179 protein-coding genes, 2 tRNA genes, 2 rRNA genes and 5 pseudogenes (2 of these 188 running past the window's edge) are annotated in these 230,686 nt (G+C 68.3%); 67 read left to right on the top strand and 121 right to left on the bottom strand.

Features of this window, described 5'->3' with window-relative positions:
- From CYFUS_RS17960 to CYFUS_RS17935, 6 genes are all read right to left on the bottom strand, one after another.
- Positions 1–2,772 (bottom strand): 23S ribosomal RNA (locus tag CYFUS_RS17960); it reaches 195 nt to the left of the window's first position.
- A gap of 246 nt (positions 2,773–3,018) precedes the next feature.
- Positions 3,019–3,091 (bottom strand) — tRNA-Ala (locus CYFUS_RS17955).
- Positions 3,092–3,156: 65 nt separating this feature from the next.
- Positions 3,157–3,233 (bottom strand) — tRNA-Ile (locus tag CYFUS_RS17950).
- Between the two features lie 177 nt (positions 3,234–3,410).
- Positions 3,411–4,946, bottom strand: a 16S ribosomal RNA gene (locus CYFUS_RS17945).
- Together the 16S and 23S rRNA genes with 2 tRNA genes alongside form the textbook arrangement of a ribosomal RNA operon.
- Positions 4,947–5,802: 856 nt before the next feature.
- Entirely contained in the window at positions 5,803–6,435 is a 633-nt protein-coding gene (gene gmk / locus CYFUS_RS17940) for a guanylate kinase (protein WP_095986336.1), read from the bottom strand.
- Positions 6,432–7,310, bottom strand: coding sequence for a YicC/YloC family endoribonuclease (locus CYFUS_RS17935; protein ID WP_095986335.1), 879 nt, complete (start codon positions 7,308–7,310; stop codon positions 6,432–6,434). The genes gmk and CYFUS_RS17935 overlap by 4 nt, the downstream gene beginning before the upstream one ends.
- 76 nt (positions 7,311–7,386) lie before the next feature.
- Here CYFUS_RS17935 and CYFUS_RS17930 point away from each other — a divergent pair, with 76 nt between their 5' ends.
- On the top strand, positions 7,387–8,487 hold the full coding sequence (locus CYFUS_RS17930) for a glycosyltransferase family 9 protein (RefSeq protein WP_095992083.1): 1,101 nt from the start codon (positions 7,387–7,389) through the stop codon (positions 8,485–8,487).
- A 2-nt stretch (positions 8,488–8,489) separates the two neighbouring features.
- Here CYFUS_RS17930 and CYFUS_RS54555 read toward each other — a convergent pair whose 3' ends face one another.
- The 9 genes from CYFUS_RS54555 to CYFUS_RS17885 form a co-directional block, all read right to left on the bottom strand.
- A complete protein-coding gene (locus CYFUS_RS54555) occupies positions 8,490–8,693 on the bottom strand; it encodes a Trm112 family protein (RefSeq protein WP_420042706.1) in 204 nt (67 codons plus the stop codon).
- A gap of 12 nt (positions 8,694–8,705) precedes the next feature.
- A complete protein-coding gene (locus tag CYFUS_RS17920) occupies positions 8,706–9,197 on the bottom strand; it encodes an adenylyltransferase/cytidyltransferase family protein (protein ID WP_095986333.1) in 492 nt (163 codons plus the stop codon).
- Positions 9,194–10,180, bottom strand: a complete 987-nt coding sequence (locus CYFUS_RS17915; protein WP_095986332.1) for a bifunctional heptose 7-phosphate kinase/heptose 1-phosphate adenyltransferase — start codon at positions 10,178–10,180, stop codon at positions 9,194–9,196. Before CYFUS_RS17915 ends, CYFUS_RS17920 begins: the two co-directional genes overlap by 4 nt.
- A 76-nt stretch (positions 10,181–10,256) precedes the next feature.
- Positions 10,257–11,237: a tetraacyldisaccharide 4'-kinase gene (gene lpxK / locus CYFUS_RS17910; RefSeq protein ID WP_232537806.1), complete on the bottom strand. Its 981-nt coding sequence runs from the start codon at positions 11,235–11,237 to the stop codon at positions 10,257–10,259.
- A gap of 65 nt (positions 11,238–11,302) precedes the next feature.
- Positions 11,303–12,325 (bottom strand): glycosyltransferase, encoded by a 1,023-nt coding sequence (locus CYFUS_RS17905; protein ID WP_095986330.1) that lies wholly within the window; start codon positions 12,323–12,325, stop codon positions 11,303–11,305.
- Positions 12,322–13,590: a 3-deoxy-D-manno-octulosonic acid transferase gene (locus tag CYFUS_RS17900; RefSeq protein WP_095986329.1), complete on the bottom strand. Its 1,269-nt coding sequence runs from the start codon at positions 13,588–13,590 to the stop codon at positions 12,322–12,324. The genes CYFUS_RS17905 and CYFUS_RS17900 overlap by 4 nt, the downstream gene beginning before the upstream one ends.
- A 31-nt stretch (positions 13,591–13,621) precedes the next feature.
- Positions 13,622–14,800: a PHP domain-containing protein gene (locus CYFUS_RS17895; RefSeq protein ID WP_095992082.1), complete on the bottom strand. Its 1,179-nt coding sequence runs from the start codon at positions 14,798–14,800 to the stop codon at positions 13,622–13,624.
- Positions 14,797–16,575, bottom strand: a complete 1,779-nt coding sequence (locus CYFUS_RS17890) for an ABC transporter ATP-binding protein (RefSeq protein WP_095986328.1) — start codon at positions 16,573–16,575, stop codon at positions 14,797–14,799. Before CYFUS_RS17890 ends, CYFUS_RS17895 begins: the two co-directional genes overlap by 4 nt.
- Positions 16,575–18,458, bottom strand: a complete 1,884-nt coding sequence (locus CYFUS_RS17885) for a DUF4388 domain-containing protein (protein ID WP_095992081.1) — start codon at positions 18,456–18,458, stop codon at positions 16,575–16,577. Before CYFUS_RS17885 ends, CYFUS_RS17890 begins: the two co-directional genes overlap by 1 nt.
- Positions 18,459–18,612: 154 nt before the next feature.
- Between CYFUS_RS17885 and lpxB the strand changes: the two genes are divergently transcribed.
- The 3 genes and pseudogenes from lpxB to CYFUS_RS17870 all read left to right on the top strand — a co-directional run.
- The gene (lpxB, locus tag CYFUS_RS17880; RefSeq protein WP_095986327.1) at positions 18,613–19,764 is read left to right on the top strand and encodes a lipid-A-disaccharide synthase; all 1,152 of its coding nucleotides are present in this window, start codon (positions 18,613–18,615) and stop codon (positions 19,762–19,764) included.
- A gap of 37 nt (positions 19,765–19,801) precedes the next feature.
- Positions 19,802–20,506, top strand: a complete 705-nt coding sequence (locus CYFUS_RS17875; protein ID WP_095986326.1) for a polyprenol monophosphomannose synthase — start codon at positions 19,802–19,804, stop codon at positions 20,504–20,506.
- Between the two features lie 8 nt (positions 20,507–20,514).
- Positions 20,515–21,141, top strand: a pseudogene (locus CYFUS_RS17870) (MarC family protein); the annotation flags it as partial.
- A gap of 17 nt (positions 21,142–21,158) precedes the next feature.
- Here the strand turns inward: CYFUS_RS17870 and CYFUS_RS17865 are convergent.
- From CYFUS_RS17865 to CYFUS_RS17775, 19 genes are all read right to left on the bottom strand, one after another.
- Entirely contained in the window at positions 21,159–21,605 is a 447-nt protein-coding gene (locus CYFUS_RS17865) for a hypothetical protein (protein WP_095986324.1), read from the bottom strand.
- A gap of 226 nt (positions 21,606–21,831) precedes the next feature.
- Positions 21,832–22,635: an LpxI family protein gene (locus tag CYFUS_RS17860; RefSeq protein WP_095986323.1), complete on the bottom strand. Its 804-nt coding sequence runs from the start codon at positions 22,633–22,635 to the stop codon at positions 21,832–21,834.
- A gap of 8 nt (positions 22,636–22,643) precedes the next feature.
- On the bottom strand, positions 22,644–23,420 hold the full coding sequence (gene lpxA / locus CYFUS_RS17855; RefSeq protein WP_095986322.1) for an acyl-ACP--UDP-N-acetylglucosamine O-acyltransferase: 777 nt from the start codon (positions 23,418–23,420) through the stop codon (positions 22,644–22,646).
- A gap of 18 nt (positions 23,421–23,438) precedes the next feature.
- The gene (gene fabZ / locus CYFUS_RS17850; RefSeq protein WP_002627547.1) at positions 23,439–23,909 is read right to left on the bottom strand and encodes a 3-hydroxyacyl-ACP dehydratase FabZ; all 471 of its coding nucleotides are present in this window, start codon (positions 23,907–23,909) and stop codon (positions 23,439–23,441) included.
- Positions 23,906–24,970, bottom strand: coding sequence for a UDP-3-O-(3-hydroxymyristoyl)glucosamine N-acyltransferase (lpxD, locus tag CYFUS_RS17845; RefSeq protein WP_095986321.1), 1,065 nt, complete (start codon positions 24,968–24,970; stop codon positions 23,906–23,908). The genes fabZ and lpxD overlap by 4 nt, the downstream gene beginning before the upstream one ends.
- Positions 24,971–24,985: 15 nt before the next feature.
- Positions 24,986–25,549 carry an OmpH family outer membrane protein gene (locus tag CYFUS_RS17840; RefSeq protein ID WP_095986320.1) on the bottom strand — a complete coding sequence of 188 codons (564 nt, stop codon included), beginning with the start codon at positions 25,547–25,549 and terminating at the stop codon, positions 24,986–24,988.
- 101 nt (positions 25,550–25,650) lie between these two features.
- Positions 25,651–27,996, bottom strand: a complete 2,346-nt coding sequence (bamA, locus tag CYFUS_RS17835) for an outer membrane protein assembly factor BamA (RefSeq protein ID WP_198316611.1) — start codon at positions 27,994–27,996, stop codon at positions 25,651–25,653.
- Positions 27,997–28,150: 154 nt separating this feature from the next.
- Positions 28,151–28,825 carry an ABC transporter ATP-binding protein gene (locus tag CYFUS_RS17830; protein WP_095986318.1) on the bottom strand — a complete coding sequence of 225 codons (675 nt, stop codon included), beginning with the start codon at positions 28,823–28,825 and terminating at the stop codon, positions 28,151–28,153.
- A gap of 5 nt (positions 28,826–28,830) precedes the next feature.
- Positions 28,831–31,197, bottom strand: a complete 2,367-nt coding sequence (locus CYFUS_RS17825) for an ABC transporter permease (protein WP_095986317.1) — start codon at positions 31,195–31,197, stop codon at positions 28,831–28,833.
- Positions 31,198–31,209: 12 nt separating this feature from the next.
- Positions 31,210–32,754: a lysine--tRNA ligase gene (lysS, locus tag CYFUS_RS17820; protein WP_095986316.1), complete on the bottom strand. Its 1,545-nt coding sequence runs from the start codon at positions 32,752–32,754 to the stop codon at positions 31,210–31,212.
- Positions 32,755–32,830: 76 nt separating this feature from the next.
- The gene (locus CYFUS_RS17815) at positions 32,831–33,184 is read right to left on the bottom strand and encodes an anti-sigma factor family protein (RefSeq protein WP_095986315.1); all 354 of its coding nucleotides are present in this window, start codon (positions 33,182–33,184) and stop codon (positions 32,831–32,833) included.
- A 26-nt stretch (positions 33,185–33,210) separates the two neighbouring features.
- Positions 33,211–33,813 carry a sigma-70 family RNA polymerase sigma factor gene (locus CYFUS_RS17810; protein ID WP_095986314.1) on the bottom strand — a complete coding sequence of 201 codons (603 nt, stop codon included), beginning with the start codon at positions 33,811–33,813 and terminating at the stop codon, positions 33,211–33,213.
- 110 nt (positions 33,814–33,923) lie between these two features.
- Positions 33,924–35,043, bottom strand: a protein-coding gene (gene prfB, locus CYFUS_RS17805; RefSeq protein WP_232537633.1) for a peptide chain release factor 2 whose coding sequence is annotated in 2 segments (ribosomal slippage) — positions 33,924–34,973 and positions 34,975–35,043 — 1,119 coding nt in all. Because the reading frame shifts where the segments join, the coding sequence is not laid out codon by codon here.
- Positions 35,044–35,061: 18 nt separating this feature from the next.
- On the bottom strand, positions 35,062–36,372 hold the full coding sequence (locus tag CYFUS_RS17800; RefSeq protein ID WP_095986312.1) for a DUF4105 domain-containing protein: 1,311 nt from the start codon (positions 36,370–36,372) through the stop codon (positions 35,062–35,064).
- A 45-nt stretch (positions 36,373–36,417) separates the two neighbouring features.
- The gene (gene ybeY / locus CYFUS_RS17795; protein ID WP_198316610.1) at positions 36,418–37,323 is read right to left on the bottom strand and encodes an rRNA maturation RNase YbeY; all 906 of its coding nucleotides are present in this window, start codon (positions 37,321–37,323) and stop codon (positions 36,418–36,420) included.
- Positions 37,289–39,784, bottom strand: a complete 2,496-nt coding sequence (locus CYFUS_RS17790) for an HD family phosphohydrolase (protein WP_095992080.1) — start codon at positions 39,782–39,784, stop codon at positions 37,289–37,291. The genes ybeY and CYFUS_RS17790 overlap by 35 nt, the downstream gene beginning before the upstream one ends.
- Before the next feature lie 104 nt (positions 39,785–39,888).
- Positions 39,889–40,965: a PhoH family protein gene (locus CYFUS_RS17785; protein WP_095992079.1), complete on the bottom strand. Its 1,077-nt coding sequence runs from the start codon at positions 40,963–40,965 to the stop codon at positions 39,889–39,891.
- A 106-nt stretch (positions 40,966–41,071) separates the two neighbouring features.
- Positions 41,072–42,265 (bottom strand): DUF4388 domain-containing protein, encoded by a 1,194-nt coding sequence (locus CYFUS_RS17780; RefSeq protein ID WP_095986310.1) that lies wholly within the window; start codon positions 42,263–42,265, stop codon positions 41,072–41,074.
- Positions 42,266–42,277: 12 nt separating this feature from the next.
- The gene (locus tag CYFUS_RS17775; protein ID WP_232537632.1) at positions 42,278–44,320 is read right to left on the bottom strand and encodes a tetratricopeptide repeat protein; all 2,043 of its coding nucleotides are present in this window, start codon (positions 44,318–44,320) and stop codon (positions 42,278–42,280) included.
- A 244-nt stretch (positions 44,321–44,564) separates the two neighbouring features.
- Between CYFUS_RS17775 and mazG the strand changes: the two genes are divergently transcribed.
- Together mazG and rpsT are read left to right on the top strand one after the other, a co-directional pair.
- Positions 44,565–45,743: a nucleoside triphosphate pyrophosphohydrolase gene (gene mazG, locus CYFUS_RS17770; RefSeq protein ID WP_095986308.1), complete on the top strand. Its 1,179-nt coding sequence runs from the start codon at positions 44,565–44,567 to the stop codon at positions 45,741–45,743.
- A gap of 114 nt (positions 45,744–45,857) precedes the next feature.
- Positions 45,858–46,133 (top strand): 30S ribosomal protein S20, encoded by a 276-nt coding sequence (rpsT, locus tag CYFUS_RS17765; RefSeq protein ID WP_095986307.1) that lies wholly within the window; start codon positions 45,858–45,860, stop codon positions 46,131–46,133.
- A gap of 9 nt (positions 46,134–46,142) precedes the next feature.
- Here the strand turns inward: rpsT and lptE are convergent, their stop codons facing one another.
- The 3 genes from lptE to CYFUS_RS17750 all read right to left on the bottom strand — a co-directional run bounded on the left by lptE (position 46,143) and on the right by CYFUS_RS17750 (position 49,742).
- Positions 46,143–46,685: an LPS assembly lipoprotein LptE gene (gene lptE, locus CYFUS_RS17760; RefSeq protein WP_095986306.1), complete on the bottom strand. Its 543-nt coding sequence runs from the start codon at positions 46,683–46,685 to the stop codon at positions 46,143–46,145.
- Between the two features lie 71 nt (positions 46,686–46,756).
- A complete protein-coding gene (gene leuS / locus CYFUS_RS17755; RefSeq protein WP_095986305.1) occupies positions 46,757–49,261 on the bottom strand; it encodes a leucine--tRNA ligase in 2,505 nt (834 codons plus the stop codon).
- Between the two features lie 97 nt (positions 49,262–49,358).
- Entirely contained in the window at positions 49,359–49,742 is a 384-nt protein-coding gene (locus CYFUS_RS17750; protein WP_095986304.1) for a response regulator, read from the bottom strand.
- Positions 49,743–49,881: 139 nt separating this feature from the next.
- Here CYFUS_RS17750 and CYFUS_RS17745 point away from each other — a divergent pair, with 139 nt between their 5' ends.
- The gene (locus CYFUS_RS17745) at positions 49,882–50,139 is read left to right on the top strand and encodes a hypothetical protein (RefSeq protein ID WP_232537631.1); all 258 of its coding nucleotides are present in this window, start codon (positions 49,882–49,884) and stop codon (positions 50,137–50,139) included.
- Here CYFUS_RS17745 and CYFUS_RS17740 read toward each other — a convergent pair.
- Together CYFUS_RS17740 and CYFUS_RS17735 are read right to left on the bottom strand one after the other, a co-directional pair.
- Entirely contained in the window at positions 50,111–50,734 is a 624-nt protein-coding gene (locus tag CYFUS_RS17740) for an RNA polymerase sigma factor (protein WP_095986303.1), read from the bottom strand. The genes CYFUS_RS17745 and CYFUS_RS17740 overlap by 29 nt on opposite strands.
- A 32-nt stretch (positions 50,735–50,766) precedes the next feature.
- A complete protein-coding gene (locus tag CYFUS_RS17735) occupies positions 50,767–54,843 on the bottom strand; it encodes a protein kinase domain-containing protein (protein ID WP_095992078.1) in 4,077 nt (1,358 codons plus the stop codon).
- 389 nt (positions 54,844–55,232) lie between these two features.
- Between CYFUS_RS17735 and CYFUS_RS17730 the strand changes: the two genes are divergently transcribed.
- The 4 genes from CYFUS_RS17730 (at position 55,233) to CYFUS_RS17715 (ending at position 59,706) form a co-directional block, all read left to right on the top strand.
- Positions 55,233–55,685, top strand: a complete 453-nt coding sequence (locus CYFUS_RS17730) for a response regulator (protein WP_095986302.1) — start codon at positions 55,233–55,235, stop codon at positions 55,683–55,685.
- On the top strand, positions 55,667–57,373 hold the full coding sequence (locus tag CYFUS_RS17725) for a hypothetical protein (RefSeq protein ID WP_095986301.1): 1,707 nt from the start codon (positions 55,667–55,669) through the stop codon (positions 57,371–57,373). Before CYFUS_RS17730 ends, CYFUS_RS17725 begins: the two co-directional genes overlap by 19 nt.
- Positions 57,261–58,667, top strand: a complete 1,407-nt coding sequence (locus CYFUS_RS17720; RefSeq protein ID WP_332468386.1) for a Dyp-type peroxidase — start codon at positions 57,261–57,263, stop codon at positions 58,665–58,667. The genes CYFUS_RS17725 and CYFUS_RS17720 overlap by 113 nt, the downstream gene beginning before the upstream one ends.
- Positions 58,668–58,968: 301 nt before the next feature.
- On the top strand, positions 58,969–59,706 hold the full coding sequence (locus CYFUS_RS17715; protein WP_095986300.1) for a class I SAM-dependent methyltransferase: 738 nt from the start codon (positions 58,969–58,971) through the stop codon (positions 59,704–59,706).
- Positions 59,707–59,730: 24 nt separating this feature from the next.
- Here the strand turns inward: CYFUS_RS17715 and CYFUS_RS17710 are convergent, their stop codons facing one another.
- The 25 genes from CYFUS_RS17710 to CYFUS_RS17590 all read right to left on the bottom strand — a co-directional run bounded on the left by CYFUS_RS17710 (position 59,731) and on the right by CYFUS_RS17590 (position 89,433).
- Positions 59,731–60,210: an SRPBCC domain-containing protein gene (locus CYFUS_RS17710; protein ID WP_095986299.1), complete on the bottom strand. Its 480-nt coding sequence runs from the start codon at positions 60,208–60,210 to the stop codon at positions 59,731–59,733.
- Between the two features lie 74 nt (positions 60,211–60,284).
- A complete protein-coding gene (locus tag CYFUS_RS17705; RefSeq protein WP_095986298.1) occupies positions 60,285–60,755 on the bottom strand; it encodes an NUDIX hydrolase in 471 nt (156 codons plus the stop codon).
- The gene (locus CYFUS_RS17700) at positions 60,752–61,960 is read right to left on the bottom strand and encodes a DUF2380 domain-containing protein (RefSeq protein ID WP_332468385.1); all 1,209 of its coding nucleotides are present in this window, start codon (positions 61,958–61,960) and stop codon (positions 60,752–60,754) included. The genes CYFUS_RS17705 and CYFUS_RS17700 overlap by 4 nt, the downstream gene beginning before the upstream one ends.
- 522 nt (positions 61,961–62,482) lie before the next feature.
- The gene (locus CYFUS_RS17695) at positions 62,483–63,583 is read right to left on the bottom strand and encodes a sensor histidine kinase (protein ID WP_157758498.1); all 1,101 of its coding nucleotides are present in this window, start codon (positions 63,581–63,583) and stop codon (positions 62,483–62,485) included.
- A 952-nt stretch (positions 63,584–64,535) separates the two neighbouring features.
- The gene (locus tag CYFUS_RS17690; RefSeq protein WP_095986296.1) at positions 64,536–65,876 is read right to left on the bottom strand and encodes a hypothetical protein; all 1,341 of its coding nucleotides are present in this window, start codon (positions 65,874–65,876) and stop codon (positions 64,536–64,538) included.
- A complete protein-coding gene (locus CYFUS_RS17685; RefSeq protein WP_232537919.1) occupies positions 65,873–67,960 on the bottom strand; it encodes a hypothetical protein in 2,088 nt (695 codons plus the stop codon). The genes CYFUS_RS17690 and CYFUS_RS17685 overlap by 4 nt, the downstream gene beginning before the upstream one ends.
- Positions 67,961–68,138: 178 nt before the next feature.
- Positions 68,139–69,479, bottom strand: coding sequence for a hypothetical protein (locus CYFUS_RS17680; RefSeq protein ID WP_095986294.1), 1,341 nt, complete (start codon positions 69,477–69,479; stop codon positions 68,139–68,141).
- Complete coding sequence (locus CYFUS_RS17675) at positions 69,476–71,602, bottom strand: hypothetical protein (RefSeq protein WP_095986293.1); 2,127 nt, start codon at positions 71,600–71,602, stop codon at positions 69,476–69,478. The genes CYFUS_RS17680 and CYFUS_RS17675 overlap by 4 nt, the downstream gene beginning before the upstream one ends.
- A gap of 13 nt (positions 71,603–71,615) precedes the next feature.
- On the bottom strand, positions 71,616–72,419 hold the full coding sequence (locus CYFUS_RS17670) for a hypothetical protein (protein ID WP_095986292.1): 804 nt from the start codon (positions 72,417–72,419) through the stop codon (positions 71,616–71,618).
- Positions 72,416–73,453: a protein-glutamate methylesterase/protein-glutamine glutaminase gene (locus tag CYFUS_RS17665; RefSeq protein ID WP_095986291.1), complete on the bottom strand. Its 1,038-nt coding sequence runs from the start codon at positions 73,451–73,453 to the stop codon at positions 72,416–72,418. The genes CYFUS_RS17670 and CYFUS_RS17665 overlap by 4 nt, the downstream gene beginning before the upstream one ends.
- Complete coding sequence (locus CYFUS_RS17660; RefSeq protein WP_420042695.1) at positions 73,450–74,319, bottom strand: CheR family methyltransferase; 870 nt, start codon at positions 74,317–74,319, stop codon at positions 73,450–73,452. The genes CYFUS_RS17665 and CYFUS_RS17660 overlap by 4 nt, the downstream gene beginning before the upstream one ends.
- Before the next feature lie 26 nt (positions 74,320–74,345).
- On the bottom strand, positions 74,346–76,325 hold the full coding sequence (locus CYFUS_RS17655) for a HEAT repeat domain-containing protein (RefSeq protein ID WP_095986289.1): 1,980 nt from the start codon (positions 76,323–76,325) through the stop codon (positions 74,346–74,348).
- Positions 76,322–76,891, bottom strand: a complete 570-nt coding sequence (locus tag CYFUS_RS17650; RefSeq protein ID WP_095986288.1) for a chemotaxis protein CheW — start codon at positions 76,889–76,891, stop codon at positions 76,322–76,324. The genes CYFUS_RS17655 and CYFUS_RS17650 overlap by 4 nt, the downstream gene beginning before the upstream one ends.
- Complete coding sequence (locus CYFUS_RS17645; protein WP_095986287.1) at positions 76,888–77,454, bottom strand: chemotaxis protein CheW; 567 nt, start codon at positions 77,452–77,454, stop codon at positions 76,888–76,890. Before CYFUS_RS17645 ends, CYFUS_RS17650 begins: the two co-directional genes overlap by 4 nt.
- Positions 77,455–77,492: 38 nt before the next feature.
- Complete coding sequence (locus CYFUS_RS17640; RefSeq protein WP_095986286.1) at positions 77,493–79,781, bottom strand: chemotaxis protein CheA; 2,289 nt, start codon at positions 79,779–79,781, stop codon at positions 77,493–77,495.
- Complete coding sequence (locus CYFUS_RS17635; RefSeq protein WP_095986285.1) at positions 79,778–80,152, bottom strand: response regulator; 375 nt, start codon at positions 80,150–80,152, stop codon at positions 79,778–79,780. Before CYFUS_RS17635 ends, CYFUS_RS17640 begins: the two co-directional genes overlap by 4 nt.
- Positions 80,153–80,203: 51 nt before the next feature.
- Positions 80,204–80,692 carry a M17 family peptidase N-terminal domain-containing protein gene (locus CYFUS_RS17630; RefSeq protein ID WP_095986284.1) on the bottom strand — a complete coding sequence of 163 codons (489 nt, stop codon included), beginning with the start codon at positions 80,690–80,692 and terminating at the stop codon, positions 80,204–80,206.
- Positions 80,689–81,108, bottom strand: coding sequence for a transcription antitermination factor NusB (nusB, locus tag CYFUS_RS17625; RefSeq protein WP_002630209.1), 420 nt, complete (start codon positions 81,106–81,108; stop codon positions 80,689–80,691). The genes CYFUS_RS17630 and nusB overlap by 4 nt, the downstream gene beginning before the upstream one ends.
- Positions 81,109–81,111: 3 nt before the next feature.
- Positions 81,112–81,603, bottom strand: a complete 492-nt coding sequence (gene ribE, locus CYFUS_RS17620) for a 6,7-dimethyl-8-ribityllumazine synthase (RefSeq protein WP_002630210.1) — start codon at positions 81,601–81,603, stop codon at positions 81,112–81,114.
- Positions 81,604–81,670: 67 nt separating this feature from the next.
- Positions 81,671–82,867, bottom strand: a complete 1,197-nt coding sequence (gene ribB / locus CYFUS_RS17615; RefSeq protein WP_095986283.1) for a 3,4-dihydroxy-2-butanone-4-phosphate synthase — start codon at positions 82,865–82,867, stop codon at positions 81,671–81,673.
- Positions 82,868–82,893: 26 nt separating this feature from the next.
- Positions 82,894–83,541: a riboflavin synthase gene (locus CYFUS_RS17610; protein ID WP_095986282.1), complete on the bottom strand. Its 648-nt coding sequence runs from the start codon at positions 83,539–83,541 to the stop codon at positions 82,894–82,896.
- Between the two features lie 105 nt (positions 83,542–83,646).
- Positions 83,647–84,609 (bottom strand): terpene synthase family protein, encoded by a 963-nt coding sequence (locus tag CYFUS_RS17605; protein WP_095986281.1) that lies wholly within the window; start codon positions 84,607–84,609, stop codon positions 83,647–83,649.
- Between the two features lie 21 nt (positions 84,610–84,630).
- A complete protein-coding gene (locus CYFUS_RS17600; RefSeq protein WP_157758497.1) occupies positions 84,631–86,073 on the bottom strand; it encodes an FAD-dependent oxidoreductase in 1,443 nt (480 codons plus the stop codon).
- 47 nt (positions 86,074–86,120) lie between these two features.
- Positions 86,121–87,941, bottom strand: a complete 1,821-nt coding sequence (locus CYFUS_RS17595; protein WP_095986279.1) for a methyl-accepting chemotaxis protein — start codon at positions 87,939–87,941, stop codon at positions 86,121–86,123.
- Between the two features lie 241 nt (positions 87,942–88,182).
- Positions 88,183–89,433 carry a cytochrome P450 gene (locus CYFUS_RS17590; protein ID WP_232537628.1) on the bottom strand — a complete coding sequence of 417 codons (1,251 nt, stop codon included), beginning with the start codon at positions 89,431–89,433 and terminating at the stop codon, positions 88,183–88,185.
- A 464-nt stretch (positions 89,434–89,897) separates the two neighbouring features.
- Here CYFUS_RS17590 and CYFUS_RS17585 point away from each other — a divergent pair, with 464 nt between their 5' ends.
- Entirely contained in the window at positions 89,898–91,319 is a 1,422-nt protein-coding gene (locus CYFUS_RS17585; protein WP_269770246.1) for a cytochrome P450, read from the top strand.
- Positions 91,320–91,338: 19 nt separating this feature from the next.
- Here the strand turns inward: CYFUS_RS17585 and ribD are convergent, their stop codons facing one another.
- From ribD to plsX, 9 genes are all read right to left on the bottom strand, one after another.
- Complete coding sequence (gene ribD / locus CYFUS_RS17580; protein WP_095986278.1) at positions 91,339–92,514, bottom strand: bifunctional diaminohydroxyphosphoribosylaminopyrimidine deaminase/5-amino-6-(5-phosphoribosylamino)uracil reductase RibD; 1,176 nt, start codon at positions 92,512–92,514, stop codon at positions 91,339–91,341.
- Positions 92,515–92,520: 6 nt separating this feature from the next.
- The gene (gene nrdR / locus CYFUS_RS17575; protein ID WP_095986277.1) at positions 92,521–93,018 is read right to left on the bottom strand and encodes a transcriptional regulator NrdR; all 498 of its coding nucleotides are present in this window, start codon (positions 93,016–93,018) and stop codon (positions 92,521–92,523) included.
- 8 nt (positions 93,019–93,026) lie between these two features.
- Complete coding sequence (gene glyA, locus CYFUS_RS17570) at positions 93,027–94,283, bottom strand: serine hydroxymethyltransferase (protein WP_071898458.1); 1,257 nt, start codon at positions 94,281–94,283, stop codon at positions 93,027–93,029.
- A 32-nt stretch (positions 94,284–94,315) separates the two neighbouring features.
- The gene (gene rpiB, locus CYFUS_RS17565) at positions 94,316–94,756 is read right to left on the bottom strand and encodes a ribose 5-phosphate isomerase B (protein ID WP_095986276.1); all 441 of its coding nucleotides are present in this window, start codon (positions 94,754–94,756) and stop codon (positions 94,316–94,318) included.
- A 75-nt stretch (positions 94,757–94,831) separates the two neighbouring features.
- Positions 94,832–96,088 (bottom strand): beta-ketoacyl-ACP synthase II, encoded by a 1,257-nt coding sequence (gene fabF, locus CYFUS_RS17560; RefSeq protein WP_095986275.1) that lies wholly within the window; start codon positions 96,086–96,088, stop codon positions 94,832–94,834.
- A gap of 75 nt (positions 96,089–96,163) precedes the next feature.
- Positions 96,164–96,406, bottom strand: a complete 243-nt coding sequence (gene acpP / locus CYFUS_RS17555) for an acyl carrier protein (RefSeq protein ID WP_095986274.1) — start codon at positions 96,404–96,406, stop codon at positions 96,164–96,166.
- Positions 96,407–96,510: 104 nt separating this feature from the next.
- Entirely contained in the window at positions 96,511–97,257 is a 747-nt protein-coding gene (fabG, locus tag CYFUS_RS17550; protein ID WP_095986273.1) for a 3-oxoacyl-[acyl-carrier-protein] reductase, read from the bottom strand.
- A 3-nt stretch (positions 97,258–97,260) separates the two neighbouring features.
- On the bottom strand, positions 97,261–98,196 hold the full coding sequence (gene fabD / locus CYFUS_RS17545) for an ACP S-malonyltransferase (protein ID WP_095986272.1): 936 nt from the start codon (positions 98,194–98,196) through the stop codon (positions 97,261–97,263).
- A 130-nt stretch (positions 98,197–98,326) separates the two neighbouring features.
- Positions 98,327–99,409: a phosphate acyltransferase PlsX gene (plsX, locus tag CYFUS_RS17540; protein ID WP_095986271.1), complete on the bottom strand. Its 1,083-nt coding sequence runs from the start codon at positions 99,407–99,409 to the stop codon at positions 98,327–98,329.
- A gap of 200 nt (positions 99,410–99,609) precedes the next feature.
- Here plsX and rpmF point away from each other — a divergent pair, with 200 nt between their 5' ends.
- Positions 99,610–99,795 carry a 50S ribosomal protein L32 gene (gene rpmF, locus CYFUS_RS17535; RefSeq protein ID WP_095986270.1) on the top strand — a complete coding sequence of 62 codons (186 nt, stop codon included), beginning with the start codon at positions 99,610–99,612 and terminating at the stop codon, positions 99,793–99,795.
- Between the two features lie 112 nt (positions 99,796–99,907).
- Here rpmF and CYFUS_RS17530 read toward each other — a convergent pair whose 3' ends face one another.
- On the bottom strand, positions 99,908–100,486 hold the full coding sequence (locus CYFUS_RS17530; RefSeq protein ID WP_095986269.1) for a YceD family protein: 579 nt from the start codon (positions 100,484–100,486) through the stop codon (positions 99,908–99,910).
- A gap of 163 nt (positions 100,487–100,649) precedes the next feature.
- Here CYFUS_RS17530 and CYFUS_RS17525 point away from each other — a divergent pair, with 163 nt between their 5' ends.
- The 13 genes from CYFUS_RS17525 to CYFUS_RS17465 all read left to right on the top strand — a co-directional run bounded on the left by CYFUS_RS17525 (position 100,650) and on the right by CYFUS_RS17465 (position 112,626).
- A complete protein-coding gene (locus tag CYFUS_RS17525) occupies positions 100,650–101,552 on the top strand; it encodes a hypothetical protein (protein WP_095986268.1) in 903 nt (300 codons plus the stop codon).
- Positions 101,549–102,052, top strand: coding sequence for a hypothetical protein (locus tag CYFUS_RS17520; protein ID WP_095986267.1), 504 nt, complete (start codon positions 101,549–101,551; stop codon positions 102,050–102,052). Before CYFUS_RS17525 ends, CYFUS_RS17520 begins: the two co-directional genes overlap by 4 nt.
- A gap of 83 nt (positions 102,053–102,135) precedes the next feature.
- Positions 102,136–102,816, top strand: coding sequence for a winged helix-turn-helix domain-containing protein (locus tag CYFUS_RS17515; RefSeq protein WP_095986266.1), 681 nt, complete (start codon positions 102,136–102,138; stop codon positions 102,814–102,816).
- 21 nt (positions 102,817–102,837) lie between these two features.
- Positions 102,838–104,199, top strand: a complete 1,362-nt coding sequence (locus tag CYFUS_RS17510) for a sensor histidine kinase (protein ID WP_095986265.1) — start codon at positions 102,838–102,840, stop codon at positions 104,197–104,199.
- 12 nt (positions 104,200–104,211) lie between these two features.
- Entirely contained in the window at positions 104,212–105,156 is a 945-nt protein-coding gene (locus CYFUS_RS17505) for a metallophosphoesterase family protein (RefSeq protein WP_095986264.1), read from the top strand.
- Positions 105,157–105,252: 96 nt separating this feature from the next.
- The gene (locus CYFUS_RS17500; RefSeq protein WP_095986263.1) at positions 105,253–105,945 is read left to right on the top strand and encodes a response regulator; all 693 of its coding nucleotides are present in this window, start codon (positions 105,253–105,255) and stop codon (positions 105,943–105,945) included.
- Positions 105,946–105,992: 47 nt separating this feature from the next.
- A complete protein-coding gene (locus CYFUS_RS17495; RefSeq protein ID WP_095986262.1) occupies positions 105,993–106,814 on the top strand; it encodes a phosphate ABC transporter substrate-binding protein in 822 nt (273 codons plus the stop codon).
- Positions 106,815–106,891: 77 nt separating this feature from the next.
- Positions 106,892–107,890, top strand: a complete 999-nt coding sequence (pstC, locus tag CYFUS_RS17490) for a phosphate ABC transporter permease subunit PstC (RefSeq protein WP_232537805.1) — start codon at positions 106,892–106,894, stop codon at positions 107,888–107,890.
- Entirely contained in the window at positions 107,887–108,798 is a 912-nt protein-coding gene (gene pstA / locus CYFUS_RS17485; protein WP_095986260.1) for a phosphate ABC transporter permease PstA, read from the top strand. Before pstC ends, pstA begins: the two co-directional genes overlap by 4 nt.
- A gap of 49 nt (positions 108,799–108,847) precedes the next feature.
- Positions 108,848–109,591 carry a phosphate ABC transporter ATP-binding protein PstB gene (gene pstB / locus CYFUS_RS17480; protein ID WP_232537804.1) on the top strand — a complete coding sequence of 248 codons (744 nt, stop codon included), beginning with the start codon at positions 108,848–108,850 and terminating at the stop codon, positions 109,589–109,591.
- Between the two features lie 20 nt (positions 109,592–109,611).
- Positions 109,612–110,304, top strand: coding sequence for a phosphate signaling complex protein PhoU (gene phoU / locus CYFUS_RS17475; protein ID WP_095986258.1), 693 nt, complete (start codon positions 109,612–109,614; stop codon positions 110,302–110,304).
- A gap of 148 nt (positions 110,305–110,452) precedes the next feature.
- Positions 110,453–111,703 carry a ceramide glucosyltransferase gene (locus CYFUS_RS17470; RefSeq protein ID WP_095986257.1) on the top strand — a complete coding sequence of 417 codons (1,251 nt, stop codon included), beginning with the start codon at positions 110,453–110,455 and terminating at the stop codon, positions 111,701–111,703.
- 86 nt (positions 111,704–111,789) lie between these two features.
- Positions 111,790–112,626 carry a metallophosphoesterase family protein gene (locus CYFUS_RS17465; RefSeq protein WP_095986256.1) on the top strand — a complete coding sequence of 279 codons (837 nt, stop codon included), beginning with the start codon at positions 111,790–111,792 and terminating at the stop codon, positions 112,624–112,626.
- Here CYFUS_RS17465 and CYFUS_RS17460 read toward each other — a convergent pair whose 3' ends face one another.
- The 4 genes from CYFUS_RS17460 to CYFUS_RS17445 all read right to left on the bottom strand — a co-directional run bounded on the left by CYFUS_RS17460 (position 112,627) and on the right by CYFUS_RS17445 (position 115,415).
- Positions 112,627–113,208 (bottom strand): GNAT family N-acetyltransferase, encoded by a 582-nt coding sequence (locus tag CYFUS_RS17460; protein WP_095992073.1) that lies wholly within the window; start codon positions 113,206–113,208, stop codon positions 112,627–112,629.
- An 89-nt stretch (positions 113,209–113,297) separates the two neighbouring features.
- A complete protein-coding gene (locus tag CYFUS_RS17455) occupies positions 113,298–113,858 on the bottom strand; it encodes a head protein (protein WP_095986255.1) in 561 nt (186 codons plus the stop codon).
- Positions 113,855–114,412: a hypothetical protein gene (locus CYFUS_RS17450; protein ID WP_157758496.1), complete on the bottom strand. Its 558-nt coding sequence runs from the start codon at positions 114,410–114,412 to the stop codon at positions 113,855–113,857. Before CYFUS_RS17450 ends, CYFUS_RS17455 begins: the two co-directional genes overlap by 4 nt.
- 244 nt (positions 114,413–114,656) lie before the next feature.
- On the bottom strand, positions 114,657–115,415 hold the full coding sequence (locus tag CYFUS_RS17445; protein ID WP_095986253.1) for a hypothetical protein: 759 nt from the start codon (positions 115,413–115,415) through the stop codon (positions 114,657–114,659).
- A gap of 230 nt (positions 115,416–115,645) precedes the next feature.
- On the opposite strand from CYFUS_RS17445, the gene CYFUS_RS17440 reads away from it, so the two are divergent.
- Positions 115,646–116,218: an imm11 family protein gene (locus CYFUS_RS17440; RefSeq protein ID WP_332468383.1), complete on the top strand. Its 573-nt coding sequence runs from the start codon at positions 115,646–115,648 to the stop codon at positions 116,216–116,218.
- 195 nt (positions 116,219–116,413) lie between these two features.
- Here the strand turns inward: CYFUS_RS17440 and CYFUS_RS17435 are convergent, their stop codons facing one another.
- A complete protein-coding gene (locus CYFUS_RS17435; RefSeq protein ID WP_232537626.1) occupies positions 116,414–117,178 on the bottom strand; it encodes a DUF3943 domain-containing protein in 765 nt (254 codons plus the stop codon).
- A 286-nt stretch (positions 117,179–117,464) separates the two neighbouring features.
- Between CYFUS_RS17435 and CYFUS_RS17430 the strand changes: the two are divergent.
- A pseudogene (locus CYFUS_RS17430) lies at positions 117,465–118,635 on the top strand (IS3 family transposase).
- A gap of 315 nt (positions 118,636–118,950) precedes the next feature.
- Here the strand turns inward: CYFUS_RS17430 and CYFUS_RS17425 are convergent.
- From CYFUS_RS17425 to CYFUS_RS54545, 3 genes and pseudogenes are all read right to left on the bottom strand, one after another.
- Positions 118,951–119,820, bottom strand: a pseudogene (locus CYFUS_RS17425) (IS66 family transposase); the annotation flags it as partial.
- Positions 119,796–120,089: a hypothetical protein gene (locus tag CYFUS_RS54550; RefSeq protein ID WP_420042694.1), complete on the bottom strand. Its 294-nt coding sequence runs from the start codon at positions 120,087–120,089 to the stop codon at positions 119,796–119,798. The gene CYFUS_RS54550 and the pseudogene CYFUS_RS17425, both read right to left, overlap by 25 nt.
- A gap of 109 nt (positions 120,090–120,198) precedes the next feature.
- A complete protein-coding gene (locus CYFUS_RS54545) occupies positions 120,199–120,375 on the bottom strand; it encodes an IS66 family transposase (RefSeq protein WP_420042705.1) in 177 nt (58 codons plus the stop codon).
- A gap of 62 nt (positions 120,376–120,437) precedes the next feature.
- On the opposite strand from CYFUS_RS54545, the gene CYFUS_RS17420 reads away from it, so the two are divergent.
- From CYFUS_RS17420 to CYFUS_RS17410, 3 genes and pseudogenes are all read left to right on the top strand, one after another.
- Entirely contained in the window at positions 120,438–120,968 is a 531-nt protein-coding gene (locus CYFUS_RS17420; RefSeq protein ID WP_157758494.1) for a hypothetical protein, read from the top strand.
- Positions 120,969–121,086: 118 nt separating this feature from the next.
- A pseudogene (locus tag CYFUS_RS50640) lies at positions 121,087–121,209 on the top strand (ISAzo13-like element transposase-related protein); the annotation flags it as partial.
- Positions 121,210–121,863: 654 nt separating this feature from the next.
- Complete coding sequence (locus tag CYFUS_RS17410) at positions 121,864–122,652, top strand: hypothetical protein (protein ID WP_095986250.1); 789 nt, start codon at positions 121,864–121,866, stop codon at positions 122,650–122,652.
- A gap of 143 nt (positions 122,653–122,795) precedes the next feature.
- On the opposite strand, the gene CYFUS_RS17405 is transcribed toward CYFUS_RS17410, so the two are convergent.
- Positions 122,796–123,386, bottom strand: a complete 591-nt coding sequence (locus CYFUS_RS17405) for a malonic semialdehyde reductase (protein ID WP_095986249.1) — start codon at positions 123,384–123,386, stop codon at positions 122,796–122,798.
- A 91-nt stretch (positions 123,387–123,477) separates the two neighbouring features.
- Here CYFUS_RS17405 and CYFUS_RS17400 point away from each other — a divergent pair, with 91 nt between their 5' ends.
- Positions 123,478–123,903 carry a winged helix-turn-helix transcriptional regulator gene (locus CYFUS_RS17400; protein WP_095986248.1) on the top strand — a complete coding sequence of 142 codons (426 nt, stop codon included), beginning with the start codon at positions 123,478–123,480 and terminating at the stop codon, positions 123,901–123,903.
- 289 nt (positions 123,904–124,192) lie between these two features.
- Positions 124,193–125,188, top strand: a complete 996-nt coding sequence (locus CYFUS_RS17395) for a hypothetical protein (protein ID WP_095986247.1) — start codon at positions 124,193–124,195, stop codon at positions 125,186–125,188.
- A 62-nt stretch (positions 125,189–125,250) separates the two neighbouring features.
- Here CYFUS_RS17395 and CYFUS_RS17390 read toward each other — a convergent pair whose 3' ends face one another.
- Positions 125,251–125,778 carry a DUF962 domain-containing protein gene (locus CYFUS_RS17390; protein ID WP_095986246.1) on the bottom strand — a complete coding sequence of 176 codons (528 nt, stop codon included), beginning with the start codon at positions 125,776–125,778 and terminating at the stop codon, positions 125,251–125,253.
- A 94-nt stretch (positions 125,779–125,872) separates the two neighbouring features.
- Here CYFUS_RS17390 and CYFUS_RS17385 point away from each other — a divergent pair, with 94 nt between their 5' ends.
- Together CYFUS_RS17385 and CYFUS_RS17380 are read left to right on the top strand one after the other, a co-directional pair.
- Positions 125,873–126,577, top strand: coding sequence for a Crp/Fnr family transcriptional regulator (locus CYFUS_RS17385; protein ID WP_095986245.1), 705 nt, complete (start codon positions 125,873–125,875; stop codon positions 126,575–126,577).
- 287 nt (positions 126,578–126,864) lie between these two features.
- The gene (locus CYFUS_RS17380) at positions 126,865–127,824 is read left to right on the top strand and encodes a hypothetical protein (protein ID WP_157758493.1); all 960 of its coding nucleotides are present in this window, start codon (positions 126,865–126,867) and stop codon (positions 127,822–127,824) included.
- Positions 127,825–127,862: 38 nt separating this feature from the next.
- Here CYFUS_RS17380 and CYFUS_RS17375 read toward each other — a convergent pair whose 3' ends face one another.
- Positions 127,863–128,525, bottom strand: coding sequence for a TetR/AcrR family transcriptional regulator (locus CYFUS_RS17375; protein ID WP_198316606.1), 663 nt, complete (start codon positions 128,523–128,525; stop codon positions 127,863–127,865).
- Positions 128,526–128,632: 107 nt separating this feature from the next.
- Positions 128,633–131,824, bottom strand: a complete 3,192-nt coding sequence (locus CYFUS_RS17370) for a bifunctional cytochrome P450/NADPH--P450 reductase (RefSeq protein ID WP_095986242.1) — start codon at positions 131,822–131,824, stop codon at positions 128,633–128,635.
- Positions 131,825–132,270: 446 nt separating this feature from the next.
- On the opposite strand from CYFUS_RS17370, the gene CYFUS_RS50635 reads away from it, so the two are divergent.
- Positions 132,271–134,013 (top strand): hypothetical protein, encoded by a 1,743-nt coding sequence (locus CYFUS_RS50635; RefSeq protein WP_157758492.1) that lies wholly within the window; start codon positions 132,271–132,273, stop codon positions 134,011–134,013.
- A gap of 22 nt (positions 134,014–134,035) precedes the next feature.
- Here CYFUS_RS50635 and CYFUS_RS17365 read toward each other — a convergent pair whose 3' ends face one another.
- The gene (locus CYFUS_RS17365) at positions 134,036–135,460 is read right to left on the bottom strand and encodes a GAF domain-containing protein (protein ID WP_095986241.1); all 1,425 of its coding nucleotides are present in this window, start codon (positions 135,458–135,460) and stop codon (positions 134,036–134,038) included.
- A 327-nt stretch (positions 135,461–135,787) separates the two neighbouring features.
- On the opposite strand from CYFUS_RS17365, the gene CYFUS_RS17360 reads away from it, so the two are divergent.
- Entirely contained in the window at positions 135,788–136,999 is a 1,212-nt protein-coding gene (locus CYFUS_RS17360; protein ID WP_095986240.1) for a hypothetical protein, read from the top strand.
- On the opposite strand, the gene CYFUS_RS52750 is transcribed toward CYFUS_RS17360, so the two are convergent.
- Entirely contained in the window at positions 136,996–137,853 is an 858-nt protein-coding gene (locus tag CYFUS_RS52750; protein WP_232537624.1) for a helix-turn-helix domain-containing protein, read from the bottom strand. The genes CYFUS_RS17360 and CYFUS_RS52750 overlap by 4 nt on opposite strands.
- A gap of 162 nt (positions 137,854–138,015) precedes the next feature.
- Between CYFUS_RS52750 and CYFUS_RS17350 the strand changes: the two genes are divergently transcribed.
- Positions 138,016–138,972 carry an alpha/beta hydrolase family protein gene (locus CYFUS_RS17350; RefSeq protein ID WP_095986239.1) on the top strand — a complete coding sequence of 319 codons (957 nt, stop codon included), beginning with the start codon at positions 138,016–138,018 and terminating at the stop codon, positions 138,970–138,972.
- A 63-nt stretch (positions 138,973–139,035) separates the two neighbouring features.
- Here the strand turns inward: CYFUS_RS17350 and CYFUS_RS17345 are convergent, their stop codons facing one another.
- The gene (locus tag CYFUS_RS17345; protein ID WP_095986238.1) at positions 139,036–139,857 is read right to left on the bottom strand and encodes an SDR family oxidoreductase; all 822 of its coding nucleotides are present in this window, start codon (positions 139,855–139,857) and stop codon (positions 139,036–139,038) included.
- Between the two features lie 92 nt (positions 139,858–139,949).
- Between CYFUS_RS17345 and CYFUS_RS17340 the strand changes: the two genes are divergently transcribed.
- Positions 139,950–140,543, top strand: a complete 594-nt coding sequence (locus tag CYFUS_RS17340; RefSeq protein ID WP_232537623.1) for a TetR/AcrR family transcriptional regulator — start codon at positions 139,950–139,952, stop codon at positions 140,541–140,543.
- Positions 140,544–140,646: 103 nt separating this feature from the next.
- Positions 140,647–141,027 (top strand): response regulator, encoded by a 381-nt coding sequence (locus CYFUS_RS17335; protein ID WP_095986237.1) that lies wholly within the window; start codon positions 140,647–140,649, stop codon positions 141,025–141,027.
- A gap of 16 nt (positions 141,028–141,043) precedes the next feature.
- On the opposite strand, the gene CYFUS_RS17330 is transcribed toward CYFUS_RS17335, so the two are convergent.
- The 4 genes from CYFUS_RS17330 to CYFUS_RS17315 all read right to left on the bottom strand — a co-directional run bounded on the left by CYFUS_RS17330 (position 141,044) and on the right by CYFUS_RS17315 (position 146,816).
- A complete protein-coding gene (locus CYFUS_RS17330) occupies positions 141,044–142,063 on the bottom strand; it encodes a radical SAM protein (protein WP_095986236.1) in 1,020 nt (339 codons plus the stop codon).
- Between the two features lie 142 nt (positions 142,064–142,205).
- Complete coding sequence (locus CYFUS_RS17325) at positions 142,206–143,990, bottom strand: hypothetical protein (RefSeq protein WP_095986235.1); 1,785 nt, start codon at positions 143,988–143,990, stop codon at positions 142,206–142,208.
- Positions 143,991–144,091: 101 nt separating this feature from the next.
- The gene (locus CYFUS_RS17320) at positions 144,092–145,486 is read right to left on the bottom strand and encodes an undecaprenyl-phosphate glucose phosphotransferase (protein ID WP_095986234.1); all 1,395 of its coding nucleotides are present in this window, start codon (positions 145,484–145,486) and stop codon (positions 144,092–144,094) included.
- 220 nt (positions 145,487–145,706) lie between these two features.
- Complete coding sequence (locus CYFUS_RS17315; RefSeq protein ID WP_095986233.1) at positions 145,707–146,816, bottom strand: glycosyltransferase; 1,110 nt, start codon at positions 146,814–146,816, stop codon at positions 145,707–145,709.
- 89 nt (positions 146,817–146,905) lie between these two features.
- Here CYFUS_RS17315 and CYFUS_RS17310 point away from each other — a divergent pair, with 89 nt between their 5' ends.
- Complete coding sequence (locus CYFUS_RS17310) at positions 146,906–147,958, top strand: glycosyltransferase family 4 protein (RefSeq protein ID WP_198316897.1); 1,053 nt, start codon at positions 146,906–146,908, stop codon at positions 147,956–147,958.
- Here the strand turns inward: CYFUS_RS17310 and CYFUS_RS17305 are convergent.
- From CYFUS_RS17305 to CYFUS_RS17240, 14 genes are all read right to left on the bottom strand, one after another.
- On the bottom strand, positions 147,955–149,058 hold the full coding sequence (locus tag CYFUS_RS17305; RefSeq protein WP_232537622.1) for a nuclease: 1,104 nt from the start codon (positions 149,056–149,058) through the stop codon (positions 147,955–147,957). The genes CYFUS_RS17310 and CYFUS_RS17305 overlap by 4 nt on opposite strands.
- A 68-nt stretch (positions 149,059–149,126) precedes the next feature.
- A complete protein-coding gene (locus tag CYFUS_RS52745) occupies positions 149,127–150,680 on the bottom strand; it encodes a hypothetical protein (RefSeq protein ID WP_232537621.1) in 1,554 nt (517 codons plus the stop codon).
- 73 nt (positions 150,681–150,753) lie between these two features.
- Positions 150,754–152,004: a serine/threonine-protein kinase gene (locus tag CYFUS_RS17295; protein ID WP_095986230.1), complete on the bottom strand. Its 1,251-nt coding sequence runs from the start codon at positions 152,002–152,004 to the stop codon at positions 150,754–150,756.
- 42 nt (positions 152,005–152,046) lie between these two features.
- Positions 152,047–153,294: an O-antigen ligase family protein gene (locus CYFUS_RS17290; protein WP_095986229.1), complete on the bottom strand. Its 1,248-nt coding sequence runs from the start codon at positions 153,292–153,294 to the stop codon at positions 152,047–152,049.
- The gene (locus CYFUS_RS17285; protein ID WP_095986228.1) at positions 153,291–154,391 is read right to left on the bottom strand and encodes an LptF/LptG family permease; all 1,101 of its coding nucleotides are present in this window, start codon (positions 154,389–154,391) and stop codon (positions 153,291–153,293) included. Before CYFUS_RS17285 ends, CYFUS_RS17290 begins: the two co-directional genes overlap by 4 nt.
- Positions 154,388–155,500 (bottom strand): LptF/LptG family permease, encoded by a 1,113-nt coding sequence (locus tag CYFUS_RS17280; RefSeq protein ID WP_095986227.1) that lies wholly within the window; start codon positions 155,498–155,500, stop codon positions 154,388–154,390. The genes CYFUS_RS17285 and CYFUS_RS17280 overlap by 4 nt, the downstream gene beginning before the upstream one ends.
- A complete protein-coding gene (gene purD, locus CYFUS_RS17275; protein WP_095986226.1) occupies positions 155,497–156,756 on the bottom strand; it encodes a phosphoribosylamine--glycine ligase in 1,260 nt (419 codons plus the stop codon). The genes CYFUS_RS17280 and purD overlap by 4 nt, the downstream gene beginning before the upstream one ends.
- A gap of 1 nt (position 156,757) precedes the next feature.
- Positions 156,758–160,135, bottom strand: coding sequence for a tetratricopeptide repeat protein (locus CYFUS_RS17270; protein ID WP_095986225.1), 3,378 nt, complete (start codon positions 160,133–160,135; stop codon positions 156,758–156,760).
- Positions 160,136–160,141: 6 nt separating this feature from the next.
- The gene (purH, locus tag CYFUS_RS17265) at positions 160,142–161,686 is read right to left on the bottom strand and encodes a bifunctional phosphoribosylaminoimidazolecarboxamide formyltransferase/IMP cyclohydrolase (RefSeq protein WP_095986224.1); all 1,545 of its coding nucleotides are present in this window, start codon (positions 161,684–161,686) and stop codon (positions 160,142–160,144) included.
- Between the two features lie 111 nt (positions 161,687–161,797).
- Positions 161,798–162,292 (bottom strand): sigma factor-like helix-turn-helix DNA-binding protein, encoded by a 495-nt coding sequence (locus CYFUS_RS17260; RefSeq protein WP_095986223.1) that lies wholly within the window; start codon positions 162,290–162,292, stop codon positions 161,798–161,800.
- Positions 162,293–162,443: 151 nt separating this feature from the next.
- Positions 162,444–164,387, bottom strand: coding sequence for a serine/threonine protein kinase (locus CYFUS_RS17255; protein ID WP_232537620.1), 1,944 nt, complete (start codon positions 164,385–164,387; stop codon positions 162,444–162,446).
- A gap of 24 nt (positions 164,388–164,411) precedes the next feature.
- The gene (locus CYFUS_RS17250) at positions 164,412–166,343 is read right to left on the bottom strand and encodes a serine/threonine protein kinase (RefSeq protein ID WP_095986222.1); all 1,932 of its coding nucleotides are present in this window, start codon (positions 166,341–166,343) and stop codon (positions 164,412–164,414) included.
- A 113-nt stretch (positions 166,344–166,456) separates the two neighbouring features.
- Positions 166,457–166,834 (bottom strand): hypothetical protein, encoded by a 378-nt coding sequence (locus tag CYFUS_RS17245; protein ID WP_232537618.1) that lies wholly within the window; start codon positions 166,832–166,834, stop codon positions 166,457–166,459.
- A 170-nt stretch (positions 166,835–167,004) separates the two neighbouring features.
- Entirely contained in the window at positions 167,005–169,959 is a 2,955-nt protein-coding gene (locus tag CYFUS_RS17240; RefSeq protein WP_095986220.1) for a choice-of-anchor D domain-containing protein, read from the bottom strand.
- Positions 169,960–170,288: 329 nt separating this feature from the next.
- Between CYFUS_RS17240 and CYFUS_RS17235 the strand changes: the two genes are divergently transcribed.
- From CYFUS_RS17235 to CYFUS_RS17215, 5 genes are all read left to right on the top strand, one after another.
- Positions 170,289–170,930, top strand: a complete 642-nt coding sequence (locus CYFUS_RS17235; protein WP_095986219.1) for a CDP-alcohol phosphatidyltransferase family protein — start codon at positions 170,289–170,291, stop codon at positions 170,928–170,930.
- 169 nt (positions 170,931–171,099) lie between these two features.
- The gene (locus CYFUS_RS17230) at positions 171,100–172,665 is read left to right on the top strand and encodes a sensor histidine kinase (protein ID WP_095986218.1); all 1,566 of its coding nucleotides are present in this window, start codon (positions 171,100–171,102) and stop codon (positions 172,663–172,665) included.
- A 204-nt stretch (positions 172,666–172,869) separates the two neighbouring features.
- Positions 172,870–173,160: a hypothetical protein gene (locus CYFUS_RS17225; protein WP_095986217.1), complete on the top strand. Its 291-nt coding sequence runs from the start codon at positions 172,870–172,872 to the stop codon at positions 173,158–173,160.
- A gap of 71 nt (positions 173,161–173,231) precedes the next feature.
- Positions 173,232–174,485 (top strand): serine/threonine-protein kinase, encoded by a 1,254-nt coding sequence (locus CYFUS_RS17220; RefSeq protein ID WP_232537617.1) that lies wholly within the window; start codon positions 173,232–173,234, stop codon positions 174,483–174,485.
- A gap of 46 nt (positions 174,486–174,531) precedes the next feature.
- Positions 174,532–176,781, top strand: coding sequence for a PAS domain-containing sensor histidine kinase (locus tag CYFUS_RS17215; RefSeq protein WP_198316605.1), 2,250 nt, complete (start codon positions 174,532–174,534; stop codon positions 176,779–176,781).
- Here the strand turns inward: CYFUS_RS17215 and CYFUS_RS17210 are convergent.
- The 3 genes from CYFUS_RS17210 to CYFUS_RS17200 form a co-directional block, all read right to left on the bottom strand.
- Entirely contained in the window at positions 176,778–177,128 is a 351-nt protein-coding gene (locus CYFUS_RS17210) for a PadR family transcriptional regulator (RefSeq protein WP_095986215.1), read from the bottom strand. The two genes, CYFUS_RS17215 and CYFUS_RS17210, sit on opposite strands and share 4 nt — an antisense overlap.
- A 160-nt stretch (positions 177,129–177,288) precedes the next feature.
- Positions 177,289–178,062 (bottom strand): class I SAM-dependent methyltransferase, encoded by a 774-nt coding sequence (locus tag CYFUS_RS53950; protein WP_095986214.1) that lies wholly within the window; start codon positions 178,060–178,062, stop codon positions 177,289–177,291.
- 35 nt (positions 178,063–178,097) lie between these two features.
- A complete protein-coding gene (locus CYFUS_RS17200) occupies positions 178,098–179,171 on the bottom strand; it encodes an NAD/NADP octopine/nopaline dehydrogenase family protein (protein WP_095986213.1) in 1,074 nt (357 codons plus the stop codon).
- Between the two features lie 165 nt (positions 179,172–179,336).
- Here CYFUS_RS17200 and CYFUS_RS17195 point away from each other — a divergent pair, with 165 nt between their 5' ends.
- From CYFUS_RS17195 to CYFUS_RS53945, 3 genes are all read left to right on the top strand, one after another.
- Positions 179,337–179,906, top strand: a complete 570-nt coding sequence (locus tag CYFUS_RS17195; protein ID WP_095986212.1) for a class I SAM-dependent methyltransferase — start codon at positions 179,337–179,339, stop codon at positions 179,904–179,906.
- Between the two features lie 58 nt (positions 179,907–179,964).
- On the top strand, positions 179,965–180,324 hold the full coding sequence (locus CYFUS_RS17190) for a hypothetical protein (protein WP_095986211.1): 360 nt from the start codon (positions 179,965–179,967) through the stop codon (positions 180,322–180,324).
- Positions 180,325–180,421: 97 nt separating this feature from the next.
- Positions 180,422–185,206, top strand: a complete 4,785-nt coding sequence (locus tag CYFUS_RS53945) for a caspase family protein (RefSeq protein ID WP_095986210.1) — start codon at positions 180,422–180,424, stop codon at positions 185,204–185,206.
- A 5-nt stretch (positions 185,207–185,211) separates the two neighbouring features.
- Here CYFUS_RS53945 and CYFUS_RS17180 read toward each other — a convergent pair whose 3' ends face one another.
- On the bottom strand, positions 185,212–186,144 hold the full coding sequence (locus CYFUS_RS17180) for a trypsin-like serine peptidase (protein ID WP_157758491.1): 933 nt from the start codon (positions 186,142–186,144) through the stop codon (positions 185,212–185,214).
- 20 nt (positions 186,145–186,164) lie between these two features.
- Positions 186,165–187,991 carry a caspase family protein gene (locus CYFUS_RS17175; RefSeq protein ID WP_198316604.1) on the bottom strand — a complete coding sequence of 609 codons (1,827 nt, stop codon included), beginning with the start codon at positions 187,989–187,991 and terminating at the stop codon, positions 186,165–186,167.
- Between the two features lie 301 nt (positions 187,992–188,292).
- Here CYFUS_RS17175 and CYFUS_RS17170 point away from each other — a divergent pair, with 301 nt between their 5' ends.
- The 6 genes from CYFUS_RS17170 (at position 188,293) to CYFUS_RS17145 (ending at position 197,559) form a co-directional block, all read left to right on the top strand.
- Entirely contained in the window at positions 188,293–188,898 is a 606-nt protein-coding gene (locus CYFUS_RS17170; RefSeq protein WP_095986208.1) for a hypothetical protein, read from the top strand.
- Positions 188,899–188,910: 12 nt separating this feature from the next.
- The gene (locus CYFUS_RS17165; protein WP_095986207.1) at positions 188,911–189,849 is read left to right on the top strand and encodes a hypothetical protein; all 939 of its coding nucleotides are present in this window, start codon (positions 188,911–188,913) and stop codon (positions 189,847–189,849) included.
- Positions 189,780–191,648: a S8/S53 family peptidase gene (locus CYFUS_RS17160; RefSeq protein ID WP_198316603.1), complete on the top strand. Its 1,869-nt coding sequence runs from the start codon at positions 189,780–189,782 to the stop codon at positions 191,646–191,648. Before CYFUS_RS17165 ends, CYFUS_RS17160 begins: the two co-directional genes overlap by 70 nt.
- A gap of 105 nt (positions 191,649–191,753) precedes the next feature.
- Complete coding sequence (locus tag CYFUS_RS17155) at positions 191,754–194,033, top strand: sensor histidine kinase (RefSeq protein WP_157758490.1); 2,280 nt, start codon at positions 191,754–191,756, stop codon at positions 194,031–194,033.
- A gap of 8 nt (positions 194,034–194,041) precedes the next feature.
- Complete coding sequence (locus CYFUS_RS17150) at positions 194,042–195,499, top strand: sigma-54-dependent transcriptional regulator (RefSeq protein WP_095986204.1); 1,458 nt, start codon at positions 194,042–194,044, stop codon at positions 195,497–195,499.
- 386 nt (positions 195,500–195,885) lie between these two features.
- Positions 195,886–197,559 carry a kelch repeat-containing protein gene (locus CYFUS_RS17145; protein ID WP_095986203.1) on the top strand — a complete coding sequence of 558 codons (1,674 nt, stop codon included), beginning with the start codon at positions 195,886–195,888 and terminating at the stop codon, positions 197,557–197,559.
- A gap of 123 nt (positions 197,560–197,682) precedes the next feature.
- Here the strand turns inward: CYFUS_RS17145 and CYFUS_RS17140 are convergent, their stop codons facing one another.
- The 9 genes from CYFUS_RS17140 to CYFUS_RS17100 form a co-directional block, all read right to left on the bottom strand.
- Positions 197,683–198,822, bottom strand: coding sequence for a response regulator transcription factor (locus CYFUS_RS17140; protein ID WP_232537616.1), 1,140 nt, complete (start codon positions 198,820–198,822; stop codon positions 197,683–197,685).
- A 197-nt stretch (positions 198,823–199,019) separates the two neighbouring features.
- Positions 199,020–200,285, bottom strand: coding sequence for an iron-containing redox enzyme family protein (locus tag CYFUS_RS17135; protein WP_095986201.1), 1,266 nt, complete (start codon positions 200,283–200,285; stop codon positions 199,020–199,022).
- Positions 200,286–200,412: 127 nt separating this feature from the next.
- Complete coding sequence (locus tag CYFUS_RS17130) at positions 200,413–201,195, bottom strand: SDR family NAD(P)-dependent oxidoreductase (RefSeq protein ID WP_095986200.1); 783 nt, start codon at positions 201,193–201,195, stop codon at positions 200,413–200,415.
- Positions 201,196–201,199: 4 nt separating this feature from the next.
- Positions 201,200–202,513, bottom strand: a complete 1,314-nt coding sequence (locus tag CYFUS_RS17125; protein WP_095986199.1) for a hypothetical protein — start codon at positions 202,511–202,513, stop codon at positions 201,200–201,202.
- The gene (locus tag CYFUS_RS17120) at positions 202,510–203,370 is read right to left on the bottom strand and encodes a GNAT family N-acetyltransferase (protein WP_232537615.1); all 861 of its coding nucleotides are present in this window, start codon (positions 203,368–203,370) and stop codon (positions 202,510–202,512) included. Before CYFUS_RS17120 ends, CYFUS_RS17125 begins: the two co-directional genes overlap by 4 nt.
- Before the next feature lie 29 nt (positions 203,371–203,399).
- Complete coding sequence (locus CYFUS_RS17115) at positions 203,400–204,491, bottom strand: hypothetical protein (RefSeq protein WP_095986198.1); 1,092 nt, start codon at positions 204,489–204,491, stop codon at positions 203,400–203,402.
- Positions 204,492–204,686: 195 nt separating this feature from the next.
- A complete protein-coding gene (locus CYFUS_RS17110) occupies positions 204,687–205,622 on the bottom strand; it encodes an amidohydrolase family protein (RefSeq protein ID WP_095986197.1) in 936 nt (311 codons plus the stop codon).
- On the bottom strand, positions 205,615–205,890 hold the full coding sequence (locus CYFUS_RS17105) for an acyl carrier protein (RefSeq protein WP_095986196.1): 276 nt from the start codon (positions 205,888–205,890) through the stop codon (positions 205,615–205,617). Before CYFUS_RS17105 ends, CYFUS_RS17110 begins: the two co-directional genes overlap by 8 nt.
- Positions 205,868–207,472 (bottom strand): AMP-binding protein, encoded by a 1,605-nt coding sequence (locus CYFUS_RS17100; protein ID WP_232537614.1) that lies wholly within the window; start codon positions 207,470–207,472, stop codon positions 205,868–205,870. The genes CYFUS_RS17105 and CYFUS_RS17100 overlap by 23 nt, the downstream gene beginning before the upstream one ends.
- Positions 207,473–207,694: 222 nt before the next feature.
- Here CYFUS_RS17100 and CYFUS_RS17095 point away from each other — a divergent pair, with 222 nt between their 5' ends.
- The 12 genes and pseudogenes from CYFUS_RS17095 to CYFUS_RS17045 form a co-directional block, all read left to right on the top strand.
- Entirely contained in the window at positions 207,695–209,662 is a 1,968-nt protein-coding gene (locus tag CYFUS_RS17095) for a serine aminopeptidase domain-containing protein (protein WP_095986195.1), read from the top strand.
- 154 nt (positions 209,663–209,816) lie between these two features.
- Positions 209,817–212,528 (top strand): annotated as a pseudogene (locus tag CYFUS_RS53940) (AMP-binding protein); the annotation flags it as partial.
- Positions 212,528–219,082, top strand: a complete 6,555-nt coding sequence (locus CYFUS_RS53935) for a non-ribosomal peptide synthetase (protein WP_269770245.1) — start codon at positions 212,528–212,530, stop codon at positions 219,080–219,082. The pseudogene CYFUS_RS53940 and the gene CYFUS_RS53935, both read left to right, overlap by 1 nt.
- A 67-nt stretch (positions 219,083–219,149) precedes the next feature.
- Positions 219,150–220,271: a cupin-like domain-containing protein gene (locus CYFUS_RS17085; RefSeq protein ID WP_232537613.1), complete on the top strand. Its 1,122-nt coding sequence runs from the start codon at positions 219,150–219,152 to the stop codon at positions 220,269–220,271.
- 451 nt (positions 220,272–220,722) lie between these two features.
- Positions 220,723–222,006 (top strand): hypothetical protein, encoded by a 1,284-nt coding sequence (locus CYFUS_RS17080; protein ID WP_095986193.1) that lies wholly within the window; start codon positions 220,723–220,725, stop codon positions 222,004–222,006.
- Between the two features lie 90 nt (positions 222,007–222,096).
- Entirely contained in the window at positions 222,097–222,921 is an 825-nt protein-coding gene (locus CYFUS_RS17075; RefSeq protein ID WP_095986192.1) for a hypothetical protein, read from the top strand.
- Positions 222,922–223,007: 86 nt separating this feature from the next.
- A complete protein-coding gene (locus CYFUS_RS17070; RefSeq protein ID WP_157758489.1) occupies positions 223,008–223,319 on the top strand; it encodes a hypothetical protein in 312 nt (103 codons plus the stop codon).
- Positions 223,316–224,461: a hypothetical protein gene (locus tag CYFUS_RS17065; RefSeq protein WP_095986190.1), complete on the top strand. Its 1,146-nt coding sequence runs from the start codon at positions 223,316–223,318 to the stop codon at positions 224,459–224,461. Before CYFUS_RS17070 ends, CYFUS_RS17065 begins: the two co-directional genes overlap by 4 nt.
- 23 nt (positions 224,462–224,484) lie before the next feature.
- Entirely contained in the window at positions 224,485–226,731 is a 2,247-nt protein-coding gene (locus CYFUS_RS17060; protein ID WP_095986189.1) for an RCC1 domain-containing protein, read from the top strand.
- A gap of 12 nt (positions 226,732–226,743) precedes the next feature.
- Positions 226,744–227,739, top strand: coding sequence for a VWA domain-containing protein (locus tag CYFUS_RS17055; RefSeq protein ID WP_157758488.1), 996 nt, complete (start codon positions 226,744–226,746; stop codon positions 227,737–227,739).
- Positions 227,740–227,774: 35 nt separating this feature from the next.
- Positions 227,775–228,785, top strand: coding sequence for a hypothetical protein (locus CYFUS_RS17050; RefSeq protein WP_095986187.1), 1,011 nt, complete (start codon positions 227,775–227,777; stop codon positions 228,783–228,785).
- 250 nt (positions 228,786–229,035) lie between these two features.
- On the top strand, positions 229,036–230,686 hold the 5' portion of the coding sequence (locus tag CYFUS_RS17045; RefSeq protein ID WP_198316602.1) for a M36 family metallopeptidase. The gene runs 1,274 nt beyond the window's last position; the window shows 1,651 of its 2,925 coding nt (coding positions 1–1,651); it begins with the start codon at positions 229,036–229,038; its stop codon lies off the right edge, out of view.

Below are 230,686 nucleotides of genomic sequence, written 5' to 3'. Positions count from 1 at the left end.
TGGCGAGACAACTGGTACACCAGCGGTGTCTCCAACCCGGTCCTCTCGTACTAAGGTCAGAGCCTCTCAAGTATCCTACGCCCACAGCAGATAGGGACCAAACTGTCTCACGACGTTTTGAACCCAGCTCGCGTACCGCTTTAATTGGCGAACAGCCAAACCCTTGGGACCTGCTCCAGCCCCAGGATGCGATGAGCCGACATCGAGGTGCCAAACCTCCCCGTCGATGTGAACTCTTGGGGGAGATAAGCCTGTTATCCCCGGAGTACCTTTTATCCGTTGAGCGATGGCCCTTCCATTCAGGACCACCGGATCACTATGACCTGCTTTCGCACCTGCTCGACGTGTCCGTCTCGCAGTCAAGCTCCCTTATGCCATTGCACTCGCCGCCCGGTTTCCAATCGGGCTGAGGGAACCATCGCGCGCCTCCGTTACGTTTTGGGAGGCGACCGCCCCAGTCAAACTACCCACCAGACAGTGTTCCAACTCCCGGTGAGGGAGCATGGTTAGACACCAGAATCCGACAGGGTGGTATTTCACCGTTGCCTCCACCGAACCTAGCGGCCCGGCTTCAAAGGCTCCCACCTATCCTACACAGTCGAACCCTAGTGTCACTGTCAAGTTGTAGTAAAGGTTCACGGGGTCTTTCCGTCTTGCTGCGGGTAAACTGCATCGGCACAGCTATTTCAATTTCGCTGAGTCCCTCTCCGAGACAGCGCGGAAGTCGTTACTCCATTCGTGCAGGTCGGAACTTACCCGACAAGGAATTTCGCTACCTTAGGACCGTTATAGTTACGGCCGCCGTTTACTGGGGCTTCGGATCATCGCTTCACCTTGCGGCTGACGAATCCCCTTAACCTTCCAGCACCGGGCAGGAGTCAGACCCTATACGTCGGCTTCTTGCCTTCGCAGAGTCCTGTGTTTTTGGTAAACAGTCGCTACCGCCATTTCTCTGCAACCTCTCTCGGCTTCGGCTGTACGCCTACACCTGGCAGAGGCCCACCTTCTTCCGAAGTTACGGTGGAAATTTGCCTAGTTCCTTGGAGGAGAGTTCTCTCAAGCGCCTTAGGATTTTCTCCTCACCCACCTGTGTCGGTTTGCGGTACGGACACCCTGTAGACTCCCCGCGGAACTTTTCTTGGAAGCCGAGCATCAGCGACTTACCCCGTGAGGGGTGCCATGGGGTCTCGGGGATGGCTGCCGCGCCTTTAGTCGTACGCGACACCCCTACGCCTTTGGACTGACACAACCACCGGTCAGCTCGCCTAGCTTTCTCCGTCCTTCCTCGGTTCAACGTCTACAAGATGGCGCAGGAATATTAACCTGCTTGCCATCACCTACGCCTTTCGGCCTCGGCTTAGGTCCCGGCTAACCCTGGGAAGATTAACTTGACCCAGGAAACCTTGGGTTTACGGCGAGGGGGTTTCCCACCCCCTTTATCGCTACTCATTTCGGCATCAGCACTCGCAACCGCTCCACCAGCCCTTGCGGTCTGGCTTCACTGCTGTTGCAACGCTCCCCTACCACTGCATGCGCCTGACGCATGCAATCCGAAGCTTCGGCGCTAGTCTTGAGCCCCGTTACATTTTCGGCGCGGCCTGTCTCGACCAGTGAGCTATTACGCTTTCTTTAAAGGATGGCTGCTTCTAAGCCAACCTCCTGGTTGTCAATGACTTGCCACATCCTTTCTAGTGTTCACTTAGACTAGACTTGGGGGCCTTAGCTGTCGGTCTGGGTTATTCCCCTCTTGCCAATGGACGTTATCACCCACTGACTGCTTCCCGAGCTAACAATTGCTGGCATTCGGAGTTTGGTACGGTTTGGTAATCTGGTGAGACCCCTAGCCGTTCCAGTGCTCTACCTCCAGCATTGAATTACTCGAGACGATACCTAAATATCTTTCGGGGAGAACCAGCTATCACGGAGTTTGATTGGCCTTTCACCCCTACACACAGCTCATCCCAGAAATTTTCAACTTTCATGAGTTCGGTCCTCCATGAGGTGTTACCCTCACTTCAACCTGGCCATGTGTAGATCACCCCGCTTCGGGTTATAATGCACGCAACTCATTCGCCCGTTTCGGACTCGCTTTCGCTCCGGCTCCACCTATCGGCTTAGCCTCGCTACGTACATTAAGTCGCCGAATCATGATGCAAAAGGTACGCCCTCGCACTGGGTTGCCCCGTAGTGCTCGGACTGCTTGTAGACATGCGGTTTCAGGTTCTTTGGACTCCCCTCACTGGGGTTCTTTTCACCTTTCCCTCGCGGTACTAGTTCACTATCGGTCGCCAAGGAGTATTTAGCCTTACCGGATGGTCCCGGCAGATTCAGGCAGGATTGCACGTGTCCCGCCCTACTTGGGTACCCCGCTCGGCTCCAGTTCGTTTTCGCGTACGCGACTGTCACGCCCTTTGGTCCACCTTTCCAGGTGATTCCGCTAACAAACCAGAGTCCTACCGCGGACCCGCAACCCCGATGCCATTTTCATGACACCGGTTTAGGCTCCTCCCATTTCGCTCGCCGCTACTCTGGGAATCACTCGTTGTTTTCTTCTCCTCAGGGTACTGAGATGTTTCACTTCCCCTGGTTCGCTCCTTCAGCCCTATGGATTCAGGCTGAGGTAACGCGGCTTTCACCGCGCTGGGTTTCCCCATTCGGACATCTCCGGCTCAACGTTCGGTTGGCAACTCCCCGGAGCTTTTCGCAGCCACCCACGTCCTTCTTCGCCTCTTGGCACCTAGGCATCCACCGCACGCCCTTAGTAGCTTACTTACCTTAATCCCTCACCAGCCCGCCTCCCGGCGAGTGGCCTTGAAACTCGAGACCAAGGTCCAGGCCCCGGCTCTTCGCCGCGGACCCGAAAGAATTCACTTGATTTCACCCGCTCCACCCAGCCTCGCCGCTCTCGCGGAGATGCTGGCTTTCTGCGGGTGAGAGAACTTCTCAGCAGAAATTGATTTCTACCCTTCGTATGAACTTGTCAAAGAACGTCCTGACTCCAACTTCGTCAGTAAACTGTGGAGCTGGACGGGATCGAACCGACGACATCCAGCTTGCAAAGCTGGCGCTCTCCCAACTGAGCTACAGCCCCTGAATGTGTCACTGTCCCTCCACCTGCCGGCTGTCGTCGCGTCCCCAATCTCCCCGGTGGGAAATTGGTGGGCCTAGGTGGACTTGAACCACCGACCTCGCGCTTATCAGGCGCGCGCTCTAGCCAGCTGAGCTATAGGCCCAGTGGATTTCCAGCTACCGTCTCTTTCAAAGAACCGAGCCTCTTCGCTCGGCCTCTCAAAACCAGACAGCAAACCCTCGACAGTTGCAGAAACGTTGACCTGGTTGACCTTACGCGACTTGCGTCGCTGGTACACCCTGTGGCGCCGAAGCGCTCACCGTGTACCCGGTCTCCTTAGAAAGGAGGTGATCCAGCCGCAGGTTCCCCTACGGCTACCTTGTTACGACTTCACCCCAGTTACCGACCACTCCTTGGGCACCTCTTGGTGAGATGACTTCTGGAGCAATCGACTCCCATGGTGTGACGGGCGGTGTGTACAAGGCCCGGGAACGTATTCACCGCGGCGTGCTGATCCGCGATTACTAGCGATTCCGCCTTCATGGAGTCGAGTTGCAGACTCCAATCTGAACTGAGACCGGTTTTATGCGATTAGCTCCCTCTCGCGAGTTGGCAACGCTTTGTACCGGCCATTGTAGCACGTGTGTAGCCCTGGTCATAAAGGCCATGAGGACTTGACGTCATCCCCACCTTCCTCCGGTTTAACACCGGCAGTCCCTCTAGAGATCCGCTTGCGCGGCAACTAAAGGCGAGGGTTGCGCTCGTTGCGGGACTTAACCCAACATCTCACGACACGAGCTGACGACAGCCATGCAGCACCTGTCTCTCGGTTCCCTTGCGGGCACCGCCTCATCTCTGAGGCCTTCCGAGGATGTCAAGACCAGGTAAGGTTCTGCGCGTTGCGTCGAATTAAACCACATGCTCCACCGCTTGTGCGGGCCCCCGTCAATTCCTTTGAGTTTTAGTCTTGCGACCGTACTTCCCAGGCGGAGAACTTAATGCGTTAGCTACGGCACCGCGGGGGTCAACACCCACGACACCTAGTTCTCATCGTTTACGGCGTGGACTACCAGGGTATCTAATCCTGTTTGCTACCCACGCTTTCGCGTCTCAGCGTCAGTGACCGTCCAGGTGGCCGCCTTCGCCACCGGTGTTCCTCCCCATATCTACGAATTTCACCTCTACTTGGGGAATTCCGCCACCCTCTCCGGTACTCAAGCTCTGCAGTTTCGAACGCACTTCCTCGGTTGAGCCGAGGGCTTTCACATCCGACTTGCAAAGCCGCCTACACGCGCTTTACGCCCAATAATTCCGAACAACGCTTGCACCCTCTGTATTACCGCGGCTGCTGGCACAGAGTTAGCCGGTGCTTCTTCTCCCGGTACCGTCAAGCCCTGGAGTATTAGCCCAGGGGTTTTCGTCCCGGTCGAAAGTGCTTTACAATCCAAAGACCTTCATCACACACGCGGCGTTGCTGCGTCAGGCTTTCGCCCATTGCGCAAAATTCCCCACTGCTGCCTCCCGTAGGAGTCTGGACCGTGTCTCAGTTCCAGTGTGGCTGATCGTCCTCTCAGACCAGCTACCCGTCGTCGCCTTGGTGGGCCATTACCCCGCCAACTAGCTGATGGGCCGCGGACTCATCTGGATGTGATAGCTTGTATACAGAGGCCACCTTTTCCCTCAAGAGCCGAAGCTCCCGGGGGCTTATCCGGTATTAGCCAATCTTTCGACTGGTTATCCCAGACACCCAGGCAGATTATCCACGTGTTACGCACCCGTGCGCCGCTCTACTAGGATTGCTCCATTCGCGCTCGACTTGCATGTGTTAGGCACGCCGCCAGCGTTCGTTCTGAGCCAGGATCAAACTCTCCAATTGAATTTTTTGAAGGGTTGAACCGGCTTGGCCAGGGCCCGGCTAAGGGGACACCTGACTTCGCTGTGTTCATCGGGGTTCCTGCCAATCGACTCACGCCGACTCGCCGCGGAACCCGTCTCAAGAATTGACTGCGGTTTCCGCAATCTGTCTTCTTTGGGTTTGCTATCTGGTTTTCAAAGACCGAGCCGCTTGTACCGGCTGTCCCGCTGTGCTACTGTCCTGCCTGCCTTCACCGCTTTGCTTCAGCGGGGCGGCCCTTTTATTCTGAACCGTTTCGGCTGTCAAGCGGCCGTTGCCGCTTCGCTTTTCCGGTTCACCGCGAAGGAGAGCTGCTTTTCTCTTTCGTGGGGCGCGGAACCTACTGCCGTTCCGCCCGTCGTGTCAACTCGCTTCGTCGACTCGTTTTTTCCCGCCCGCCGTCTTTTGTCGCTTGCGCGACTTCTTCGGCTTCGAGGGAGGCGGCTTCTACCACCACCGCGTTTCGAGTCAACCTCACTGCGTCGACTTTTTATTTCGTCTCTCTCTGCTGCGCTCGTCCGGAGGTCCCACCGCCAGTGCGGTTTCGCCTTCCCGTCCGAGGGGGCGCGGCTTCTATCGCCTCGCCCTGCCGAGAGTCAACAGCTCTTTCAACCGAGCCGCCGTTCTCGCTCATCACTCGCGTGTCCCAGCCAAGTAACGAGTACGTCCCCTCCGCTCAACTGTCACTTGCGTGACACTTGCCCGCGAGGTGAGGGGCCTTATCCACCAAGCGATCCGCCAACGCAAGCTCTTTTCCCCCCGTGCTGTTTCGTGTGATCTCCAAGCACGAATCCCCCCGAGGAACTTGCTGATTCAAGCAGTCCATCGGAGGAGCAGCTCAAGACCCGGAGCGCTCCAGCCGGAGCTTGGAGAGATCCACCCTGCCCTGTCGGCAGCGCTCGGCAATCACCACCGAGTGGAGATCTCCATAAGCCCGATCGAAGTTGTCGTTCACGATGATGTAGTCGTAGGAGGAGACACCTCGCTCGATCTCCGAGCGGGCCGCCAACATCCGACGACGAATGGTGTCCTCGGCGTCGGTCCCACGCTCGCGCAACCGCCGCTCCAGCTCCTCCAACGAGGGCGGCACCACGAAGATGCAGACCGTATCGGGATGCTTGCGCTTGATCGCCAGCCCGCCCTGAACGTCGATGTCGAAGATGGCCATCCCCCGCCGGGCCCGGGCCTCATCCACCACCGACTGCGGACTTCCATAGAAGTGACCGTACACCTCGGCCCACTCCACGAACTCACCCCGCTCGATCCGCTCCTGGAACGCGGCGACGTCCACGAAGTGGTAGTCCACTCCATCCTGCTCCCGTCCTCGCGGTTGCCGGGTCGTGACGCTGACGGAGAAGAGGGCGTTGGGCACCTCGGCCAGCAGGTGACGCGCCAATGTCGTCTTCCCCGTTCCCGAGGGCGCGGAGAGGACCACCAATAGACCAGGCTGCAAAACAGTGGGCTCGTTCATTCGACGTTCTGGACCTGTTCGCGGATGCGCTCGACTTCTGCCTTCATCGACACCACACGCGCGGAGATTTCCGCGTGCTGGCTCTTGGAACCCGTGGTGTTTACCTCGCGGTGCATCTCCTGCACGAGGAAGTCCATCCGGCGGCCCGACGGCTCTCCCGCCCCCATGAGCTGGCGGAACTGCTCCAGGTGACTCGCCAGCCGCGTCATCTCCTCGGCGATGTCGCTGCGTTCCGCGAACAGGGCCACCTCCTGGGCAAGCCGCTGCTCGTCCACCGAGATGCCCCGCGCCAGCTCCGCCACCCGCTCGGTCAGCCGCTGCCGGTACTCCTCCACGGAACGCGGGGCCAGTCCGGCCACCTCCCGGCTCCAGCGCTCGATGAGCCCAAGCCGCGTCTCCAGGTCGACCCGGATGGCCTCCCCCTCGATCTGGCGCATCTGCTCCAAGGCCGTCAGCGCCTGCTCCAGCGCCCCGGACACGGCCTGCGTCGCCGACTCCACGTTCATGCCGCGCTCTTCCAACCGCACCACCCCGGGTTGGCTGGCCACCACCGACCAGGACACCTCCGCCAGTTCCCCCAGGGCCTCGCCCACCTCACGCAGGGCGCGCGCCCACTCCCGCGCGAGCCCCACATCCACCACGGGCACCGTGCCCGCCGCCGTCGCCGTGTGCCGCTTGATGAAGACATCCACCGCGCCTCGCGCCAGGCGGTCCTTCACCTGCTTCACCAGCACCGGCTCCAGCGCCGCCAGCTCCCGCGGCAGCCGCGCCTTCACCTCGCAGAACTTGTGGTTGAGCGAACGCACCTCGACGGAGAACTCCTCGTCGCCCACACGTGCGCGCCCCGCGCCAAATCCGGTCATGCTCTTCAACATTGGCGGCTTGCTAGGCGCTTCCGGCCATCAGGTCAAGCCACCCGCACGCTCCCGCTCTGCTATGGTCCGCGCCCCGATGGTCTGGCACAAGCGGCTCGAGTTCTGGGCGAAGCTGGCACTCGCTCTCGTGGCATCCGCCCTCCTGTGGCGCCCCGGCCGACGCCGGCAGGCAGGGCAGTCCCTCCCCTCCCCCCGACGCGTCCTCCTGGTCCGCATCGACAACCGCGTCGGGGAGGCCCTCCTCACCACCCCCCTCATCCGCGCCCTCAAAGCCACCTCGCGCCCCCCCGAGGTCCACGTCCTCGCCCACTCCAAGGTCGCTCGCGTCCTCGCCGGCCACCCCGAGGCCGACCGCGTCATCGCCTTCAACCGGCGCCTGCTGTGGCTCGGCGCCCTCGCCCCCGGCATCCGCGCCCTGCGCCGCGAGCGCTATGACGTCGTCGTCGACTGCGCCAACTGGTCCAGCCCCTCGGTGACCTCCGCCATCATCTCCCGGCTCGTGGGGCCCCACGCCCTCGTCATCGGCCCCAGGCAATGGCCCGTCCACCTGCTGCACTCGCTGTCCATCCCGGCCCGCTCCGATACCGTCGGCGAGATGCTCCAGCGCCTGCACCTGCTCTCCCCCTTCGTCCGGGAAGAACAGCCCGCGCGCATGTCCTTCCGCCGCCCCCTCATCAGCGAGAAGTTCCATCTCTGGCTCGAGGCCGGGGCCGGCTCGCCCCGCGCCGTGGTCAACCCCGGCGGACGGCTCGGCTGGCGCCGCATCCCTCCCGAGGCCTTCGCCGCCGGCGCTCGCGCCCTGCTCGCCTGCGGACGAACCCCCATCGTCACCTGGGGTCCTGGCGAGGAGGAGCTCGCTCGTTCCGTGGTCGCCGCCGCTCCGGGCGCCCAGCTCGCGCCTCCCACCAACATCGATGAGCTGGCCGCCCTCATGCGCGACGCCGGGCTCACCCTCTGCAACAACACCGGGCCCATGCACCTGTCCGTGGCCGTCGGAGCCCCCACCCTCGGCCTCTTCCTCCGCATGGACATGGAGCGCTGGGGACACCCCTACCCGCCCCACCGCATGGTGGACCTCACCCCCGTCGTCGACTCCGGCGGGGACCTCGAGGCCCGCGTCTTCCAGGAGGTCCGCTCCTTCGCCGAAGAGCTCCAGGTCCGCAGTTCAGTCTCCTGACTTCACCCACGGATCGCTTCGCCGGCGAGCAGCTCCGCCACCCCGTCCCGGATGGGATAGGCGAGCGCGCATCCCGAGCAGCTCAGCGTCCCCGTCCCGGACGTCTCCGCCCCGCCCTCGCATGAGGCCGACCCCGCCTCATCGAGCGAAAGCGGTTCCTTGCAACGAGGGCATGCCAATACCCTCAACAACTCCTCGAAAAGCATCATGTGCGTCCCCTATCCGGGTCCTCGGTCCATTCGCAATCGCCGGGCCAGTTCCGTCGTGCTGTGATTCTTGGGATCTCCCGCCACCGCCACCCGGCCCCCATAGGCGCGGACCTCATCCGCCTCGGGAATGCTGTCTGGCGTGTAGTCCGTCCCCTTCACGTGCACGTCCGGCTTCAACACCCGGATGATGGACCGCACGTTGGGCTCGTCGAATACCAGCACACGATCCGTACACGCCAGCGCCGCCACCAATTCCGCCCGCTCCGCCTCCGGGATGTGCGGCCGGCCCGGCCCCTTGTACGCCCTCGTCGACGCGTCCGAGTTCACCGCCACCACCAGATGGTCCGCGAGCGCCCGGGCTCCCTCCAGATAGCGCACATGCCCCACATGCAGCAGATCAAAAATACCGTTGGCCAGCGCCACCGTCTTGCCTTCCGCTCGCCAGCGCTCGCGCTGCTCCACTACCTCCGCGAGCCCCCGCACCTTTTCCAGCGTGCTCATCTCGTCCCCCGCAGCTCTCCCAACAACTCGTCGCGCGCCACCGTCGCCGTGCCCAGCTTCTGCACCGCCAGCGCTCCCGCCACGTTCGCCAGCCGCGCCGCATCCCCAAAGCCGCCACCCGCCGCCAACCCGAGCGAGAACGCCGCGATCACCGTATCCCCCGCCCCCGTCACGTCCACCGCGTCCCTCGCCCCATGCACCGGCACCAGGTCCACGCCCCCCTTCGCATCGAAGAGCGCCATGCCATGCCGGCCCCGCGTCACCAACAACGCCTGGCAGCGCAGCCGCTTCACCACCTCATGCCCCGCCTCCAGCAGCTCCGCCTCCGTCCTCAAGGGACGGCCCACCAAGGACTGCAACTCCGGCTCGTTCGGCTTGCACACCGTCACCCCGGTGAAGGCCGACAAGCTATAACGGCTGTCCACGCACACCGGCATCCCATTCGCCGCCAGTGCGCGCAGCGCCTCGCGCATCTCGTCCCCCACCACCCCCGCGCCGTAATCCGACACCACCACCGCGTCCGCGTCTTTCGCCGCTTCCTCCACCCGCTTCACCAGGGCCCGCCTCAACCGCGGCGGCAAGGGCCCCCGCTGACCCCGGTCCAACCTCAACATCTGCTGCCGGGTCGTGCTCACCCCGCCCGCAAGAATGCGCGTCTTCGTCTCCGTCTCCACGCCCCGCGCACTCACCACACTCAGCTGGATGTCCGCCTCGTCGCACAGCTTGCGCAACGCCCGGCCCATCTCGTCCGTGCCCAGCACCCCCACCGCCGTCACCTGCCCCGACAGCGCTCGCACGTTCGCCGCCACGTTCGCCCCTCCCCCCAGCTTCACCTCCGAGGACTCGTGGCGGACGATCAGCACCGGCGCCTCCCGGCTCACCCGGTCCGTCTGGCCGTAGATGTAATGGTCGGCGACGAGATCCCCCACCATCAGCACCCTCCGGCGCGAGAACGCCAGGGGCAACTGGGTCAGGGAGGACATCGCTCGGGCGGGAAGGACAGCGGCCATTGCGGCGCGTTGTCCCACACCGGCTCCCCGCCCACAAGCCGACCTTCTCCTACGTAAGCCCCAGGGCCCGGCGGAGATGCGCCTCACCCTCCAGTACCTCCACGCCCAGTCTCACCGCCCAGGTCTCGAAGTCCACCGGCAGACGCACCCGGTCCTTCTCCGTCGTCACCACCCGCGCCCCCAACCGCACCGCCCGGTCCCTGACTTCCTCGAGTTCCCGCGCGCTGAAATGATGATGGTCCGCGAAGAAGGCCGTTCCCCTCACCTCCACACCCAGTTCCTCCAGCGTCCGCACGAAGCCACCAGGCCTCGCCAACCCCGCCAACGCCAGGACCGGCCTGCCCTCCAACACTCCGGGTGGATGCAGCGCTCCCTCGGGGTCCACCCAACCCGTGGGCCGGTAGCACGTCCGCACCCGGGGCGCCGTGAATGGCGGCCAGTCCACCACCGGCACCGAGGACGCTCGCACCCACACGAGCGTGGCCCGCTTCAGGGACGACAGGGGCTCGCGCAAGGGCCCTCGCGGCAACATCCGTCCATTGCCGAAGCCCACCGCCTCGTCCACCACCACCACGTCCTCGTCCCTCTCCAACCGCCGGTGCTGGAAACCATCGTCCAACAGCACCACCTCCAGCCCGTACTCGTCCCTCGCCCGCCGCGCCAACGCCCGCCGGTCCGCTCCCACCAGCAACCGCGCCTCGGGACACCGGCGCGCCAACAGCAAGGGCTCGTCCCCCGCTTCCTCCACCGAGGGCAGCCGCTCCCGCCCCGTGAAGCTCAACGGCTCCTTCGAGCCTCTCCCATACCCGCGCGTGAGGATGCCCACGCGCCTGCCCTCCCGCACCAACAGCTCCGTCAGGTAGAGCACCGCGGGCGTCTTCCCCGTCCCTCCCACGTTCAGGTTGCCCACCGAGATGACCCGCAGGCCCTCCACCCGCTCCCCTCGCAGCCACCCCGCGTCGTAGAACGCGCCGCGCAGCCGCACGCCCGCTCCATAGCCCCACGACAACAGCTCCAGCGGCGCGAGCATCGCCCGGCGCCTCCACGGCTCCGGCGCCCCCGGATAGAAGACCCGCTCGATCGCCGTCGGGCCGCTCACCGCCCCGCCCTCGCCTGCTCGTACAGCGCGAGCACGTCCGCGGCGATCCGCGCGTTGCCCGGATGCTCCACCAACGCCCGCTCCCCCGACTCCGAGGCCGCCACCACCGCCTCCGGCGTCAGCTCCTCCACCCGCGCGTCCGCCAGCGCCAACAGGTTGCCCTCCGCCACCGCCACCACGCGCACCCCACAGGCCCGCGCCTGCGCCGCCGCCCTCGCGCTCCAGTCGTTCCCCAACCCCAATATCCACACCTCGTCCAGCGCCTTCAGCCAGCGCGCGAACGCCTCCCCCCGCCGATAGCCCGCGAACGTCACCCCCTCCTCCACCCCCAGCGCCCGCACCTGCTCGCGCACCGTCTCCACCAGGCCCCCATCCCCCACCAGCACCAACCGGGCCTCCGCGCGCACCCGCCGCAGCCTCGCGAACGCCTCCACCCCGAGCGCGTGCCGGCGCGACACCTGGAACGTCGACACCATGCCGATGAGCGGCGAGCCCGTGAGCCCCAACTCCCGCCGGAGCGCCTCCCGATCCGCCTCGGGCCGGAACATCCCGTCCACCAACGGCGGCAACACCCGCACGCGCCTGCCCACCAGCCGGGTGATCAGCGAGGACGCGGGCACCGTGTACGCGTCCGCCTCCGGCAGCGAGGCGCGCAACGACCTCGGCGCATGCACCGAGCGGATCAACACCGCGCCCCGCGGCCGCCCCCAGCGCGCCACCAGATGATCATGCGTGAAGTGCGCGTGCACCACCTCCACGCTCCGCCCCCTCAACCTCCACCCGTCCCCCACCATCCGCCACGGCGGCGACTTCACCGACAACTCCAGCCCGCCCTCGTCCAGCAGCCCCAAGGCCTCGAAGCGCGGCACCGCCAGTTCCTCCGACGACGCCTTCGCGCGCCGCCGGTCCACCGCCACCCGCACCTCGTGCCCCGCCTCGCGCTGCGCCAGCGCCAGCAACGCCACGTTCTCCGCCGGGCCGCTCCAGTAGGGGCTCGCGAGCAGATGCAGGATCCTCATCGCGCCAACACCCGCACCATGTGCTCCACGTTGCGCTGGCTCGCCCCGGACACCTGCCGCACCGTCGTCCTCGCCAACACCCCGAGCGACGTCACGTTCTCCGGCTTCTGCAGCAGCTCCGACATCACCCGGTACAGGTGCTCCGCGTCGTTCACCTGGATGCCTCCCCGCCCCACCAGCACCTGCACGCTGTCCTGGAAGTTCTCCATGTGCGGCCCGAACAACACCGGCTTGCCCTGTCCCGCCGGCTCCAGGATGTTCTGCCCTCCGCGCGTCGTGAACGAGCCGCCCACGAACACCAACGACGCCAGCCGGTACGCCCGCGACAGCTCGCCCATCGAGTCCAGCACCACCACCCGCCCTCCCTCCTCGTTCCCCTTCGAGCGCAACCCCACGCTCAACCCCGCGTCCCTCGCCAGCGCGGCGATCCGTCCCGCCCGGTCGATGTACCTCGGCGCGATCACCAGCCGGAGATCCGGGTGCACGTCCAGCAGCCGGCGGTAGACCCCCAGCAGGTGCTCCTCCTCACCCTCGTGGGTACTGCCGGCGATCCACACCCGCTCCCCCGCCTTCAGCCCCAGCGCGCCCCGCAGCGCCTCGTCGTCCTGCCCCGGGCCCACCGCCGCCAGGGCATCGAACTTGGTGTTCCCCGTCACGAAGACCCGCTCGCCCGGCGCCCCCAGCGCCAGTGCCCGCTCCGCCTCGTCCTCGCCCCGCATCAGGAACAGCGCCATGTCCCGCAGCGGATTGCCAATCAGCGAGAACAACAGCCGGTACCTGCCCTGCTGCCCCGGGGAGAAACGCCCGTTCGTCAGCGTCACCTTCACCCCGGCCCGCTTCGCCGCGCGGATGAGGTTGGGCCAGATCTCCGTGTACTCGAGCACCAGTAGATCCGGCTGGATGGCGCGCACCGCCCGCCGCGTGGCGCCCCACAGGTCGTACGGCGCATACACCACCGCGTCCACCTCCTTCGCCAACCGCCCTCGCCCCATCATGAAACCCGAGTCCGTCATCGTGGAGAGCACGATGCGGCACCCCGGAAAGCGCGCCCGCAGCGGCGCGAACATCGGCGAGAGTGCCAGGAGATCTCCCGCGCTCGCCCCATGCAGCCAGAACGTCGGTCCCGTCCCGCGCGGCGGCAGATCCCCCGGCGCGTAATAGCCAAGCCGCTGCCTCAACCCGTTGCGTGTCTTGCGGTGCAAGGACAGCACGGGAAACAACACGGCGAAGAGCAGGTAGCTGGCGAGGACGTAGAGCAAGCGCATGGGAGGCCGGGCCGCGTCCCTCTAGCAGATCTCAGCGCCCCACGCTCCGTGCCAGCACCCGGACGGGACTCGGGACGATCCACGGCCGCCACTGACTCCCGAAGAATCGCCCTGGCGCTTCCACCCACGCCTCCACCTGGACCGCCCCCTCCTCCACCAGTTCCACCGACACGCCGTCCGGTCGCAGCCGCCCCGCTCCTCGCACCTCCACGCGGACGTGCTCCCGGGCTCCCGGCGGCAGGCGCACCGTGAGCACGTCGCCCACGTGGGCCTCCCGGTGCTCGGCGTCCACTCCCTCCAGGGCGAAGCCCTCCGGTTCACCCAGCGCCCGGAACGCACAGAGGGCCCGCCCACTCGCGAGCCCCTTCACCACCACCTCGGCGGCGGCGCGCGCGTCCCCGGGCAGCACGGGCGCAACCCCGTCTTCCCCGGGCGGCAGGTACATCGCCAGCGACTGGAAGACCTCCTCGTAGCCCGGCAGGCCGTGCGCATCGTGCGCGCACAGCGCCAGCCGCGGCTTCTCCCGCGCCAGCTCCAGGAGCTTCGTCACGGGCCCCTCGTCCGGCTCGACGAGCAGCATCACCCCGTGCACGCGCTGGCCAAGCCAGGCACCCACCGCGGGCAACAACCGGCTGAAGGGGTCGCGCACCGCGCTCCGGAAGAACGTGTCCGCCGAGTACAGCTCGAAGCCCTCGGCCCGCCGCGCGGCCCCCTCGTGGCGCCAGGGATTGCGCGCCTGCACCGGATGGGCGAGCACACTCACGCCCCCGGCCCGCTCCACCGCCGCCTGGGCCTCGCCCCCGTCCATCCCCTTGTGCACCCCCTCCAGCGGGCGCTCGAGGCCGAACGCCACGAGGTGCCCCGCGGCCGTGGAGATCTCCACTCCCTGGACCAGCAACACCCCGTCCACGAAGACGGGCTCGCGCGGGGTGAAGTCATTGTGATCCGTGAGCACCACGAAGTGCAGGCCCGCCACCTTCGCCGCCGCGGCCACCTCCGCCTCCGTCGCCCGCCCATCCGAGCGCGTGGTGTGCACATGGAAGGCGCCGCGCGGCCACCGGGGGCCCTCGGGCGCCGGGGGCACCACCGGGTAGTCGGCATACGAGGCCGCGAACGTGAAGAACCCCGCCCACCCCAAGAGGAGCAGCACCAGGCCCACCAGGGCCCGCAGCCCCTTGCCCACCCAAACCCACGCACCGGAGGGCTTCATGCCGCGCCCCGCTCGGCCCCCGCCTGCAACGCCCACAACGCCGCGTAGGGGCCTCCCCGCACCAGCAACTCCTCGTGGCGTCCCTGCTCCACCACCCGCCCCGCCTCCACCACGCAGATGCGATCCGCGTTCACCACCGTCGACAGCCGATGGGCAATCACCAGCGCCGTGCGCCCCGGCAACACCCGCGCGAGCGCCGCCTGCACCTCGCGCTCGCTCTCGGGATCCAGGCTGCTCGTCGCCTCGTCCAGCACCAGCACCGGCGCCCGCGACAACACCGCCCGCGCGATGCACAGCCGCTGCCGCTGCCCTCCGCTCAACTTCGCGCCCCGCTCGCCCACCCGCGTGTCATAGCCCTCGGGCAGTGCCTGGATGAACTCATGCGCGTTGGCCACCCGGGCCGCCGCCTCCAGCTCCTCGCGCGTCGCGTCCGGCCGCGCCAGGCACAGGTTCTCCCTCACGCTCCCCGAGAAGAGCAGCGGCTCCTGCGTCACCAGCGCGAACCTCGCCCGCACGCTCTCCGCCGTGTAACGGTCCGCGTCCACCCCGTCGAGCAGCAGCCGGCCCTCGCTCGGGCGCTCGAAGCGCAGCAGCAACTGGGTGATGGTGCTCTTGCCGCCCCCGCTCGGCCCCACCAGCGCCACCACCTGTCCCACGGGCAGCTCCACCGTCAGCCCATTCAAGGCCCGCCGCTCTCCATAGGAGAAGCCCACGCCCTCCAACACGAGGCCGTGCTCCAGGACCGGCGCCTCGGTGGCCCCGGGCGCGTCCTCCACCGGGTGCCGCAAGTCCAACAGCGCGAAGAGCCGCTCGCCCGCCGCGCCCGCCTGCATCGCGAACTGCGTCACCCGGCCCAGGTCCTTCACGGGCTGGTACACGAGCACCACCGCCGTGAGGAACGACAAGAGCGACGCGGGCTCCATGGCATGCGTGGCCGCCGCGTAGGCCAGGGCGCCCGCGAGCGCCGCCGCCGCCAGCACCTCCATCACCCCCGGCACTCCACCCCGCGCCCACGCGGCCCGCACCATGGCCTCCTCATGCGAGCGCGCGTGCGACGAGAAGCGCTCCAGCTCCGCCGCCTGCCCGTTGAAGGCCTGGATGGTGCGCATGCCGCCCAGTCCCTCCTGGAGCTGGCCCGCGAGGTGCCCCAGTTGCAACTGTCCCTCACGCGTGCCCCGCAGCGCCTTGCGCGTCAGCCTCGAGGCCGGCAGCGCCGCCAGGGGAAGCACGCACAGCATCAACCCACCCAGCAGCGGACTGAGCGACAGCGCCACCCCGGCGAGCACCACGATCTGCAACGAGTCGCGCAGGTAGGAGCCCACGGTGTACATGGCCGCCGCCTCCACCGCCTGTACGTCCGCGGAGAAGCGGCTGAGCAGATCCCCCATCCGCTCGCGCGCGAGCTGCGCGGGCGACAGCGAGGTGAGGCGCACGAACAGCTCCCGCCGCAGGTCCGCCACCGTCTTCTGGGCGAAGAGACCCATGAAGTAGAACTGCCCCAGGTACGCCACGCCCTTGATGAGCCCCACGGTCACCACCACCACGGGGAAGCCCCAGAGCGCGGCCTCGCGCGGCAGGTCCGCCAGCCACGGCACGGACTGCTCGCCGCCAAAGCCCCGCTCGCCACCCGACAACAGGAAGCGCAGCGCGGGGCCCAGCAGGTACGCGTACGCCCCCGTGCACAGTCCCAGCACCGCCATGCACACGAACGCCGCGCCCAGCACCGCCGCATGAGGACGGGCGTACCCCAACAACCGCCACAACGACTTGTGCATCACCGGCCTACTTTGCGCAGCGCGGCCTTCGCGAGCTGGGAGTTGGGGTTGAGTTCGAGCACCTTGAGCAGCTTCTTGCGCGCGCCCGACGCATCGTTCATCTCACTGTCGATGATGGCCGAGATGATGAGGGCCCGCTCGAGGTACGGATTGAGCGTGAGCGCCTTGCGCAGCACCTTCTGCGCGGCCCGGGCGCGGTCCTCCTTGGGCCCCGTGCCCGCCAGGAAGGTGGCCCACGCCAGGTACGAGTAGTACTCGGGCTCCTGGGGGTTGAGCCCCACCGCCTCCTCGAACTGGATGAGCGCCGAGCGGTACTGCTTGCGCTTGAGCGCCGCTTCTCCCCGCCGCAGCATCAGCTCGGCGTCCACGTTCACCGTGGTGGAGCGGCCCACGTCCATGCGGGACACGAGGTACTGCAGGTACGCCTTGCGCTTGTCCGGCACCGACAGCACCCGGTACGCCGCCGACAGCTTCTCCTGCACCGAGTCCAGCAGGTCCTTCATCTCCGAGGTGTCGTACTCGGCGTAGCTGTCCGGGTGAAAGCGCATGGCGAGCTCGTGATAGGAGCGCTCCACCGCCTCGCTGTCCGCGGCGATCTCCAGCCCCAGACAGCGGAAGTAGCTGCCGGTGATGATGCGCACCGCGCCCTCGCGCAGGTTGGCCGCCACGTCCGCCGGCAGCGGCTTGCGCTTGCGTGGGGCGATGACGTCCGGCACCACCATCACCTCGCCGGGCCCCTGGGCCACGGGCGTGGGCGAGAAGTCCACCCCGCCCACCAGCCGCAGGAACCACAACAGCGAGTAGCCCCGCCGCAAGTCGCCCCGCCCATGCGCGAGCAGATCCCTCAGCGGGATGCGCCCGTTCATCTGCATGGCGATCTTCAGGTCCTCCGTGTTCAGCCCCAGCGCGCCCAGATCCCTGCCGAAGTCGGGCGTGCGCACGGGAAACTCCGACTGGTGCGCGCGCAGGGGCGCGGCCAGCGTCTTGAGCGGCATGGCCCGGCGCGCTCCGTCCAGGATGGGCGCCAGCGCGGGCGTCTCCACCGTGGCCACCTCGCTCTGGAAGTCATCGCCGGGATAGAAGGCGTAGCGCCCCTCGCGCATGCCGATGACCTGGGCGACCCGGTCCATCGTGTACTCGCGCAAGAGCTGCAACAGCTCCTCGCCCGCGGCCTCCACCCCGGCCTCGTTGAGCGCCGCGCCAATGCGCAGGCCCGAGCCCAGCGCCTGCACCACCCGCTCCGCCTGCGCCTCGGTCAGCACCTGGCGCTGCAGCAGGTAGCTGGGCAGCGCGTCCTGCCGCGCGCTGGAGTCGTAGTTCACCGCGCTGCCCTGGGCGAAGAAGACCCGCCGCGTCAGATCCCGGTGCGCCACCACCAGCACGCCATCGCGGCGCAGGCGGTAGAGCGACACCAGCATCGCCGGCAGGGGAAACCCCTTGAGATCCCCACTGAGCACCGCCGGGCGCACCAGCATCCCCAGCACGCCCTTGAGCGGGGTGGCGTTCTGCTCCATGGCGGTCGCCAGCGCCTGGAGCTTGCCCACCAGCTCACCAGGCTTGAGCGGGTCGGCCACGTAGGCGTTCACCTTCAGGTCCACCAGGGAGGCCACGCCGCGGGCCCGGCCCAGATGGCCCTTGTCGATGGCCACGATGGGCACGCGCGCCCCCAGGCTGTAGCTGCGGATGAGGTGGCCCACGTGCGCGCCATCCAGTCGCGGCACGTCCACGGACATCACCACCAGTGAGGGATTGTCGGCGACGAAATGCTCCATCGCCGAGCCGGGCTCGCCCACGGCCCTCACGGAATAGCCGGCTTGAGACAGGACCCCGGTGAGATGCTCACGGGTGGGGGGATGGTTCTCGACCAGCAGAAGCTTCTTCACGGGCCCGCCAGTGTACACACTCGGCCCGCGCCGCAGCAGGCTGCTCTCGCCCCCGCCGTCCACCCGTTCCACCGCCAACGGACTGCTCGGCCGCCCCCCACGGAAGCAAGCACACCCTGGCCGGGTCTGGCGCATCGGGTAGGATGCGCGCCCCTTGTCCTCCGCCCCCCAGATTCTCGTCGTGGCCGGCGAGGCGTCCGGTGACGCCCACGCCTCCGAACTCGTCGCCGCCCTGCGCGCGCGCCGCCCGGACCTGTCCTTCTTCGGCATGGGAGGCTCGCGCCTCGCCGCCCAGGGCGTGGAGCTGCTCTACGGCGCCCATGAAGTCAACGTCATGGGCATCACCGAGGTGCTGCCCAAGATTCCGCGCATCCTCCAGGTGATGAGGGGCCTGGCGCGGGCCGCCGCCGAGCGCCGCCCCGCCTGCGCCATCCTCGTGGACATCCCCGACTTCAACCTCCGGCTCGCCGCGCGGCTCAAGAAGCTGGGCATCCCGGTGGCCTACTACGTGTCGCCGATGATCTGGGCCTGGCGCCGGGGCCGGGTGAAGACGATCGCCCGGCTCGTGGACCGCATGCTCTGCATCCTCCCCTTCGAGGAGGACTTCTACCGGGAAGCCGGCGTCGCCGCGCGCTACGTGGGCAGCCCCGTGGTGGAGCAGGTGCCCGCCCCCGCCAGTGCCCTCACCTTCCGCCAGAAGCTCGGCCTCCCCTCCGAGGCCCCCACCCTGGCGCTGTTGCCCGGCAGCCGCATGAGCGAGATCCGCCGCATCCTCCCCACCCTGGTGGGCGCGGCGAGGACACTGGCCGCCGAGCGTCCCGGCCTCCAGGTGGTGGTCCCCGTGGCGCCCACGATCGCCCGCGAGGAGATCCTCTCGCGCTTCGAGGGCAGCGGCGTGCAACCCATCCTCGTGGAGGGCCGGGCCCCCGAGGTGGTGGGCGCCAGCGACGCGGCCATTGTCGCCTCGGGAACGGCGGCGCTGGAGGCGGGACTGATGCAGCGGCCCCTGGTGGTGGTCTACCGCGTGTCGCTGCTCACCTACCTCGTGGGCCGGATGATGCTGAAGGTGGCACACGTGGCGCTCGTCAACCTGCTGGCCAACCGCCGGGTGGTGCCCGAGCTGCTCCAGGGAGACATGACGCCCGAGCGCATCGCCGGGGAGATCCGCCGCCTGTGGGTGCCGGGCGCGCCGCGCGACGAGATGCTCCGGGGGCTGGAAGAGGTGCGCACGCGCCTGGGTGAGTCCGGGGCCGCCGAGCGCGCCGCCGAGTCGGTGCTGGAGTTGCTGCCCGCGGCGAAAGTCTAGGAGCGCGCCCGAGCGCTCTGCTATGTCCCGCCGAGCGATGAATCCAGCGCTGGTCTGCATCCCTACCTACAACGAGCGGGATAATCTCGAGCCCATCACCCGCGCGGTGTTGGCGGCCGAGCCGCGGGTGGACATCCTCGTCGTCGACGACAACTCCCCGGATGGCACGGGGAAGCTGGCCGACGAGCTGGCGGCGAAGGAGCCGCGCATCCGCGTGCTCCACCGCGAGAAGAAGCAGGGACTGGGGCGCGCCTACCTCCATGCCTTCCGGCAGGCGCTCGACTGGGGCTACACGTACATCCTGGAGATGGACGCGGACTTCAGCCACGATCCGCGCTACCTGCCCATGATCCTGGACACGGCCCGGTCCGGCGTGGACCTGGTGCTGGGCTCGCGCTACGTGCACGGCGGCGGCACCATCAACTGGGGCGTGGGCCGGCAGCTCATCAGCCAGGGCGGTTCGCTCTACGCGCGGAGCATCCTCGGGGTGGACATCCGAGATCTCACCGGCGGCTTCAAGTGCTTCCACCGCCGGGTGCTCGAGTCCATCGATCTGAACGCCGTGCAGAGCACCGGCTACGCCTTTCAGATCGAGCTCACCTACCGCGCCCTCAAGGGGGGCTTCACGGTGAAGGAAGTGCCCATCGTCTTCGAGGATCGCCGGGTCGGGCAGTCCAAGATGAGCCGGCGCATCTTCGTCGAGGCGCTGACGATGGTGTGGAAGCTGCGCCTCACGGTGTAGGAGGGCGCATGTCCGAACAGTTCTCGCTGTTCATCGTGGCGCTGCCCGCGATGCTCTTCGTCGTCGATCCGGTGGGCCTGGTGCCCATCTTCCTCTCGATGACCGCGGGGGACTCGGAGGAGAAGATCCGCAGCACGGCGCGGCGCGCGTGCATCGTGGCGTGCGCGCTGATGCTCTTCTTCGCCCTCTTTGGCGGCGTCATCTTCAAGGTGTTCGGCGTGTCGCTGGGCGCCTTCCGGGTGGCCGGCGGCATCCTGCTGCTCATCACCGCGCTGGACATGCTCCGGGCGCGCCCCTCCGAGACGCGCACCACCCCGTCCGAGACCCAGGAAGGCATGGTGAAGGAGGACGTGGCACTGGTCCCCCTGGCGATGCCGCTGCTGGCGGGTCCCGGCGCCATCGCCACCGCCGTGGTGCTCATGGCCCGCGGCGGGGATCGGCTCGTGACGGCCGTGCCCGTGCTGCTGGCCATCTTGATCACCTTCGTGACGAGCTACTTCGTGCTGCGCGCCGCCAGCCTCGTGCAGCGCGTGCTGCGCCAGTCCGGCGTGGCCATCCTCGAGCGCGTCATGGGGCTCATCCTCGCGGCCATCGCGGTGCAGTTCATCGCGGATGGCGGCAAGGATCTGCTGCGCGAGCACCCCACGGTGTCTCAGATGCTGGATGCCGCCCAGACGCCCGAGCGCTTCATCACCGCGCCCTTGGCCTTGCCGCCCAGCGACATCCGGTTGGGGCCCGCGCGCTGCGCGTCATAGACGTAGCCCTCGCCCTGGCGCTGGAGGAAGAGCACCAGCGCCTCGCGGGTAATCTCCCGAACCACCTTGAAGTTGGGACCCCCACACGAGGGCTCTCCCGAGAACAGGCGCTCGAGCACGTTCTCGTCGGCGTCCTGGACGAAGACGAGCACCTGGGTGGGCCCGTCATGCCCGTCGGCCTCCAGGCCGGAGAGGATCTGCTGCGGGAGCTGCTCGCGCACCAGGGTCTGGACGAGTTCGCACTTGGTCGCCTCGTTTTCGGGGGCCGCGGGGGCGGGCGCGGGCGCGTGCATGCAACCAGGGGAGGCAAGGGCGAGCAGGGCGGGGAGCACGAGTCGCTTCATCCGTGGGTTCTCCTTGGGGCGGCACCGTCCGCCATCGCGGCGGAAGACGGAGGGACTTCGAGAGGAAGGCACCCTGGTGAGCACCCGGGTGCCGTGCAACGCGAATCCGGCTCCTTCGCGGCGGTGATGTTCGTAACAGATCCTTCGGGCTCGAACATTCCCTACCCCGAAACGAGCGACCATCCACTCCCCGACTCTCTCCGGGAGCGAGCGGCCAGCCAGCCCCTCAGGGCACGCCCACCAGGGAGATGCCCACGGTGTCGGCCTTCCGGAAGAGCTCAGGTGCGTCCAGCAGCACCGTCTTCCCCACCTCCAACGCCAGCACGGTGGCACCCACTTCCTTCATGACGTCCAGGGTGCGGGGGCCGACGGCGGGCAGATCGAAGCGCAGGTCCTGCCCGGGCTTGCAGCGCTTGACCACCACGGCGCCCGTACCGCCGTACTTCGCGCCCCGGCGGATGGCCTCGTCGGTGCCTTCCACCGCCTCGAGCGCCAGCACGTGGCCCTGGCGCACCACCACCGTCTGGCCCACGTCGGCCTGTCCGAGCAGCGTGGCCACCTCGCGCCCCAGCGCCACGTCCTTTTCCTGGACCGCGCTCAGGGCGGGTCCGGCGAGGTGCCCCGCGGGACAGAGGGCCTGTGCCAACCAGTCCGTGGGCGCCACGATGGTGACGCCGTGGGACTCGAAGTAGTCGGCCACCGCGCGCAACAAGGCGTCATCGCGCACGCTGCGCAGGCGCGAGAGGATGCGCACCGCGCCCAGGTCCGGCCGGGCCTCGGTGAAGGCGCGCACCCGGCCGATGCCCCCGGCCATCGCCGCCCGGGTGACGCCCGCGTCGCGGAAGGCGCGCAGGATGCGGTCCATCTGCCCCAGCCGCACCCACGTCAGGGAGGCGACCTCGGAGGCCAGCGCCGGATCCGTCTCGCCCCGGTGGGCGACCGCCACCACCTCCAGGCCCTGGGCCCGGGCCGCGCTGGCGAAGAGGAAGGGCAGACGGCCGTTGCCCGCGATGAGGCCAATGCGTTCCAAGGTGGGCGTCAGCGCGTCAGGCCGCGCTTGCTCTGGGCGATGAAGTCCACCAGGTAGTCGATCTCCGCCTGGCCGCCCAGCTCCGACTTCAGCCGGGCCACCGCCTCCGCCAGTCCCAGCTTCGAGCGGAAGAGGATCCGGTAGGCCTCCTTGATACGGGCCACCTGCTCCTCGCTGAAGCCATGGCGCTGCAGGCCGATCACGTTCAGGCCGGACAGCTCCGCCCGGTCTCCCTGCGCCGTGCAGTAGGGCGGCACGTCCATGGTCACCATGGCGCCCCCCGAGATGAAGGCATGCTTGCCCACCCGGGTGAACTGATGCACCGCGGACAACCCGCCGAGGATGACGAAGTCCTCCACCACCACGTGTCCGGCGAGCGCCACGCTGTTGGCGACCACGCAGCCACTGCCCACCACGCAGTCGTGGGCCACGTGGCTGCAGGCCATGAAGATGTTGTTGTCCCCCACCCGCGTCACCCCACCCCCGCCCACCGTGCCGATGTTGAGCGTGGCGGACTCACGGATCTGGTTGCCGTTGCCGATGATGAGCTGGGTGTCCTCGCCCGCGTACTTGAGATCCTGCGGCACGCCCCCCACGGAGGCGAAGGGAGAGATGCGGTTGCGCTCGCCGAGCGTGGTGCGGCCGTCGATGACGACGTGGGCACCCACCTTCGAGCCCGCGCCAATCGTCACCTTGCCACCAATGATGGAGTAGGGACCGACCTCCACGGTCTCGTGGAGGCGGGCATCCGGGTGGACCACCGCCGTGGGGTGAACCTGCGCCATGGTGTCTCCCTCGTCCTGTCAGGACGCCTCGGCGGTGGAGCCGCCCGACTTCTTGTCCTTGTCCACGACGGTGGCGAGGAACTCGCCCTCGGCCACCTTCGCTCCGTCAACCGTGGCCGTTCCCTTCGTCTTCCACACCGCGCCCTTGTGACGCAGCACCTCGACGTTGAGCTGCAACCGGTCTCCGGGCACCACGGGCTTGCGGAAGCGCGCCCCGTCCACGCTCATCAAGTAGGAGACCGACCGCGCGGGGTCCATGTTCTCCGTCTTGTAGGCGAGGATGGCCGACGCCTGGGCGAGCGCCTCCAGGATGAGCACGCCCGGCATCACCGGGTGGCCCGGGAAATGGCCGTTGAAGAAGGGCTCGTTCATGGTGACGTTCTTGAAGGCCACGATCTTCTGGCCAGGAACGATTTCCACCACCCGGTCCACCAGGAGGAACGGATACCGGTGGGGCAGCAGCGCCTGGATCTCCTGGATGTCCATCATCCGCCCTTCTCCTTTTTCTCGAGCATCTCCACCCTGCGCCGCAGGGTGCGCACTTCCTTGAGCAGCTCGCTCAACTGGCCGAGCGCGGCCGACGTCCGCAACCACTCGCGATGGGGCATGGCCGGGGTGCCGCTCACCACCTGTCCATCTTCCACGTCCTGCGCCACGCCCGACTGGGCCCCGACCTTGGCCATGTCGCCCACGCGGATGTGGCCCACCACGCCCACCTGCCCCGCCAGCACCACGCCCGTGCCCAGCTCCGACGAGCCGGACACGCCCGCCTGCGCGCACAGCAGCGACAGCGGGCCCACCTTCACGTTGTGGGCGATCTGCACCAGGTTGTCGATCTTCGTGCCGCGGCCGATGACCGTCTCGCCGATCGTCGCCCGATCGATGGTGGTGCAGGCACCCACCTCGACATCGTCCTCGATGCGCACGATGCCCGCCTGGGGAATCTTGTAGTGCTCGGGGCCCTGGGCGCCCTCGGGGTTGAAGGCGAAGCCGAAGCCGTCCGCCCCCACCACGCACGAGGCGTGGAGGATGACGCGCGCGCCCACCTGGCAGTGCTCGCGCACGGTGACGTTGGGGTAGAGCACGCTGTCCTCGCCCACCACCGCCGCCTCCCCCACGTACGCGCCGGGGAAGAGCACCGCGCCAGCGCCTACCCGGGCGCCCTTGTCCACCGTGGCCCCGGCCATCACCGTGGCGTCCGGGTGGACGCTGGCCTCGGGGTGCACGTGGGCGCCGGGCCGCACGCCCGCCTCGTAGGTGGGCCGCGGGTGGAAGAGCTGGGAAATCTGGGCGAAGGCCAGGTGCGGGTTGGACACACGCACCAGCGAGACGTGCTCGCGTGGCTCGGCATCCCGGCCCACCAGCACGGCCGACGCCCGGGTGGCGTCGTACTGCCGGCGGTAGCGCGGATTGCCATAGAAGGAGAGCTCGCCAGGCAGCGCCTCGACGAGCCCATTGAGTCCGGTAATCACGAGGCCGGCGTCACCGAGCAGCTCGCCCCCCACATGGGCGGCGAGCTCCCCGAGCCGGCGGGGCTTGGGCGTATGCACGGAAGAGAGCGGTGCCTACTTCTTGGGCGCGTCCTTGGCGACCGGGGCGTCCTTCGCCTTGCCCTTGCCGTTGTTGTACGAGCGGATGACCTCGTTGGTCAGGTCATACTGGCTCAGGGCGAACACCAGGCCGGAGTCACGCTTCTCGAAGACCATGCCCAGGCCCTCGCGGTCGGCGATGTTCTTGATGACGTCGTCGATCCTCGCGATGATCGGCTCCATCTCCTTGCGCTCGCGCTCGGCGGCCTCCCCGCGGCTCTTCTCCCACTTCTGGGCCAGGTCGTAGACCTTCTTCTGCAGGTCGGTGGCCTTCTGGACGCGCGTCTCCTCGCTCATCGCGCTCGCCTGCTTGTCCAGGGTCTCCTTCTCCTTGCGCAGGGACTCCTGCTCGGCGTCGATCTCCTTCTGACGGGCCTCCAGCCACTTCTGGAGACGGGCCTTGGCGGCCTTGCCGTCATCCACCTCGAGCATGACGCGCTGGTAATCCACATAGCCCATCTTGGTTTCGGCGGCGGCCAGCGTGGGGACCGCGAGCGACACGGCAATGGCCAGGACGGACAGTTTGCTTCGAAGCGACATGTGCGACAGCTCCTCGGGGGAAGTTTGGAAGGTTCGACGTCCCCCCGGTTCCCCTGTTCAACGGTCCCGGAAGACCGGGAACAGGGCGGACGGACGACCTATCAGAAGAAATTGCCGATCGTAAACTCGAAGAGGATGGGCTGATCATCCGGACGCTTGGTGAGCGGGATTCCCCACTCGAAGCGCAAGGGACCAACCGGCGAGAACCACCGGAAGCCGAATCCCACCGAGTGGAAGAGGCCCAGGGGCAGCTTGTCCTGCTTATCCTCGAAGAACCGCTCGTTGGAGGCGTAGGCGTTGCCCGCGTCGTAGAAGACCACGCCCCGGATGCCGGCCTTCTCGAAGATGGGGAACTCCAGTTCCACGTTGAGGATGAACTGCTTGTTGCCACCCACGTTGATGGACTGGATGGTGGCGTCGGGCGAGGCGGAGTTGGGCGCGAGCAGCGAGGGGCTGATGGTGCGCAGCGCGTAGCCGCGCATCGAGTTGATACCGCCCAGGTAGTAGAGCTCGGAGATGGGCAGGGGCCGCTGGTTGTCCAGCGACTGGATGTAGCCCACGGTGGCGTTGGTCTTGAAAACGGCGCCCAGGGGCAGCGGGAAGTACAGGCGCGAGTAGGCGCTGTAGCGCGCGAAGAGGAACGAGCCGCCGAGGAAGCTCGGCGCGTACTCCACCGAGCCGTAGTGGATGAAGCCCTGGGAGGGGAAGAGGCGGTTGTTGCGCTTGTCGTAGGTGACGGACAGGCGCGCCGAGCTCGTCACGCCACTGAGGAAGCGGTTGGCCAGCAGCACGCCGCCGATGCTCGACAGGGCGGAGACACTCACGTGCTCCTGCGAGTAGCCCACGTTGACGAGCAGGTCCTCGAGCACCTGGTAGCCCAGGCCGATGTTGCCACCCGTGGAGCGGCGGTCGAAGTCGACGTAGTTGGACTCCACCCGGAAGAAGTCCGCGGAGAAGATGTAGTTGGTGTCCAGGAAGTACGGGTCGAAGAACGACAGCTGCACGAGCGAGCGCAGGCTGGAGATCTGCGCCGAGGCGGACACGCTCTGGCCCCAGCCGAGGAAGTTGTTCTGCGACACCTGGGCCGTGAAGATGAAGTCCTCCACGTTGGAGAAGCCCAGACCCACCTGGAAGGTGCCGGTCGCCTTCTCCTTCACCTCCACCGTCAGGACGATGGAGTCCCTGCGCGAGCCGGGCTTCTGGTTGACCTCCACCGTCTCGAAGAAGCCGAGCGCCGTCACGCGCTCCTTGCTGCGGCGCACGCCGGTGCCGCTGTACAGCTCGCCCTCGTAGACGCGCAGCTCGCGGCGGATGACCTTGTCGCGCGTCTTGGTGTTGCCCATCACCTCGATGCGCTCGATGGTGACCTGGGGACCCTGCTGCACGTCGAAGGTCAGGTCCACCGTGCGCTGGTCGGCGTTGATGTTGGTGACGGGGTTGATGTTGGCGTAGGCGTAGCCCCGGTCGTAGTAGACGTCCGTGATGGCCTGGATGTCCGTGCCGAGCTTCGAGCGGCTGAAGTGCTCGCCGGAGTTGGTGCTCATCAGGCGCGCCAGCTCCTCCTTGGGCACCACCAGGTCGCCGGAGAAGTCGATCTTCCCGATGTCGTAGCGCTCGCCCTCGGTCACCCGGAGGGTGATGTAGATGTCGCGCTTGTCGGCCGACAGCGACACGTTGGGCTTGTCCACCCGGACGTTGATGAAGCCCTCGTCGTAGTAGGTGGCCTGGATGACCTGCAGGTCGCGCTGGAAGACCTCCTCGCGGTAGGTGCCCTCGCTCGTGAGGAACGACAGGTAGCCGCCCTGCTTGGTGAGCATCACGTCCTTGAGCCGGGAGACGGGGATCTTCTCCGCGCCCAGGATGACGATGTCCTTCACCAGCACCTTCGAGTTCTCGTCGACGGTGAAGACCACGTCGACCTGGCCACCCGCCACGGGCTCGATCTTGTGGGACACCTCGGCCAGGAAGTAGCCCTTCTCGATGTACTTCTCCTGGATCTTCTTCTGGGTGCTGCGCACCGTGTCCATGTCCAGGATGGTGAGGGGCTTGACCTCGATGGACTCCTTGAGGTCGTCCTGGCTGATCTCCTCGTTGCCGGCGAGCTTCACCGAGCGGATGGACGGGCGCTCCTGCACGCGCACCACGTAGATGACGCCGCCGGCGGGCAGGCGCTGCACGAGCAACTGCACGTCACTGAAGTAGCCGAGCGCCCAGACGGCCCGGAGATCCTCGGCGCTGCGGGACGTGTCGAGATCCGTGCCCACCTGGGTGCGCAGGGTACGGCGGATGGCCTCGGCCTCGACGCGGCGGTTGCCCTCGACGCGGATGTCGGTGACCTCGTCCTCGCGCACCTGCCGATCGGGATCGAGCGGCGCATCGGCGCTTCGGGGGGCGGAGGTCGCGGGAGGCGCATCCGTGTTCGTCTGCGCGAGCACGCGACCGGGCATCACCGTCCATGCGGCGACGAGGAGAGGAACAAGGAACCTGAGCGGAAGAACGGGGAGCCTCAAGAGCGATCGGCCGGTAAAGGGCGGGGCAATCTATGGGAGGAAATCAGCGGGTCTCAACGAGAAAGAGCCGGAGGGGGGTTTCCGCAAGGCCTCATGCCTCGGTTACCTGGCCGGCCATCAGCCGCAGACGCCGGGGCATGGAGCGCGCCAGGGTCTCGTTGTGGGTCACCACCACGGCGGTGATGCCCAGCTCCCGGTTCACCTCGCGCAGGAGCTGGTGGATGCCCTCGCCCGTGGCGGGATCCAGGTTGCCCGTGGGCTCGTCGGCGAGCAGCACCGCCGGCTTGAGCACCAGGGCGCGCGCCAGGGCCACGCGCTGCGCCTCACCTCCGGACAGCTCCCCGGGCCGATGATCCACCCGGGAGCCCAGGCCCACCCGCTCGAGCAACTCCCGCGCGTAGGCATAGGTGGGCGCCCGCTCCCGGCGCTGGATGAGCGCCGGCATGGCCACGTTCTCCAACGCGGTGAACTCGGGCAGCAGGTAGTGGCTCTGGAAGACGAAGCCGATGGTGCGGTTGCGGAAGTCGGCGATCTCCGCGTCGTTCATGGCGAAGACGCTCCTGCCCTCGAAGAGCAGCTCGCCCGCGGCGGGCATGTCCAGCGTGCCCAGCACGTGCAGGAACGTGCTCTTGCCCGCCCCGGACGCACCGATGAGGCTCACCATCTCCCCCTTGTCGATGTCCAGGGAGACCCCGCGCAGCACGTCGATGCGCTTGCCGTGCAGGAAGTAGCTCTTGAAGACGTCGCGGATGGAGAGCAGTGCCATCGTCCTCACTCCGCCTTGAGGCCTTCCACCGGCTCCACGCTGCTCGCCTTGAGCGCGGGATAGATGGACGCCAGGTAGGTGACCAGCACCGCGATGACCACCGCGAGCGCCGTCTGCACCGGCTCGATCTTCACCGGCAGGTTGGGGATGTAATAGACGGACGGGTCCAGTTTGATGCCCACCTTCAGGATGAAGTAGCACCACGCGAGCCCCGAGAAGAGCCCCAGCAGGCCTCCGGCCACGCCAATCTGGAGACCCTCGGCGAGGAAGATCTTCACGATGCCGCCGTCGGAGACGCCCAGGGCCTTGAGCACGGAGATCTCCTTGCGCTTCTCCAGCACGAGCATGATGACCGTGGCCACGATGAGGCCCGCGGCCACGATGATGATGATGGACAGGATGATGCCCATCACCAGCTTCTCCAACCGGAGCGCGGAGAAGATGTTGCGGTGGATCTCCCCCCAGTCCCGGGCGCGGTAGGGGTAGCCGCCCAGCTCGCGCGACACCTGCGTGGCGATGCGCCGCGCGTCGTCCACGTCCATCACCTTCAGCTCGATGCCCGTGGGCCCCGTGGTGTTGAAGAGCTTCTGGGCCTCGGCCAGGAGGATGTAGGCGAACTTGGCGTCGTACTCGTACATGCCCGAGTAGAAGATGCCCGCCACGCGGAAGGCGCGGCTCTTGGGGATGAGTCCCGCGGGGCCCAGCTCCGCGCCCTGGGGCGAGATGACGTTCACCCGGTCTCCCACCACCACGCGCAGGATGGTGGCCAGCTCCCGGCCGAGGATGATGCCCGGCAGCACCTTCTGCTCGCTGCTCCGGGTCGTCTTCCCGATGATGGGATCGATCTCCTCGTCCTCCTCGTCCTGGGCGGAGGGCTTCGAGCCCAGGCCCAGCGAGCGCCGGGGGACGATCTTCTCGGGGGTCTCCAGGTTGTCCAGCTCGCCCCCGGGCAGCATGTTCCGGCGCAGATCCAGCACCGAGCCCACCGTCTCCGGATCAATCCCCTTGAGGACGATGCCCTGCACCTCGTCCTCGGCGAGCACCATCACCGGGTTGTCGATGGAGGGCGTCTGGCCCGCCACGCCGGGCACCTTGGCGATCTGCTCCATCAGCCGCTTGTACTCGGACAGGTGGCCCGCGTACTTCGACACCACCACGTGTGAGTGCGCCCCGAGGATCTTGTTCTGCAGGTCCTCCTCGAAGCCGCTCATCACCGACAGGACGATGATGAGCGCCATCACGCCCACGCCCACGCCGCCCACCGAGAGCGCCGTCATCATCATGGTGGGCGACTGCTCGCGCAGCTTCAGGCGGTTGAGCGCGGAGGCGGCGGCGAGCGGATCCTTCAGGCCCAGTTCGCGGATGCGCGTGCGCTCCACGGCCGCCTCCACGGCGCGGATGATGCCGTAGATGATGAGCGGCGGAACGATGCCGAACAGGAGCACCGCCAGCGTGCCGAACACGAGCGTGGGGCGGAAGACCCCCACGTGGCGCCGGGCGACGAACAGCTCGAAGCCCAGCCGCAGGTCCATGCGCCCACTGCCCGCGGCGATGAAGCCCGTGTTGATGCCCAGCACCAGCATGAGCACCAGCAGCGAGAACACCAGCCAGTAGCCCACCACCGGGCGGCCGAGCATGTCCGCCACGTACGTCACTTCGCGCAGCCGGTAGCCCAGGGTCACCTGGAGGTCCGGCAACTGCTCCATCAGCGTCAGGCCGATGGGCACGGGCAGGCCGAGGTAGATGACCCCGATGGTGGCCTCGGGCATGGCCAGCCGCCGCGCCCGCGCGGCCCCCACGAAGCCGCACGCGAAGGCGACGAGCGAGGCGACGATGAGCGACACCGCGAAGGCGATCGGCGGCGCCAGACCCCCCTGCCCTCCTCCGCTCGCGCCTCCTCCGCTCGACAGGAACGTCTGCAAGAGGATGAGCACCAGCTCCGCCAGCAGCATGCCGCCGCCGTAGGCGCCCAGCGTGCTCCAGTAGAAGTCCCGGTACTGCGCGAGCCGGGGATAGAGCACCGCGCCCGCGGCCGGACTGGGCCCCTCGGTGGACTCCGGAGCCCGGCGGATGCCACTGGCGATGAGGACCCAGCCCACGATCCACGCGGCGGACCCGATGACGAGGTACTCGGTGCCCACGAGGCCCACCGAGGACGGCACGGCGGACTGCACCGCCACCAGGCCGACCGCGTTGATCGTCTGCACGAGCCCACCCCAGCCCAGGGCGGACAGTCCCAGCACCGAGGCGACCCGCGCCCACGCATCCACGCGGCCAATGGCCACGCCGAGCAGCACGACGCCCACGAGCGCCACGAGGACGCCACTCCAGATGAGGCTCCAGCGGTAGACGGTCTGCCGTTCGGCGTTCACGGGGATTCCTGCCTACTTCGCAAGCGGCTTGAGGAGGGGGAAGAGAATGACGTCGCGGATCGACGGCGCGTCGGTGAACAACATGGCGACGCGATCAATCCCGATGCCCTCGCCCGCCGTGGGCGGCATGCCGTGCTCGAGTGCGCGGATGTAGTCCTCGTCGTAGTCCATCGTCTCCTGCTGACCGCGCTGCTTGGCCTCCAGTTGGGAGAGGAAGCGTTCCTTCTGGTCGATGGGATCGTTGAGCTCGGAGAAGGCGTTGCCGATCTCCCGGCCCGCGACGAACAGCTCGAAGCGATCGGTGAAGTCCGGGTTCTGATCATTGCGGCGTGCCAGGGGGCTGACCGCCGTGGGGTACTGGGTGATGAAGGTGGGGTGCACCAGGGTGGTCTCCACGTGGTGCTCGAAGAGCGCGCCCACCAGCTCCCCGTGGTGCATGGTCTGGATGGCGCGGCGATCCGCCTCGCCCTGGGCCTTGGACAGCAGCTCGTGCCGCAGCCGGTCCGGATCCGCCATGTCCTTGTCGCTCAAGGAGGGCACCGCCTCGCGGATCGCCTCCGTCATGGGGATGCGCTTCCAGCCCTTGCCGAAGTCCAGCACGTGGCCCTGGTAGGTGACCTTCGTGTCCCCCGTCACCGCCTTGGCCGCCCCCGAGAGCATCTCCTCGGTGAGGTCCATCAGGTCCTCGAACGTGGCGTAGGCCTGGTAGAACTCCAGCATCGTGAACTCGGGGTTGTGCCGGGTGCTGATGCCCTCGTTGCGGAAGTTGCGGTTGATTTCGTACACGCGCTCGATGCCGCCCACCACCAGACGCTTGAGGTAGAGCTCCGGCGCGATGCGCATGTACAGGTCGATGTCGAGCGCGTTGTGGTGCGTGGTGAACGGACGCGCCGCCGCGCCGGACACCAGCGGGTGCATCATCGGCGTCTCCACCTCGATGAAGTCGCGCCCGTCGAGGAACTCGCGGATGTAGCGGATGAGCTTGTTGCGCTTGAGGAAGGTCTGCTTGACCTCGGGGTTGGACACGAGGTCCAGGTAGCGCTGGCGGTAGCGCGTCTCCACGTCCGACAGGCCATGCCACTTCTCGGGCAGGGGGCGCAGGGACTTGGTGAGCGGCAGGAACTTCGTCGCCGACAGGGTCAGCTCGCCCGTCTTCGAGCGGAAGAGCGTGCCCTGCACCGCCACGAAGTCGCCCAGGTCGCACAGCTTGAACAGCTCGTAGGCGTCCCCGAGCGCGTCCTTCTTCAGGTGGGCCTGGATCTCCCCGGAGCGGTCCCGCAGCTTCACGAAGGCGGCCTTGCCGAAGCTGCGCACGGCCACGATGCGGCCCGCCACGTCGTAGGCGACCGGCCCGGCCTGCTCGAGCTCCTCGGTGGACTGCTTGTCGTGACGGGCGAGGATGTCGGCGGCCAGGTGCTGGGGCCGGTACCCATTGCCGTAGGGGTTGAAGCCGGAGTCCTTCCACTTGCGCGCCTTGTCGAGGCGCTGCGCGTAGATTTCCTGCTCCTTGGACCCAAGGTCTACTTCGGCGGTCTTGTTCTCTGGCGTGTCGGACATGGGCATCCCGTGAGGGCGCGGCACGCTAGCCAAGCGCACCCCGGGACGCAATCAATGGACGCAGCCGCCCCTTCTTTCAGGAAGAAGACACGAGCAGGTAGGCCGCCACCGCGGCCGCGAGCAGCACGGGGATGAGCACCTCCACCGGCAGCCGGTAGTGCGCGTGCGCCAGTTGCAACCCGCGCAGGCCAGAGCGGCGCTGGCGCTTCACCCGCGCCAGCACCTGCGAGGCCAGCGCCGGCGGCGCCTTGTGCCGCGGCACCTGACGCACCCGGAGCACGGTGCTCGAATAGGCCTGCCACCCCTGCTGGCACTCGCCACAGGTGTCCAGGTGGGAGCGCACTTCACGCGCCGTGTCGGCGGGAAGCTCCTCATCGGCGAAGGCGATGAACAGGGCCCGGGTTTCACGATGGCTGAGCTGCGCTGGCATATCCCGAAGTCTCCGCTGAAAACCGTTCATTCCTCAAGCCGCCCCAGTACATCCGCCAACTTCTCCCGGGCCCGGTGGAGCCGGCTTTTCACGGTTCCCAACGCTAGCTCGGTAATGTCGACGATTTCCTCGTACGACAGGCCCTCGATGTCCCGGAGCGCCACCAGCATGCGCGCGTCCGGCTCGAGCTGGGAGATGGCCCACTGCACCCGGGCCTGCTCGCGCGCGGCCTCCAGGGCCTCGTCGGGCCCCGGGGGCGAGCCCAGCGCCCGTGCCAGCGCGCCCTCGCTCTGCTCGCCGTACTCGTCCGAGCGGCCCCGGCCCCGGCGCTTGAGGTACTTCAGCCGGTTGAGACAGTGGTTCTTTCCGATACGGAACAACCACGTGGACAGCTTGGAGTCCTCCCGGAAGCGCGCCAGGTGCTGGTGGGCGCTCACGAAGACCTCCTGCACCACGTCATACGCCTCTTCCGGGTCCGCGAGCATCCGCACGCAGAAGTCGTAGAGCCGGTCCTGGTTCTCGCGCACCAGGGCCTCGAAGGCCTCCGGCTCGCCACGCCGCAGCCGCGCCAGCAACAGGCGCTCCGGCGTCTCCACGTCCTGACTCCCGAGCACTTCGCTCGCAGACACCAGTGACCTCCCCGCGGCCTGTCCCGCGCACGGCTCCACCCCACTCCCCTGGCTTCCCGCGGCCTTGGACAACGAGGCCGCGGAAAGGTTCCCCGCCCGGTGGCGAGGGGCTACTCGGAGGCCGCGCGGTTGGGGTTCTTCACCCCCATCAACTGGGCGGTGACGAACGACTCCAGCTCTCCGTCCAACACCGCGTCCACGTTGCCCGTTTCCACGCCCGTGCGCAGGTCCTTCACCATGCGATAGGGCGCCAGCACGTACGAGCGGATCTGCGAGCCGAAGGAGATGTCCTTCTTCTGCGCCTCGGCGGCGTCCCGCTCCGCCTCGCGCTTCTTCATCTCCAGCTCGTAGAGGCGGCCCCGGAGGATCTTGAACGCCATGTCCTTGTTGGCCGACTGCGAGCGCTCCGTCTGGCAGGTGATGATGATGCCGGTGGGCAGGTGGCGCAGCTGCGCCGTGGACGAGGTCTTGTTGACCTTCTGACCGCCCGCGCCGCCCCCCCGGATGAACTTCAGCTCGATGTCCTTCTCCGGGATGTCGATCTGGATGGAGTCATCCACCTCCGGGTACACGTCCACCGAGGCGAACGCCGTCTGCCGGCGCGCGTTGGCGTCGAAGGGGCTGATGCGCACCAGCCGGTGCACCCCCACCTCCGCCTTGAGGTAGCCGTAGGCGTACTCGCCCTCGATGCGCAGCGAGACGTTCTTGAAGCCGGCTTCCTCGCCCTCCTGCGAGTCGTTGATCTCCACCTTCCAGCCGCGCTGCTCGCAGTAGCGCGTGTACATGCGCATGAGCATGGCGGCCCAGTCCATGGAGTCCGTGCCACCCGCGCCCGCGTTGATGTCCATGAAGCAGTACGACCGGTCCTGCTCGCCGGAGAGCATCCGCGCCAGCTCCAGCTTGGCGATGTCCGCCTCGACGGCGCCGAGCGAGTCCTCGGCCTCCTGCGCGCTGGCCGGGTCGTTCATCTCCGCCGCCAGCTCCAGCAGCGTCTGCGCGTCGTCCAGGCCCCGGAGCGCCTTCTCGAAGGAGCCCACGCTCGCCTCCAGCGTGGACTTCTCCTTGAGCATCGCCTGGGCCTTGGTGTTGTCGTCCCAGAACGTGGGCAGCGTGGATTCGCGCTCGATCAGCGCGATGCGAGACCTCTTGCGATCGAGGTCAAAGATGCCCCCTGAGCGCCATCAGACGCTCGCGAAGCCCGCCGATTTTCTCCATCGAGTCGTTCGCCATGTTGTGTCCTCCTACCAGTCAGTTGCCAGAAGCCTTCAGGGTGGGCGCCAGGGGTGGGGACGCCTGTCGCACCGCCACCACGGAGCGCCCCAGCGTCATCGCACCCGCCATGCCCACCGACACGGGCAGGAGCAGCGCGATGAGGCGCCAGTTGTCTTGATCGAACAGGGGCAGCGCCTTGAGCACCAGCCCCAGCACGCCCAGGGCCGCGAGCACCACCCACAACCGCCACATCCTCTCGCGCGCCCGCGGCGAGCCGCGCATCCACTGGAAGCCCAGGGGCAGCGCCAGCACGGTGAGCGGGTTGGCCAGGAACAGGTTCTCGTTGCGGTACGTCACCGTGTGGTCCGTGCCCAGCCACATGATGAACAGCGCGAGTCCCGGAATCCCCACCACCAGGCCCACCAGGACGTTCTGCAGGCCGAGCAGGACGCGGGGCGCCCGCCCACCCGTGCGCCGTTCCCACAGGGCCAGCCCCACCGCGAGGCCACCCAGCACGAGCCCCAGCAGCAGCAGGACGGGGGCATAGTTCGGCGGCTGCGCGGGCGTGGCCGGACGGCCCTGCGCCGCGTAGAGGGTGAAGGACCGGGCCACCAGGGGGTGACGCTGGCCGTCCTCTCCCAGCACCTGCAACTCCGCCACCTGCCGCTCCAGCTCGTCGGGCAGGAACGCCTCCTGCCAGCGCGTGGTGGGCTTGTCGATCTCGTCGTTCATCAGGAAGTCGAGCAGCAGGCTCATGGGCGGGCCCACAGCCGTGTAGCGGCGCGTGTGATCGCGCAGCGTCATCCGCCCGGGGCCGCTCGCCGCGGCGTGCAGCTGACCTCCCAGCACCTTGTCGAGCGCATCGCGCAGCCGCGTCACGCAGTTGTCGTTGTAGTGGTGGTAGAGGTAGTTGCGGTTCTGCGGCAGCACGTTCTCCGCCAGCAGCCGTCCCAGCTCCACCTTCTGCGCGGGCGCCAGGTTCAACTCCTGCAACCGCACGTCCCGGTTGATCGAGCGGTAGAAGCGGAACACGGCCGCGGGGTTCGCGTCGTCCACCCAGAACTCGAGCCGCCCCATCGCGTAGCGCAGGAGCATGCGCTCGTCGAAGGAGAACATGCCGTAGTTGTAGAGGCGCGACTGGCGCAGCTTCTGGTCCTCCACCACCAGCGAGCCGTGGCCGAACCAGGACGGCACGTCGTCGCCGGGCCCGAAGGTGACCAGATAGACGGACAAGTCCTCCCCCCGGCTCTCCCCGGTTCCCCAGGGAGGCAGCTCCTGCGCGGACGCCGGAAGGGCGGTCAGCAACAGGCCGAGCAGACAGAGCATCGATGAGGCGAGGCGGGACATTCGCACCTACCTATCACGCGCGCCGCCCGACTCAACCCGTCCGTCTCACGTCATGAGCTTGCGAGCCCGGGGGGCCACCGCGTCCCCCACCATGCCGCTGGCGCCCAGCAGGCGCTCCTCGGCGCGCGCCATCTTCTGCGCGTCCTTGGGCCGCTCGTGGTCGTGCCCCAACAGGTGCAAGAGGCCGTGCGCCAGGTAGCGCGCCACCTCCTGCTCGAGGGTGCGCTCGTACTCCCGGGCCTGGAGCTTCGCCGTGTCCAGGGAGATGACCACGTCGCCGAGCTGCCTCGGCCCGGGCGTGCCCTTGGGGGCCTCGCCCGCGGGGAAGCTCAGCACGTCCGTCGCCTTGTCCTTCTTGCGCCAGGTGCGGTTGAGCCGGCGGATGGCATGGTCGCCCACCAGCGAGATGGACAGCTCGCACCCGGACAGCTCCAGCTTCTCCAGGAACGTCTCGGCCAGCTCCGTCACCTGCTTGGAGAAGCGCTTGCCCTGGGGATGCGCCACCTGCACCGTCACCCGGTTCTCCTGGGGCTCCTCCTCGGCCTGCTCGATGTTCGCCAGCTCCACCCGGAAGGCCGGTGCGCACACCGAATAGTAGTCGCACGCGCCCTGCCCATCGTTGCGGTACACCACCCGGCGGCCCCGGGGCACCAGGCCCATCTCCCCTTGCTCGATGAGCTGGCGCCGGCCGTCCACCACGAGCGTCAGCTCGCCCTTGAGGACGATGACCACCTCGTCGAACTCGGGCTTCTGCGCCGGCTCGCTCCAGCCCGGCGGCGCCAGCATGCGCGCCACCGACACCGAGTCGGTGCCCGTCGTCGCCGCGCCCACGAACTCCTCGATGCGCTTCCCATCGTCGCGGGGAATCACCTTCCCCTTGCGCAGCTTCACGTTCGCCCTCCTCCCGCCACGCGCATCAGGTGCCCGTACCCACCGGACGCGCCTTGCCATCCTGCTTCGCCGCCGGCGCCACCATCAGCGAGCCCTTGGGGCCCGCCTGCAGTGCACCGGCCGGATACTCGGGACGCGCATGATAGATGCCCTCGAGCGTGTGCAGGAAGGACTGCGAGATGAGGTTCAAATCCCGAAGTGTCAGATCGCACTCATCCAACTGCCCCTCGGAGAAGATGAGGTTGATCATCTTCTGCACCTGCGCTTGCAGCCGCGCCGAGGTGGGCTCCGGCAGCGAGCGCGTGGAGGCCTCGACCGCGTCGGCGATCATCACCAGGGCGGCCTCGCGGAACTGGGGCTTGGGACCCGGGTAGCGGAAGATGCTCTCGTCGAGCGGAGGCGCGCCTTCCTTGCCCTCCTGCTCCTTGAGGGCCTTGTGGTAGAAGTAGCCCACCAGCCGGGTGCCGTGGTGCTGGGGAATGGCGTCCGCCACCAGCTTGGGCAGCCGGTACTGGCGCGCCATCTCCAGCCCCTCGGTGACGTGGCGCTTGATGATGACGGCGCTCATCGCCGGGGCGAGCCCATCGTGCCGGTTGTCCCCCTTCTGGTTCTCCCCGAAGTAGAGCGAATTCCGGCCCTTGCCGATGTCGTGGTAGTAGGCGCACGAGCGCGCCAGCAGCGGATTGGCGCCGATGTCCTCCGCGGCGTTCTCCACCAGCGTGCCGATGATGATGGAGTGGTGGTAGGTGCCCGGCGCCTGGACGATGAGCTCCTTGAGCGCGGGGTGGTTGAGGTTGGCCAGCTCCAGCAGCTTCAGGTCCGACGCGTAGCCGAACACGGACTCGATGAGCGGCGTGAGCGCCAGCACCACCACCGGCACGCCCAGCGTCGTGCCCAGGAAGGCGAACACCGCGGTGAGGAGGGTGTCGGGGGTGAGCCCCTTGCCCTCGGCCAGGAAGAGGAAGAGGACCCCGAGCAGGTTGGCCACGCCGGTGATGAGGCCCGCCTTGAAGATGCCCACCCGATCCTTGGCGCGGGTGATGCGGTCGGCCGCCACCAGGGCCCCCACCAGCGCGTAGATGCCGAAGGACAACGAGTTGCCCAGCATCACGCCGCACAGGCACGCGAGCACGATGGCGAAGAAGAGCGCCATTTCCTCCGACAGGACGAAGCGCACCAGCATGGCTCCGGCCGCCACGGGGAAGGCGTAGTAGAAGGCCTCCAGGGGCAGTGCCGCGTAGCGGTCCTGCACCGCGTCCGCGATGGACACCCAGATCTGCGCCAGACCCAGCATCGACACCAGCAGCAGCCCCAGGAGCAGCGCGTCCTTGCGCGTGGGCCGGAAGCGCCGGAAGGCCGCCCGGCAGAAGAGGTACGTGGCGGAGATGAGCAGCGCCACCAGGCCCGTGCCTCCCACCTGCAACTGCAGCAGATCCAACCGGTCCGTCTGCGCGCGCATGCCCCGGATGGCCACCAGGTGCGTCTCGTTGACCAGCTCCCCGTCGCCGATGACGCGCTGGCCCTTCTTGATGGAGATGACGGCGTCCTTCACCGCCGCCGCCGCCAGGCGCCGCCGGGCGTCCGTCTCCGCCAGGTTGATGGTGAGGTTGGGCCGCACCAGCCGCTTGGCCAGCCGCAACACCGCCCGGCGCTGCACGACGGGGGCGTCCGGCAGGAGGTTGCCCGGAACGGAGGCGAAACGCTCCAGCTCCGTATAGGTCTCGCGCAGGTCCACCACGGTGGGCGCCGTGATCGCCAGGGTCTGCTCGCCATTGTGGCGCAAGTCCCTCACGGTGATGCCCTGGGCACCCTCGCGCGCGAGCTCCTCGCGCGCCGGGGCGATGTACACCGGCAGGGGCTCGGAGAAGCCGTAGGCCCGCTCCACGAGCGACAGCGTGGCCGCCTCCAGGAGCGGAGAGAAGCGCCCCGCGTTGAGCGCCTGGAAGTCGTCCGCGTCGATCTCCGCGTCCCGGCGCCCGAAGAGCAACACCAGGAAGCCCTCGCGCATCGCCTCCAGCTCCAGGCGCTGACGCTCGCGCTCCTCCACCGTCGGCGCGGGCGCCTTGCGCGGCTTGCGCGTCTCGGTGGCCTCCGCGGGCACGGGCGGCGCGGCGGCTTCCTTCTCCGCCAGGCGCCGACGCATGTCCGAGAAGGCGCCGCTCACGGCGGTGCGCAGCTCCGGCGCCACCCCCGGGCTCAGGTCGTACACCGGGCGCACCGCGGCGCGGGCCTCCTGGCGCCGCTTCTCGGTCATCGCCCCGTGGAGGATGTCGTAGTCCCGCCCGGCCTTGAACCCCGCCGGCGCGTTGGTCCGGAAGGGCCGGCCCAGGTTCTCCTCGGTGAGGGCGGGGATCTGCTGGCTGTAGAGGCCCGGGGAGATGACGAAGCCGGCCGCGACCGACACCACCCCCAGCAACAGCAGGTTCGTCAGGCGCCGGCCCCATTGGGGGCCGAGCCGGAAACGGCGCGACAAGGCGTCCAGCGGACTGGGTCCGGGGGGCGGCGATTCCGGTTCGGCCATGGCGGTCATCAACCTATGAGAGGCGGGACGGAGACTTCAAGCAAGGCGGGAGGCGGCGTGTTGCCTGCCAATCGCTCCCCCGCCCCACCACTCGACCAGCGAGTTCACGCGCCGGGCGGCTCGTCGCTGGAGGCGGGCACCGGGGCCTCGGCGGCCTGCTCGGCCTGCTTGAGCGCCTTGGCGGCCTGCTGGGCGGCATCGAAGCGATCGTAGGCGCGGATCACCTCCTGCACCAGCGGGTGGCGCACCACGTCCACCTCGGTGAACTCGGTGATGCACAGGCCCTCGATGTTGCGCAGGATGGAGCGCGCGTGGTGCAGGCCGCTCATCCGTCCCACCGGCAGGTCCACCTGCGTCACGTCACCGGTGATGACCGCCTTGCTGTTGTAGCCCAGGCGCGTGAGGAACATCTTCATCTGCTCGACGGTGGTGTTCTGCGCCTCGTCGAGGATGACGAAGGAGTCGTTGAGCGTGCGGCCGCGCATGAAGGCCAGCGGCGCCACTTCCACCACCCCCTGCTCGATGAAGCTCGTGGCGCGCTCGATGGGCATCATGTCGTGGAGCGCGTCGTAGAGCGGGCGCAGGTAGGGATTGACCTTCTCGGCCAGGTCCCCGGGCAGAAAGCCCAGCTTCTCACCGGCTTCCACCGCCGGACGCGCCAGGACGATGCGCTTGACCTTCCTGTCGAGCAGATAGGAGACCGCCATGGCCATGGCCAGGTACGTCTTGCCCGTGCCCGCGGGGCCGATGCCGAAGACGATGTCGTTGGCGCGGATGGCGTCCACGTAGCGCTTCTGCGCGAGGCTCTTGGGAGCGATCTGCCTGTTGCCCGAGCTCTTGAGCACGGGCCCCATCATCACGTCCTGGAGCGACTCGACGCCTCCGCGACCCAACACCTTGATGGCCTGCTCCACGTCCTCGCGGTAGATGGCACGGCCCGCCCGGATCATCCCCTCGAGGCTCTCCACCAGCTTCACCGTGAAGGCCACGGCATCCGCGGGTCCCGACAGGTGCAGTTCCGTCCCCCGCTGTCCCACGCGGACACCGAGGCGGCGCTCCATGAGCTTGAGGTTCTCGTTCTGGTTGCCACACAGCGCCAGGGTCGTCGCGTTGTCGCGGACATCCACCTTGGCGGAGGTGGGGCTGACTTCTTGGGCCTCTACAGTGGCGGGGTTTCGCAATTCATCCCATCCCATGAGTGCGGGGTCTCGGCTTTCAACCTCACTTCAGTAACGGCCTCGATAACGACTTCCAGCCTCCGGTGTCGCTCACCAGCGAGCAGCCCACCTAGCGCAAGGGGGGCAGGAGGATGAACTGCCGGTCCGACGTACGACGGTAATAGTAATCATCCCTCCACGGGTAGCGCAGGTCTTCGTTTCGCAGCAGACCCACCTCCACCAGGGAGTCCAACCGTTCGGGGAGGTTGCCCTTTTCGAGGCGGAACACCTCCAGCGCGGCCTCGATTCGGACCTGTTGGGCACGAGACACCAGACGCTGGGCGGCCGGGTCCGAGTACGAGGAGGCCGACGAGCCCTGCAAGTCCCACGTGTCCGGCCGCAGCCGCGAGGCGACGAAGCCCAGCGCGGCGATCACCAGGAGGGTGACCGCGGCGCGCGCCAGCATGCCGCCCAGCCGCACGAGCAGATCCCCACCGCGCGCGGACGACGACAGGCTCGAGAGGCCCGAGGGCGGCAGGGCCCGGATGTAGTCGAGGTTGAGCAGGTTGACGAGGGCCTTCCAGGTCTCGAACTCGCCCAGGCAGCTGAGATCCACCAGCTTGCGCACGTCGCGCCCCGGGCCGATGAGGCTGTACACGCGGCGCTCGGTGCTGCCAATGGACTTGAACTCGCCCTTGTTCTCGTCCTTCTTCTCCTCGGAGAAGGCATCGTCGAAGGACGCGTCGAAGTCGTCCTCCTTCTCCTGGGCCTTCTGCGGCGGCAGCTCCTTGAGCTTCTCGAAGGTGGTGGCCTCGTTGGAGAGCTTCTTGCGCAGGTGGGGCCACTCATCCACCATCCGGAAGCCTTCCATGAGCACGCTCTCGGCGCGCAGCGGCGCGAGATCGTCCGCGTCCACCTGGACGCTCTCCTCCTGCTTGAACTCGTAGTCGCCCGCCTTCCAGGAGAAGAGGCCGTAGAGCGACTCCGTCACCTGCAGCCGCATCATCTGCTTGAGCTTCTCCGCGGAGATGGCGCCCGTGGAGGTGAGCACGTCCCCGAGCCGCTTGAGGGTGCGCTTCTGGATCTCCAGCGCGCTCTCGAGCTGCTGGGGCGTGATGAGCTCGGCGCTCACCAGCATGTTGCCCAGCAGGTCCTTCTTCTTGCGCGTGACGCTCTCGGCACGCACGATGTTGCCGTCCCGGATGAAGACCTGGACGTCCTGATCCTTGCTCTTGAGGTAGAGCACCCCGGTCTTCTGCTGCTGCCCGATGAGCTGCAGGATGTCCGCGATGCCGAAGTCCTTGAGGGTTCCCGTGAGCGCCATCGTCGTTCCGGTCTACTCGTTCTGGCGGCGGTACAGCCCGCGCAGCGACAGCAGGTGAAGGGGGATGAGGAGAAGCAACAGGGGGGCGAGCTTGAGGTACAGCGGCACCTCCCCATAGGGCGAGCGCAGCACCCCGGAGCGCAACAGCACCCCCGCCACCCCGAAGAGGAAGAGGAAGGCGTAGAGCGTGCCGCGCACCGCCAGCCCGTTGAAGAGATGGCCCGCGCCCGACACCAGGCCGCCGAAGACGTAGGACACGCCACTCGCCCACTGGCGGTTGCGCTCGATCTCGATGTGCTTGCGGGCCCGGACGCGCGCCTCCACCACGATCTTGCGCGAGAAGACGTTGACGCACTGGGCGCACAGCTTGCTGGCCACGCCCAGCTCCTTGTCACAGCGCCGGCACACCGGACGGCCACACTTCTCGCAATCGTGGGACGGCTTGAAGACGCCTCGGGCGAAGCCGAGCATGCCGACGAGCAGCGCCCCGAGCACGAGCGGACCCCAGGCGGAGATGCCCGAGCCGCCTCCGAGCAACCGGCTCGACAGCTGGGCCTCCACGCGCGAGGCCAGGGCCGTGTCCTCGACGACCGGCAGGTCCGTCAGGGGCAGCACGGGCGCGAGCAGCAGGCGGTTCATCGTCAGCCGATCATCCGGCGGCCGCTCCCACATCAGCAGCTCGCGATCCAGACGGCCCGCGGTCTCGAGCGCGTCACGCGCCTTCTGGTTCTGGGCGCTGATCTCCGAGTCCGGCGCCACGGCGGCACGGCGGCGGTAGACCTCGGCCAGGTTGAAGGCGGGCGCGGCCAGCCCCGGGTCCGCCGACAGGGCCTGGGTGTAGAGCCGCGCCGCGCCGTCCATGTCGCCCGTGGCCAGCAAGGCGTTGCCCAGGTTGGTCATCAACGGCGCGTGCCCGGCACGCAGCGCCATGGCCGCCTTGTAGTGGGTGATGGCTTCCGGCAGCTGGCCCCGGCGCGCCTCGAACCGGCCGAGCGCGAAGAGCTCGGCGAAGCTGGCCTGCTTCTTCTCGTGGCGCGCGCGCACGCGCTGGGCCACGGGCTCCGCGTCGATTCCGCCGTGCTCAAGCACGTAGACGTCCTCGGCCACCGTCCCCGCGAAGACCGAGGACTGGGCGAGCTTGCCCGCCGCGAGGGGGACGAGCGCCGACAGGACGAGCAGCAACGTGGCCACCACCCGCTCCGAGCGCGCCAGGTAGAACGACACGGAGCCCAGCAGCAGCAACAGCGTGGGCACGACGCCCCAGCGCAGGGCCAGGGGCGTGCCGAAGAGCAGCAGCACCGCGAGCGCCGTGGACTGCCAGTGGGCCGAGGCACGGGGAAAGAGGTGGTGGAAGTCGTGGAGCAGGAAGCGCGCGCGCCGCACGAAGAGCACGCCCACCACCACCATCGCCGTGGCCAGCAGCGCCAGCAGCACCACCGTCCCGAAATCCGCCAGCACCGGGCGGCGGTAGCGGGGATCCCTCAGCATCAACTCGAGCGCGGCCCGGAGCTCGCGCGAGTACTTGCCCACGGCCTCGGGCGAGCGCTCGGCATAGGCCTGGGCGAGTGCCAGGCGCGCGTAGGGAAGGTTCGGAGAGAGCGTCGCGGCGTTTTCCACGAGTCGCAGCGCCCCCGCCTCGTCGTGCGCCTTGCGCCGTCCCTCCGCCGCCCGGATGAAGCCGACGCTGAAGGACTCCAGATCCAGGGCCGCCACGTCTTCCCGGAGCGTCACCAGTTCCTGCTGGGCCGCGCGCGCCGCCTCGCTGTCCAGCGCCGCCACCGCGTCGCGCCATTTGACCCAGGCGGCCTGGAGGTCCGCATCGGAGATGCGCGGCGTGAGGATGGGCGCCGGAGGTGGCCGCGCGACCGGCCCGGGCACGGGGGCGGCTGGAGCCGCGGGCGCCGGGGCCACGACCACTCCCGCGTCCTGGCCCGCGGCACTCGCCGCGTCGTCCTGCGCCTCGTCCTCCTGGCCCTTGCGGCCCTTGCCCTTCTTGCCGCGACCCCGGGCCGCGGTCCCCTCCTCGTCATCCTCGGAGTCCGAATCGGATGGCATCGCCATCTCCTCTGGCTCCAGCATGGAGGGATCCTGATATTGCTGCGCATGCGCCGGCCTCGCGGGCATCCACGAGGCGAGGCACAGCAGCAGCGGAAGAAAGCGCAACGAGAAAGAGGGGTGCGACATTCGGTGGGCCGATGATAGGCGACCCCCCTGTCCCACGAAAGTTGTCGCGCCCCGCCACCGGGAATTCCCGTGTTGGCGCCGGGCCCCACGCTCGGAGAGAAGAGGAGGAAGAGCCATGAGTGCAGCAGGGGAGCAATTGGAGAGGTTGGCGGGAATCGTGGCACGTCTGCGCTCGGCGGATGGTTGTCCGTGGGACCGGGAGCAGGACCTGCGTTCACTGCGCCCCTACCTCAGTGAGGAGGCGTTCGAGGTCCTCGACGAGATGGATCGCGTCGCCGACGGGGGGCCCTGGCGTCCGCTGTGCGAGGAGCTGGGGGATCTGCTCTTCCAGATCGTCTTCCATGCCCGGCTCGCCGAGGAGCTGGGCGAGTTCACGTTGGCGGACGTGTCCGCCTCCATCAGCGACAAGCTCACCCAGCGCCACCCGCACGTCTTCGGCGAGAAGCAGGCGGATGGCACCCCCCAGCCGATGGCCGACTGGGCGAAGCTCAAGGCGCAGGAGCGCAAGAAGAAGACGGGCCAGGAGGGCTCGGTGCTCGACGGGGTGCCCACGCGGGCCCCGGCCCTGCTGCGCGCCGAGCGCCTCACGGAGAAGGCCAGCCGCATCGGCTTCGACTGGCCGGACCTGCACCACGTGCGCGCCAAGCTCCAGGAGGAGCTGGGCGAGCTGGACGAAGCCATCGCCTCGGGCAACCGGGACGAGCTGGAGCACGAGCTGGGTGACGTCCTGCTGGCGCTCGCCAACCTCGCGCGCTTCCTCCACACCCCGGCCGAGGACGCGCTGCGCATGGCCATCCGCCGCTTCACCGCGCGCTTCCAACACATCGAGTCCGCGTTGCGCACCGAGGCCGTTCCCCTCGGAGAGGCCACCTTGGCGCACATGGAACGACACTGGCAGGCGGCCAAGGCCCGGGAGAAGGCCCTGCCGCCCCCCACCCGGGTTCCCCGAGCGCCCCTGATCGCGCTGCGCCTGCCCGTGGTGGATCTCCCCGCCCAGCGCGCCTTCTGGGACCGGGTGGCTCCCCTGCTGGGCTGGAGCGCCGAGCGGGCGGGCCCCGAGGAGGCCGTCTACGGGGATGGCCTGTACCGGCTCACCTTCGTGGCTGGCCCGGCCGCTCCCTCGCCGGCCCTGCTCACCTTCGCGGCGCCCTCGGCCGCCGCGGTGCAGCGGTTGCGCGCCCTCCTGGAAGGCATGTCCGCGGGAGGAACGCTGGAAGCGGAGGGGGGCTCGAGCCGGTTGAGCTTCCGGGATCCCTCCGGGCTGCGGTGGGAGTACGCGGTCGGAGACCGTTGAAGGGAAGGCGTCCAGACGCCTGGATCACGGTCGGAAGCACGCAAACCTTGACGGTGGGGGAGGCGCCGAAGTAGGTACGGCGCCTCTTTCCACAGAAGTACGCTGGAGATCACCTTGGCCAACACCAAGTCTGCAGAGAAGCGTAACCGCCAGGCGCAGAAGCGCCGCGCCCGCAATGTCAACGTGCGCACCACGGTGAAGGATGCCGTGAAGAACCTGCGCGACACCCTCGCCTCCCCGGATGCCGGGAAGGCCGCGGAGGCCTTCAAGTCGGCCGCGAGCCGCATCAACAAGGCCTCCTCCAAGGGCGTCATCCACAAGCGCGCCGCCTCGCGCCGCATCTCGCGCCTCGCCAAGGCCGTCAACCGCGCCAAGGCAGCGGCGAAGTAGTCCTCCGCGTCACCAGTTGTTGGCCAACCGATCATAGCCCTCGCGCATCAACGTCTCGGCGAGACGGTACAGCGCGGCTTGACGGTTGGCCTCGGCTTGCAGCACGTCGCCGGACGCCCCTTCCGCGCCCGGCAGGAAGTCCTCGTTGCCCGAAACGGTCGTCTCCGCCAGGACCTGGCCGTCCCGCACCAGCCTCAACGTCACTCCAACCGAGGCCCGGTAGCTGGCGAGCTGCGACCCCGTCACCGCGACGTTGCCCTCGTAGACGGGCTCGGTGACGATCGTCGGAGCGCTGTTCACCCACGCCACCACGCCCTCGACGGACGCCTGGCAGGAGCCGGAGCCGCCCAAGACCCCCACGCGCACCAGTTCCTGGCGGAACATGCGCGTGAAGAGCGTCTCCAGGCCCGGCTCGGCGGTGTCGTTGCGGAAGATGGGCGCGCAGACGGAACCCACACCGCCGGGCAGCCCCGCGGACCGGGGGGTGAAGCGGTAGCCACACCCGAGCACCGACAACCAGAGCAACCCACCCACCGCGTAGAGCCGGGACATGGCGCCCACAGTAGCGGGGTGATCCCCCCGGTCAAGCGCGAGGAGGACACCCCTCCCCGCGCCCCACCGGCTCAGCCGACGACGAAGTTGACGAGGCGCTTGGGCACGAAGACGAACTTGCGCAGCGTCTTGCCCGCCAGGGCGGCCTTCACCCGCTCGTCCGCCTCGGCCGCGGCCCGTACGTCCGCCTCGGCCGCGTCCGCCGCCACCCGCACCTCCGCGCGCAGCTTGCCGTTGACCTGCACCGCGTAGGGAATCACGTCGTCCACCACCAGCGCCGGATCGAAATCGGGCCAGCCCTGGGTGACGACGAAGTCCCTGGCCCCGTAGGCCTCGGCGATCTCATCGGCCAGGTGCGGCGCGAAGGGCGTGAGCACCACCGTCAGCACCCGAATGGCCTCGGCCATGGCGGCCTTCTCCGCGGGCGTCTCCGCCGTGCCCAGCGCGTACAGCGCGTTCAGGTACTCCATGGTGCCGGCGATGGCGGTGTTGAAGGACAGCCGCTCGATGGCCTCCCCCACCCGCTTGAGGCACTTGTGCGCCGCGCGGCGGATCTCCAGCGCCTTGCCCTCGTAGGTGCCTTCATACGTAGCCGTCGCCCCGGCCACGCCCTGGTGCTGCGTGGCGAGCACCCATACCCGCTTGAGGAAGCGGTAGGCGCCCTCCACCTGATCATCGGACCAGTCGAAGTCGCGCTCGGGCGGCCCGGCGAACATCACGTAGGCACGCGCCGTGTCCGCGCCGTACTTCTCGACGATGGACGCGGGCGCCACCACGTTGCCCCAGCGCTTGGACATCTTGCGCCCGTCCGGCCCGTTGACGATGCCCTGGGTCACCAGCCGCTTGACGGGCTCGTCCACCGGGGACAGGCCGAGCAGCTTCATCACCCGCGTCCAGAAGCGGAAGTAGAGCAGGTGCATCACCGCGTGCTCGGGGCCACCCACGTACACGTCCACCGGCAGCCAGCGCTGGGCCTCCTTCGGATCGAAGGGCGCCCCGTCGAAGCGCGGCGAGAGGTAGCGCGCGAAGTACCAGCAGGAGTCGACGAAGGTGTCCATCGTCTCCGTCTCGCGCCGGGCCGGGCCCCCGCACGTGGGGCACGTGGTGTTGACGAACGCGGGCACCTTGGCCAGGGGCGGCTCGCCCTTGCCCGTGAGCACCGCCTCGGTGTCGATCTCCGGCAGGCGTACCGGGAGCTGCTCGAGCGGCACCGGCTGACCCTTGCGCTCGGGATCGCACTTCTCGCAGTAGACGATGGGGATGGGCGTGCCCCAGTAGCGCTGGCGGCTGAAGCCCCAGTCCTTCTGGCGGTACGTCACCTTGGGCTCGCCCCGGCCCTCGGCCTGGAGCTTCGCGCCCATCTTCCGACGCGCTTCGTCCGAGCTCAGGCCCGAGAACTCGCCCGAGTCCACCAGCACGCCGTCCTCGGTGTACGCCGCCTCGAGGGAGCCTCCCTCGGGCAGCTTGTCGCCCTGCGCGGGCTGGATGACCACGCGGACGGGCAGCGAGTACTTGCGCGCGAAGTCGAAGTCGCGCGCGTCGTGCGCCGGCACGCTCATCACCGCGCCCGTGCCGTAGTCGGCCAGCACGAAGTTGGCGACCCAGATGGGCACCGGCTGGCCGGTGAAGGGATTGATGGCATGGGCGCCCGTGAAGACGCCCTCCTTCGTGGCACCCTCCTCCGTGCGCTCCGTCTTGGAGATGGCCGCCATCTTCCGGGCGAAGGCCTCCACCTCGGCGCGTTGCCCGGGCGAGGTGATGCGCGCCACCAGCTTGTGGTCCGGCGCCAGCACCACGTAGGTGCAGCCGTGGATGGTGTCCACGCGCGTGGTGAAGACGCGCAGACGCTCCTCACTGCCCTGGATGGCGAAGTCCGCCTCCACACCCTCGGAGCGGCCAATCCAGTTGCGCTGCATGGAGGTGATGCGCTCGGGCCACTCCTTGAGCTCGTCCAGGCCGTCGAGCAGTTCCTGCGAGTAGCGGGTGATGCGGAACGCCCACTCGGGCAGCTCCTTGTCCAGCACCTTCGACTCGCAGCGCTCGCACACGCCGTCCTTCACCTGCTCGTTGGCGATGACGGTGAGGCAGCCCGTGCACCAGTTCACCTTGCTGAAGCGGCGGTAGACGAGCCCCTTGTTCAGCATCTGGATGAAGAACCACTGGTTCCAGCGGTAGTACTCGGGCTCGCTGGTGTTCACCTCGCGCGTCCAGTCGTAGCTGTAGCCGAGCGAGCGGATCTCCTTCTTGAAGGAGTCGATGTTCTCGCGGGTGCGCACCGCCGGGTGCACGCCGTCCTTGATGGCCGCGTTCTCCGCGGGCAGACCGAAGGCGTCCCAGCCCATGGGGTGCAGCACGTCGTAGCCCCGCATCTGGAAGAAGCGCGCGTAGACGTCACCGATGAGGTAGTTGCGCACGTGCCCCATGTGCATCTTCCCGCTGGGGTACGGAAGCATCTCGAGGATGTACTTCTTCGGGGCTCCGGGGCGCGCGCCCGCGCGGAACACTCCCGCCTCCTGCCAACGCTCCTGCCACTTCTTCTCGATTGCCTGCGGCTCGTAACGCTCGTTCATGGCCATGACGGTGAAGGGTCTTAGTGGGGCGTCCGTCCCCAAGCAACAACAGACGCCACCCGCCCCGTCCCGCTGACCCCCGAGGAGGGAGCCGACTCCGCCCCTACTCGAGCCGCAACAGGCCCCGCACCGTGTCCTGGACCACCTTGGACTGCACCGGCTTGACCAGGTAGGCGCTCGCCCCGAGCGCCATGGCCCGCGCCCGGTCCTCCATGGCCGACTCGGTGGTGATGACCACGATGGGCACCGTGCGGTAGGCCTCCGTCTGGCGCAGGTGGTGGATGAGCTTGAGCCCGTCCATCAGCGGCATGTTGATGTCGGTGAGGACCAGATCGTAGCGGCCCAGGGTGAGCTTCTTCAGGCCCTCGGCCCCATCCTGGGCCTCTTCGGTGTGTAGCCAGGTGCCCAGCCGCTGCAGGGCGTACATGAGGCTGCGCCTCATCGCCTGCGAGTCGTCCACCACCAGCGCACGGATCTGCTGCGTCATGACGGGCCACGATAGCACCGCCGCCCTCCAAAGCAGGGAAAGGACTGAGCGTCCGTCACGTCCATGACTTCCCGCGCGGCCAGCCCCCGGGCGGGCGGGATGACGTGACAGGTCATCCCCCGGGCGTTACCTCTCCGGAATGCCCGAAGGAAACATCATCCATCGCCTCGCGCGCGTCCACCACCGCTGGCTGGTGGGACGCCAGTTCACCGCCGACTCTCCCCAGGGGCGCTTCACCCAGGATGCAAGGCGGCTGTCCGGACGGGCGCTCGTGGGCGTGGAAGCCCATGGCAAGCACCTCTTCCACCCCACGCGGGCTGCTCTTCCGCCCGTGCTGCCAGGTGCCCCGCCGGGGCAGGCGCTGAGCATCAGCCTCCCAGGTTGTCCTGCTCGATGAGCCCCTGGCCGATGGCCATGGTGCGCAGGTGCGCCTTGATGCGCTGGAACTGCTGGCGCAGGGAGGTCGCCTTGCGGTTGAGCGCCGCGCTCGTGGGCGGCTCGTCCTCGTCCCACATGACCCGCGCCACCTCCGTCCACGACAGCCGTTGATCCACCCGGAACATCAGGATCATTCGCTCCTCGGGTTGCAGGCTGTCACGCAGGGCGCGGAAGCGCTCCTTGACCGAGGTCCTCTGCCAGGGCTGCGTGTCGGAGCGGCCCGGCTCGGGCTGCTCGGGAATCAGCGAGGCGGTGACGGGTGTCTCGCGCGCGGCGGGCGCGTGCAACAACTGGTAGCACGCGTTGCGCGCCAGCCGGTAGGCCCACGTCCGGAAGGAACTCTCCCAGCGAAACCCTGGCAGCCCCTTGAGGAGGTTCTCACAGAAGAGGCTGAAGGCATCATTGGCCTGCTCCGGGTTGTGCATGACGGAGGCAATGAGCCTCATGATCTCCATTCCATAGCCTTGCAGCGCGCGCTCCACCGCCCGTCCGGTATCCGCGCTCCGGCACAACTCCCGGATGTCCTGTTCCAACTGCTCACGATCCATCGCCATCTTCGGTCCCCGCGTTCTCTCGAGCCGTTCCACTACCCTGGAGTCCGCAGCACGCCCTTGTGACGCGAAGCCACCCCGTCGCCTTCCCCATCGAGCGGGCGCGACCATTCCCAGCCCCGCTCATGGAACTGGCGCCTCATGCTTTCTTCCGCCCGCCGACCATGGCCCGCGCTGCCCTGCTCGTGGGCCAACTCCAACGCGCGCAGGAAGGACGCCGAGGCCTCCGCCTCGCGGCCGAGCCCTCGCAACAGCTCACCCTCGAGGCGGTGCAGCTCCACTTCATACGAGCGCTCCTGGAGGGTGTCCGCCCAGGCCAGGGCATGGGTCACCACCGCCAGCCCCCGTGAGTACTCCCCCAACTTCAGGTGGAAGCTCGCGAACATGCCCAGGAACAAGGGCATGCCGGTGCGCATCCCCGCGCTGCGCCACCGCGCGAAGTTGGCCTGCATGAGCTCCAGCGCCTCCCGGACGCGGCCCCCCTCGGCCAGCACCCAGCTCTTGAGGAACACGGACCAGCCCAGCCACAGGCGGAAGCGATGCTCGGACGAGATCGCGATGCACCGCTCCACCCACTCCCGGGCGCACCCAGGCTCCTCGCGCAGCTGGCAGCCCAGGGCCGCGTACGTCAACGCGAACGCCAGGGTGTTGGGATGGCCGATCTTCTCGGCCAGGGCCACGGCCTCCCGCCCGTACCCGCGCGCCTGCTCCCCATGCCCGACGACGGACTGCACGACGGAGCCATAGGCCAGGGCGACCACCCGGGGATTGATCCATTGCTCCACGGCGAGCGCCCGGTGCGCCTCGAGATCGAAGTCCGAGTACTCCAGCGCCAGCTCGACGTGCTCCAGGGCGGTGGTCATGTGGCCCCAGGTGAAGTGATTGGTGGCCATCATCCGGTGCCCCAGGGCGAGCAGCTCCCGGTGGCGATGGCGCTCGCCCTGCCTCACCACCAGCTCCGCCAGTTCCTGGGCCACGTGGAACTTCGACCGCGCGAACAAATAGACATAGGCGCCCCAGGTGGACACCCCCAGTCCGGGCAACGCGTCGCCCACCTGGTGGAACAGCTCCATCACCCGGGCGTAGGTCTGCTCCACCTCGGCGGAGCGCAGGCTGCGCACCTGCTGCAAGGGCATGCCCAACGCCACCAGCAGCCGCAACTCCTGCTCGGCGCGCTCCGGGGTCTCCGGAAGCGAGCGCAACAGCCGGAGCGCCTCGCGCAGGTGGTGGATGGCCTCCACGTTGGCCGAGCGCAGACTGGCCCGCTCTCCCGCCTTCGCCCAGAAACGCACCGCCGCCGCCGTCTCGCGCGCCTCCGAGTAGTGGTGCGCGAGCAGCTCGGGCTGCGTCTCCGCCAGCTCGGGCGCCTGCACCGCCAGGGTCTGGGCGATGCGCCGGTGGTAGTCGCGCCGCGTGTGGCGCAACAGCGAGTGGTAGGCCGCGTCCTGGAAGAGCGCGTGGCGGAACTGGTAGCGCGGCTCGCTCGCGTCCTCCACCTGCTGCCACAGGCCCGCCTGCAGCAGCCCGGCGACGTCCTGCCGCAGTTGCGCCTCGCTCCGCCCGGAGAGCGCGATGAGCAGCGAGTGGCTGAAGTCGCGGCCCACCACCGCGCACAACTGCGCCAGCGCCTTCTGACTCCGAGGCAACCGGTCCAGGCGCTCCAACAGCAACCCACCCAGGGTGACGGGAATGGCCGAGGGCTCGACGGCCGATTCCCCCGCCCGCGCCCGCTCCACCACCATGCGCGTCATCTCCTCGACGAACAGGGGCACCCCGTCCGTCTTCGCCACGAGCTGCTCCACCGTCTCCTCCGCCAGCACCGTCCCGCTGGCGGCCTGCCGCACCAGGTCCGCGGTGAGCCTCGGCGACAACCGCTCCAGCACCAGCGGGTGCAGCCTGGAGCGCGCGGGCCAGGAGGGCTGGAAGTCCGGACGCGCCGTGAGGAAGACGCACAGCCGCGCCTGGTCCACCTGCTCCAGCAGCACCCCCAACAGCTCCAACGTCGAGGGATCGGCCCAGTGCAGGTCCTCCACGAGGGCCAGGACGGGGCGGTCCTCGGCCAGGCGCAGCAACAGCGTCACCAGCGCCTCGAACGTCTTCTCCTTCTGGCGCTGCGGGGTGAGACGCAGGTGGGGCGACTCCTCGACGATGGGCAGCGAGAGCAGCACGGCCAACGAGCGCACATGCTCCGCCGGCAGCCCCACCGCCCCCATGCGCCCCTGGAACTTGCGCAGGTTGGAGTGGGGATGACCCTCCGGGTCGAGCTTCAGCATGTGCAGCAGCAGATCGATGATGGGGCGTAGGGCACTGCCGCTGAACTGGGGCAGACACTGCACCTGCAGGAGCGTGCCCTCCTCCGGGGGAATCCGCTCCCGCAGCCCCCGCAGGAGGCGGGACTTGCCAATACCCGCCTCACCCTGGACGAGCACGAACGCGCCCTCGCCCCGCCGAGCCCGCTCCCAATGCCTGGACAGACGCTTCAGCTCCTCCTCCCGGCCCACCAGGGGCGTGAGTCCCCCCGCCTCGTGGGCCTGCTCGAAGCGGCCCCGGATGCGCTTCTCCCGTACCAGCCGGTACAACTCGCTCGTCACCTCGCCGGCGAGCCCCTGGAAGGAGCGGGCCCCGAGCGGCTCGGTGCGGAAGGCGCCCCGCACGAGCCGCCAGGTGGTGTGGCTCAGGCACACGGTGTCGGGCGCGGCCTGGCGCGACAGCCAGGTGGCGAACTGGGGCGCCTCGCCCTGCAGCGCGGCGGCGCGGCCCTGGAGGGGCTGGGGCAGGTTGTCGAGCACCACGGTGTCGGTGTGCAGCCCCACCTTCACGGCGAGCTCGCGGCGCGGCAGGTAGGGCCACTTCTGCTGGAGGGTGGCCCCCAGGTGCGTCACCAGGTGCAGCCCCGCGCGAGCCGCCCGCTCCGCGTCGTCCTCCCGGGCCTGGGGGTAGCCGAAGCAGGCGAGCACCGAGTCGCCCACGCACAGGGTGATGGAGCCCCCATGCCGCACCACCAGCTCCGAGCAGGCTTGATGAAAGGCCCCTTCCAGCTCCCCGACGTCCTCGGCGTCCAGGTGCTCGGCGAGGCTGGAGAGGTCGGCCAGCCAGCACTCCAGCAGCGTCACCTGCCGGCGCTGGGGCCCCAGGCCGGGAGCCCCCTCGCGCCAGGGCGCCAGGCCCTCCGCGATTCGATCGAGTCGTGCCTTCAACTCGGTGGCGCTGGACAGCCGCCGCTCGGGGGCCTTCTCCAGCAGGGCGGCCACCAGCCGCGCCACCTCCTCGGGCAGCTCCGGACGACGCTCGCGCACCGAGGGCACCGGCGCGTCCGACAGCACCCAGGCCCGCAGCTCCGCCAGGTTCTCTTCCGGGCGGGGCGGCTCGCCGGTGAGCAGCTCGAAGAGCAGGGCACCCGCGGCCCAGAGATCCGTGCGGGCATCCTGCTGTTGCCCCCGCCACTGCTCGGGCGCCATGTAGGCGGGTGTTCCCGCGGCGGGCAGGTGCAGGGTGGCCGGAAAGGAGGCGGCCGTGATGTGGGCCAGCCCGAAGTCCAGCAGCTTCACCTGCCCCTTGCGGCACAGGAAGACGTTGTCGGGCTTGAGGTCGCGGTGGACGATGTGGTGCTCATGGGCGTGGGCCAGCCCCGCGGCCACGGCGCTCAGGATCTCCAGGCAGCGAGGCAGCGAGGGCCGCTCGCGCAACAGCAGCGCCGCGAGGCTCTCGCCCTCCAGACATTCCAGCACCAGGAAGGGGACCTTGGGCTCCCACGGCGCGCCGCTCCAATCGGCCACGTCGAACAGGCGCACGATGTTCTCGTGATCGAGCTGGGCGACGGCCTTGGCCTCCTGGCGCAGCAGGGCGCTCATGGGGGCCTCGGGGACGCCCTCGCGCGAGAGCAGGAACTTGAGGGCCACCACCCGCTGCAACTCCTCGTCCCGGGCCCGGAAGACCAGGCCCATCGCGCCTCCCCCTATCTGTTCGAGGATCTCGAACCGGTGGCCGTCCGGCCCTCCCAGATGCTCTCCCCGGCGCGGAACCCGCAAGGGCACCGCCCCCTGGGCCACCTGCCGCAGGAAATCGTCGTCGAGCTCCTCGTCCTCTTCCCCCTCGTGTGGAGCACCAGACAAGCTGGACTCCCGTTCCCAAGGCTGTTCATTCGAATCCCTGTCGTCCTGACGCATCCCTTCGCCCTCCGGTGTTCCCGCCGGACCACCTGGCGCAGCGCCTCATCATCAGGATTAAGAACCAGCGCGAACGTGAGCAAGGAATGGCCGCCCGCCCTGGCGAGCCCTCCCCCGAGGAAGGAGACATCCATCCTGGCCGGGGATGGCTCGCGCGGAGGAACAGGTGGCGGACAGGCAACCCCTGACAACGCCCGCCTCCCCAGGCCCGCTCCCCAGCCCGCTCATTCCCATCTTCACGGACATCTTCATGCAGGTCCGGCCGGGATCACAGAGAGGGTAGTCAAACTCCTTCCGTGTAGGGAGAGACATCTCGAAACCAAGCGGAGGGCACCATGCGCACGATTCTCCTGGTTGACGATGAACAAGACCTGCTCGACCTCTTCCGGGAGGTGCTGGAGCAGATGGATTACCGGGTGATCGAGGCGCACGACGGACGTGAGGCCCTGTCCCTCGCCCGACAGTCCCCACCGGAGCTGGTGGTGACGGATTGGATGATGCCCCGCATGGACGGGCTGGAGTTGTGCCATGAACTCCACGCGGACGAGCGCCTGCACGACATTCCCATCATCATCCACAGCTCCTCGGGAGACCCCCATGCCCCGGGCGCCCGGTTCGTGCCCAAGAGTTCTCCCCTGGAAGAGTTCGAGGGCCTGGTGCGCCGGGTGCTCGCCCACTCCGACGCCCGGCGGCAGCGCCCACCAGGCAAGGCGCCTCGCAATTCCTGTTCAACACGTACCACGCTCCTCTTCGGACTGGGTGACAGCGCATGTTCCACGGCACATTGAGCATCATCACGAAGATCCGTCCTGAAGCCGTGGAGGGTTTGACCTCCACGCTGCGGAGGCTGGATCGGACCATCCAGGCGCGTCAGTCCCACCCGCTCCGAGGCATCCAGGTGCTCTATTTCGCGCACTGGGGCATCCTCGGCGGCGCGCCCTGGGACGGCCTGGCGGCGGGGCCTCGCGAGGATTGCTACCTGCTCTTCGGTGCCGACCTGCGCCTGTCCACCTCGCTCCATGGGCGCGAACAGCTCCGCACCACCCTCGAGTTGCTCGTGGACGCACTCGCCGCCCAGTCCTCCCTGTCGGGAGACACGACCTTCGATGAGCTCTACTCCCACTGCGAGGGCTACCCGGAGGCGGGGCTGGCCCGGCCCGCGCAGGTCAAGGAGTACCTGCTGGAGCACGCGGTGCCCTACAGCACCCGGCACGTCGACTTCGCCTACCGCGTCGCCTCCGTCCCGGCGATCCGGGAGTTGCAGGAGATGCGCGCGCGGGCCGAGGCCTATTTGAACAACCCGCACCGGCGTCCCTTCCTGGAGCGGCTCGAGCCCACCTCCTTGTACGACGACTTGCGCGAACACCTCGGCCCCCACCTCGCGCGCGTGACCACTCCGGAGTGGGAACGCAACCAGAGCGCCGCGCTCCTCGAAGCGGCCCTCGCCACCCTCACCTACCTCCTCGTCGACAAGCCCTTGCGCCTGCTCGTCCGGCTCAAGAACCGGTTCACGCGTCCGCGCCAGACGGTCGAGCACGTCACCATCCCCGACGCGTTGCGCGAGGAGATCGAGGCGCGGCAGGGGCCCATCCAGAACTCGATGATCCTCGTCACCGACGTCCCCTCCAACGCGCTCGACCAGCTCCGGCAACGCTTCTTCATGGGGCTCATCAACTGGCGGCTGAAACGCAACCTGGTGGGCATGAACGACATGCGGGTCATCCACTTCGCGCGGTGGGCCATCTTCCAGCGCGGCGCGAAGCGGCAATTGCTGTTCATCGTCACCTATGACGAGAGCTGGGAAGCCTATATCGACGCGTTCGTGGACCACCAGGATGTGAGCACCTTCCTCAAGCTCATCTGGAGTGGCTCGAAAGGCTTTCCCTCGGGCCAGCCCTTCGTGGAGCCCTTCAAGGAGTGGATCCGCGGCGTGCAATGCCCCACCCTCGTCCACTACAGCGCCCTGCTCCATGGCGAGGCCCCCCCCACCACCGTGGCCGTCACCGACCTCCACGAGGCCCTCTCGCTGCGCCAGGTCCTCGCCACGAAGGACTCGAGCCATCCAGGGAACGCGCCCATGCGCCAGACCCTGAAGACCTATCTGGAACAGGGCCGGTTTCCCTATCAGGAGAAGCTCCTGAGCCTTCGTCAGGCCATCTCCATCGTCCAGGAGCGACTGCGCTCCACCCATCGCCGTCCAATCCCAACCCTTCACAGGAGAGTTCCCCATGTCACGACCCGGAAGCTGGGTGTCCTACGCGCGCAGACTCCTCTCAGGAGCCGCCGCTCCGAAGGCGACTCCACCCCCGCCGCCCGTGAAGCTGGACGACGTCCAGGGGCTCATCGTCCATGGCTACAAGCGCATGGCGGCCGCCGCCTTCCTGCTGTTGAGGATCCAGGACGCCGGTCCGTGCCGGGCGTGGCTCCGGGAGATGCTGAAAGGGGAACTCACGACGGCGGCGGAGATCCCCAGTGAGCGACTCGAGCGGTGGACCGCGTGTCTGAACGTGGCGTTCACCTGGCACGGCCTGAAGGCCCTGGGCCTGGACGAGGACGCGCTCCAGACGTTCCCCTACGAGTTCCGCAAGGGCATGGCCGCACGGGCCCACGTGCTCGGAGATACCGGGTCGAGCGCCCCCGAACATTGGGAGTTCGGCGGCACGTGTCCCGAGGGACCGCGCGACGAGGACATCCATGTGTTGTTGATGCTCTATGCCCAGAACGAGGACGAGCTGAGCACCCGGCTGGCCCACCAGCGGACGCTGCTCGCGAAGGCGGGTGTCCAGGAACTCTACTGTCAGCGCGCCACCCACCCGAGGGACAAGGACGGGCGGGTCACCTTCCGGGAGCCCTTTGGCTTCCAGGATGGGATCTCCCAGCCGGTGGTCCAGGGCTTCAGCAAGCCCGGGCGTCATCCCGAGGACTACGACAGCCCCATCGCCACGGGTGAGTTCATCCTGGGTCATGACAATGAATATCAAGAGAAGCCGCTCCCGCCGACCGTCCGCGCGAGCAGGGATGCCCTCGGCCGGCTCAACACGGCGGAGCAGGCGGGGCGCAAGGACCTGGGCCGCAACGGCTCCTATCTCGTGCTGCGCAAGCTCCAGCAGGACGTCGACGGCTTCAACGCGTTCGTGGAGAAGAAGAGCAAGGAACTCGCCGACGATCGCCTCCAGGACGACACGCAGAAGAAGGAATGGTTGAAGGCCAAGCTCATGGGACGCTGGTCCAATGGCGCCCCCTTGAAGCCGGGTCAACACGAGGCCCCCGAGCCGGGACCCCACGGGCACTCCAATGCGTTCAACTACAGCCAGGACGATGCCGCGGGCCTGGGCTGCCCGGTGACGTCTCACGTCCGGCGCGCCAATCCGCGCGACTCCCTCGCGCCCGATCCGGAGCTGTCCAGGCAGGTGAGCCGGCGGCACCGGATCCTCCGCCGCGGCATTCCCTATCACGGTGAGCCCCAGGCGGAGAGCGCCTCCCCGGAGCAGGGGCTGATCTTCATCGCGCTCAACGCCCAGCTCGGCCGGCAGTTCGAGTTCATCCAGCAGAGCTGGTTGCACAACGAGAAGTTCGGGCGGCTGTACGATGAGCGGGATCCCGTCTCGTCGAACCAGGAGAGCGGCATGATGACGATCCCCATGACGCCGCTGCGGCGATGCGTGACGGGCATCCAGCGCTTCGTGACCATGAAGGGCGGGGGCTACTTCTTCATGCCCGGCGTCGGCGCCTTGGAGTTCCTGGCACACCTGGAGCCCGCCACGGGTTGAGCCCGGGCGGGCGGCGCCTCCCGGGCAGAACCCACCCGTGCAATCGCCTCGGTGTCGGATCGTAACCCACGGACCTACGAGAGGACGAATGGCTCCGCGAACTTCGAATGGAAGGTGCCCAAAACGCCCGACAACCCCAAGAACGAGAACGCGGTGAAGGTCCTCGAGCGGCTCGAGCCACCCACCGCCTCCCCGCCGCCAGAAGCGCATCCGTGACAGCACGACCCGGTCCCGGTGAAGGCCCGTTGGGGTAACATGCCGTACAACCCTGCTCGTGCCCTGTCAGGAAAGGAAGCGGGAGATGTCGGCACAATACGATCAGATTGGAAACAAGGTCGCGGATTGGGACGTACTGCCGGTGCGCTCGGAGTACATCGAGGGACACACCTTCTTCAAGGCGCTCGGCCCCCTCGAGGGAAGCAACGTCCTCGACCTGGCCTGTGGCGATGGGCTGTACACGCGGCAGTTCAAGACGCGAGGCGCCGCGCGGGTGGTGGGAGTGGATATCTCGGAGGAGATGATTCGCGGAGCGCGGGGGTACGAAGCAGCGCAACCGCTGGGCATCGACTACCACGTGTCCGACGTGGCCGACATGTCCCCGCTGGGCTCGTTCGACGTCGTGACGGCCGTCTATCTGTTGCACTACGCGAACTCGCCCGAGCACCTGCTTCGGATGTGCCGGAACATCCATGACCACGTGAAGCCGGGGGGCAGCTTCGTCACCTACGCCTTCAACCCCGAGTTCAGCGCGAAGGGCCCCAACAGCACCCGCTACGGAATCACGATGTTGGACTACCCGGAGACCCCTCGGGAAGGACAGGCGATTTCCGCGGAGTTGCACACGAAGAGCCCCTTCACCATCCACTTCTCCCACTGGAGCCGGGACACGTACGAGCGAGCGCTGCGCGAGGCCGGCTTCCGCACCCTCACCTGGACGCGCCCCGAGTGCTCCCCCGAGGGGATTTCGAAGTTCGGCCAGGCCTTCTGGCAGGACTACCTCGACAACCCTCACGCGGTGGCACTGCGCTGCGAGCGGTGAGCCGCTCGAAACTCCGCGGTGAACTCACTCGATGAACGCCGCGAGGTTCTGGAGTGACAGGCTCGAGCCCAGTTCGTTGTCCTCGAGCCTGATGCCCGGCGGTATGTCCTCGCAGATCAAGGAGACCTCGGTTCCCTCCCCGGTATCGGCGAGAAGGGCCGTGAACCTCATCTCGCCCGCGAACGCGGCGTCCTGCGATTCGAACTCGATGATCTCCACGATCTTCTCGTATGGGAGCAACTGGGCGAATCTTCCCTGGTACGTGTCCGTGTCCTCGGAGGTCTTGCCTCGGGGTGAAGCCGCTGGATGCTTGTAGGTCAGCGACATGCGGAACCTGCCACCTTCACGCGGGTCGAACTCGTGCACATGCGCCAGCATGTCGGGCGGCCGGAGCCACGCGGCCACCGCTTCGGGCTCGAGGAAGGCCCGATAGATGGCCTCACGTGGCGCCTTGATGATTCGCGAAACGCGCGTGCTCCGCGTCCTGGCAGAGGGTTCAGTCATGCTCGAAGCTCCTTCGATGAGATTGAGTACCGGCGGGCGACGCCTCCCGGGCAGGCACGGACGTGGGGGGAAGTTCAAACCTCCTCGTCAGGCAACAGGGAGAGGAGCAACTCGTCGTCGGGACCGAGCGGGCGCCAACTGGGCGGCGGCGGCGTGGCGAAGAGCGCGTCGCTGGCCTGATCGACGCGCGCCTTGTGGGTTTCTGGGGTGTAGCTCTTCCATCGGGCGAGCGCCATGGCGACTTCGAAACGGTTCGTGTCGTCCAGGACTGCCGGCCAACCATCGGGGAGATCATCGGACAACTCACGCACGAGTTGCCCACGTACCAGACGTGTGAGCTGATGGTTTTGCTCAGCCTCGGCCACCAATCCGCTGAACACCTGCACGGCGTTGACATCCTGCGCACCAAGCTCCTCGGCCAGATCCGCCAGCGACGTGGTGGGACGTGCCTCGGCGAAGGCGGTGAGCGAGGAGAAACCACGATCGCGGACCCGTTCCTTCAGGCGGACCTTCCAATTGCCTTCCCAAGAATGGTCCTCGCTCATTTTCCACCCCAAGACGTGAAATTCATCGGGATTCTGTACTCCTTCATATACTTCGCGACGAGCCGCAGGATCTCGTTTCTCGTCAACATCCGGCCAGTTCTGGTTTCGGCGTCACGCAACGCTCCCATGAGCATTTGGTTCCACTCGCCGGGCCATTGTCGACCCAGGCGCCAGTCCCCACCACCGTGGATCGCCTCATGTTTTGCCTGCTCCATCCTGACGCAGAATTGATCGATGCTCATTTCTCCAGTGAAGCCGCGCTTCTCGAACCAGTCGCGGAACTCTCTCGGCAAGACGTGGTGCCGCGGGAGCTCGGCCATTCCCGCCCCCGCTCTTCCAGTCTGGCGCATGGCACGCACTTCGGGTCCATCACCGAGCGCTTCGCGCACGCCCCGTGGCAGTTCCTGGTTCGATTCGGCCATCATCACCTGACCGGCGTGAATCCGGACGGCGGCGCTGGCGACGGAAATGGAGAGGACACCCGCCCGCACGAGCTGGTGCATCATTCCCACCCACTCGGCGGAGACCACGATCCGCGTGCCCATCATCACGCCGCCAGAGCCCACCGCGAGGCCCATGCCGAGCGTGGCGGGAGCCGCCGGCGGTAGCCGTGGTAGCGACATTTTCATCGCCGATAGCAGGGTGAGCATCTCGAGGCTCTGCGCCACCGCCACGAATCGCCTGCCGCGCTCTTCCGCCACGCGCACTGCCTTACGGGTCGCATCGAACTCGCCGGTGAGGTGGCCTATCAGCGCGGGGAGGTCGGTCGCCGCGGCTTCGACCTGCCCCGGCTCCAGGGAGGAAAGCGCTGTCATGGCGGGCTCGATCTGCTTCTGCAAGCGGCCCAGGTCCACGAACAGCTTCTCCACGCTGTAGAAGGGGCACTGCTGAAGTACGACGTCAGCGAGGTTCAGGAAGTCGAGCCATGCGGCGAGCAGGATGACGCCCGACATGGCAGCCTCGAGCCGGGGCCCGGAGAGGCGCAGGATGGCCAGTTCCATGCCCGGGCCATCCATCTCCGATGCGGTGCTGGACAGCCTGGTAGCGGCAGCCAGCTCAGCCTCGATCCATCGCAGCTGACGCTCGCCATAGACGACATAGGGAGCAAAGAGACCAGCGGAGCGGCCGGCGATGCCCAGCTTGCTGGCCTTGAGCCTGGAGAGCGCACCGGAGAGGCGGCGAGTGGAGCCCGACACGTCGAGCACGGCACCAAGGACCGCCTGGCGCGTCAGGGTCGCGCTCCGCCGCTCGGGTTGAGTGGAGTCATGGGGGATCGTGCTCCCAACGGCCCCCTCCACACCGACAGGGCCCATCCCCGTCATGGGCCCACGATTGTCTCCGCGGTGTTGCGACCGCTCCGACGTCTCGGGTTCCAGCGGGGACGGAGGAAGAGAAGCGAAGACGCGCGGAGGCTCAGCGCTCGGCCCTTCGGGGGACCCCCCAGCCAGGTGAGGCGTGTAGCGCAGGCTCCGCCCCAGGCCCGTCGGGGGCCTCACCGACGCGCAACCGGTGGACAACAGGGCCATGGCGAGCACCAGGCCCATCCACCCAACACGCAACAAGACAGCGTGCATCATCCATCCCCAGCACCAGGCCCTTCACGGCGACCTCCATGCCGCAGCCAAGGAGCCAGTGGTCACCCATTCCACCACGGCCCGCGAGGCCCACGTCCACCAGACGCCACCGTGATGTGCCAGCACCCAACATCCGGGAGCTGGAAGTGGGCGTCAGGCGTCCTGGAACGTCGGCAGCTCCACACGGAAGAAGAAGCCACGGTCCGACTCACTGTGCACGGACAGCGCACCACCGAGCGCGGTGACGAGGCGATGGCACACCGCCAGCTCCAGGCCCGTGCCCACTCCCGTGGGCCGGGGCGCGACGAACGGCTGGAAGACCCGCTCCGGGTTCTCGGCGGGAACGCCTCTCCCCGCGCTCATCTCCACGACCACCCTCGAGGCGCTGGACATCCGCACGGAGAGCTGGAGCGGCATCGGCACCTCCCCTTCCAGCGGGAGCTCACGGGCCGCGTGGGTGAACAGGTGTTGGAACACCTGGTGCAGCCGTGCCCGATCTCCCCGCACCCGCGGCACCGCGTGCAACACCGACACCCACCGCGCCCGGCCCTCGCTCTCGAGCGCCGCCTTCTCCATCGCGCCGCGCAGGGTGGCCACGACATCCACCGGGCCTTCCTCCAGGTCCGCCGGCACGGAGAGCCTCTCGAGGTCCTCCGCGATGCGGCGGATGCGCTCGGCCACCTGGCGCGCATCGGCGAGCGCCTCACGCATCCTCGCCTGCTCCTCCGGGCAGCTCGCCCCCGACAGCCCAAGCTGCAACTGCACGTAGTCGATGTTGCTCAGGAGGATGGTGAGCGGATCGCTCAGCTCATGGCTCAGACCCACCGAGAACTGGTGGAGCGCTCCCCACCGCTCGGTGGAGATCCGCCGTGCCTGCGCGACCTGGAGCTGCCGCAACTGCTCGCCGAGCCGCGCGTTGGCCAGCTCCAGCTCGGACGTGCGCTGCCGGACCGCCTTCTCCTGCTCGGCGTTCCGGCGGCGCACCTCACTCCCGTCCTCCACTGCTCGCGGGTACCCGGCACCGGGGCTCGCCGGCGTCCACCGCGCGAACTCGCCCAGGCCCGTCCCCTCCTCCTCCAACCCATACGCCCGGCGCAGCGGCTGCCCGTGCAGCGTCGCCCAGACCCCCATCAGGCACACCACCATGAGGCTGACACTGGCGGCGAACGTCGGCTGGCGGGAAAGGGCGCTCGCGCTGGCCACCAGGACAGCCCCCATCACCGCGAGCACCACCACCTTGGATTGCATCTTCATCGGGCTGACCTCTCGTGCGAAGAACCCTCCCGAGCATTGCGAGTGACATGCCAACCCCTCCTCCCTGGGGAGCCGTCCGCGGACGAAGGAAGCTCGGTTGTGGCGTTCCGCCGCACTCCCGAGCGCGAGGCCGCACCGCCACCGGGGCCTTCCGAGCGGCGCGCCCGGCTCGCGTCGCCCGATGGCCCATCGAGAAGGCTCTGTGGCAATACGCCACGATGTCCCCATGTGGACAGGCGCCCGCGCGGGAAGCGTCATGGGGCTGGCTCGAGGTCCCGCGCGAGGCGGAAGCCCACGTTGTTCAAGGGCGCCTCGGGCTTCACGAGCCACCCCCGCGCCACGCGCGTGTCACCCGTACGCGAGGGATTGAACGCCCCCGTGGGAATGAAGGGTGACTCACCCGAGCCACCAGGCGCCTGGCGTCCGAGTCGGACACCCTTCAGGCCGAAGCATGGGTTCCGTGCCCTTCCCGTCTGCCCACCCTGTCCTCCAAGGTAAGACTTCAGGGTGATTCGACGACCTGCCCCGACAGCGCTGCGGTCGCTTCCTCCCCGGGTCGAGAGACCAAGAGGGCGCTGTCCGGGGGAAGTTCCGGCGGGAGAAGAGACGCTGCGAGTAAGACTTACCGCCCTCGAGGGCGAGAGAGGCGGCCTCCACGTACCAAGCGCCCGAGATTCCAGGCGACTGGCGGTGAGGTGCCATTGGCACGGCGAATGCTCATACCTCTTTCAAGAAGGCAGCGGGGCAGGACGGGCGGCCGGGGTGGTGGGGCGGAACGGGGTAGGACGGGCGGACGGGCGGGTCGGGTGGCGGGTCAGGGGGAGTCGGGCGGGTCGGGGTTGGACGGGCGGGTCGGGCGGGTCGGGTGGCGGGTCGGGGGCGGAAGCAGGGGGAGTTCGTCGGGGAGGAGCTGCTGGGGGCGGCTCCTCCCCGATTCTTTTGGCGGAGCCGGTCAGGAACGGTGCCGCTCGGCCACGCGGTAGAGCCAGGTCAGGGAGTGGTCCAGGAGCGCCTGGCGCGAGCGCATGTAATGACGTGCGCGGACGAAGGGAAACCAGACGCGGTGGCCCACGAGCACCTGGGCCTCCTCGAGCTTCTCGCGCGGAATCCACCGGCCTCCGAGGTTTCGCACCAGCACCTGACCCAGGTAGGCGCCAATGGCGGGCACCGCACGCGTGTCGATGTTCTCCCGCAGGCGGCTCGTCGGGAACTCCTCGTGCCAGAAGTAGAAGTCGGCCTCCGTGAGGGACTCGGGTGTCGCCTCGAAGATGGAGGGCACCTTCGTGTGCAGCAGGGCCACGAGGTGCTCGGCGAGATAGCGGTAGTGCGCGCACGCTCGCTCCGGGTCCTCCACGTCCGAAGGCAGGGCCGAGTCGGCGGGTCGCCACTCCTCGGGCTCGGGAGGTTGCCACGCGTTGAGTTCGGCAATCTTCCGCTGCCGCTCGTAGCTGGCGACGTCGTCCACCACGCGCGAGAGGAGCGGGGCCAGCTCAGGGTGGAAGCGGGGCTCCACGGGAGCGAGCGTGGCGCTGCGCTCGCGCAGGGTGCGCAGTACGGTGGAGAAGTCCAGGTCCGGCCGGAGGTGACAGTGAACGCGAGCCTGGACGAGGCGCGCCTCCTCGCTGGCGAAGTCCGTGACGGTGGGCCTCGTCACCAGGAGCACGCCACCATTGGGCAACTCCTCCACCCTCCAGGCCGGCGCGGACAGCATGCGCTCGCGGCCGACGGTTTCCACCAGCTTCGGTCCGAAGACGTTGAGCCAGCACACCTCATAAATCTTGTCGAAACCGTCTCTGAACCAGGTTTCCTTGTCGCGGCCAAAGTCGGGAAACCTCGCCAGGTTGATGTCATCATTGCTGTGAGCCACGGCATGGGAGACCAGGTAGCGTGAGGCCCAGGCACGTACCATCTCCACGAACTTGAGGCAGCGCTCCGCTTCCGCGAAGAAGGAAAGCGGCTTGGCGTTGATTGAGATGTCCAACATGGGCGCACGAGGGGGCAGCCAAAGTGCAAGAGTCATGTCCAACGCGGGCCATTTCGTACGATAGAGCCCGAGACTCGTGTACACATCGTCGCGTTCCTCATCCAATGCCTTCCAGATAGCGGTACGAGTGTATTTGCGCCGCCGCTTGCCTTCAGCGACGTCCGGCATCCAACCATCTGCGTGTTCCTCGAGAGCTTGGAGGACAGGTGTCAGCTCGCTTTCACGTGGCGCAAGTGGATCGAAGGCACCTTCAAAAACAAGTCGGAGGCTGTCTTCCGGCTTCAAATCGTGCACGCTCAGCCGCCTCATTGGAACAGAACCTCCACTCCCGGAATCTTTCTCTCCGTTGCTCTCAAGATTGCGTTCAGCATGAATTCATCATTGGGCTTGAGCACGCCCCCCTCGTAGACGAGACGAACCCTCTGGACGGGAACCTCTCTTTGCCCTCGAAAAAAGGGTTGGAGGATGTCTCGACGGATGTCCAGCGCTCCGCCGTACTTGCGTAGAGCCTCTCTCGCGTCCTCCATCACCTGTACTCTCAACTCTTTTTCCTCGAGCAACGCGAGATTGCGGCTCTTGAAGCTAAATGACTCGACTCGACGCGGCCGGCCGCCGAGTTCACCCTCTTCGATGACAAGCACATCCGCGTAGCGCAAACCGGTCTCCTGTTTTTTCACGCCCACGTATGCCTCGACGCGAGGCTGGTCGAAGTCACCGAGGAAGCGACGCTGCGCCCGAGGCCGTTTCGCGTCTTCGCGCAACAGGTTCACCATGAAGCGCTCGAAGGCGAGTCCCCGGGTGAATCCGCCCCACATCCGCTCGTAGGCAACCCAGCGCAGAGGCCCTTCGACGGCCTTCCCCCGCTCGAGTTCCCCCAACCGCCTCTCGTAGTAGGCGACGTACTCACCCCAGCGCGGGTTGCCCTCCGCTCCGGGCGGCGGAGCATCCAGGGAGGGCCGCTGCCTCTCCAGCACCACCACGTCCCTGGGCAGACGCGGACCCGTGGCCTCGCTTTCCACCAGCGCCAGCCGGGCCTCCACCACGTCCCGGGTGAGGCCCACCTCCTCGTCCACCAGCGAGGCGATGCCCCCGGAGCGTTCCGCGGCACCACTCCGCTCGAGGGTGGAGCGTGTGGCGTCGTCCGCCACCGTGGCCACCTTCCCGGAACTCGCCCCCGTCCCCCCCTTCCCCGCTGGCGAGCCCGTGGCCTCGGGTCGGGCCCTGGCCATCATCGCCTGGGCCCTGGCCACATCTCCCCGCGCCTCACGCAGGGCCAGCGCGGCATCCACTCCCCCCACCGCCACGAAGTGGCCCGCCTCCCGGCTGGCTTGGATGTCCCGGGCCAGCGCTCGCAGTCCCTCCACGCCCAGCCTCGCCTCCAACTGCCGCACCCGTTCCTTCAGCGCCGTCAGGCGCGGCTCGGCCAGTCCGGCCCCCGAGGCACCTCGCGCCCCGGACAGGACTCGCGGGCCCCGGCCTCCGGCGTACAGCGCCCCGAGCAACAGGGCCGGTGCCAACTCCCGTGTGGCCTGCTCGTACTGGCCCCGGGACAGCGAGGCCACCCCCTGCCCCGTGCCGAGCACCAGGTAATAGAAGCCCAGCGGCACGCCGAACGTCACCGCGTCGAAGCTGCCCACCACCACGCTCCCAGGACTGAAGTGCCGCAGCGCCAGGGCCCACTCCACCTCGTGCGCCGCCTCCTGGTAGGGCGCGGGCAACTGCTTCCACCGCTCGGACAATTCGCTGTACCGCCCGCCGTCACTCGTCGGACTGGTGGAGAGCGCGTCCCGGGCCGCGCGGCCCAGCCCCCGCAGCACGTCTCGGGCCCGCTCGGCCCGCTCCGGATAGGCCGCCAGCGGCAGTCCTCGCCGCTCCAGCTCCTCACGCACGGCGGGCATCAGCCCCAGCGTCTGTCCCAACTGCTTGTCCCGGGCCAGCAGGCGCAGCAGCGCGCGCACCTCGTCGTCATGGGCCGAGTGCAGCACGAAGAGGGCGAACACCTCCGCGTGGTAGTGCCCATAACGCTCGGTGGCCTCAATCAGGAAGCCGGCGCGCTTGCGGGCGAGGACATCGGCGGCATCCGCGCGCACCGGCCCGAGGGCACCCAGCCGCACGGCGCTCCAGCCGTCCAGTGCCTCCACCAGCCGGGGCATGTCCACTCGCTCCTGCAACGCCACGTAGTCCCCGGGCGAGGCACATCCCAGGAAGGGGGCCAGCAACGCCTCGGAATCACCCGACGACAGGTCGGGCCACCCCGGCGGCAGGGCCTGTCCGCCACAGGCGAGTGCCTCTCCCGAGGAAGCGCCGGACCCGCCTGTCCCCTCGGCCAGGACGAGCGGAGCACTCGCGGCGCACCCCGCCAGCACGACGACGGCCAGCAGCAGCAACGCCACCCCACCACCCCGTTCTATGACAGCTCGTCTCACGGAGAAGCGCGCGCGGCTGATCGTTGGCATGAGGGCATCCTCGTTGGTAGCACCACCGTTCCTCAAGGATAGCCACCCTCTCCAGTTCCTCAGGGAGCTACTCACTAGTGCTCGTCAGAGACAGTGCGAGGTGGAGACAGAGCCGTCAGGAACGGTGCCGCTCGGCCACGCGGTAGAGCCAGGTCAGGGAGTGGTCCAGGAGCGCCTGGCGCGAGCGCATGTAATGACGTGCGCGGACGAAGGGAAACCAGACGCGGTGGCCCACGAGCACCTGGGCCTCCTCGAGCTTCTCGCGCGGAATCCACCGGCCTCCGAGGTTTCGCACCAGCACCTGACCCAGGTAGGCGCCAATGGCGGGCACCGCGTGCGCGTCGATGTTCTCCCGCAGGCGGCTCGTCGGGAACTCCTCGTGCCAGAAGTAGAAGTCGGCCTCCGTGAGGGACTCGGGTGTCGCCTCGAAGATGGAGGGCACCTTCGTGTGCAGCAGGGCCACGAGGTGCTCGGCGAGATAGCGGTAGTGCGCGCACGCTCGCTCCGGGTCCTCCACGTCCGAAGGCAGGGCCGAGTCGGCGGGTCGCCACTCCTCGGGCTCGGGAGGTTGCCACGCGTTGAGTTCGGCAATCTTCCGCTGCCGCTCGTAGCTGGCGACGTCGTCCACCACGCGCGAGAGGAGCGGGGCCAGCTCAGGGTGGAAGCGGGGCTCCACGGGAGCGAGCGTGGCGCTGCGCTCGCGCAGGGTGCGCAGTACGGTGGAGAAGTCCAGGTCCGGCCGGAGGTGACAGTGAACGCGAGCCTGGACGAGGCGCGCCTCCTCGCTGGCGAAGTCCGTGACGGTGGGCCTCGTCACCAGGAGCACGCCACCATTGGGCAACTCCTCCACCCTCCAGGCCGGCGCGGACAGCATGCGCTCGCGGCCGACGGTTTCCACCAACTTCGGACCGAAGACGTTGAGCCAGCACACCTCGTAGATCTTGTCGAAACCGTCTCTGCATTCAGTCTCGTCGTCGCGGCCGAAATTGGGAGCGCCCGCCAATGCTCTGTCATCGGTACTGTGGGCCATGGCATAGGCAACCGGGTAGCGAGAGGCCCATGTGCGCACCATCTCCACGAAGTGGCGGCAACGCTCCACCTCCGAGAAGAAAGAGAGCGGTTTCACGTTGATGAAGACTCCCAGGTTGGGAGACAGCGGTGGAAACCAGAGACTGAGCGACATATCCAACGAGGGCCACTTCGTGCGATAGAGCCCGATGGACGTGCTTTTTTCGCCGCGCTGCTCCTCCAGTGCCTTCCAGATGGCGGCGCGGGCGTATTTGCGTCGCCGCTTGCCCTCAGCGACATCCGGCAGCCACCCATTGGCGTACTCCTCAAGCGACTGGAGAAACGGCTCCAACTCACTCTTCAGTGCCGCTTTCGAGTCGAAAGCAGCGTCGAAAATGAGTTTGAGGCTGTCCTCCGGCTGCAAGCCATGCACGCTCGGCGCCTTCATTGGACCAACACCTCCACACCCGGGACCAATTGCCTGGTTTCGTTCACGGCTCTCTTCAAGAAGTCTGGATCCCTGGGCTTGAGGTTGCCTCCCTCGTAGATGAGGCGGACCCTCGGGACCTGCACCTCACTGCCCCCTGGGAAAAGGGACTGGAGGGAGCCTCGGCGGATATTCAGCGTCTCGCCGTACTTCGTCAAAGCTTCCTTCGCATCCACAACGATCTGCGCCTTCAGATCTTTGTACTTCAGTCCCGACAGGTCGCGGCTCTTGAAGCTGAACGTCTCCACACGACGTGTTCGCCCGCCGAGCGCGCCTTCTTCGATGACGAGCACATCCGCGTAGCGCAAACCGGTCTCCTGTTTTTTCACGCCCACGTATGCCTCGACGCGAGGCTGGTCGAAGTCACCGAGGAAGCGACGCTGCGCCCGAGGCCGTTTCGCGTCTTCGCGCAACAGGTTCACCATGAAGCGCTCGAAGGCGAGTCCCCGGGTGAATCCGCCCCACATCCGCTCGTAGGCAACCCAGCGCAGAGGCCCTTCGACGGCCTTCCCCCGCTCGAGTTCCCCCAGCCGCCTCTCGTAGTAGGCGACGTACTCACTCCAACGCGGGTTGCCCTCGGCTCCGGACGGAGGCGCATCCAAGGAGGGCCGCTGCCTCTCCAGCACCACCACGTCCCTGGGCAGACGCGGACCCGTGGCCTCGCTTTCCACCAGCGCCAGCCGGGCCTCCACCACGTCCCGGGTGAGGCCCACCTCCTCGTCCACCAGCGAGGCGATGCCCCTGGAGCGTTCCGCGGCACCACTCCGCTCGAGGGTGGAGCGTGTGGCGTCGTCCGCCACCGTGGCCACCTTCCCGGAACTCGCCCCCGTCCCCCCCTTCCCCGCTGGCGAGCCCGTGGCCTCGGGTCGGGCCCTGGCCATCATCGCCTGGGCCCTGGCCACATCTCCCCGCGCCTCACGCAGGGCCAGCGCGGCATCCACTCCCCCCACCGCCACGAAGTGGCCCGCCTCCCGGCTGGCTTGGATGTCCCGGGCCAGCGCTCGCAGTCCCTCCACGCCCAGCCTCGCCTCCAACTGCCGCACCCGTTCCTTCAGCGCCGTCAGGCGCGGCTCGGCCAGTCCGGCCCCCGAGGCACCTCGCGCCTCGGACAGGACTCGCGGGCCCCGGCCTCCGGCGTACAGCGCCCCGAGCAACAGGGCCGGTGCCAACTCCCGTGTGGCCTGCTCGTACTGGCCCCGGGACAGCGAGGCCACCCCCTGCCCCGTGCCGAGCACCAGGTAATAGAAGCCCAGCGGCACGCCGAACGTCACCGCGTCGAAGCTGCCCACCACCACGCTCCCAGGACTGAAGTGCCGCAGCGCCAGGGCCCACTCCACCTCGTGCGCCGCCTCCTGGTAGGGCGCGGGCAACTGCTTCCACCGCTCGGACAATTCGCTGTACCGCCCGCCGTCACTCGTCGGACTGGTGGAGAGCGCGTCCCGGGCCGCGCGGCCCAGCCCCCTCAGCACGTCACGGGGCCGCTCGGCCCGCTCCGGATAGGCCGCCAGCGGCAGTCCTCGCCGCTCCAGCTCCTCACGCACGGCGGGCATCAGCCCCAGCGTCTGTCCCAACTGCTTGTCCCGGGCCAGCAGGCGCAGCAGCGCGCGCACCTCGTCGTCATGGGCCGAGTGCAGCACGAAGAGGGCGAACACCTCCGCGTGGTAGTGCCCATAACGCTCGGTGGCCTCAATCAGGAAGCCGGCGCGCTTGCGGGCGAGGACATCGGCGGCATCCGCGCGCACCGGCCCGAGGGCACCCAGCCGCACGGCGCTCCAGCCGTCCAGTGCCTCCACCAGCCGGGGCATGTCCACTCGCTCCTGCAACGCCACGTAGTCCCCGGGCGAGGCACATCCCAGGAAGGGGGCCAGCAACGCCTCGGAATCACCCGACGACAGGTCGGGCCACCCCGCAGGCAGGGCCTGTCCGCCACAGGCGAGTGCCTCTCCCGAGGAAGCGCCGGACCCGCCTGTCCCCTCGGCCAGGACGAGTGGAGCACTCGCGGCGCACCCCGCCAGCACGACGACGGCCAGCAGCAGCAACGCCACTCCACCACCCCGCGTCGTGACAGAAACCCTCACGGGCATCCCCGAGGGCACTTCAGCGCCGCAGCAGCACGGAGGCGGCCGACACGGGAGGCGGCTCGACGGCGGTGCCCTTGCGGCGCTGCGCGGGCGCGTCCAGGAAGGTGCCGAGCAGCACCCAGCGCCGTGCGTCCTCGTCGCGACCCGGCCGGGCCATGAGCGGCGTGGTGTAGTGCCAGAAGGGCAGCCGGTACACGGTGATGCCGCCCAGCGTGTTCACGCTCTTCATCTCCGAGAAGTGTCCCTGCTTGGAGTAGATGAGCCACTGGTGCGCCACCGCGGGCGTGGCGAACGTGAGGTGCATGTCCACGTAGCCGTCGCGCGCTTCCTCGTCCTCGGGGTGGTGATCGTTGTGCGGCCCCGCGTAGTCCCCCGGGCCGTAGCACAGCACCTGGATGCCCCACTTGCGCCGCAGCGACCGGCCACTCACCGCCGCCGCGAACGCCGCGAAGCTGTCCGAGCGCATCATCTCCACCAGCCCCACCCGCTCCGCGGCCGCATACGAGCGCGAGCGCCGACTCTCCAGCATCGCCGTGCTCACCCGCACCGTCTTGGGCAGCAGCTCCTCGTAGTTCTCCGTCATCCCGAGGATGCTCTCGGGGGGAATGGGGTCCTCCATGGGCGAGAGCGTGCCCGGCAGCGCCGCCTCCAGCGCGTCCCGGCAGGCCGCCGCCTTGCGCGCGTCGATCACCCCATGGAGCGCCACGAAGCGCTGGCCCGGTTTGAGGAGCGCGCCGCAGGCCTCGTCGTCCCGGCCCTCCAGGATGCGCCGCCCCCGGGGCGTGAGCAGATCCGCGAACTGCGCGGGAAAGGTCTTCATGTCACCCGTCTCTTCCGTGCCAGCTCCACCAGCGCCGGGCCGATCTCCCCGAGCGGCAGCACCCGGCTCACCGCTCCGGTGGCCACCGCCTCCTGGGGCATTCCGTAGATGACCGCCGTGCGCTCCGACTCCGCCCACACCTCACCGCCCGCCTTGCGGATGCTCTTGGCGCCCAGGGCCCCGTCCGAGCCCATGCCCGTCAGTACCACACCCACCGCCTTGGAACCGAACACCTCCGCCAGGCTCATGAAGAGCCGGTCCACCGAGGGCGCGTGCTTGTCCTGCATCGTCGGCGGCGGTGTCCCGAGCGTGTACTGCCCACCCTGCCGGTACACCACGAGCTGCCGTCCACCGGGGGCGATGAAGACATGGCCCGGCTGGAGCGTGTCTCCCTCCTGCGCCTCGCGCACCGTGAAGGGGCCCAGGCGATCCAGGCGCTCGGCGAAGGCGCGGGTGAACTGCTTGGGCATGTGCTGGCACACCAGCAGGCTCATCGAGGGCTCGGGCGAGAGCGACTCCAACAGCCGCTGCACCGCGGGCGGGCCACCCGTGGAGGCGCCCACGCCCACCACGAACGAGGGCTCCAGGGGAATGACGCGCGGGCGGCGCACCGTGGGCTGAAGCTCCGCGCGTACCCGCCGCGCGGCGTGGACCTTCTCGTGCAGTTCCCGGCGCAGCCGCTCCAGCGCGTCGGGCGTGGGCTTGGAGGGCTTGGCGATGAAGTCGAAGGCACCCAGCTCCAGCGCCTTGAACACGTCCGCCTTGTGCGCGTAGCTGGAGATGACGATGACGGGCGTGGGCGCGGCGCTCTTGAGCAGGCGCAGGAAGGAGTAGCCGCCCAGCCGCGGCATCTCCAGATCCAACGTCACCACGTCCGGGTGCAGCGCCAGCACCTGGCGCAGGCCCTCGTTGCCGTCGGAGGCGGTGCTCACCACGCGCACGTCCGGCGAGGACTCCAGCAGCTCCGTGAGCAGCCGGCGGTTGGGCGCCGAGTCGTCCACCACCAACACCTTCAGGGGTTCCTCGGCGCTCATGTGCCCCCTCCCCCGCCCATCTCGGGCCTGCGGTAGACGAGATCCCCGCGCAGGTGCACCAGCTCGAAGTCGGCGCTCAGGTTGATGAGGTTCTCCGAGTGCCCCAGCATGAGGTAGCCGCCAGGCACCAGCTTGTCGTAGAGCAGCCGCAGCACACGCTGGCGCGCGGGCGCGTCGAAGTAGATGAGCACGTTGCGGCAGAAGACGGCGTCCACGCGCGAGGCCAGGGGAACGGAGTCCACGTCGCGCAGGTTGTGGTGCCCGAAGGACACCATGGCGCGCACGTCGTCGCGCACGCGCACGCGGTTGGGCCCCACGTGGACGAAGTAGCGCGCGAGCTTGTCCGCGGACGTGGAGCGCAGGGCACTCGGCCCGTACTCGCCCAGGCGCGCCGCGTTGAGCACCCGGCGGGAGATGTCCGTGCCGTGCACCTCGAGCTCCCACCCCTCGAAGCGCCCGCTCTCCAAGAGGAGCATGGCCACGGTGTAGGCCTCTTCCCCGGACGAGCAGCCCGCGGACCAGATGCGCAGGCGCCGCGAGCGCGCGTTGCGGCGCTCGAGCACCGGCAACACCTCCTCGGAGAAGGCCTTGAGCTGGCGCGGCTCGCGGAAGAAGTACGTCTCGTGGGTGGTGAGCGCCTCGACGGCCGTCTCCAGCTCGGAGCGGCGCTGGGCGTCGAAGCGCAGGTAGCGGTAGTAGGTGCTGAAATCCGTCAGGCCCAGGGCTTCCAGCCGGGGCCACAACCGGCGCTCCATGACGTACTTCATGTCGTCGCGGACCAGGATGCCGCAGTAGGCATACACGAAGTCCCGCAACAGGCGGAACTCCTCCGCGGTCATCTCCGGCCTGCCTGTATCGAAAGGCATCACCCGCGCGGCCCTCCCCCCTTCACTCAACGTCCCGACAAGCGTTCCACCGCGTCCACCAGCGCCCGACGAGCCAGTGCATCCGTCTCGGAGAGCAATGCGTTCATCAGCGGCGGCAGCAGCCGCTCCTCGCGGGAGTCCGCCAGCACCCGGGCCGCCGCGGCGCGCACGTCCCAGTGGGCATGGCCGAGCAGGCCCAGTGCCAGGGCCTCGCCGCCCCCGGAGGCCGCGCCCGCCAGCAGCGCCGCCTTCACCACCTCGTGGTCCTCATGGGCCACCGCGTGTTGGATGACCTCGTCGCGCAGCACGCCCAGGCGCGCCAGCGAGCGCACCGCCCGGAAGGCGATGGCTCCATCCGGATGCCGCACCAAGGCCTCCAGGTCCTCCGCGAGCGCCACCGCTCCGCACTCGCCCACCGCTTCCAGGGCGGCGAGCCGCACCTCCAACGCATCATCCGACAGGGCCCGTTGCAGCAGCGGCGCCAGGGAGACATCCCCCACCTGGCCGAGCACCCGCACCGCGGCGGCACGCACCCGGGGGGCCTCGTCCACCAGCGCCACGCGCGCCAGCTCCAGACCCCCGGAGGGATCCACCGCGGCGAGCACCTCCACGGCGGTGGCACGCAGGGGCACGGACGCCTCCCGGGCGATGCGCCGCACCAGGGGGAGCTGGGCCGTGCCGCCCACGCGCACCAGGGCGTTGAGCACCACGGGCTGAGCCCCCTGCTCCAGGGACGTCTGCAGCACCTGGAGCACCTGCGCGCGAAAGCCCGCCGACAGCGCCACCAACGCGCGAGCGGCCACCCCGGCGAGCTCTGGGTTGGACAGGAAGCCCGCCAGCGGCTCCACGGCTTCCAGCGCCCCCGTGCGTCCGAGCGCCCGCGCCGCCACGCCCTTCAAATCCACCTCGCCCCAGTCGAGCATCTGGACGAGCTCGGGCACGAAGGACTCGTCCACCATGTCCACCAGGACCTGTCCGGCCGCCTCGCGCGCGGGGAAGGACAGCCGGTCCATGCTCGCGAGCAGCTCGCGTCCCGTCTCCGGGCCGAAGCACGCGAGCGTGCGCATGACCTCGGGCACCAGCCGCTCCTCCTGGGCCACCTCGGCCACCAGGGGCGCCAGCCGGGGCTCGCGCAGGGCCGCCGCGGCCACGAGCGCGCCGGTCTTCACCTCGATGTCTCCGGACTCCAGCGCGCTCGTCACCCAGCTCACCGCCCCGAGCAGCCGCCGGAGCGCCTCGCCCACGGCCGCGTACATGGCGGGACGCGCGCCATCCGCCATCCGCGCGGAGTGCTGGCCGAGCGCCACGAGCGCCGCCTCCCGGGTGGAGCGCGACTCGGACGCCGCCAGACCCCGGCACACCAGCGCCACGACCTCGGTGCGCTCGATGAGGCCCAGCACCCGGTAGGCGCTGCGCTTGAGCAGGGGGTTGTTGAGCAGGGGCACCACGTCGGCGAGCGGGGGCGGATGGCGCAGCGCCGCGAGCGACTCCAGGGCGCTCAGGCGCAGGAGGGGCTCGGGGTTGGACAGCACGCGCTCGAGCGCGAACGCCGCGCCGCGTCCCCCCACCCGGCCCAGGGCCTCCGCCGCCGCCACCCGGACGTTGAGATCCCCATCCTCCAGCAGCACGGCCACCAGCGCGCCCTCCGCTTCCGGCAGCGCGAGCTGGCCGAGGATGTCCGCGGCGAACTTGCGCAGGTCCGGATCCGCGTGTCCGAGCAGGTGCACCAGGGGCTGCACCGCCGAGGCCCCCATGCCCGCGAGGGACTCCGCCGCGGCGTTGCGCGCGCCCGTCTCGTCGCGCTCGCCCAGCACGGCGATGAGCCGCTCCACCACGGCCCCGCGCTCCGGCAGCCGCACGAGCCCCTCGGCCGCCGCGCGGCGCACCCGCCAGCTCTCGTCGTGCAGGCCGGTCACCAGTTCCTCTCGGGCCTCCGGGCGCGACACGTCCAGATCCAGCAGGGCCCGGTAACGCACCTCCTCGGCGTTCCGCCCCTCCTCGCTCATCCGTTCACCCGTCGGTTGGGGTTGGAGTTGGACTCGGCCAGCATCTCCGCCAGCAGCAGGGCCTTCACGTCCAGCAGCAGCTTGAGGCGCTCGCCACCGGGCGCGGAAGCATCGCGGCCCTCGGGCGCGCCATAGACGCCCACCACGAAGGGCGCCGAGCCCACCGCTCCGAGCGCGGGCTTGATGTCACTTCTGCGCAGCCGCACCACCTCGGACACCCGGTCCACGGTGAAGGCCACGCGCCGGCGGCCCAGCCAGCACACCAGCAGCCGCGTCTTGGGGGTGTCCACGGGTGAGGGCTGGCCGAGCAGCCGCTTGCGCAGGTCCACCACCGGGAGGATGGCGCCGCGCAGCCGGATGACGCCCTCGATGAAGGGAGGCGAGCCGCGCAGGGGCGTGAGGCGCTGGGGCTGGAGGATCTCCTCCACCCGCATGATGTCCACGGCGTATTCCTCGGTGCCCACGAAGAAGGCGCACAGCTGCACGAGCGGATCCCGCTCCGCCGCGGCTTCTTCCTCGGCGCGCGATTGCGTCACGCGGGTGAGGACGTTGATTCGCTGTCTCATGAAAGGGCCTGCCAGAGATCGAGCAGAATGAAGAGTTCCTGTTTGCGCCGCCCGAGCCCCACCACGCAGTCGCGCTCTCCACCGCCCACACCGGGCGGGGCCAGCTCCAGCATCGAGGGACGCAGCCGCACCACCTCGTTGACGGCGTCCACCCAGATGCCGGCGAGCCCGTCGGAGGCCTGCACGACGATGATGCGCGTGCCGCGCGGAGGCGTCACGGTGGCGTCCGGACCCGCCACCAGGGGCGCCTTGTCGGCCAGGCGCAGCTTCACCTTGATGTCGTAGACGGGCAGCACCTCGCCGCGCAGGTACATGACGCCCAGCAGGTTGGGGGCGGCGCGAGGCACCTCGGTCAAGGATGGTACCTTGACGATCTCCCGCACGCCGTGGATGGGGACCGCGTAGAGCTCGCCCTCCAGTTGGAAGGCCAGATACTCCTCGGGCACCTCTTCCGCGACGGGCTCGAGCGACTCATCGGTCCCGGCCACCACTTCCTGGATGAGGCCCACGTCCTCATCGGGGCGGTAGAAGAAGCTGTCGAGCAGGACGGACAAGGCGGGCACGGCGCCAAGAATAGCAGGCCCATGGCCCCGGGAGCGATTCAGGCCCGGCGGCGCTCGGAGCTCATCCCCTCTTCGAGCAGGGCACCCACATCCAACACCAGCACGGTGCGCCGGTTGGCGAGGTCGGCGGCCCCCGAAATCCCCCGCACGCCCTGCAGGCGGCCACCCAGCGACTTGACGACGATGTCCTGCTGGCCCTGCAGCTCATCCACGGCGATGCCCAGGCGCTCCTGGGCCAGCCCCGCCACCACCACGAAGTAGCGGTCCGCGGGACGCTCGGGGTGGTTGAACACCCGGGCCAGGCGCATGAGCGGCAGCGTGGTGCCCCGCAGATCCAACACCTCGCGCCGCTCCACCGTGCGGATCTCCGCCGGCTTGACGGAGAGGATCTCCAGCACGCTGTTGAGGGGCACGGCGTAGGTGCGCCCGCTCACCCCCACGACGAGCGCGCGGATGATGGCGAGCGTGACGGGCAGCGTGATGTGGAAGGCGGTGCCCATCCCGCGCTCGCTCCACACGTCGATGATGCCGGACAGGTTGCCGATGTTGTTCTTCACCACGTCCAGGCCCACGCCCCGGCCCGACAGCTCGGACACGCTGCGCGCCGTGGAGAAGCCCGGCAGGAAGATGAGGTTGAGCAGCTCGCGCCGGCTCATCTCGCGCGCCTGCGCCTCGGTGATGAGGCCCTTGCGCAGCGCGAGCTCACGCACCCCCAGCTCGTCGATGCCCGCCCCGTCGTCGCTCACCTTGATGAGGACGTGGTTGCCCTTCTGCTCGGCCTGCAGGGACACCCGGGCCCGCCGTGACTTGCCCGCCGCCAGTCGGGCCTCGGGCGACTCGGCGCCGTGGTCGATGGCGTTGCGGATGATGTGCATGAGCGGATCGCTCAGCTCCTCGACGATGAGCTTGTCCAGCTCCACGTCGCCGCCGCCGATGACGAAGTCGATCTCCTTGCCCACCTCGCGCGCGATGCGGCGCACCAGCCGGGCCAGTCGGTCGAACACCTGACCCACCGGCACCATGCGCGCCTCGAGCAGGCCCTCCTGGAGCGCGTCCAGCTTGCGCTCGAGCTGCCGCGTCTCGCGCGAGAGATCCTGGCCCCACACCTTGGAGAGCGTCACCCCGGCGTCCACCCGGGCGCTCTCCGCCATGCGCTGCAGGTTCGCCTTGATGAGCAGCAGCTCACCCACGGTGTTCATCAACGCGTCCAGGCGGCTGATGTCCACGCGCACCGTCTGCGTCAGGCTGCGCGCCGACTCGCTCTCCGCCTTGGGGCCACGCGGCGCCACCGGCTCCTCGGTCAGCGTGCGCACCACGGGCAGCGAGGAGGTGTCGGACGCGGGGAGCGCCGGAACGACCGGCTCGACGGCGCGCAGGGAGGAGGCCTTCACCAGCGGAGCGTCCGCGGGCGCCACGTCCTCCGCCGACGTGGACGACCCCGCGCCCGTCTTGGAAGCGCGAGGCTTGCGCCGGGTCGTCTTCTTCGCCGCGGGCGCCTCGGCGGGTGGGAGCGCGAGGGGAAGCGGCGCGGCCGGTGTCTCCGGGGCGGACCCGACCGGGACCAGGGCCGCGGCACTCGGACGGACGGTGAGCGCGAAGAGCTGCGCGGGCGTACCTTGCAGCTTCGCCGCCAGCTCCGCTTCGGACACCCGGGAGCCGAAGATGAGATCGAACGCGATGCCCGACAGGCCTCCGGGCTCCGACGAGGGCAGCGTGCTGACGACCTCGCCCAGGGGCTTGAGGCGCACGTTGAGCTCGGTGAGCCCGGTGTCGAAGTCGGACAGGTCGAACGCGGCCCGGATGCGGAAGAGCGCCACGCCCCGGCGCACGTTCTCGCGCAGGCGGTGCTCCTCGTACTCGGTGAAGACGGAGCGCACCTGCGGGTCCAGCTCCAGCCGATCGAGCGGATCCTCGTCGGCCGCCGCCGAGGCGGTGCCCAGGTTGGCTAGGCGCTCGCCCAGCTCCTTCACGCGCTCGTTCAAGGCGTCCGAGGACTCCTCGCGCGCGGCCTCCGCCAGCAGGGCCTGGAGCACGTCCAGCGACTCGATGAGCAGATCGAGCACCTGGTCATCCAGCGACAGCCGGCCCAGCCGCAGCCGATCCAGCAGATCCTCGGACTGGTGGGCGAGCCTGGCGATGCGCTCCTGGCCGAAGAGCGCCGCCAGGCCCTTGAGCGAGTGCGCCGCCCGGAAGATGCCGTTGATGATGTCCGGCTCGGGTTCCACCCCGCGCTGTTGATCCAGCACGAGCAGTTCCTTGCCCAGCGACTCGAGGATTTCCGTTCCCTCGGCGACGAACTCCGCCAGGGCCTTGCCGGCGGAGTTCACGCGAGCTTGAGGTAGCGCCGCACGAGCCCTTCCAGGCTCTGCGGGGAGAAGGGTTTGACGAGGTACTCCGCCGCGCCCAGCGCCAGTCCCCGGTCACGGTCCTTCTCGCGGCCCTCGGTGGTGACGATGAACAGGGGCGTGTCGCGCAAGGTGGGGTTCGTCTTGACGAAGCGGATGAGCTCCAGCCCATTGATGTCGGGCATGTTGATGTCGGTGATGATGAGCGCGAAGGCGTGCTGGGGCAGCAGCTTGAGCGCCTCCAGACCGCTGCTGGTGGCGATGGCCTCCAGCCCGGGGATGGACTCCACCGTCGCGGAGATCAACTCCCGCGAGGCCTTCGAATCCTCCACGATGAGAATCTTGGACGTCATTTCGTGCGACCGAGCCTCACATCCTACCAGAAGGACGAGAGGGGGCGAGATTCAGCCCTTGCGGCCGGAAAGGCGGCGAGCGAGTTCCTTGTCCGCCAGCACGGCCACCTTCCTTCCCCGGAAAGCCGGGAGGAAGTGTTCCTGGAGGGCGGAGAGGCGGACGGATTCGTCCAGGGCGTCCTGTCCGGGGACTTCCAGGGCAACGGACTCCACCCTGGCCCGGGTGAGCACCTTGCCCGCGGAGGCGAGCGCCTCGCCGAGGGAGGACGGCTCCAGGCCGCGCCGCCGGCCCAGGCCCATGACGAAGACGCGGGGGATGCTGAAGCGACCATCGGTGGGCAGCAGGAGCGAGTCGTCCTGGGCGCCCACGAAGAAGCCGGACTGGAGCACGCGCGACAGGGTGCCGCACAAGCGCCAGTCCACATAGCCGGCGGTGCCGGGCAGGGGCCGGTCGTCCTCGCCCACGAAGAGGCACAGGGCGTCCACGTCCGCCAGCGCGTCCAATCCGCCCAGGCCCAGCTCGTGCGCGGAGACGTTCACTGCTTCCCCAGGGCGACGGCCACGCGATCCAGCAGGCCGTTGACGAAGGCGCTGGACTCCTCGGTGCCGAAGTTCTTGCCGAGCTCCACCGCCTCGTTGAGCGACACCTTCTTGGGGATGTCCGGGCGGTACTTCAGCTCGAAGACGCCCAGGCGCAGCACGTTGCGATCGATGCGTGACATGCGATCCAGGCGCCAGTTGTGGCTGTGCTGCTCGATGAGCCGATCAATCTCCGCGCGGTGCGCCATGACGCCCTCGGTGAGCTCGCGGGCGAACTTCACCGCCTCGGGCTCCTTGTTCGTCACCTCGGCGGCGGCCCAGGCCGCTTCCAGGGCATCATGGATGGAGCCCGGCGTCATCTCCATCTGGTAGAGCGCCTGGAGGGCCCGCTCGCGTGCCGTTCTGCGCGCACCCATGTGTCAGCTCCTCTTCCCGTCCGTCAGCGTGGCGAGCTTCGCGTGGAGGTTGACCATCTCGATGCACGCCGCGGCCGCTTCCGAGCCCTTGTTGCCGGCCTTCACGCCCGCCCGGTCGATCGCCTGCTCCACCGTGTCGCACGTGAGCACGCCGAAGGTGACGGCCGCCTGCGAGGTGAAGGCCACCTGGCCGATGCCCTTGGTGCACTCGCCCGACACGTAGTCGAAGTGGGGCGTGCCGCCGCGAATGACGGCGCCCAGGGTGATGATGCCCACGTACGAGCGCGTCTCCGACACGCGCCGCGTGAGCGCGGGCAGCTCATAGGTGCCCGGACAACGGAATACGTCGATATCCCCGTCGGCGACGCCGTGGCGGACCAGCGTGTCCAGCGCGCCCTTCACCAGCTCCTCGGTGATGAACGCGTTGAAACGGGCCACGCAGATGGCGAAGCGGCCCTTGGGGGGGAGGAAGTCACCTTCGATGTAGCGAGGCATGTCCCGACCTCTCTACACCAGCCACCCGGCTGGCGTCCCGACAGAGTTTTCCCCCACCCCCCGGCGCTCAGGAGGCCTGACGGCCGCGCGGGGGACGGCGAGCGGCCACGCGCCGGGTCGCCGGGGCGGCCGGGATGAGCGGAACCTGCTCCACCACCTCCAGTGAGTAGCTCTCCAACCCCACGATCTTCTTGGGATTGTTGGTGAGCAGGCGCAGCCGGGTGAGCCCCAGGTCCTTGAGGATCTGCGCCCCCACGCCGAACTCGCGCAGGCGCGTCTGATCCTTGTGCCCGGGCACCAGCTCCTCGTTGGAGACATGGGTGCAGCGCAGCCGGTTCTTCCGCGCCGAGTCCCCCTGCAGGAAGACGATGACCCCCCGCCCGGCCTCGTGGATGGCCTGGAAGGCCCGCTCGAGCTGCACGCCACACTCGCACCCGGCGCTGCCCAGCAGATCCCCCACCAGACAGGTGCGGTGGACGCGGGTGAGCACCGGCTCACGACCGGACAGCTCGCCCTTGACCACGGCCACGTGCACCGCGCTGTCCACGTCGCTGCCGTAGGTGTAGGCCCGGAAGCTGCCCTGGCCGCGGCGCTCCAGCGTCGTCTCCTCGAGCCGCCGCACCAGCCGCTCGCGCTCCAGGCGGTAGCGGATGATGTCGGCCACGGACAGGAGCACCATCTGGTGCTTGCGGGCGAACTTCACCAGATCCGGCCGGCGCGACATGGTGCCGTCCGGGTTCATGATCTCGCAGATGACGCCCGAGGGGCGCAGTCCCGCCATGCGCGCCAGGTCCACGCTGCCCTCGGTCTGACCGGTGCGCACGAGCACCCCACCCTGCCGGGCGCGCAGGGGGAAGATGTGCCCGGGCCGCGCGAGGTCCGACGGCCTGGCGTTCGGCGCCACGGCCACCTGGATGGTGTGGGCGCGGTCCGCGGCGGAGATGCCCGTGGAGACCCCCTGGGCCGCCTCGATGGAGACGGTGAAGGCCGTCTGGAAGGACGAGGTGTTGTCCTGCACCATGAGGGGCAGGTTGAGCCGCCGGATGCGCTCCTCGTCGAGCGCCAGGCAGATGAGCCCGCGCCCGTGGGTGGCCATGAAGTTGATGTCCTGGGGCGTCACCTTCTCCGCCGCCATGACGAGATCGCCCTCGTTCTCCCGGTCCTCGTCATCCGTGAGGATGACCATGCGGCCCTTGCGGATCTCCGCGAGCGCCTTCTCCACCAGGGTGATGCTGTCCGACTCGTGCTGCCTGCCGCGCGCCATGCGTGCTCCTGAATGCTTCCCTGTGCTCAACCGCCGAAGCCCGCCGCCTTGAGGACCGCCTCGGAGAGGCCACCGCCGCCCGGGCCCTGGCGCAGCGACACGAGCCGCGCCACGTACTTGCCAATCATGTCGCCTTCCAGATTCACCCGCTCGCCCACTCCGCGCGAGCGCAGCGTGGTGCGCTCCTGCGTCTCGGGGATGAGCTGGACGCTGAAGCGATCCGTCCCCACCGTGTTGACGGTGAGGCTGATGCCGTCGATGGCCACCGAGCCCTTCTCGATGAAGAAGGGGGCGAGTTCGGCGGGGAGGCGGAAGACCATCACCCACGAGCCGCCCTCGGCGCGCGTCTCCAGCACCTCGCTCACCGCGTCCACGTGGCCGGCGACGAGGTGGCCGCCCAGCCGGTCTCCCAGGGCGAGCGCCCGCTCGAGGTTGACGCGCGAGCCCGGCTGCCGGGCGCCCAGGGTGGTGCGCCGCAGCGTCTCCGGGGCGGCCTGGACGCGGAAGGAGTCTCCCGCGCGCTCCACCACGGTGAGGCAGGCGCCATCCACCGCGATCGATTCCCCGAGCGCGAAGTCCCGCGCGCCCAGCGCCGTGCGAATCCACAAGTCCGTCATCCCGCCGGGGATGACTCGCTCCACCACGCCGATGTCCTGGATGAGTCCGGTGAACATTGCGACGGGCTTATAACGGATCCTCGTCCCGGGTTCCGCACCTTCCCTCGGGACGGGCCACGAAAGCCCGGACGCCCCACCTGGGGCACCAGGCAGGCGGACGGCTCAGGCCGCGGGGGCCTCGGGGGTCTTGTACCGCGTGGACATCAGCGACCAGTCCATGTTGGCGCGCATCCAGCACCGCAGCACGTCGATGTAGCGCCGCACCTCGGTGTCCAGGGGCTCGCCCCACGAGGGCACCTTGGCCTCCAGCTCGAGGAACTCGAGCACCTCGTCGTCGTGCATCTTGGCCGCCTGCTTCATGGCGCCCTCGAGCGAGCACTCCGTCCCGTTCTTCTCGTTCTGCTTCTGGATGATGAAAACGAGGTTGTGCATGTCCCCGACGCGCATCTCCTTCTCCAGGGAGATGATGTCGTTGAACAGGGTGATTTCGTGGTTGGCCAGCTGGTTGAGCCGCTTGATGATCGGCTCCTCCAGCACGCTCGGAGGAATCTGGACGAGCCCGAGCACCCCCGCCAGCTCGAAGCTGGGCTGCACCGCGCCCGTCGCCTCGCGCATGCGGATGTAGGAGGCCACGTCGGGCACCTGGCTGTTGCTCTTGTTCTTGGCCTCCCAGACACACGCCTTGAAGTAGGCCTCGAGGCTCTCGCAGAAGCGCGTCATCCACGCGTCGGTGCTGTACTTCATCATCCGCCGCCGCATGTCGCGCATCGCGTTCTCGAGCGGCCCCTCCGGAGCATCCCCTGGCGGCCGACCCCACAGGGCATCGAGCAGCGGAGCCTGCATCGACTCGAGCGCGTCGGGCGGAGCGTCGTCCCAGTGCTTGTCGAAGAGGTAGAACGCCGTCATGCAGTCGTTGATGAGGATCAACTGCTCGAGGTCCGCCTCCGGGAAGGCATACGCGGACAGCCAGTGGTAGTCCTGCGCGCGGAAGTAGGGGATCGCCTTTTCCGGCAGCAGGTTGAAGCGCTTCACCCACTCCACCGTGTGCGGCCAGGCCTGATGGTTGTGTGGATTGAGCTTCTGGGGAAACGGCAGACGGAGCGGGGGAAGGGCAATCGTTCTCATGGAAGGGTGTTTCCGGGGGGATCAGGCGACACTGGCCACGGTCTTGGACGGAGGCGCGGAACCCTCCGGGAACTGCATCACCGGGGACTCTCCCGGTCCCTCGCCCTGGGGACCCCGCACCATGCGCAGCAGCATGGAGGGGTGGGCCAGTTCCAGCGGCGAGCCCGTCATGTGCATCACCTTGGCGAACGCGGTGGTGACGACCGGATCATACGCCGCGAGCGACTGCAGATGCCCGGAAGCTCCCTGCATCGCCTTCCACCACAGGGGGCGGGGTCCTTCCACCGAGGGGTAGACCAGATCCTCGCCCGCGCCCATCGTCCACGGCATGTCGTGCATGCGCGAGAGCTTCGCCTGGAAGCGTCGTCCGAACCCCATCATCGCCCTCGGGGCCTGCTCCGACAGGCACTCCTCCAGCAGGGAGGCGGCCAGCACGGACAGCGTCATGCCCTGCCCATAGATGGGGTTGAGGCTGCACACGGCGTCTCCCAGCACCACGAGCCCCTCGGGAATGCCCGTCATGCGCTCGTAGTGCCGGCGCATGCTGGAGGGAAACTTGTGAGCGGCCACCGGAGACACGGGCTCGCAGCGCCGGAGCATCTCGTAGACGTGCGGCTGCGGCAGGGCCCGGGCGAACTCCAGGAAGCCCGCCTCGTCACCCGGAGCGTGGTCTCCCAGGGCGCCAGCCAGGGTCACCAGCCAGGTGTCCCCCTCCACCGGGGCGAGCGCGCCCAGGCGCGTCTCCCGCGGAGCCGTCGGGAAGATGGAGAGCGTCTTCCAGTTGGTGGTGACCCCCTGGAGCTTGCGCACCTTGCGGCTGGCGTAGCCCACGTCGATCCGCACGTGGGTCTCCTCCACGCGGGGCAGTCCCAGCTCCTCGAGCCAGCGGGGCATGCGCGAGCCGCGGCCCGTCGCGTCCACGACGAGATCCGCCTCGAGGATCTCCGTGGCCTCCTGCTTGCGGCGACGCACCTCCACGCCCCAGACGGCGACGCGGTTGCTCGTCACCACGGGCTTGACGACCTCGCACTCGTCCAGGATCTGGAGGTTGGAGATCTCCCGGACGCGGGAGCGGATCACCGAGTCCAGCAGGGTCCGGGTCTGGATGTAGAGCGTCAGCCCCGGCGTGGCGCGGGCCTGCCAGATGCCGCCCCGGTACAGCGCCACGTCGGACATGTCCAGGACGTTGGAGCCCGCGGCCACCATCTGCTGCCACAGCCCGGGGAAGTACCCCTCGAGGATCTCCACGGCCTTGGCCAGGATGCCGTGGGCCTGCTGCTCCTGGGGCAATCCCTTGCGCAGCTCGGGCTTCTCCGGGAGCCGATCCCGTTCGATCAGGGTGACCCGCTCGAAGTGTGACGCCAGGGCGCGGCTGGCGGCCATGCCCGCCATGCTCCCGCCGATGACCACCGCATGCCGGCCTCCAAACCGCCTGGAGGCCGACGAGAATGTGCCCTTTGACATGTCCCTGATCCGAAGATGGAGGAGTACGAGAAGACCGGACGCGCGGCTCAGGTGGTGCGGTTCTGACGAGCGCGCTCGGCGGCTTCCTTCCAGCCGTACGAGGTGACGAGACCCGACACCTGGTCCGCCACGCTCTGCACGACGGTGGAGGCCTCTTCCGAGGTCTGCATCTGGCCCATCGTCTGTTCCATCATGTTGTTGAGATCATTGACGGCCTGGAAGATCTGGCTGATGCCCACGTTCTGCTGCGTCACGGCCGCGGTGATCTGCCGGATGGAGTCCGCGTTGTCCCGCACGATGGAGGACAGCTGCTGGATGCTGCCCTCGAAGCCCTTGATGCCCTTGAGGCTCAGCTCGACCTTCTCGTAGCCCTTGGTCGTCATGGCCGCCGTCGAGCGCATGGCGTTGCCGATGTCCAACAGGATGCTGTTCACGTTGTTGGTGGCGCGGATGGACTGGTCGGCCAGCGCGCGGATTTCACGCGCCACGACGCCAAAGCCCTTGCCGTGCTCGCCCGAGCGCACCGCCTCGATGGCGGCGTTGAGCGCGAGCATGTTGGACTGGTCCGCCAGGTCCTTCACCGTGCGGGTGATGCTGGCGATCTGCTGCGTCTTCTTCTCCAGGGACTGGATGGAGCTGGCCATCTTGGCCACCTGCTGGCCGACTTCCTGGATCTCCTCGAGGCTGGTGCGCACGGCCGCCACCGCCTCGGTGCTGATCTGATTGGCGCGGGTGGTCTGCTGCAGCACGTTCTCCGCCTTCTGCGAGGCGAGCTCGGAGGTCTGCTTGATCTCCTGCGCGGTGACCTGCGTCTCCTGAAGCGCGGCGGCCTGCCGCGTGAGCACCGTGCTCTGCTCGCTCGCGGACGAGCCCAGGCGCTCGGCCGAACCACGCAGCGAGTTGGCCGACTCACCCAGCGACAGCGAGAAGGCGCTGAGCTTCTCGAAGGCGCGCGAGGTGGAGCCCGCCAGATCGCCGATCTCGTCGGTGGAGATCCAATCCGGCAGCTTGGGCGAGCCAGACGCCAGACCCTCGATGGCCTCCTGCACGCTCAGGGCGCCCAGCTCCTGCCGGCGCGCCAGCAACCACGCGGCGATGGACGAGATGGCGAGCAGGTAGCCACCCATGAGCGAGAGCGGGATCGCGGCGCGCTGGACGACCAGATCGACGACCCGGCTGATGTGCTCGCCGATGTGCGCGGCATCCGTCTGCATCACCTGGTTGAGTTCGTCGAAGGTGATGATGACCTGCTTGGCGATGATCGTCGTGCTGAGCATCAGCGTGGAGGCGACGAAGACGCCGAAGGCGTAGGGCAGGTACCACTTCATGCGCGGCCAGAAGAAGCCCGTTCCCCGGATGACCGCCTTGGGGTGCTTGTGGAACTCCTCGATGGCGAAGGGGCGCAGGATGCGCTCGTAGATCAACCGCTCGTTGATGAAGTTGAGCATCAACACGAGCAGCGTCGTGCTCAACACCCACGGGATGGGTGCCAGGCTCTTCTTGTGAAAGAGGATGGGAACGGTGATGTAGAACGTGGACCCCAGGATGGCGCACAGGATCATCAGCGCCTCGAGCTGGCCGGGAATCTTCAACAACCGCTCGATCTTGGACCCTTCGTGATCCCCCCGCAGGGTGGAGAACGCCCGCCGGATCGTATAGTTCATCACCAGGTAGGGGACGATCAGACTGAAGAGGCCGAACACGATGGGCATCGTGAACTTGGTCGTCTTCGACATCTCATCGTCCGTCAGCCCCGAGAGGTTGTTGATGAGGTAGGTCGTCGCGGGGGACAAGATGATCGATCCGAAGAACTGTCGGATGAGGAAGATCTTGTTGATGGTCTGAGTGATCTGTTTGTCGGCGGGCATGGCGTTCTTCCAGGTCTGCACCTGCGGCAGGAATTCCCAGGTCAGGGTGTGGGCTCAGGCACCATTCGTGTGGCCGTGGGGAGGTTCATGCACCGGTACGCTCCCCCATCATCAATCGGACGGGGGTCCGGGAGCAAGTCGCCAGCCCGATCCGTCCCTCTCCGCCCGAAAATCCAGCCTCCTTGGTCGCTGACCCGGCATGGAACCCCCCCGCCGGTCCGAGCCACCCGCGCGGCGGCCGTCACCAGTCCAGATGAAGCGAGTTGAAGCTGCGGAAGACGAGGCCGACCTTGTGCTGGGGCTTCTTCGTCTCGTCCAGACGCACCTGGGGCAGTCGATCCAGGAGCATCTCGATGGAGATCTCCATCTCGCGGCGGGCCAGACCCGCGCCCAGGCAGTGGTGCGCGCCGAACGCGAAGGTCAGGTGCTTCTGCTGGACGCTGTCCCGGGTAATGTCGAACGTTTCGGGATCCGTGAAGACCGAGGGGTCCCGGTTGGCCGCGGCCAGCCCGAGGAACACGGTGTCGCCCTTGCGGATGTCCTTGCCATGCAACGTGAAGTCCTGCGCGGCGACGCGGAAGGCGAAGGGGACCGCGGGGGAGAAGCGCAGCATCTCCTCCACGGCGGAGCGCAACAGGGTACGGTCATTCTGCAGCTTCTGGCGCTGCTCGGGATGGGAGAGCAGATCGTAGACGCCGTTGCTGATCTGATCCGTGGTGGTCAGGTGTCCCGCGGTGAGGATGAGCAGCGTGTTGGCCGCGAGATCATCCTCCGTCATCCGGCCCAGTTCCTGGGCGTGGATCATCAGGCTGAGCATGTCGCTGCCTGGATGGTGACGGCGCTCCTCGATCCGCTCCGCCAGGTAGGCGTTCATCTCCACGGTGACCCGGCTCGCCTCACGGGCCACGTCCTGCATGTTCACGCCCGGCTTCGGATTGGCGAAGTCCGCCAGGGGTCGGGCCCAGGCCTGGAAGCGCTCCCGGTCTTGCGCGGGGATGTTGAGGAACTCGGCGATGACGAGCGGCGGGAGCTGGTACGAAATCTCCTTCACCACGTCCATGTGCCCCCACTCCTGCACGCGATCCAGCAGCATGCCCATGAACTGGCGGATGGCGGGACGGTAGGTGTCGAGCCCCTGCGGGGTGAAGCCCGGACTGGCCTGCCGACGCACGCGGATGTGGTCCGCGCCATCGCGCATGGTCATCTGCAACCGGGCCGACTTGAGGAACTCGCCGGCCACGTCCCCACCCATCCCCTGGAGCTGTTGCTCGTAGAAGTTGGTGCGATTGGCGCTCAACCGCGGATCGCGAAAGCACGCCACCACGTCGGCATAGCGCGTGACGAGCCAGGCGTGCACCGTGTCCGACCAGTACACCGGCTCGCTCTCACGTAACGCTTTGTAGAGCGGAATCGGATTGACGAGGTTCTCGGGGCTGATGGGATTGAGCGAGAGCCCCTGCAGCGACGAGTCTGAGTTGGTCGGACTTGGCACGCGACCGACACTAGTAGTCGGCCTCTCGGCTGTCGAGAACAACTCCGAGGGCTGCTCCGCGTCATCCACCCCAGGACATCCCCGGGCCATCCGCTTCGCCCGCGAGGGCAGGTCACCCCACGCACGCGGCACGAACAGCGCGTCTCCCCAGGACGGCCAGGCCCTCCTCCACGCTTCGCGCGACGTGCGACCCTGGCGCGCCCGGAGCACCGCCATATTGAAATTCTTCCGTGAGATTGCTTTCAGACCCGACGGAGGCGGCTTGCCCGAAGAGGCGTGGGGACAGGACGCGATCGGGCATGGAAGCGAGGCATGTGTCTTCTCGGATATTGAGACCCCCCCTGGCTCGTGGGGACTGTTGACCATGTTAAGGTGCGAGGACCTGAACTCCGGGAGCGGCTCAAGGGGCCCTCCGGACACTCTCCGCCACCCTTGATTCGGAAAGGCGTCGCAGGGGGACACGCATGAGCGAGACCACATCCCAAACGTCATCAGATCGATCACTGCCCCCAAGGGTTTCCTCCCTCCCCCTGGTGGGATGCCTGCCTCGCTTGATTGCCAACCCGCTGTCCTTCATGGAGCAGGCCCAGCGCGAGCATGGCGACATCTTCAGCATGGACCTGGGCTTCACCCAGGTGATTGGCCTGTGCCATCCCCGCTACGTCCATCACGTCCTCGTGGAGCACGCTCACAAGTACTCCAAGGGCGGACCCATGTGGGACTCGATGCGGACGTTCATGGGCAACGCGCTGCCCATGAGCGAGGGGGCCTTCTGGAAGCGGCAGCGGCGCATGATCCAGCCCTCGTTCCATCATCAGCGCGTGAGCCTGATGACGGACACGATGGTGGAGGCCATCGACGAGTGTCTGCTGGAGTGGGATCTGGCGGCCCTGGAGGGCAAGCCCTTCGACGTCTCGGTCGCCCTGTCCCGGGTGACGATGACCGTGCTGGTGCGCACCCTGTTCGGCTCCGGGCTGGACAAGGATGACGCGGAGAAGGTCGCCCAGGCGTTCTCCTTCATCCTCGAGTACTTCATCGCGGGGATGGTGACGCACTCCCTGCCGGAATGGATGCCGGTCCCTGGCCGGCAACGCTACCGCGAGTCGATCAAGATGATCGACGAGATCATGCGGCGGCTCATCGAGCGGGGACGCGAACAGGCCTCGGGCGAGGACAACCTGCTCTCGCTGTTGCTACAGGCGGTGGATGGAGAGTCCGGCGAGCGGATGACCAACGAGCAGCTGCGCGACGAGGCCCTCGGCTTCTTCATCGCGGGCTACGACACGACCGCGGCGGGCATGACCTGGGTGTTGCACGCGCTCACCCAGCACCCGGAGGTCACCGACAAGGTGCGGGTGGAGCTGGATGCCGTCGTGGGCACACGCAGGCCTGGCTTCGCGGATCTGATGCGGATGCCCTACACCCGCAACGTGTTGCAGGAGGCACTGCGCATCCACTCGCCCTCGGTGTGGCTGCCGCGCCTGTCGGTGGTGGAGGATGAGATCGACGGGTACCGGATTCCTCCGGGCGTCATGATGGTGATCTTCACGCGCCTCATCCACCGCCACCCGGGCATCTGGGACGATCCGCTGACGTTCGATCCGGATCGCTTCACGCCGGAGCGCTCGGAGGGCCGGCACAAGCTCGCGTGGCTGCCGTTCGGCTCGGGCCAGCGCCAGTGCATCGCCAAGGAGTTCTCGCTGCTCGAGGGCATGCTCATCATGGCCCGCATCGTCTCGCGCTACGAGCTGTCCTCCGTCCCGGGACGCCTGCCCCAGGAGCGCGTCAGCACCAACCTGCGCACCAAGGACGGCATGTGGCTGAACCTGCGGCCACGCCTGCCCCAGGCCCAGGTGCCCCGGATCCAGCTCTCGGGCACGGCCTGAGCACACGCCCCCCGCGCGCTCACCGCGCGGGGTCGAGCCGGGCGCGCAACAGCAGGTCGGTGCCGACCTGCTCCATGGACAGCGCGCCCACGGTGAGCGCCCGCGCCATCTGCTTGACGCCCAGCGATCCCGACCAGGACAGGCCCTCGCCGCCGATCAGCTTGGGGGCGACGAAGAGCAGCAGCTCATCCGCCAGTTCCTCGCGCAGGAACGAGCCGTACATCTCCGCGCCTCCCTCCACCAGGACGTGGTTCAGGCCCTCCCGGGCGAGACGGCGCATGAGGGCCTCGAGATCCACGCGGCCCTGCTTCTCCGGGAGCTGCCAGACGTCGGTGCCCGTCGCCAGGAAGCGTTTGGCCTTGCGAGCCGAGGGATCCTCCAGCGTGGCCACCACGGTGCGCGCGGGGGAGCGCTGGGTGAAGACCTGGAGCGTCGAGGGCAGACGCAAGTGCGAGTCCACCACCACGCGCACCGGATCCTTCCCCGCGCTCTCGGGCAGGCGCGTGGTGAGCTGGGGGTTGTCCCGGCGGGCGGTGGTGGCCCCCACGAGGATGACGTCCACCCGATCGCGCAGCCGGTGCACCCAGGCGCGGGCCTCCTCTCCCGTCACCCAGCGCGAGTCACCCGTGGCCGTGGCCAGCTTGCCGTCCAGCGTCACCGCCGCCTTGAGCGTGACGAAGGGCAGGCCGGTGCGCATCGCCTTGAAGAAGGGGCGGTTGAGCTGATCCGCCTCGTCCTTGAGCACCCCGGTGAGCACCTCCACGCCAGCACGCCGCAGCCGGGCGACGCCCTTGCCATTCACCTTGGGGTTGGGATCCGACGAGGCGGTGATGACCCGGCGCACGCCCGCGTCGATCAACGCCTGGCTGCACGGCGGCGTGCGCCCGTAGTGATCACACGGCTCCAGTGTCGTGTAGAGATCCGCGCCGCGAGCCTTGCCACCCGCGGCCTCCAGCGCCACCACCTCGGCGTGCGCCGTGCCGGCCCGGCGGTGATAGCCGCGCGCGATGATGCGGCCGCCCTTCACCAGCACCGCGCCCACCACCGGGTTGGGGCTGGTGCGGCCGAGCCCCTTGGCGGCCTCCTCCAGCGCCAGGCGCATGAAGAACTCGGCCACCGCCCGATCGAAATCCGCCGTGCGCTTGGCCCGGGGGGCGCGCCCCGCCTGCAACCGTGCTCGCGTCAAGAGCCGCATCGCCCGTTACCCGTCCTTGTCCGGTGGACGCGGCGGCTTGTGCTCGCGCGTCCGGTCCGACAGCAAGTCCTTGAGCTCCGCCATGAACTCGGTGATGTCACGGAAGCTCCGGTACACCGAGGCGAAGCGCACATAGGCCACCTCGTCCAGTGCGTGCAGCCGACGCATCACCTCCTCGCCGATGACCGACGAGGGCACTTCCTTCTCCCCCACCCCTTGCAGCAGCCGCTCCACGGCGACCAGCGTCTCCTCGAGCTGGTCCGCCGACACCGGCCGCTTCTCGCACGCCTTCTGCAACCCCGCGAGCAGCTTGTCCCGATCGAACGTCTCGCGCCGGCCGTCCTTCTTCACGATGAGCGGGTAGATTTCCTCCACGCGCTCGTACGTGGTGAAGCGCCGCTTGCATTGCAGACACTCGCGGCGCCGGCGGATGACGGAGCCCTCATGCGACTCGCGCGAGTCGATGACCTTGTTCTCGGGGTCCTGGCAGAAGGGGCAACGCATGGCACGCGCTACTTCAGGCGCGAGGCGTAGAGCGGGAAGCTCCGGGTGAACTCCTGGATGCGGCCCCGGATGCTCGCCAGCCGCTGCTCGTCCGAGGCGTTGTCCAGCGCCTCGACCACCAGCGCGCCCACGGTGGCCATCTCCGCCTCCTTCATGCCGCGCGTGGTGAGGGCCGGAGTGCCGATGCGCACGCCCGACGTCACCGTGGGCTTCTCGGGATCGAACGGAATCATGTTCTTGTTCACCGTGATGCCCGCCTTGCCGAGCACCTCCTCGGCCACCTTGCCCACGAGCTTCTTGGGACGCAGGTCCACGAGCATCAGGTGGTTGTCCGTGCCGCCCGAGCACAGCCGCAGGCCGCCCTTCTGCAGCGCCTCGGCGAGCGCCTGGGCGTTGGCGACGATCTGCTTCTGGTAGGCCTTGAACTCGGGGCTGAGCGCCTCGCGGAAGGCCACGGCCTTGGCGGCGATGACGTGCATGAGCGGGCCGCCCTGGATGCCCGGGAAGATCTGGCTGTTGAGCGTCTTGGCGTAGGGCTCCTTGCTCAGCACGAGGCCGCCGCGCGGGCCGCGCAGCGTCTTGTGGGTGGTGCTGGTGACGATGTCCGCCAGGGGCACCGGCGAGGGATGCAGCCCCGCGGCCACCAGGCCCGCGATGTGCGCCATGTCCACCATGAGCGCCGCGCCCACGCTGTCGGCGATCTCGCGGAACTTCGCGAAGTCGATGATGCGCGGATAGGCCGAGGCGCCCACCACCACCACGCGCGGCTTGTGCTCCTTGGCCAGGGCGGCCGCCTGCGCGTAGTCGATCGTCTCGGTGTCCCGGGTGAGGCCGTAGTGCACGGCCTTGTACAGCTTGCCGGAGAAGTTGAACGCGGAGCCGTGGGTGAGGTGACCGCCCGAGTTCAAGTCCAACGCGAGCAGGGTGTCACCCGGCTTCATCAGCGCCATGTAGGCGCCCATGTTCGCCTGGCTGCCCGAGTGGGCCTGGACGTTGGCGTACTCGGCGCCGAAGAGCTCACGGGCGCGGGAGATGGCGAGCGTCTCGGCCACGTCCACCACCTCGCAGCCGCCGTAGTAGCGCTTGCCGGGGTAGCCTTCCGCGTACTTGTTCGTGAGCACCGAGCCCGCGGCTTCCATCACCGCGGGGCTGACGAAGTTCTCCGAGGCGATCAGCTCCAGGCCTTCTTCCTGGCGCCGCGTCTCGTCCTGGATGGCACGGGCGATTTCGGGATCGACCTCGGCCAGCAGACGGGTGTTCTCCATGGATTGTGTCTCCTCGGTTGGAAGGCCGGCCGTCACCGGGACTCGGCCTCTCGAATCTTGTCCAGACGCCGCTGGTGCCGCCCGCCTTCGAAGGGGGTGGCCAGGAAGGCCTCCAGGATGCTGCGGGCGAGTCCGGCGCCCACCACGCGCTGCCCCAGGCACAACACGTTGGCGTCGTTGTGGGCGCGCGCCATGCGGGCCACGAACTCGTCCGTGCACAACGCCGCGCGGATGCCCGGGAGCTTGTTGGCCATGATGGCCATGCCCATGCCCGTGCCACATACGAGCACGCCCCGGGTGGCGCTTGCCTCGGTCACCGCCCGGCACACCAGGCGGGCATAGTCCGGGTAGTCCACGGACTCGGCGCTGGTGGGGCCCACGTCATCCACCTCGACGCGCAGCTCCTGGAGCGCCTTCACCAGCTCACGGCGCAGCTCCAGTCCCGCATGATCCGACGCGATGATGACCTTCATGAGAGCCCTCCTCCACCCGGGACTGGACCGGACACGAGCCGAGCCCCCTCTCCACGAGCGAAGGGGGCGCGGGGACTACCGGAAGCGCTTGAACACCAACACCGCGTTGGTGCCACCAAAACCAAACGAGTTGCTCATCACCGAGTCCACGCGCTGCTCACGCGCCTGGTTGGGCACGTAGTCCAGATCGCACTCGGGATCCGGCGAGGTCAGGTTGATGGTCGGCGGGATGACCCCGCGCTGGAGCGTCATCACGCTCACCACGGCCTCGGCGCCACCGGCCGCGCCGAGCATGTGGCCCGTCATGGACTTGGTGGAGGAGACGGGCAGCTTCCTGGCGTGCGCGCCGAAGACCGTCTTGATGGCCTTGGTCTCGTTGGCGTCGTTGAACGGCGTCGAGGTGCCGTGCGCGTTGATGTAGCCCACGTCCTCGGGGTTCATCCCCGCGGAGGCGAGCGCCAGGCGCATGCAGCGCGCCGCGCCCTCGCCCTCGGGGGCCGGCTGCGTCACGTGGTGCGCGTCCGAGTTGGCCCCGTAGCCCACCAGCTCCGCCAGGATGTTGGCGCCGCGCTTCTTCGCGTGCTCCAGCTCCTCGAGCACGATGATGCCCGCGCCCTCGCCCATCACGAAGCCGTCGCGCTCCTTGTCGAACGGGCGGCTGGCGCGCATCGGATCATCGTTGCGGTTGGACAGCGCCTTCATCACCGAGAAGCCACCCATGCCCAGCGGCGTGATGGCGGCCTCGGCCCCACCGGCGATGACCGCGTCGCACTCGCCCAGGCGGATGGACTTCCACGCCTCGCCGATGGCGTGCGCGCTGGTGGCGCAGGCGGACACGGGCGACCAGTTGGGCCCCTTGCACCCATAGCGCATGGAGATGAGGCCCGGCGCCATGTTGATGATCATCTGGATGATGAAGAAGGGCGAGAGCCGGTCGAACCCCTTCTCCAGCCCCTTGCGGTGCTGCTCCTCCAGCGAGGAGATCCCACCGATGCCCGAGCCGACGATGACGCCCACCTTCTCGGCCTGGTAGCCGTGGGGCGCGTCCGGCCCGATGGGCAGCCCGCTTTCCTTCACCGCCATGTCCGCCGCGGCGAGCGCATACTGGGCGAACAGATCCATGCGGCGCACCTCGCGCCGGTCGATGAACTGTTCGGGCTGGAAGTCCTTCACCTCACCCGCGAAGCGGGTATCCATCTTCCCCAGCTCGAAGCGGGTGATGGTCGCGATACCGGATTGACCGGCGAGCATCGCCTGCCAGTTCTTCTCGGTGCCGGTTCCCAGTGCCGTGATGATTCCGGTCCCGGTGATGACGACTCGTCGGTTTGACACGTGATTCTCCAAATACCGCGCTGCTGCGTTGGAACGCTGGGCGGGACCAGCGCTCCCCGGCCCTTCGACTGCTGCCTACTTCTTGTGGGTGTTGACGTAGTTGATGGCGTCGCCGACGGTCTTGATGTTCTCGGCCTCCTCGTCGGGAATCTCGACCTCGAACTCCTCCTCCATCGCCATGACCAGTTCCACGATGTCGAGGCTGTCGGCGCCCAGATCTTCGATGAAGGAGGACTCGGGCTTGATCTCCTCCTCGCCCACGCCCAGCTGGTCGGCGATGATGGACTTGACCTTGGCCTCGATAGCAGAAGTCGACATAGGTGTTGATTCCTCCGGAAACCGCGTGACGGTCCAGCATACTCCCCGGACCCTGTAAAGGCGGGCGCGGTATACTCCAGGCTCCGCGCCGATCCAACCCTTGGCTACATGTACATGCCGCCGTTCACCTTGAGGACCTCTCCGGTGATGTAGGTGGCGGCGTCACTGGCCAGGAAAAGTACCGCCTGGGCGACCTCCTCGGCGGAGCCCAGACGGCCCAGGGGGATGGCGCCCAGCATCTTCTCGCGCGTCTCACCCTCGAGGTAGGCCGTCATGTCCGTGGCGATGAAGCCCGGGGAAACCGCGTTCACCCGGATGTTGCGGCTGGCCAGTTCCTTGGCCACCGACTTGGTCAACCCGATGAGGCCCGCTTTGGACGCCGAGTAGGCGGCCTGTCCGCCGTTGCCCATCTCCCCCACCACGGAGGTGAGGTTGATGATGGCTCCCCCCTTCTGCTTCATCATCGGCCGGCTGGCGGCGCGGATCAGGGCGAAGGCGCCCCGGAGGTTGGTGTCGAGCTGCCGGTCCCAGTCCTCGTCCTTCAAGCGCATCACCAGGCCGTCCACCGCGATGCCCGCGTTGTTCACGAGCACGTCCAGGCGGCCGTGCGTCTTGACGACGTGCTCCACGGTGCTCGCGCACGCGGCGGTGTCCGCCACGTCGAAGCGGATGATCTCACCCTGGGCGCCCGCGGCCTGGACGAGCCCCAGGGCCTCCTGCGCCGCGGCCTCGTTGCCCGCGTAGCCGATCACCACCTTGGCGCCCTGCTTCGCGAAGCCCACCGAGATGGCCCGGCCGATTCCGCGCGAGCCTCCCGTCACCAGCACCACCTTGTCCTTGAACGTGCTCATCTCTCAGGCTCCCAGGGCCGCGAGGACCTTCTCCAGGCTCGCGGAGTCTTCGACGTTGAACGACTCGAGGTCCTTGCTGATGCGCTTGGTGAGGCCGCTGAGCACCTTGCCCGGGCCCAGCTCCACGAGGCGCGTGACGCCCTCGGCCTTGAGCGCCTCCACGCACTCGATCCACCGCACCGGCGCGCTGACCTGCTCGAGCAGGAGCGGCACCACGCGCGCCGCGTCCGCGTTGGGGCGCGCCTCCACGTTGGTCACCACCGGCACGCTCGGGGCGGACACCTTCACCCCGGAAAACACCTGCGCCAGGCGCGGCTTGACCGGATTCATCAGCGCGCAGTGGAAGGGGGCGGACACGGGCAGCGGCATCACGCGCTTGGCGCCCAGCTCCTTGCACCGGGCCCCGGCGCGCTCCACCGCCTGGGCGTTGCCCGCGATGACCGTCTGCTCGGGCGAGTTGTAGTTGGCCGGAGCCACCACCTGATCCTGGGCCACCTCGTCGCACGCCGCCTTCACCTTGTCCGGTGTCAGGCCGAGGATGGCGGCCATGGCCCCCACGCCCTCGGGCACCGCCTCCTGCATGAAGGAGCCGCGGGCGCGCACCGCCCGCACCGCGTCCGGCAGCGACAGCGCGCCGGCCACCACCAGCGCCGAGTACTCACCCAGTGAGTGTCCCGCGACGAACGCGGGCGCCGGGCCCCGCTTGGAGAAGACGGCATGTGCCGCCACCGACACCGTGAGGATGGCCGGCTGCGTGTTGGCCGTCAGCTTGAGTCCGGCCTCCGGGCCCTCGAACATGAGCTGGGTGAGCTTCTCGCCCAGCGCCTCGTCGGCCGCCTCGAAGACGGCCCGGGCCTCGGGGAACTTCTCGTACAGGTCCTTCCCCATGCCGACCGTCTGACTGCCCTGGCCGGGGAAGATGAACGCGATCTTCGACATGCGGCTTGCTCCCTCCCGAATGACTCCGCTCCCCGCGCCTGTCGCCCTCCCGAAGGGGGCGCGCCCTCGGGCATGTGGCCAGGGTGGCGGAAACGCCCTCTTGCCGCATTCGCCTGGCTTGGGCCAGCACTTAACGTCTCAACCCCCCCGGCTCTCCCGAGGACCCCGTCCACGCCCTCGTCCCCCCGCGCTGACGCACGGGGAGCCAGGAGGCCGCCTGGGCGATGCATCGCGTCAACTCGGCCCGCAGTCCCGCCTCGGCATTGCGCAGGGCGGCAACCAGGGCCTGTTGGATGGCACGGGGCGAGCTGCGGCCATGGGCCACGATCCCCACCCCCTCGATGCCGAGCAGCGGGGCGCCGCCCACTTCCGCGTAGTCCAACCGCGTCTTCAATCCCGCGAAGATGGGCCGCAGCAGCAGGGCCCCCAGCTTGAGCGGCAGCCCTCCCCGCTCGATCGCCGAGCGCAACAGACCCGTCACCCCCGCGGCCGCCCCCTCGGTCGTCTTGAGGACCACGTTGCCGGTGAAGCCATCGGTGACGGCCACCTCCACGTCCCCGGAGAAGAGACTCCGGCCCTCGACGTAGCCGGCGAAGTTCAGCTCCGAGCGCCGGAGCAACGCGGAGGCCTCGCGCGTGAGTGCCGTGCCCTTGGAGGGCTCCTCTCCATTGGAGAGCACCGCCACGCGGGGCCGCTCGATGCCCAGCAGGGCGCGCATGTAGGCGCTGCCGAGCACCGCCCACTGCGCGAGGTGGACGGGGCGGCACTCCACGTTGGCCCCGGAGTCCAGCAACAGGCAGTGCCCCGGGCCCTTGAGCGTGGGCAGCAGCGTGGCGATCGCCGGGCGATCCACCCCGGGCAGGCGTCCGAGCAGCAACAGCGCCCCGGCCATCACCGCACCCGAGTGTCCCGCCGACACCAGCGCCTGGGCCTCGCCCCGGCGCACCAGCTCGAAGCCCACCCGCAGGGAGGAGTCCTTCTTGCGACGGATGGCCGCGAAGGCGTCCTCCTCCATCTCCACCACCTCGGTCGCGGGGTAGGGGTACACGTTGCCCGGCGCCCCTCCCTCACGGGCCAGGCATGCGCCCAGGCGCGCGGGTGCCCCCACGAGCACCACCTCGTGCTCCGGGTGCTCACGCGCGAACAGGAGGGCGCCCCGCACGGGGGCCTCGGGGGCATGGTCACCCCCCATCGCATCCAGGACGAGCCTCATCGCGGGCGCATCCTTCCATGGACTCTCCGGGGCGAGGGGGGCAGAATGGACGCTTCCCCCGCCGGGATTGTCGTGGATCCACTGTCGCGTTGACTCACACGCCTTGAGCGGCTAGGGTCCGCCGCCTTCCGAGCTTTTGCCGGTCGGGACCGGTGGGGATGCCCCGGTGGTCCAGGGCCGTGACGATATAGAGGTGAGCCGTGGGTGTTCCCAAGAAGCGTACGTCCAAGATGCGTCGTGACCGCCGCCGTGCGGCCAACAACAACCTGCGCGCCGCGGTGCAGGTGATTCAGTGCTCCAACTGCAAGGAGCCGATCCTTCCCCACCGCGCCTGCTCGGCGTGCGGCCACTACAAGGGCCGTGAGACGGTGCCCGCCCAGGCCTGAGTTCCCTTTCGCGGAACCAGGAAGGCAAGAAGGCCGCTCCCTCCATCCAACGGAGGGGCGGCCTTCGTGTTTTGGGCTCCCGGCCCGAGGCCAGGAGCCCCCCGCCCCGGGTTCAGCTCTGGAGCTTGATGTTCTTGAGCGCCGCGAAGCGAGGATCCACGTACTTCTCCTGGCAGTCGCACTGCTTCTCGTTGAGGTTCTGACCGCACTGCCCGCACAGGCCCTTGCAGTCCTCGCGGCACACGGCGTTCATCGGCAGCGCCAGCAGCACCTGCTCGCGCACGATGGGCTCCAGGTCGATGATCTTGCCGTCGAACAGCTCCTCGTCGGCGTCATCCAACGCGAACGAGCCGCCGCTCTCGCCCTGGCCCCGGTCCTTCTCCTCCTGCTCCTCCTCGTCCAGGACGTCATCGCCCCGGGCCAGGGACTCGGGCACCAGGTTGATGGTGAAGGAAGTGGGCAGCTCCAGCACCGCGTCGGCCAGGCAGCGCTTGCACGCCGCCGCCACGCGCGAGGTGAACTGGCCCTGCAACAACACGCCCCCGCTCACCTTGCGCAGACTGGCGGAGACCGCCAGGGGCTCGGTGGCACGGAAACCAGAGCCCTCGAGCGCGGTGCCGAGCTGCTCCAGGCTCATCCGCTCGTTCAACTTGAGCCCTTCGTCTCGAATCTCTTCAATCTTTACGCGCATCGACACAGCTGTTTCTTCCTGTCCAAAAAGGGGCGCGCATCATGGGGAGGCCCCCTCCCGCAGTCAACGCGCCAGAACACCCATAGATGTCGTCGGGCGCCCGGGGTTTCACCGCCGGTCCCAAACTAGAGCGGGGCCTGACCGTCTGCTAGGGTGCCGGCCAATGGACGTTCGGTGGCAGCGCGTGGTGGCGAGCATCTTGATGGCGAGCCTGCTGACTCCTGGCGCCTCGCTGGCGAAGCCCTTGTTCCCAGGGCCCTTGTTGTTCCAGACGGCGCCCGCCCGCCCGGAAATCGCTCGCGCGCAGGCGCAGATCGAAAGCGGCGAGTTCGAGGAAGCGGTCCGGACCCTGGAGGCGGGACTCGACGCCCCCGACGTGACCGATGATCAGCTCGTGGAGCTCTACCGCCTGCTCGGTCTCACCTCCCTGTACCTGGGCGACGAGGCGCGGGCGCGCGAGGCCTACGAGATGCTCCTGCAGGCGCGGCCGGACTATGAGCTGCCGCGCACCGCGCCTCCGAAGATCCGCTCGCTCTACGCGCGCATCAAGGAGGACATCAAGAACCGGCGCGTGCGGCCCGTCACCCTCCAGGTGGATCCGCTGCCGGACACCGAGGGCGGCGCGCCGGAGACGGCGGTGGCCTCCATCCAGGACATGGCGCTCGGGGCCCGGGCGCGGCTGTTCTACCGGCGCGCGGGCGCGCAGGCCTACAGCTCGGTGGACTTCACGCGGGACAGGACGAACAAGGAGCGCTACGTCGCCACCCTGCCCGCCTACGAGATTCCCGCCAGCGCCTCGGCCTACGAGGTGGAGTACTACTTCGAGGTGGCGGACGCGGCGCAGCGGCGGCTCGCGGGCCGGGGAGATGCCTTCAACCCGCTCGTCTTCCAGGTGGCCCCCTCGCCCGGCGCGGTGGCCACGCCCGGCGCGCGTCCCTGGTACAAGAGCCCCTGGCTCTGGGTGGCCGTGGGCGCCGTGGTGGTCGCGGGCACCGCGGGCGCCGTCGTCTACGCCACCTCCGAGGAGCGCGGCACCGTTCCCATCACCGTCCGCGTCGATCCATGAGCCCTCGTCCCTTCCTGTCCTCGCTGTTGGGTGCCACGCTCGCCCTGGGCTGCGGAGCCCCGCCCGAGCCGTCCGGCCCGGGTCTCGGCCTCGAGCTGCGCCTGTCACAGGCGGTCGCCTCCGAGGTGGGGGCCTTCCAGGTGGTGGTGTTGCGCGAGGGCCGGGAGCGACGGTGCGCCGACCTGCAGAGCACCTGTGTCCAGCAACAGGTGAAGGCGGATGAACTGGTCGTCATCCAGGGGCCGGACGGAAAGAAGGGACGCGCGCTGCGCTTCCCGGCGGCGCTGTCGGGCGGCGGCACCCAGGACATGAGCGCGGACATCCCCGTGGGCCGCGACTACGTCGTCATCATCGAGGCGCTCTCGCGCACCAGCCCGCCGCGCTTCCTCGGCAGTTCCTGCAACTACCTGGGCTCCGTCAGCGCCACGCGCAACGAGCCCCTCATCGCCGCCCCCATCACCCTCACGGCGGTGGAGTGCGATCCGACGATCGCTCCGTGAACGCTTGTCACGAAAGCGTCACGACCTCGTCACCTTCCATCTGGTAGGCCATGCGGCGTGAAAGCCTGGAGCCTGGAGGAGCGATGGCGCGCATCCTGATCATCGAGGACGAGCAGGATCTGGCCGGACTGGTGGAGTACAACCTCCGAGCCGCGGGATTCGAGGCGGAGGCGGTGGGCTCGGGCGCGAGTGGTCTGGCCCGGGCACGCGCCCAACTGCCGGATCTGCTGCTGTTGGATTTGATGTTGCCGGACCTGGCGGGCAGCGAGGTGTTGCGCCTGTTCAAGAGCGACGCCGAGCTGCGCAAGGTGCCCGTCATCATCGTGAGTGCCAAGGGCCAGGAGACCGATCGCATCCAGGGCCTGGAGCTGGGCGCGGACGACTACGTGGTGAAGCCCTTCTCCGTGCGCGAGCTGCTGCTGCGGGTCAAGGCGGTGCTGCGGCGCGCGGACACGGAGGAAGGACCGGAGGCCCAGCTGACCGTGGGTGACATCCAGCTGGACACCTCGCGTCACCAGGTGCGAGCCCGGGGCCAGGAAGTGGCCCTCACCGCGCTGGAGTTCCGCCTGCTGCGCACCCTCATGGAGCGCATCGATCGCGTGCAGACGCGCGAGGTGTTGCTCTCCGACGTCTGGGGCATCCAGGCGGAGATCCACACCCGCACGGTGGACACCCACATCAAGCGCTTGCGCGAGAAGCTCGGCCCCGCGGGCGACATCATCGAGACGGTGCGCGGCGTGGGCTACAAGCTCACCCCCGCCTGAGCAACGGAGGCCGCTCCGGCCATGCCCCCGCGCCTCTTCTTCTTTCCCCTGCTGGTGCCCGCGCTCGCGGCGCTCGTGCTCTTCCTGCTGCTGGGCTGGAAGATGGACGCCGTCTACGTGGCGCTCACCGCCCTGGTGAGCTCCGTGCTCACCCTGGTGGCCGTGCGCGAGCTGCTCCAGCGCCGCCTCGCCCGGCTCGCCCGGCAGATACTCCAGCGTCCCGAGGGCACCCCGTCCCCCCTCCCCACCGAGGACGAGCGGGAGCGGTTCGACGAGGTGACGCTCTTCCAGCGGTCCCTGGAGTCGCTCCACCAGCGCATGTCCGCGCGCAACGCCGGCCTGCACCAGGAGGCGCGCACCCTCACCGCCGTGCTGGACGGCATGGCCGAGGGCATCTGGGTGACGGACGCCGAGGGCACCGTGGTGCGCCACAACGACGCGCTGTGCGCCATGCTGCGCACCGGGGAGATCGTCGGCAAGCGCCCGCTCGCGCTGCTGCGGCATGACTCGCTCAACGAGGCCGTGCTGCGCGCGTGCCGCGAGGGCGCCTCCACCCGGCTCGAGCTGACCCTGGAGGGCGTGCTCCCCCTCACGCTGGCCATCCGCGTCACTCCCCTGGGGGGCGACCTGCCGGGCAGCGCCGCGGTCTTCCACGACGTCACCGAGCTGCGCCACCTGGAGAAGGTGCGCAAGGACTTCGTCGCCAACGTCTCGCACGAGCTGCGCACCCCCATCACCGCCATCCGCGGCTATGCCGAGACGCTCCAGGGTGGCGCCCTGGGAGACCCCCAGGTCGCGGCCCGGATGGTGGACATCATCCACCGCCAGTCCGAGCGCCTGTCGGAGCTGGTCGAGGATCTTCTCGAACTGTCCCGGTTGGAATCACGCGAGGTGAAGCTGCGGGTCCAGGACGTCTCCCTGGCGCTCGTGTCCAGCCGGGCCGCGGAGGTCGTCCGGCACAAGGCCCAGGGCAAGCGCATCGCGCTCGAGCTGAACGTGCCCCCGGACCTCGTCGCCCGAGGAGACGAGCGAGGGCTCGAGCAGGTGCTGCTCAACCTGCTGGACAACGCGGTGAAGTACACGCCCGAGGGAGGGAGGGTGACGGTGAGCGGCGGCCGGGAAGACGGGCGGTGCGTGGTGCACGTGCACGACAGCGGGGTGGGCATCGAGTCGCGGCACCTGGCGCGCATCTTCGAGCGCTTCTACCGGGTGGACAAGGGCCGCAGCCGGGACATGGGGGGCACGGGCCTGGGCCTGTCCATCGTCAAGCACCTGTTGAGCGCCATGGGCGGAGAGATCAGGGTGGAGAGCCAACCGAACGAGGGCTCCACCTTCACGATTTTCCTTCCGGCGACGGTGCCCTCGGAGGCGGCGGCGGGTTAGGATGCCGCAGCCATGCGGGTCGCCATCCTCGCCGACATTCACGGGAACCTCCCCGCCTGCGAGGCCGTCCTCGAGGACATCGCGCGCGTCGCCCCCGACTACATCGTCGCCGCCGGAGATCTGGCCCTGCGCGGTGCCCATCCGCGCGAGACGGTGGAGCTGCTCTTCGACCGCTGCCATGCCCTCATCATGGGCAACACCGACTGCTACCTCGCGGGCCACTACCTGGGCGGCGCCTACCGCGAGCGCGACCACTGGAAGACGGAGCTGTTGCAGTGGACGCGGGATCAGCTCGGTGAGGCGTGGCTCAAGCGCCTGGGCGCCATGCCCTTCTCCACGCGCTACTCGCCGCGCCGCGGGCAGGATCTCTTCGTCTGCCACGCCAACCCGCGCAACCTCGAGGACTCGCTGGACCCGACGCTCGACGAGAACACCGTGCGCCGCTACTTCCAGCACCTGGACGCGGCCGCGTGCGCCTTCGGCCACCTGCACTTCCCCTACCGCCGCCGCGTGGGCCGGCTGCTCATCGCCGACGTGGCCAGCGCCGGCATCCCCCGCGATGGAGATCTGCGCCCGGCCTACGGCGTCTTCACCTTCACGCCCCGGGGCTGGCGCGTGCAGATCCGCCGCGTGCGCTACCCGGTGCGCAAGGCCACCCAGGCCCTCACCGCGCGCCGCGTGCCCGGCGGTCCGCTGCTCATCCACAAGCTCGTCGAGGCGCGCTACCGCCACCACAAGGCGCTGATGGAGGCCGCGCGCCGCCACTCGGGGCTGCCCCCACCCGGGCCGGTGCTGCGCCCGCCCCCGGGCGCCAACCTCCCGCCCCGGCCCCTGCCCCTGGACATGCCCGCCGTGGAACCCGCCCTGCCCCATCACCTCGAGGGCGAGGACGGTCCCAACATGCCCATCGACGAGGAGCCCCTGCCGCTGTCCACCGTGCAGGATCTGGACGGCTGAGCCGCTCGCCCCGCCGCGTCCAGGGGCGGATGTCACGCATTTGTCGCAAGCGTGCCACGGGACCGCGAACAGCACGGTCCAGAGTGCGCCGTCGTCATGCCCCACGTCCTCATCGTCGATGACGAGCGAGACCTCGCCGAGCTCATCGATTTCAATCTGCGCTCCGCGGGCTTCTCCACCCGCGTGGCCACCACCGGGGAGGCCGCGCTCCAGGCCTCCCGTGAGCAGCCCTCGGATGTCGTCCTGCTGGACGTGATGTTGCCAGACATGTCCGGCGTGGAGGTCTGCCGGCAGCTGCGCTCCACCGCGGCCACGCGCGACGTGCTCATCGTCATGCTCACCGCACGCGGCGAGGAAGCCGATCGCGTGCGCGGCTTCGAGGTGGGCGCCGACGACTACGTCACCAAGCCCTTCAGCGTGCGCGAGCTGGTGCTGCGGCTCAAGGCGATCCTCCGCCGGGGCAACTCGGGCCGGGAGGATGCTTCCGCCGCGCTCAAGCTCGGCCCCCTCACGCTCGACACCCACGCCCACCGCTTCTACGTGGACGACAAGGAGGTGCCGCTCACCGCGCTGGAGTTCCGGCTGCTCGAGCACCTGCTCAGCCGCGTGGGACGGGTGCAGTCGCGCGAGCACCTGCTCGAGGAAGTCTGGGGCCTGTCCAGCCACCTGGAGACGCGCACCATCGACACCCACGTCATGCGCCTGCGCGACAAGCTCGGCTCCGCGCGCGCCTACCTCGAGACGGTGCGCGGCGTGGGCTACCGCATCGTCGCCCCGGACGCGGCCTGAGCCCCATCCTTATCTCCCTCTTGAGCCTTCCCAAGGAGACGTACCCCATGAAGACGTTCATCGCCTCGCTCGCCTCCCTCCTGCTGCTCGTGCTCCCGGGCGCCGCCCGCGCCGGCACGATCACCGTGAAGGGCTCGGACACCCTGGTCATCCTCGGCCAGCGCTGGGCCGAGGAGTTCATGAAGAAGAACCCCAACACCAAGCTGCAGGTGACGGGAGGCGGCTCGGGCGTGGGTCTGTCCGCTCTCATCAACGGCACCACGGACATCGCCATGTCCAGCCGCCCCATCAAGGACACGGAGAACAAGCAGCTGAGCGCGCGCACCAAGGTCAACGCCACCGAGATCGCCGTGGCCAAGGACGGCGTGACGTTCTACGTCAACGAGGCCAACAAGCTCGACGCGCTCACCGCCGAGCAGCTGCGCGACATCTACCTGGGCGACATCACCAACTGGAAGGACGTGGGCGGCCCGGACGCCCCCATCGTCGTCTACTCGCGCGAGAACTCCTCGGGCACCTACGTGTTCGTCAAGGATCACGTCCTCAAGGGCGAGGACTACACCCCGAGCGCCCAGACGCTGCCGGGCACCGCCGCGGTGGTGAACGCCGTGGCCAAGGAGAAGAACGGCATCGGCTACGGCGGCGCCGCCTACGCCAAGGGCATCAAGGAGCTCAAGGTGCTTCAGGGCAAGGAGGCCATCGCCCCGAGCGAGGCCAACATCAAGAGCGGCAAGTACCCGCTCTCGCGCGACCTCTACTTCTACCTGCGCGCCAAACCCGAGGGCGAGGCCAAGGCCTTCCTCGACTACATCCTGTCGCCCGAAGGACAGGCGCTCGCCACGAAGGTCGGCTACTTCCCGGTGAAGTAGTCCCCCACTCCACGGCGCCCTCCGCGTCACGCGATTGTCACAAGAGTCCCGAGGCAAACATGGATAGACAGGTGAGCATGCAGGGTCAGGGACTCGTGGGAATGGTGGCCGTGGCGCCAAAGCTGTCCTCCTCGGCCCGGCGCAGACAACTGCGCGAGAAGGTCATCGCCGGCGTCATCACGGCCATGGCCTTCACGGGCATCGCCGCGCTGGTGCTCATCCTCGTCTTCGTGGCCAAGGAGGCGCTCGCGCTCTTCCTGGACGCCGAGGCCCGACACGAGGCGAGCCTCTCCAAGATGTTCCTGCCGCAGGTGACGCGCGCGGGCCGGCCCGCCACCTTCATGTGGCAGCCGGTGTCGTCGGTGCCCAAGGTGAGCATGATTCCGCTCTTCATCGGCACGCTCAAGACGACGCTCGTGTCCATGGTGGTGGCGGTGCCCGTGGGCGTGGCGGGCGCGCTGTTCGCGGCCGAGTTCGCGCCGCGCAGGCTGCGCGAGGTGCTCAAGCCCACCATCGAGCTGCTCGCGGGCATTCCCTCGGTGGTGCTCGGCTTCTTCGTGCTGATGGTGCTCGCCAGCTTCATGCAGGACACCTTCCACGTGAGCTCGCGGCTCAACGCGCTGGTGGCCGGCCTGGGCCTGTCGCTCGCCATCGTCCCCGTCATCTTCACCGTCACCGAGGACGCGCTCACGGCGGTACCGCGCAGCTACCGCGAGGCCTCCCTGGCGCTCGGTGCCACACCCTGGGAGACCGCGTGGAAGGTGGTGCTGCCCGCCGCCGCCCCGGGCATCCTCGCCGCGTGCGTGCTGGGCTTCGGCCGCGCCATCGGCGAGACGATGATCGTCCTGATGGCCTCGGGCAACGCGGCCATCGTCTCGGCGTCGCTCACGGACTCGGCGCGCACGCTCTCGGCCACCATCGCCGCGGAGATGGGCGAGGTGGTGGTGGGCAGTCCTCACTACTCGCTCCTGTTCTTCCTCGGGGTGGAGCTCTTCCTCTTCACCTTCATCCTCAACATGGTGGCCAACACCTGGACCCGGCGGGTCCTCAAGCGCTTGTCCGGAGCCGGAGCATGAAACACACCTGGCGCAGGGCCGTGGGCGGAGCGCTCACGTCCCTCACCGGCCTGGCCGCGCTGCTCATCGTCGCGCTGCTGGCCGTCATCCTCCTGGACGTGGTGCGCGGCGGCGCGGGCCACATCACCTGGCGCTTCCTCTCCGAGCCCCCCTCCGACGGCATGATGGGCGGCGGCATCTTCCCGGCCCTCTATGGCACGGCGGCGCTCACCCTGCTCATGACGCTCGCGGTGATGCCGGTGGGCGTGCTCACGGCGGTGTACCTGCACGAGTACGCGCCCCCGGGCTCGCTGCTGGCGCGCGCGGTGCGGGTGGCCGTGGTGAACTTGGCGGGCGTGCCCTCCATCGTCTTCGGCCTGTTCGGCGTGGGCTTCTTCATCCACTTCGTGGGCGGCAACCTGGACCGGCTGCTCGGCTACCAGGAGCTGCACTGGGGCCAGCCGGGCATCCTCTGGGCCTCGCTCACGCTGGCGGTGCTCACCCTGCCCGTGGTCATCGTCTCCACCGAGGAGGCGCTCAAGGCGGTACCCATGGATCACCGCACGGCGAGCCTCGCCCTGGGCGCCACCCAGAGCCAGACGCTCGTGCGCGTGGTGCTGCCCGGCGCGCTGCCCGGCATCCTCACCGGCGCCGTGCTGGCCATCTCCCGCGGCGCGGGCGAGGTGGCCCCCATCCTCTTCACCGGCGCGGCCTACTTCCTGCCCGACCTGCCCCGCGCGATGAACTCCCAGTTCATGCACCTGGGCTATCACTCCTACGTGCTGGCCACCCAGTCTCCGGACGTGGAGGCCACCCGGCCACTGCTCTACGCCACGGTGCTGGTGCTGCTCGCGCTCACCTTCGCCCTCAACCTCGTCGCGGTGCTCATCCGCGCCCGCACCCGCCGGCGCGCCGCCGCGGCCCACTGACGCAAAGCGTGCCATGCCCCACTCCCCCCCCACTCCCGCGCGCATCAAGATGGAGTCGCGCGCCCTCACGCTGCGCTACGGCGCCAAGGTGGCCGTCCGCTCCGTGAGCCTCCCCCTGCCCGAGCACCAGGTCACGGCGCTCATCGGCCCCTCGGGCTGCGGCAAGTCCACCTTCCTGCGCTCGCTCAACCGGATGAACGATCTCATCCCCGGCGCCAGCCACGAGGGCACCGTGCTGCTCGAGGGCACGAGCATCCATGACAAGAACGTGGACGTGGTGGACCTGCGCCGTCGCGTGGGCATGGTCTTCCAGAAGTCCAACCCCTTCCCCAAGAGCATCTTCGAGAACGTGGCCTACGGCCTGCGCGTGGGCGGGATGAAGGACAAGGCGGAGCTGGACGCGCGCGTGGAGAAGTCCCTGCAGGGCGCGGCGCTCTGGGACGAGGTGAAGGACCGGCTCGGCGACAGCGCCCTGGGCCTGTCCGGCGGCCAACAGCAGCGCCTGTGCATCGCGCGCGCCCTCGCCGTGGAGCCCGAGGTGCTCCTCATGGACGAGCCGGCCAGCGCCCTGGATCCCATCGCCACGGCGAAGATCGAGGAGCTCATCTACGAGCTCAAGGCGCGCTACACCATCGCCATCGTCACCCACAACATGCAGCAGGCGGCGCGCGTGAGCGAGCGCACGGCCTTCTTCTACATGGGCGAGCTGGTGGAGTGTGGACCCACCGAGCAGATCTTCACCAACCCGCGCGAGAAGCGCACCGAAGACTACGTCACCGGGAAGTTCGGCTGAGGGCCGGGGGAAGCGAACACATGCCGTCAGTGCATACCGACAAGGCGTTCGAGGCGGACCTGCGCGAGCTGCGCGAGAAGCTCCTGGCCATGGGCGCCAAGGTGGAAGCGCTCATCGCCGACAGCATGCGCGCGCTCATGGAGCGGGACACCCCCCTGGCCGAGGAGGTGACTTCCGGCGACAAGGAGGTCAACCGCCTGGAGGTGGAGATCGACGAGGCGTGCCGCCGCATCCTCGCCCTGCGCCAGCCGGCCGCGAGCGATCTGCGCCTCATCACCACCGCGCTGAAGATCGTCACCGACCTGGAGCGCATTGGCGATCTGGCGGTGAACATCGCCGAGCGCGCCAAGGACCTCAACCAGGTGCCCCCGCTCAAGCCCTACGTGGACATCCCCCGGCTGTCGGACCTGGCCCTCCATCAGGTGAAGAAGGCGCTGGATGCCTTCGTGTCCGCGGACCCCGTCAAGGCCGAGGAGGTGCTCAAGGCGGATGATCACCTCGATGCCCTCTATCTGAAGATCTTCAACGAGCTGCTCGGCTTCATGATGGAGGACTCGAAGAACATCCGCCGCGCCACGGCCCTGATGTTCATCGCGAAACACCTCGAGCGGATCGGCGACCATGCCACCAATGTGGCCGAAATGGTGGTCTACATGGTGCGCGGCACCGATATCCGGCATCCGCGCAGCCGAAACCTGCCCTCGGGTCCCTGAGAAAACGGTTTCCCCGGGGAAACGCTCGCCTGAACGCCCTCCAAGACATCACGGGGGCGTCAAATTGTCGTCACATACCGTTTGGTAGCATCCTGCGCGCACCGCGCCCCCACCCCCGGGGGGTGACCATCCTGCCCAGGAGCACGACGTGTTCTCGACTCACGCCATCGGTCTCGCCCTCCTCGTCGCAGCGGCCCTCGGAAGCTTCGTCCTGTGCGTACAGCTCTTCTGTGTGTGGCTCCATCATCGACGCCTGAGCCACGTGACCCCCGAGTCCAACCCGTCGCGTCCCCTCAAGAGCATCTCCATCCTCAAGCCCCTGTGTGGAGTGGATGACGACCTGGAGGCCAACCTGGAGTGCTTCGCCACGCTGGACTACCCGGCGTACGAGCTGCTCCTCGGGGTGAAGGACACCCGGGATGCCGCCTATCCCGTGGCCCAGGCGGCGGTGGCACGCTGGCCGCACCGGGTGCGACTGGTGGTGCAGCAGGGCGAGCCCGGCCTCAACCCCAAGGTGAACCAGCTCATCACCCTGGCGGCGGCGGCCCGCAACGAGCTGCTGCTCATCAGCGACTCCAACACCCGGGTGGAGCCGGACTACCTGGAAGAGATCTCCCACACCTTCGAGGATCCCCGCGTGGGCTGCATGTCGCACCCCATCAGTGGGGTGGGCGACCAGACGCTGGGCTCGCTCATGGACAACCTGTACCAGTGCACCTCCGCGGGCGCGGGGCAGATCTCCGCCAAGCTGGTCGCGGGCCAGGACCTCGTGGTGGGCAAGTCCATGGTGCTGCGCCGCTCGGTGGTGGACGCGCTGGATGGCTTCCGCGACGTGGCCAACGTGCTGGCCGAGGACTTCGTCATCGGCCAGTGGGTGACGCGCCGCATGGCCCTGCGCTCGGTGGTGGCGCGCGCCCCCGTCTACAACGTGTCCCAGAAGAAGAGCGTGAAGACCTTCTTCAAGCGCTATGTGCGCTGGAGCATCATCCACCACACCTGCATCCCCACGCCGCTGTACCTGGCGCAGTCCATCCTCAACCCCACGCCCTGGGCCCTGCTGGGCGTGATGCTGTCGCCCTCGGCACAGACGCTCGAGGCGGCCGGCGCGGTGGTGGGGGTGAAGCTGATGCACGACGTGGCCGTCTTCCAGATGATGCGGCCCGGACAGCGCACCCGGTGGGTGACGGTGCCCGCGGTGCTGCTCAAGGACATGTTGCTCTTCGCCGCCTGGGTCAATGGGCTGTTCGCCCGCTCGGTGGACTGGCGAGGCCACTCCCTGCGCGTCATGGCCGGCTCGCGCCTGGTGCCGCCGCCCTCCGCCCTGCCCACCCCCATCCCCCTGCCGACGCCCCTGGCCGCGGCCGAGTCCGAGAACCGGGGCGAGTTGCTCGTGGGCTGACGGGTTCACCGGGACGTCACCGGGCGCCCCGCAAAGAGTTACCTGGGGGCCATGGCCGTGTTTCAGCGGGTGGGTACATCCGCACCATGCACCTGCGAACCCTGGCGCATCTGTCGGATCTGCACCTGGATCTCACCCCCGAGAGTGACACCACGGCCCGCGCGCTCGTGGAGAGCCTGCTCGCCGAGAGCGTGGACCACGTGGTGGTCACCGGGGACCTGACCCACCAGGGTAGCCAGCGCGAGTACAAGCGCTTCCGGGAAATCTTCGCCCCGCTGCTCGACGCCGGGCGGCTCTCCTTCATCCCCGGCAACCATGATCGCACGGGCGAGGACGCGGGGAGCCGGTGGATGAACGGGCGCAAGGTAAAGGTCGAGCACGCCGAGGGCCTGTACCTGGTGTGCGTGGACTCCACGGGCCCGCACAACCGCAACTACTTCGCCTGCCACGGCGTGTTGACGCCCGGGGTGCTGGACGCCGTGGACGAGGCCCTGTGCGCCGCGCCGCGCGACGTGCTCACCGCGGTGCTGCTGCACCACCACGTGCTGCCCCTGCCGGAGGAGAGCTTCCCGGAGCGGCTGGCCACGCGCATGGGCTGGCCCAACGCCTCGGAGCTCGCGCTGGGCGCCGAGCTGGTGCAGCGGGTGCAAGGCCGGTGCGATCTCATCCTCCACGGACACCGGCACGTGCCCCGCGAGTTCGACCTGGGGACGCCCCGGGGACGCGGCCTGCGCATCTACAACTCGGGCAGCTCCACGGAGATGGGGCGCTTCCGCGTCTTCTCGCACGCCGCGGGTCGGCTGACGGGGGCTCCGGTCTGGTACCGCGCCGCCCTGCCCTCCTCGCGCAAGCGCTCGTCGGCCCCCAACGTGGGACCGGCGTTGCAGTACCTGGCCTCGCAGTTGACGATGGCGCTCCTCTAGCTACTCCCGTGCGCCCTCGCGCAGGCCCAGCACGATGACGGCCCACTCGTCCGTGGCGTCCCGGTACGTCTCGATGCGCTCGAAGCCGACGCGGGTGTGAGCCCTCATCGAGCGCGTGTTGCGCGTGGCCACCTCCGTCACCGTGCAGTCGAAGCGCGCCCCGTAGCTCGCGCGGTGCTGGCGGTAGAGCGCGTCGAACACGCCCTGGCCCCGGTACTCCTCGGCCACGCACACCTGGCCCATGACGTAATGCGGGTACTCGCGCAACGGACGTCCGCGCCAGCTCAGCTTCTCCAGGAGCTGGAACATGGGTTCCAGGATGGGGACGAAGGTGCGCGTCTCCACCGGCATCACCAGGGCATAGCCCGCGAGCCTCTCCCCGTCCTTCGCGATGACGCTCGGTGCGAGCGCGTGCATTCGCTCCAGCACGTCCAGCGTATGGGCCACGGTGACGAAGCCCTCTCGCGCGGCCTGAGAGGGGGAGACGTGGTCGCGCAGATTGGCCACCTGGAGCTGGAGGATCTCCTCCAGTTCCTCCCGGCGCGTGACGAGGCAGGTCCGAATCGGCGTTGACGGAGTCATGGTGACCGGGAGCATAGGAGCGCGGGCCCCTCGGGTCACCGCTGTTGGTAGCCGTAGCCCACAGTCCTTCCATCCTTCCCATGGCTCCCTCAGGGTCCCTTGACCCCGGAGAAGGGGAAGAGGGCGCGGTAGTTGATGTTCCGGTAGTACACCGCCAGGAAGTGCTCGCCCCCAATCTGGATGACGGCCTCCCCTGGCGGCTCGGCCTGGCTGGCGAGCCAGGTTTTTGCCTCTTCTCGCGTGTCGAATGCCGCCACGGCCGGGGGGAGGCCGCCGCGCATCAGCTCCTCGAGATGGAGCTCGAGGGTCGGATGCGGGGCAAGTGCGCGAATCCCCCGCTCACGTGAGCACATGACGAGGTGGTACTCGTCCGCGATCAACACGTAAGCGGAGTTGGGTGGCTTGGGGTTGGCGCTCAGCCACGCCTCCGCCTCTTCTCGCGTGCTGAAAGCGGCGACGACTCTGGCGGGAGCGTCCGCCTCGGCATCTTTCCGGTAGTCCGCGAACTCATCGGTCTGGCCATTCGTCCAGATGAACCAGAGCGCGTCGATGGCGAGCCGGAACGACTCCTTCTCCTCGGGGGATTGAGCGTCCTCATGAGCCTCCCCGAGGCGCTCCTGTGCTTCGAGGATACGTTTGAAGATCGTCACGGCTGCACCTCCGCGAAACGGGGCTCACACACGGCCTCTGACGAAGAGAACGCCGTCAGTGGCACCAAGGCAATCAGCGCTCCCGTTGGGAAGGCCACGATGAAGGCAACTCCCGCTATCGTCACGATGCTTCCCGCGAGAACCACGTGGTGATGGCGTTTCAGCCAATCCACCGCCCCATCCACGGCTGAATGCTCCTGGGGACGGCGTCCCTGCAATTCCTCGCAATCGAGGTAGGCCGGCTGACACTGCTCGTTGCAGTAGACTTCCTTCGCCCCCATTCCCCGGCCCGGAGCCCGGATGTGACCAAACCCCGGAGGAAGAGGCGTGCGCATGCAATTCTTGACGCAAGCAAGAAGCTCGGCATGGCAGTCGCGATAACGAGCAGCGGATGCCGGCACGATGCGTCCGTCCGTCTTCCCCGCGCATGTCTGGAGCTTGTCCTGCGCGAGCTCGAACTCCTCGATGGACTGCCACCCGTGGGTGATGTGACCGGGGGAGGATGCATGGAGGATGAGCACGAAGCCGTGGAACTGTTCGACTGGCGGGGACACGCTGGCGCTCGTCATCCCCTCGGGACCAATGTGGAACTGGAGCGGGCCTGACCCAGAGCAGAAGACTCCGACGCACAGCCCGATACGAGCAACCCCAGGAGAATCACCACGCCAGGCGGTCTCATGCAGCTCAACTCCTCCATCCAGAGGCGCCACGTGAAGGGTCATCCAACACCGCGCGCGGCACGTATACACGAAACGCGGAAGCATCGAGGCACTGGAGCACGGCCGAGAAGTGTCGACATCAGGGGGAAACGGATTGAGGTGACTTCTTGGGTCTGGCGACCGGCATGTAGCACTTGCCCTGATACGCGGCGGCCTCCGAGCCACAGGGAGGCTTCTGGGCGAGTTCCACCCAGCACCCGCCGTTGATCTCCACCGCGACCGTATTGCTTTTACAGGGGGGAACCGCCTGATTGCGGAAGGGCTTTTCGGGCATGGAATAGGCGAGGACCGCCGGGTCCGACTCCTCCAATGCGTCGAAGGACGCGGCGTCTTCCTGGGAGAGGGAATCCGCGGGTTCACCCCGAGCGGGGGGAGATGGAGGCTCGGAGAGACTCACCAGGAGCCAGACACCCAGAGCAAGTGAGAGCCCGGTCCAGTTCGCGGCCGTGCGGCCCATGCTCCGGAGTGAAGTGGGAGGAGTCGGAGACAGGCCCGAAGCGAGGTGTTCCTGGAGCCGAGGACTGTGTTCCACGCGCGAGACGGCGGCGGAGGTGAGCACGAGGATATCCGCCAGTTCCGACACGGGCACGGACGCGGGAGCCTCCTCCACTCTCACGGTGACCGAGGTGGGCTGCGGCTCACACAAGACGGAGACCCGCCAGGGCCCCTCGGGCTGCCACTCCACGCGATCCGTGGGCAGCAGTTGCAGAACCGGCTTTCCGGTCTCCACATCCCACGCATCGTGGAGACTGCCCAGATCGGTCCCCACCTCGCCGTAGGCTCCGCCCCGTTCGAACGGCCCCCACCCGCTCCCCTTCCCTCGCTTCTCGTTCGTCATGTGTACTCCCGATCAGTTCGGCACCCAGCGGAGCGGATTCAACCCATCACGTCAACCTGAGGCACAGAATCCTTGGGGTGAGGGGTCCACAGGACTGAGGCCAGACGAATTCCTTGACACCGTGCCTGCCTCGTTGACCAATTCCTGCGATACGCGACCATCATCCGGGACCCGGCCACTCCCGCCGTAGGACTAAATCACGATGACCACAAGTCAGGCGTTCGTGCACCATGAACACACAGACGAAATACTATGATTTGCACGACGACATGCGCATCCGTAAGCGCTGGCATTTGCGCATGCCTGTCGATGCTCAGGGCGAGTGGATCGACACCTGGCAGTTCAATGAGGGGAGGGTCCTCGACATCCCGGGGCCTATCCGCTTCCCGGTGAGGCCCACGGGCGTCGTGCTCGAGTACACCCTGTCCATGGGCATTCCCGTTGTCCACCGTCGGGTCGTCTCCCTCTTCGAGCGTTTGGGTATCGACAAGGAAGTCCAGTTCATCCCCGCCGAGGTGGAAGGTCAGACAGAGCCCTGGTTCATCCTCAATACCCTTCAGGTCATCCGGTGCATCGACGACGCCCGGTGCGAGGAAGTCCTCTACTGGAAGCCAGAGGATGACCGTCCAGACAAACTGGGTGGATACCGGAACGTCCGAGGACTCAAGGTGGACCCGGAGAAGATCGGCGAGGCCAACGTCTTCCGGCCCTGGGGCTGGCTGGTGACACTCATCGTCTCCGAGCGCGTCAAGCAGGCCCTGGAGGAGGAGAGCATCACCGGCATCGACTTCGCTGCCGTGTGAGCCGGACACCTCTGGCGGGAAGAGTGTGGGTTCTCCGGAAGGACTGCGTTGGCCCCTTCCCAGCCTGCGGCGTCCCGAACGAGTTGCTCGCAGGCCACGACGCGGCGGCGCTCGGCTGGTGGGTGCGCGCCCGCGACCAGGAGCGCTACCTGGCCCTCCACGCGCGCTGGCAACGTCTGGCGCGGACGCGCTGAATCAGCAGCCCGCGCCCAGCAGCCGCCGCTCCGCCTCGCCCAGCGGGTCCACCACGAAGAAGAGCACCTTGCGCGCAGTGCCCGGGCTCTGCCCGCCGCCCTGCACCAGCGCCCGGTGCAGGCGGTAGCGCCCCTCGCCCAGCAGGGCCCCGGCCAGCGGCGTCCAGACCAGATCCACCGCGCTGGGGCGCTGGTGGAAGGCCTCCAGCGTGTACTCCCACGCCGTGGAGGCCAGGAAGGTGGCCAGGAAGGCCGCCGCCGGAGACTGGCCACAGTGGCGGGCACGGCTGTAAATCTCGCTGCCGAAGAGGCCATGGCCCACGGTGTTGAGCAGCCACGGGTCCCCATCCGACTCGAGCAGCGGCAAGTCCCGGTGGAACTCGGGCGGCCGGGTGTAGGCCTCGCGCAGGTGCGAGAACCCCTCGCGCAGCCGGCTCGGGTCATAGTGGCGCGGCCAGAGAAGGGAGAGCGAGACGCGCATCCCCACCACCAGCCCCGCGGTGTGGGCCAGCGGCACGTCCCAGCGGCGGGCGGGTAACGATGGCACAGGCGATTGCGGCGCGGGCACCTCGGGCGCAGGCACCTCGGGCGCGGGCACCCTCATGCCCTGGAAGTTCAGCTGCTGCGCCAGGTGCTCCGAGTAAAAGCCAGAAACTTCGGGTGAGATCTGGATGCCAGTGAGTCCGGGCAGCGCAAGCCGCACCGGTTCGGCCGCGAGACTCGCGCTTGCGCACAGGCAAGCGGCGAGCACGGTGAGTCGAAACATGGAGTCCCTCGCCCTGATTGGCGAAGACACCTTAGCACTACTGCGTCAGGGCCCGGACGGATGAACAGAAGAGGCCAGGCGCGTACGGGACGAGGTCTGGCACCTCCGATGGCATGTGGGGCACCGGGGCAGCCAGGAGGCAATCGCCCGAGCGATGGCGAGCCGGGCGGTGATGAAGCTGTCATGGAAATGGCGCTCAGGCCGGGAGCGGCTGCGGCTGAGCTTGTGAGCCTGCCCCGGTTTTGTGGACACACCTCATGAGTCGGCTACACGGGAGGTAGTGTTCATGGAGCGAAGGAAGAGGCGGAGTTTCACCCCGGAGTTCAGGGCCGAGGCGGTCCGGCTGGTGCGCGAGGGCAGCAAGAGCCTGCCCCAGGTGGCCAAGGACCTGGACCTGACCGAGTCAGCCCTCCGCAACTGGGTGCGCGAGGCCGACGGGGCCAAGAGCAAGGAGCCGACAGGTGCGCTCTCCACGACCGAGCGGGAGGAGTTGGTGCGGCTGCGCAAGGAGGTGCGTCATCTGGAGATGGAGCGCGACTTCCTAAAAAAAGCGGCGGCCCTCTTCGCGAAGGAGACATCGAGGTGAAGTTCGAGTTCATCGACGCGGAGAAGGCCCACTTCCCCGTGGACTTCATGTGCGAGCAGCTGGGCGTGTCGCGCTCGGGCTACTACGCCTGGAAGGAGCGCCCGGAGTCCGAGCGGGACAAGGCGGACCGGGCCCTGGCCGAGGTGGTGACGCGGATACATCGCGACAGCCGCGGCACGTACGGCAGTCCTCGCGTCCACGCGGAGCTGCATGCCCGGGGGCAGCGCGTGAGTCGTAAGCGTGTGGCCCGGCTCATGAACGAGCAGGAGCTGGCTGCTCGCAAGAGACGTCGCGTCGTGCGCACGACGGACTCACGCCACAACCAGCCCGTTGCCCCCAACCTCCTCGAGCGCAACTTCTCCCCCGGCCAGCCCAATAGCACCTGGGCCACGGCCAGCAGTTACGTGGGGACGAAGCAGGGCTGGCTCTACCTGGCCGTCGTCATGGACCTCTTCTCACGCAAGGTGGTGGGCTGGTCCATGAGCGAGCACATCGACCGGCACCTGGTGCTCAACGCGCTCGACATGGCGCTCAAGGGACGTCAGCCACCGCGAGGACTGCTGCACCACTCGGACCGGGGCAGCAGTACTCCAGCACCGACTACCAGCAGGCGCTGGCCGCTCGTGGCATCCAATGCAGCATGTCGCGCGAGGGCAACTGCTGGGACAACGCCGTGGTGGAGAGCTTCTTCAGCAGCTTGAAGTTGGAGCTCGTCTACACCACCGACTTCGCCACGCACGAGCAGGCCCGGCTGGCCCTCTTCGAGTACATCGAGGTCTTCTACAACCGCCAGAGGCGGCACTCGTCGCTGGGCTACGTCAGTCCAGTGGATTTTGAGCTTGCGGCCTTACCGCAGAAGTTGGCATCTTAATCCTACTGTCCACGTAACCGGGGCAAGCCCACCTTCCCAGGCGGCAGGGGGGACCATGACCCGGACGCTCGCGACCGCCCTCGCCCCGGGGGGCTGTTGCTGACTCAATGGCATGAGTATACGTAGGAGGATTCGGCTGATGGGGGGGCTGTTCGCCAAGAAAAAGGCTCGGCAAGCCGAGTCGAGGTGGAGATCGTGAAAAGCACGGGCCCGCCCCCCCGGGTTGACGAGGCCCGGAAGAAAAAGAGGGTTCTTCCGCATAGATTGGCGACGGCCCGTCTCCTTCAGACAGATAGATTTTCCGCGTTCACCGGCTCAGGCCGGAGGTAAAGCCTGAGCGGTAGTCGAGAAGGGGAGAAGGGAAGGCCAATGGCAGTCCGCGTCGATATGCGTAGAGGAGGTCCGCTAGATACTCCAGCACGTTGCGTTGTTGCAGGTCGAGTGTCGTCACAGCCGTCAGGATTCGCTCCACGAAGCGGCTGCCTTCGGGCGACTGCGTCCCCAAGCTCGTCTTCCTGTACATGACGCAAGGGCGCAGGAGTCTCTCGGCGAAGTTGTTGGTCGGCTCGAGGCCGTCCACCTGGACGAATGTCCACAGGGCCTCCTCGAGCTGGAGAATCTTCGCCGCGGTGCCGGCCGTCTCTTCCTCGGCGCACCCCGCGGCCTCTCGGAGCAGGCGTCCCACCTCCTGCTCCACCTCCTTCATCTGTCGCGCGAAGTCTTCACGTGACAGCGTCCCCTCCCGCACCCGGTGCCACCACTTGAACGTCCGGTTGCGCTCCTCCATCAGCGCCTGCCCGATTCGGGCGCTTTCTCCTCCCCATGGTGCCCTTGCACCTTTCCCTCGTACCAGCCCGTCTCATCGAGGCGGGCTGCGTCCTGGTCTCGCACGTACTGCTCCGCCTGGGCGACAGGCCCCGACAAGGCTTCGCTCATCTCTTTCTCGCGGTTGCCGATGGCGCCCAGCGACAAGCGCACTCCCAGCAGGTCCGAGAGCGCATCGCGCACCAGCCGCTTGGACAGTCTGTACTTTCCCACCAGCAGGCACATCATCGCCGACAAGCGCTCGCCAAACACATGTCCCGCCGCCTCGGGGACGTGCAGGGCCTGGTTCTGCGTGCCGCAGTGCGCGCACTCCACCACGTGGCAGCGCACCTCGGTCACCAGCGGCTTGAGCGGTGGTATTTCCACCAGCTGGTGGCGCACCACGTGCCCCTTCCCTCCCTCCAACTTCTCATCACATCCGCTGCACCGCTCCGGGGCGGGCACCTCGATGAACCGGTTGACCTCCTCCGCTGGCAGCAGCTCCCGCTCGTGGAACTCGTGGCCGGGCTGGCCACCCGGACGGCGCCCCGTGGGCACTCTGGGGGGCGTCGCACTCCTGGTGGGTCCGACGACGGCGGCTTGGAGGAATTGGTGGAATTGCGCCTTGGCCGCGCCTCCAACTCCGCCACTCGGCGGGTGCAAACCTCAACCCATCCCACCGCATCCCAAAGTCAGCTCAACTACGTCGAGCAGTCGACGGACGCTCCCATTCGAGTTGCTCATCCCCGTCCGGGCGCATCAACCCGGTGAAACGGGTACCTCGCCGATGAGCTCAATGGCTTCGGTTGCCTGAGGAAACCTATCCTCGCACTCGACGAATTTGCGTCGCACGTGAGCCCAACAGTTCACCAGGGTGAAGCGCCCGCCGTGCCCAGCGTAACTTTCATAGTGGAATTCAAGACGAGCCGGATCTATTATATTTTCAGGCCAACTGGGGAGAGATACGACCGCTCCCCATGAGCCATTGGGGAAGATCCATGCAAAACAATATCCGGCACCTGGCGTTTCATTCTGCTTTCGTATTGATTTTCGGCCTCGCGGGGTGCGGAGACGAGGCCCAGCAACAGTCGAGCGGGGAAACCCAAGATGAGCAGATGATCAATGGCACGACCCCCGGCGATCTGACCGCGATGGATGCTGTTGACGTCAAGGCGAACGCTACCGCCGTCCTCCTTCCGAATCAGGGCCTCGTCGCCGGGCAGTCCATCTCGTCGAGTGATGGCCGGTTCTCGCTCACCCTGCGGACCGATGGGACTCTGGTTCATTACTGGAATGGCCATGGTGTCTTGTGGTCTCCTCGGCCTGGAACACAGGGGAAATCGGTCTGGATGCAGAGTGATGGCAACTTCGTCCTCTACTCGACGCCCATCCCGACGATCGGCAATCACCTCTGGGCGAGCTCCACCTACGGGTATCCGGGTGCCTATCTGGCCATCCAGAACGATGGCAACCTCGTTATCTATGTCGAAGCCACCCCGATCTGGGCCTCGAACACCGGCGGACACTGATTGGGCGCAGGAACCCGGACGCGGGTGGAATCGGACCGGCAGGGCCAGCGGGGTGCGATGTATGATTGAGACCAGCGCACCTCCGGCCAGGTGAGGCAGACGCCTCCCATGAGTTGAGGCACTTGAGCGGCTGGTATCGCCGACGACGAGAGGCGATCCCATGCCGCCCCTGCGGTGGACCTGCAAGAGCACCAGGAATCTGGCAACAGAATTGCGTCGCGAAGGCTATCGGGCCAGCCAGGTGCGTGTCGGCAAGAAGCTGCACGAACGAGTTTCTTCTGTACCTGGAATGATCGAATCATCTACCGCAAGGATGTGACTGCAGGCGCGTGCAATCCCTTGGCCTGCACGGCCATGCCGAGCCTGGGGCAGTTCAAAGGCTACATCCGCGCCTCGCATACCTTCCTCAGTGGCGAGCAAGTTTCTTGTCATGACGCGCAATACCTCTGCAGGGTTAACGCCGACGCGAATCCTTCCTTGAGTATCTATTGCACGTGGAAGGGGACGGAGGTCTACCGCCGCGAGACGGTCCCAGGCATCTGCGGTCCGTGAGAGGACGAGCATGCGGCAGGTCCTCGCTTTTGGGTGGCCTTGCTGGCATTGAAGGAGCCGGTGCCAACTCGAGTTCCGGAACGAGAGTTCGTTCGCGACTCCGCGCGAGGCGCTCGATCGGCTCGCCAGCGAGCAGCGGCTGCCGAGGTCCTGATGTTCCACGAGTGCGCCCGGATGAAGTTCGGACTCGGGGCGTTGGGGCGCGACCCGCTCGTTGTCGCCTCCCCCCTTTTTCGCCCTGCTCTTCGGCACGGCCCTCCGGCGAGGGAGCGGCCTGCTCGTCGCCGCGCTCGTACAGAATCCTCGGGGCAGATGCAGGGCGTCCTGTGTACGCTGGGCGCGCATGTCCCTGAACCGTGCTTGCAGCGTCGCCTGGCTTGCCTTCCTGCTCCTTGTCTTGCCGGTGCCAGGCGCCCTGGCCGAGGAGGAGGCCCGGCCGCCCGTGCGGCGTGAGGAACGCATCACCTTCGAGGTGGACGCCACGCTCCAGGAACGCGGAGGCGTCCAGTACTTCTATGAGCTCATCGACCAGGACCAGGACGCTCTGGCGCGGGAGTCCTTCGCGAAGCTCCAGCCGCTGGACGCGCGCGGACGCTGGGCGGGCAGCAAGGAGCCGCTCTACGTGCTCGTGAGCCGCATCGTCTACACCCTCGACAAGGACGTGGCCTTCTTCACCGCCGAGCGCGTGAGGGACGTGGCGTACATGAACACCATCCTCCCGGGCGCCGACATCCGGCGGAAGGCACCCGGCCAGTACACCGTGGCGAAGACGCCCGCCAACAGCTTCACCGTGCGCTACCTGGGGCGCGAGGCGCTCACCGCCACGCCCCGGGACGCGGCACTGGAGCGCTTCCTGTCACTCGCTCCGGAGCCCGGCCTCCCGGACTCGGTGGTGGTGCAGGAGAACTTCGACTTCGCGCGCGTCATGGGGGCGCGCACCAGCGCCCTGAGCGTCACCTGGACGGCGCACTACCCGCTGGCCCCGGGCCGCACCCGCATCGCCGTGTGCACCATGAGCCTGCTCTACAACCTGCCACCCTTCTTCCTCGGCGGCAGGCAGCGCGTGCACGACGAGGCCCTCGGCGGCGCGCTGATGCTCATCCAGGCCCTGCGCGCCTACCCGGTGGACTGACGACTTCCTCGAGGGCGAGGAGCAGACGCGGTCCTGCGCTCCATGGACACTACCTCCCGTGTAGCCGACTTACGAGGTGTGTCCACAAAACCGGGGCAGGCTCACTACCGACGGAGCTCCTCAGCGGCTCTCCTCGGAACACCTTATTGGATCTGGTTCGTTTCCTCGAATTCAAGCCGCGGAGCGCGTGGGTACAGTGTGGCGGAATCGCCATAGCCCAGCGTCGTGATGAAGTTCACCCGCACGGCCGTTCCCGCGAAGAAGGCCTCGTTGACCTTCTCCTCGTCGAATCCAGACATCGGGTTGGTGTCCAGGCCGAGCAATCGGGCCGCGATGATGAGATAGGCGGCCTGAAGAGAGGAATTCCGAAAAGCGGACTCTTCGATCAGCCGCCGGTCATCGCCATACCAGCCACGCGCATCGGTGTGCGGGAACACCCGAGGCAGATAGTGGACGAAGTTCGTTTCCATGCCGAGCACGGCGCTCACCGGCGCGGCCAGCACCTTCTTCGCATTCCCAGGAGCGCAGAGCGCCGCCAGCCTGGCTTTCGCCGCGTCGCTGACGCACCAGACCACACGGAGCGGCTGCTGGTTCGTCGATGTGGGTCCCCATTTCCAGAGCTCATGCAGCGCACGGAGGGTTGCTTCGTCGACAGGACGGTCCGTGTAGCTGTTGAAGGTGCGCGCCGTGCGGAACACCCGATCCAGCACAAGGTCCCCAAGGGGTTCGGCCATTTTGTCCTCCTCTCGAACGTGGAACGACGCTCATTTAGAGGGCATGGTATCCTTTGTACAGTAGGCACCTTTTGGATACCATGAGTCCGAGATGAGCACGCCAACGCGCAAGGCCTCCGCCACAGAAGCGCTCTCACTGCCCGAGCCGTGCCCGCTCGTCGAATTCGTGACCCTGGTTTCGGGGAAGTGGGCGATCCCCCTGCTCTACCGCCTCATCATCAACGACGGGCCGATTCGCTTCCGTGAGCTGCAGCGAGCGGCGCGCCCGATCACGCAGAAGGAGCTCACCAAACAACTCAGACTGCTCGAGACACGTGGACTGGTCCACCGCACGGTCTATCCCGAAATGCCGCCACACGTCGAATACGAGGCGACCCCCGTGGCCCGCCAACTGCTCGGATCCCTCGAGTCGATCGCTGCCTGGATGCGCACGCACGGACGGTCGCTGCATTCCGAAAAGCCGGCAGCGCCCAGGCGGACCACCGGTCACCCACCTCCGGAGAAGTCGAAGGCGTGAGGCGGCGGCCCCTACTCCCCGCCATGGTGTACTCGCCCGCTTCGAGCCGGGCGATGAGCCTTGGGTGAAAGCAGCAGTGCCACTGATTCGGGCCGTCGTCATTCCCGCTCGGGCGGCAAGCCTGGCGGGGGCTGAATGCAAATCTCAAATAACAAGAAACCAACAACCGCATCAGAGTGTCAATTCAATTTGACAATAAAATTCCTGAAAGACAGAATCACGAAGAACGGAACTCGCCGTCCCAACACATCAGATTGAACAATTAGTTCAGATCATTAGCGAGGCTTTCATGTCATTGACTGTTCATCGACGAGTGCGGACTCTTCTCTTCGGCATCTCATTCCTGGGAGGACTAGGTTCCGCCACGGGTGTGGTCGCGGCGCCGTCGGACGCGCAACGGGCCGAGTTGCGCGTCCTCATCGAGAACGTCACCCAGGCGAATGCTCGCCGATACGGGGCGGCGGACAGCGCGGGCCGTTCCATGGACACCGCCAAGCTCATCAAGGATCCAGCGGGTGGCTACCTGGCCGCCTACCATACCTATATCAATGGAATCCCGCGCGTCAGCGTGGCCACCTCCAGCGATCTCATCAACTGGACCTTTCTCCGGGAGCTTGGCACGTACGCCTCCCAGCCCGACATTCGGGCCATGCCCAATGGCTCCTACGTGCTCGCCTGGGAGCAGGAGCCGAGCAATCACATCGCGTTCCGCTACTACGCGAACCGCGGTGACCTGCTCAACGGCGTGGCCTCGCGCAGCTTCGACACGTCGCGCACCCTGTCCTCCTGCGCGGAGGGAACGCCCAACCTCTACTCGGTGCAATTCCTGCCCGACGTCGACCACTCGACCATCGATGTGGGCGGCCACTACTACTGGAACTGCGACCGGGACCGGCAGCAACTCGGACGGTTGACGAACTTCAATTCCTGGAGCACGAGCGCCCAAAACAACGTGGACAACGCCTTGTTGTACTGGGGGGTCGGGGGCAACATCGGCGACAGGGATGCCCTGCACTACAAGCAAAATGTCTATGGCCTCATGGAAGGGCAGTACACCAAGAACGACTTCGGCTCCTGGCGTGTCTTCATCTACGACCACCAGACGGGAAACGCCGAGCCGCTGAACATGCACACCGACAAGGGCAGCACGGCGTTCGCCAATCCCTCCTTCACCGCCTTGACCGCGCCGAACGGACAAAGGGCCATCGCCGTCAGTATATTCCTTCCCAGCGAGGGCGCGAAGCCAGGAGAGGCCGGCCAGTTGATCTACTATCGGACCTACTGACAGGAACTGTGCTGGCCTCGGCTGCGCCAGCACTGGAGCGTCCCGCGTACGGCGCCGCGGCCCTACGCGCGGGCCTCGTTCCCGCGACGGATACAGGTCGGCCCCACCCGCGCCTCCACCTCGCGGCGCACTTCGTCCCGCAGCCCGAGGAAGAAGCCCAGCTCGGCGACGACGAACAGGGGCCCGACGATCAGCCCGATGAGGTCATCGACGAAGGCCGGCTTGCGACCCTCGTAGTAGTGCCCGACGAACTGGATGATCCACCCGACGACGAACAGGCCCAACCCCGCGCTCAGCCAGGTGGCCGTGGCCTGGGTGGCCAGCACCTGACCGAACCACAGCGATCCCCCCAGCAGCAGGGTCATGACCAGACCGTAGCGTCCGTCGAGCCTCCAGTAGAAGAGCGCCGACGCGAGGCTGAAGACCGTGGCCGGTGAGAGCACCACCCCGAGCACCTCGAAGCCGGGGCGAGACAACAGGGTGGCGACGGCCAGCACGATCATCGGAATGCCGACGAAGTGCGTGGCGATGTTGCGACGGTCGCGGTGATAGGCCGCGTATTGAGCGAGATGATCCACCAGCGTCTTCATGTAGGCTCTCCTCGGTTGTTCGAGCCCCCATGATGGCCCCGGACGCGGCCCGGGTCTGTCGGGTAGCCGACACGATTGTTTCCCCGAGCACAGAATGACAGACGAGCGCATGCAGGCCTGGCGGCCCCTCATCCTCAGTGGTCGCTGGTTCCAGGAAATTCCCGAGGAGCTGAGGGCCCGATTGCTCGACGCGGCCGTGGTGCGCCGGCTGAGCTCCGGCCAGCGGCTGTTCTCACGCGGAGACCGGCCCTGCGGGCTGTATTGCGTGGTCGAAGGCGCCGTCCGTATCAGCGGGGTGAGCGAGAGCGGCAAGGAAGCGCTGCTGATGCTGATGGAGCCGCCCAACTGGTTCGGGGAGATCTCCTTGATCGACGGCCAGCCGCGCACCCACGATGCCGTCGCCGAAGGCGCCACCCGCGTGCTGCAGGTGCCACAAGCGGCGCTGAAGACGATGCTCGCCCAGGAGCCGCGATATTGGCGCGACTTCGCCCTGCTCATGAGCCACAAGCTGAGGCTCATGTTCATCGCGCTGGAGGAACTGTCGCTGCTGCCCGCTCCGGCCCGCCTGGCGCGGCGCCTCCTGATGATCGCGGAAGGCTATGGGAACCTGCACGAGGGCCCGCGGCGGGTCATCGATGTCTCGCAGGAGCAGCTCGCGCTGATGCTGGCGATCTCGCGGCAGACGACCAACCAGATTCTCAAGGAGCTGGAGGCCCGGGGCGCCGTCCGCCTGACCTACGGGAAGATCGAGCTCCTCAGCCTGGAGAAACTCCGGGACGCGGCGAGCCCTTCGCCATGAGCCAGGGCCAGCGCAGCTCGCCTGAGAGCGAATCCAGCGCGATGGCTCACTTCTCGTATCTGTCCACGCGATAGCCGGACAGTTCGCCTGCTCGAACAAGAGGAGGGCTCCAGTGGCTTTCCGCTACATGGCGGCGCGGGCCGCCTTTCACCCGGAGTCTAGTACGACACAGCCAACAGGCCCACGCCCTTGTCGCACCTCATGGGAAGACGGCCTGGGCAGGCGTGTGCACCCTGGGGGCCATACCCAGAGTGCACCGGCCTGGCGCGTCGTGGTAGGCTTGAACCATGCTCACTGAAGTCGTTACGCTGTTGCTCTCATCAGCACCCATATCCCCTGACTTCGAGGCACAGGCACGTGCCGCCTGTTCGGCGGCTGTTGGGAAACGGCCGAGCGTCGAGGGCATTCGGATAGACCGCGAACCCGGCGAGCGAGGCTTGTCCAAGCTGAGGGTCACCGACCAGAAAAGCACCGGATGGATGTACGTCTACTACGACAAGGTGAGCGAACGGGCGGCGTTGGCCCGTGCGGCTTGTTTCGGCGCTCAACTGAGACTGTTGTCTGACTTCACGGGAAATGTCTGGCAGAACGCGCAGTGGTCATCAGTCGTCCTCACGAGCGATTCCAAATACATCCCACCGCGCGACGGCACCGAAACACGCTGGACTGTTCCGATCAAGCGCGATGGCGGAATCGATGCAGCGGGCCAGAGCAGGATCGTCACGACCATGCCGCACGAGCAGGTTCATGCCTTTCAGCGGCGCGCCGGTGCCGACTTGGTCCGCTGGTTCCAAGAGGGGCACGCGGAATGGGTTGGGCGCAAGGTTACCGCTGCCATAGCGCCCGACGAAGCCGACGCGAACGCGCGTGAATATGCAGACGCGCTGAACGCTTCCAAGACGCCGGTCAGGTTGGCGAAATGGGGCGGGTTGGCGGTGAAAAGTGAAGCCATCCTGCGACAGATCAGCGCGGAAGATCGCCGCAAGATGGAGACGGACCCCACCTATGTGCCTGCCGGTCCCTTCAGCTTCAAATCGGACGATTTCGAGTCGGACGAGTCCAATACCAAAGCACGCTATCAGGCGTCGTGGGCGCTTTTCCGCGATCTGGAGCAGAAGCAGGGAGGCGGTGCCGTACGCGATTGGGCGACTTCCGCGACGTCGCACGCCGGTGCAGTCAGCAGTTCCGAAGTGGTCGCCAGCGCTCCGCCGCCGTCGCGGGACGAGATAGAGAATCGACTTCAGTAGTTGCAGTACAACGAATGACACCGTGGAAGCTCGTGAGGTCAGCGGCGCCGTGTCCGCGGGGGGCGGGGCGGCTCGGGGGGCACGCCGAGGCCTCGCAGCAGCACGTCCACGGCGAAGTTCGCGTACTGCTCCACGTTGACCGGATGGTGCATGTCCAGGCCGAAGGCGAGCCGTATCGTCTCCGGCTCGGAGAAGGGCTGGATGCAGGCCCCGATGATGAGCGGGTAGGCCATCCGCGGATCCACCGGCGGCAGCGTGCCGTCCTCCATGGCGGCGGCCAGTTCGCGCCGGAAGAGCTCCACCTGCTTGGAGACCCACCGGGTGTGGATCTCCTCGGCCATCGCGCCGCTCGCACTGCTCTCGACGCGCAGCAGGCGGCTGAGTTCGGGGCGCCGGCCGAAGAAGGCCATCAGGGAGTGCAGCAGCCGCGCCAGCCGTGTCCGCCGATCCACGCCCTCCGCCTCCACCTGCTGGATGGTGTGCTCGAGGGCGGCGGTGAGGTCCTGGTAGAACTGGGTCAGGACCGCGCTCCACAGCCCCTGCTTGGAGCCGAAGTGATGATGGACCAGGGGTTGGGTGACGCCCGCCCTCCGGGCGATGCCCGCCGTGGTGGCGCCCGTGAAGCCATGGTCGGCGAATTCGTGCAGCGCCGCCGCGAGGATGTCGGCGCGCCCCGCGCTCTGCGTGGGTTCCTTGCTCACGCCGCCATCCTGCTCGGTCCGGGCGCTTTCGTCCTCCTCCAAGTGTGGAGGGACACCCGCCTGGCGCCCGCCGGGTCGCCTGGTGGGAAGGAGCGGGCACGCGCTCCTCACGCGAAGACATCCGCCACGAAGCGGCCTTGCTCGCGCTCCATCCGCAGGGCCCACTGCTCGGCCTCCTCGCGCGGCACCTGGGTGGCCTCCTCGTAGATGCGCACCAGCGTCTCCCGCACCGCTGGCGCCATGCGCCGGCCATCGCCGCAGACGTACACCGTGGCGCCCCGCTGGAAGAACCCGGCCACGTCCGCGCGATCCTTCCAGACACGGTGCTGGACGAAGGTCACCTCGCCCTCCGGCGCGTAGGTGAAGGCGGGTCGCACGTCCACGATCCCGGCGCGCTGCCAGGCCTCCAGTTCCTCGCGGTAGAGGAAGTCCGCGTCCGGGTGATCGCAGCCGAAGAAGAGCAGCGCCGGTCCGACGCGCCGGCCCTCCCGGGCCTGGAGGGCTCGCTCCTGGAGGAATCCCCGGAAGGGGGCGAGCCCGGTACCGGCGCAGATCATCACCAGGGGCTCCTGGGGATCCGTCGGGGGATGGAAGCGAGGGTGGCTGGGCCGCACCGCCACGGACACGCGGGTGGGGGGCGCCAAGGCGGCGAGGTAGTTGGAGGTCACGCCGAGGTAGCGGCCCTGGCCCGAGTACGCGGGCGCATCGACGACGGCGACCGTGAGCGCGCAGCGGTGCTCGTTCCACAGCGGCGAGGACGCGATCGAGTACTGCCGGGCCTTGAGCGGAGGCAGCATCTCCAGGAACGCGGCGAAGGACAGCTCGCACGCGGGGAAGCGCTCCAGCAGGTCCAGCACGCTCACGCGCTTGTCGAGCACCTCGCGCCGGTACAGCGCCTCCTGGGCGAGCGCCTCCAGGGGCTGCTTTTCCGGCGGGCAGCGCGTGGCCTTCGCGAGCGTCTCGACCTGGGCCCGGGTGGCGGGCTGTCCGAGCTCCACATAGCTGGTGAGCAACTCGCTCACGGCGATGGGGTAGCCGGTGGGCAGCGCCGTGAGCCGGGCGCCCTCCTTGTGCACGATGATCTGGCTGTCCTGGGCGAAGCCGAACCGGCGCAGGGCGCGCTCGACGCTCACCCCCGGATTCCGGGGGAGGACGGCCAGGTAGTCCCCGGCCCGGTACGTCATTCCCTCGGGCAGGAGGATCTCCAGGTGCCGCTTGGAGCGGGCATGCGGGGAGGCCAGGTTCACCAGCTCCCGATTCTCCACGAGCTGTCCCGCGCCCAGGTCCTCCTGCCGCAGCAAGGTGGAACGGTTGTCGCGCACCACCTCGACCTGGAGCCGGGGCGCCTCGGACGTCCCGGCGGCCTCCTGGCCGAAGGTGGCGGCGAGCGCGGGCCACAGCGTCGCGTACCAGGCGTCGAAGGCCCCGAAGAAGTCCTCGGAGGCATCCGCCTCGCCGCGCGGCTTGAGCCGGGTGGCGCCCGCCTGTTCCAGCAAGGCATCCACCTGGAGGGGAACGGCCTGGTACGTGCGCGCCCACTGCCGGTTGCCGCAGCCGAAGACCGTGTACTTCACGCCCGCGAACGCTCCGGCCGGGGCCGCCTCGAGCGCGGCGACGAACTGGCGGGCGTTGTCGGGGGGCTGGCCCTCGTACGAGGCGGTGAGGACGATGACCGCGCCCTGGGTCGGCAGTCGGCCCGCGTGCTCATCCATGGGCGCGACCCGCACGCTGTAGCCGTGGGAGGGCGCATCGCTCCCGATGCGCTGCGCGAACGCCTGCGCCGAGCCCGTGTTCGAGCCGTAGAGCACCAGCAGGGGCGTGCGGGGGCCCTCGGTGCGCGCCAGGGCCGGGGTGGGCTCCGGCGCGGGTGTCCCTCGCGGCGCGCCAGGCACGGGACTCCGGGACTTGAGCGCGGCCAGGTCGCGCCGCCTCGCGCGGATGCGGAAACCCTCGGGCTTGAGGGTGAGCGTCTCCTTGATCTTCAGGGTGTAGGACGGGTCGTCCTCGATGAGGTCGAAGCGCCGCAGGATCATCGACAGGACGAGCAGGGCCTCCTGGAGGGCGAAGGGCCGCCCGATGCAGGCGCGCTGGCCATTGCCGAAGGGCTTCCAGGCGTTGGGGGGCAGCCGTGCCTCCGCCTCGCGATCGAAGCGCTCGGGCCGGAACGCCTCCACGTCGGGCCCCCACACCTTCGGGTCCCGGTGCAGGATGGGCGGGAAGATCATCACCGCGTCCTGGGGAGTGATGGCGTAGCGCCCACCGATGACGGTGTCCTCGTATGCCCGCACGGCGAAGGCGGGCGCCGTGGGCCACAGGCGCAGGGTCTCCATGAGGATCTGCTCCACGTAGCGCAGGGAGGGCAGGTGCTCCAGGCGCGGCGTGTCGCCACCGAGCACCTCGTCGACGCGGGCGCGCGCGGCGTGGAGCACCCGGGGATTCTTCAAGAGCAGGTAGAGCGCGAACGAGAGCAGACCGCTCGTCGTCTCGTGCCCCGCGATCAGGAACGTCACCATCTGGTAGCGGATGTTCTCGTCGGACAGCGTCTCCCCGGTGACCGGATCCCTCGCGGAGAGCATGCGGCCGAGCAGGTCGTTCTTCTGGCCCGCGTCCGGATCGCGCCGCCGCTCCGTGATGATCTGGTCGGCCACCGCGTGCATCAACCGGATGTCCTCCGCGTAGCGCCGGGCGCTCGGCAGCAGGAGCCGGTTGAGCACCTCCGGGCGGTCCGCGCGGACCCCCGCCTCGTGGAGGCCATCCACCATGGCGCCCACGAACGGGTGCAGCGCGTCCTGGTAGAAGCTGTTGAAGCGGTAGTCGAAGGCGCAGAGCGCGAGGGTGTCGAGCGTGAGCCGCGTCATCTGATCCGGCACGTCGAGCACCGCCCCCGCGCCGAAGCGCTCCCAGCGCAGGAGCATCTGCTCGGCCACGTCGAGCATGGGGGCGAACATGTCGCGCACGCCGAGCGGCCCGAAGGCGGGCATGAGGATGCGGTGGGCCTTGCCCCAGTTGGGCTCCTCGGTGTGCGCGGTGAACAGCCCATCCCCGCCGATGGCTCGGAGCTCCCGGAGCGAGGAGTGGACGAGCTTGCCGAAGCGCGTCTCGTCACAGAGTTCGTTCACCAGTTCCTGCGAGCCCACGACGATGAGCGATTGGCCGAAGAACACCAACCGGAAGATGGGGCCGTGGAGGCGGGCCAGCTCCATGATGCTCAGGATGGACTGCTCGGCATCCAGATCGGTGAGATTGCCCACGAGCGGCCAGGGGCGGGGCTGCGGAATGGGGAGGAGGGACGGGGTCATGGGTGCTCTCCCGGATCGGAGTGGATACTGATAGACCAATAAGCGCTGATAGGTCTATAAGCGTCCGGACCGGAGGCGTCAAGGCCCCCCAGGAACAGCCGCCGAGGCATCGGATTGACAGACCGTGCACCTGGGCCCAAGAAACACGAGGGCTTATCTATCTATAAATGACCAGCGGCCTGGGCTGCCATGCTTCGCCTCACGGCTTTGGAGTACGTGCTGCTCCAGGGTATTGCGGTCTTCGGTGGGCCTCGGGCCTACAAGGTGGAGATCTTCCCAGGCTCCATCTTCCCAGGGTATAATGTACCGCTTGGCAGCACGGCGGTTCATTCCAGGCAGTTGCAGCTTCAAAACTTCAACCCGACTGCATGCCCTAATCGGACTGGACATGCTCCATGCGGCACCGCTTCCGCCAACCCCTACCCCCATCTCGTGCTGGATCTCCGATGCCATTTACACCCGTTCGTGGAACCTATCCCATCCAATACACCTGGACAGATGGTGCAACCGCCGCAATCAATGAACGCATCGCGGCGTGCAATGGCATCGCGACTGGAGGAGCTGGTGCGCCAACCCAGCTCACCGCGAAAGACTGGGCCATTGCCATCGATCCGCGTGAATCCGCGGCTGGTGCTCCGCTACGACATCCTCCGGGCGTCGGCAATAACGCGCGCTACAATACGCTGGGTGCCTGGGTGGACAGAGCACGTGAATCCGAGCTTGTTTTTCGAGAACTGGCCGAGAGCGTCCGTCTCGCGGAAAGTGAGTGCCATGCGTTGCCCACGGCCACGCCTACCGCGAGATTGGCCCATATGCCAGCCGGCACGGCGAGTGCGATAGCGCTCAACAGCGACATGACAGGCGACCTTTGTTGGCTCATCGCCGCCATGAGGCTTCACCCCAACCTCGCGGTTGCGATCCGCATCGGATCGACAGAGAAGCATTTGCGAGTCTGTGCCTCCATGATCGAACAGCTCGTCGAGGAACGCCTGGGAAGGCGGACCATCTTGATCACCGGTGACGCACCAGCCGGCGCTGTACCTCCTTGGGCGGCACGGACCAAGACGACACATTGGCATCCAGTCCACATCGCACGAGCGAGCCTGCCCATAGGGACCCATGTCGAAAGCTGCTTGAGCACCTCGCGCCGGGTGTTCGAAGCCGCGGCAACCCAGGCCCTGAACGAGCAACGCTCGATTGCCGATGTCGCCTGCGAATTGTTTGAAGATGCATTGACGGAGCGCCTGACGAGCGCGGAAAAAAGCGCCATCGATGGCTCGATCAGGGCCTTGACCGTTTTTCCTGGCTGCTTGAGCCTCAATCGCGGTTATATCTTGCTAGCGAATCGTGACGAAAAGTACAACTTTCAACACAACACCTCCGCTGCTCGCCTCGCCGCGGTCAACGGAGCCCGTGGTGAGCGAAGGGTGGTGACCTTTGGGCGCCCTCCGGCTGGCGGTGGTGCCAATCACATCGACCTCTATGCCAATCATGCGCGGACCGATCGACAACGCGCCTACTTCTGGGCAGCCCTCAAGACAAGAATGCGAGAGGCGGGCCGCGATGTCGTGATTGTCGGCGGTCGAAGTGGCACTTTTGATATCGCCTACCACTCGGGAGAAGAACCAACCGGTGGTGGTTTATGTTGGGACATTGCCGGAGCCGCAGCGCGAGATCCGGAAGTCGACCGGCTCCAACAACAAGCAGGACCAGGCGGTATAAGTGGCCTGAGTCTCGCCTGCCTGCCACCAAACGCAACGGGGAAAGCTGGCGAAGCCCATGCGGGTGATATTGCCGCGAGACTGACCGAGCTACTCGCCGGCGCAGGCCCTGGACTGATCCGCAATGCCACTTTTCTTGCCGATATAGCTACCCAGGTTCCAGGCGCCGAAAGTCAAGCGATGCGCAACGCCGAAGTTGGCCGCTACCGATTTCAACGGGCAACCACCGGGCGCATGACCTCCACCGCACTGGGAGCGACGATGACGCTGCATGAACAGGTCGTGAGCGACAATGCCTGCAAAGAGGCCAACAAAGCACGTCCACGGCCGCTTGGGGTTCCGTTGCCTTTTCCTGTATCCAATCCCAAGCCCGTTCCCAACAGGGACTCGTTTCGGTGTCCAGCCTGTGGCAACACGCAGCAAACCAAAGGCAAGTACCTGGCTCACCGGACTTGGGAGCGGCATTGAGGAAGAACCCGCAGGGAGGACGCTAGGTTCGGCTCTGAGCGAGCTCCACCTCATTCGTCACGTCCCGGTAGGTGGTGAGCTGGCCAAAGTGGCCATCGGCGAAGGCCACCGGCCGGGACATCCAGCGCAGCACGCGCGGTGAGGACTTGAGCTCGAAATCCTCCCGCGCCACGTACGGGCCCTCCTCGGGAATGAGGATCCGCCGCAGGAAGTCCAGGGAGTCCTTGAAGCGGCTGGAGAGAAGGCGGATGAAGGTATGCCGATCCATGCCCATGAGCTCCGACGCGTTGCGCTCCGCCAGCAGCGCCATGGACTCGTTGGCGAAGAGGATGATGCGCCGGTGGTCGAAGAGCACCACCGCGTCATCCAGGCCGTTGAGCGCGACCGCCAGGACGTCCGCCTGCAAGCGGACCGCCTCATGGGCACTCCGCTCCAGCGTCAAGGCCTGCCGGCTCTTGCTCAACTGGGCGCGGAACTCGAGCTCCCCCGCCACCCGGCGCGCCAGTGCCACCAACCCGTCCACCTGCTCGGCGGAGATGGCCAGTGGCTTCTGGTCGAGGATGCACAGTGTTCCCAGCACCGTGCCCTCCCGGGTGATGAGGGGCGCACCCGCGTACGAGCGGAACAGACCCTCGCGCACCAGTCGGTTGCCGCTGAACACGGGATGGGTGGCGGCGTCGGGGACCACCAGGGGCTCGGCCTGGTCCGCCTCCACGACATGGGCGCAGAGCGCCACCTCGCGCTCGGTGCCGCGCTCCTCGAGCACCTTGCCGCTGAGCCCGACGTGGGCCATGAACCACTGCCGCTCCTCGAGCACCAGCGACACGAGCGCGATGGGGACGTTGAAGGCTCGCGCCGTCTCCTGCACCAGTCCCTGGAGCATCTCGTCTGGAGGCCCCTCATCGACGAGTCGCATGCTCGCGATCTGGGCCAGACGCGCCCGCTCCCTTGCCAGGGTCAGGGTGCTCGCGGAGACCGGGCTGGCCGTGGGCGTCGGGGACGGGCTCGGAGACTCGAGGGGGGCGAGCATGGGCAGCGGGCCTGGCGGGGTCGCGCTCGCGGTGGGCTCGGGCGGCTGGATGCCGAGCACGCGGTAGAGCATCCGGCGGATGGATTCCAGGGGGGCGCTCTTGGCGAGGATGCCCTGGATGTCGAGCATGTCTTTCTGCTCGAGGGCCTTGGTGCGCAGCGTCACGAAGGAGGAGAGCACGATGATGCGGGTCTTGGGCGAGTGCCGCCGGACCTCGCGAACGAGCTGAAAGCCGTCCACCCCCGCGAGGGACAGTTCGGTCATCACCACGGCGGGCGCCTCGTCGTGGTTCGTGAGCATGGTCCTGGCGGCCTTCCCATCCTGGACGCAGACGGGCTCGAGGCCGAGGTCAGCCATCAGGACCTGATACTTCGATGAACATGCACCATTCGGCTCGACAATCAGTCCCCATGCCATGGAGAGCCTGCTTAATCGTTCTTTCCCCGAGGCTCAACTCCCCGGTGGAGGGGGGCAGGCGAATTGACGCCAGTACTGGACGAAAAGCACAGGGCTCTCGTTGCGAGCCATGTGCTCACCGAAGAAAGCGTCGAGTCGTGTCCCGTGCGGTAGGAGCCTCCAGCCTGCTCGCGAATTGACTTTGGGAGCCGTGATGTTTGGCGCTTGACATCGGCGAACGATATCGCGTCTCGTATGTTCGAGCCGCCGGGCCCGGCGGCGTTGAACGCTCTTTACTTTCAATGTGGGAATCGAAGCTTCGACGAAACCCACGAGGAGTTTTGGGAAATGGCTACCAGCAAGAATCCGCACTGGCTCGCAAACGTGCTCGACAAGCCATACGATCGCGTCTCGTGGCTCATTACGCACAACGCATTCAACAACAAGCCTGATATCGGCCAGAACGTCGATCCGAACCAGCACTACGGCATCCAGGACCAGCTCACGGATGGGGTGCGGGCGCTCATGCTCGACATCCACCCGCTTGATGGCGGCCTGCGCTTGCAGCATGGCGGAAGTCACGGCTCGAGCTATGCCGACCTCTGCGAACTCCTCGGCAGGCTCAAGACCTTCCTCGACAAGCATCCGAAGGAGATCGTGACCCTCTATTGCGAGTCCTATGGCGATATCGCCACCGAGCTGGAGGAAACCTTCAAGGGAAAGGGTCCGGGGACCGGCGATTTCACCGGCCGCATCGATTGGAATGTCTTCCCGTACTTGTACCACCGCCCCAAGCCTCGGCACGGCCACGAGACCGTCGACCGACACAAGTGGCCAACGATTCGCGAGCTGATCGATAGCAATCAAAGGCTCGTCGTGTTCCGGGAACTCCACGACACCAAAAGCACGGCGCCGTTCGATGCCCTCGACTGGTACCTCGACCAATGGGAATACACGTGCGAATCGCCCTGGAACATGAAGAACTGGGACGATTTGCAAGAGAACACGACGAACATCCCGGGCCGAGGAAAACATGGCGCGCCCATCTTCACCCTGTACCACCAACCCTCTGGGACGACCGGGGGCTCGGCTGGGTTCGCCTCGTCGGCAAACCTGGACGAATACCTTTATGCTCGCTCCATGATTGCCTGGAAGCTCACGGGAAAGCGGCCCTCGCCCGCCGTCGACTTCTACCGAGCGGGCGATAAAATGCCGGCGCAAATCAATACGCTGGACACGTGCGAGCGGCTGAACAAGCTAAAAGAGGTGCATGGCCAACTGAAGTTCGGTAGCCATCTCTTCGGACAGACGGTGCACGTGCGCAACGTCGAGAACACCCGGTTCGCCTCCCGGGCTTACGGTCTCGACCTCTCGAAGTACGGCACCACGGAGCCAGATCAGGACGTGAAGGTCTACAATACCTTCTCCTTTCCGCTCGTCCCCGGCGAAACCGTGAACTACAAGTTCGAGCTCCCGGGGTTCGAGTTCAAACCCGACCACATCTCCGTCAGTGACTTCAGCAAAGACGTCAACATCGACGTGCTGGTGCGGAAGCTCTAGCGAGCGGACGTTATCGGGCGCGCTCGTCTCGCCTTGCTGAGGAGCTCAAGACGGATAGGGGCTGTGTTGAGGTGCTCGCGGCATGAGCGCTTCGAGCACATCACGCTTGGGAGCGCCTTCCCGAAGGCGCCCGGTGTGAGCCCGACGAGCTCCCGGAAGTCGGCAATGAGGTGCGCCTGGTCGTAATAACCCGCGTCCGCGGCGATGCGTCCCCAGTCCTTCGAGGTCGCCGCCATTCCCACGGCACGCCGCAGGCGAACGGCCCGCGCGAAATCCTTCGGCCCGATGCCGACGCTCTCCGTGAAGGCACGGCGAAGATGCCGCGCCGTGACGCCAAGCCGCTCCGCTACGCTCTCCACCCGAACCTCGTCCCCTTCGAGCAGGCGAACCGCGCGGCGAGCGAGCCGTGCCGATGCCGGGTCGGATGTCTGCTGGGCACGAAGGGCGATCGCGTGGGAGAGTCGGTCGAGCATCTCCGGCAGGCTTCGCGCCGCGAGGAGCTCGAGGCAGAGGTCGCCGCCCGAACGGCCCCAGATGTCTTCCAGGTGCACGATCCGGTCCGTCAGCGCGCTCGCCGCCACGCCCAGGAGCTGCGCCGACCAGCCCGGCTTGAACTGAAGGATGACCGCCCGCTCGACGCCGGTTGCGTTCTTGAACAGCGCCCGCGTTCGCGGGCCCGCGACGCACACATCCCCTTTCCGACCCTCCTCGAGCACTCGAAAGACAAGGATCGTTCTTCCGTCGGGCAGCCGTTCGTGACTCGCGCGTCCAGCGACTGGCACGACACCACGAACGTCCTCGACGAAGCGGGAAATTGAGAAGGTCGAGGCGGCGAAGTCCATCGTGCGCGACACCCTCGTATCCTCGCGCGTCCACCGCGGCCGTTCAATCCGGCACGGAAGGGACGATGAAAATGTCCGGTCCTTCCAATTCAGGGATCGTGCCGCGCGTCATGGTTCGCGCTCTCGTCTCCGGGCCTTTTCACGGAGCCGAGCCCACGAAAGGACATCAGAATCATGAGCGAACCGGCTTCCGCAACCAACACCCCCAGCGCACCCACTCCGGTCCTGTCGGTCAGCCCCATCGTGCTGCCAGCTCCCGGCCGCGCCGTCGATCTCCAGGTGCGAGTCTCCGCGCCCGTGACCGGAAGCGCACTGCCCATCCTCTTGCTCTCGCACGGCCACGGCCGCTCCAACCACCTCTCCTCATTGAACGGCTACGCCCCACTCGCCAACTACTTCGCGGCACACGGCTTCGTCGTGATCCAGCCCACCCATCTCGACTCGAAGACGCTCACCCTCGACTCCAAGGACCCCGATGCGCCTCTGTACTGGCGAGCGCGGGCCGAGGACATGAAGCGCATCCTCGACCAACTCGACGCGATCGAGCGCGCCGTCATTGGGCTCGCCGGGCGCTTGGACCGAAGCAAGGTGGCCGTCGTCGGGCACTCGATGGGCGGGCACACCGCGAGCCTGCTGCTTGGCGCGCGGCACAAGGCTCCCCACGACGGAACGGAAGTGAACCTCGCCGAGCCCCGGATCAAGGCGGGCGTGCTGCTCGCCGCGCCCGGCAGAGGCGATGCCCTCAGCAAGTTCGCAGCCGAGAACTACTCCTTCTTCACGACCATCGACTTCTCCACGATGGCGACGCCCGCGCTCGTGGTCGCTGGCGACAAGGACGACTCTCCCCACCTGACGGTCGCGGGCGCCGACTGGCACGCCGATCCCTACTTCCTCTCCCCAGGCCCCAAGTCCCTGCTCACCCTGTTCGACGCAGGGCACGGGCTGGGCGGAGTCTCGGGATATGACGTCGCCGAGACCACGGACGAGAACCCCGAGCGAGTGGCCGCCGTTCAGCGTCTCTCCTGGGCCTACCTCCGCACCGCGCTCTACCCCGGAGACCCGGCCTGGCAGGAAGCGCAAAACACGCTGACTGGCGTGGCCAGGCCGCTCGGACGGGTCGAGTCCAGATAGAGGTGAGAGCGATTCTGGCGCACCTGGGGGAACCATGTCCCTCTCCGTCACGAGGGAGATGCGCTATCGGGCGTAGCGCGCCGCGGCGACGGCGCCGCCGTCGACGAGGAGGTCGGTGCCGGTGATGAACGACGCCTGGGGGCTGATCAGGAACTCGACGGCGCTGGCGATGTCGTCCGGGGTGCCAATGCGCCCCGTGCCGGACGCTTGAATCATGCCGCGCATGACCTCGCCGTGGGGGCTGCTCAACTCCGCCTGACCCATGGGGGTGGAGATGATGCCCGGGCTGACGCTGACCACCCGGCCGCCCCGCCGCCCCCACGGAATCGACGCCGCCTGGACGCGCAGCTGGTTCGCACGCTTCGCCACGCTGTAGGCGGCGCCGGAATCGAGGTTCTTCGGGTCGAGCATGGGCAGCCCCGCGAGTTGGCTCGTGGGGGTGGTGGCCAGGGCGCGTTCGGCCTCGGGGGGAAGCGCCACCATCGTACCGGCCATCGAGGCGATGCACACCGCGACACCGCCAGGCGTCACGAAGGGGAGGAAGGCGTCGAGGACGTGGGCGGTGCCGAGGACGTCCACCTGGATGATCCGCTCGGGGCTCGCCTGCACGGGGGAGACGCCGGCGGTGTGCACGACGGCACGGAGCGAGCCGAGGGCGCCTGCGTGCTGGGCGAGCCGTTCGACGGACCGCGGGTCGGAGACGTCGACGCGAAGGGGGTGGACGGTGTGGCCTTCGCCGCGAAGGGTGTCGGCGACACGGTCGAGGAGCTCCTGGGCGTAGTCGGCGAGGACGAGCTGGCGGCCGGAGCCGAGGCGGCGGGCGGTGGCGAGGCCCATGCCACCGAGGCCGGTGATGACGATGACGTCCTTGTGGGGTGCGCTCATGGTGCGGATCTCCCGTGTCGTGGGGTGGTTTCCCCGGAGAAACGGACATGGGTGTCCGTTTCTCCGCCGAACCTACCACGAAGCGGACACGGATGTCCGTTTCGTGCGGTACACTCCTGGATGTGACGCAACGACAGGACGCTCAGCGCAACCGTGAACTGCTCCTCGCGGCGGGCGAACAGGTCTTCCGCGAGCACGGCCTCCACGTGCCGCTCCAACTCATCGCCGAGCGCGCCGGCGTCGGACGAGGCACGCTCTACCGCCACTTCCCGGACCGCGACCACCTGGCCCTCGCGATGATCGAGCGCCGCGTGGACCTCATCGAACAACGCCTCGCCTCGGCCCCCGACCCGGCCCGCTCCGTCGAGGAGATCTTCTTCTGGATCGCCGACACCCTGAGCGCCATCCCGGGATTGCACCCGTACCTGGCATCAACGGAAGCAGGGAGGACAGCCCTGGAGCGACTGAACCAGCAGTTGCGCGGCCTCCTCGCCGGGCCGGTGGAGGCGGCGCGAGCGCGGGGACTGCTGCGACCGGAGGTGACGCTCGACGATTTCGTGTGCAGCTGGGCGATGATCGAAGGGGGCCTGCTGGCCATTGCCCCCCAGGATCGCGCGCGAATGGTGGCCCGCGCCAAGGCGCTGCTCGGCTCCGCGCTCTTCGTGCCGTCCGCCAGGAGCCGCTGACGCCTGCTCCCCTGCCCTCCATCCCGGCATGTCGGCCCGGGAGAATGTTCTCGTCACCCGGAGGAGTTGATCCTCCGCCACGGGAGGACTCGCGGGAGGACGATTGGATCCAACGACTGCCCAGGATGTCGCACGCAAGGTGCTGGTCGTCGATGACGACGCGGACTGGCGGGAATTCCTCCGCTTGTGCCTGGAAGATCTCGGCTACGAGGCCATCGAGGCCGCCAACGGCCAGGAGGCCCTCGACTCCCTGTCGCGGCAACGCTACCGGGTGATGCTCCTGGACCTGAACATGCCCGGGATGAATGGGCTCGAGGTGCTGGAGCGGATGCCCCGGAATGGGGAACCCCCCCGGGTGGTGCTGCTGACGGCCGCGGCGGTGCAGGACGTGGGCGGAGCCTTGCGCTCCGGGCCCCACTACTACCTGCCCAAGGGAGCGAGCAGGGACCAGCTCTCCCTGCTGCTCCAGTCGCTGGACGCTTGAGGGCCGTTCCCCGCCCTCACATCCCCGAGGCCTTCGGCCTCCACGTGCGCCGGGCGATCCGGGCCACGTCCTCCGCGGAGCCATAGCGCTGATCCAGGGCCCTGGCCGCCCGGGCCCAGTCGCGCATGGTGCGAATGGAGGTGTACTGCTCCACCACGAAGGGCTCGCCCCGCCATGCGAGCGCCCGCTCCCACAGCACCTCGAACGGCTCGTCGAGCACGCTGCCCACCTTGGCCTCGCACGTCTCGAACGCCCGGAGCTGCCCATTCGGCTCGAGGTGCGCGAAGGGCAGCCGGGGCGCCCCAGGCATCCCGTGCACGTAGAACGACCGCACGTCGCTCACCGCCACCCGCACGCCATGGGACGCCAGGGCCGCCAGCCGCGCCTCGTCGGCCAGCAACGCCTGCCCTTCCTCGTCGGTGAGCAGCTCGCGCTCCTCGAAGTCCTCCTCGGCCGCCAGCCCGCTGGGCACCACCATCCCGAGCTGGATCACCCCCAGGCCGGGGAAGCGTCCGGACAGCTCCCGCACCAGCAGCTCCGTCTCCGCCAGGTTGCTGCGCATGACCGTCATCTCGACGCCCAGCGCATAGCAGGGCTCCCCGCGCGCCTGACGCTCCCGCCGCTCGCGCGCGAGCAGCTCCAGCGCCGCCATGGCCCGCTCGAAGGAGCCCACGCGGCCTCGAATCATGTCGTGGGTGCGCGCCCGCCCACCGTCCACGCTCACGCACACGCGCGTGAAGGTGTCCGCCAGTCGCCGCGCGAGGGCCTCGTCCATCAGCCACCCGCTGGTGTACAGGCCCACCGGCAGCCCCTCCTCCCGCAGACGCTGGACCGCCTCCTCCCACCCGGGCGCGAGCAGGGGCTCGCCTCCGCTCAGCGCCACGCTCCGCGGCTTCACCCGGGCGATCTCCCCCGCGATCCGCAGCACGTCCTCGCGCCGCGAAACCGCCGGCCGCCGTCCGGACTCGGAGTAGCAATGGTTACAGCGCAGGGGACAGGCATAGGTCATGTCCCAGATGATGCTCTCGACCCGCACGAGCGTTCTCCAGCGAATGGACGCGCCCAATCGAGTACGGCGATGCAATAATACTGTCAATATACTGTGAGTCTGTCACGAGGTGATTTCCCTCGGGAGGGCCGACGCCGAGACCCGGAGTCACCCGGCCACGAGCCCTCCCTCAGAAGGAGGTCTCGTGCAGCCGGCCATAGGCCTCGGACGCCTCCGCGAGCAGCCGCTCCAGTTCATCGAGCTCCTCGGCGCCAATGGGCGAGGGTCCCCCGTCGATGACGACGAAGCCCACCGCGCGCTGGCGCAGCCGGATGGGCGCGGCCACCAGGTGCGAGGACGCTCCGCCCAGCGCGGCGAAGAGCGCTTCGTCCGTCCGGCTCTCCGGCGCGCTGGAGACGACGGGTCCTCCGTCCGCGGCCGCCCGGGCGAGCAGCGAGGGCGTCGACAGGTCCATCTTCAAGGCCGCCACCTCGGGCTTGTCGCTCCCCGTTCCGCACGCGAGCCCCACCCGGATGGTGCCGAAGGTCTCTCCCAGCAGGAAGCTCCGGGGGAAGCGCCCATGGGCATAGGACAGCAGCGCCTGGCCCAGCTGGCCCCGGGTCGTCGCCCGCCGCAGCGCCTCCATGGCCTCCGGGAGCCGCACCCACGGTGGCCCCTGGGTGCCCGTGCTGGACGGCAAGGCCGCCGCCTTCACGCCCTCGTCCCGCCCCAGGCGGGCCTCCCAATGCGGGAGGAACTCATGGACGCGGGCGAGCGGCACTCCGTCCGCGTCGTTGGCCGCCAGCGAGCCGAAGTCCACCTCGAGGCCCCGCTGGGCCCAGGACGCGGAGCCCGAATCCGACTCGATGTAGTCGATGTCCGAGGCCATCTCCCATGCACCGACGGGGCCCTGGGGCAACTCCATCGCGTGGATCCTCCACTCCGCCACGCTCGGCGCCTCGAGAACCTCCTCCGCCGAAAGCTCCACCAGCGGCAGGGACGAGGGCCTCGCGTTCCGCTCGAAAGCGCGCGCCTCGAGGGAGGAGGGCCCCTCCTGCTCCGAGGTGGACGGAGGAGGCGCCGGGACCTCGGGAAACAGCTCCGCCGTGCGCGGGGGAACGGTCGCGAAGGGATCGCCCCCGGTCTGCGCGGGCGTGGGTGGCGCGGCTCGAGGGGGCGCGGAAGGCACCGGAGCCAGGAGCAGCGCCGCCCCGGAGGCCATCATCGCGACAGGGGGGGCCTCCGCGGAACGAGCCCCCACCGGAGCCGTCTGGAGTTGGGGAGGCGCGGACACCTGGCCCGGAGACGCGCCCGGAGCCGATGCGGCGCCCGTTGACGGAGGCACCACGTGAAGCCTCGGAGTCGTCGCCCTCGCGCTGCTCCGCTGCGTCAGCCCCGGCGGATGGAGCGGAGCCGTGGGAACCGGGCTCATGGAACCGGAGGCGATCGTGGGAGGCGTCACCGCCGGCGGCCGGGCCGTCGGCGTCATGGGCGGAAGGGACTCCCCGGACCGGAGTTGTCCCGGACGGGCGGGGCGCACGGGCCGGGCAATGCCGTAGTGCCGCTCCAGCACCTGCAGCAGGCGCGGCTCCGGCAGGATGGACGGCACGATGCGCAGGCCCGTGGCGAACGCGAGCGCGTCCACGTGCCGGGGATCCTGGGGCTCCGCCATGGCCACGCGCAGCCGGCGGCCTTCCAGGACCAGGGGGAACGACAGGTGGTGGCGCGCGAGCTCGGGTCGCAGCAGGGCCACCGTCTGGACCGACACCGCCGCCAGTTCCTCCTCCGTCACCCGGGGGAAATGGTAGGTGTCGGACAGGGCCTGCCCGAGCGTGGCCAGGCTGAGCATGCCCAGCTCGACCAGGTTGGTGCCCAGACTGCCCCCGTAGATGAGTTGAGACTTCAGGGCCTCGTCCAGTTGCGTCTGGGTGAGGACTCCCTTGCGGACCAGATGCGCTCCGAGCAGATCAACCATACAGCCCGGATGGTAGGAACAATTCCTGACACCGGCCGTCCGCGGCTTCCGGAGAAGTCAAGCACAACTCACATCATTTCACGGATGTCTGGCAGCCCACGCTAATAGGCATTTTTGGACAGGAAGCCCCCCAGGGCGGTGCGCACCAGGATCTTCAGGTCCATCAGCAGGGACCAGTTCTCGATGTAGTACAGGTCGTACTCGATCCGCTTCTGGATGGAGGTCTGCCCGCGCAGGCCGTTGATCTGCGCCCAGCCGGTGATGCCCGCCTTCACCTTGTGGCGCAGGTGGTAGCGGGGAATCTGCCGCTTGAACTCCTCGATGAAGACGGGCCGCTCGGGGCGGGGGCCGACGAGGCTCATGTCACCGGTGAGTACGTTGAAGAACTGGGGCAGCTCATCCAGCGAGTACTTGCGCAGGAACGTGCCGATGGGCGTGCGCCGCGGGTCGTCCTTGCTCGCCATGAGGGCGCCGGACGCCTCGGCATCCGTGCGCATGGTGCGGAACTTGAGGATGTGGAACGTGCGCCCATCCATGCCCATGCGCTCCTGGGCGTAGAGCAGCGGCCCCCGGCTGGTGAGCTTCACCGCGATCGCCACCAGCCCCATCACCGGCGCGCTCACCACGAGCGCCACCAGGGCGAAGAGGATGTCGAAGACGCGCTTGGCCACCATGTTCCAGCCCGTCATCGGATCGCCCTGGAGGCTGATGATGGGCAGACCCCCAAACTCCTCCAGGCCGCCGTACAGGGTGACGTACTGGTAGAGGTCCGGCACCACCTTCACGTCCACCGTGCGCAGCGCGAGCTGCTCCATGAGCGGCTTGACGGCGGCCTGCTGCTCGAGCGGCACCGCGATGACGACCTGATCCACCGGATGCGCGTCCAGCACCGCGTCCACGTCCTTCACGTGGCCCACCACGGGGATGTCCCGCACCCGCGCACCCGGGCGCTCGTCGCCCAGCGTGAGCACCCCCGTCACCCGGAAGCCCAGCTCCTTGTGGCCCTCCACCGTGTCGATGACGCGCTGGCCCAGCTCCCCCGTGCCGATGACGAGCACGGACTTGAGGTTGTAGCCGCGTCGGCGCACCTCACTGAGCACCGCGCGCAGCGCCAGCCGCACCGCGGACACCCCCACGAACGCATAGCCCGAGAAGAACGCCAGCATGAGACGCGAGTAGCGCTCGCGCGTGAAGTACGTCAGCGCCACCACGATGAGCGTGGCCATGACGGTGGCCTTGAAGACCTCGAACACCTCGCCGATGTGCGTGCGCGCCCGGTTGGTCACGTACAGCCGCGCCTGCTGGTAGGTGAAGGGGAAGACCAGGAGCACCGTCGCCAACGACAGCAGCGTCTCCTCCCAGGCCGGCAGTCCGTACATCACCGGAATCGGCCCCTCGAAACGCGTGGCGTACGCGAGCGCGAACGCGCCCGTCAGCATCACCACATCCGCGGCCACCTTGATGGACGTGTAGAAGCGCTGGAACCGGCTGAACACGTGAAGCTCCTTCTCTCGGACCCGCGCGCGAGCTGCAATCCTCGCGCCCCACACCCACGGCCCGTCCGCTACCGGACACCCTCACAGCCGGTGCGCTCGTAGCATGGAAAGCGCCCGGAATCCAAGGGGTTGCCCCCCCTGGCTCCACCCCACCCGGTTCCCGGACCGTGTGCCTCGCCTCGGGGATGCGTGTCCCCCCTGACAGCCCTGTCAGGGGGCGTCATGCCTTCGACAGGAGCGCGTCCACCTCGGCCATCACCGCGCGCTGGAAGGCGGCCCGGCTGAAGCGCTCGGCCTGCGAGCGAGCATCCGAGGGCTGGAAGCCCGGCTCCCACGCCTCGAAGCGGCGCACGGCGTCCGCGAGCGCCTCGGGGGTCTGCGCGTCGAAGAAGAGGCCCGTGCGGGGGTTGACCGTCTCCAGCGCCCCACCCCGCCCGTAGGCGATGACGGGACGGCCACACGCCTGGGCCTCCAGCGGGACGATGCCGAAGTCCTCCTCGGCGGTGAAGACGAGCGCGCGCGCGTCGCGGTACAGCCCGGGCAGCGCCTCGTCCGCCACCGAGCCGAGGAAGCGGATGTTGGCGGGCGGCGGCCCCGAGGTGTGCCGCGCCGCCTCCTGCCCCGTGCCCACCACCCACAGGGGCGCGTCCAGGTGGCGGAAGGCCTCCAGCGCGATGTCGAGCCGCTTGTAGGGAGCGAAGGCGCCCAGCCACAGGTAGTAGCCCCCCTGGCCGAGCCCCGTGAGCGGATGCCGACAGAAGCGCTCCAGGGCCACGGGCGGGTACACCACCTTGGCCTCGCGGCCCCAGAAGCGCCGCACCTTGCCGGCGATGTGCTGGCTGTTGACGAGCAGCCGATCCACCCCGGCGGTGCTCTCGCGATCCCACTTCTGGAGCCAGGGCCGCACCGCGTGCGCCGCCACGCGCACCGGCGCGGACGCCCGGCCCGGTCCGAAGTAGTCGTCGAACAAGTCCCACATGTAGCGCATGGGCGCGTGCACGTAGGACAGGTGCTTCGCCCCGGGCGGCTTGCGGATGCCCTTGGCCACGCAGTGGCTGGAGGAGATGACCAGCTCGTAGTCCGTCAGACGCATGGACTCGATGACCTGGGGGAGCACCGGAAGGAAGTGCCGGTAGAGCTCGTGGATGCGCGGCACCCGCTGGAGCAGCGACGTGTGGATGGGATGGGACTCGATGCGCGGGTGCACGGCGCCGGGGCGATGGACGAGGGTATGGATGTCGGCCCGCGGGAACAGCTCGCACAGTGCCTCGAGCACGTGCTCGCCGCCTCGCTGGGTGACGAGCCAGTCATGGACGAGGGCGACCTTCACGGGGCGGCCTTGTAGCACGCGAGTCCCCGCCGCGTCCCCGGGGTGTGGTAGTGCCAGCTCTCGTGGCGAGCATCCTCATCGATCTGCGCATGGTTCGTGGCCGGCTGCACGGCATCGCGCGTTACGCGCTGGAGCTGGCGTGCCGGTTGCCCGTGCTCGCACCGGACCTGCGCTTCAGCGCCCTCACCGCGCCCGAGGGGCTCCCCGCGGGCCTGGGCACCCTCACCCCGCGCATCCCCCTGCACCGCTGCCCCGCCCCGTTCCTCTCGCCCCTGGAGCAGCCCGTGCTCGGCGCGTGGCTGGCGCGGCTCAAGCCGGACCTGTTCCACGCCACCTCCTTCTCGCTGCCCGCGCTGTGGCCGGGACGGCTCGTGGCCACGCTCCACGACGCCAACCACCTGGTGCTCTCCGAGGAGTACGGCCCGGGCCGCCGCCTCTACTACCAGCTCGTCGTGGGCCCCCGCGCGAAGACGGCCCGGGCGCTCATCACCGTGTCCGAGTTCTCCCGGGAGGAGCTCGCGCGGGAGCTGAACCTGTCGCCCTACCGCCTCCAGGTCATCCCCAACGGGGTGGACGCGCGCTACCAGCCGCAGACGGCCTCGGAGCTGAAGGACTTCCGCGAGCGCCGGGGCCTGCCACCGCGCTTCCTGCTCGCGGTGGGCAACACCAAGCCCTTCAAGAACCTGGGGATGCTGGCGACCGTGGCCGAATCCCTGCCCGAGCCGCTCGTGCTGCTGGCGGGCAAACGCGCGGCGTGGGAGCTGGGCTTTCCGGACTCCACCCTCGAGCTGTCCGAGCTGCCCGAGGACGACATGCCGCGCCTCTACGGCGCCGCCACGGCGCTGCTCATGCCCTCGCGCTACGAGGGCTTTGGCCTGCCCGCGCTGGAGGCCATGGCGTGTGGCACCCCGGTGGTGGCCGCGCGCGCCACGTCCCTGCCGGAGGTGGTGGGCGAGGCGGCGCTGCTGCTGCCCCCCGACGACGCCCGGGCCTGGAAGGAGACGGCGATGAAGCTCGCGCGCGACGAGTCGCTGCGCCGGGATCTCTCGGCGAAGGGCCGCGAGCGCGCCGCGCGCTTCACCTGGGAGGACTGCGCCCAGCGGACGCTGGCCACCTACCGACGGGCACTCGAGGCCCGTTAACCCGCCCTCCCCGGCTCCTCGCCCGAGGCTTCCACGAGCACGTTCAGCACGACGGGCACGGTGCGCTCCAGTTCCTCGGGGTGCAGGCGGAACCACTTCGCCACGAGCAGCACCTCCTGGGCCTCGTGGGCGCGCAGGCCGATCATCCGGGGCTCCGGCCTCTCGAAAATCCCTCGCACCTGCTGTTCCAGGTCGCGCCGCGCCTCGGGCGAACCGGGCACCGCGAACTCCGCACGCACGCTGCCCCGGCGGATGACGTAGACCCGATCCTCTCCCGCCTCCCCGGGCACCGTGTAGACGAAGGACAGCCGCTCCACGAACTGGCCCACCCGCAGCAACTCGTCCCTCACGCCCCCGAGCGACTCCGAGCGATCTCTCAGCTCGGCCGCGTACTCGAACTGCAAGCGCCGGGAGGCCAGCGCCATGCGCTCGCGCACCAGGACGAGCGGCTGGTCCGTCAGCCCATTCAAGAAGTCACGCGCGAGCGAGATGCGCGTCTGGTACTCGGCGCGCGTGCAGCCTCCCGCGCACGGAGCGATGCAACGGCCCGTCTGTCCCCGCATGCAGCGGGGATCCTCCTGGACGCGGAACAGCTCGAATTGATCCGCCAGCCGCATGGGCGTGTCCGACGCGCAGTCGCGCAGCTCCAGCAAGTCGCTCACCGCGCGCACCGCCTCGGTGACGCGGTGCCGGCCGCGGATGGGCCCGAAGTACTCGGCCCCATCGTGGATGACGTGGCTGGCCACCAGCAGCCGGGGCACCGGCTCGCGCGTGAGCTTGATGAAGCACAGCGAGTTGTCCCGCTTGTGCTCCACGTTGTACGGAGGCCGCCAGCGCTTGATGTGGCGGAACTCCTGCAGCAGGGCGGCGAACTCGCTCGGCGTGTACTCCCACTCCACGCCGTGCGCGTACCCGATGATCTCCGCCGCCTTCTCCCCACGCCGCGCCCGGAAGTAGGACAGCAGCCGGGTGCGCACGCGCACGGACTTGCCCACGTAGAGCACCTCTCCCGAGGGCCCGCGCATGCGGTACACCCCGGGACGGTTCTCCGCGCGCGCGCGAACGTCCGCGCGCAGTTGTTCGACGCGTGATGCGCTCATGACCGAAGAGCGCACCTATAACCTGCTCCCTCAGCACATCCGGGCAGGCGGGAGGACGGGCCCTGGGCTCACTGGTCGTCGCACGGCGTGCCCAGACGGGCGCCCGTGTACACCCCGAGCTCGTTGTAGATGAGCGGCAGGTTCTCCTCGACGGGCACCGTGCGCAGCTCCGTCCGCTTCTTGTTCTCGATCCACAGCGAGGGCAGATCCTTCTGCACGACGAGCCGCAGATCACCCCGCTTCGTCGAGAAGATCTCCCCCTCCGAGTCGGAGACCACGTCCTTCATCTTCTGGACCTGGAGATTGCCCTTGGGCCCGATGGAGACACGGAAGTTGCGCTCCTCTTCCTTCTTGAAGCCGCGCTCCACCAGGTAATAGCGCCCCTTCTGATCGCGCAGCAGCGCGTAGGGCACGTACTTCTGGGGATTGGGCTCGAAGGTGGCCTTGGACACCAGCGTCTCCTTCTGCTCCCCGTCGACCCAGGTGAACGGGATGGTGCGCTCGCCACAGCGCACCGCGCAGGTGTTCTTCTCCTCGTCCACTTCCACCTCCGAGTACAGGCCCATGTCGAGCCCCCGGAACGAGTGGTTCATCGTCTTGTGGTAGAAGCGCGGCTCCAGGAAGTAGTGGCCGTTGAGGACCCAGGGCGGCGAGGCGACCTCGACGAAGCGCTGGCCGTCTCCGTAGGCCAGTTGCACGGTGTGCGTCTCGTCGGGCCGCACGAGCACGTAGTGCCCCTTGCCATCCGTGCACACGTGGGTCTTCTCCAGTTGCATCCTCGCGACGAGCTTCTCGCCCTGGCCCCGGGTGGACTCGAGCGTGTCCAGGAAGGCCTTCGTGGCGAACTCCTCCTGGTTGGACGCGTCCTTGGCCGTCGTCCACGTCAGCCGGCCCGACTCCACCTTCACGGCCGGCGCGTCCCCGAAGCGGCAGCTCGCCTCCTTGATGCGCGTCTGCACCACCTTCTTCGCCTCGGCCGACGCGCACAGCTTGCGCAGCGAATCGAGCGGGGCCTCGCAGTAGGAGGCGATGCTGTATTCCTTGATCAGCTCGTCCGGGATGCTCGCCCACTCCACGAGCCCCACCGTCTGCGAGCCGCACGCCTCGTTCATGCGCTTCACCGACGCGGCCAGCGCGCGCTCGACCTCGGCCTCCTCGCCCTTGCGATCGAAGGCCATCAGGCGGGTGAGCACCCCCTGCGACTTCTGCTTCTGATGCAGCGCGTACACCTCCTCGCCCTTGAGCGCGCGGGTGCGCGCGTCATCGAAGGTCACCACGGTGTCGTCGCGTCGGCCCGGCACGTTCACGTAGTAGTTCCGGCGCGAGCCCGTGGCGAGCAGGTACAGGGTGACATAGCGGCGGCCATGCAACTGGGTGACGTAGCGCACGTCCTGGCCCGACGTCTCCACGTCATAGGGGAGCACCTTGCCGTCGAGCTCGCTGTCGGTGCCCTGCACGAGGACGATGGCCTTCTTCTCGTCCGCGGGCGAGAGCGGGATCGCCGTCACCAACTCGCCGTTCTGACCGGCGAACACCTTGCCCGGCTCCACGGGCGCGGCCGCCCGGGCATGACCTGCTTCCAGTACCGCGACCACGGCCAACATCGCCACGATGACTCTCACGTCTGTCTCCTGTGGGGTAAGGCGCCAGGGGAGGAGTCCCGGCTGGCGCGGGTGATCAGAACTCGATGGATTGTTACCGCGGCGCCTCCGGGAGCGGCTCTCTCACGGGAGCCGGAGCGGAGGGCCGCTCGGGCGTGAGAGGCGGCGACCGCATCCACCACGCGGCGGCCGAGAAACCCACCACCACGACCGCCCAGCCCACGCCCACGACCCACTTCGGCACCGGTCGGCGGGCCCGGCGGATTTCCCCGGGAGGGTTTTCAGGACGCTCGGAGGCACTCGCGGGTGGCACGGGCGCCGCGAAGCGCACCGTCGACGCGGGCACGAGCGTGGGCTCCTCCCCCTCCCCGTCCTTGCTGGAACGATCCGTTGCCGCCACCACCGCCGCCATTCTCGGGTTCGAGGGCATGAACACCCTGGGCATCGCGGTCCTGGACAGGGACAGGAGCGGCCTTCCCGTCAGCTCCTGGATGAAGGCCGCGACATCCGCGTGACGGTCCCGCGCGCTCTTCGCCAGGGCGCGCCCCACCGCGGAGAGCACGTGCTCGGGCAGCCCGGGGCGCAGGAGCATGAGGGGCTCGGGTTGCGAGTGGACGATGCGGTCAATCACCTGGAGGATGCCGTTGTCCTCTCCCTCGAACGGAGACCGGCCCGACAGCATCTCGTACACGATGCACCCGAGCGCGAAGAGATCCGTGCGCGCGTCCACCTCGCGATTCCTGCCCATGGCCTGCTCGGGCGCCATGTACTGGGGCGTGCCCATCAACACCGAGTCCTGCGTCTGGATCGTCTGGGAGTCGAGCATCTTCGAGATGCCGAAATCGAGCAGCTTCACCCGCGTGCCCACGCTGCTCCCCAAGTCCATGGGGACGAGCCACACGTTGGCGGGCTTGAGGTCCCGGTGCACCACGCCCGCGCGGTGGGCCGCCGTGAGCCCCGAGCCGATCTGCCGCGTGAGGGACATCGTCTCCTCGAGCGACAGGGGGCCGCGCGCCAGCCGCTGTTCGAGGCTCTCTCCGCGCAGGTACTCCATCACCAGGAAGGGCGTGCCGTCCTCCAGGGTGTCGAAGTCGAGCACCTCGACGATGTTCGGATGGCCGAGCCGCGAGGCGATCTCCGCCTCCCGGCGGAAGCGCGCGTACTGCTCTGGGGAGAGGTCCGCCCCGCCGCGCAGCACCTTGACGGCGACCTGCTTGCTGGGAAGCCGGCGATGGCTCGCGAGGTAGACGGCGCCCATGCCCCCCTTGCCGAGCAACGAGGTGATTTCATACGTGCCCCGCAGCACCGAGCCCACGCGCACGTCATTGGCAGCAGGATGAGTCATGGAAGGAACGCGGGCCCTCCCCAGGACTCGCTCCCCGAAGACTTAGCCCGCCTGCGTCCCGCTGCGCCAGTCGACCCCGCGGCGCGCGCTCAGGCCAATGCCCAGCAAGAGCACCAGCGCCTGGGAGGCCTGGACGTGGAAGAGCGGATCATGCAGCAGGGACAGCAGACAGAAGAACCCGAGCGCTCCGAGTGCCCCCAGTCCCTCGGGGCGGCCCCGGGGCATGCGCCAGGCGAGCCAGCCGAGCAGCGCCACGAAGAGCAGCGCCCCCGGCACGCCCGTCTCGGCGGCCATGCTGAGGTACTGGTTGTGGGACTTGCCGGGGTGTTCGCGCGCCTGCTCGGGCATGTCCGGGGTGGCGTACTTCTTCGCCTGGAAGCGTCCCGGGCCCACCCCCGTCAGCGGGTGTTGACGCAGCGCGCGCAGGCCCGTCTCCCGCAGCGCCGGCCGGTTGCCCGAGCCCGAATCGGTACCACTGTCGAGGAAGCGCTCGCGCAGGGGCCGGTCGAGCGCCAGCGCCAACACGGCCAGCGCCAGCACGGCGGCGCACGTGGGCAGGGCCACGCGCCGGGGCAGGCCGAGCAGCACCACCCCGCCCATCACCGCCACCAGCGCCACGCTGCCCGCGCGGGCATAGGGAAAGAGGCCCACGGAGACGAGCCCCACGCCCGCCACCACGAGCGCCGCCCATTGCCTCCGCCCTCGCAGGCGCAGGCCCACGCCCAGGGCGAAGACCGCCGCCATGCCCCCGATGTGGGAGAACTTCAGCCGGTGGAAGAGCAGCCCTCCGGCCATGAAGCGGTGCTCCGCGCCGACGACGGGTTCGTAGACCCGATCGAAGGGCAGGCGCGTCCAGGCCAGGGGGGCCCAGGCCTCCAGTGGAGGCCACACGCCGAAGTGCTGGAGTCCCGCCACCGCGCACGACACGAGGAACAGCCCCCCCACGACCCACGCGAGCCGCATCCGCCGCGCGTCCGACAGGAAGCCGAAGGCCACCGCCGCCACGGGGATGCCCACGAAGTCCAGCAGGCGCGCCACGCCCGTGCCGCGCGGCGGGTGTCCGGCCAGCGTGGGGATGAGCAACGACCACGCGAGGAACACGACGAGCGGCACCCAGGCGAGCACGGCTCCGCGCACCGTGACCCCCTCCTGCCGGGCCACCACGAGCGCCCCCAACGCACTGCCCGCGAGCCCCACCACCGCGAGGCCCTCCAGGAAGAGGCACCCCACGCCCCAGAGCAGCATGAACACGAGCAGCACGCGCTCGAGCACGTCCCGGCGCACGTTCATCCCCCACTCCTGCCCAGGCGGCCCTCGCCGCGCAACCACAGCAGGACCGCGGCCACGACGAGCAGGGCGACGGGGAACCACGCCGCCAGCACGGGCGACAGCCGCTCGGAGAGCACCAGCGTCCGGGCCACCACCATCAGTCCCCACATGATCACCGAGATGAGCAGCCCCTCGACGAGCGCCACCGTCAGGTTGCCCTTGCGTCCCGGCCTCAGCGCCAGGCCCACCGCCAGCAGCGCCGCGGGCAGACCCGCCAGCGGATAGGCGAAGCGGTTGTGGAGCACGAGCGAGAACTGCCGCGTCGCCAGTCCCACCTCGCCGCGCGCGGCGATCTGCTCGCGCAGCACCGGCACCCGCATCTGCTCGGGCCGGCCCGGACGGATGCGGAAGGTTCTCGCGCTGGCACCCAGGTCGTACTCCACCTCGTCCAGCTCGCGCACCGAGGACTGGCCGTCGCGCGTGAAGGTGCGCTCCACCACGCCCTCCAGCATCCAGCGCGTGCCCTCCACGGAGCGCATGCTCCGGGCATCCACGCGCCGCGCGAGCCGGAAGTCCGACGTCACGGTGAGGATGGCCACGTCCACGAAACCCTCCTGTGCGCTGCCGCTGCGCAGGTAGAAGATGTGGTCTCCCCGGCGGAACCACTGCTTGGGCGTGTGGTACATGCCCCAGTCGCCCCAGCGGTTGAAGCGCTGGGTGGTGATCTCATCCACGCGGATGCCCGCGGGCACCACCACCCACTCGTCGAAGGCGATGAGCCCCACGCACGCCAGACCCACGCTCACTCCCACGGGCAGGTAGAGGGCCTTGGGACCGAAGGACAAGGCGCGCATCGCCGTCACCTCGCCGCGCTTGCGCAGCGAGGACACCGCCGCCCCCGCCGCGAGCAGCAGCGCCGCCGGCCCGAGCTGCTGCACGGAGAGCAGCGCCTTGTTCGCGTAGAGCTCGAGGACACTCCACACCCAGCCCTCGCCCGTGTAGCTGCGCGAGCGGTCCACGAAGTCCACCACCAGGAACACCGTGACCAGGGCGCAGAGGATGCCCACCGCGAAGCCCACGTACGTGCGGACCACGTAGCGGAAGAGCGTGGTGCTCACCGCACCGTCCCCGAGCGGTTGACGCGGTAGAGGGCCACGGCGCCCACCGCGCAGAAGATGAGGTTGGTGAGCTGGCCCGCCAGGGGGATCGGCAACCGCCCCTGCTGCCCCATCTGCTCGAAGACCCGCGTGAGCAGGTAGAAGAGCACGTAGCCGGCCAGCGTGAGCAGGAAGCCCCAGGCGCGTCCGCCCTGGCGGCGGCCGATGGCCAGCGGCGTGCCCAGCAGCGCGAAGGACAGCGGCGCGAGCGCGTTGCCCACCCGGGTGTGCAGCGCCATGCGGAAGGGCCGGGGATCGCCCCCCGTGCGCTCGGCTTCTTCCGCGGCCTCCAGCAACTCGACCGGGGTGAGCTCCTCCTTGGGGGAGCGGAACCGGTTGCGCCGGCCCATGCTGCCCTCCACGCCCACGGCGATCTCCGCCTTCTCGAAGGTGACGACGGAGTAGGACGCCGCGCCGCGATTGGCCCGGTGTGCCTCGCCATCGCCGAGCACCAGCGTCAGCACCTGCCCGGAGGTGTTCGTGTTCACCTGGCCCTGGTGCGCGAGCATCAACAGCGGCGCGGACGGCTCCCGGTCATCGTGCAACAGCACGTGCTTCCACTGGTGCTCCTCGCCCTCCACCTGCTCGGCGTAGAGGGTGAGGTTGGAGAGATCCTCGTAGAAGACGCCGGGCTTCACGTCGCCCACCACGTTCTTCTTGATGATCTCCGCGACGAACTCCTTCACGCTGGTGAGCCCCCAGGGCTCGGCGGTGCAGGTGATGAGCAGCATCAACGCGGAGAGCACGGCGCCGATGAACAGGGGCCCGGCGATCAGCCGCACCGGACCGATGCCGAGCGCCTGCAGGGCGGTGATCTCCCGATCCTCGGACAGGCGGCCCAGCCCCAGGAGGATGGCCAGCAGGAAGGCGATGGGCAGCGCCATCACCAGGAAGTGGGGTGACAGGTAGACGAGCAACCACCCCATGTCCCCGAGCGTCACCGCCGAGCCGAGGAGCACATCCGTGCCGCGCAGGAACTGCATGACGAACAGCAGGAGGAAGAGGAAGGCCACCCACACCACCAGGGGGATGACCAGCTCCTTCAGCAGGTAGCGCGAGAGCAGGTTCACGGCGTCACGGCGGGCGCGCCAAGCCCCTTGGCTCCGATGTCCCGGCGGAAGTGCATGCCCTCGAAGTGGATGCGCCCCACGGCGGAGTAGGCCTGGGCGCGCGCCTGGGCGAGGTCCGTGCCCCGCGCGCACACGGTGAGCACCCGGCCTCCCGCCGTCCGCCACTCGCCGTCCACGCCCGCGACGAACACCGGGCAGTCGGAGGCGACCGTGTCGACCCCCTCGATGCGGGCTCCCTTCCGGGGCGCTTCCGGATAGCCCTCGGCGGCGAGCACCACACCCACCGAGGCGCCGGGATGCACCGCGAGCACCCGCGGCTCCAGCTTGCCCCGCGCGCACGCGTCCAGCAGCGGCAGTACGTCCTCGGCGAGCTGCATCATCAACACCTGCGTCTCGGGGTCGCCGAAGCGCGCGTTGAACTCCAGCACCCTGGGGCCGCGCGGGGTGAGCATCAGCCCCGCGTACAGCGCACCCCGGAAGGGCGTGCCCCGGCGCCGCAGCGTCGCCAGCGTCGGAGCGATCACCTGCTCACCCACCTCGGCGAGCCGCGCGGCGGACAGGAAGGGCGCGGGAGCGTACGCGCCCATGCCTCCGGTGTTGGGGCCGGTGTCCCCTTCTCCCACGCGCTTGTGGTCCTGCGCGGGAGGCAGGAGCACGTAGCGCTCGCCGTCGCACAGGGCGATGACGGACACCTCCTCGCCCTCGAGCAGCTCTTCCAGCACCAGCCGCTGGCCGGCGCTGCCCATGGCGCCCACCGCCCGCACCGCCTCGCGCGCGGCGTTGGCATCGTGCGCCACGATGACGCCCTTGCCCGCGGCCAGCCCATCCGCCTTGACGACGATGCGGCCCTGCGCCACCGCATGGGCCTCGGCCTCGGCCAGGTCGGTGAACACGCGGTAGTCCGCGGTGGGCACGCCCGCCTCCACCATGATCTCCTTGGCGAAGGCCTTGGAGCCCTCGACACGCGCGGCGGCCTCCACCGGCCCGAAGCACGGGATGCCCGCCACGGCGAGCGCATCCGCCACGCCCGCCACCAGCGGCGCCTCGGGACCCACCACCACCAGGTCCACCGATTCGCGGCGGGCGAACGCCACCACCGCGGAGGGATCCTGCGCGTCCAGCGGCACGTTGGTGCCCACGCGCGCGGTGCCCACATTGCCCGGTCCCACCCATAGCTTCGTGAGCCGTGGGCTCTGGGACAGCTTCCACGCGAGCGCATGCTCGCGCGCGCCGGAGCCGAGGAGAAGAACCTTCACGTCAACCTCGTTTGTCGATCAGGTAGAGCACGCGCTTGGCGGGCAGGTACGAGGGATCGATCCCCAACAGCCGGACCAGGCGCTCGCGCACCGGACCGGGACTGGAGGGGGCCTCCAGCTCGCCCAGCTTCACCTCGGCCGCGTACAGCTTCGGGGCGAGCATCACCGCCTCGCGCAGGGACTTGCGGGCGGGCTCCACCTGCTTGGCGTTGGCCAGCACGAGCCCCTGGACGTAGTGGGCGAGCGCCACCTGTCGCCCTCCCGCCACCGCGCGCGCGGCCTGTCCCTTGGCCTCGTCCGCGCTCTTGCGGTCCTTGCGGGCGAGGGCGATCAGCGCGCGGAAGGAGGACGCCTGGGCATTGCTGGCATCCACCTCGGACACCTTCTTGAACATCTTCTCCGCGGCCGCGCCTTCGCCCTGGTGGTAGCGCAGCAGCCCCTCGTAGAGGAAGGGCAACAGGTCGTCATCCCCGCGGGCGATCCCCGCGATGGAGCCATCCATGCCCTGGATGAGCTCTCCGGGGCGCTGATAGAAGGGCGTGAGGACGGGCCTCGGGGCGACCCGGTGGGGATCTCCCAGCAGCGCCTGGGCGAGCACCCGGAAGGCCTCTTCCCGGCGTCCGTCCTGGGCGGCGGCCACGCCCGCGAGCAGCAGGGCGTCCGTGTGGCGCGGATCCAGCCGGGCGGCCTCGGTGAAGAGCGTCATCGCCTCCGCGGGCTTGCGCTCGAGCAGCCGCAGGCGGCCCTCGAGGATCTTCTCCAGGGCGGGCTCGCCCAGATGCCCCTTGAGGATGGCGAGGTGGCTGGTGGCCTCGGCGGCATCCTTGCGCGCCAGGGACACGAAGAAGAGCTGGAGGTGGACCGCGGGGTTGTTCTTGTCCAGTTGCAGGGCCTCGCGGCCGGCCTTGGCCGAGGCATCCAGGTTGTTGGCCAGGCGCTCGGTGATGGACAGGTGCAGCAGCAGCTCCGCGACCTGGCGCTGATCGTACTTGTCGCGATTGTCCAGCATGCCGCGCAGGGCCTTCAACGCGCCCTGGAGGGAGCCCTCGGCCTGGTAGCGCATCACCGCGCTCGCCAGGAGCGTCTGGAAGTCGTTCGGGGCGGCCTTGAGCCGGGTCTCGTAGAGCTGACGCGCCAGCTGCGGCTCCCCCACCTCGAGGTAGATGCGCACCAGGGTGCTGATCGTCTCCCAATGCTCCGGATCCTGCTCGAGCCGCTTCTGCAGGCGGCCGATCGCCGCCGAGTAGTCTCCCGAGGACTCATCCAACAGCGCCCGGTAGTAGTGCACCCGCTCCAGCTCCGACGAGATGGCCAGCGCGGACTCGAAATGCTCGATGGCCAGCTCGCGGGAGGACGCCATGAAGGTGCGGCCCATCACCAGATGGGCCTCGGCCTTCTGGGCCCCGGTGCCCTCCTTGGTATCGGCGAGCACGTCCTCGGCGATCTTGCGCGCCTGCTCCAGGTTCCCCGACTCCTCGGGGTGGGACAGCAGCAGGTTGGCGTGGGCGACCCGCAGGTCGGCGTTGCCCGGGTCACGCTGCTCCGCGGCCTCGATGAGCGAGCGCGCTTCCTGGAAGCTCGTATCGTCCATCAGGGAGCCACGCCCCAGCGCGAGCGCCTGGACATAGCCGCCAATGGCCGCGTCACTCCTGGGATCCGCCAGCAGCGCGCGCTGGAACAGCTCCGCCGCTTGCGCGTAGGCGAAGCGTTGATCCTTGGCGAGCAGGGCCTGGCCCTCCTCGATCAACCGCGGGCTGTCGCCCTCCTTGCTGTCGTTGTCCACGAACAACAACTGCCAGCGCGGCAACACGGCCGCGACCGCGGGAGGCAACGGTTCCGAAGGGTCCTGCTTCTTGGGGGCCGACGCTGATCCCGACCCCGACCCCGACCCCGACCCCGCCGCGGCCAGCGGCTTCTCCACGAGCGTCTTGACGTCGGGAGAGAGGAAGTACGCGGCCGCGCCGGCGCCAGCGAGCAACAACACCACCACCGCGGCCACCAGCGGCCCCTTGCTCCGGCCACTGGACGCCGACACGGCCACGACGCCCGTGCGGGCGGCCGCGGCGCGCGCGGCGCTTCGAGGCTCGGGAGGCAACGGGGGAGCGGCGGGAATGGAACGTCCCGCCTCGGGCACGGGCATGGACGAGTCCATGGGCGGCAGGTCGATGACTTCGACGGAAGGTGCCGCCTCCTGCGCGGGCTGGGGCTCGGCCTTCTGGCCCCGGTGCCGGCAGTCCTCGCACGCGCCGAGCGCCTGATCGAAGGGATCCACGAGCGGCTTGCCACACTCACGGCACCCCTTGGCCACCGGAGCGGGAGCGAGCACGGGCGCTGGAGCCGGAGCGGACCTGACGGGCGCGGCGGCGGGCTCGGCGTCGGGGGGAGCTCCGAAGAAGTCGAGGAGGGGATCTCCCCCGGCCGCGGGCGCCTCCGCGGGGGGAGGCGCGTCGAAGCCCGGAGGAGCGTTGAAGTCGAACAGGGCGTCGTCCGACGGCGCCGGAGCGGGCTGAGGCGCTGGCCTGGCCTGAGCGGCCGGCCGGGCAGGAGGAGGCGGCGCGGGGGGAGGGGCGTCGAAGCCGGGAGGCGCGTTGAAGTCGAACAGGGCGTCGTCCGACGGCGCCGGAAAGGCGGGGGCGGCCGGCGCCACCTCCTGCCTGGCCTGCACGGCGGGCTTGGGAGCGGGCCTCGACGGAGGTGGAGCGGGCGCGGGAGGAGGCGGCTCGGGCTCGTCGAACAGCAGGTCTCCCGACGGCAGCGAATAGCTTGGAGTGTGCTGCCGGCCCTCCTCCTCGGTATCGAGCGTCGGATTGGACGGCGACGACTGGGTGAGCTCCCCGATGTCTCCGAACAGCGAGTCCTTGGAGGCGGGCGGAAAGGGCGACGGCGGAGGTCCGCTGGAGGGTGAGACCTCATCCTGCAGTGAGCCCGTGGGGAAATCGCCAGTAGCAGGGGAGAGCTGGCTCAGGTCACCAAACAGCTCGTCGGAGAGGGTCGCGGGACGCGACGAACCCGCCGACCTGGCGGCCGCGGCGGCGGGCTTGGCGGCGGCCGTGGCGGGCTTGGCTGCGGCGGCGGGTTTGGCGGCAGCCGCAGCGGGTTTGGCGGCCGCAGCGGGCTTGGCGGCCGCGGCGGCTGGTTTGGCAGCGGCTGCGGCGGGCTTGGCGGTGGCCGCGGGCTTGGCGGCCGCGGCGGCGGGCTTGGCGGCGGGTTTGGCGGCCGGAGCGGGCTCCGGAGCGGGCTCCGCGGAAGACGCGGACTCCTCTCGCTTCACCAACTGCAGATGGCGGCAGCGTGGGCACTGCGCACGCACGCCCTTGGGGGTGATGACCCGGTCATCGATGGCGTAGGCCGCCGCGCATTTTTGGCAGGTAATCCGCATGAGGGCTCAGTGCCGGAAGTGTCTCACTCCCGTGAGAACCATTGCCATGCCATGTTCATCCGCGGCGGCGATCAATTCCGCGTCACGCACCGAGCCGCCAGGCTGCACCACGCAGGTGGCTCCGGCGCGGGCCGCCTCGTCGAGTCCGTCGCGGAAGGGGAAGAAGGCGTCCGAGGCCACGGCACTGCCCTTGAGGGCCGCGCCGCCTCGCGCGGTGGCGATCTTCGCCGAGTCCACGCGGCTCGTCTGTCCGCCGCCCGCGGCCAGCAGCTTCTGGCCATTGGAGAAGACGATGGCGTTGCTCTTCACGTGCTTGCACACCCGCCAGGCGAAGCGCAGGGCCTTCTCCTCTTCCTGGGTGGGAGCCCGCTTGCTGACCACCTTCCACTCCAGCGGCGGCTCCACCGCGTCCCGGTCGTGCACCACGAGGCCACCGGACACGCTGCGCGCCTCGAGCTGCGCCCGGGGACGGGCCGTGGGCGAGGCCAGCCCGGGGCCCGCCTCCAGCAGGCGCAGGTTCTTCTTGGCCGCGAGCAACCGCAGGGCCTCGGCCGAGTAGGACGGGGCGATGACGGCCTCGAGGAAGGTCTCCGCCAGGGCCTCGGCGCACGCCGAGTCCACCTCGCGGTTGAGCGCCACGATGCCGCCGAAGGCGGACACCTCGTCGATGGCGCGCGCCGTGCGGTAGGCCGCCACCAGCGAGCCATCCAGCGCCACGCCGCAGGGCGTGTTGTGCTTGATGATGACCGCGCAGGGCTGCTCGGGGAACTCCAGCACCAGCCCCAGCGCCGCATCCAGGTCCAGGATGTTGTTGTAGGACAGCTCCTTGCCCTGCAGCACGCGCGAGAAGGCCACGGTGGGCTCGGAGGGCGCGGCGTGCTCGCGGTAGAAGGCACCGCGCTGGTGCGGGTTCTCCCCGTAGCGCAGGCTCTGCACCTTCTGGTACGTGAGCGACAGCTCCTGGGGGAAGGGCTCGGTGGCCTGCTCCGCCAGCCAGCCCGCGATGGAGGCGTCATAGGCGGCTGTGTGCGCGAACGCCTTGCGCATGAGCCGCCGGCGCGTCTGCTCGCTCGTGGCGCGGGACGCCTCGAGCTCGGACAGCACGGCCGGGTAGTCCTCGGGGTCCACCACCACCGTCACGTGGCGGAAGTTCTTGGCCGAGGCACGCACCATGGCCGGCCCGCCGATGTCGATCTGCTCGATGACGTCGGCCTCGGGGGCACCGGAGGCCACCGTCTGGCGGAAGGGGTAGAGGTTGACCGCCACGAGGGAGATGGGCGAGATGCCATGAGCGGCCATCTCCGCGCGATCCTCCTCCAGTTCCAGCCGACCGAGGATGCCGCCGTGGATGCGGGGGTGGAGCGTCTTCACCCGGCCGCCGAGGATCTCCGGGCTCTGGGTGTGCTCGGAGACCTTCCGGGCGGGAACACCCGCCGCTTGGAGCGCCGCGAGCGTGCCTCCGGTGGACAGCAGCTCGAAACCGAGCCGGACGAGTCCTTGAGCGAAGGGAACCAGACCGCGTTTATCGGAGACGCTGAGGAGAGCCAGCACGGGTTTGCGTGCCTCCGCCTAGAGGGAGAAGGCGTCCCTCTAGCAACCACCCCCCGGGGTGTCAACGAAGCGGCCAGCACCGGATGGGCGCCGTGCTTCCCAGCCAGCACCCTAGGGCTTGCGCGCGGAGACCGGCGGCTCGGCCTCGGTGGCTTCGCGCAACTTCAAGAGGCCGCGCGTCTCCACCTGGCGGATGCGCTCGCGGGTGAGGTTCATGATGGCCCCCACCTCCTCGAGCGTGATGCCGCCCTTCTCCGCCACGTCCAGCGCGCAGGTATGCTCCAATTCCCAGATTTCCTTGTCCGGGAAGTTGAGCTTGATGGAGCCCGTCTCCGGGTTCACATCCAGGTACAGGTTGTGCTTGCACGACACGAACAGGCACGGCCGGGCGCCGTTCACGCAGTCCGCCCGGGTCTTCGGCCGCTGCGAGTCGACGGCCTGGAGCAGATCGCTCTCCTCGGGGTCGATCTGACCCGTCAGACGGCGGCGCCGCAGGTCGCGAGCCATCTCCTTGCGCGACATCGTCTTCGAGCGACGGCGCTCCGCCCCACCCTCCGCCTCCTCGGGCGCCTCCTCCTCCGGCCGCTGCTGCTTCACTTCAGACATGTCCCCTCCAAAGGATGAGTCCACTCTAACCCGTCCCCTGCCCTTCAGCCTATTGGGAATGCAGGTTTTCGTGCCTTCACGAGGGAGAACGCCGCGCCCTGGCCATGATCAGCAGTGAACAATCACGCGCGCTCCGTCACCGCGAGCGAACTCAGCGCCCGGGCAGGCGGAAGCTCTTCATCGTCCGGCCGTTGGCGGTGATGGTGACCTTGGAGGAGTCGGAGTGGTTGGGGTGGACGAACTTCAACTGGTAGGTGCCCGCGGCGAGTGACGTGGTCCAGGTCCCCTGCACCTCGCGCCTGACGAGCTTGCCGTCCAGGTAGACGTCGGCATACGGGATGGCCTGGACGACGAGGGTCCCCTTGGCCTTCACGGCGGGCGCGGCCTGTGGGGTCGCCTCGGACGACTGGACCGGCGCGGACGGCTCCGGAACGGACGGCGCGCCCGTGGCCGGTGGAGCGGCCACCACGGCCTCCCGGGCCGGAGGGGACGCCGGGGGAGCCTCCACTCCAGACCTTGGGGAGGACCCGGCCACCTCCTTATTGGCAGGGGCAGGAGCAGGCTCGGGCACGGGAGCCCCCGCCGGAGACGGCGCGGTGGACGACCGCCACATCAGCCCCCCACCCAGGAGCACGAGGACGCCCACGCCCAGGCCCACCCATCCGGCCAGGCGTCCACGGCTCGAGCCCGGGAGCGGACGCGCCACCTCGCTGGCCTGTGCCGCCACGGCCGGTTCCGGAGCCTTCACCACCGACACCTCCGGAGAGGGCACGCCCACCGACGGCAGGGAACTCGACTGCCTCACCGCGGGGAGCGGGGCCGCTGGAGTCGTCAGCGCCCGCGGGGAAGCGGCACTGGCCTTCGCCTCCTGCCCGCCCGGAACGTCGCGGGCGAGGACGAGGGTGGGCGCGGACACCAGGGACGCCTCGGGCTCGTTGCCCGGTGCGAGCCGCAGGGAACCGGAGGACGGAGTGCTTCCCGGCATCACGGCGGTGGCTTCACGCGGGGCGGCGGGCGCGCTCCCGGCCTGGGGCTCGGGCGCCACCCTGGAGGCGGACGGCGGCTCGGGACGCTCGGACACGGACTCCCCCGGCGCCACGGCGGTGCTGCCGGAGCGATGGCGCTGGGAGCGGTCCTGCAGCACGGCCGGCGACAGCATGAACTGGGTGAGCGGCACGTCGAAGAGCCGCCGCACGAAGGTGCCCAGGTCGGTGTCGTCCACGCTGGTGGCGCCGCGCAGCACGCACTGGGCCAGCGCGCGCTCCAGCTCGCCGGCCGACTGGTAGCGCGCCGCCGGCTCCCGCTCCAGGGCGGTGCACACCACCTCGTCGAGCCCCTCCGGCACGTCCGGATTGAGCCGGGCCGGCGGCACGATGACGCTCTCCTGCACCGCCCGGAGCACGGCCACGTCCGACTCGCCGTCGAACAAGCGGCCTCCGGTGAGCATCTCCCAGAGCACCACGCCGAGCGCGAACACGTCCGTGCGCGCGTCCACCTCTTCCCCGCGCGCCTGCTCCGGGGCCATGTACGCGAACTTCCCCTTGAGCACGCCCGGCTGGGTGAGCTTGTTGCCCGCCTTGGCGATGCCGAAGTCGGTGAGCTTCACCGCCCCATCGAAGGACAGGAGCACGTTGTGCGGCGTGACGTCGCGGTGCACCAGCCCCAGCGTCTCGCCCTCCGGGGAGCGCGTGCGGTGCGCGTAGTGCAGCCCCGCCGCCACCTGGGAGCCGATGTACGCCACCAGCACCGGGGGGATGCGGATGCCCTTCTCGCGGCAGCGCTTGCGCAGGTTCCACAGCGAGGTGCCACGCACGTACTCCATGGCCAGGTAGTACGAGTCCTCGTGCTTGTCGAAGTCGAAGATCTGCACCACGTTGGCGTGGTTGAGCCGCGAGGCCAGCCGCGCCTCCTGGATGAACATCCGCACGAAGCCCTCGTCGTCCGACAGGAACGAGCGCACGCGCTTGATGACGACTTCCTTCTCGAATCCCTCCGGCCCCCGGGCGGTGGCCAGGTAGATCTCCGCCATGCCCCCCTCGGCGAGCTTGCTCTTGACGACGTACTTGCCAATGGGGGTACCTGCTTCGAGGGTCACGGCGGAGCGTCCCGGGGCTACGAGCTAGAACTTCACGACCACGGTGGTGTGTCGGTTGGGCTTCACCTCGACGCGCTCCGTGCGGCTCTCCTTGAGGTCCGGGTTCCAGAACCGGCACTCATACACGCCCGCGTTGAAGCTGACATCTCCCCCCAGGGGCGTGCTGCCCAGGTTGCGCCCCCCACACGTCACCTCGGCCCAGGGCGTCACCGCGAAGCGCACCGTGCCCTTGCCCACGGGCGTGCGCTCCACCTGCTGCGGGGACACGCGCGAATCGGGCTTGCGCGACTCGGACTTGCGCGACTCGGGCAGGGGCTCCAGCCGCAGGGACTCCTCCTGCGAGGGGCCCTGCCCCACCGTCACCTTCCGGGACAGCTCCTGGTAGCGGGGCGCCCGCGCCAGCACGAGCAGCTCCTGTCCCGGCGTGGCGGACACCACCACCGGCGACTTCTCGTACGGCGTGCCGTCCACCGTCAGCGCGGCCTGCGCGGGCGTCGCCTTCAAGGTGACCTGCACCAGAGCGGGCTTCGCGGGCTCGGGCTCGGTGGGAGTGGGCTTCGCGGGCTCGGGCTCGGCGGGAGTGGGCTCGGTCGGCCGCGCCTCGACCACCGCGGGCGCCAACGGAGCGGAGGGCGGAGGAACGGGCTCGGAGCGCAGGGCCCACACGCCGCCGAGCAACAACCCCACCAGCACCCCCGCGCCGATTCCCAGCACGGCGCGGCGGTGGGACCGGGGCTGGGCGGAGGGTTGCCCCGGGTCCCTCATCTCCGTCTCGGACAGGGCCCCCGCCTCGGACGCCTCCAGGGTGGGCTCGCCCGGAGACCGGCGCAGATCCACCGTGCGCTTGCGATCCAGCTCGGCGCGCGGGCTGCTCAGGGAGGCGCGCGGCGGGCGCGGCGGCACACCGGCCGCGTCCGGGCGCGGCGCGGCCATCGTCTCGATGGAGGATCTCCCCGTGCGATCGGGTGACTTCGGCGCGATCGAGGGCGAGTGCGCCTCGGCCTCCTCCACGAGCACGTCTCCCAGCCGCGCTTCCTCGGCCAGGCGCGTGGCGTAGAGATCCTTCATGTAGGCCGCCAGGTGCGCCGTGGACGAGGGCTGCGAATAGGTGTCGAGCCACTGCTCCAGGGCCCGCTGCAGCTGCACCGCCTCCGGGTAGCGATCACCCGGCTCGCGCTCCAGGGCCTTCATGACGATGGGATCCAGATCCCTCGGCACGCGGGGGTTGACCTGCGAGGGCGGGAGCACCTTGCACTCGATCACCGCCTGCAGCGTGATGACGTCGTTGGAGCGCTTGAACAGCCGCGTCCCGGTGAGCAGCTCGTAGAGCACCACGCCCAGGGCGAAGATGTCGCTGCGGCGGTCCACCTTCTCGCCCGCGGCCTGCTCCGGCGACATGTACGAGTACTTGCCCTTGAGCACGCCCGAGCGCGTCTCGGTGGCCTGGTCCGCCGCCTTGGCGATTCCGAAGTCCACCACCTTCGTGCGCCCATCGAACGTCAGCAGGATGTTCTGCGGCGAGATGTCCCGGTGGACGATGTTGAGCGGCTTGCCGTTCGCGTCCACCTTCTTGTGCGCATGATCCAGGCCCGCGCACGCCTCGCTGAGCGCCCGGCACACGAAGGGCACGGGGATGAGCTGCCCGGAGCGCTCGGCGCGCTTCCACACCCGGCGCAGATCCTCTCCATGGATGTACTCCATGGCGATGAAGAAGCTGTCGTCCTGGGAGCCCAGATCGTAGATCTGCACGATGTGGGGATGATCAAGCCGAGCCGCGATGCGCGCCTCGTCCAGGAACATCTGGACGAATTCCTCGTTGTCCGCCAGGTGCGGGAGGATTCGCTTGATGACCAGCAGCCGATTCTGTCCCCGCTCACGCGCGAGGAAGATCTGAGCCATGCCACCCGTGGCGATCCTCTTGAGGAGCTGGTATTTGCCGTAGCTCTCGATTGACACAGTGCGACATGCCCCCACGGCGGAGACCCAGGGACGCGGAGCGCCCGGACAAGGGCCACGAGCGTAAGCGGCCCGGCGCGGAGGGTCAAACCTCCTGTCACACTCTTCCCTGCCTACCCCCCGCGGCGCACGGGCGAGCGGACCTGGCGGGTCTCTCGCATGAGCGCCTCCAGGTCGTCCAGGTGCCGCTGCAACACGGGCATGAGCAGGGGGGCGGCATCCACCCGATCGAAGAGATCCAGCACCCGGTCCACCTTGTGCTCGATCTCCGCGGCGCGCGCCGGGCTGATGCGGCGCAACAGCAGGTCCACGCCCGCCTCCATGAGCACGCGCGCCACCGCGTCACGGGACGTCAGGGGCTCGTCCTGCCGCCGCTGCCCCCCACCCTTGATGACGCGCAGACCGCCAGCGGGCGGCCGCACCGGAGATGGCGCGCGACGACCGGACGGCTGCCCGGAAGTAGAGTTGTCGTCGTGCTGTCGGGTACTCACGGATGCCTCCTGCCGCCGAGATGCCCCCAGGGTACTCAGCATGGGTAACCCTCCAATTTTCCGGTCAACCGCACAGACCGATCTGGAGCTGTAGCATCCGGGCCCGACATGTCCGCCGGAGGCCGATCTTCCGGCTCCGGCGCTCCCCCCAACCCCCGTCCCCCGCGTGCCTACTCGCACGCCCGGCGGTAGTAGATCTCCACCTTCGCGCCCGCCGCGGGCGCCGTGGTGAACACGACGCTGTTGGTGGCTCCGTCGTAGCTCCACCCCCCGGTGACGGGCGCGCCGTTCACGGACACGGCGATGCTGCCCGCGTCCGGCAGCTCGCTCAGCGGGAAGCGGTCCTGCGCAGAGAACGCCTTGTTGGCCACCGAGCGCATCAGCGGCGAGTAGTCGGCCGAGCAGATGGAGAGCACCTCGCCCCCCGTGCGGGCCGCCGCCTCGGCGTAGCGCGTGCCGCCACCACCCGACGTGGGGCAGCCCTCGGCCGTGGGGGCGATCGCGTAGAGCGTCATGCGCTGCGGCTGGTTCTCGCCCTTGCGCGCCTGCAGGAAGCGCACGTAGGTCTCCACGCTGTCCGGCGAGTGGTCATCCTCGTCGCCCACGAAGACGACCACCAGCGCCGCCTCGTCGCGCAGGAAGCCCTGGTTGCCATCGTTGGGCTGCGGGGTGCGCACGTCGTCCGCGCTCGTCACCAGCGGAGGCGACAGCGCCCGCCGCACCGCCTCGAAGCCCTGCTCCAGCGCGGCACACTGGCCCACGTTCACGTTGTTCTGCAGCACCGCCGCCAGGTCCGGCGTCTGACGGTTCAGGATGCGCGGCCGGCTGCCATCCACCGGGAAGAAGCGGCCCGCCTCCGCGCCCTGCGCACCACCCGGGCAGGTGTTGGTGCCACCTGGATCGATGCCGGTGGTGGTGACCGCGATGTTCAGGTCCACGCCCTTGGCCAGCGCCGCCTCGACGAAGGCGGGCATGGCCGCCACCAGGCGCGGCTGCTCCTCCACCATGGACGCGGTGTTGTCCACCACGAGGAGCACATCCACCTTGGAGCCGTCCTGCTGGATGAACTGGTCCGTCTTGTCCAGGCGCTTGGAGGACTCGCCCACGAGCGGCACCAGCATCGGCGCGGGTAGATCCGAGGACGCCACGAACAGGGGCGACAGATTCATCCCGAACACCTGGGCGAGGTAGCCCACCGACACCGTGAACGCCTCACCCGGCGCGAGCATGAAGGGCGGCACGGGCGAGTCGCGCAGCACGAACTCACCATCCGTGGTGCCCGGGCCGATGCGCACGTCCGACACCGTCAGCGGCGCCTGGCATCCATTGATGTAGTTCACCTCGCGCGGCGCGGGCGAACAATCCGGGCGCGAGACGCCGAAGTCCACGTAGCGCGGCGACACCACCAGGCACGTGTCCTGCGTGTGGGCCCTCAACGGGATGAGCACCAGGGGGTTGGCCGGATCCCACTGCTCGATCTGCACCGAGCCCAGGAAGTCCCCGCCCGTCAGGGGCGCGGCGAAGGCGACCATGAAGCTGAACGAGTCCCCCGGATACACGACGACGCCATCCAGCTCGCCACCGGGCAGGCTGAACACCCCGCCCCCGGTGTCGCGCATGCGGATGTTCTTCACCGCGCACAGGTCTTCACCCGGGTTGTCCACCTTCACGCCCAGCACGGCGCCCCGTCCGGGCTGCACCGTGCCGAAGTCCACGGCCACCGGGGTGTAGGAGACACGGCAGGGCCCGTGCTGCTCACCCTCCCCCTGGAAGGTCAGGGTCGTGGTGTCGCCCGAGTACACATCCGTGCGCATCACCAGCCGGCTCGCCGCGGCGCCCTCGCGCATGGGCTCGAAGAAGACCTTGAGGTTCACCTCCTCGCCGGGCCGCAACCGGTAGGGCAGCGTGACGGGCACCATGTACAGGCCATTGCCCGCGCCCGTGGAGCCGTCCGTCGGCTGGAGCTCGAGCCCGTGGATCGTCAGGGGCCCGCCGTTGACCGAGCCGCAGTTCTTCACGTTGATGATCTGCGCCGTCTTCGAGCCGAGCGGCTGGCGGCCGAAGTTCCGGCTGAGCGGCGACACGCACAGCTCCGCCGCGCCGCCAAAGCCGCGCAGCGGCACGTCCGTGGTCGGATTGCGCCGGCTCTCCACTCGAAACGACGCCAGGTTCTCGGCCGGGCCCATGTGTCCGGGGCTGTAGCGGAAGTCCCACGTGCGCACCTCCCCGGGCCCCAGCACCAGGGGCAGCGTCGGCGGCCCATGGCTGAAGGAGGCCTCCGTGCTCGTCAGCGTGAGCGAGGTGACCGTCATGGGCTCGGTGCTGAGGTTGTGCAGGCGCAGGGGCCGCACGCGCTCCTGATCCACTGGAATCGAGCCGAAGTCGAGCTCGGCCGGCTCGGCCACCACCGCCCGATCCAACCCCTCGGCCGACACCTGGACCGCCACGTCCGCGCACCCCTTGCAGGGGGACACCGCGAGCGCCACCTGCTTGGGGCCCGCCTTCGTCGGAACGAAGGTGATGGGCAGCTCGCGCTCCTCGCTCGGCCCGAGCACGAGCGGCTCCGCGACGAACTCGTCCTTCTGCACCCCCAGCAGCTTCGGCGTCACCTCCACCGGGAGATCCGTCGGATTGGAGACGGTGAGCGCGAGCGTCTTGGTCGACTCCAGCTCGATGCGGCCGAAGTCCAGCTTGCGCGGCGTCACCCGCGCCCAGGCATCCACACCCACCCCCTGCAGGGGCACGCGCACCACGGGCTCCTTCAGCGCGTCCGAGCGCACCACGAGCGTGGCGGGCATCGGCCCCTCCTGTTGGGGATTGAAGCGCACGCGCAGCACGCACTCGCTGCCCGGCACGAGCGCATGCGGCCCCTCATGGGTGAACGCCACCTGCCAGGCGCCCGCGGCCCCCTCCACCCAGGCCTCGTCCACATTGAGGCGGGCCCGCCCGACGTTGCGCAGGACCACCTCCACCTCGCGCCCGTCGAACATCGCGACCCTCTGCAAATCCACTCCCCCTGGTGTCGCCGTCAACCGACCATCGGCGATGACGGGGCGATCCCTGTCCTCACACCCCGTCAGAACCACCAGCACCGCGAGGACCCACAGCCTCCAGCGCTTGCTCATCGCAGCCATGTCCCTTCCCCACCTGCACGCCCATCCACCGAGGAAACCCACACGCGTGAACCCTATGGAGTCACGTTGCGAAACTAGGCACCTATCCGGGGGTGGGCAACGTCCTGTCCACGACCCTGTCCATCGTTCCCTCTTCCCTCGCCCCTTCCCACGAGGATGCTGTTCGATACCCATCGTCAGAAGTCTTCTTCTCCCCACCCCCGGGCCGGGGGGGAGCGCATCCATGAGACACAGCGCCGCGTCCGGGAAAAACTCGGGAGAACGCCCCGAGATGCGCTAAGCCGAGGGGTGTACGCCCCGAGGGGCCGCGGAGGGATTGCATGCCGACGGAGTCGCAGCACAAACGAGAACCCCGCCACTTCTCGATGATCCGCACCTTCACCCCGGCGGACTTCGTCACCCTGGGCAACGCCTTCGCGGGCTCGGGCGCCATCCTGGCGCAGATGCAGTACCTGGCCACGCACCAGCCCTCCTGGTTGTGGCTGGCCTTCGGCCTGATGCCCCTGGCCTTCCTCTTCGATGCCCTGGACGGACGCATCGCGCGCTGGCGCTTCCGCTCCTCCCCGCTGGGCGCGGACCTGGACTCGCTGGCGGACGTCATCTCCTTCGGCATGGCGCCCGCGGCGCTCGCCTTCGCCATGGGACTGCGCGGGGGGCTGGACGTGCTGGTGCTCCTCTACTTCGTGGGCTGCGGCATCAGCCGGCTGGCGCGCTTCAACGCCACCCTCAGCACCCTCGCGGACGCCACGGGCAAGGTGAAGTACTTCGAGGGCACCCCCATCCCCACCAGCCTGGCGCTGGTCATGGTGCTCGCCTTCTTCTTCTGGCAGGGCCGCACCGGCGACGCCCTCCCCTTCGGCGTCTGGAGCCTGGGCGGCTACCAGCTCCACCCCCTGGTGCTGCTCTACTTCCTGAGCGGCAGCGCGATGATCAGCAAGACCCTGCGCATTCCCAAGTTCTGAGCCCCTACGCGCCGGGTACCCCCCCGGCCCGCCACATGCCTGGAGTGAATTCGGATTCACGAGCAGCCCTGCCGAGGCGTGCCCACCCGAGCGAACAGGCATGAACATCCGCCACGTGGACGCCACCTGGAGCGAAGCCCCCACCCGGACGCGTTAGCATGAGAAAACGATGAACAAAGCCGCGTCGGGTCGCCGATCAGAAACAGCCCCGGGTCGTCCCCGCTCGCGTACGCCCACCGCGCAGCAGGCGCTCGAGACGAGTCACCGTCTGCTCCAGGCCCTCAGCGCGGCCCACCTGGACTTCGCCCGGGGCGAGAACCTCCAACGGCTGTTCGACAGACTGCTCGGGCTGCTGCTCGACCTCACCCAGAGCGAGTCCGGCTTCATCGCCGAGGTGCTCCACTCGCCGGGGGAGCCCGCCTCGCTGCGGCTCCATGCCCTCGCCCACCTGCCCTGGGCCCCGGTGGCGCACGAGCCACAACAGGAAGGGCCCCTTCCCCTGGACCTGGGGCAAGGCGCGATCTCGGAGCCCCTCGCCACCCTGCTCACCACGGGCGAGCCGTTGCTGCTCAACGCACAGGAAGCGGAGCCCCGTGGCGAGCCCCTGCTGCTCCACCTCTTCCCGGCGAGGACGATCCTGGCGCTGCCCTGCAAGTCGGGCGACGACGTGGTGGGCATGGTGGTCATCGCCAACGCCGACGACGACTACACGCCCGAGCTCATCGAGCACTTCCACCCCTTCGTCACCACCTGTTGCAGCCTCCTGCTGGGGTGGCGCGGAGAACAACGGCGGCACCGCGACGAGGCGCTGCTGCGGCGTCAGGAGGAGGAGCTGCAGAGCAATCGGGATCAGCTCGAGGCGCTGGTCAACCAGCGCACCGAGTCCCTGCTGTACACCACGGTGGCCCTGGAGGAGCGCCAGGCGCAGCTGCTGCACGCCGAGCGCATGGCCCTGCTCGGACAGCTCGTGGCCGGCATCGCCCACGAAATCAACAACCCGCTGGGCTACATCACGAGCAACCTGGCCACGCTCACCCAGTACCTCGCGGTCTTCACCGAGCTCATCGCCCGCTACCGGGAGCTCGCCGAGGCCGCGAGCCCCGCGTTGTCGGAGCCGCAAGCGGAGCTGCTCTCGCGCATCCGGGCCTACCAGGAGCAGGAGGACCTGGACTACCTGCTGGGCGACGTGAACGATCTGCTCCAGGACTCGCGCGAGGGCGCCAACCGCGTGGCGGACATCGTGCGCAGCCTGAAGGCCTTCGTGCGCGAGGACTCCGGACACCAGGAACTGGTGGACGTGAACCGGGAGCTGGCCACCACGCTCAAGGTGGTGTGGAACCAGCTCAAGTACCGCAGCGAGGTGCGCTGCGACTACCAGCAGCCCATTCCCCCCATCCTCGGCCGCCCCGCCCAGCTCAACCAGGTGTTCACCCACCTGCTGCTCAACGCCGTCCAGTCCCTGCCCGAGCAGGGCATCATCGAGGTCTCCACGCGGCACGAAGGAGACGAGGTGCTCGTGCGCATCTCCGACACGGGCCATGGAATGACTCCGGAGGTGCTCGCCAAGGCCTTCACCCCCTTCTTCACCACCAAGGCGCCCGGCAAGGGCGCGGGGCTGGGTCTGTCCATCAGCGCCGACATCATCACGCGCCACATGGGCCGCATCGAGGCGCAAAGCCAGCCCGGCCGCGGCAGCACCTTCACCGTCCGCCTCCCCATCGCCCGGGACGCCTGAGCCCCGGGGCCCGCTCGCCCGAAGCCGGCCGTGGCGGGTGCTCCTTTTCCGGTCATTGACCGACATCCACCTCCGCTCAGGCGACTTCTCCCCCTGGCGCCCCACAGGGTGCGTGAGAAAAATGAAGCAGGAGCACAACCCGAAACGACCGCCAGACGATAATCTGTCGACGCCCGCACCATCCCCTGAGGAGCAGAGGCGCGCATGTGGATCGAAACCATCGTCATGCCCCGAGAAGAGCCCGTGTATGAGCGTCCCTCCCCCCGGAGGGATCGGAGCGAGGCCCACGCGGCGGCATGTGCCGAGGGCTCCCAGTTCCGGGACGCCGTGCTGCGCTACCTCCACACCCACCAATTAATGGACGCGGTGAAGTGGGTGAGCGAAGCGGGCAGCATTCCCCTGGTGACGCTGCACTGCACCTCGCTGGTGCTGGAACACCTGCAGAAGGAGCCGAGCTTCGAGGCGGGACGCTCGCTCATGTTCCCCGCCTTCTAGGCCGCCTGGCGGGCGGACCCTGAAGCAGGCAGCCGGGCATGAAGGTCGGGCTTCTGCTATTCAGAAGAAACATGACGGACACGCTCCTGTACGCTCCAGAAGGCGCCGTGGATGCCACGCTGATCTCACCGGGCTCGTCGTCCGGGAACGCATCCGGGAGCGCATCACCCACCTCCCGTCCACTCACCACCACGCTGCGCACCACGGTGCTCCCCCATGTGGAATGGAGGGGCGCGCAACCCCACGTGCGGCCCCAGGAGCGCGAGCGCTTCGAGGAGCTCAGCGAGCTGGGCCAGGGTGGCATGGGCGAGGTGATCCTCCTCAAGGATCACGACATCGAGCGCACGGTGGCGCTCAAACGCCTGCCGGAGGCGGCCGAGCTCGGTCACGTGCTGCGCTTCGTGGAGGAGATCCGCACCGTCGGGCAGCTCGATCATCCGAACATCGTTCCGGTGCACGACGTCGGCGTCGATGCCAAGGGCCGCTACTACTTCCTGATGAAGCACCTGCAGGGAGAGACGCTCGAGGCCATCATCGAGAAGCTGCGCGAGGGAGACGCCGCCACGCACGAGCGCTTCACCCATCCCGTCCGGCTGCAGATCTTCCTCGGAGTGCTCAACGCCCTGGCGTACGCGCACCGCAAGGGCTTCATCCACCGCGACCTCAAGCCCGCCAACATCATGGTGGGGCCCTTTGGCGAGGTCACCGTGCTGGACTGGGGCCTGGCCCGGCGCCTCCAGTCCCCCTCCGCGGCGGGCCCCGCCTCGCCCGAGTCCTCCGCCCAGCACCCCGAGGAGGAGCTCGCGCGGCGCACGCAACACGGCTCCATCATGGGCACCCCGCTCTACATGTCTCCCGAGCAGGCCCGGGGCCAGCACGACGCCGTCGACGTCCGCAGCGACACCTACAGCCTGTGTGTGCTGTTTCACGAGTTCCTCTACCTGCGCCACTACCTGCACGACCGCAAGTCGGTGGCCGAGGTGCTCGAGGGCGTCCAGAATCAGCGCCCCTCCCTGTTCCAGCACAGCGCCCACCAGTCCCGCCAGGCCCCCGTCCCCACGGAATTCATCTGGTTCATCCACAAGGGGCTCGCCAAGAACCCGGCCGAGCGTTACCAGTCCGTCGAGTCGATGATCCAGGAGTTGCGTGGGCTCATGGACGGACGCATCCACGTGCAGTGCGCGCGCACCTTCACCAAGCGGGGGCTCCATGAGGCCCTGCGCAAGGTGGAAACCCACCCGCGCTTCTTCCTGGCCGTGGCTGGACTGGTCGCGACCCTGGTATGGGCCGGCCTGTTTCATTTCCTCGCCCTGCTGTTGGGCTGATCACCCCAGACGGGTTCTCTCTCCTTCTGCTCCAAGGTCCCGCGTCATGCCTTCCCTCTCCCCAGACCCCACTTCGGGCTCCCGGGACCGGTCCGGTCTGCCGCCGGATCCCCCCCAGCCCCCCGACGAGCTGCTGCGCGCCAGCCACCAGTTGTTGCGCAAGATCGTGGAGATCCAATCCACCCTCATCCGCGGCGGCAATCCCCGCGAGGCGCTGCAACGGCTGCTCGCGGAGGTGATGGAGGCCACGGGCAGCACCTCCGGGTGTCTCGTCGAGGCGAAGCCCGCCGCGAACGGAGTGCGGGAGACGCGCTGCCTGGTGGGTCTTCCCGTGGACGCGCGGGGCGAGGAGGCCCCCAGCCAGGAGACGCGCGAGTTGCGCGCGCGCGTGGAAGCCCTCTGCGCATCCACCGAGCCGCTCCCGGCCGAGAGCACGGGCACGCGGTGCGTCCTGCCCCTGGACGTGGAGGGACTCCGGGTGGGGGCGGTGGGCCTCGCCGGCCGGCCGGGTGGCTACGAGGCCAGGCTCACCGACGTCCTCCAGCCCTTCCTCGTCGCCTGCGGCGCGCTGCTGCTGGGCGAGCGTCACGAGCAGCGGCGGAGCGAGGCCGAGAAGGCGCTGCGCCAGCAGCAACAGGAAAGCGCGGAGAACCTGCGCCTGGTGATGGACAACATGGAGGATGGCGTCTGGGTGCTGGACCTGGACACCCACGAGATCTTCGCCAACCACCGGTGGCTGGGCATGCTCGGCTATGCCCGGGGTGAGCTGGAGCCGACCCTCCAGACGTGGCTGAGCCTGTGCCATCCCGACGACGCGACCCGCTATGCCGAGCAGATCAAGAATCGTCAGCGCAAAGACCTCGACGCCATGGAGTGGGAGCAGCGCCTGCGGCACCGGGATGGCCGGTGGCTCTGGGTGATGACCCGCGTCACCGTGGTGGCGCGTGACGAGCAGGACCGTCCCTCGCGGCTGGTGGGCACCAACGTGGACATCACCGTGCGCAAGCACGGCGAGGAGCGCCTGCGCGCCCTGGTGGAGATCCTGCCGGACCTCGTCTTCCGCATCGACGCGGATGGCACCTACCGGGACCACTACATCACCCACCAGACGGATATCGCCGTCCCCCTCGAGCGCGTCATCGGCTTGAACATGCGCCAGTTGCCCCTGGCGCCCGTGTACCTCGACAAGATCTTCCTGCAGCTGGGCCGCGCCATCCGTGAAGGAACCTCGGAGGTCGTCGAGTACCCGATGGAGCGCCCCCAGGGCCGCATGTATTACGAGATGCGGCTGATGCGCAGCGGCTCGGACGAGGTGCTGGCCATCGTGCGCAACATCACCGAGCGAAAGCAGACCGAGGAGCGCCTGCGCCAGCGGGAGGAGGAGCTGCGGCGCCACCGCGACAGCCTGGAGGAAATGGTGCGCAACCGCAGCGAGAAGCTCCTGCGCGCCACCCTGGAGCTCGAGGAGCAGCAGGCCCAGCTCATCCAGACGGAGAAGATGGCCTCGCTCGGGCAGATGGCCGCGGGCGTCGCGCACGAAATCAACAACCCGGTGAGCTACGTGATGAGCAACCTGGGGACGCTCGACCAGTACGTCTCCGCGCTCCGGCCCCTGCTGGCCGCCCAGCGCGAGCTGCTCTCCGCCCACGAGGCCGCGCCCACCGCCCCGGTCGCCCCCGAGCTCATCGAGCACATGCGCGAGCTGTGGGAGCAGGGGGACGTGGACTACCTCCTCGATGACATGCCCGAGCTCGTCGAGGAGTCGCTGGCGGGCACGCGGCGCATCAAGGAGATCGCCCAGAGCCTGCGCTCGTTCGCGCGGGAGGACTCGGGCGAGCCGCAACTGGTGGACGTGAACGAGGAGCTGGCCTCCACGTTGAAGATCGTGTGGAACGAGCTCAAGTACAAATGCGAGGTGAAGCGGGACTTCGGTCCGCTGCCGCCCGTGAGCTGCCATCCCACGCAGATCTCCCAGGTGTTCACCAACCTGCTCGTCAACGCGGCGCAGGCCATCGAGACGCGGGGGGAGATCCGCATCCGCACGCGGCAGGAGGGGGGCGAGGTGGTGGTGGAGATCGCCGACACGGGCAAGGGCATGAACTCGGAGACACTCTCCAAGCTCTTCACGCCCTTCTTCACCACCAAGCCGCGCGGACAGGGCACGGGCCTGGGGCTGTCGGTGAGCTACGGCATCATCACGCGCCACCAGGGCCGCATCGACGTGCAGAGCGAGCCCGGCAAGGGCAGCACCTTCACCATCCGGCTGCCCGCCGCGCGGACCGAGGCCCAAGGCTAGCGCGGGGTGCTCGTCGGCGACTGGGCGATCACGCGCGTGACGAGCCGCACCAGGCGCCGGAACTCCTCCATCTGCGCGAGCAGTTGCTCGCGGCCCTCGGGGGTGAGGGCGTAGAAGCGGACGCGGCGGTTGTGCTCCGACACGCCCCACTCCGAGGAGACCCACGTCTTGCGCTCCAGGCGGTGGAGCGCCGGGTACAACGAGCCTTCCTCCACCACGAGCGCGCCCTCGGTCACCTGCTCGAGCCAGCGCACCACGGCGGCGCCATGCCGGGGGCCCAGGCTCAAGGTCTTGAGGATGAGGAGATCCAACGTCCCCTGCAGCAGCTCCACTTCCGTCGTCGGCATGTTTCGCGCTCGCCTCCTGCCCGCGCCACCAGAGGTAGCCAAAAGTCCGGAGACGAATCCAGCACGGATGCACGGCTTGGGAGCTGGCGTCCAGCGAGGAGCCAGACCCAGCTAGGTCCTACACGACACGACAGGCGGCGAGCGGCGGTGTCACCCGCGGCTAACGCACCGCCAGGAGGACGCGGTCATCCAGGTACTGCCAGAGCACCCCCACGTCCTGGAAGCCCGCGTCGCGCAGCGCCGCCTCGTGCACCTCCAGCAGCGGCTCGCTCCAGTCGCGGCGGATACCGGCGAAGCGCCGCTGGCGCTCGTCGATGAGCGGACCCATCCCCGGCTCCGCCGCCAGCGCCTTCCACCAGACCGCCCAGTCCTCCACTCCCCGCTTCCCGAAAGCCTCCGCCTCCTCCTTGCGGCGCACCTGCTCCGCCAGCCGCTGGAAGGGACCCGGCCGACGCGAGAATGGAATGTTGTCGCCGTTGAGAAACACGCCCCCCGGGCGCACCAGCCGCCCCAGTTGATGGTAGAGCGCCACGAGCCGCTCGGCCGGCAGCCAGTGGAGCGCGGTGGTGCTCAGCACCGCATCCACCGACGACACCTCCAGCCGCGCCGCCAGGTCCACCGTCATCAGGTCCGCCTCCACCCAGCGCAGCCGCCCCCCTCCGTCGCCGAGCGCTCCCCTGCCCAGGACCAGCAGCACCGGGTCCAGGTCCACCGCGATGCACCGTGCCTTCGGAAAGCGCTCCAGCACCCGCTGGCTGATGGAGCCCGGCCCACACGCCAGATCCACCAGCACGAACTCCTCCGGCAGCAGGGCCGCGAGCACGTCCAGCATCACCTCGAAGCGCTGCTCACGCCGCGGCAGGTAGCCCGTCTGCTGCGCGTCCCAGCGCCTCAGCCAGCTCCTCCAATCCAGCGAGGAAGGGGACTGCGTCATGGTGTCTTCTCCTGGGGTCCGTTCGAGCTGTCCACTCACTGCGCCATCCACCGCACGATGGCTTCGTGGCTGAGGCCGCCCCACCCCAACCGATCCAGGGTGCGCCCCGTGGCGCTCAGGTCCTGGCCGCAGAGCACCGAGGTGAGGGTGATGACGGCGTCCACCATGGGCACCTCCACCCCCGCCTTGCGCGCCAGTCCCTGGAGCGGCACCAGACTGTTGGCGATGTCCTCGGTGAGGAAGCGGTGCTCCAGGCTGGTGGGGGCGTAGAGTTCCCGGTAGCCAGGCACGGTCCGCATGGCCTCCAACAGGCTCCCCGTCTCACAGCCATAGTAGCGGTTGAGCAGTTCCTTCATGGGCAGCAGGCGCGTCCCGTACGCCCGGGCCACCAGGTGGAACTCCTCCTCCATCCGCTCCAGCAGGACGATGGTGCGCTCGGACATTCCATCCACGTAGAAGCGCAGACGCTCTCCCCGATCGATGGGGCCCAGGTTGATGAGCGACACGAGAGCGTGCGCGAGCGCGCCGAAGTCGGTGAGCCCCCGCTGCACCAGGTTGCTCGCGTCCTCGAGGCCCGGAAAGAAGCGGCGCAACAGCGGGCCGTGGCACAGCGTTTCCGAGCGCTGGGGACAGGCCAGGAACGTCCAGCCCTTGAGGCCGGCGATCCAGATGCCATGGTCCTCGCGTGCCCGGCAGGCGAAGAGCGCATCCGTCTCGATGATGGGCACTCCGTGGACGCCGTGCCCGTGAAGCGCGCGCGTCATCTCCAGGCTGCCACACAGCTTGCTGGAGAAGAGCACGAGGACATGGTGGTCGCGCAGGTAGGGCGCCAGGGCCGCCGCCACGTCCAGGTAGGCGGTGGTGACGCTGGCCACGAAGACAATCCCGCACTGGCGCGCCAGGCGCTCCGGCTCGTTCGTCACCTGCTCGATGGGAAACGAGCCCTCGAACAGGCCCGTGACCTCGATGCGCCCCCGGCGGCGGATGGTGTCGAGCTTCTCCGGATGGCGTGTGTAGACGCAGACGGGATGTCCCTGTTGGGACAGGTAGGCCGCGAGGGCCCTCGCGGTATTGCCGGAGCCGATGACCCCGATGCGGTCGGAAACCATGACTTCACCCCCCCTGGAGACGACTGCCACCTGTCATAGCAAGCGACGCCACTCACACGGGATGCGGCACGGTGTCGCACGTGGCCCTCGCCCGCCTGGCCCGGCCGGTCCACAATCGTCGGCGAACCGCTGGCCACCGAACTGGTACGCAACGCCGTGAGCGCGATGGGCACCTTCCTCTACCTGCTCCTCTTGACCCTGCTGCTGGGGGCCATGCTGTCCATCGTCCTCTACTCGCTGCGCATCGGCATCACCCCCATGCCCACCACGGGGAAGGTGCGCCGACAGATGCTCTCGCTCCTCCCCGAGACCCAGGAGGGCACGCTCCTGGAGCTGGGCTCGGGCTGGGGGAACCTGGCCTTCGCGCTCGCGGACCACTGCCCCCGGGCGAACGTGGTGGCCTACGAGTGGTCTCCCCTGCCGTATGCCTTCTCGCGCCTGCGCCAGCGCCTCGCGCCCCGGCCCAACCTGCGACTGGTGCGCGGGGACTTCTTCCAGGCCTCCTTCACGGGGGCCTCGGCCGTCGTCTGCTATGTGCACCGCGAGGCCATGCGCCGCCTGGCGACGAAGCTGAGGGAAGAGCTCGCCCCCGGAGCCCTCATCGTCAGCAACACCTTCGCGCTGCGCGGCTGGATGCCCTCGCGCACCCTGGTGGTCCCGGACCTGTACCGCACCCGCGTCTACCTCTACGAGGTCCCGGCGAGGACGGAGCCGGGCGCTTCCGGGGGAATTTAACCTCCGGCGGCCTCGGGGGTTTCAAGGGACAGAAACCCGCCGTCGAGGAGTCCACAGCATGCTCTCGAAGCTCACCCTGTCCGCCGCCGTTGCCTCGCTGTTGTTCGCCGCTCCCGTGTTCGCCGCCGAGACGCCGCCCGCCGCTCCCCAGGAGTGCCGGGGCGAGCGGAAGCACCACGGCTTCAAGCGCATGGAGCACCGGTTCGACCGCGCCGTCCAGGATGGCCGCCTCACGCGAGAGCAGGCCGATCAGTTCGCCGCCGAGGCGAAGCAGTTGCGCGAGGAGGCGCGCGCGCAGCGCGAGGCCAATGGAGGCCAGCTCACCCCGGAGCAGAAGGACCAGTTCAAGCAGCGTCGGCAGGCATTCCGCCAGAAGGTGCACGCGGCCATGAAGGCTCCCGCCGCCCAGGGAGTGTGAACCGAGACTCCCGACTCGAGGACTGATAGGCCACCGCTTCACGGACAGTATGGGGCCTCGGGATGCCGGGGCGCCCCTCGGTCCGTGGTGCACGTGAATGGGCCTCCCTGACTCCGAGAGTTCTCCACCCGGCTTCGCTCGCAGCCTGGCCATCGTCATCGGCATCGATGACTACGCGCACGGCATTCCCCCGCTCCTCAATGCCGTGCGCGACGCCCACACGGTCGCGGAGACCTTGCGGCTCCAGGGCTTCGAGACCCTGCGGCTCCTCGATGACGAGGCCTCCCTCGCCTCGCTCACCCACCTGTTTTCCCACCAGCTTCCGACCCTCCAGCCTCCGCCCGACCGGCTCCTCATCTACTTCGCCGGACATGGCCTGGCGCACACGGATCCCCGGCTGCACCTCGCCGGCTACCTGCTGCCCTCCGACGCGCGCCGCGACGAACCTTCGTCCTACTGGCCCATGGCCGCCCTTCACGAGGCGCTGCGCCAGCTCCCCTGCGGCCACCTGCTGCTCATCCTCGATTGCTGCTTCGCGGGGGCCTTTCCCCATTCCCTCTCGCGAGACATCCGCGCCCCGGCTCCTCCTGCGCCCCTCTTCCTCGAGCGCTTCCGCCACTTCTCCTCCCGCCGCTCCTTCCAGCTCCTGCTCTCCACCGCTCACGACGAGCTGGCCTCGGACAGGCTCCTGGCGAAGCCCTCCCAGGAATCGCTCGGCGATGGCCTCCACTCGCCCTTCGCCCTGGCCTTCCTCGAGGCGATTCGCGCCTCCTCTCCCGCCGATACCAATCGGGACGGACTGCTCACCGCCACCGAGCTCTACACCTTCCTGCGCGACCGGCTCCTCCAGCGGCTCCCTCCTCATGCCTCGCAGACCCCGGCCCTGTGGCATCTGGACTGGCACGACGGAGGCGAGTTCCTCTTCCTCCTCGCGGACACATTCCCCGCGCTTCCCCCCGCCGCGCCACTCTCCCAGCACGCCAATCCCTACCTCGGCCTGCGGCCCTTCACCTCGGAGCACCGCCACCTGTTCTTCGGCCGGGAGCGTCTCGTCGACCTCCTGCTGACCCGCCTGCGCTCCCAGGCCCTGCTCCTGCTGTGCGGCCCTTCCGGAGCGGGCAAGTCCAGCATCGTCCACGCGGGTCTCCTCCCCCGCCTGGGCGAGAACGGCGCCTGGAACATCCCTCCCTCGCTGCGCCCCTCGGCGCAGCCCCTCCAGGCGCTGTCCTCCTGGCTCGCCTCGTTGGCTCCCGGCACCCCCACCCCGTCGGCCGATGACCTCGCCTCCCAACCTCATCGCGCCGCCGATATCCTGCGTGACTGGCTCTCCCACGACGCCCTCCGCTCCGTCGTGCTCGTAGTCGATCCACTCGAGGAACTGGTCACCGCCTGCCTCGACGACTCGGCGCGCCTGGCCTTTCTTCGAGCGCTGTCCTGTCTGCTCCAGCTCTCGCATCCACGCCTCCACCTGTTGCTGCTGCTGCGCTCCGACTTCGAGCCCCACTTCCTCCCCCGGCTCGTCGCCGCGGACCTCGCCCCCGAGCGCTGGCACGGCGGGCGCTTCCAGCTCCCGCTCATGAACCGCGACGAGCTGCGCCGCTGCATCGAGAAGCCCGCGGAGACGTGCGTGCTCTTCTTCGATGCGGGCCTCGTCGAGCGCCTGCTGGATGACGTCGAGCAGATGCCGGGCGCGCTGCCCCTGCTCTCCGTGGCGCTCAGCGAGCTGTTCGACGCCTACCTCGCCAGTGGCCGGGACGACCGCACCCTCTCCTTCGAGGACTACCGCCAGATGGGAGGCATCGCGGGAGCCCTCCAACGCCGGGCCGAACTCATCTTCCACGGAACCGTCCCGTCCACGGCCGAGGCGGACACGTCGCCGCCGCCCATGAGCCCGTGGGAACTCCCCGCCTTCCAGCGCACGCTGCACAATGTGCTGCTGCGCATGGTGTCCCCCGAGGGAGGAGAGCTGGCGCGCCGCAGGGTGCCTCGCGCCGAGCTGGAGTATCCCCTCCCGGAGGAGAATGCCCGCGTCCAGCGGGTCCTCCACACCCTGGAGACCTGCCGCCTGGTGGTGGCCAGCGACGAAGAGGGGCCCTGTGTCGAGCCCGCGCACGATGCCCTGCTCTCCTCCTGGCCCCGGCTCCATGACTGGGCCCGCCACGCCCAGCGCGAGCTGCTGCTGCTGCGCCGGGTCTCTCATGCCTCCGCCGAATGGCACCGTCACCACCGCGCCCATGACTTCCTCTGGGCAGATGCGCGCCTGGATCAGCTCGGTCTGGCGCCGGACCTCCCGCGCGGCACCGGAGGCCCCCTGGCGCTGCCCGTCCACCCACCCGGCGGTGCCTCCACCGAGCTGCTGGACTTCAATGCCGCCGAGAGCGGGTTCCTCCACGCCAGCGCGCGGCGCCGACGCTCCCTGCGCAATTTCCGCGCATCGCTCGTGCTCACCGTAGCCACCCTGCTCGTCGCGCTCACCGTGGCGGCTCTCTTCCAGGCCAACAAGGCGACAAACAACGCCCGGGAAGCACAACGCCAACAACGAATCGCCGAGGACAACGCCCGGGAGTCACTCCGACAGAAGAACCTGGCCCTGCTCAGCGCGCAGATACCGCATGCCCGGAGCCTCCTGCCGACGGATCCCACCAGGGCGATGTTGGTTCTCCTGGCGATGAATACCCGGAAGGAGTTTCCGGACAGCGAATGGATGCAGACCGCGCTGGACACCAGCCAGCACGCCATCAGCAGCGCCATCCTCACCGGACACAGCTCAGAAATCTACTCGGCCCGGTTCAGCGCCGATGGCACCCGCGTCCTCACCGCATCCGCCGACGGCACCGTCCGCCTCTGGCGTTCCGATGGCACTGGGACTCCCATCGTCTTTTCGGCCAATGAAGAGAGCGTGAACTCCGCAGTCTTCAGCCCCGATGAATCGCACATCCTCACCGCCTCGGACGATGGCATCGTCCGCCTCTGGCGGGCCGACGGCACGAGACCGCCCGTCAACTTCCCGGTCCATAAGGACTCGGTGAACTCCGCAGTCTTCAGTTCCGATGGCTCGTACATCCTCTCCGCCTCGGCCGATGGCACGGTACGCCGCTGGCGGATCGACGGGACGGAGCAGCCCGTCGTCTTCAGAGGTCATTTCAAGGGAGCGAACTCCGCGAGCTTCAGCCCCGACGAGCGCCATGTCCTCACCCTCACGGGCAATGGAACCGTCTATCTTTGGAACGCCAACGGGATGGGGCAGCCACTCGTCTTTCCAGGCAAGAACGAGCAGGTGCTCTCAGCCACCTTCAGTCCCGACGGCTCCTCCATCCTCACTGCATCCGCGCAAGGAGACGCCCGTCTCTGGCGTATCAATGGCTCCCTGAAGCTCCATTTCAAGGCACACGAAAAGTCGGTGAACTTCGCGACCTTCAGCCCGGATGGGACCCAGATCCTCACCACGTCGGACGACGACAGCGCCTACCGCTGGCTCGTCGAAGAACTCGAGCACCCCACCCTGCCCGCCGTGCTCTATGGTCGTGGAGACGTGTTGACCTTCGCGGCATTCAGCCCGGATGGAGCCTATGTCTTCACCGCGTCGGACGATGGCACCGCCCGTCTCTGGCGCGCGGATGGCACGGGAACACCCATCACCTTCCTTGGGCATACTCAGACGGTGAAAATCGTCGCCTTCAGCCCAGATGGAACCAAAGTCCTCACCGCGTCGGACGACAGCACCATCCGCATCTGGCGCATTCATGGCGATCCCCCGCCCCCCTTCTTCGACGTCGATATCAATGGCTCGCCTGACGCCACACCCAGCCCCGATGGATCCCTCATCGCCATCGCCACCAACAACACCGCTGAAATCTGGCGCATCGAGGACAAGAAACGACTCGCCGTCTTGCCGGACCATAAGGCTCTGGTGAACAGCGCTGTTTTCAGCCCCGACGGGACCCAGATCCTCACTGCATCGGACGATGGAAGCGCCCGCCTCTGGCGCGCCGATGGAACGGGAACACCTCTCGTCTTCCAGCACTCTCGACAGGAGCTCACCTCCGCCATATTCAGCCCGGATGGCACGCACATCCTCACCGCGTCCAGCAGCACCGCCCGCCTCTGGCGCGCCAACGGCGAGGCGACCTCCTTCGTCTTCCCTAGCCCAGGCGAAGCTCATCCCCCCGCCATATTCAGCCCGGATGGCACCCACATCCTCATCATTTCCGAAGACAACGTCATCCGCCTCTGGCCCACCCGTGGTTCAGGCGCTCCCGTTGTCTTCTCGGGTCATCAAGGCCAGGTGAACTCCGCTGTCTTCAGCCCCGACGGCTCCCGGCTCATCATCACGTCCGACGATTGGACAGCCCGCCTCTGGCGTGTCCATGAGCCAAATAAGTCCATTGTTCTTTCAGGACACAAGGACAAAGTGAACTCCGCGGTCTTCAGTAACGATGGCGCTTATCTTCTCACCGCGTCGGACGACAACACGGCCATCCTCTGGAGTGCCGACACCGGAAAGGAGTTGCATCGCTATCCAGGTCATCAAAGTGGGGTTTTCTCGGCGAAATTCACCCCCGATGGCACCCGGATCCTCACCACCTCCGGTGATGGCACCGCCCGCCTGTGGCCAATCGACAAGAAGACCACGCCCTTGATCTTCAACAATGACTCGACCCCAGGTGCGTTACTCATGCGAAATGGCACACGCCTTGTCACCTTCTCCGACGGCATGTTCCGCGTCTGGCCTCTTGATCCCGACATCCTGACCGATGAGCTCAAGAAGATGACCACCGTGTGTCTCACCGCCCCCGAGCGCGAACAGAACCTCCTCGAGACTCCCACCCAGGCACAAGAGGAATACGAGCGCTGTGAACACTCGCATGGGCGGCTGCCGTGAACCACTCAGTCCCAGCAAGATGCCCGGGCCCGGATGAATTCGTTGGAGAGTAGGGCTCGCGTGCTCACGGCGGTGTTGCGCCAGGCGAACTTCCCCGAGGAGTGGACGCCAATGACCAATCCCGTGCTCAAGTCGAACAGGGGTGAGCCCGAGTTGCCCGACAGGGTCGTGCAGTCGTGGAACAACCGCTCGCCCTCGGCTCCCATCAGTTCCCCCGGCGAGGCCCGCAACACGCCGTAGACGTGCTCGAAGAGCGAGTCCACCCAGGGAAGGTGCCCATCGCCGTAGAGCGGATAGCCCACTCCGAGCACCCGCCGGGCGCGCGAGTCCGCGGGTCGCCGCGCCAGCCTCAACCCCCCGTCCAGCGGCCCCTCGGCCTCCATCTCCAGCAGGGCCACGTCCTCCGAGGGATGACGGACCAGAACACCCGTGATCGACACGATGCGCTCCTCGTGCCGGTCATCCGCGTCGAAGTGGGCGACGAAGTTCCCTCGCGTCAGATCCTCGCGCTCCTGCTCCAGCCTGTCCGCCACGTGGGCGCTGGTCACCAGCACCCGGGGCGCGACCTGGAACGCCGTCGCCAGGGGAATCCCCCAGCGAAAACCGAGCGAGGCGATCCCCGGCAGTTGCGCCAGGAGGATGGCCCGCACCGCCTCCTCCATCTCCAGGAAGGAATGGGGCGGCAAGCGCCCCCGCTCGATGCGCAAGGCCGGCCGCGCCATGCGGATGGCCACCTCCAGTACCGCGGACTCGACGGGCAGCAGCCGGCTGCCCGCGCGCAGCTTGTCGAACGCCCTCCGAGCCAGCGCCCGGTCCACACTCAACGCCACCGCGGCCTCGAAGCCGACGAGCGCCCGGGGCTCCGGCCAGAGCTCCTCGATGGCCCTGCCTCCCAGGGCGCGCTCCAACCGGTGCCGGAGCGAAGTCATCTCATCCATGGGCGCGCTGTTTCCTCCATTCAAGGGGGTGGACGGGGGTCCAACCAGAACCGGATGTGCTTCACCGCGTACCTGTCCCGACCGCCACTCTGCATCAACTGTTCCAGGGAGACCGGCGGTGCGCGGGTGAGCCGGGAGTGGGAAGTGCCGAGCAGGCGCAGGTCCACGGGAAACTCCGAGGCGATGACCACGAGGGACTCGGGGCGCGCGTCCTGACGGGGCGTGACCTCGGGCCATTCGAGCTCCAAGCCCACGAGCGTCCCATCCGGCCCGGCGCCCAGGGTCTCGACCCGGCCGCTCCCCAGCACCATCCCCGAGGGCTGCGAGGCATTCAGCAAGGAGATGGCCCCCCCGACGCCCACGTCGAGGACCGAGACGTGGAGGCGGGTGTGGCCACGAGCTTGGAGGCGGACATAGACGCGCTCTCCCGCGTGAAGGCAGGCCCCCGCCGTGGGAAGCGGAAAGGCACGGCGAGCGGACACCCGACCCCACTCGAGTTCGAGCCACTGCGTGAAGCGCTCCGAGTCGCCGCCGTCGCCGAGCTCGCGCAGTGACTGGGCCCGGGCCAGGACCTCCAGGGCGTGGAGCACCCCTGGGACGCTGGAGGGGGTGAGCGGCAGGGGATGGACGATTCCGTCCAGTCCCGAGTCAAGAACGTCCACGCCTCGCTCGCCGAGCCGGACGTGGGCGAGCACGGGCTCCCGCTCCTCCATGGACGCCTGACGCACGAAGAACGAGGTCCGAAATGCTTCCCGCAGGCGGGAGAGAAGCGGCGCATGGGCGTCCCAGGAGCCCTCCAACACCACGGCGCGCCGGGGTTGCTGGGAGCGGCGCGGGAAGGCGGGAGCCCCCGTGGGAACGAGGGCCGAGCTCCTCCGCACCAGCGCCACCCGGCTCGAGCCGCCCAGCACCTCGAGGACCCGGGCGGAGGCCAGGGCGCGGGCCTCGTCCGGGCCGTCGGCGCCCAGGGGCATGACCGCGTATTCATCGCCCTCCCGCACCCCGTGCAGACGCCCTCCCCGCAGCCAGTGGTGGCCGTGCTCGGGGTAGTAGGCGAGGGAGGACTCGTGCTCGAGTTCCTCGAGCTGGAACAACAATCGCCGCTCGGGGCCCTCGAGCTCGGGCCGTTGATGGGAACAACGGGCGAGCACCCGCTCCCGGATGCGTCGGCCGAGCTGACCCCAGGACACCCGGAGCCCGCGCGCCTCGTCGAGCACCTCGAGGAAGGCATCGGTCAGCAACCCGGTGCGCACGCCGCGAGCGTTGGTGTACTCGTAGGCCTGTTCGTCGAGCGCCGCGGCCACCAGCCGCACCGCATGCGGGTTGCTCTCGATGTGGCGGCCCCCCAGCGCCTGACCCCGGGCCTGGAGCCGCTTCAGGTGCGCGCACACGACGGGCAGCGGCACCACGGGGAGCGCCCTCGGCACCAGGTCCACGCTCCGGAACATGCGCGACGCGAAGCAACAGTCGAGCACGACGGTCACGTTGCGTGTCCTCGACGTCAGCTCCTCCAAGAGCGCCGACAGCTCGAGGGCGGTGATGCCGCGGAAATCCTCTTCCGTGGAGAGCTCGAAGTCCGCCGGCACGATGAACTGGACGCCGGAGCCCGGTGCGGGAGCCCAGGCCCCGTGCCCCGCGTAATAGACGAAGGCCGCCTCGTCCGGAGCACACCGCTCGATGAGGTGGCGGTAGAGCTGGAGGATGCGCTCGCGCGTCGCCTCTTCTCCCATGCACACGGTGACGTCGAAGCCGAGCGCACCGAGCGCCTCCGCGACCCGCCGCGCGTCTCCCAACACGCCGGTCAGTCCATAGGTCTGGCATCCGAGGATGAGGGCCTGTCCACGCATCGCCGGGCGTGCCAAGCAAACACCATGCCTCGAGGGCGGGCATGGGCGTCCACCGAGGGATGAAAGCATCCATTCCCCTCGTGCGAATACACGCCGCCGTGGTCGTTTTCGTCCACCGCGTGGAAACCAGGCGGAGCCCCTCGCCGGGTGAATCCATGGGCCATGGGTGGGCCGGCCCAGGGAAGCAGGGACGACAGGTTCACATGGGAGCCCGCGCGAGCGGCACGGAGGTTGCTCATGTCTCCCCACGCCATCACTGGCACGTCGTCATCCACCCAGACATCTCAACGAGGCCTCTCATATGACTCTCAATCCAGCCCTGTCCGCCGTCTCCTCGCGCTCGACGCGGGGGAATCCTTTCAACGTGGCGTTCGCCGATCTCTACCTTCAATTGCTGAGTCCGCGTGGCCCTGGCGGCAACCGCCTCCAGAAGCTGGGCATCGCCGCGGCCACTCCGGACGCCGCCCCTGGCGGAGACGGCGCGCTGGAGCAATGCCTGTCCCAGCTCCTCGGGCGGGAGGTGCGGCTGAGCGAGCCTCAACGCCACGCCTTCAAGCGCCTCGCGGAGCTGCCGGAGCTCGCCACGCTGTCTCCCTGGAGCGGCCAGGTGCGACACGAGGAAGTGAGGGAGATGGTCTCCGCCTCGAGCCTGTATGACATCTACCTGGCGCTGCTCAAACCAGACGGCGGCCTCATGAAGCGGTTCAAGGCGGTCCAGGCCGCCGCCGCCCTCTACGAGCCGGGCACGCCCGGCAGCGGCGACACGCTGGAGCAGGAGCTGTCCCGGCTCATCGGGCGGCCCGTGCGGCTCAGCGAGCCGCAGTTGCGCTGCTTCAAGGAGCTGCTCGTGGATGAGCCCGCCTTCGCCCATATCGCGCCCTGGGAGGATCTCACCGCGAGCTGGTGAGACCGCGCCGCCATGAACGCCACGATTGACTCCACCTACCAGGGGGTAGTGGCCCAGCTCCCCCTGGAGCTTCGCGATTCGGCGCGGGGGCTGTTGTTCGAGCTGGGACTCGCCCGCGCTCCCGACATGGGATGGGCGGACGTCTTCCAGCTCCCGCCCAGCAGGGATCTGCCCCTCTTCGCCCTGTCCTCCGAGCACGCCCCCTCCGAGCCCGCGCTCGAGGCGTTTCGGAGGGCCCACCACGGCGCGTGTTTCTACAACGTGCTGGTGGATCGCCTGGCCGACCACCAGGCCGCCGCCACGCCCGAGCGGGAGCGTCTGGCGGCCCATTTCCTGGCGTACTGGCGGCGGAGCCTCGCCGAGGCGGAGGGGGGAACGAGCCCCCGGGTGGAGTCCATCGAGCGGAGCATCAGGGCCTGGCGCCTGGGCGTCGGGCTCGAGCAGGCGGCGCTGGCCCGCCGGACACTCCGCCTCGCGCGCTATGGCCGCTCCATCCTGCTCAAGCTCGGGTGGGCGGGACTGGCCAGCGAGAGTCTGTTGCACCAGCGGGGGGAGTCGCACCGGAGTCCGTACTTCCGGCGCGCCTTCTTCCTGCTCGCGGTGGGCATGCAGTGCGTGGACGACGCGGCGGACAGCGCCGAGGACGAGGCCGTCCATGGCGTGAGCCTTCCCACCGCGCTGGGCTTTCCACCCCCCGCGCTCTTCAGTGCCGGAGCCCTGCTGACCAGAGCCGCCGGAGCCGCGGCGGCGCGGGGGGGGTTCGAGCACTTCGCCCACTGGCTGTCCCACCGCGCGCAGGAGTTGGAAGGGATTCGCGCGCGGCGCATCCGCCCCGAGGACAACCTCGCGGGAATGGTCATCGCATCCTCATTGGAGGCCGTATGTCTCTCCGTGGCCGGGCCTACCCAAGACAACACCGTGGGTACCAGCTCCTCCGTCAGCTCGATGTAGTCCCCTCACGCGACGAGTTGTCCTATCTGGACTTCTCGATCGTCTCGCCACTGCCCGGGGCGGACGGCCGTCCACTGTCCGTTCCCGCGAGCTGGGTGCCCTTTCCCTCCGTGGGCCAGGAGCGGCTGTATGTGTCTCCCTCCGTCGACGAGGGCGCACTGCCGGCGCGCTTCATCCAACCCCTGGTCTGCCGCGGGCGGGGTCATCCCACGCCCGGGGTGGGCTACATCGGCGTGGACAGCCGGGTCTGGATGGACGAGCGCTACACGGGCGAGCCGACGCCCCTCCCAGGCACTCCCTCCCCGGAGCTGGAGCAGCCCGAGATCGGTTTGCCCCGCCCCCGGCTCTCCGTCGAGGCCCTGCTGCATGGCCTCGGGCTTCCCTCACCACACCTCGCCGCCCGGCACTGGGATGGACACGAGGGCGCTCCGGTGCGGGTGGCCGTCATCGACACGGATTGCGGCGGATGGGACGTGCTGCGCGGCCTGGATGAAACCTCCCTCCTTCACGCCGCCTCGGAACAGGGGTTGGGGTTTCCCCGGAGTCCCCATCCACCAGAGCCCTCGCGGACCGTGGCGGGCCATGGCGTGGTGATGGCCGCGGCGGTCGAGGCGGTCGCGCCCGGCGTACGCCTGGGCTTGTTCGAGATTCCCCTCGCCCATGACTCGTTCCTCCATGTCACCGACCTGGCGGCGGCACTGGCCCGGGCGGTGGGGGAGTGGGGGGCGGATGTCGTCCTGGTGGCCATGGCCCATGGAAGCTGGGGCGTTCCCGCCCACCTGCGGGCCATCCTTCGCGGGTGCGCCCGGAGTGGCCGGGGAGGACGGGGCGCGCTCATCGTGTGCTGCACGGGGCGCATCGATCAGAACCGCGACGTTCACGGAGACAGCGCGGTGCTCGCGAGCGACGACTTCAACGCGCAGCCCTGGGTCATTCCCGTGGCGGCCTGTGGCCTCGGAGGCGGCTGGTACCGGCTTCACGGCACGCCCCTCGGGCGCCTGGGGCCCTCCGTCGAGCTGTGCGCGCCCGGGGAACTCGTCACGTTTCCGGCCATCGGGGCGGCGGACGATTCGAGCCTCGCCGCGGCGCTGGTGGCTGGCACCGCCGCTCGCATGGTCGCCACCCATCCGGAGTTGCGCCTCGCCGAGCTCCGCCAGCTCCTGCGAGCGACCGCCGTGAAGACGCCTCCAGAGGAGGCACCGTCGGCCCCGGGCTTGGAGGCCCGTCATTTCAACGACTGGGATCAGGGCGGGCACAACTTCAAGCTGGGCCATGGACGGCTCGATGCCCTGGGGGCATGTCTGGCCGCCGCGGATCCCTTCTGCTTCGCCTTGCTGGCCACGCGTGCGCCACTGTCCGTCCCAGGGTCCCCCGCTGAAGTGGAAATGGAACAGGAGGCGGCTCGGAGCTGGGAGGCCGCATTGTGGAGCAGTGCTCCCCATGAACCCCTGCTCCGACGCTACCTGTCCCTGCGGGGTTGTTTCGTCCCCCTCGTCCTGCGTGACAGCCCGCTGAAGGACGCGCTCTTCTGGCTCGCGCGCCACCTGCGTGCCCTGCGACGGCACGGCCTCGCGACGTGGCCCGTGGACGAAACCGACCACGGAGCCCTGAAGGACCGGTGCCTCCACGTGTTGGAGCTGCTGGGTGAGGCACTCGAACAATCCCCTCCGGAAGTCCCCGCCAGCGAGGCGTCGCGCTGGCTCTACACCCTGATGCGTCGGTTGGAGGCCACACCGTCCCAGACCATCGCGCGGTTCCTCGCCAAAGCCCTCGCCTTTCCATCGGGAACGTCCGGCTAGACTCCACTCGTCTCTACCCAGGAGCGAGGAATGAACCCAGCACCGAGTTCTCGAGGACGACACCAGGGCGGCCCGTGGCTGCTCGTACCGGGAGTCCTCGCTCTCGTGCTCACGGGGCTCGCGGCCCACGGGGCCTGGAGCACCCAGGCAAAGCCCTTTCCCTCCCTGCTGGTGGACGCCCATCACTTCTATTCGTTGGTGCTGCTGCCCTCGTGGGATCCACAGACATCGATCGGGGGCCACCCGTGGCCGTCCACCGAGCCCCTCCCGCTGGCGCGCCACCGATTGGTCTCCGTGAATGGAGAATCCCTCCCCAAACACATGCCGCTGAGCGCCCCCCTGGCGCTCTACGCACTCGCGGGGGAAACCTGCTCCGACGCCAGGGTTTCCCTGCTCTTCGAGAGCCCACAAGGTCAACGCCTTTCCGTGGACGTGAAAGGCGGCTGCCTGGACTTCGACGAGGTCTTGCTCTTCTTCGTCACCTACGTGCTGGCGGCCTGGATGGTGCTCTGGTCCGGCGGACTGGTCCTGACGCTGAGCAGCCGCACCGCCGCCCGCCGGGCCTTCGTGGGGTGGTCGGCCGTGACCTTCCTCTTCCTGCTGTCCTTCTACGACTACCACACGACCGCGTGGCTCGCGCCGCTCTTCTCCGTCTCGAAGGTGGGCCTCATGCTCAGCGCGCTCTGGCTCGCCTACGCCTTTCCCTCGCCTCCCGCGTGGAGGACGGTGGGCCTGCGCCGCCTGCTCTCCGCGCTGACGGTGCTGGGGGCCGCGACGGCGCTGGGCCTCGTGGCCGCGCGCTTCACGGGAACGGACATCGAGCCCGTGCGCAATACCACCGATCTGTTGCTGGCTCTCTGCATCGCGACACTGGCGCTCGTCGTCCTCCTCCGGCTGCGCCGCAGCACGGGACTGGAACGCGCCGAGTTGCTCACCGCCTCCGGTGGCCTCGTCGTGACCCCCCTGCTGATCGCGCTCATGCAGGTGTTCTCCCTGTGGACCGGCAGGGAGATCCGGCACCTGGCGCTGCCCTTCATCGTCCTCGTCCTCCCGCTGTCCATCGGCTACGCGCTGATCCGCCACAACATCCTGGAGGCCCGGGTCGTGCTCACCCCGAGGATGCTGCGGGTTCCGCTCTTCCTCGGCGCCCTGCTCCTGTCCGTGCTCGGGACGTACCTGTTCCATCTGGTGACCCGGACCGGACCGACACAGCTCATGCTGCTCCTCCTCATCGGCGGAGCGCTCTTCAGCGCGTTGATGGTGCTCGCCCATGGGCTGGCGGTACGCCTGTTCTTTCCCGCCACCCTGGCGTTCCGCGGCACCATCGAGGGACTCAGTGATCGGCTGGCGGCCCTGCGTGACGCGCCCACCATCCGGCGGACCCTGGAGGAGGAGGTGATGAATGCCGTGCCCACCCACTCGGCCCGGATCCTCGAGCCCTCGGCCCTGGGTGAGCTCCCCCATCTGCCCCCGGAAGCCCTGGAGGAACTCGCGCGGGGCACCCATGTCTGGACGGCGCAGAGCCCCCGCGAGCGGCACCTGCTGATTCCCATGCGCTCACGGGGGGAGCTGCGGGCCGTGCTGTTCATCGCCCCCAAGCGAGAGGGCGCCCTCTATACCCAGGAGGATCTCCAACTGCTGGAGACCCTCGCCAGCCTGGGCGCCCTGGCGCTCCACAACGTCGAGGCCGTCCAGGAGCTGGAGTCCCTCCGGCGCCTCGAGGTGGGGGCGGCGCACAAGGAGAAGCAGCTGACCCTCAGCGCGATCAGCGAGGAGGTCTGCCACGAGATGGTCTACCCGCTGAGCTTCCTGCAGGATCTGCTCCGGCGGGGCGCCGATGGCCAGGCGCTCGGGGAGGAGGATCTCTCCTTCGCGAGAGAAGAGGTCGAGCGCATGAAGCGGATGCTGGACTCCCTGCGACGGCTCCAACTGCCCCGGCCCGAAGTCGGTCCGCTCCCCCTGCTCGGCCATACCCAGCGGGCGCTGCATCTCATCCGGGAGTCCATCCAGCGCAAGCGGCTGTCCGTCATGGTGGAGATCGACCCCGAGCTGACCGTCCGCGCGGAAGGAGACTCCCTGGTCCAACTGCTCAGCAACCTCCTGCGCAACGCGGCCCAGGCGGCACCCGAGGAGGGCGCCATGGGCATCCGAGCCCGATGGGACGCAGAAGGGCAGCTCATCGAGATCTGGGACACGGGGCCCGGCATCCCGGAGGAGGTCGCCCAGGCGCTCTTCACCCATCGCCGCGTCACCACGAAGCAGGACGGCTATGGCATCGGACTGACCGTGGTTCAACGCATCGCGCATAACTTCCGCTGGCAGGTCTTCTACTTACGAGAGTCCGATCGCACTCTCTTTCGCCTGACCCTTCCCCCTTCGCCTTGACCACCCCCATGAACGAACAGCAGTCACTCCGGGTCTTGATCGTCGATGACGAGCGCATCGCGCTCAGGAGTTTCGCCAACCTCCTGGAATCCCTAGGGAACGCCGTCCCCTACCGGGCCAGCTCGCTGGAGGAAGCTCGGCAGATCCTCGAGGAAGTCCTCATCGACATCGCGTTCATCGACCTGCAGCTCTCGCCGGACTTCCGCAACCGGGATGGCCTCACGCTCATCCAGGAGCTTCGCGAGCGCTACCAGACGGTGCCCGTCGTGGTGAGCGGGCACAGCCAGGTCCACGAGGTCCGCGAGGCCATGAAGTTGGGGGCCGAGGACTACGTGCTCAAGACGGAGCTCGAGCAACGGGTCTCGATCATCCTCAATGCCCTGCGCCGCAAGCTCGAACTCAAGGAGGAGTTGCTGGACCTCCGGGCGAGGGGCCCCGCCGACACGACACTGGGCCTGGTGGGCACCTCGGTGCCCATCCAGAACCTGCGCGCGCTGATCCAGCGGGTGGCCACGGCCAACAGCCAGGAGCTGTTTCCGGTGCTCATCCATGGACCCACGGGCTCGGGAAAGGAGCTGGTGGCCCAGGCCATCCACAAGCTCGGCCCCCACCCCTCGGATCCCTTCTTCGACGTGAACTGTGGCGCGCTCGCCGAGACGCTGATCGAGGATCAACTCTTCGGCCACGTGCGCGGGGCCTTCACGGACGCCCATACGGACAAGGAGGGGTACTTCTCGCTGGTGCGGCGGGGCACGCTCTTCCTGGACGAGGTGGCGGAGTTGAGCCTGTCGCTCCAGGCGAAGCTGCTGCGCGTGCTGGAGACCCGGCGCTTCCGGCCCGTGGGCCCCACGGCGCGCGAGCAGCTCTTCCAGGGGAGGATCGTCGCCGCGACGCATGTCGACCTCAAGGAGCGGGTCCGGGAGAAGCTCTTCCGGGAGGATCTCTTCCACCGGCTCAACGTGCTGCGCATCCTCGTGCCGCCGCTGTCGGATCATCGAGAGGACATCCCGGCGCTCGTCCAGCACTTCGCCGCCCGGCAGCACCGGCCCATGCAGTTCACCCAGCGGGCCATCGAGCAGCTCAGCCGACGACCCTGGCCGGGCAACGTGCGTGAGCTGCGCAACGCCATCACCCGGCTGGCCATCCTCGCCGAGTCCGAGAGCATCGACGTGGACACCCTCGAGCTCTACCTGCCGCTGGAGTCCGCCGAGCTCTCGCTGGGAGGCGCGCTCTCGGATGAACTGGGGCAGATGGTGCGCAAGCTCCTGGCACTTCCGATGAAGGACAGGCTCGACGCCATCACCAAGGCCATCGTCCTCGCGGCCGTGGAGCAGGCCCGGGGCAACAACACGGAGGCCGGCAAGGTGCTCGGCCGCAGCCGCAAGTTCGTGGAGCGCTACCTCAAGAAGCTCGCCAAGGGAGGCAAGGACACGTCCCCGGAGGATGAGGACGAGGAGGATTCGTAGCACCTCGGGCGCACCTGCTTCGTGAAGAGCGTGGACGATTTCGTCCATCACCCTCCACCCCCTGGCCGGAATCGTCCAGGGCGGGAGTGATTTCCAAGCGAGTGTTCCGCCGAAAGGGCCTTGGCGGGGGTGTTGGCGCGTGGATTGCTATATCCACACGGCTCTCTCAGGAGCTGGACGTACGCCACATCACGCAAGGCGACATCACGAGCGGACGGGCCAGGCATTTCGTTTCCTACGGGCAGGAGGGTGTTGCTCAAGGGGGGGACACCCTCTTGCCCGGTGGGAATCCACGTCAGAGTCTGTGCGGCAAGGTTCCCGGGCACCCGGGGACTCGTCCACGCGCGGAGCGGAAACGCTCTTCAAACATCACGGCAGGAGTCTTCATGTATCGCATCACGCTTCTTTCGCTCGCGGTCTTCGTCACCGCGTGTGAAGGCGAGCCCAGGGAGCACCCTCCCGCATCCCTGGCGGTCCACACCTCCTCGAAGCATGCGCCCATGCGAGCCTCCGCGCTCGTCGCCGACGATCAGTGGATTTCCACCCGGAAGAACACTCCGGCGTCGGTCACCCTCTCGGCGAGTGGTACGGAGGAAGGCCCCCTCAGCTACACCATCGTCACGGGGCCAGCCTCCGGCAGAGTGGAGCAGAACGGCGCATCGGTGACCTACATCCCCAACCCCGGTTTCGCGGGCAGCGACTCCTTTACCTACCGGGCGAGTGCCCAGGGTGCTGTCGCGACGGTTCACCTCCAGGTCATCAACGTCCCCCCCGTGGCCCACTATCAACTGACCTGGGCTCAGAAGAACGGGTCCAAATCCATCACGCTGTCGGCCACGGATGCGGATGGAGAGGAGCTGACCTACGCGCTCGTCAAGAGCCCTGGCCATGGGACCCTGCGACAGACCGGAGCCAGGGTGCTCTACACTCCCGAGACCGGCTTCACGGGAGCGGACTCGTTCACGTTCCGGGCCCTCGACTCCACGACCCATGGGAACACCGCGACGGTCTCCATCGTGGTCGTCAACGACGGAGCGTGTATGGAGTTCGCGGGCCGATGGGTCTCCACGGGAAGCCTGGGTGGGCCTCGAATCGGGCATGCCGCCACCCTCCTCGAGGACGGCCAGGTGCTCGTGTCCGGGGGATTCAACAAATCCACTGAATTGTATGATCCGCTCCTGGGGACCTGGTCTCCTGGAGCGAATGCCCGGGCCGACCAACGCCACCACACCACCACGCGGCTTCCCGACGGACAGGTGCTCATGGCTGGCGGCGATGGAAGCCAACCGGGAAGCTTCACACAGTTGTACGACCCCACCACCCGGCTGTGGATGCCTGGCACGCCCATGAATTCAGCGCGGCAGGATCACTCCGCCACGCTGCTTCCCGATGGCCGGGTGCTCGTCACGGGCGGCGGTGACACCGACTCTGGCGCCGTTCGCGACTCGGCCGAGCTGTATGAACCCACCACCCATCAGTGGTCACCCACCCACCCCATGACCACGGCGCGTCAGACCCATACGTCCACCTTGCTGCACGACGGCCGGGTGCTCGTCACGGGTGGCCGCGAGGTCAGCGGCAAGCGGCTCGCGTCCGCCGAGGTGTATGATCCCACGCTTGGAACCTGGACGAGGACCGGGGACATGGCGGTCGCGCGCGGCGACCACACCGCGACGTTGCTGCCGGACGGCCGGGTGCTCATCGCGGGTGGGGCCGAGTCCCATGAAAAAAGCCAGACGTCCGAGTTGTATGACCCCGCGCACGGAACCTGGACGGCCACGGGGGACATGTTGAGGGCACGTCGCCATCACACCGCGCTGTTGCTGCCTGACGGTCAGGTGTTCGTCGTGGGTGGGTACAACGACAGGGAGGGGATCCTGTCCCTCGCGGAGCTGTTCGATGCCCGCTCGGGAGTCTGGAAGTCCGCCGGCTGCTCGAGCGTGAGCCGGTGGGGGACCACCGCCACGCTGCTGTCTGGACCCGAGCGGGTGCTGATCGCCGGCGGAGTCAGCAACGAGGACCAGGCCTCGGTCGACCTGTACTTTCCGGCCAGTCGCTGACGCCCTGGAGAAGCGAGGCGGGAGGGCACACACGAAAAGTGCGAGCCCTCCCGCCGTACTCTTCAACGGAGATCGCCATCGGAGGCTCCGCCCCTCCTCGGAAAACTCCCTGCTCCCCGGTGCTCAGCACAACGTCCAGAAGCTGGCCGCGAGCATGCTCCGATTGTCCGCCCCACACTTCTTGAGGATGTGAGACATGTGCAATTCCACGGTGCTCTTCTGGCAGCCGAGCGCCCCGGCGATCTCCTTGTTCGTCTGTCCCTGCACCGCCAGCGCGACGACATCCGCCTGACGCGCGGTGAGCCCCCACAGGTGCCGGGCCGCCTGCAACCGCTGGCGGAAGGCATCGTCCTCGTTGCGCAGCACGGCCAACTGCGAATGGCGTGACTCCAGCAGGCCCACCAGTCTCTCGGCAATGAACGGCATCAGCTCGTCCAGCAGGGTGGCCGAGGACTCCTCGAGCTGCTTCTGCACATGCCACACCTCGATGCGCCCCACCTTGCGCCCGCTCGTCTCCAGCAGGAAGCAGCTGCGCTGGCCGTCCCGTCCCCACTCCCCGGCCGAGTACAGCAGCCGCATTCCCTCCCCCTCATCCCCCGTCACCCAGAGCTGCGCGCCACTACAACCGAGCTGCACCCGGCTCAGCTCCACCACGAAGCGCGCCAGCACCTCCGCGCGCGAGCAGTGCGCGAGCACGCGCGCCGCCTGGAGCACCTCGGCCCGGGAGGCGAGTTTGTGCACCCGGGCGACCTCGGGACGCTGGTGCCCCTCGGCCCGGAAGGCACAGGTGGCGGCGTCGTGCGAGAGCCCGTCCGAGTGCTCCAACCCCTCCACCTGCCAACCGAACAGCTCGAGCGTCCGGCGGACATAGCCGCCAATCCAATCACATAGCGCTGGCGCCCCCTCCCACTCCGTCAGCCGCAACTCGAGCGCTCCATCCTCGTGCTGCGAGTCCCACCGGCCCACGTCGAACATGCGCCGCCAGCACAGGTCCAGGTTGCGCACCGCGAAGGACGGCCTCGCCAGGTGGAGCCCCCACCGCTGCTCTCCCAACAGCTCCCGCTCCACCGTGAAGCGGCCCAGCTCTCCCATGACGAAGCCACTCCCGCAGCCGGTGTATTCGCACAGCGCTCGGAGCAGCAACCGGAAGAGGCCCAGATCGTACCAGCACGCGGGCACCGGCCGCAGCACGCCGGTACGGCCCACCGCCGGCAACGCCTCCACCTGCATCCTCCAGGCGTCTTGACCGAACCGCTCATGCACGAAGTGTTTCGTGTGCTGCAGGAGGGAACCCTTGACGAGGCCCATAATTTCAACCCGGACGAATGGAAAGGGATGCCCCGGGTCCCCTCGGCGACACCGGAGGCATGTGCATGATGGGAAATACCCACGGCTCGTGGGCGGCCACGAGCGCCACCCACGAGCCGTGAACTCACATGAGCCGTGGAAGCAACCACCCGTCAGTGATTGGCCGGCCCCTGCTCCTGACGAAGCACCGTCTGGCCGAGCTGGTGCAGCAGGGGCAGGTTCGTCCCCGTGAGGTAGAGCGCCTTCTCCCCGCCGGCGACGTGCTGGTGCCAGTTCCAGGGCGGGACATAGAGCGCATCGCCCGCGCGCCACTCCACGCGCTGGCCCTCGATGATGGACCAGCCCGAGCCCTCCAGCACGTAGATGAGAGACTCGTAGGCGTGGCGGTGGTTGGACGTCGCATGGCCGGGCGCCAGCTCTCCGACGCTGAAGCTCACCGCGCGTGAGGGCAGCGACACCTCGTACACCGGGTGCCCCCGCGAGCGACTGAACTCCTCCGCTACACCCTCGCGTCCCACCTGCCGGTGGATGAGCGTCTCCAGCGCGTGCTCCACCGGCCGCGGCTCCAGCGAGTCCCGGTTGCGCGTGGTGTCCACGAAACCCGACGAGCCGCTCCGGGTGACGCACGGCATCTCCCGGGCGCGGCACAGCAGGCTGTCGTAGAAGCCCGCCCGCAGGTTGAGCGCCATCAACGCGCCCGTGCGCAGCAGCGCGCGCTTCGTGGGGTCTTCCGCCAGCTCCTCCGCGATGCGCAGCAACACCTCTCCGTGCTCATCGTCGATCTTCTGGTGCAGATCGAAGAACACCCTGTCCCTGGGTGACACATCCATGTATGTCTTGATGGCCTCCAGGATGGGCGTGTACACGCGGCGGACAACCAGCTCCGTGCCAAGGCCCATCGCCCCCACCGCGACGGGCGCCCCCAACGAGCTGCAACACTGGAGGAAGAGCTGGCTCCATTGCACGGCCTCGTCGCAGAAGGGGTGCGCCCGCAGCCAGGCCTCGTCCATGCGCAGCGCCTCGAGGTAGCGCCGGTAGAGCACCGGATGGGGCACGTTCTCCACCCACTCCAGCTCGATGCCGTGGCGGCGCATCAACTCCGCCTCGTCCGGGCTCACCCCGTGCGCCTCCTCCAGCAGGTTGGCCAGCAATGCGCGCCGGTGCTCCGAGCTGTCGAGCTGCGAGATGGTGGCCGTCAGATACCTTTGGAAGTTGATGCTGTAGGCGTAGTACTGGTGCGCGTAATCCCGTAGCGCGCCCACCGGATCCGGCAACTCGCCACTCGCGAGCGCCCGCAGATAGGGATGATGGATTGCCCTGTGCCCGCCCACCTCCCGCTCGAGCTGCTGGATGAATTCCCGCGCTCCGGGAGTGCGAGAGGGTTCGGACCCGGTGTCCACTCGGTGTTCGCTCATCATGTTGATTCCTACGAGATGATAGGGATGATCCGACATCAGACCGGCCCACCGGGAATCCAGTGGCCGGGCACTTCGACAGACATTGACAAGGATTGAGACCGGGCGGCCCAGACAGTGCCCAGGCCACTCATGTCCGTCCCTCGCTGCTCACCCCCGAGCTGGCCAGCCCGCCCGCCAGCTCGCCTCCGTCGATGACGAGCGCCTGCCCGTGGATGTAGCGGGCCCGGTCCGAGGCGAGGAAGAGGAAGAGTTCGGAGATTTCCTCGGGACGCGCGTGGCGGCGAAGGGGAATCTTCGCGTTCACCTGCTCCAGCATCGCGGGCGTGTACTCGCGCTCCTGCATCGGCGTCATCACGTAGCCGGGGCAGATGGCGTTCACCCGCACCTTCGGGGCCAGCTCGATGGCGAGCGAGCGCGCCAGCTCGATGACGCCCGCCTTCGAGGCGTTGTACGAGGCGTAATAGGGGTAACCCACGAGCCCGTTGGTGGAGCCCATCAGCAGAAGGACGCCCCCCGCTCCCGCCATCATCCGTATGGCCGCCTCGCGCGCGCAGAAGAAGACGCCGTCCAGGTTGACGGAGATGACCCGCCGCCACTCCTCCGGGGAGCACTCCAGGAAAGGACGCCGCACACTGATACCGGCGTTGGCGACGAGCACGTCCACGCTCCCCAGCACCCGGTCCACGCCGACGAAAGCCTCCCGGAGCGAGGCCGGCTCCGACACGTCCGCGGCGAAGCCAGACACGCCAGGCCCCAGTTCCTCCAACACCCGCCACAGGGCCTCCTCGTCACGGTCGATGATGGCCACCCGGCTCCCCGCGCGGAGGAACGCCTCGGCCGTCACCCGGCCGATGCCACTGGCTCCGCCCGTGAGCACCACACGCTTGCCTTCCAGATTGTCATTGCCCATCTTGTCAGCCCTCGTAGGTGTAGCGGATGTCATTGCCCATGCTCGCGGCCCGGCGGATGACCGGCTCCAGGTGGCTGTGGCGGGAATCCGCCGCCAGCCCGTGCTCCGCGAGCAGGTGGCGCGCCTCGTCCACGTCACCGCCGAGCACGGCGCGCATGAGTTGCCCGGCCACCTCCGTCACGCCCTCCTGGAAGCGCTCCAGGGTGACGCGCAGCTCGCCGCGCTCCGCGTCCAGGGAGACGAAGTCCTTCTTCACCAGGTAGGAGAGCACCAGGTGCGCGGCCTCGAAGTCCGGGTGGATGGTCTGGTCGCCGCGACCGAGGAAGCGGAGCATCTCCGCGAGGTAGAAGCCCGTGGGCGCGGCCTGCCGTGCCTCCTGCCGCCACGGCCCGTGCAGCGCCAGGTAGCCGAGCACGTCGCAGAGCGCCTCCTGGAGCGCGTAGGAACGGGCCGTGCCGAGTTCCTTCAGCCTGCCGAAGGCGGCATCGCGGTGGCGCCAGTAGTGCCCCACATCGTGCCCACGAAACCAGGTGAGTGCCACCATCGAGTCGCAGACGTCCTCGTCCTTCACCGGCAGCTCCGGACACAGTCGCCGGAGCAGCGGCAGGCTCAGGCAGCGGGTGCGCTCCAGGTAGATGTTGTGGAAGATGAGCGTCTTGCGCGGCTTGAGCTTGCGGTGCCCCTCGTCCTCGGGGAGGAAGTAGGTGAAGTGCTTGGGAAAGCCATTGGCCTCGCCGCCACAGAGCACCAGCTCGCTGACGGTGAAGGAGGGGATCTCCGCCAGCTCCAGCCCCTGCAAACCGAGGAGCTTCTCGTAGTAGCCGCGCAGCGCGCCCAGCTCCGCCTCGAGCGCACGGACGCGCCGCGTGAGCCGCTCGTCCTCCAGGGCGACACAGGTGGAGTGAAGATAGGCACCGCTCTTGCCGGGCCAGGTGACGAGCGGTCCGCACAGCACCACCAGCCGGTCGTTCGCCGCGCGGGCCAGGGCCGTGGCGGCCTCACGGGTGTCATGGCGCCGCAACCCCACGGCCCGCAGACGCATCAGCTCCGCGATATCCTCGTCCGGGCAGCCGCTGGCCGCCGACTCCAGGGCGAGCGCGGACTGCTCGTAGAGCCGCCGTGCCAGGTCCTGGTCCGCCATCGAGCCGTCGTTGCGCTGCAGTGAGCGGAGGGTGTTGGCGAGCCGGGCCAGGTGGACGAGGTGATGCCAGCCCCGCGGAAGGTATTGCTTGAGCGCGGACAGGTTCAGCCCCAGTTCGGGGATGTTCCCGCACCCGTCCGTCGCCCAGAAACTGCGTTCGACGTCATCGAGGATCATGGGCGTGCATTCCAGAGGTGAGAGCCGGTTGCTCGAGCGGCCTTGCGCTCGGCCCGCGCGCGACTCCCACGCAGCGCCCTGCCCAGCTTCCTGGTGGTGAGGAAGAACAGGATGCCCGGCAGGGACAACCGGGCCAGCACGAGGAAGGCGTCCACGGGCCGCAGGTGTTGGCGGAAGTAGCGGTTGATGTTGTCGTCGTCGCAGGTGGGCAGCTCGCCGTAGAGCGCGTCCAGGTTGTCGTACGCGCCCTTCACCCGCAGCGACGGCGCCTCCAGCTTGTCGCCCTGCTTGAGCCACGCGGCGAGCTGGCGGCCCATCTCCTGGACCTTGTCCGGCACCGGCATGGAGAGGCTGGGAAAGGTGTTGCGCTCTCCCGCCACCTTGTAGAAGGACTGATAGACGACGGGGTTCTCCGTGCGCATGGCGACGTAGAGATCCCGCGGTCCCGCGCGCAGCAGTTCCGCCAGGAGGAACTGACTGAAAAGCCCCGTCATGATGCCGGTGTTCTGCAACTCGGGGAGCACCCCCGTCGAGTCCAGGTACAGGCACGTCTGCCCGGCCAGCGTCAGCCGGTGGTAGCCCGTCCAGCCGACGATCCGGTCATCCGCGCCGTGGATGAAATAGAAGCGGGTGAGCTTGTCCAGGTAACCGTCGAGGGAGCGGTCGCGCCAGTAGGGCGCCATGTCGGCGCCGAAGGCGAGCGTGGAGACCTCGCGGAGCGCGCCGTAGATGGCCTGCTTATGCGAGGCGTCCAGCGCGAAGGGCGGTGCCCAGCAGGCGCCGCGGTAGCCGCGCGAGAGCGGGAGGAGGGTGGGTTTGACGTTGAAGGGACGGGCGAGTGCCGAAAAGGAGGGCATGGCGTGGCTCCGGATGCTCAGGGGATGGCCTAGGCGGATACGATGCCGGTGGCATGGCCCGGGACGAGCGCGGGCCGCAGCCCGAAGAAGACGGTCGACGCCACGAAGTGACCCAGCCACAGCATGGTCATCCACATGGGGAAGAAGATGAAGAGCATGGGCAGACTCCCGTGGGTGGCGAAGCACAGCCCCGTCCACGTGAGGAGCGACACCGCGCTCATCAGGGCCGTGTTGGTGGCGAGCATCGTGAGCAGCCGCTGATACGTGAGTTCCAGCACGGCGCCGCGCGACGCATGCGTCACGCCCACCACGGCCCCGCCAGTCACCGCGACGAAGAAAGCGCCGAACCACGCCCGGACGAGTTCCTCCGTGACGAGGCCGATGGGGCCCAGGAGCTTCCAGAAGAGCGTGCCCACCAGCAGGCCCAGCAGCAGGCCCGGGACGTTGTGGGACACACGGGACCAGTGCCAGGGCTCGGGGAAGTGCATGTGCTTCGCACCGCCCGGGGCGCGCAGCAGCGGAGGCAGCAGCAGGCCGGTGACCTTCTGGTACTCGCGGTAGACATCCTTGACGAGGAACACCATCCGCCTGTCGTAGAGGACGGTGCCGATGATGTTGGCCACGTTCGCCGCCATGGCCAGCAGCAACAGGCTCACCGTCATCCTCGGAAACGCGAAGAACATCGGGAAGAAGGCGGTGTGCACGGGGAAGCGCAGCCAACGCCGCGTGCCCACCTTCCACATCTCCATCGGCGGCGGCTTCGCGTTGTGCATGCGCGCCAGCACCGCCGACGAACCGAACGCCATGCCACAGTCGTACTCGAAGAGGTGGATCTGGAAGTACCAGGCCCAGGAGGCCACCAGCGTCCCCCCCGCCACCCAATACCAGACCCCTTGCAGATCCCAGATGATGATGGGCACCTCGCGCCAGAGGACGCACGCCATCAGCAAGTACGAAACGTTGATGAGGGACTGCACCCCACGCCAGGAGATGGGATCAATCCCCGTCAGCCTCTGGATGATGGCCTTGAGGCGCACCATGGCGACGATGGAGTGCTGCACCCCGAAACCGGCGATCAACGCCAGGTCGATCAACAAATCCAGCACATACTGTGAATTCATGAGCGCTCCCCGGGACCGGGTCGTGCACGAGCCCCAATGACTCGCAAGCATTTGTTCTTGACAGAAAATGGAATGCCTGGCGGCCCCATTCCACACAATTGTTTGTACTTTCCGGGAGGCCATCCGTACATACCAGCGCGCCCTATACAGGAAAGCCTGTATGGAGTTCGCCGGAGCCCTCCCCAAGCCGCCCGCTCAGCGGCCCCGGAACAGACGGGACGCGTTCTCCCGCAGCACGAGCCGTAACCGAGGCCCCGCGAGAACCTCGCGCGCCACCTCCAGGAAGGACTCGAGGTGCTCGGCCTGGCGCGCATCCTCCTGGAAGACGGGCCAGTCCGTTCCGAAGAGCAGCTTGTGGGCCGGCGCGCTCCGGAGCAGGTGGCTCAACCCCCGCCCCTCGCTCCGAGCCCCCTCCTGGAACCCGCTCACGTCCGCGTAGACGTTGGGCCGGAAGGCACAGAGCATGGCGCATTCGTCGACATGGGCCGTCGCCGCGTGGGCGAGGATGAAGTTCACCTTGGGAAACAGGCGCGCGGGCTCATCGACACAGCCAGGGCGCGCGGGCTCGAAGTCCAGGTTGGACGAGGTCGGCCCCATGTGCAGGAGCACCGGGACGTTCCAGGCCGCGCAGAGTTCATAGAAGGGGTACAGGAGATGGTCATCGGCCCGGTAGCCGCACGGGGGATAGAGCTTGAGACCCCGGAAACCGTACTCCTTCAGCCCGCGCTCGAACAGCGCCAGTCCGTCGCGTCCCCATCGGGGATCCACTCCCGCCAGGACCTGGAAGCGGCCCGGGTGCCGCTCGAGGATGCGCCGGTGCTCGACGAACATCTCCTCGATGGTCAGCTCGCAGTCCTTCAGGCGGTACGTGAAGTCCGGGAGCAGGAGGACACTCCAGTCGACGCCCGCCTCGTCCATCTGGCGCACCAGCTCGTCACAGCCATGGTCTCCCAGTGCCTCCAGGGCACGGTCCACCAGGCGCCCGGGCTGGACCGGCACCCCCAGTGCCTCGTGCATCACGGTGATGTTGCGGATGGCTCCCTCCACGAAGGAGCGAGGAATGAAACGCCGCGAGGCCGCATGACAATGCGCATCCACCACTCCAGGCGAAACCACGGCCGGCTCAAGCATGACCCATCTCGCGACGCCACTCCGACCGGGCCATCCGGCCGAGTTCCAGCAACTCACCGACTGTCCGGACCGAGCCGAGCCGCTCCTGCAGTGGCTCCACCGGCACCGGGTAGCGCTCGAGGAAGCGGCCCACGATGATCACCAGATTCAACGAGTCGATTCCCAGTTGGCGGAGCGCCGTCTCGGGACGGACGCGCCGGGTCCTGTCCGGAGGCAAGGCCTCCTCGATGACGGCGAGCAACTCCTCATCCTCGGCTGACACTGACATGGTGTGCGTCCTCCTCTCTTCGAGCGGGGGTCCTCCCCCACGATGACAACAGTTCCCGGAGCGCCCACCGGTTGAGCTTGAGGTTCTGGGTGAGCAGGCCATTGCCAGGAGTGAATGGCTCCCCCGTGAACACGACACGCGTCAGCTCCTGGCCCGCCAACTCCCGGACGAGCCGCGTCAACTCCCCACGTACCGTCTCCTCGCCATCCCTTCCCGGCCCCGAGAGATGGACGACGCAGGCCAGCCCCAGGTTGCCGTCGGGCAGGAGCGCGACCTGGTGGATCAACGGCAGGCCCATCAGCTCCCGTTCGATCAACTCCGGGTGGAGCTTCCGACCATCTCCGAGCACGATGACGTTCTTCTTGCGGCCCAGCAGGTGGAGGAAGCCATCACCGTCGAAGCGACCCAGATCGCCCGTGGCGATCCGGCCGCCTCCCAGGTACGTCTCCGCGTTGGCCTCGGACCCGAGGCCCACATAGCCCGCGGTGAGTGGAACCTCTCTGTGAACGATGATCTCCCCGTCGGGGGCGAGCTCGAGCCGGACGCCGGGCGCCGGCCGCCCGACACTGCCGGAGCGCGTGGCCTGGGGTGTGTTACAGGCGATGATCCCACACTCCGTCATCCCATACGCCTCGAACAGCGGCAGCTCGAGGGCCTCGTACACCTCCAGCGTCGTCCGGGCGACGGGCGCCATGCCGGTGATCATCAACCGCATCCGCCCGCCCAGCTCCGCGAGCACTCTCCGCCGGAGCGGTGCGAGCACCCTCCGGCGTGGTCCGGCCAAGAGGCTCCCGGGCCGGAGCCGGGCCATCATGCGCATCAACCACCGGAGCGGCGCGGATCGCGTCACCCTCCGGGCGATGGTCTCGAAAAACAGAGGTGGCGCGAGGAGGACGGTGGGGCTCGTCCGCTTCAGCGCGGGCAGCAGGTGTAGCGGCTCGACGAGGACGAACGAGATGCCGTACCAGAGCGCCGAGTAGACGAGGAAGCGCTGCTGGAGGTTGGACACCGGCAGGAACAGCAGCACGGTGTCGGAGGAGTCGAAGGCATACGTGTCCCGCAGCTCGTCGACCACCTGTTCGAGGCCGGAGCGGGGCACGGAGATACACCGGGGCGTCCCGGTGCTCCCCGAGGAGAAGACGCGGAAGGGAGTAGTCCACTCCGGCCCGGCTCGCGACGCACCACCGGCCCGCGGGAGGATTGGCTCGCGAGCATCCGCGGCCACGACCCACCCCAGGTGAGCGAAGCGGGAGACAGGCGGGCCGCTCTCCAGCACGAACAGCGCGGCGAGTTCCTGCTCCGCCGCGAACCGCTCGAGGTCTCCCTCGAGCTGGGCGGCCGTGAGGGTGACGATCTCGCAGCGGAGCGACACCAGCGCGAGATCCAGGACGAGCCACTCGTAGGTGTTGGCCGCGAGCACGCCGACACGCATGGACTCGTCGAGCCCGCGGCAGCGCAGCTCGCTCACCTTCTCCCGCACGTCCTGCTGGAATTGAGCGAAGGAATGGCTCACCAACCCCATCCGGCCCCACGTGGTGATCCGCGCCGCTGGATGATCACCCAGACACTCCACCAATTTCATGAGCTCAGCCAATGACAAAAAACCCCGCTGGATTGGGACCCGTTACCGATACGCTGGCGACCGTGGCTTTTCAATACATGATTACCCTATACATGAAAACCCGAGTCCGACCCTCGCATTGACGAACCACGAAATGGATTGATAGGGTTTCATGACCTTCCCATAAAGATTCATCAATTCCCCCGGAGCGGTTCCCCTCGCGGGCGGCCCCCGAGACAACTCATGCCGAGAACGATTCTGGTAGCGGACGTCGACAAGCCCCTCGGTGGGCTGCTGGCCGCGTGGTTGCTTGCCACGAGCCGGGACACCGTCGTCTGCTGGGCCCCGGATGCACCGGGCACGACGAAGGACGCACTCGAGCAGCGGCTGCGCTCCCTGTGGGCGGGGTCCGCGCTCGGTGCCCGGATGCCCCTACCCGGGACCTTCTCCCAGGGCCTGCGCTCGCTCGAGGGTCTCTCCCTCGGACAGGAGCGGTTCGACGAGGTCTGGAGCCTTGGACCCACGCAAGGCCTCACCCTGGCCTGTGACGGCATCCCACCGGCCTCGCCGCACCGGTTCCTCGTCCCGCTGCGTGGGCAGCCGGTGGGCGCCTTCAACCATGTCAGCACCCTCCACGTGGCCGGAAGCAAGCCCGGGACGATCCGGGAGGAGCCCTTCGACGCGGGGTACCCGGCGAACACTCCCGACGAGGACGCCGAGCGTGCCGCGGAGCGGGAGGTGGTGGCGTGGTGCCGGGAGGCAGGCATTCCCTGTCGGATCTTCCGTCCCTCGATTCCACTCGGTGTCCCGCTCACCCGCCACGCCCCAGGTGGGCTCCAGGGTTTCCTCGCGGCGCTCTTGCGCTTCAAGGAACTCCTCGACGCCAAGTCGCCCGGCTACCTCCAGCAGCGCTCCCTCCGGCTCGTGGCCGCTCCAGGGGTCGGCCCGGACGTCCTCGGGGTGAAGCAGGCTCTGGAGTGGATGTGCCAGCTCTCGCGCGACCCGGCCCTGGTGGATGGCTTCTTCCACCTCGTGAGCCCGGAGGGGTGCTCGCTGGATCAACTCGGCCAGTTCCTCGGATCGGTGACAGGGTTGAAGCTCGAATGGGCAGGCGAAGGCGTGGCGCTCGATCCGATCGAGACCCTGTTGCGTGCCCGCACCGCGGCCTTCGAGCCCTACCTGAAGCAGCCCAGACACTTCGACAGCACCCGCGCCCGTCTGGCCGCTCCTGGCGCCTGGATGGCGGCGGACAAAGAAGGGGGGGAGTTGCTCCATTCGCAGTGGGTGGCGTCGAGGCAGGAATCACACCACGAGACCGCGCGAGCACTCGAGACGCTGGAGCGGCGCACGCTCGACTCCGGGGACGGCGGGCCCATCGAGTACCAGACGGCGGGGAGCGGCCCGGTGCTCGTCTGCATCAATGCCGCGAGCCAGGGCCTCACCGTCTGGGGCCGGTTCCTCGCGCACTTCCTGAAGAGCCATCGCGTCATCTACTGGAGCCCTCGCGGCGTGGTGGAGCAGGTGGCCGTGCTCGAGCGCATCCTGGAGCAGGAACGGGTGCGCGAATGCCGACTCATCGCCTGGTGCAGTGGAGCCAGGCTCGGGCTCGAGTTGCTGAGCCGGGGAACCGACGCCTCCGCGATGGTGTTGGTCACGGGCTCCTACTCGCCCATCCCGGGACTGGAGCGGCTGGAGACAGCATTCCAGAAGACGCTCCGGCGCATGTGCCAACTGGCGAGCCAGCGGCCGGAGATGGCCTCTCTGGTCAGGACCTCCATGGTGTCCATGCTCGCTCATGAGCAGACACCGCCCCCGGGCACACCCCAGGGCGGACCCGGGAACGTCCTGGCCACCCCCAGCCGGGAACTCCGGCAGGCCATCGCCGAGCCATTCAACGATGTCCGGAGCATCCGGAACTACAGCCTCCAGGTGCTCGCGGAGGCGTCCCGCGACATCACCTCGCTGCTCGGGAAGGTGACGGCCCCGGCCCTGCTCATCAGCGGGGAGTTGGATCAGATCGTCTCGCCCGAGCTGTCCAGACTGGTGGCGGAGCGGCTCCCGGCTGCCCACTCCGTGCAACTCCGGGGTGCCACCCACTACTGCCTCCACGAGAACGCCGAGCTGTTGATCGACCTCGTCGAGAGGTTCTTCGAATCACCGCGGAACTTCCGTCCCGCGGTGCGCCCCCACGAGCAATCTCTATACATATAAACCCGTATGGGGTTCACCCGTGTGGATGGCTCGCGGGAATTGGTTCACGCTGTCCATCCCTCACGGCATCCCATGACTGTCATTCCCTGACTCGTTTCCTGGCTGGCCTCCGCGGTGTGGCCCCAGGCCGCATCCACCAGGACTGGTATTCCTCATGGCTCCTACCTCCCCCACGCAACAGTCCTCCACTCTGGTCGAGCTCCTCGAGGAGCACGCGTCCCGGAGTCCATCCCAGCACCTGTTCACCTTCCTGGAGGACACGGAGGGCGAGGAGAGCACCGTGACCTACGGGGAGCTGGACCGGCGCGCGCGGATGATCGCCGCTTCGCTCCAGGTGCTCGCCGCTCCCGGTGAGCGGGTCCTCCTGCTGTATCCCCCCGGGCTCGAGTACATCGCGGGGTTCTTCGGCTGCCTCTATGCCGGCCTGATCGCGGTGCCCGCCTATCCGCCGGATCCCCTGCGCCTGGAGCGCACACTGCCCCGGCTCCGAGCGGTGATCCAGGACGCACAGGCCTCGGTGGTGCTCACCACCTCGTTCATCCAGTCGGTGGGCGAGAGCCTCTTCGAGCAGGCGCCGGACCTCGGGGCCCTGCGCTGGGTGGCCACCGACGGGCTGCCCGCGAGCGCCGCGGACACCTGGCGCCGGCCCCACGTGGAGCCAGAAACGCTCGCCTTCCTCCAGTACACCTCCGGCTCCACGGGAATGCCCAAGGGAGTCATGCTCACCCACGGCAACCTGATGCACAACCTCGGGCTGATCTCCCATGCCTTCCGGCTACGGCCCGACAGCTCCAGCGTCCTCTGGCTGCCGCCGTACCACGACATGGGGCTCATCGGTGGCATCCTCTCGACCCTCTACACGGGCATGAGGACGACGCTCATGTCGCCACTGAGCTTCCTCAAGAATCCCTTCCGGTGGCTGGAAGCCCTCTCCCGCGCCAGGGCCACCGTCGGCGGCGGCCCCAACTTCGCCTTCGATCTCTGCGTCCGCAAGGTGACCGATGAGCAACGCCAGCTCCTGGACTTGAGCCACTGGGAGTTGGCCTTCTCGGGGGCCGAGCCGATCCGGCCGGAAACACTCGACCGGTTCACCCGCGCCTTCGCGCCCAGCGGCTTCCGCCGGGAGGCGTTCTATCCCTGCTACGGGCTGGCCGAGGCGACCCTCCTGGTCTCCGGCGGCGAGGTGTCCGACCCTCCCATCCTGTTCGTGTCGAGCGCGGCGGCCCTGGAGCGCAACCAGGTGGAGGAAGCCCGCTCCGGACAGCCGGACTCACGGTTGCTGGTCGGGTGTGGCCGAACACCGCGGGAGCAGGAGATCCTCATCGTGGATCCGGAGTCCCTGGCACGCTGCCCCGCGGGCCGGGTGGGGGAGATCTGGATCAGCGGCCCGAGCGTCGCACGGGGCTACTGGCGCAAGCCCGAGGAGACCCGGCGGATCTTCCAGGCGAGGCCCTCGGATGGGGGCGAGCACGTCTATCTCCGGACGGGAGACCTGGGCTTCCTGAAGGACGGGGAGCTCTTCGTCACCGGCCGACAGAAGGACGTCGTCATCATCCGCGGGCGCAACCACTACCCGCAGGACCTGGAGCAGACGGCGGAGCAGAGCCACCCGACGCTGCGGCCGGGCTGCACGGCGGCGTTCTCGCTCGAGGTGGAGGGGGAAGAGCGGCTCGTGCTCGTCCAGGAGATCGACGTGCGCCGGGCCGGAGATCTGCGTCAACAGCTCGAGGCCGGTGAGGCAGCGGCGGCGGCCATCCGCCAGCGTCTGGCCGAGGTGCATGAGGTGCAGCTCCATGCCCTGGCGCTGATCGAGCCGGGCAGCATCCCGAAGACCTCCAGTGGGAAGATCCAGCGAAGGGCGACCCGGGACGCGTTCAGCGAGGGAGAGCTGCGCATCGTGCTGCAGTGGTGCGAGACGGCCCGGCGCGAAGAGCAGGCCCCGCCCGCCCCCGAGCCGGCACCGGTCATCCGGGACACGGTGGAGCCCGTGGGGCAAGGAACGGTTGAGGAGCTCCAGGCCTGGTTGGTGGCGTGTGTCGCCGAGCGGTTCCGGGTTCCCGTGGCCTCGGTGGATCCATCTCGGCCCATCACCAGCTACGGCCTGGACTCGCTGGCCGCGGTGGAGCTGGCCCATATGTTCGAGAAGAAGCTGGGCGTCCCCATCTCCATGGAGCTCCTGCTGAGAGGCCCCAGCCTCACGGAGCTGGCACGGCAGATCCTCGCCCAGCGTACCGTGGCGGCCGGACAGCCCGGGCCCCAGCTCCAGCGTCTGCCCCGAAACGGTCCGCTGCCGTTGTCATTCGCGCAGCAGAGGCTGTGGTTCCTGGAGCAGATGGAGCCCGGCAGTGCCCGCTACAACCTCCCCGCGGCGCTGCGCATGGAGGGGCCCCTAGACGTGGCCGCCCTCGAGCTCAGCTTCCTGCACCTGGTGCAGCGCCACGAATCCCTGCGCACCACCTTCCGCCTCGACTCCCACGGGCCCGTGCAGCTCGTCTCTCCCCACTCCTCCTTCCAGCTCCAGCACCTGGACCTGAGCGCGCTCGCTCCTTCCGAGCGCCCAGCCACAGTCCGCCGCCTCTCCTCCGACTTCGCCCTGCGCCCCTTCCTCCTCTCCGAGGGTCCTCTGCTCAGGGCCGCCCTGCTGCGCCTGGAGCACGACGTCCACGTCCTGCTGCTCACCCTGCACCACATCGTCTCCGACGGCTGGTCCCTGGGCGTGCTCCTGCGTGAGCTGTCCGCCCTCTACCAGGCCTTCCGCCAGGGTGCTCCTCCTCCCCTAGCCGAGCTGCCCCTCCAGTACGCCGACTTCGCCTCCTGGCAGCGCTCCTTCCTCCAGGGCGAGGCCCTCCTCTCCCTCCTCTCCTGGTGGCGCTCCTACCTCGCCGACGCACCCCCTTCCCTCTCCCTCCCCACCGACTTCCCCGTCCCTCCCTCCTCTCCTCCCGCGGCGCCTCCGTCCCCGTCCTCCTCCCCGCCCCTCTCTCCCAATCCCTCCTCTCCCTCTGCCTCACCCAGGGCGTCACCCCCTTCATGGCCCTGCTCGCCGCCTTCCAGGTCCTGCTCTCCCGCTACTGCGGCCAGTACGACCTGTGCGTCGGCTTCCCCATCGCCCACCGCAACCACCCCTCCCTCGAAGGCCTCATCGGCTTCTTCGCCAACACCCTCGTCCTGCGCTCCCGCTTCTCCCCCTCCTCCTCCTTCCTCCACCTTCTCTCCCTCGTGCGTGAGTCCACTCTCGCCGCCTACGCACACCAGGATGTCCCCTTCGACAAGCTCGTCGAGTCCCTCAACCCCCCTCGGGACCCCGGCCGCTCTCCCCTCTTCCAGGTCATGTTCTCCCTGCGGGACGCACACCAGCCTGACCTGGACGGGGCCCACCTGCTCCTGCACCAGCTCGAAGTGGAGACACAAACCAGCCTCTTCGAGCTGTCGCTCGCCCTCGAGGCGAAGCCCACGGGCTTCTCGGGCCAGCTTCAATTCAATACAGACCTCTTCACACCCGCCACTGCCTCCCGGATGGCCTCGCATTACCTGATCCTGCTGGAGGGCCTCGTCGCCCACCCGGAGCAGCACCTCGCGGACGTGCCACTCCTGACCTCGGACGAGCGGCACCTGCTGCTAGAGGAGCTGAGCGGCACACCGCCTCTCGTCACCTCCCACTGCCTCCACCACCTCTTCGAGGCTCAGGTGGCTCGCGGCCCCGAGGCCACCGCGCTCGTCGCTGGCACCACCCGGCTCGGCTACGGGGAACTCAACCGCCGCGCCAATCAGCTCGCCCACTACCTGCGCGCCCGCGGGGCCGGGCCGGACGTCCCCATCGGCATCTGCCTCCCGCGCACCGCCGACCTGGTGGTGGGCCTGCTCGCCATCCTCAAGGCCGGTGCCGCCTGGCTCCCGCTGGATCCGTCCTACCCCATCGAGCGCCTCACCTACGCCCTCGAGGACGCTCGCGCGCCCCTCCTGCTCACCCAGGAGTCCCTTCGCCATCTCCTGCCCGCTTCCAGCGCCGGGATCGTCTGCATCGACTCCGACGGGGAGCGCATCTCCCGCGAGCCCAGCGACAACCCGAGCACCTCCACGGGTCCGTCCCACCTCGCCTATATCCTCTACACCTCCGGCTCCACCGGCAGGCCCAAGGGCGTCGCCATCGAGCACCACAGCGCCGTCGTCCTCATCCGCTGGGCGCTCGACTGTTTCACGGCGGAGCAGCTCTCCGGTGTCCTCGCCGCCACCTCCATCTGCTTCGACCTCTCCGTCTTCGAGCTCTTCGCCCCCCTGAGCCGTGGCGGCACCGTGCTGCTCGCCGACAACGCCCTCGCGCTTCCCTCGCTCCCCGCCGCTCACGAGGTGACGCTCGTCAACACCGTCCCATCCGCCATCGCGGAGCTGGCGCGCACCCGCGGCATTCCCTCCTCCGTGCGCACCATCAACCTCGCCGGCGAGCCCCTCCCGGGAGCCCTGGCTCGCGCCCTCTACACCCTTCCCTCCGTCCAGCACGTCTTCAATCTCTACGGGCCCACCGAGGACACCACCTACTCCACATTCTCGCTCGTCCCTCGGGATGGCTCCTCCGAGCCCACCATCGGCCGCCCCCTCCCCGGCACCCGGGTCTACCTGCTCGATTCACGGCTCCAGCCCGTTCCCCTCGGTGTTCCCGGCGAACTCCACCTCTCCGGCTCGGGCCTCGCCCGCGGCTACTTCAACCGCCCCGAGCTCACCGCCGAGCGCTTCATCCCGGATCCTTTCAGCGGCCAGCCCGGTGCACGCCTCTACAAGACTGGCGATCTCGCCCGCTTCCTACCGGATGGGAGCCTCGAGTACCTCGGACGCATCGACCAGCAGGTGAAGGTCCGCGGCTTCCGCATCGAGCTGGGGGAGATCGAGTCCATCCTCCTGTCCCAGCCCGAGGTGCTCCAGGTCGCGGTGCTCGCCCGCGAGGACGTTCCCGGTGACAAGCGCCTCGTCGCCTACGCCGTCGCGGCACCGGGAACACACCTCGACGCCAACACGCTGCGCCGCCGCCTCGAGCAGACGCTGCCCGGCTACATGGTTCCCTCGGCCTTCGTCCTGCTCGAGGCCCTGCCACTCACGCCCAATGGCAAGATCGACCGCAAGGCGCTCCCGCCTCCGGAGAGCCACCACCTGGCCCGGCGGGAGTTCATCCCTCCCAGGACTGGACTGGAGATGGCCCTCGCCCAGGTATGGCGCGAGCTGCTGAAGGTGGACGCGGTCGGCGTCCAGGACAACTTCTTCGAACTCGGTGGCCACTCGCTGCTGGTCACCCAGGCCGTCTCCCGCATCCTCGACACCCTCCAGGTCGAGCTGCCCGTACGAGCGTTCTTCGAGGCACCCACGCTCGAGGCCCTCGCCCACCGGGTGGAGGCCACCCTCGGCTCGCCGCGGGCGCGCCAGGGCCCACGTCCGATACCACGGCCACCCTCCGGCGGACTGCCGTTGTCATTCGCGCAGCAGAGGCTGTGGTTCCTGGAGCAGATGGAGCCCGGCAGTGCCCGCTACAACCTCCCCGCGGCGCTGCGCATGGAGGGGCCCCTCGACGTGGCCGCCCTCGAGCTCAGCTTCCTGCACCTGGTGCAGCGCCACGAATCCCTGCGCACCACCTTCCGCCTCGACTCCCACGGGCCCGTGCAGCTCGTCTCTCCCCACTCCTCCTTCCAGCTCCAGCACCTGGACCTGAGCGCGCTCGCTCCTTCCGAGCGCCCAGCCACAGTCCGCCACCTCTCCTCCGACTACGCCCTGCGCCCCTTCCTCCTCTCCGAGGGTCCTCTGCTCAGGGCCGCCCTGCTGCACCTGGAGCACGACGTCCACGTCCTGCTGCTCACCCTGCACCACATCGTCTCCGACGGCTGGTCCCTGGGCGTGCTCCTGCGTGAGCTGTCCGCCCTCTACCAGGCCTTCCGCCAGGGTGCTCCTCCTCCCCTAGCCGAGCTGCCCCTCCAGTACGCCGACTTCGCCTCCTGGCAGCGCTCCTTCCTCCAGGGCGAGGCCCTCCTCTCCCTCCTCTCCTGGTGGCGCTCCCACCTCGCCGACGCTCCCCCTTCCCTCTCCCTCCCCACCGACTTCCCCCGTCCCTCCCTCCTCTCCTCCCGCGGCGCCTCCGTCCCCGTCCTCCTCCCCGCCCCTCTCTCCCAATCCCTCCTCTCCCTCTGCCACACCCAGGGCGTCACCCCCTTCATGGCCCTGCTCGCCGCCTTCCAGGTCCTGCTCTCCCGCTACTGCGGCCAGTACGACCTGTGCGTCGGCTTCCCCATCGCCCACCGCAACCACCCCTCCCTCGAAGGCCTCATCGGCTTCTTCGCCAACACCCTCGTCCTGCGCTCCCGCTTCTCCCCCTCCTCCTCCTTCCTCCACCTGCTCTCCCTCGTGCGTGAGTCCACTCTCGCCGCCTACGCACACCAGGATGTCCCCTTCGACAAGCTCGTCGAGTCCCTCAATCCCTCTCGGGACCCCGGCCGCTCTCCCCTCTTCCAGGTCATGTTCTCCCTGCAGAACGCGCCACTTCCCGAGTTGGCGCTCTCGGAACTCCGCCTGCGCCCCCTGGAGTCCTCCAGCCAGACAGCCAAGTTCGAGCTGCTCCTGGATCTCACCGAGACGCGAGAGGGCTTCACGGGGAAACTGGAGTACAGCACCGACCTCTTCTCGGCGGACACGGTCTCGCTCATGGCCGAGCACTTCCTCCGGCTGCTCGAGGACGCCGTCGCCCATCCCGAGCGTCACGTCGAGCAACTGTGCGAGCCCATCACCCTCGAGGCCGCCCTCCTCCAACCACAGACATCCCTCCAGGCCGGTGCCCATCTCCCCGCGCCCGAGCCGCACGTCCCCGACGACTCCCTCACGGACCTCCACCACTCGCTCACCACCATCTGGAAGGAGGTGCTCGCCATCGAGCATGTGGGCATCCACGACAACTTCTTCTCGCTGGGCGGCAACTCCATCTCCGCCATCATGGTGCTCGCCCGGCTCCAGGACATGGGGCTGAGCCTGAAGCCAGAGCAGATCCTCCAGAAGCCCACCATCGCCGAGTTGGTCCCACTGGTGACGCGGGCGCGCGAGGTGGGAGAGCAGGGACGGGTGGGCGGCGAACTACCACTGACGCCCATCCAGAGGTGGTTCCTGGAAAGCTGGGAGCCCCAGGCCCATCACTTCAACCAGGCGGTGATGCTGGAAGTGCGCGAAGAGCTGAAGCCCGAACTCCTGGAGAAGGCGCTGCGGGTGCTGGTGGAGCACCACGATGCGCTGCGATTGCGCTTCACGAGGGACAGGGCGGCCTGGAGACAGGAGAACGCCGCGCCCACCGAAAAGAGCCCTCTGCGGACCATGGACCACTCCGGGCTCGGGCCCGACGCGCAGGAGGAGGCCATGGCGAAGGTGGCGGAGGAAGCGCAGGGCGGCTTCGAGCTGGCCGAGGGCCACCTGCTGAAGGCGGTGCTCTTCCTCCGGGGGCACGGGAGGACGGGAAGGCTGCTGCTGGTCATCCACCACCTGGGAGTAGATGGAGTCTCATGGCGGACGCTGCTCGAGGATCTGGAGAAGGTCTACGCGCAGCTCGAGCGGGGCGAGGAGGCGGCACCGGGCGCGAAGACGACGTCCTTCAAGGCGTGGGCGGAGCGACTGGAGGCGTACGCGAAGACGCCAGAGGTGCAAGCACAGCTCGGGTACTGGGAGGAGCAGGGACGAGAGCCCGTGGCCGGTCTGCCCGTGGACAAGGCCGGAGGCGCCAACACGGTGGCGTCCGAGGACCGGGTGATGGTGGGGTTGGAGGAGGAGGAGACGCGGACGCTGCTGCAGGAGGTGCCCGGGGCGTACGGGGTGCGGCTGGACGAGGTGCTCCTGGCCGCGCTGGCGGAGGCCCTGGGACGGTGGACGGGACAGACGCGTGTGCGGGTGGAGCTGGAGGGACACGGACGCGAGGCGCTCTTCGAGGAGGTGGACCTGTCGAGGACGGTCGGGTGGTTCACGGCGCTGTATCCGGTGGTGCTGGAGACCGGAAGGCAAACTGGCGCCGGGGAGGGGCTGCGCGCGGTGAAGGAGCGGCTGAGGCGGGTGCCCATGAAGGGACTGGGTTACGGGCTGCTGCGCTACTCGGGCGATGACGAGGTGGTGCGGCGGATGACGGCGCTGCCCCGGGCCGAGGTGGTGTTCAACTATCTGGGACAGTTCGACACACCCCTCGCGAAGGAGCCAATCTTCCGCCCGACCCGGGAAGAGACGGGCCCGATGCGAAGCACGCGGGGGACACGCCCGCACCTGCTGGAGGTGAACGGGCTCGTCTTCGGGCGGCGGTTGGAGCTGACGTGGAGCTACAGCCAGCACCTGCACGAGCGGGCCACCATCGAGCGGGTGGCACAGGACTTCATGTCGTCGCTCCGCAGATTCATCGCGAACCGGAAACAGGAGCAGCATCTGTCGGCCCGCCTCGAGGAACTCGTCCACGACACCCTCCGGGAGCAACGGATGATGGGCATGGCGCTGCTCGTCGAGTTCGAAGGCGGCCGCCGCATCCAGGTGGCCGAAGGCACCTCGGATCCCTCGGGCACGCCCTACACCCCGACGACCCGCATCGGGATCGGCAGCCTGACCAAGTCGTTCACCGCCGTCCTCATCCTGCAGCTCGTCGAGGAGGACAGGGTGTCACTCGACAGCACGGTGGACACCTGGCTGCCGTGGCTCCAGAGAGGAGAGGCCATCACCGTCAGGGCGCTCCTCGCCCACACCAGCGGCCTGCCCGACCATCTCCCCCGGCTGACGGAGCGGGGCGGATTCGACACGCCGTGGGCTCCCCGCGCACTCGTGGAGCTGGCCATGCACGAGCCGCCCGTTCCCCCCGGGCACTACTCGAACACCAATAGCATCGTGCTCGGACTCCTCATCGAGGCGCTCACCGGACGAACGTGGGAGGAGGAACTCTCACGACGCATCCTCCAGCCCCTGGGGCTATCTCGGACGGGCCCGCTCACCCGGATGGAAGGACTCGCTGGCGCCTGGATGCGGAGCACGGACGGATGGGAGGACCTCCGCCACGCGTGGCACCCCTCCATCGGATGGGCCGCGGGCGGCATGAACTCCACGGCCGAGGAACTCGCCGTGTTCGGACGCGCCCTGTTCAGCGGCTCGCTGTTCAAGCACCCGGCCACCCTGGAGGCAATGCGCACGTACGCCGTGCGCGGCAACCCGGAGCGGACCGGCGGCATCGAGCACGCACAGGGCCTGGGCCTCCATCTCTTCCACGTCCAGGGGCTCGACGTGGAAGGCCATCTGGGGACGCGTCCCGGGTACTCGGTGGTCCTCTTGTATGACGCCAGAACCCGCGCCCTCGTCGTGGCCACCACCAACACCCACGGAGCCCAGGCGGCGTTCGCGGGCGTCAGCGCGCTCGAGACCGTGCGTCGCGCCGCGCCCTGACCGCCGGGAGGGATGAGCCCCCCGAGTGAACACCCGGTATTGGCTGTCATCATGAGAGGAGCAAGCATTGAAATCATCCAGAGAGCATCGGACCGCGGACGAGATCATCCATTCGATGAACGCCAGGCTGCTGCGTTCCTATGCACGAGATCTGGAAGGCATCATCCAGTTCGAGTTCATGGACGAGCACGCCTTCGGATTCCACCTCATCACGAGCGAGGGGGCCTTCGAGGTCAAACGAGGTCGGCATGCCCGGCCCCACCTTCGGATCACCCTGGCGACAACGGACTATCAGGAAGTCCTGTCCGGCAATGTGACGCAGCTCTATGCCAGCGGTCGGCTGAAGCTCGAGGGCAACCTGGGGCTGGGGCTCGGCCTGGCGAGGATGCTGTCCTCTCGGGCCTCGGCGGACTGGTTCCCCGACCGACAACGAATCGAGGAGATCTCGGCCAGAAGCGCGCCCCTCGAGCGGATCGAGCGGCGTGACATGCCTCCGCTAGAGGTCTTCCTGCGCGAGTATGCCCGGGCTTGCCGTCCCGTGATTCTCCTGGACGTGGTGAGGACCTGGGATGTGAGGGCCCTCTCGCCCGAGCAGCTCAAGGCCCGGTTCGGCGCGCTGCGGGTCGTCCCCAGGATCGGAGACTACGTGGCGGCGGCATTCACGTCTCATCACACCTACGCGCAGCTCTCCCTGGCCGAGTATCTGGACATGATCCAGTCTCCCCTGGTCGGTGATGCGCCGCCTCCGTACCTGGGCAACAACGCCGTACCGGATGGATTGCTGAGCGCCATCCAGTACCCACCCTTCTTCGTCCCAGAGACGTGCGGCCGGCCCAACATGTGGCTGGGGCCAGCGGGGACGATCACGCCACTCCACCGGGACCTCGTGGACAACGCGCTGGCGCAGGTGGTCGGGAGCAAGCAGTTGATCCTCTTTCCGCCCGAGCAGTCATGCTTCCTCTACACCTGGAGCAACTCCAAGCTGCTGGATGGAGCGAAGGTGGATCCGGATCACCCAGACCCGCTGCGGTACCCGTTGTTCGAGCAGGCCCGGGGACTCGAGTGCACGCTGGAGCCGGGCGAGCTGCTCTTCCTTCCCGCGGGCTGGTTTCACAAGGTCCGCTCCCTTTCCCTCTCGCTCTCCATCTCCTTCTTCAAGCTGTATGAGCCGCCGGCCTCGGTGCTCTGAGCGCGGCCACGGAGGCCCGAGGGCTCACGTTCCGCGAGTGAAGTCCTGCAACCCTTGTGTGAACACCACGTCACCGAATCGAGCACTCCCCTCGAGAGCCGATTTCATTGGAACGGAAAATTTACATGAGAATGCGGGATTACTAAATTTCCACTCGCAGTCACATTTGGTAATGTGTATGGTGCAACTTGTCCAAGCAAAGCTGCTTCTCCTTGGATCGGAGGGGGATTCCGTCACGTCGTCACCCAGGCAGGTTCCGCGCTGACGTGAGTCCGCGTGGGCGGCCCTGTGCGTTTGTATCTTGCATGCACCGTTCCAGTACTCGAACCGCGTTCTCTAACGAGTGACCGGACGGCGGCGACAGGTTTGTGCGCTCTCGGGCAAACAGACACGGGAGTGGTGTGCCCTCCAGGCATGACTGATGTGTCATTGATAAGGAAGGCCTCAAACCATGAAGAAAGCATTGCTGTCCGCCGCCGTGATCGCGCTGTCCGTGGGTACCGCTGGCCAGGCCGTCGCGGCGCCCATGTCTCCCTCCGCCCGCAACGTGTCTCAGTACTTCTCCGCCACCGTGCAGGATGCCTTCATCCTGCTGGGTGACACGGATGACACCAAGCTCGTCTATTACGTGCCACGTCGCGGTGGAGTGGCCGTGCAGTCGCCGTCGAGCACCTCGCCCATCCCGCGCTTCCAGGCGTCCGCCTATTACCCGTCGTTTGGCTTCTTCGCGGGTGAGGAGCTGACCAACCTGGGTGGCTCGCTCTCCACCACCAGCGACCTGGGCGCGCTCAACCTGCTGCAGAGCGAGGCGACCGCGAAGGGCTTGCGCATCGCCCCGGCTCCGGCGACCAAGGCCCAGACCAAGTTCCTGCTCTCTGGCTATGCGCCCCCCAATGGCCGCGTCGAGGTCAAGTGTGAGAAGGAGACCCTCCAGATCACCAACCCGACGACGGGAGAGACCCGGACGATCACCGTCCCGAAGTGCTTCACCCACCAGGATCCGACCCAGCCGTACGACCTCGACACCAACGTGATGTACAAGTTCAACAGCCTGCCCGCGCTCAATGGCAGTGTCGTGGCGCAGGACATCTCCTTCCAGGCGACCACGCTGCCCGGCTGGACCAACCAGCTGCGCACGTTCCTGGCCACGGGCGCCCAGTGGGACAACGTCCTGTCGGCGAAGATCGACTGGGAGATCAAGACCAGCGAGCTGACCCGTCAGGCGCGCTTCCACATCAACTGGAAGTCCCTCTTCGAGCAGGCCAGCGCCTTCGCCGCCTTCCACCTCAGCTCGTGTGTGGACATCGAGGTCCGCGCCTTCTTCCAGCGCCTGGTGCAGTGCTCGGCGGAGAACGAGTGCGGCATCCGCATCGAGTACCTGCAGTCCAACGGCACCTGGGGCCCCACGGCGCCCAATGACGCCAACTTCATCAACGTGGTGAACGCCGTGCAGAAGCGGCTCCAGGACGAGCTGTTCAACGAGGTGCGCAAGTACACCACGCCGGTCAACGGCCAGGTGTCCACCCAGACGTCGTCCATCTTCACCCTGCGTGCGAACTACGAGAAGCTCATCCTCGAGAAGAACGAGGTGGTCTACGTCCAGTACAACCCGGGCCCGACGGACTTCCAGGCTCCCACCGCGCTCAACGTGTCCTGCCTCCTGGGCGGGTTCGAGCAGGGCCGCGTGACCTGGAACATGAACGATCCGGGCTGCCGCGCGCTGGTGGGCCAGTAGTCATCAAGACGTGAGCCGGGGGGCGGGATTCTCCACGCGGAGAGTTCCCGCCCCTCTTTTCCTCTCCTCCTCCCGCCCCCCCCCACTTCCATGCGTCTACCCTACGTCCTTTCCGCAGCCGTACTGGGCCTGCTCACCTTCGTGGCGCCAGCCGCGCACGCCCAGACCGATCCGCCGCTCGACTACGCGCGCACCATCGAGCAGTCCGACATGGTGTTCGTGCCGTACGTGGGCATGAACCGGGGTCCCGTCTACTACACGAGCTACGAGCAGGTTCCGAACGGGTCGCCCACCAACGTCAGTGGGATGCGCAAGCTCATCGTCAACCTGTTCCCGAAGGCCCACCGGCAGAACCTCTACAACGGCTTCATCTCCCAGTACGGCATCACCGACGCGAAGGTGCTGCCTCCGGCCACCGCCTGCCAGCCGACGGAGGAGATCGCGAACCTGCTGTCCTACATGCCGGCGGGCTACACGCCGAGGATCCTCGCGGGCAACTACCCCATCGCGTGCAGCCTGAGCCTCTTCTTCATGAGTGAGAGCGAGGCGGAGGTGCTGGCCATCATCAACTCGCGCCCGGTCATCACCCTGCGCGCGTCCATCCCTCTGTGTGACAAGGCGAGCCAGAAGCTGAACATCTCCCCCATCAACCAGAGGCTCGTGACGGACAAGGTGCTGACCAGCACCTCCACGGGTCTGACGGGCAACAGCTGGGATGTGCTCTTCGAGTCCTCTCGGCTGGCCCTGCTCTCTCCCTCGCTCTTCGTCACCTCGGATCCCCAGGTGGGCTGGGAGGCCTACATCAAGGCCTTCACGCTGGACCTGAACGCCCAGACGGCCACGATGTCCACCACCACGGCGGGCCAACCCGTCTACATCTGCACGCCAGACCCGCTGGTGCTGCAGTTCGGGTAGGGCGCGGAATGCTCAATCCCCGTCAACAGGACGCCAGGAACAGCCAGGGCGAACGCCGTGGCCGCTCCGGCGTGGGAGCGCTGATCATGCCCAGACAGGTGTGGCTCGTGGGAGGGCTCGTGTGGTGGACCGCGTGCCCTGGCAATGACGGCGTGGAGCCCGAGCAGAGCAAGAAGGAGATACAGGCCTGCATCCTCCGGCGTGTGCCCCCCGCGGAGGCCACGGCCACGGAGTGGAAGGTGTCCGGGTACGTGCTGGTGGACGCCTACCTGAAGTGTCAGCAGAAGCCGGAGCAGGCGACGGCCGCGGACTTCCGTGACGTGGTGCAGGAGATCGCCCAACTGGAAGCGGATTCCTCGTCGGTACGGCTCATCGCCCTCCCCGGAGGCACGCAGTGAAGTACTCGTTCGTCCTCATCCTCCTCGTGGGCATGGGAGCCTTCGCCGGCGAGCAGGAGGTGGACGAGTGCATCGGGTGCCATACCGCCCGGCGCAACGAGCCGAAGTCTCGCTTCGCCAATGGCCTGGGGCACTGGACCGACAGCCAATGCTATGGCTGCCACGCGGAGCTGAACGACGTGGCCGCGCGGCACCAGAAGGGGCAGGCGGACCGGCGCTACTTCGCCGTCCCCGTGCGTGAGGAGAAGCTGGCGCAGCTCGCCACCTCTCCGCTGGCGTACATGAATGCCCCGGAGTCCGTGGAGCCCGGCGGGGCCACTTCCCGGGTGTCCTGGGAGCGGCTCGCGGCCTTCCTGAAGCGTCCGAGCGACGTCTCGCCCAAGGAGGGAAGCCGGGCGCCGCGGATGATGGCCTACCCGTCCCTCCAACCCAGGGCGCTGAAGGCCGTGGCCCAGCTCCTGGGAGTGCGGCAGCCGGGCCGGGAGAAGGCACCCGCGAAGTTGACCGTGGAGGAGCGGCGCCAGGCCGACGTGCTGTGGACGACCCGCTGCTTCATCTGCCATGGAGGCCCGAAGCCCGTGGCGGGCCGGAGTGGTGTGGCGCTGGGGCTCTACACCGCCGAGTGGCTACAAGCCTACACGGCCGGGAAGGTCCACTCGCCTCGAGAAGCGCGCACCATGCCCGTGGTGCCCCTCTCCACCGACGAGGCGAAGCTCCTGTACCGGCTGTTCGGGGAGATGAGGACCGAGGCGGAACGGGAGCTGGACGTGCGAGTCTCCCGACTGAAGTTGGAGGACGTGGCCGTCCCCAGGGAGCTGCCGCCCGCGATGCTGGGTTATCTCTGGGGACCGTTCTTCCGGGACGCCACCTGCGTCCATTGTCACGCGACCAGCCCACGCGCCGCGAGCGCCTTCACCGCGGATGCGGAGGGCCTGAAGGCCTACCTGCGCCGCAAATCCGGCGAGGAATTCTGGCGTCGGTTGGAGACGCGCGCGCTGGAGGCCGAGCACGGGCTCGTCGCCGCGCGACCTGGCATGCCCATGGCCGGAGTCGAGCTGCCCCTGGAGCTCCGGCGCATCATCGCGCGCTGGGTGTTGGATGGTTGCAAGGACCCCGAGGGGCAAACCTGGTGCCGTCACTGACGGCCATTTCCTCGAGACTGTGCATGTCTGATAGGCAATCCCCCGGAACACGGATCGTGTGTCTGACGTTGGCGGTGCTGCTCGGCACGGGACTCGTGACGGGTTGTGGGTCGGCACCCGGAATGGAGGAGCCCCTCCTGGGGCGGATGCGCTCACCCCTCGGGGGCCGGCCCGCCGCCGCGAGGCTGGCGCTGGGTCAGTACCACTCGGTGGGCGTGCACTCGGATGGGACGGTGTGGGCCTGGGGATACAACCGTCAGGGCCAGCTCGGCAACGGGACGCTCACCGACACGCCCACGCCGGTGCAGGTGTCGAACCTGGGTGGAGTGGTGTCCGTGGCCTCCGGGGACTATCACTCCCTGGGGCTGCGCTCGGACGGCACGGTATGGGCCTGGGGTGACAACTACAGCGGCCAGCTCGGCAACGGGACGAACACCGCCAGCCCCGTGCCGGTGCAGGTGAAGAACCTGAGCGGGGTGGTCTCGCTTGGCTCCGGGTTCTCTCATGCCCTGGGGCTGCGCTCGGACGGCACGGTGTGGGCCTGGGGCGACAACCGCTACAGCCAGCTCGGGAACGTGGCGGCGACCAGTAGCCCGCTGCCCGTGCAGGTGACGGGCCTGAACAACATCATCGCCGTGGTGGCCGGAGGCTATTACTCGCTGGCGCTGCGCTCGGATGGCACGGTGTGGGGCTGGGGCGACAACCGCTTTGGCCAGCTCGGGGATGGCACGACGGCCACGAGGAGCGTGCCGGTGCAGGTGTCGAACCTGAGCGGGGTGGTGACCCTCTCCGCCGGCTCCTCCCACACCGTGGCGCTGCGCTCGGATGGCACGGTGTGGGCCTGGGGTCTCAATACCTATGGCCAGCTCGGAGATGGGACGAACACCAACCGGCTCCAGCCCGTCCAGGTGGCCCTGGGCGACGTGATGACGCTGGTCGCCGGCAACTACCACTCGCTGGCGGTGCGCGCGGACGGCGCGGTGTGGGCCTGGGGCGACAATCGCTACCGTCAGCTCGGCAACGGGACGACCACCAGCAGCCGCGTGCCCGTGCAGTCGGGCCTGAGTGGAGGCGTCACCCTGGTGGCGGGGTACAAGCACTCGCTCGTGCTGCGCTCGGACGGCACGGTGTGGGCCTGGGGTGACAACGTCTTCGGACAGCTCGGGGATGGCACGTTCAATCCCCGGAGCGCCGCGGTGAAGGTGTCGTGGCTCTCGTTGGGCAGGGCGGACGTGACGTCCGGCCAGCTCCACTCCGTGGTGTTGGACTCGAACGGCTCGGTATGGGTCTGGGGTGACAACTACAACGGACAGCTCGGCAATGGGACGGGCGTCGACAGCCTCGTCGCCGCCCCCCTGAGCCTGAATGGGGGCGTGGCCGTCTCGGCCGGATTCAAATACACCGTGGTGCTCAAGGCCGACACCACGGTGTGGAGCTGGGGCGTCAACGAGTATGGGCAGCTCGGGGATGGGACGCTCACGGACAGGGCCCGGCCCGTGCAGGTGGTGGGGCTGTCCGGTGTCTCCGCCGTGGCGGCTGGCAACTACCACGCGCTGGCCCTGCGCTCGAACGGCACGGTGTGGGCCTGGGGCTTCAATCGCTACGGACAGCTCGGAGATGGAACGACCACGGACAGGACCCAACCCGTGCAGGTGGCGGGACTGTCCGGAATCGTGGCCGTGGCGGCCGGAGACAGCCATTCACTGGCCTTGCGCTCGGACGGTACGGTGTGGACCTGGGGCTACAACTTCGACGGCCAGCTCGGCAATGGCTCGTACGCCTGGCACATCCAGCCCGTGCAGGTGGCGGGGCTGTCTGGCGTGGTGTCCGTGACCGCCGGAGGCTACCACTCGCTGGCGCTGCGCTCGGACGGCACGGTGTGGACCTGGGGCTACAACGGCTCGGGCCAGCTCGGGGAGGGGACGACGGCGCTCAACAGGCCCTCGCCGGTACAGGTGACGGGCCTGAGCGGCGTGGTGTCCGTGGCCGCCGGCCACTACCACTCGCTGGCGCTGCACTCGGACGGTACGGTGCGCGCCTGGGGGTTCAACTTCGACGGCCAGCTCGGGGATGGAACGCTCGTCAATCGCAACACACCGGTACGGGTCACGGGCCTGAGCGGCGTGGTGTCCGTGGTCGCCGGGGACTACCACACGCTGGCGCTGCGCTCGGACGGCTCGGCCTGGGCCTGGGGCTACAACGGCGAGGGCCAGCTCGGAGACGGGACGCGCAACGACACCCCCCTGCCCGTCCGCGTCCTGGGCATTTGAGAGGAGAGGGAAGTGAAGACCCAGACAATGTCCAGGTTGGTCTCGCACGTGCTCCTGGTCGTGGCCCTCGTGCTGCTGCCACGGGCCGAAGAGGCGGTGGCTCAAACCTTCAGTGAAGAGCACGTCCTCATCGTGATCGACCGCAGTGGCTCCATGCAGCTCTACCGAACCAATGGCCAGACCCGGTTCACCGAGGCCATCAGACAAGCCAGGGCGTACGTCAACCTGCCCTCGTCACGGCCCCGTTCCTTCGCGGTCTGGACCTTCGAGGAGGTCAGCTACATCAAGGAGCAGGGCTTCGCGGATGCCGCGACCACGCTCTCGACCCTGAACCGCCTGAGCGCCGGCAACGGGGTGACCCCCCTGGCCCACGCCATCTGTGACGCGGTCGACGAGCTCCTGCAATACGAGCCAGGGGTCAACGCGAAGAAGGTGGTCCGTCTGGTTTCCGATGGCGAGGAGAACAGCACGCCTCCCAGCTCCCAATGCCATGGCCCCGACAGCACCAGCCCCTATCCCAACTTCACGATGGATTCCTGGCAGTGGAAGGTCCGCAACATGCTCAAGACCGGGGATCCATTGAGGGATGATCCCGGTCCATACAAGCTGGTGTTCGACGTCAATGTCTTGTATGATTACGTCCGCTTCGCCGGAACCGGGAGCCCGGTTCGCGAGGTGTCCTCCACGGGGAGGCGCGCGGTGTCCGCCCCCCCCACGTTGGCTTCCAACTACTTTACGTTTCTCCAGGGCGTGTCCAGGGACTCGGGGGGTACCTTCACGGCGATCGGTGACTCGAGCCCCGTCCCCGTCCAGGGGGACACCAACCAGGATTACTGTGTCAACGACACCGACTATTACCTAGTGCTCGCCCACTACGGAAACACGGTTCCGCCCGCGCCCGCCGCCGCGGATGTGAACCATGACGGCGTGGTCGATTACTACGACTACACCATCGTCGTGAACAATTATGGCTCGGGTTGCGGCTCGAGTCCCGCGGTAGGCAGGTGAAACGCAGTCCACGCTGGAAAGCGAAAGGAACGAAGATGAAGAAGGGTACCCTCCAATTGTTGGCGGTCGCCGTTTTCACCCTGGTCATGCAGGCCGGCGAGGCGCTGGCGCAACCCCCCCCGCTTCCCGTCGAGCAGCACAGCATCATCGTCGTGGATCGAAGTGGTTCCATGTCGGCCGTGCGCACTGATGGCCAGACCCGCTTCCAGGCGGCGATCCTGAATGCCAAGGAATATGTGAACCTGTCGCTCGCCATCCCCCACTATTTCGCCGTCTGGTCCTTCGAGGGTAGCACCTACATCAAGGAGCAGGGGTTCGCGAGCGCCACGACCACGATCGCGACCCTGAACAAGCTGAGTGTGGGTGTTGGCGTCACGCCCCTGGCCTATACGGTCTGCGATGCCATCGACGCGCTCTTCACCTACAGGACGGACCTCGGCAACAGGGCGAAGAAGGTGGTGAAGCTGGTTTCCGATGGTGAGGAGAACAGCACGCCGTCTGGCACCCAGTGCTATGGCCCCTCCAGCGCGCTGGAGAACCCGCCCTACACGACGAACTCCTGGGAGTGGAAGGTCTACAACAAGTTCGCGACCCGTAATGCCAACACGCCTCCTCCCGCGGGAGCGTTCTTCCCCGCGGTGCTCAACGTGACCGTGCTGAGCGGCTACATCACCTTCCGGGGCGAATCGACCTCCGCTCCCGAGTACTCCCCCGCGGGCCAGGCGATGGCGCCGAGTTCCGCGTCGACGCTGGCGAACTACTACTCGTTCCTCCAGGCGCTGGCGCAGAACTCCGGTGGCGTCTACACCCAGATCGTGGACTCGCAGCCCACTCCGGTCGTGGGTGATACCAACAAGGACTTCTGCGTGGACAACACGGACTACTCCGAGGTCCTCGCGAACTACGGAGCCACCGTTCCGCCCGGCAATCCCGCGGCGGACTTCAACAATGACAAGGTCGTCGACTACTACGACTACACGACCGTCGTGAACAACCAGGGCAAGGGAGCCGGCTGCGGCTCGAGTTCTGTCTTCATCACCAAATAGGCGCCCCGGCGGAAGTCTCAGGCGGAAGGAAGGACGGTAGCCCTGGCGTCCTTCCTTTCGTCGTTTCAGAATGATTCGAGCCACATGCGGTGGCGTGCTCGCCCAGGGGTAGGAGATGCAACTTCGCCGCGAAGCCCTCACGATGCTCGTGCTCGCAGCCCTCTCGGCCTGCGCCAATCCCTCTCCCCAAGGAGACGTCTCCGACGCGCCCTCCCACGTCCACGTCCCTTTCCAGGACCCGCGACGCGGCGTGCCCACCCTCCTCTGGAACCAATCCTGGGAGCCGAGCGCGCAGGCCCCAGCCACGCCCGAGGCCATCGCGTCCTGGTACCTGGAGCAGCTCGCGCCGCTCTATCACCTGGGAGAAGCCACACTCCGCACGGCCTCCATCCACCAGGTGCACGATACGGGTCGCGGAGGAATCCTCGTCTCCTTCCGCCAGCACCTCGAGGGCATCGAGGTCCTCGACAGCGAACTCGATGTGCTGTTGACGCGTGACCTCCGGCTGGTCGCCGTGGGAGGCAACCTCCAGGATGTGGCGAGTCCCCAGCCACATACATTCCGGCTCTCGCATGGAGAAGCCGTGGCGCACGCGCTCAATGAGCTGTCCCGTGTCGCGGGCGCATCCGCGGACCTGAGAGAGACGGAGCCGATGCCAGGAGGATTCCGCTCCTTCACGCTGGCTCCAGGCAGGGCCTTCGCCAGCTCCCGGATGACACTCGTCCTACCCGCCCGGGCGAAGCAAGTCTTCTATCCGAGGGATGGCCAGCTCGTCCCCGCGTACTACGTCGAGACCTTCCTCGGGACGGATGCGAGCAACAACTCCAACGCGGAGGCTTCCGTCATCTCCGCGGAAGATGGCACCGTGCTGCGGCGCCAGGGGCTGACCCACGCGGACTCGTTCGAGTACCGGGTCTGGGCGGAGACGGACGGGTCCAGAACACCCCTCGATGGACCGCAGGCCGACTACACACCGCATCCCACGGGCACTCCGGATGGAAACCGACCCGCCTTCATTCCCCCGCGATGGGTGTCGATGGAGAGCTTCAACGGGAAGGGGGATGTCTGGCTGCCCTCTGGTGCCACCGAGAGCCGCGGCAACAACGTCGATGCCTACGCGGACCTCTCCGCCCCCGATGGATTCACGCCCGGGTCCGATGTCCGCGCGGCGACCGTCGCGGGAAGCAGGCGCTTCGACCATGTCTATGACACGAGCCTCGGACCTCTGGCCCGTGCCGAGCAGACCCAGGCCGCCGTCACCCAGCTCTTCTACACGACCAATTGGCTCCACGATGACTTCTACGTCTCTGGCTTCAACGAGGCCTCGGGAAATGCCCAGGTCAGCAATTTCGGTCGGGGCGGCCTGGAAGGAGATCCGCTGCTCGCCGAGGCCCAGGGCCATGAAGGGTCCAACAACGCCTTCATGAGCGTGCCCGCGGATGGGCAGTCACCGCGCATGCAGGTCTTCATCTGGATGGGCCCGGAGGAACACTTCGTGGAGGTCTCTGGCCAGCGCTATCCGACAGGCCTGGCGTTCTTCGGCTCGCAGTTCTTCCAGCTCACCAAACCCCTGGTGCTCGTGAACGATGGAATCGCCAACCCGAGCACTCATGACGGATGTGAGCCCATGAGCGGGCTGGGTGGAGCCGTGGTCATGCTCGAGCGTGGAACGTGCTCCATGGCGCTCAAGTCCCGGAATGCCGAGCAGGCGGGCGCCTCGGGGGTGATCATGATCAACAACATACCGGGCGTCCCCCCCCCCCGGATGACGAATGACGACACGTCGATCGTCGTGAAGCTCCCCGTGCTCTCGGTCACCTACGAGGACGGAGCGCGCCTCGTGAAGCTCACCGAGCAGCAAGCTCCCCTCCCGGCGACCCTGTGGCGAGGCTCCATCGATC

This window comes from Cystobacter fuscus, from assembly GCF_002305875.1.
Classification (GTDB): Bacteria; Myxococcota; Myxococcia; order Myxococcales; family Myxococcaceae; genus Cystobacter; species Cystobacter fuscus_A.
This window is presented reverse-complemented; position numbering and strand designations above follow the sequence as displayed.

Coding starts and splice junctions, on each gene's coding strand:
- CYFUS_RS17390 (WP_095986246.1), bottom strand. CDS start 125,778: ATGAAGACGCTGGTGGATCATCTCGCTCAATACGCGGCCTATCACCGC.
- CYFUS_RS17135 (WP_095986201.1), bottom strand. CDS start 200,285: ATGATGAGCGAACACCGAGTGGACACCGGGTCCGAACCCTCTCGCACT.
- CYFUS_RS17435 (WP_232537626.1), bottom strand. CDS start 117,178: ATGTTTCGACTCACCGTGCTCGCCGCTTGCCTGTGCGCAAGCGCGAGT.
- CYFUS_RS17235 (WP_095986219.1), top strand. CDS start 170,289: ATGCCGACGGAGTCGCAGCACAAACGAGAACCCCGCCACTTCTCGATG.
- CYFUS_RS17100 (WP_232537614.1), bottom strand. CDS start 207,472: ATGAAATTGGTGGAGTGTCTGGGTGATCATCCAGCGGCGCGGATCACC.
- CYFUS_RS17690 (WP_095986296.1), bottom strand. CDS start 65,876: ATGAGGCGGCTGAGCGTGCACGATTTGAAGCCGGAAGACAGCCTCCGA.
- CYFUS_RS17395 (WP_095986247.1), top strand. CDS start 124,193: ATGTCATTGACTGTTCATCGACGAGTGCGGACTCTTCTCTTCGGCATC.
- CYFUS_RS17775 (WP_232537632.1), bottom strand. CDS start 44,320: ATGCCATCCGATTCGGACTCCGAGGATGACGAGGAGGGGACCGCGGCC.
- CYFUS_RS17070 (WP_157758489.1), top strand. CDS start 223,008: ATGCCCAGACAGGTGTGGCTCGTGGGAGGGCTCGTGTGGTGGACCGCG.
- CYFUS_RS17075 (WP_095986192.1), top strand. CDS start 222,097: ATGCGTCTACCCTACGTCCTTTCCGCAGCCGTACTGGGCCTGCTCACC.
- lptE (WP_095986306.1), bottom strand. CDS start 46,685: ATGTCCCGGCTCTACGCGGTGGGTGGGTTGCTCTGGTTGTCGGTGCTC.
- CYFUS_RS17180 (WP_157758491.1), bottom strand. CDS start 186,144: ATGGATGAGATGACTTCGCTCCGGCACCGGTTGGAGCGCGCCCTGGGA.
- ribB (WP_095986283.1), bottom strand. CDS start 82,867: ATGGCGCGCGGCAGGCAGCACGAGTCGGACAGCATCACCCTGGTGGAG.
- CYFUS_RS17240 (WP_095986220.1), bottom strand. CDS start 169,959: ATGAGCAAGCGCTGGAGGCTGTGGGTCCTCGCGGTGCTGGTGGTTCTG.
- CYFUS_RS17505 (WP_095986264.1), top strand. CDS start 104,212: ATGCGGGTCGCCATCCTCGCCGACATTCACGGGAACCTCCCCGCCTGC.
- CYFUS_RS17460 (WP_095992073.1), bottom strand. CDS start 113,208: ATGACTCCGTCAACGCCGATTCGGACCTGCCTCGTCACGCGCCGGGAG.
- CYFUS_RS17195 (WP_095986212.1), top strand. CDS start 179,337: ATGGGCACCTTCCTCTACCTGCTCCTCTTGACCCTGCTGCTGGGGGCC.
- CYFUS_RS17305 (WP_232537622.1), bottom strand. CDS start 149,058: ATGAGCGCATCACGCGTCGAACAACTGCGCGCGGACGTTCGCGCGCGC.
- CYFUS_RS53945 (WP_095986210.1), top strand. CDS start 180,422: ATGGGCCTCCCTGACTCCGAGAGTTCTCCACCCGGCTTCGCTCGCAGC.
- CYFUS_RS17605 (WP_095986281.1), bottom strand. CDS start 84,609: ATGAGAACGATTGCCCTTCCCCCGCTCCGTCTGCCGTTTCCCCAGAAG.
- CYFUS_RS17465 (WP_095986256.1), top strand. CDS start 111,790: ATGCACCTGCGAACCCTGGCGCATCTGTCGGATCTGCACCTGGATCTC.
- CYFUS_RS17360 (WP_095986240.1), top strand. CDS start 135,788: ATGGCTACCAGCAAGAATCCGCACTGGCTCGCAAACGTGCTCGACAAG.
- plsX (WP_095986271.1), bottom strand. CDS start 99,409: ATGAGGCTCGTCCTGGATGCGATGGGGGGTGACCATGCCCCCGAGGCC.
- CYFUS_RS17160 (WP_198316603.1), top strand. CDS start 189,780: ATGTCTCTCCGTGGCCGGGCCTACCCAAGACAACACCGTGGGTACCAG.
- CYFUS_RS17520 (WP_095986267.1), top strand. CDS start 101,549: ATGAGCCCTCGTCCCTTCCTGTCCTCGCTGTTGGGTGCCACGCTCGCC.
- CYFUS_RS17150 (WP_095986204.1), top strand. CDS start 194,042: ATGAACGAACAGCAGTCACTCCGGGTCTTGATCGTCGATGACGAGCGC.
- CYFUS_RS17750 (WP_095986304.1), bottom strand. CDS start 49,742: ATGACGCAGCAGATCCGTGCGCTGGTGGTGGACGACTCGCAGGCGATG.
- CYFUS_RS17705 (WP_095986298.1), bottom strand. CDS start 60,755: ATGAGCGAGGACCATTCTTGGGAAGGCAATTGGAAGGTCCGCCTGAAG.
- CYFUS_RS17165 (WP_095986207.1), top strand. CDS start 188,911: ATGAACGCCACGATTGACTCCACCTACCAGGGGGTAGTGGCCCAGCTC.
- acpP (WP_095986274.1), bottom strand. CDS start 96,406: ATGTCGACTTCTGCTATCGAGGCCAAGGTCAAGTCCATCATCGCCGAC.
- CYFUS_RS17215 (WP_198316605.1), top strand. CDS start 174,532: ATGCCTTCCCTCTCCCCAGACCCCACTTCGGGCTCCCGGGACCGGTCC.
- ribE (WP_002630210.1), bottom strand. CDS start 81,603: ATGCCTCGCTACATCGAAGGTGACTTCCTCCCCCCCAAGGGCCGCTTC.
- CYFUS_RS17610 (WP_095986282.1), bottom strand. CDS start 83,541: ATGTTCACCGGACTCATCCAGGACATCGGCGTGGTGGAGCGAGTCATC.
- CYFUS_RS17695 (WP_157758498.1), bottom strand. CDS start 63,583: ATGAAGATGCAATCCAAGGTGGTGGTGCTCGCGGTGATGGGGGCTGTC.
- CYFUS_RS17170 (WP_095986208.1), top strand. CDS start 188,293: ATGACTCTCAATCCAGCCCTGTCCGCCGTCTCCTCGCGCTCGACGCGG.
- CYFUS_RS17495 (WP_095986262.1), top strand. CDS start 105,993: ATGAAGACGTTCATCGCCTCGCTCGCCTCCCTCCTGCTGCTCGTGCTC.
- CYFUS_RS17105 (WP_095986196.1), bottom strand. CDS start 205,890: ATGTCAGTGTCAGCCGAGGATGAGGAGTTGCTCGCCGTCATCGAGGAG.
- CYFUS_RS17525 (WP_095986268.1), top strand. CDS start 100,650: ATGGACGTTCGGTGGCAGCGCGTGGTGGCGAGCATCTTGATGGCGAGC.
- CYFUS_RS17125 (WP_095986199.1), bottom strand. CDS start 202,513: ATGATCCTCGATGACGTCGAACGCAGTTTCTGGGCGACGGACGGGTGC.
- fabZ (WP_002627547.1), bottom strand. CDS start 23,909: ATGATGGACATCCAGGAGATCCAGGCGCTGCTGCCCCACCGGTATCCG.
- CYFUS_RS17840 (WP_095986320.1), bottom strand. CDS start 25,549: ATGTCGCTTCGAAGCAAACTGTCCGTCCTGGCCATTGCCGTGTCGCTC.
- CYFUS_RS17225 (WP_095986217.1), top strand. CDS start 172,870: ATGTGGATCGAAACCATCGTCATGCCCCGAGAAGAGCCCGTGTATGAG.
- CYFUS_RS17905 (WP_095986330.1), bottom strand. CDS start 12,325: ATGAGGATCCTGCATCTGCTCGCGAGCCCCTACTGGAGCGGCCCGGCG.
- CYFUS_RS17655 (WP_095986289.1), bottom strand. CDS start 76,325: ATGAGCGAGGAGGGGCGGAACGCCGAGGAGGTGCGTTACCGGGCCCTG.
- bamA (WP_198316611.1), bottom strand. CDS start 27,996: ATGCCCGGTCGCGTGCTCGCGCAGACGAACACGGATGCGCCTCCCGCG.
- lpxA (WP_095986322.1), bottom strand. CDS start 23,420: ATGGCGCAGGTTCACCCCACGGCGGTGGTCCACCCGGATGCCCGCCTC.
- CYFUS_RS17900 (WP_095986329.1), bottom strand. CDS start 13,590: ATGCGCTTGCTCTACGTCCTCGCCAGCTACCTGCTCTTCGCCGTGTTG.
- pstC (WP_232537805.1), top strand. CDS start 106,892: ATGCAGGGTCAGGGACTCGTGGGAATGGTGGCCGTGGCGCCAAAGCTG.
- nrdR (WP_095986277.1), bottom strand. CDS start 93,018: ATGCGTTGCCCCTTCTGCCAGGACCCCGAGAACAAGGTCATCGACTCG.
- CYFUS_RS17720 (WP_332468386.1), top strand. CDS start 57,261: ATGGCGGCCGCCGCCTTCCTGCTGTTGAGGATCCAGGACGCCGGTCCG.
- CYFUS_RS17410 (WP_095986250.1), top strand. CDS start 121,864: ATGTCCCTGAACCGTGCTTGCAGCGTCGCCTGGCTTGCCTTCCTGCTC.
- leuS (WP_095986305.1), bottom strand. CDS start 49,261: ATGGCCATGAACGAGCGTTACGAGCCGCAGGCAATCGAGAAGAAGTGG.
- CYFUS_RS17595 (WP_095986279.1), bottom strand. CDS start 87,941: ATGCCCGCCGACAAACAGATCACTCAGACCATCAACAAGATCTTCCTC.
- CYFUS_RS17095 (WP_095986195.1), top strand. CDS start 207,695: ATGCCGAGAACGATTCTGGTAGCGGACGTCGACAAGCCCCTCGGTGGG.
- CYFUS_RS17670 (WP_095986292.1), bottom strand. CDS start 72,419: ATGAAGACCTTTCCCGCGCAGTTCGCGGATCTGCTCACGCCCCGGGGG.
- rpiB (WP_095986276.1), bottom strand. CDS start 94,756: ATGAAGGTCATCATCGCGTCGGATCATGCGGGACTGGAGCTGCGCCGT.
- fabG (WP_095986273.1), bottom strand. CDS start 97,257: ATGAGCACGTTCAAGGACAAGGTGGTGCTGGTGACGGGAGGCTCGCGC.
- CYFUS_RS17325 (WP_095986235.1), bottom strand. CDS start 143,990: ATGGTTGATCTGCTCGGAGCGCATCTGGTCCGCAAGGGAGTCCTCACC.
- fabD (WP_095986272.1), bottom strand. CDS start 98,196: ATGTCGAAGATCGCGTTCATCTTCCCCGGCCAGGGCAGTCAGACGGTC.
- CYFUS_RS17310 (WP_198316897.1), top strand. CDS start 146,906: ATGGTTCGTGGCCGGCTGCACGGCATCGCGCGTTACGCGCTGGAGCTG.
- CYFUS_RS17050 (WP_095986187.1), top strand. CDS start 227,775: ATGAAGAAGGGTACCCTCCAATTGTTGGCGGTCGCCGTTTTCACCCTG.
- CYFUS_RS17710 (WP_095986299.1), bottom strand. CDS start 60,210: ATGACTGAACCCTCTGCCAGGACGCGGAGCACGCGCGTTTCGCGAATC.
- CYFUS_RS17220 (WP_232537617.1), top strand. CDS start 173,232: ATGACGGACACGCTCCTGTACGCTCCAGAAGGCGCCGTGGATGCCACG.
- CYFUS_RS17635 (WP_095986285.1), bottom strand. CDS start 80,152: ATGACGTCCAAGATTCTCATCGTGGAGGATTCGAAGGCCTCGCGGGAG.
- CYFUS_RS17365 (WP_095986241.1), bottom strand. CDS start 135,460: ATGGCATGGGGACTGATTGTCGAGCCGAATGGTGCATGTTCATCGAAG.
- CYFUS_RS17130 (WP_095986200.1), bottom strand. CDS start 201,195: ATGGGCAATGACAATCTGGAAGGCAAGCGTGTGGTGCTCACGGGCGGA.
- CYFUS_RS17420 (WP_157758494.1), top strand. CDS start 120,438: ATGCAAAACAATATCCGGCACCTGGCGTTTCATTCTGCTTTCGTATTG.
- CYFUS_RS50635 (WP_157758492.1), top strand. CDS start 132,271: ATGCCATTTACACCCGTTCGTGGAACCTATCCCATCCAATACACCTGG.
- CYFUS_RS17740 (WP_095986303.1), bottom strand. CDS start 50,734: ATGGCGATGGATCGTGAGCAGTTGGAACAGGACATCCGGGAGTTGTGC.
- CYFUS_RS17060 (WP_095986189.1), top strand. CDS start 224,485: ATGTCTGATAGGCAATCCCCCGGAACACGGATCGTGTGTCTGACGTTG.
- CYFUS_RS17440 (WP_332468383.1), top strand. CDS start 115,646: ATGAACACACAGACGAAATACTATGATTTGCACGACGACATGCGCATC.
- ybeY (WP_198316610.1), bottom strand. CDS start 37,323: ATGGCAAGGCGCGTCCGGTGGGTACGGGCACCTGATGCGCGTGGCGGG.
- CYFUS_RS17530 (WP_095986269.1), bottom strand. CDS start 100,486: ATGCGCGTAAAGATTGAAGAGATTCGAGACGAAGGGCTCAAGTTGAAC.
- ribD (WP_095986278.1), bottom strand. CDS start 92,514: ATGCGGCTCTTGACGCGAGCACGGTTGCAGGCGGGGCGCGCCCCCCGG.
- CYFUS_RS17080 (WP_095986193.1), top strand. CDS start 220,723: ATGAAGAAAGCATTGCTGTCCGCCGCCGTGATCGCGCTGTCCGTGGGT.
- CYFUS_RS54555 (WP_420042706.1), bottom strand. CDS start 8,693: ATGCTTTTCGAGGAGTTGTTGAGGGTATTGGCATGCCCTCGTTGCAAG.
- CYFUS_RS17650 (WP_095986288.1), bottom strand. CDS start 76,891: ATGAGACAGCGAATCAACGTCCTCACCCGCGTGACGCAATCGCGCGCC.
- CYFUS_RS17830 (WP_095986318.1), bottom strand. CDS start 28,825: ATGGCACTGCTCTCCATCCGCGACGTCTTCAAGAGCTACTTCCTGCAC.
- CYFUS_RS17445 (WP_095986253.1), bottom strand. CDS start 115,415: ATGACGAACGAGAAGCGAGGGAAGGGGAGCGGGTGGGGGCCGTTCGAA.
- CYFUS_RS17260 (WP_095986223.1), bottom strand. CDS start 162,292: ATGTCTGAAGTGAAGCAGCAGCGGCCGGAGGAGGAGGCGCCCGAGGAG.
- CYFUS_RS17675 (WP_095986293.1), bottom strand. CDS start 71,602: ATGCCCGTGAGGGTTTCTGTCACGACGCGGGGTGGTGGAGTGGCGTTG.
- CYFUS_RS17915 (WP_095986332.1), bottom strand. CDS start 10,180: ATGTCCTCCCTGACCCAGTTGCCCCTGGCGTTCTCGCGCCGGAGGGTG.
- CYFUS_RS17350 (WP_095986239.1), top strand. CDS start 138,016: ATGAGCGAACCGGCTTCCGCAACCAACACCCCCAGCGCACCCACTCCG.
- CYFUS_RS17500 (WP_095986263.1), top strand. CDS start 105,253: ATGCCCCACGTCCTCATCGTCGATGACGAGCGAGACCTCGCCGAGCTC.
- CYFUS_RS17385 (WP_095986245.1), top strand. CDS start 125,873: ATGACAGACGAGCGCATGCAGGCCTGGCGGCCCCTCATCCTCAGTGGT.
- CYFUS_RS17190 (WP_095986211.1), top strand. CDS start 179,965: ATGCTCTCGAAGCTCACCCTGTCCGCCGCCGTTGCCTCGCTGTTGTTC.
- CYFUS_RS17270 (WP_095986225.1), bottom strand. CDS start 160,135: ATGCGGATTACCTGCCAAAAATGCGCGGCGGCCTACGCCATCGATGAC.
- CYFUS_RS17380 (WP_157758493.1), top strand. CDS start 126,865: ATGCTCACTGAAGTCGTTACGCTGTTGCTCTCATCAGCACCCATATCC.
- CYFUS_RS17120 (WP_232537615.1), bottom strand. CDS start 203,370: ATGCCCTCCTTTTCGGCACTCGCCCGTCCCTTCAACGTCAAACCCACC.
- CYFUS_RS17585 (WP_269770246.1), top strand. CDS start 89,898: ATGAGCGAGACCACATCCCAAACGTCATCAGATCGATCACTGCCCCCA.
- CYFUS_RS17600 (WP_157758497.1), bottom strand. CDS start 86,073: ATGTCAAAGGGCACATTCTCGTCGGCCTCCAGGCGGTTTGGAGGCCGG.
- CYFUS_RS17890 (WP_095986328.1), bottom strand. CDS start 16,575: ATGCACAAGTCGTTGTGGCGGTTGTTGGGGTACGCCCGTCCTCATGCG.
- CYFUS_RS17875 (WP_095986326.1), top strand. CDS start 19,802: ATGAATCCAGCGCTGGTCTGCATCCCTACCTACAACGAGCGGGATAAT.
- pstB (WP_232537804.1), top strand. CDS start 108,848: ATGGAGTCGCGCGCCCTCACGCTGCGCTACGGCGCCAAGGTGGCCGTC.
- CYFUS_RS17340 (WP_232537623.1), top strand. CDS start 139,950: ATGTCCGTTTCGTGCGGTACACTCCTGGATGTGACGCAACGACAGGAC.
- mazG (WP_095986308.1), top strand. CDS start 44,565: ATGAGTGCAGCAGGGGAGCAATTGGAGAGGTTGGCGGGAATCGTGGCA.
- CYFUS_RS17370 (WP_095986242.1), bottom strand. CDS start 131,824: ATGACCCCGTCCCTCCTCCCCATTCCGCAGCCCCGCCCCTGGCCGCTC.
- CYFUS_RS17510 (WP_095986265.1), top strand. CDS start 102,838: ATGCCCCCGCGCCTCTTCTTCTTTCCCCTGCTGGTGCCCGCGCTCGCG.
- CYFUS_RS17730 (WP_095986302.1), top strand. CDS start 55,233: ATGCGCACGATTCTCCTGGTTGACGATGAACAAGACCTGCTCGACCTC.
- CYFUS_RS17210 (WP_095986215.1), bottom strand. CDS start 177,128: ATGCCGACGACGGAAGTGGAGCTGCTGCAGGGGACGTTGGATCTCCTC.
- lpxK (WP_232537806.1), bottom strand. CDS start 11,237: ATGCTCGCGCCGCTGGAGCTGTTGTCGTGGGGCTATGGAGCGGGCGTG.
- CYFUS_RS17110 (WP_095986197.1), bottom strand. CDS start 205,622: ATGCTTGAGCCGGCCGTGGTTTCGCCTGGAGTGGTGGATGCGCATTGT.
- CYFUS_RS17680 (WP_095986294.1), bottom strand. CDS start 69,479: ATGAAGGCGCCGAGCGTGCATGGCTTGCAGCCGGAGGACAGCCTCAAA.
- CYFUS_RS53950 (WP_095986214.1), bottom strand. CDS start 178,062: ATGACGCAGTCCCCTTCCTCGCTGGATTGGAGGAGCTGGCTGAGGCGC.
- CYFUS_RS17725 (WP_095986301.1), top strand. CDS start 55,667: ATGTTCCACGGCACATTGAGCATCATCACGAAGATCCGTCCTGAAGCC.
- CYFUS_RS17935 (WP_095986335.1), bottom strand. CDS start 7,310: ATGTTGAAGAGCATGACCGGATTTGGCGCGGGGCGCGCACGTGTGGGC.
- CYFUS_RS17345 (WP_095986238.1), bottom strand. CDS start 139,857: ATGAGCGCACCCCACAAGGACGTCATCGTCATCACCGGCCTCGGTGGC.
- CYFUS_RS17815 (WP_095986315.1), bottom strand. CDS start 33,184: ATGCCAGCGCAGCTCAGCCATCGTGAAACCCGGGCCCTGTTCATCGCC.
- CYFUS_RS17145 (WP_095986203.1), top strand. CDS start 195,886: ATGTATCGCATCACGCTTCTTTCGCTCGCGGTCTTCGTCACCGCGTGT.
- CYFUS_RS17930 (WP_095992083.1), top strand. CDS start 7,387: ATGGTCTGGCACAAGCGGCTCGAGTTCTGGGCGAAGCTGGCACTCGCT.
- CYFUS_RS17920 (WP_095986333.1), bottom strand. CDS start 9,197: ATGAGCACGCTGGAAAAGGTGCGGGGGCTCGCGGAGGTAGTGGAGCAG.
- CYFUS_RS17200 (WP_095986213.1), bottom strand. CDS start 179,171: ATGGTTTCCGACCGCATCGGGGTCATCGGCTCCGGCAATACCGCGAGG.
- CYFUS_RS17175 (WP_198316604.1), bottom strand. CDS start 187,991: ATGCGTGGACAGGCCCTCATCCTCGGATGCCAGACCTATGGACTGACC.
- gmk (WP_095986336.1), bottom strand. CDS start 6,435: ATGAACGAGCCCACTGTTTTGCAGCCTGGTCTATTGGTGGTCCTCTCC.
- CYFUS_RS17715 (WP_095986300.1), top strand. CDS start 58,969: ATGTCGGCACAATACGATCAGATTGGAAACAAGGTCGCGGATTGGGAC.
- CYFUS_RS17745 (WP_232537631.1), top strand. CDS start 49,882: ATGCCCGAAGGAAACATCATCCATCGCCTCGCGCGCGTCCACCACCGC.
- lysS (WP_095986316.1), bottom strand. CDS start 32,754: ATGTCCGACACGCCAGAGAACAAGACCGCCGAAGTAGACCTTGGGTCC.
- CYFUS_RS17665 (WP_095986291.1), bottom strand. CDS start 73,453: ATGAGCGCCGAGGAACCCCTGAAGGTGTTGGTGGTGGACGACTCGGCG.
- CYFUS_RS17230 (WP_095986218.1), top strand. CDS start 171,100: ATGAACAAAGCCGCGTCGGGTCGCCGATCAGAAACAGCCCCGGGTCGT.
- CYFUS_RS17515 (WP_095986266.1), top strand. CDS start 102,136: ATGGCGCGCATCCTGATCATCGAGGACGAGCAGGATCTGGCCGGACTG.
- CYFUS_RS17865 (WP_095986324.1), bottom strand. CDS start 21,605: ATGAAGCGACTCGTGCTCCCCGCCCTGCTCGCCCTTGCCTCCCCTGGT.
- CYFUS_RS17290 (WP_095986229.1), bottom strand. CDS start 153,294: ATGAACGTGCGCCGGGACGTGCTCGAGCGCGTGCTGCTCGTGTTCATG.
- CYFUS_RS17895 (WP_095992082.1), bottom strand. CDS start 14,800: ATGAAGCCCTCCGGTGCGTGGGTTTGGGTGGGCAAGGGGCTGCGGGCC.
- CYFUS_RS17405 (WP_095986249.1), bottom strand. CDS start 123,386: ATGGCCGAACCCCTTGGGGACCTTGTGCTGGATCGGGTGTTCCGCACG.
- CYFUS_RS17800 (WP_095986312.1), bottom strand. CDS start 36,372: ATGTCCCGCCTCGCCTCATCGATGCTCTGTCTGCTCGGCCTGTTGCTG.
- CYFUS_RS17790 (WP_095992080.1), bottom strand. CDS start 39,784: ATGGCCGAACCGGAATCGCCGCCCCCCGGACCCAGTCCGCTGGACGCC.
- CYFUS_RS17400 (WP_095986248.1), top strand. CDS start 123,478: ATGAGCACGCCAACGCGCAAGGCCTCCGCCACAGAAGCGCTCTCACTG.
- phoU (WP_095986258.1), top strand. CDS start 109,612: ATGCCGTCAGTGCATACCGACAAGGCGTTCGAGGCGGACCTGCGCGAG.
- CYFUS_RS17115 (WP_095986198.1), bottom strand. CDS start 204,491: ATGAATTCACAGTATGTGCTGGATTTGTTGATCGACCTGGCGTTGATC.
- CYFUS_RS17780 (WP_095986310.1), bottom strand. CDS start 42,265: ATGGCGCTCACGGGAACCCTCAAGGACTTCGGCATCGCGGACATCCTG.
- pstA (WP_095986260.1), top strand. CDS start 107,887: ATGAAACACACCTGGCGCAGGGCCGTGGGCGGAGCGCTCACGTCCCTC.
- CYFUS_RS17295 (WP_095986230.1), bottom strand. CDS start 152,004: ATGACTCATCCTGCTGCCAATGACGTGCGCGTGGGCTCGGTGCTGCGG.
- nusB (WP_002630209.1), bottom strand. CDS start 81,108: ATGGGTGCGCGCAGAACGGCACGCGAGCGGGCCCTCCAGGCGCTCTAC.
- glyA (WP_071898458.1), bottom strand. CDS start 94,283: ATGGAGAACACCCGTCTGCTGGCCGAGGTCGATCCCGAAATCGCCCGT.
- CYFUS_RS17660 (WP_420042695.1), bottom strand. CDS start 74,319: ATGCCTTTCGATACAGGCAGGCCGGAGATGACCGCGGAGGAGTTCCGC.